The sequence below is a fragment of the Gottfriedia acidiceleris genome (assembly GCF_002128425.1).
Taxonomy (GTDB): domain Bacteria; phylum Bacillota; class Bacilli; order Bacillales; family Bacillaceae_G; genus Gottfriedia; species Gottfriedia acidiceleris.
The window spans coordinates 1-230,686 of record NZ_NESS01000001.1 but is presented as its reverse complement, the minus strand read 5'-3'; the positions used below and the strand labels follow the sequence as shown (position 1 = coordinate 230,686).

At 31.3% G+C, this 230,686-nt stretch carries 233 protein-coding genes, 2 other RNA genes, 1 pseudogene, 2 riboswitches and 1 other annotated feature (1 of these 239 cut by a window edge); of the genes and pseudogenes, 192 read left to right on the top strand and 44 right to left on the bottom strand.

Annotation, left to right across the window (positions count from 1 at the left end; genetic code table 11):
* A protein-coding gene (locus B6K90_RS01165) for a phosphotransferase (RefSeq protein ID WP_088010709.1) crosses the window boundary here: on the top strand, positions 1-86 show its 3' end. It extends 823 nt beyond the left edge of the window; 86 of the gene's 909 nt are visible here — the last part of the coding sequence; its start codon lies beyond the left edge, outside the window; it ends in the stop codon at positions 84-86.
* Between the two features lie 63 nt (positions 87-149).
* Positions 150-285: riboswitch (FMN riboswitch) on the top strand.
* A gap of 215 nt (positions 286-500) precedes the next feature.
* Positions 501-1,070, top strand: coding sequence for an ECF transporter S component (locus tag B6K90_RS01160; protein WP_088010708.1), 570 nt, complete (start codon positions 501-503; stop codon positions 1,068-1,070).
* Between the two features lie 125 nt (positions 1,071-1,195).
* On the opposite strand, the gene B6K90_RS01155 is transcribed toward B6K90_RS01160, so the two are convergent.
* Positions 1,196-1,444: a ferredoxin gene (locus B6K90_RS01155; RefSeq protein WP_025672247.1), complete on the bottom strand. Its 249-nt coding sequence runs from the start codon at positions 1,442-1,444 to the stop codon at positions 1,196-1,198.
* Positions 1,445-1,764: 320 nt separating this feature from the next.
* Between B6K90_RS01155 and B6K90_RS01150 the strand changes: the two genes are divergently transcribed.
* The 13 genes from B6K90_RS01150 (at position 1,765) to rpsA (ending at position 14,580) form a co-directional block, all read left to right on the top strand.
* Complete coding sequence (locus B6K90_RS01150; protein ID WP_088010707.1) at positions 1,765-2,838, top strand: helix-turn-helix domain-containing protein; 1,074 nt, start codon at positions 1,765-1,767, stop codon at positions 2,836-2,838.
* Complete coding sequence (locus B6K90_RS01145; RefSeq protein ID WP_088010706.1) at positions 2,825-4,342, top strand: RecQ family ATP-dependent DNA helicase; 1,518 nt, start codon at positions 2,825-2,827, stop codon at positions 4,340-4,342. Before B6K90_RS01150 ends, B6K90_RS01145 begins: the two co-directional genes overlap by 14 nt.
* 9 nt (positions 4,343-4,351) lie before the next feature.
* Entirely contained in the window at positions 4,352-4,936 is a 585-nt protein-coding gene (locus B6K90_RS01140) for a CPBP family intramembrane glutamic endopeptidase (protein ID WP_088010705.1), read from the top strand.
* Entirely contained in the window at positions 4,933-5,553 is a 621-nt protein-coding gene (locus B6K90_RS01135) for a LysM peptidoglycan-binding domain-containing protein (protein WP_088010704.1), read from the top strand. The genes B6K90_RS01140 and B6K90_RS01135 overlap by 4 nt, the downstream gene beginning before the upstream one ends.
* Before the next feature lie 423 nt (positions 5,554-5,976).
* Complete coding sequence (locus B6K90_RS01130) at positions 5,977-6,627, top strand: hypothetical protein (protein WP_088010703.1); 651 nt, start codon at positions 5,977-5,979, stop codon at positions 6,625-6,627.
* Positions 6,628-6,660: 33 nt separating this feature from the next.
* Positions 6,661-7,569: a MerR family transcriptional regulator gene (locus B6K90_RS01125; RefSeq protein ID WP_088010702.1), complete on the top strand. Its 909-nt coding sequence runs from the start codon at positions 6,661-6,663 to the stop codon at positions 7,567-7,569.
* Between the two features lie 76 nt (positions 7,570-7,645).
* Complete coding sequence (locus B6K90_RS01120) at positions 7,646-8,254, top strand: genetic competence negative regulator (RefSeq protein WP_088010701.1); 609 nt, start codon at positions 7,646-7,648, stop codon at positions 8,252-8,254.
* A 237-nt stretch (positions 8,255-8,491) separates the two neighbouring features.
* Positions 8,492-9,772 carry a Glu/Leu/Phe/Val family dehydrogenase gene (locus B6K90_RS01115; protein ID WP_088010700.1) on the top strand — a complete coding sequence of 427 codons (1,281 nt, stop codon included), beginning with the start codon at positions 8,492-8,494 and terminating at the stop codon, positions 9,770-9,772.
* A gap of 142 nt (positions 9,773-9,914) precedes the next feature.
* On the top strand, positions 9,915-10,886 hold the full coding sequence (locus tag B6K90_RS01110; protein WP_088010699.1) for a YpdA family putative bacillithiol disulfide reductase: 972 nt from the start codon (positions 9,915-9,917) through the stop codon (positions 10,884-10,886).
* A gap of 335 nt (positions 10,887-11,221) precedes the next feature.
* Entirely contained in the window at positions 11,222-12,190 is a 969-nt protein-coding gene (locus tag B6K90_RS01105) for an asparaginase (RefSeq protein WP_088010698.1), read from the top strand.
* Positions 12,191-12,348: 158 nt separating this feature from the next.
* Positions 12,349-12,534 carry a DUF5359 family protein gene (locus B6K90_RS01100; protein WP_088010697.1) on the top strand — a complete coding sequence of 62 codons (186 nt, stop codon included), beginning with the start codon at positions 12,349-12,351 and terminating at the stop codon, positions 12,532-12,534.
* 138 nt (positions 12,535-12,672) lie between these two features.
* Complete coding sequence (cmk, locus tag B6K90_RS01095; protein WP_088010696.1) at positions 12,673-13,353, top strand: (d)CMP kinase; 681 nt, start codon at positions 12,673-12,675, stop codon at positions 13,351-13,353.
* A 108-nt stretch (positions 13,354-13,461) separates the two neighbouring features.
* Positions 13,462-14,580, top strand: a complete 1,119-nt coding sequence (gene rpsA / locus B6K90_RS01090) for a 30S ribosomal protein S1 (protein ID WP_088010695.1) — start codon at positions 13,462-13,464, stop codon at positions 14,578-14,580.
* Positions 14,581-14,628: 48 nt separating this feature from the next.
* Here the strand turns inward: rpsA and B6K90_RS01085 are convergent, their stop codons facing one another.
* Complete coding sequence (locus B6K90_RS01085; protein WP_088010694.1) at positions 14,629-14,766, bottom strand: YpzI family protein; 138 nt, start codon at positions 14,764-14,766, stop codon at positions 14,629-14,631.
* A 128-nt stretch (positions 14,767-14,894) separates the two neighbouring features.
* Between B6K90_RS01085 and B6K90_RS01080 the strand changes: the two genes are divergently transcribed.
* From B6K90_RS01080 to B6K90_RS00960, 25 genes are all read left to right on the top strand, one after another.
* Positions 14,895-15,485 carry a YphA family membrane protein gene (locus tag B6K90_RS01080; protein WP_088010693.1) on the top strand — a complete coding sequence of 197 codons (591 nt, stop codon included), beginning with the start codon at positions 14,895-14,897 and terminating at the stop codon, positions 15,483-15,485.
* 132 nt (positions 15,486-15,617) lie between these two features.
* The gene (gene der / locus B6K90_RS01075; RefSeq protein ID WP_088010692.1) at positions 15,618-16,928 is read left to right on the top strand and encodes a ribosome biogenesis GTPase Der; all 1,311 of its coding nucleotides are present in this window, start codon (positions 15,618-15,620) and stop codon (positions 16,926-16,928) included.
* A gap of 42 nt (positions 16,929-16,970) precedes the next feature.
* Entirely contained in the window at positions 16,971-18,008 is a 1,038-nt protein-coding gene (locus tag B6K90_RS01070) for an NAD(P)H-dependent glycerol-3-phosphate dehydrogenase (RefSeq protein ID WP_088010691.1), read from the top strand.
* 140 nt (positions 18,009-18,148) lie between these two features.
* Positions 18,149-18,418: a stage VI sporulation protein F gene (locus B6K90_RS01065; RefSeq protein WP_056466710.1), complete on the top strand. Its 270-nt coding sequence runs from the start codon at positions 18,149-18,151 to the stop codon at positions 18,416-18,418.
* A 438-nt stretch (positions 18,419-18,856) separates the two neighbouring features.
* Entirely contained in the window at positions 18,857-19,054 is a 198-nt protein-coding gene (locus tag B6K90_RS01060; RefSeq protein WP_056466707.1) for a DUF2768 domain-containing protein, read from the top strand.
* A 20-nt stretch (positions 19,055-19,074) separates the two neighbouring features.
* Positions 19,075-19,791: a hypothetical protein gene (locus B6K90_RS01055; protein WP_088010690.1), complete on the top strand. Its 717-nt coding sequence runs from the start codon at positions 19,075-19,077 to the stop codon at positions 19,789-19,791.
* Between the two features lie 196 nt (positions 19,792-19,987).
* Complete coding sequence (gene spoIVA / locus B6K90_RS01050; RefSeq protein WP_088010689.1) at positions 19,988-21,466, top strand: stage IV sporulation protein A; 1,479 nt, start codon at positions 19,988-19,990, stop codon at positions 21,464-21,466.
* A 472-nt stretch (positions 21,467-21,938) separates the two neighbouring features.
* Positions 21,939-22,211, top strand: coding sequence for an HU family DNA-binding protein (locus B6K90_RS01045; protein WP_056466694.1), 273 nt, complete (start codon positions 21,939-21,941; stop codon positions 22,209-22,211).
* A 289-nt stretch (positions 22,212-22,500) separates the two neighbouring features.
* The gene (gene folE / locus B6K90_RS01040) at positions 22,501-23,073 is read left to right on the top strand and encodes a GTP cyclohydrolase I FolE (protein ID WP_088010688.1); all 573 of its coding nucleotides are present in this window, start codon (positions 22,501-22,503) and stop codon (positions 23,071-23,073) included.
* Between the two features lie 310 nt (positions 23,074-23,383).
* Positions 23,384-24,055: a heptaprenyl diphosphate synthase component 1 gene (locus B6K90_RS01035; RefSeq protein ID WP_167555238.1), complete on the top strand. Its 672-nt coding sequence runs from the start codon at positions 23,384-23,386 to the stop codon at positions 24,053-24,055.
* Between the two features lie 41 nt (positions 24,056-24,096).
* Entirely contained in the window at positions 24,097-24,807 is a 711-nt protein-coding gene (locus B6K90_RS01030; protein WP_088010686.1) for a demethylmenaquinone methyltransferase, read from the top strand.
* 44 nt (positions 24,808-24,851) lie between these two features.
* Entirely contained in the window at positions 24,852-25,814 is a 963-nt protein-coding gene (gene hepT, locus B6K90_RS01025; protein ID WP_088010685.1) for a heptaprenyl diphosphate synthase component II, read from the top strand.
* Between the two features lie 201 nt (positions 25,815-26,015).
* The gene (ndk, locus tag B6K90_RS01020; protein WP_025671395.1) at positions 26,016-26,462 is read left to right on the top strand and encodes a nucleoside-diphosphate kinase; all 447 of its coding nucleotides are present in this window, start codon (positions 26,016-26,018) and stop codon (positions 26,460-26,462) included.
* A gap of 250 nt (positions 26,463-26,712) precedes the next feature.
* Positions 26,713-27,882 carry a chorismate synthase gene (gene aroC, locus B6K90_RS01015; RefSeq protein ID WP_088010684.1) on the top strand — a complete coding sequence of 390 codons (1,170 nt, stop codon included), beginning with the start codon at positions 26,713-26,715 and terminating at the stop codon, positions 27,880-27,882.
* On the top strand, positions 27,882-28,967 hold the full coding sequence (gene aroB / locus B6K90_RS01010) for a 3-dehydroquinate synthase (protein ID WP_088010683.1): 1,086 nt from the start codon (positions 27,882-27,884) through the stop codon (positions 28,965-28,967). The genes aroC and aroB overlap by 1 nt, the downstream gene beginning before the upstream one ends.
* A gap of 195 nt (positions 28,968-29,162) precedes the next feature.
* Positions 29,163-30,446: a 3-phosphoshikimate 1-carboxyvinyltransferase gene (gene aroA, locus B6K90_RS01005; RefSeq protein WP_170927395.1), complete on the top strand. Its 1,284-nt coding sequence runs from the start codon at positions 29,163-29,165 to the stop codon at positions 30,444-30,446.
* Between the two features lie 17 nt (positions 30,447-30,463).
* On the top strand, positions 30,464-31,723 hold the full coding sequence (locus B6K90_RS01000) for a tetratricopeptide repeat protein (protein WP_088010681.1): 1,260 nt from the start codon (positions 30,464-30,466) through the stop codon (positions 31,721-31,723).
* A gap of 54 nt (positions 31,724-31,777) precedes the next feature.
* Positions 31,778-32,317 carry a ReoY family proteolytic degradation factor gene (locus B6K90_RS00995; protein WP_088010680.1) on the top strand — a complete coding sequence of 180 codons (540 nt, stop codon included), beginning with the start codon at positions 31,778-31,780 and terminating at the stop codon, positions 32,315-32,317.
* A gap of 605 nt (positions 32,318-32,922) precedes the next feature.
* Positions 32,923-33,372, top strand: coding sequence for a DUF2487 family protein (locus B6K90_RS00990; RefSeq protein ID WP_088010679.1), 450 nt, complete (start codon positions 32,923-32,925; stop codon positions 33,370-33,372).
* A gap of 143 nt (positions 33,373-33,515) precedes the next feature.
* Positions 33,516-34,019, top strand: a complete 504-nt coding sequence (locus B6K90_RS00985; protein ID WP_088010678.1) for a QcrA and Rieske domain-containing protein — start codon at positions 33,516-33,518, stop codon at positions 34,017-34,019.
* A gap of 2 nt (positions 34,020-34,021) precedes the next feature.
* Complete coding sequence (gene qcrB / locus B6K90_RS00980) at positions 34,022-34,696, top strand: menaquinol-cytochrome c reductase cytochrome b subunit (protein ID WP_056466653.1); 675 nt, start codon at positions 34,022-34,024, stop codon at positions 34,694-34,696.
* A gap of 62 nt (positions 34,697-34,758) precedes the next feature.
* A complete protein-coding gene (locus B6K90_RS00975; protein WP_088010677.1) occupies positions 34,759-35,535 on the top strand; it encodes a menaquinol-cytochrome c reductase cytochrome b/c subunit in 777 nt (258 codons plus the stop codon).
* A 151-nt stretch (positions 35,536-35,686) separates the two neighbouring features.
* Positions 35,687-36,271, top strand: coding sequence for a DUF1405 domain-containing protein (locus B6K90_RS00970; RefSeq protein WP_235821682.1), 585 nt, complete (start codon positions 35,687-35,689; stop codon positions 36,269-36,271).
* A gap of 59 nt (positions 36,272-36,330) precedes the next feature.
* Positions 36,331-37,113, top strand: coding sequence for a sporulation protein YpjB (locus B6K90_RS00965; RefSeq protein ID WP_088010676.1), 783 nt, complete (start codon positions 36,331-36,333; stop codon positions 37,111-37,113).
* A gap of 58 nt (positions 37,114-37,171) precedes the next feature.
* Entirely contained in the window at positions 37,172-37,852 is a 681-nt protein-coding gene (locus tag B6K90_RS00960) for a zinc metallopeptidase (protein WP_088010675.1), read from the top strand.
* 64 nt (positions 37,853-37,916) lie between these two features.
* Here the strand turns inward: B6K90_RS00960 and B6K90_RS00955 are convergent, their stop codons facing one another.
* Complete coding sequence (locus tag B6K90_RS00955; protein WP_088010674.1) at positions 37,917-38,789, bottom strand: YitT family protein; 873 nt, start codon at positions 38,787-38,789, stop codon at positions 37,917-37,919.
* A 137-nt stretch (positions 38,790-38,926) separates the two neighbouring features.
* Here B6K90_RS00955 and B6K90_RS00950 point away from each other — a divergent pair, with 137 nt between their 5' ends.
* From B6K90_RS00950 to B6K90_RS00870, 17 genes and pseudogenes are all read left to right on the top strand, one after another.
* Positions 38,927-39,256 (top strand): nucleotide pyrophosphohydrolase, encoded by a 330-nt coding sequence (locus B6K90_RS00950; RefSeq protein WP_088010673.1) that lies wholly within the window; start codon positions 38,927-38,929, stop codon positions 39,254-39,256.
* 1 nt (position 39,257) lies between these two features.
* The gene (gene dapB / locus B6K90_RS00945) at positions 39,258-40,061 is read left to right on the top strand and encodes a 4-hydroxy-tetrahydrodipicolinate reductase (RefSeq protein WP_088010672.1); all 804 of its coding nucleotides are present in this window, start codon (positions 39,258-39,260) and stop codon (positions 40,059-40,061) included.
* A 14-nt stretch (positions 40,062-40,075) separates the two neighbouring features.
* Positions 40,076-40,367: pseudogene (locus tag B6K90_RS00940) on the top strand (methylglyoxal synthase); the annotation flags it as partial.
* Between the two features lie 93 nt (positions 40,368-40,460).
* Positions 40,461-41,162, top strand: coding sequence for a bacillithiol biosynthesis deacetylase BshB1 (gene bshB1, locus B6K90_RS00935; RefSeq protein WP_088010671.1), 702 nt, complete (start codon positions 40,461-40,463; stop codon positions 41,160-41,162).
* A gap of 30 nt (positions 41,163-41,192) precedes the next feature.
* Positions 41,193-42,323 carry an N-acetyl-alpha-D-glucosaminyl L-malate synthase BshA gene (bshA, locus tag B6K90_RS00930; RefSeq protein WP_088010670.1) on the top strand — a complete coding sequence of 377 codons (1,131 nt, stop codon included), beginning with the start codon at positions 41,193-41,195 and terminating at the stop codon, positions 42,321-42,323.
* 1 nt (position 42,324) lies between these two features.
* Positions 42,325-43,518 carry a CCA tRNA nucleotidyltransferase gene (locus B6K90_RS00925; RefSeq protein ID WP_088010669.1) on the top strand — a complete coding sequence of 398 codons (1,194 nt, stop codon included), beginning with the start codon at positions 42,325-42,327 and terminating at the stop codon, positions 43,516-43,518.
* Positions 43,503-44,486, top strand: coding sequence for a biotin--[acetyl-CoA-carboxylase] ligase (locus B6K90_RS00920; RefSeq protein WP_088010668.1), 984 nt, complete (start codon positions 43,503-43,505; stop codon positions 44,484-44,486). Before B6K90_RS00925 ends, B6K90_RS00920 begins: the two co-directional genes overlap by 16 nt.
* Before the next feature lie 370 nt (positions 44,487-44,856).
* Positions 44,857-45,699 carry a 3-methyl-2-oxobutanoate hydroxymethyltransferase gene (gene panB / locus B6K90_RS00915; protein ID WP_025671413.1) on the top strand — a complete coding sequence of 281 codons (843 nt, stop codon included), beginning with the start codon at positions 44,857-44,859 and terminating at the stop codon, positions 45,697-45,699.
* Complete coding sequence (gene panC / locus B6K90_RS00910) at positions 45,696-46,541, top strand: pantoate--beta-alanine ligase (RefSeq protein WP_088010667.1); 846 nt, start codon at positions 45,696-45,698, stop codon at positions 46,539-46,541. Before panB ends, panC begins: the two co-directional genes overlap by 4 nt.
* 26 nt (positions 46,542-46,567) lie before the next feature.
* Entirely contained in the window at positions 46,568-46,951 is a 384-nt protein-coding gene (gene panD / locus B6K90_RS00905) for an aspartate 1-decarboxylase (protein WP_025671415.1), read from the top strand.
* A 248-nt stretch (positions 46,952-47,199) separates the two neighbouring features.
* A complete protein-coding gene (gene dinG / locus B6K90_RS00900) occupies positions 47,200-49,989 on the top strand; it encodes an ATP-dependent DNA helicase DinG (protein WP_088010666.1) in 2,790 nt (929 codons plus the stop codon).
* Positions 49,990-50,096: 107 nt separating this feature from the next.
* Entirely contained in the window at positions 50,097-50,267 is a 171-nt protein-coding gene (locus B6K90_RS00895; protein ID WP_082459338.1) for a YpmA family protein, read from the top strand.
* A gap of 11 nt (positions 50,268-50,278) precedes the next feature.
* Positions 50,279-50,743: a cell wall elongation regulator TseB-like domain-containing protein gene (locus B6K90_RS00890; protein ID WP_088010665.1), complete on the top strand. Its 465-nt coding sequence runs from the start codon at positions 50,279-50,281 to the stop codon at positions 50,741-50,743.
* A gap of 15 nt (positions 50,744-50,758) precedes the next feature.
* Positions 50,759-51,946 (top strand): pyridoxal phosphate-dependent aminotransferase, encoded by a 1,188-nt coding sequence (locus tag B6K90_RS00885; RefSeq protein WP_088010664.1) that lies wholly within the window; start codon positions 50,759-50,761, stop codon positions 51,944-51,946.
* A 314-nt stretch (positions 51,947-52,260) separates the two neighbouring features.
* Positions 52,261-52,989, top strand: a complete 729-nt coding sequence (locus B6K90_RS00880; protein ID WP_235821681.1) for a DnaD domain-containing protein — start codon at positions 52,261-52,263, stop codon at positions 52,987-52,989.
* 215 nt (positions 52,990-53,204) lie between these two features.
* Positions 53,205-53,876, top strand: coding sequence for an endonuclease III (gene nth, locus B6K90_RS00875; protein ID WP_088010662.1), 672 nt, complete (start codon positions 53,205-53,207; stop codon positions 53,874-53,876).
* Positions 53,857-54,360 carry a YpoC family protein gene (locus B6K90_RS00870; RefSeq protein WP_088010661.1) on the top strand — a complete coding sequence of 168 codons (504 nt, stop codon included), beginning with the start codon at positions 53,857-53,859 and terminating at the stop codon, positions 54,358-54,360. Before nth ends, B6K90_RS00870 begins: the two co-directional genes overlap by 20 nt.
* A 124-nt stretch (positions 54,361-54,484) precedes the next feature.
* Here B6K90_RS00870 and B6K90_RS00865 read toward each other — a convergent pair whose 3' ends face one another.
* Both B6K90_RS00865 and recU read right to left on the bottom strand, forming a co-directional pair.
* Positions 54,485-57,226 (bottom strand): transglycosylase domain-containing protein, encoded by a 2,742-nt coding sequence (locus tag B6K90_RS00865; RefSeq protein ID WP_088010660.1) that lies wholly within the window; start codon positions 57,224-57,226, stop codon positions 54,485-54,487.
* A 51-nt stretch (positions 57,227-57,277) separates the two neighbouring features.
* Positions 57,278-57,889, bottom strand: a complete 612-nt coding sequence (gene recU / locus B6K90_RS00860; protein ID WP_088010659.1) for a Holliday junction resolvase RecU — start codon at positions 57,887-57,889, stop codon at positions 57,278-57,280.
* 94 nt (positions 57,890-57,983) lie between these two features.
* Between recU and B6K90_RS00855 the strand changes: the two genes are divergently transcribed.
* On the top strand, positions 57,984-58,991 hold the full coding sequence (locus tag B6K90_RS00855; RefSeq protein ID WP_088010658.1) for a DUF2515 family protein: 1,008 nt from the start codon (positions 57,984-57,986) through the stop codon (positions 58,989-58,991).
* A gap of 460 nt (positions 58,992-59,451) precedes the next feature.
* Positions 59,452-59,703: a hypothetical protein gene (locus B6K90_RS00850; protein ID WP_088010657.1), complete on the top strand. Its 252-nt coding sequence runs from the start codon at positions 59,452-59,454 to the stop codon at positions 59,701-59,703.
* 133 nt (positions 59,704-59,836) lie between these two features.
* On the opposite strand, the gene yppF is transcribed toward B6K90_RS00850, so the two are convergent.
* On the bottom strand, positions 59,837-60,013 hold the full coding sequence (gene yppF, locus B6K90_RS00845) for a YppF family protein (RefSeq protein ID WP_088010656.1): 177 nt from the start codon (positions 60,011-60,013) through the stop codon (positions 59,837-59,839).
* A gap of 200 nt (positions 60,014-60,213) precedes the next feature.
* On the opposite strand from yppF, the gene B6K90_RS00840 reads away from it, so the two are divergent.
* A complete protein-coding gene (locus tag B6K90_RS00840; protein ID WP_088010655.1) occupies positions 60,214-61,017 on the top strand; it encodes a YppG family protein in 804 nt (267 codons plus the stop codon).
* Between the two features lie 58 nt (positions 61,018-61,075).
* Here B6K90_RS00840 and B6K90_RS00835 read toward each other — a convergent pair whose 3' ends face one another.
* Entirely contained in the window at positions 61,076-61,804 is a 729-nt protein-coding gene (locus B6K90_RS00835; protein ID WP_088010654.1) for a GntR family transcriptional regulator, read from the bottom strand.
* A gap of 834 nt (positions 61,805-62,638) precedes the next feature.
* Between B6K90_RS00835 and B6K90_RS00830 the strand changes: the two genes are divergently transcribed.
* The 4 genes from B6K90_RS00830 to B6K90_RS00815 all read left to right on the top strand — a co-directional run bounded on the left by B6K90_RS00830 (position 62,639) and on the right by B6K90_RS00815 (position 65,353).
* Positions 62,639-63,205, top strand: a complete 567-nt coding sequence (locus B6K90_RS00830; protein ID WP_088010653.1) for a DUF1273 domain-containing protein — start codon at positions 62,639-62,641, stop codon at positions 63,203-63,205.
* 76 nt (positions 63,206-63,281) lie between these two features.
* Entirely contained in the window at positions 63,282-63,587 is a 306-nt protein-coding gene (gpsB, locus tag B6K90_RS00825; protein WP_088010652.1) for a cell division regulator GpsB, read from the top strand.
* Positions 63,588-63,665: 78 nt separating this feature from the next.
* Positions 63,666-64,051, top strand: an RNA gene (gene rnpB / locus B6K90_RS00820) — RNase P RNA component class B.
* Positions 64,052-64,201: 150 nt separating this feature from the next.
* Positions 64,202-65,353, top strand: coding sequence for a THUMP domain-containing class I SAM-dependent RNA methyltransferase (locus B6K90_RS00815; protein ID WP_088011404.1), 1,152 nt, complete (start codon positions 64,202-64,204; stop codon positions 65,351-65,353).
* Between the two features lie 126 nt (positions 65,354-65,479).
* Here B6K90_RS00815 and B6K90_RS00810 read toward each other — a convergent pair whose 3' ends face one another.
* Positions 65,480-65,698: a hypothetical protein gene (locus B6K90_RS00810; RefSeq protein WP_088010651.1), complete on the bottom strand. Its 219-nt coding sequence runs from the start codon at positions 65,696-65,698 to the stop codon at positions 65,480-65,482.
* Between the two features lie 166 nt (positions 65,699-65,864).
* Here B6K90_RS00810 and B6K90_RS00805 point away from each other — a divergent pair, with 166 nt between their 5' ends.
* Positions 65,865-66,791, top strand: coding sequence for a Gfo/Idh/MocA family protein (locus tag B6K90_RS00805; RefSeq protein WP_088010650.1), 927 nt, complete (start codon positions 65,865-65,867; stop codon positions 66,789-66,791).
* Between the two features lie 243 nt (positions 66,792-67,034).
* Positions 67,035-68,966 carry an ATP-dependent DNA helicase gene (locus tag B6K90_RS00800; protein ID WP_088010649.1) on the top strand — a complete coding sequence of 644 codons (1,932 nt, stop codon included), beginning with the start codon at positions 67,035-67,037 and terminating at the stop codon, positions 68,964-68,966.
* A gap of 395 nt (positions 68,967-69,361) precedes the next feature.
* Here the strand turns inward: B6K90_RS00800 and B6K90_RS00795 are convergent, their stop codons facing one another.
* Positions 69,362-69,982, bottom strand: a complete 621-nt coding sequence (locus B6K90_RS00795) for an NAD(P)-dependent oxidoreductase (RefSeq protein WP_088010648.1) — start codon at positions 69,980-69,982, stop codon at positions 69,362-69,364.
* Positions 69,983-70,151: 169 nt separating this feature from the next.
* On the opposite strand from B6K90_RS00795, the gene B6K90_RS00790 reads away from it, so the two are divergent.
* The 3 genes from B6K90_RS00790 (at position 70,152) to B6K90_RS00780 (ending at position 72,884) form a co-directional block, all read left to right on the top strand.
* Positions 70,152-71,666, top strand: coding sequence for a carboxypeptidase M32 (locus B6K90_RS00790; protein WP_088010647.1), 1,515 nt, complete (start codon positions 70,152-70,154; stop codon positions 71,664-71,666).
* A 355-nt stretch (positions 71,667-72,021) separates the two neighbouring features.
* Positions 72,022-72,225 carry an aspartyl-phosphate phosphatase Spo0E family protein gene (locus B6K90_RS00785; RefSeq protein ID WP_056466554.1) on the top strand — a complete coding sequence of 68 codons (204 nt, stop codon included), beginning with the start codon at positions 72,022-72,024 and terminating at the stop codon, positions 72,223-72,225.
* 197 nt (positions 72,226-72,422) lie between these two features.
* Positions 72,423-72,884: an RDD family protein gene (locus B6K90_RS00780; protein WP_088010646.1), complete on the top strand. Its 462-nt coding sequence runs from the start codon at positions 72,423-72,425 to the stop codon at positions 72,882-72,884.
* A gap of 61 nt (positions 72,885-72,945) precedes the next feature.
* On the opposite strand, the gene B6K90_RS00775 is transcribed toward B6K90_RS00780, so the two are convergent.
* Together B6K90_RS00775 and B6K90_RS00770 are read right to left on the bottom strand one after the other, a co-directional pair.
* Positions 72,946-73,464 (bottom strand): SRPBCC family protein, encoded by a 519-nt coding sequence (locus B6K90_RS00775; protein ID WP_088010645.1) that lies wholly within the window; start codon positions 73,462-73,464, stop codon positions 72,946-72,948.
* Positions 73,465-73,649: 185 nt separating this feature from the next.
* Complete coding sequence (locus tag B6K90_RS00770) at positions 73,650-73,979, bottom strand: ArsR/SmtB family transcription factor (protein ID WP_235821680.1); 330 nt, start codon at positions 73,977-73,979, stop codon at positions 73,650-73,652.
* A gap of 216 nt (positions 73,980-74,195) precedes the next feature.
* On the opposite strand from B6K90_RS00770, the gene B6K90_RS00765 reads away from it, so the two are divergent.
* From B6K90_RS00765 to ssrS, 6 genes are all read left to right on the top strand, one after another.
* Positions 74,196-75,725: a carboxypeptidase M32 gene (locus tag B6K90_RS00765; protein WP_088010644.1), complete on the top strand. Its 1,530-nt coding sequence runs from the start codon at positions 74,196-74,198 to the stop codon at positions 75,723-75,725.
* Positions 75,726-76,038: 313 nt separating this feature from the next.
* Positions 76,039-77,130, top strand: coding sequence for a type III polyketide synthase (locus B6K90_RS00760; RefSeq protein WP_088010643.1), 1,092 nt, complete (start codon positions 76,039-76,041; stop codon positions 77,128-77,130).
* Positions 77,130-77,633, top strand: a complete 504-nt coding sequence (locus tag B6K90_RS00755; protein WP_088011402.1) for an isoprenylcysteine carboxyl methyltransferase family protein — start codon at positions 77,130-77,132, stop codon at positions 77,631-77,633. Before B6K90_RS00760 ends, B6K90_RS00755 begins: the two co-directional genes overlap by 1 nt.
* A gap of 287 nt (positions 77,634-77,920) precedes the next feature.
* The gene (locus tag B6K90_RS00750) at positions 77,921-81,517 is read left to right on the top strand and encodes a dynamin family protein (RefSeq protein WP_088010642.1); all 3,597 of its coding nucleotides are present in this window, start codon (positions 77,921-77,923) and stop codon (positions 81,515-81,517) included.
* 30 nt (positions 81,518-81,547) lie between these two features.
* Entirely contained in the window at positions 81,548-82,372 is an 825-nt protein-coding gene (locus B6K90_RS00745) for a sulfurtransferase (protein WP_088011400.1), read from the top strand.
* Positions 82,373-82,421: 49 nt separating this feature from the next.
* A non-coding RNA gene (gene ssrS / locus B6K90_RS00740) (6S RNA) lies at positions 82,422-82,603 on the top strand.
* Positions 82,604-82,610: 7 nt separating this feature from the next.
* On the opposite strand, the gene B6K90_RS00735 is transcribed toward ssrS, so the two are convergent.
* Positions 82,611-83,546: a DMT family transporter gene (locus B6K90_RS00735; RefSeq protein ID WP_167555237.1), complete on the bottom strand. Its 936-nt coding sequence runs from the start codon at positions 83,544-83,546 to the stop codon at positions 82,611-82,613.
* 16 nt (positions 83,547-83,562) lie between these two features.
* A complete protein-coding gene (locus tag B6K90_RS00730; protein ID WP_088010640.1) occupies positions 83,563-83,943 on the bottom strand; it encodes a reverse transcriptase-like protein in 381 nt (126 codons plus the stop codon).
* A gap of 136 nt (positions 83,944-84,079) precedes the next feature.
* On the opposite strand from B6K90_RS00730, the gene B6K90_RS00725 reads away from it, so the two are divergent.
* Complete coding sequence (locus B6K90_RS00725; protein ID WP_088010639.1) at positions 84,080-84,736, top strand: reverse transcriptase-like protein; 657 nt, start codon at positions 84,080-84,082, stop codon at positions 84,734-84,736.
* 16 nt (positions 84,737-84,752) lie between these two features.
* A complete protein-coding gene (locus B6K90_RS00720) occupies positions 84,753-84,938 on the top strand; it encodes a zinc-finger domain-containing protein (protein WP_088010638.1) in 186 nt (61 codons plus the stop codon).
* 716 nt (positions 84,939-85,654) lie between these two features.
* On the opposite strand, the gene B6K90_RS00715 is transcribed toward B6K90_RS00720, so the two are convergent.
* Entirely contained in the window at positions 85,655-85,900 is a 246-nt protein-coding gene (locus tag B6K90_RS00715; RefSeq protein WP_407920483.1) for a DUF2564 family protein, read from the bottom strand.
* Between the two features lie 170 nt (positions 85,901-86,070).
* Complete coding sequence (cspD, locus tag B6K90_RS00710; RefSeq protein ID WP_056466512.1) at positions 86,071-86,268, bottom strand: cold-shock protein CspD; 198 nt, start codon at positions 86,266-86,268, stop codon at positions 86,071-86,073.
* Between the two features lie 302 nt (positions 86,269-86,570).
* Here cspD and B6K90_RS00705 point away from each other — a divergent pair, with 302 nt between their 5' ends.
* The 4 genes from B6K90_RS00705 (at position 86,571) to B6K90_RS00690 (ending at position 90,102) form a co-directional block, all read left to right on the top strand.
* On the top strand, positions 86,571-86,795 hold the full coding sequence (locus B6K90_RS00705) for a hypothetical protein (protein WP_088010637.1): 225 nt from the start codon (positions 86,571-86,573) through the stop codon (positions 86,793-86,795).
* 164 nt (positions 86,796-86,959) lie between these two features.
* Positions 86,960-89,125: a DNA topoisomerase III gene (locus B6K90_RS00700; protein WP_088010636.1), complete on the top strand. Its 2,166-nt coding sequence runs from the start codon at positions 86,960-86,962 to the stop codon at positions 89,123-89,125.
* An 81-nt stretch (positions 89,126-89,206) separates the two neighbouring features.
* A complete protein-coding gene (locus tag B6K90_RS00695; protein ID WP_088010635.1) occupies positions 89,207-89,584 on the top strand; it encodes a hypothetical protein in 378 nt (125 codons plus the stop codon).
* A gap of 149 nt (positions 89,585-89,733) precedes the next feature.
* Positions 89,734-90,102, top strand: a complete 369-nt coding sequence (locus tag B6K90_RS00690) for a DUF3979 family protein (protein ID WP_088010634.1) — start codon at positions 89,734-89,736, stop codon at positions 90,100-90,102.
* On the opposite strand, the gene B6K90_RS00685 is transcribed toward B6K90_RS00690, so the two are convergent.
* Entirely contained in the window at positions 90,099-91,148 is a 1,050-nt protein-coding gene (locus B6K90_RS00685; protein ID WP_088010633.1) for a YkvI family membrane protein, read from the bottom strand. The two genes, B6K90_RS00690 and B6K90_RS00685, sit on opposite strands and share 4 nt — an antisense overlap.
* Positions 91,149-91,353: 205 nt before the next feature.
* Between B6K90_RS00685 and B6K90_RS00680 the strand changes: the two genes are divergently transcribed.
* Positions 91,354-92,637 (top strand): MDR family MFS transporter, encoded by a 1,284-nt coding sequence (locus tag B6K90_RS00680; RefSeq protein ID WP_088010632.1) that lies wholly within the window; start codon positions 91,354-91,356, stop codon positions 92,635-92,637.
* 39 nt (positions 92,638-92,676) lie between these two features.
* On the opposite strand, the gene B6K90_RS00675 is transcribed toward B6K90_RS00680, so the two are convergent.
* Positions 92,677-93,615, bottom strand: coding sequence for a metal ABC transporter substrate-binding protein (locus B6K90_RS00675; RefSeq protein ID WP_088010631.1), 939 nt, complete (start codon positions 93,613-93,615; stop codon positions 92,677-92,679).
* 316 nt (positions 93,616-93,931) lie between these two features.
* Entirely contained in the window at positions 93,932-94,666 is a 735-nt protein-coding gene (pssA, locus tag B6K90_RS00670; protein WP_088010630.1) for a CDP-diacylglycerol--serine O-phosphatidyltransferase, read from the bottom strand.
* A 387-nt stretch (positions 94,667-95,053) separates the two neighbouring features.
* Between pssA and B6K90_RS00665 the strand changes: the two genes are divergently transcribed.
* The 11 genes from B6K90_RS00665 (at position 95,054) to B6K90_RS00615 (ending at position 106,282) form a co-directional block, all read left to right on the top strand.
* A complete protein-coding gene (locus B6K90_RS00665) occupies positions 95,054-96,685 on the top strand; it encodes a peptide ABC transporter substrate-binding protein (protein WP_088010629.1) in 1,632 nt (543 codons plus the stop codon).
* 494 nt (positions 96,686-97,179) lie between these two features.
* Complete coding sequence (locus tag B6K90_RS00660) at positions 97,180-98,814, top strand: peptide ABC transporter substrate-binding protein (protein WP_088010628.1); 1,635 nt, start codon at positions 97,180-97,182, stop codon at positions 98,812-98,814.
* A gap of 159 nt (positions 98,815-98,973) precedes the next feature.
* The gene (locus tag B6K90_RS00655) at positions 98,974-99,576 is read left to right on the top strand and encodes a DedA family protein (protein ID WP_235821695.1); all 603 of its coding nucleotides are present in this window, start codon (positions 98,974-98,976) and stop codon (positions 99,574-99,576) included.
* 68 nt (positions 99,577-99,644) lie between these two features.
* Positions 99,645-99,830 carry a hypothetical protein gene (locus B6K90_RS00650; RefSeq protein ID WP_088010627.1) on the top strand — a complete coding sequence of 62 codons (186 nt, stop codon included), beginning with the start codon at positions 99,645-99,647 and terminating at the stop codon, positions 99,828-99,830.
* A 186-nt stretch (positions 99,831-100,016) separates the two neighbouring features.
* Positions 100,017-100,958, top strand: coding sequence for a magnesium transporter CorA family protein (locus B6K90_RS00645; RefSeq protein ID WP_088010626.1), 942 nt, complete (start codon positions 100,017-100,019; stop codon positions 100,956-100,958).
* A gap of 69 nt (positions 100,959-101,027) precedes the next feature.
* Positions 101,028-101,909 (top strand): permease, encoded by an 882-nt coding sequence (locus B6K90_RS00640; RefSeq protein ID WP_088010625.1) that lies wholly within the window; start codon positions 101,028-101,030, stop codon positions 101,907-101,909.
* Between the two features lie 12 nt (positions 101,910-101,921).
* On the top strand, positions 101,922-102,806 hold the full coding sequence (locus tag B6K90_RS00635; RefSeq protein ID WP_088010624.1) for a TIGR03943 family putative permease subunit: 885 nt from the start codon (positions 101,922-101,924) through the stop codon (positions 102,804-102,806).
* Positions 102,807-103,024: 218 nt separating this feature from the next.
* Positions 103,025-103,465, top strand: a complete 441-nt coding sequence (locus tag B6K90_RS00630; protein ID WP_088010623.1) for a hypothetical protein — start codon at positions 103,025-103,027, stop codon at positions 103,463-103,465.
* Between the two features lie 216 nt (positions 103,466-103,681).
* A complete protein-coding gene (spoIIP, locus tag B6K90_RS00625) occupies positions 103,682-104,809 on the top strand; it encodes a stage II sporulation protein P (protein ID WP_235821678.1) in 1,128 nt (375 codons plus the stop codon).
* A 173-nt stretch (positions 104,810-104,982) separates the two neighbouring features.
* The gene (locus B6K90_RS00620) at positions 104,983-105,366 is read left to right on the top strand and encodes a DUF3888 domain-containing protein (protein ID WP_088010622.1); all 384 of its coding nucleotides are present in this window, start codon (positions 104,983-104,985) and stop codon (positions 105,364-105,366) included.
* A 145-nt stretch (positions 105,367-105,511) separates the two neighbouring features.
* Complete coding sequence (locus B6K90_RS00615; RefSeq protein WP_088010621.1) at positions 105,512-106,282, top strand: oxalate:formate antiporter; 771 nt, start codon at positions 105,512-105,514, stop codon at positions 106,280-106,282.
* A gap of 173 nt (positions 106,283-106,455) precedes the next feature.
* Here B6K90_RS00615 and B6K90_RS00610 read toward each other — a convergent pair whose 3' ends face one another.
* A complete protein-coding gene (locus tag B6K90_RS00610) occupies positions 106,456-106,809 on the bottom strand; it encodes a permease (protein ID WP_088010620.1) in 354 nt (117 codons plus the stop codon).
* Positions 106,810-106,991: 182 nt separating this feature from the next.
* Between B6K90_RS00610 and B6K90_RS00605 the strand changes: the two genes are divergently transcribed.
* The 5 genes from B6K90_RS00605 to B6K90_RS00585 all read left to right on the top strand — a co-directional run bounded on the left by B6K90_RS00605 (position 106,992) and on the right by B6K90_RS00585 (position 114,753).
* Positions 106,992-108,671 (top strand): formate--tetrahydrofolate ligase, encoded by a 1,680-nt coding sequence (locus B6K90_RS00605; protein ID WP_088010619.1) that lies wholly within the window; start codon positions 106,992-106,994, stop codon positions 108,669-108,671.
* Positions 108,672-108,780: 109 nt separating this feature from the next.
* Positions 108,781-111,015, top strand: coding sequence for an ABC transporter ATP-binding protein (locus B6K90_RS00600; RefSeq protein WP_088010618.1), 2,235 nt, complete (start codon positions 108,781-108,783; stop codon positions 111,013-111,015).
* A complete protein-coding gene (locus B6K90_RS00595; RefSeq protein ID WP_212667527.1) occupies positions 111,012-112,883 on the top strand; it encodes an ABC transporter ATP-binding protein in 1,872 nt (623 codons plus the stop codon). Before B6K90_RS00600 ends, B6K90_RS00595 begins: the two co-directional genes overlap by 4 nt.
* Before the next feature lie 124 nt (positions 112,884-113,007).
* Positions 113,008-113,535, top strand: a complete 528-nt coding sequence (locus B6K90_RS00590; protein ID WP_088010617.1) for a hypothetical protein — start codon at positions 113,008-113,010, stop codon at positions 113,533-113,535.
* Positions 113,536-114,753 carry a DEAD/DEAH box helicase gene (locus B6K90_RS00585; RefSeq protein WP_088010616.1) on the top strand — a complete coding sequence of 406 codons (1,218 nt, stop codon included), beginning with the start codon at positions 113,536-113,538 and terminating at the stop codon, positions 114,751-114,753.
* A gap of 38 nt (positions 114,754-114,791) precedes the next feature.
* Here B6K90_RS00585 and B6K90_RS00580 read toward each other — a convergent pair whose 3' ends face one another.
* Positions 114,792-115,736, bottom strand: coding sequence for an MBL fold metallo-hydrolase (locus tag B6K90_RS00580; RefSeq protein WP_088010615.1), 945 nt, complete (start codon positions 115,734-115,736; stop codon positions 114,792-114,794).
* A gap of 168 nt (positions 115,737-115,904) precedes the next feature.
* Between B6K90_RS00580 and B6K90_RS00575 the strand changes: the two genes are divergently transcribed.
* From B6K90_RS00575 to B6K90_RS00510, 13 genes are all read left to right on the top strand, one after another.
* Positions 115,905-116,387 carry a glutathione peroxidase gene (locus B6K90_RS00575; protein WP_088010614.1) on the top strand — a complete coding sequence of 161 codons (483 nt, stop codon included), beginning with the start codon at positions 115,905-115,907 and terminating at the stop codon, positions 116,385-116,387.
* A 182-nt stretch (positions 116,388-116,569) separates the two neighbouring features.
* Entirely contained in the window at positions 116,570-117,217 is a 648-nt protein-coding gene (locus tag B6K90_RS00570; RefSeq protein ID WP_088010613.1) for an HD domain-containing protein, read from the top strand.
* Positions 117,214-119,103 carry an ABC-F family ATP-binding cassette domain-containing protein gene (locus B6K90_RS00565; protein ID WP_088010612.1) on the top strand — a complete coding sequence of 630 codons (1,890 nt, stop codon included), beginning with the start codon at positions 117,214-117,216 and terminating at the stop codon, positions 119,101-119,103. Before B6K90_RS00570 ends, B6K90_RS00565 begins: the two co-directional genes overlap by 4 nt.
* 164 nt (positions 119,104-119,267) lie before the next feature.
* A complete protein-coding gene (locus B6K90_RS00560; RefSeq protein WP_167555236.1) occupies positions 119,268-119,657 on the top strand; it encodes a single-stranded DNA-binding protein in 390 nt (129 codons plus the stop codon).
* 55 nt (positions 119,658-119,712) lie between these two features.
* Complete coding sequence (locus B6K90_RS00555; RefSeq protein ID WP_088010610.1) at positions 119,713-120,867, top strand: conserved virulence factor C family protein; 1,155 nt, start codon at positions 119,713-119,715, stop codon at positions 120,865-120,867.
* Positions 120,867-121,295 (top strand): BrxA/BrxB family bacilliredoxin, encoded by a 429-nt coding sequence (locus B6K90_RS00550; RefSeq protein WP_025672116.1) that lies wholly within the window; start codon positions 120,867-120,869, stop codon positions 121,293-121,295. The genes B6K90_RS00555 and B6K90_RS00550 overlap by 1 nt, the downstream gene beginning before the upstream one ends.
* Positions 121,296-121,336: 41 nt before the next feature.
* Positions 121,337-122,125 (top strand): class I SAM-dependent methyltransferase, encoded by a 789-nt coding sequence (locus B6K90_RS00545; protein WP_088010609.1) that lies wholly within the window; start codon positions 121,337-121,339, stop codon positions 122,123-122,125.
* Positions 122,126-122,155: 30 nt separating this feature from the next.
* Positions 122,156-122,950, top strand: coding sequence for a thymidylate synthase (locus B6K90_RS00540; RefSeq protein ID WP_088010608.1), 795 nt, complete (start codon positions 122,156-122,158; stop codon positions 122,948-122,950).
* Positions 122,947-123,429 (top strand): dihydrofolate reductase, encoded by a 483-nt coding sequence (locus B6K90_RS00535; protein ID WP_088010607.1) that lies wholly within the window; start codon positions 122,947-122,949, stop codon positions 123,427-123,429. The genes B6K90_RS00540 and B6K90_RS00535 overlap by 4 nt, the downstream gene beginning before the upstream one ends.
* A 109-nt stretch (positions 123,430-123,538) precedes the next feature.
* A complete protein-coding gene (locus B6K90_RS00530; protein ID WP_088010606.1) occupies positions 123,539-124,195 on the top strand; it encodes an FMN-dependent NADH-azoreductase in 657 nt (218 codons plus the stop codon).
* Between the two features lie 131 nt (positions 124,196-124,326).
* A complete protein-coding gene (locus tag B6K90_RS00525) occupies positions 124,327-124,572 on the top strand; it encodes a hypothetical protein (protein WP_088010605.1) in 246 nt (81 codons plus the stop codon).
* A gap of 880 nt (positions 124,573-125,452) precedes the next feature.
* A complete protein-coding gene (locus tag B6K90_RS00515; RefSeq protein WP_167555235.1) occupies positions 125,453-126,106 on the top strand; it encodes a hypothetical protein in 654 nt (217 codons plus the stop codon).
* Between the two features lie 546 nt (positions 126,107-126,652).
* Entirely contained in the window at positions 126,653-127,360 is a 708-nt protein-coding gene (locus B6K90_RS00510) for a lysophospholipid acyltransferase family protein (RefSeq protein ID WP_088010602.1), read from the top strand.
* Between the two features lie 182 nt (positions 127,361-127,542).
* Here B6K90_RS00510 and trhA read toward each other — a convergent pair whose 3' ends face one another.
* On the bottom strand, positions 127,543-128,169 hold the full coding sequence (trhA, locus tag B6K90_RS00505; RefSeq protein WP_088010601.1) for a PAQR family membrane homeostasis protein TrhA: 627 nt from the start codon (positions 128,167-128,169) through the stop codon (positions 127,543-127,545).
* 193 nt (positions 128,170-128,362) lie between these two features.
* Between trhA and iadA the strand changes: the two genes are divergently transcribed.
* The 4 genes from iadA to B6K90_RS00485 all read left to right on the top strand — a co-directional run bounded on the left by iadA (position 128,363) and on the right by B6K90_RS00485 (position 132,255).
* Positions 128,363-129,529, top strand: a complete 1,167-nt coding sequence (gene iadA, locus B6K90_RS00500; RefSeq protein WP_088010600.1) for a beta-aspartyl-peptidase — start codon at positions 128,363-128,365, stop codon at positions 129,527-129,529.
* A 250-nt stretch (positions 129,530-129,779) separates the two neighbouring features.
* On the top strand, positions 129,780-130,826 hold the full coding sequence (locus B6K90_RS00495) for a BMP family lipoprotein (protein ID WP_088010599.1): 1,047 nt from the start codon (positions 129,780-129,782) through the stop codon (positions 130,824-130,826).
* A gap of 175 nt (positions 130,827-131,001) precedes the next feature.
* Positions 131,002-131,187: a twin-arginine translocase TatA/TatE family subunit gene (locus B6K90_RS00490; RefSeq protein ID WP_025672166.1), complete on the top strand. Its 186-nt coding sequence runs from the start codon at positions 131,002-131,004 to the stop codon at positions 131,185-131,187.
* Positions 131,188-131,412: 225 nt separating this feature from the next.
* A complete protein-coding gene (locus B6K90_RS00485; protein WP_088010598.1) occupies positions 131,413-132,255 on the top strand; it encodes a DegV family protein in 843 nt (280 codons plus the stop codon).
* A 46-nt stretch (positions 132,256-132,301) separates the two neighbouring features.
* On the opposite strand, the gene B6K90_RS00480 is transcribed toward B6K90_RS00485, so the two are convergent.
* The gene (locus B6K90_RS00480) at positions 132,302-133,258 is read right to left on the bottom strand and encodes an MBL fold metallo-hydrolase (RefSeq protein ID WP_088010597.1); all 957 of its coding nucleotides are present in this window, start codon (positions 133,256-133,258) and stop codon (positions 132,302-132,304) included.
* 164 nt (positions 133,259-133,422) lie between these two features.
* On the opposite strand from B6K90_RS00480, the gene B6K90_RS00475 reads away from it, so the two are divergent.
* Positions 133,423-134,007 (top strand): SCO family protein, encoded by a 585-nt coding sequence (locus tag B6K90_RS00475; RefSeq protein WP_088010596.1) that lies wholly within the window; start codon positions 133,423-133,425, stop codon positions 134,005-134,007.
* A gap of 186 nt (positions 134,008-134,193) precedes the next feature.
* On the opposite strand, the gene B6K90_RS00470 is transcribed toward B6K90_RS00475, so the two are convergent.
* Complete coding sequence (locus B6K90_RS00470) at positions 134,194-134,679, bottom strand: Hsp20/alpha crystallin family protein (protein ID WP_167555234.1); 486 nt, start codon at positions 134,677-134,679, stop codon at positions 134,194-134,196.
* A gap of 165 nt (positions 134,680-134,844) precedes the next feature.
* Between B6K90_RS00470 and B6K90_RS00465 the strand changes: the two genes are divergently transcribed.
* From B6K90_RS00465 to B6K90_RS00450, 4 genes are all read left to right on the top strand, one after another.
* The gene (locus B6K90_RS00465) at positions 134,845-135,330 is read left to right on the top strand and encodes a GNAT family N-acetyltransferase (protein ID WP_167555233.1); all 486 of its coding nucleotides are present in this window, start codon (positions 134,845-134,847) and stop codon (positions 135,328-135,330) included.
* 263 nt (positions 135,331-135,593) lie between these two features.
* Entirely contained in the window at positions 135,594-137,507 is a 1,914-nt protein-coding gene (locus tag B6K90_RS00460; RefSeq protein WP_088010593.1) for a hypothetical protein, read from the top strand.
* Positions 137,497-139,365, top strand: coding sequence for a hypothetical protein (locus B6K90_RS00455; protein WP_088010592.1), 1,869 nt, complete (start codon positions 137,497-137,499; stop codon positions 139,363-139,365). The genes B6K90_RS00460 and B6K90_RS00455 overlap by 11 nt, the downstream gene beginning before the upstream one ends.
* Before the next feature lie 438 nt (positions 139,366-139,803).
* Complete coding sequence (locus B6K90_RS00450) at positions 139,804-140,361, top strand: hypothetical protein (RefSeq protein ID WP_088010591.1); 558 nt, start codon at positions 139,804-139,806, stop codon at positions 140,359-140,361.
* 44 nt (positions 140,362-140,405) lie between these two features.
* Here the strand turns inward: B6K90_RS00450 and B6K90_RS00445 are convergent, their stop codons facing one another.
* Positions 140,406-140,597 carry a hypothetical protein gene (locus B6K90_RS00445; protein WP_088010590.1) on the bottom strand — a complete coding sequence of 64 codons (192 nt, stop codon included), beginning with the start codon at positions 140,595-140,597 and terminating at the stop codon, positions 140,406-140,408.
* Positions 140,598-140,715: 118 nt separating this feature from the next.
* Entirely contained in the window at positions 140,716-141,183 is a 468-nt protein-coding gene (locus tag B6K90_RS00440; RefSeq protein ID WP_088010589.1) for a MerR family transcriptional regulator, read from the bottom strand.
* 490 nt (positions 141,184-141,673) lie between these two features.
* On the opposite strand from B6K90_RS00440, the gene B6K90_RS00435 reads away from it, so the two are divergent.
* On the top strand, positions 141,674-143,023 hold the full coding sequence (locus tag B6K90_RS00435; RefSeq protein WP_088010588.1) for a hemolysin family protein: 1,350 nt from the start codon (positions 141,674-141,676) through the stop codon (positions 143,021-143,023).
* A gap of 62 nt (positions 143,024-143,085) precedes the next feature.
* Here the strand turns inward: B6K90_RS00435 and B6K90_RS00430 are convergent, their stop codons facing one another.
* The gene (locus tag B6K90_RS00430; RefSeq protein ID WP_088010587.1) at positions 143,086-143,475 is read right to left on the bottom strand and encodes a YueI family protein; all 390 of its coding nucleotides are present in this window, start codon (positions 143,473-143,475) and stop codon (positions 143,086-143,088) included.
* 312 nt (positions 143,476-143,787) lie between these two features.
* Between B6K90_RS00430 and B6K90_RS00425 the strand changes: the two genes are divergently transcribed.
* Entirely contained in the window at positions 143,788-144,891 is a 1,104-nt protein-coding gene (locus B6K90_RS00425) for a histidine kinase N-terminal domain-containing protein (protein WP_088010586.1), read from the top strand.
* 64 nt (positions 144,892-144,955) lie between these two features.
* On the opposite strand, the gene B6K90_RS00420 is transcribed toward B6K90_RS00425, so the two are convergent.
* Positions 144,956-145,693 carry a DUF4397 domain-containing protein gene (locus tag B6K90_RS00420; RefSeq protein ID WP_167555232.1) on the bottom strand — a complete coding sequence of 246 codons (738 nt, stop codon included), beginning with the start codon at positions 145,691-145,693 and terminating at the stop codon, positions 144,956-144,958.
* Positions 145,694-145,885: 192 nt separating this feature from the next.
* A riboswitch (purine riboswitch) is annotated at positions 145,886-145,988 on the top strand.
* 32 nt (positions 145,989-146,020) lie between these two features.
* Between B6K90_RS00420 and ade the strand changes: the two genes are divergently transcribed.
* Positions 146,021-147,742: an adenine deaminase gene (ade, locus tag B6K90_RS00415; RefSeq protein WP_088010584.1), complete on the top strand. Its 1,722-nt coding sequence runs from the start codon at positions 146,021-146,023 to the stop codon at positions 147,740-147,742.
* Between the two features lie 366 nt (positions 147,743-148,108).
* Entirely contained in the window at positions 148,109-148,339 is a 231-nt protein-coding gene (locus tag B6K90_RS00410; RefSeq protein ID WP_088010583.1) for a hypothetical protein, read from the top strand.
* A 231-nt stretch (positions 148,340-148,570) separates the two neighbouring features.
* Here B6K90_RS00410 and B6K90_RS00405 read toward each other — a convergent pair whose 3' ends face one another.
* Both B6K90_RS00405 and B6K90_RS00400 read right to left on the bottom strand, forming a co-directional pair.
* On the bottom strand, positions 148,571-148,795 hold the full coding sequence (locus tag B6K90_RS00405) for a hypothetical protein (protein ID WP_088010582.1): 225 nt from the start codon (positions 148,793-148,795) through the stop codon (positions 148,571-148,573).
* Positions 148,796-148,945: 150 nt separating this feature from the next.
* Positions 148,946-149,176 carry a hypothetical protein gene (locus B6K90_RS00400; protein ID WP_088010581.1) on the bottom strand — a complete coding sequence of 77 codons (231 nt, stop codon included), beginning with the start codon at positions 149,174-149,176 and terminating at the stop codon, positions 148,946-148,948.
* A 319-nt stretch (positions 149,177-149,495) separates the two neighbouring features.
* On the opposite strand from B6K90_RS00400, the gene B6K90_RS00395 reads away from it, so the two are divergent.
* From B6K90_RS00395 to B6K90_RS00370, 7 genes are all read left to right on the top strand, one after another.
* Positions 149,496-150,998, top strand: coding sequence for a spore germination protein (locus B6K90_RS00395; RefSeq protein WP_235821694.1), 1,503 nt, complete (start codon positions 149,496-149,498; stop codon positions 150,996-150,998).
* Positions 150,995-152,224, top strand: coding sequence for a Ger(x)C family spore germination protein (locus tag B6K90_RS00390; RefSeq protein WP_088010579.1), 1,230 nt, complete (start codon positions 150,995-150,997; stop codon positions 152,222-152,224). The genes B6K90_RS00395 and B6K90_RS00390 overlap by 4 nt, the downstream gene beginning before the upstream one ends.
* Positions 152,221-152,436, top strand: a complete 216-nt coding sequence (locus tag B6K90_RS00385) for a hypothetical protein (protein ID WP_088010578.1) — start codon at positions 152,221-152,223, stop codon at positions 152,434-152,436. The genes B6K90_RS00390 and B6K90_RS00385 overlap by 4 nt, the downstream gene beginning before the upstream one ends.
* 58 nt (positions 152,437-152,494) lie before the next feature.
* A complete protein-coding gene (locus tag B6K90_RS00380) occupies positions 152,495-153,586 on the top strand; it encodes a GerAB/ArcD/ProY family transporter (protein ID WP_088010577.1) in 1,092 nt (363 codons plus the stop codon).
* A gap of 22 nt (positions 153,587-153,608) precedes the next feature.
* Entirely contained in the window at positions 153,609-153,761 is a 153-nt protein-coding gene (locus B6K90_RS24490; protein WP_407920482.1) for a putative holin-like toxin, read from the top strand.
* A 126-nt stretch (positions 153,762-153,887) separates the two neighbouring features.
* The gene (locus B6K90_RS00375; protein WP_088010576.1) at positions 153,888-155,243 is read left to right on the top strand and encodes an NAD(P)/FAD-dependent oxidoreductase; all 1,356 of its coding nucleotides are present in this window, start codon (positions 153,888-153,890) and stop codon (positions 155,241-155,243) included.
* Between the two features lie 33 nt (positions 155,244-155,276).
* Positions 155,277-155,927: a histidine phosphatase family protein gene (locus B6K90_RS00370; protein WP_088010575.1), complete on the top strand. Its 651-nt coding sequence runs from the start codon at positions 155,277-155,279 to the stop codon at positions 155,925-155,927.
* Positions 155,928-156,065: 138 nt separating this feature from the next.
* On the opposite strand, the gene B6K90_RS00365 is transcribed toward B6K90_RS00370, so the two are convergent.
* Positions 156,066-156,905: an LCP family protein gene (locus tag B6K90_RS00365; RefSeq protein WP_167555231.1), complete on the bottom strand. Its 840-nt coding sequence runs from the start codon at positions 156,903-156,905 to the stop codon at positions 156,066-156,068.
* Positions 156,906-157,393: 488 nt separating this feature from the next.
* On the opposite strand from B6K90_RS00365, the gene B6K90_RS00360 reads away from it, so the two are divergent.
* The 6 genes from B6K90_RS00360 to B6K90_RS00335 all read left to right on the top strand — a co-directional run bounded on the left by B6K90_RS00360 (position 157,394) and on the right by B6K90_RS00335 (position 163,369).
* A complete protein-coding gene (locus B6K90_RS00360; protein WP_088010573.1) occupies positions 157,394-158,965 on the top strand; it encodes an L-lactate permease in 1,572 nt (523 codons plus the stop codon).
* Between the two features lie 206 nt (positions 158,966-159,171).
* A complete protein-coding gene (locus tag B6K90_RS00355) occupies positions 159,172-159,300 on the top strand; it encodes a YjcZ family sporulation protein (protein ID WP_088010572.1) in 129 nt (42 codons plus the stop codon).
* 205 nt (positions 159,301-159,505) lie between these two features.
* Positions 159,506-160,915 carry a lysine 2,3-aminomutase gene (gene kamA / locus B6K90_RS00350; RefSeq protein ID WP_088010571.1) on the top strand — a complete coding sequence of 470 codons (1,410 nt, stop codon included), beginning with the start codon at positions 159,506-159,508 and terminating at the stop codon, positions 160,913-160,915.
* The gene (locus tag B6K90_RS00345) at positions 160,908-161,198 is read left to right on the top strand and encodes a YokU family protein (protein ID WP_088010570.1); all 291 of its coding nucleotides are present in this window, start codon (positions 160,908-160,910) and stop codon (positions 161,196-161,198) included. Before kamA ends, B6K90_RS00345 begins: the two co-directional genes overlap by 8 nt.
* 109 nt (positions 161,199-161,307) lie before the next feature.
* Positions 161,308-161,526: a YozE family protein gene (locus tag B6K90_RS00340; RefSeq protein ID WP_025671848.1), complete on the top strand. Its 219-nt coding sequence runs from the start codon at positions 161,308-161,310 to the stop codon at positions 161,524-161,526.
* A gap of 373 nt (positions 161,527-161,899) precedes the next feature.
* On the top strand, positions 161,900-163,369 hold the full coding sequence (locus B6K90_RS00335) for a recombinase family protein (RefSeq protein WP_088010569.1): 1,470 nt from the start codon (positions 161,900-161,902) through the stop codon (positions 163,367-163,369).
* A 165-nt stretch (positions 163,370-163,534) separates the two neighbouring features.
* Here the strand turns inward: B6K90_RS00335 and B6K90_RS00330 are convergent, their stop codons facing one another.
* Both B6K90_RS00330 and B6K90_RS00325 read right to left on the bottom strand, forming a co-directional pair.
* The gene (locus B6K90_RS00330; protein ID WP_088010568.1) at positions 163,535-164,158 is read right to left on the bottom strand and encodes a hypothetical protein; all 624 of its coding nucleotides are present in this window, start codon (positions 164,156-164,158) and stop codon (positions 163,535-163,537) included.
* 114 nt (positions 164,159-164,272) lie between these two features.
* Positions 164,273-165,064, bottom strand: coding sequence for an alpha/beta fold hydrolase (locus B6K90_RS00325; protein WP_407920481.1), 792 nt, complete (start codon positions 165,062-165,064; stop codon positions 164,273-164,275).
* A 152-nt stretch (positions 165,065-165,216) separates the two neighbouring features.
* On the opposite strand from B6K90_RS00325, the gene phaQ reads away from it, so the two are divergent.
* From phaQ to B6K90_RS00310, 4 genes are all read left to right on the top strand, one after another.
* Positions 165,217-165,639, top strand: a complete 423-nt coding sequence (phaQ, locus tag B6K90_RS00320; protein WP_088010566.1) for a poly-beta-hydroxybutyrate-responsive repressor — start codon at positions 165,217-165,219, stop codon at positions 165,637-165,639.
* Complete coding sequence (locus B6K90_RS00315; protein ID WP_088010565.1) at positions 165,636-166,220, top strand: hypothetical protein; 585 nt, start codon at positions 165,636-165,638, stop codon at positions 166,218-166,220. Before phaQ ends, B6K90_RS00315 begins: the two co-directional genes overlap by 4 nt.
* A 128-nt stretch (positions 166,221-166,348) precedes the next feature.
* On the top strand, positions 166,349-166,480 hold the full coding sequence (locus tag B6K90_RS24295; RefSeq protein ID WP_268875883.1) for a hypothetical protein: 132 nt from the start codon (positions 166,349-166,351) through the stop codon (positions 166,478-166,480).
* 64 nt (positions 166,481-166,544) lie between these two features.
* Positions 166,545-167,120: a hypothetical protein gene (locus tag B6K90_RS00310; protein ID WP_069032034.1), complete on the top strand. Its 576-nt coding sequence runs from the start codon at positions 166,545-166,547 to the stop codon at positions 167,118-167,120.
* Positions 167,121-167,133: 13 nt separating this feature from the next.
* Here the strand turns inward: B6K90_RS00310 and B6K90_RS23525 are convergent, their stop codons facing one another.
* Positions 167,134-167,289, bottom strand: coding sequence for a hypothetical protein (locus B6K90_RS23525; RefSeq protein ID WP_167555230.1), 156 nt, complete (start codon positions 167,287-167,289; stop codon positions 167,134-167,136).
* Between the two features lie 153 nt (positions 167,290-167,442).
* Here B6K90_RS23525 and B6K90_RS00305 point away from each other — a divergent pair, with 153 nt between their 5' ends.
* Both B6K90_RS00305 and B6K90_RS00300 read left to right on the top strand, forming a co-directional pair.
* On the top strand, positions 167,443-167,619 hold the full coding sequence (locus B6K90_RS00305) for a YozD family protein (protein WP_087997714.1): 177 nt from the start codon (positions 167,443-167,445) through the stop codon (positions 167,617-167,619).
* A 99-nt stretch (positions 167,620-167,718) separates the two neighbouring features.
* Complete coding sequence (locus tag B6K90_RS00300; protein ID WP_088010563.1) at positions 167,719-168,342, top strand: phosphatase PAP2 family protein; 624 nt, start codon at positions 167,719-167,721, stop codon at positions 168,340-168,342.
* A gap of 62 nt (positions 168,343-168,404) precedes the next feature.
* Here B6K90_RS00300 and B6K90_RS00295 read toward each other — a convergent pair whose 3' ends face one another.
* Positions 168,405-168,716: a hypothetical protein gene (locus B6K90_RS00295; protein WP_088010562.1), complete on the bottom strand. Its 312-nt coding sequence runs from the start codon at positions 168,714-168,716 to the stop codon at positions 168,405-168,407.
* 214 nt (positions 168,717-168,930) lie between these two features.
* Positions 168,931-169,248 carry a thioredoxin family protein gene (locus B6K90_RS00290; protein ID WP_088010561.1) on the bottom strand — a complete coding sequence of 106 codons (318 nt, stop codon included), beginning with the start codon at positions 169,246-169,248 and terminating at the stop codon, positions 168,931-168,933.
* Positions 169,249-169,444: 196 nt separating this feature from the next.
* On the opposite strand from B6K90_RS00290, the gene B6K90_RS00285 reads away from it, so the two are divergent.
* On the top strand, positions 169,445-170,599 hold the full coding sequence (locus B6K90_RS00285; protein ID WP_088010560.1) for an exonuclease SbcCD subunit D: 1,155 nt from the start codon (positions 169,445-169,447) through the stop codon (positions 170,597-170,599).
* A 2-nt stretch (positions 170,600-170,601) separates the two neighbouring features.
* Complete coding sequence (locus tag B6K90_RS00280) at positions 170,602-173,682, top strand: SbcC/MukB-like Walker B domain-containing protein (RefSeq protein WP_088010559.1); 3,081 nt, start codon at positions 170,602-170,604, stop codon at positions 173,680-173,682.
* Between the two features lie 89 nt (positions 173,683-173,771).
* Here the strand turns inward: B6K90_RS00280 and B6K90_RS00275 are convergent, their stop codons facing one another.
* Entirely contained in the window at positions 173,772-174,692 is a 921-nt protein-coding gene (locus B6K90_RS00275; RefSeq protein WP_088010558.1) for a S66 peptidase family protein, read from the bottom strand.
* A 157-nt stretch (positions 174,693-174,849) separates the two neighbouring features.
* Between B6K90_RS00275 and B6K90_RS00270 the strand changes: the two genes are divergently transcribed.
* From B6K90_RS00270 to B6K90_RS00220, 11 genes are all read left to right on the top strand, one after another.
* Positions 174,850-176,058, top strand: a complete 1,209-nt coding sequence (locus B6K90_RS00270; protein WP_088010557.1) for an amidohydrolase — start codon at positions 174,850-174,852, stop codon at positions 176,056-176,058.
* A gap of 106 nt (positions 176,059-176,164) precedes the next feature.
* Positions 176,165-177,799: a peptide ABC transporter substrate-binding protein gene (locus B6K90_RS00265; RefSeq protein WP_088010556.1), complete on the top strand. Its 1,635-nt coding sequence runs from the start codon at positions 176,165-176,167 to the stop codon at positions 177,797-177,799.
* Positions 177,800-178,297: 498 nt separating this feature from the next.
* Complete coding sequence (locus B6K90_RS00260; protein WP_088010555.1) at positions 178,298-179,107, top strand: basic amino acid ABC transporter substrate-binding protein; 810 nt, start codon at positions 178,298-178,300, stop codon at positions 179,105-179,107.
* Positions 179,108-179,170: 63 nt separating this feature from the next.
* A complete protein-coding gene (locus tag B6K90_RS00255) occupies positions 179,171-179,827 on the top strand; it encodes an amino acid ABC transporter permease (protein WP_088010554.1) in 657 nt (218 codons plus the stop codon).
* On the top strand, positions 179,824-180,546 hold the full coding sequence (locus B6K90_RS00250) for an amino acid ABC transporter ATP-binding protein (RefSeq protein WP_088010553.1): 723 nt from the start codon (positions 179,824-179,826) through the stop codon (positions 180,544-180,546). Before B6K90_RS00255 ends, B6K90_RS00250 begins: the two co-directional genes overlap by 4 nt.
* A gap of 134 nt (positions 180,547-180,680) precedes the next feature.
* Entirely contained in the window at positions 180,681-181,610 is a 930-nt protein-coding gene (locus B6K90_RS00245; protein ID WP_088010552.1) for a D-2-hydroxyacid dehydrogenase, read from the top strand.
* 130 nt (positions 181,611-181,740) lie between these two features.
* Positions 181,741-182,052, top strand: a complete 312-nt coding sequence (locus B6K90_RS00240; protein ID WP_088010551.1) for an MTH1187 family thiamine-binding protein — start codon at positions 181,741-181,743, stop codon at positions 182,050-182,052.
* Between the two features lie 176 nt (positions 182,053-182,228).
* Positions 182,229-182,846, top strand: a complete 618-nt coding sequence (locus tag B6K90_RS00235; RefSeq protein WP_088010550.1) for a TetR/AcrR family transcriptional regulator — start codon at positions 182,229-182,231, stop codon at positions 182,844-182,846.
* Between the two features lie 230 nt (positions 182,847-183,076).
* Positions 183,077-184,306: an MFS transporter gene (locus B6K90_RS00230; protein WP_088010549.1), complete on the top strand. Its 1,230-nt coding sequence runs from the start codon at positions 183,077-183,079 to the stop codon at positions 184,304-184,306.
* Positions 184,307-184,329: 23 nt separating this feature from the next.
* Complete coding sequence (locus B6K90_RS00225) at positions 184,330-185,217, top strand: GNAT family N-acetyltransferase (RefSeq protein ID WP_088010548.1); 888 nt, start codon at positions 184,330-184,332, stop codon at positions 185,215-185,217.
* A gap of 108 nt (positions 185,218-185,325) precedes the next feature.
* On the top strand, positions 185,326-185,562 hold the full coding sequence (locus B6K90_RS00220; RefSeq protein ID WP_088010547.1) for a hypothetical protein: 237 nt from the start codon (positions 185,326-185,328) through the stop codon (positions 185,560-185,562).
* A gap of 133 nt (positions 185,563-185,695) precedes the next feature.
* Here B6K90_RS00220 and B6K90_RS00215 read toward each other — a convergent pair whose 3' ends face one another.
* Positions 185,696-186,385: an LrgB family protein gene (locus tag B6K90_RS00215; RefSeq protein ID WP_235821676.1), complete on the bottom strand. Its 690-nt coding sequence runs from the start codon at positions 186,383-186,385 to the stop codon at positions 185,696-185,698.
* Positions 186,372-186,779 (bottom strand): CidA/LrgA family protein, encoded by a 408-nt coding sequence (locus tag B6K90_RS00210; protein ID WP_167555229.1) that lies wholly within the window; start codon positions 186,777-186,779, stop codon positions 186,372-186,374. Before B6K90_RS00210 ends, B6K90_RS00215 begins: the two co-directional genes overlap by 14 nt.
* Positions 186,780-186,941: 162 nt before the next feature.
* Here B6K90_RS00210 and B6K90_RS00205 point away from each other — a divergent pair, with 162 nt between their 5' ends.
* From B6K90_RS00205 to B6K90_RS00185, 5 genes are all read left to right on the top strand, one after another.
* On the top strand, positions 186,942-187,562 hold the full coding sequence (locus tag B6K90_RS00205; RefSeq protein ID WP_088010545.1) for a 3'-5' exonuclease: 621 nt from the start codon (positions 186,942-186,944) through the stop codon (positions 187,560-187,562).
* Positions 187,559-188,323 (top strand): exodeoxyribonuclease III, encoded by a 765-nt coding sequence (locus B6K90_RS00200; protein ID WP_088010544.1) that lies wholly within the window; start codon positions 187,559-187,561, stop codon positions 188,321-188,323. Before B6K90_RS00205 ends, B6K90_RS00200 begins: the two co-directional genes overlap by 4 nt.
* 154 nt (positions 188,324-188,477) lie before the next feature.
* Positions 188,478-189,095 (top strand): NUDIX hydrolase, encoded by a 618-nt coding sequence (locus B6K90_RS00195; protein WP_088010543.1) that lies wholly within the window; start codon positions 188,478-188,480, stop codon positions 189,093-189,095.
* A 171-nt stretch (positions 189,096-189,266) separates the two neighbouring features.
* Positions 189,267-190,202 (top strand): serine hydrolase domain-containing protein, encoded by a 936-nt coding sequence (locus B6K90_RS00190; protein WP_088010542.1) that lies wholly within the window; start codon positions 189,267-189,269, stop codon positions 190,200-190,202.
* Positions 190,203-190,372: 170 nt separating this feature from the next.
* On the top strand, positions 190,373-190,990 hold the full coding sequence (locus tag B6K90_RS00185) for a rhomboid family intramembrane serine protease (protein WP_088010541.1): 618 nt from the start codon (positions 190,373-190,375) through the stop codon (positions 190,988-190,990).
* Positions 190,991-191,225: 235 nt separating this feature from the next.
* Here the strand turns inward: B6K90_RS00185 and B6K90_RS00180 are convergent, their stop codons facing one another.
* Entirely contained in the window at positions 191,226-191,735 is a 510-nt protein-coding gene (locus tag B6K90_RS00180) for a hypothetical protein (RefSeq protein ID WP_088010540.1), read from the bottom strand.
* A gap of 150 nt (positions 191,736-191,885) precedes the next feature.
* On the opposite strand from B6K90_RS00180, the gene B6K90_RS23520 reads away from it, so the two are divergent.
* Entirely contained in the window at positions 191,886-192,038 is a 153-nt protein-coding gene (locus tag B6K90_RS23520; RefSeq protein WP_167555228.1) for a hypothetical protein, read from the top strand.
* Positions 192,039-192,104: 66 nt separating this feature from the next.
* Here the strand turns inward: B6K90_RS23520 and lysS are convergent, their stop codons facing one another.
* Positions 192,105-193,673: a lysine--tRNA ligase gene (lysS, locus tag B6K90_RS00175; protein WP_088010539.1), complete on the bottom strand. Its 1,569-nt coding sequence runs from the start codon at positions 193,671-193,673 to the stop codon at positions 192,105-192,107.
* A 79-nt stretch (positions 193,674-193,752) separates the two neighbouring features.
* Positions 193,753-194,014 (bottom strand) — a binding site (T-box leader).
* Between the two features lie 104 nt (positions 194,015-194,118).
* Here lysS and B6K90_RS00170 point away from each other — a divergent pair.
* The 9 genes from B6K90_RS00170 (at position 194,119) to B6K90_RS00130 (ending at position 204,616) form a co-directional block, all read left to right on the top strand.
* Positions 194,119-194,754, top strand: coding sequence for a DUF6944 family repetitive protein (locus tag B6K90_RS00170; protein WP_088010538.1), 636 nt, complete (start codon positions 194,119-194,121; stop codon positions 194,752-194,754).
* A 188-nt stretch (positions 194,755-194,942) separates the two neighbouring features.
* Entirely contained in the window at positions 194,943-195,806 is an 864-nt protein-coding gene (locus B6K90_RS00165) for a DegV family protein (RefSeq protein ID WP_088010537.1), read from the top strand.
* Between the two features lie 161 nt (positions 195,807-195,967).
* Positions 195,968-196,216 (top strand): DUF3243 domain-containing protein, encoded by a 249-nt coding sequence (locus tag B6K90_RS00160; protein WP_088010536.1) that lies wholly within the window; start codon positions 195,968-195,970, stop codon positions 196,214-196,216.
* 363 nt (positions 196,217-196,579) lie between these two features.
* Positions 196,580-198,055 carry an MDR family MFS transporter gene (locus B6K90_RS00155; protein WP_088010535.1) on the top strand — a complete coding sequence of 492 codons (1,476 nt, stop codon included), beginning with the start codon at positions 196,580-196,582 and terminating at the stop codon, positions 198,053-198,055.
* Between the two features lie 207 nt (positions 198,056-198,262).
* Complete coding sequence (locus B6K90_RS00150; protein ID WP_088010534.1) at positions 198,263-199,171, top strand: SH3 domain-containing protein; 909 nt, start codon at positions 198,263-198,265, stop codon at positions 199,169-199,171.
* A 144-nt stretch (positions 199,172-199,315) separates the two neighbouring features.
* Entirely contained in the window at positions 199,316-199,870 is a 555-nt protein-coding gene (locus B6K90_RS00145) for a GNAT family N-acetyltransferase (RefSeq protein WP_088010533.1), read from the top strand.
* Positions 199,871-199,884: 14 nt separating this feature from the next.
* Positions 199,885-200,796, top strand: coding sequence for a DMT family transporter (locus tag B6K90_RS00140; protein ID WP_088010532.1), 912 nt, complete (start codon positions 199,885-199,887; stop codon positions 200,794-200,796).
* 203 nt (positions 200,797-200,999) lie between these two features.
* Positions 201,000-201,512, top strand: coding sequence for a MarR family winged helix-turn-helix transcriptional regulator (locus B6K90_RS00135; protein WP_088010531.1), 513 nt, complete (start codon positions 201,000-201,002; stop codon positions 201,510-201,512).
* Between the two features lie 20 nt (positions 201,513-201,532).
* Positions 201,533-204,616, top strand: a complete 3,084-nt coding sequence (locus tag B6K90_RS00130; protein ID WP_088010530.1) for an MMPL family transporter — start codon at positions 201,533-201,535, stop codon at positions 204,614-204,616.
* Positions 204,617-204,762: 146 nt separating this feature from the next.
* Here the strand turns inward: B6K90_RS00130 and B6K90_RS00125 are convergent, their stop codons facing one another.
* A complete protein-coding gene (locus B6K90_RS00125) occupies positions 204,763-206,358 on the bottom strand; it encodes a peptide chain release factor 3 (protein ID WP_088010529.1) in 1,596 nt (531 codons plus the stop codon).
* 461 nt (positions 206,359-206,819) lie between these two features.
* On the opposite strand from B6K90_RS00125, the gene B6K90_RS00120 reads away from it, so the two are divergent.
* The 10 genes from B6K90_RS00120 (at position 206,820) to B6K90_RS00075 (ending at position 215,888) form a co-directional block, all read left to right on the top strand.
* Positions 206,820-207,191 (top strand): GntR family transcriptional regulator, encoded by a 372-nt coding sequence (locus B6K90_RS00120; protein WP_088010528.1) that lies wholly within the window; start codon positions 206,820-206,822, stop codon positions 207,189-207,191.
* A gap of 12 nt (positions 207,192-207,203) precedes the next feature.
* Positions 207,204-208,082 (top strand): ATP-binding cassette domain-containing protein, encoded by an 879-nt coding sequence (locus tag B6K90_RS00115; RefSeq protein WP_088010527.1) that lies wholly within the window; start codon positions 207,204-207,206, stop codon positions 208,080-208,082.
* The gene (locus B6K90_RS00110; RefSeq protein ID WP_088010526.1) at positions 208,079-208,780 is read left to right on the top strand and encodes a hypothetical protein; all 702 of its coding nucleotides are present in this window, start codon (positions 208,079-208,081) and stop codon (positions 208,778-208,780) included. The genes B6K90_RS00115 and B6K90_RS00110 overlap by 4 nt, the downstream gene beginning before the upstream one ends.
* Positions 208,781-208,939: 159 nt before the next feature.
* Positions 208,940-209,398, top strand: a complete 459-nt coding sequence (gene tsaA, locus B6K90_RS00105; RefSeq protein ID WP_088010525.1) for a tRNA (N6-threonylcarbamoyladenosine(37)-N6)-methyltransferase TrmO — start codon at positions 208,940-208,942, stop codon at positions 209,396-209,398.
* 425 nt (positions 209,399-209,823) lie between these two features.
* Positions 209,824-210,927 carry an amidohydrolase/deacetylase family metallohydrolase gene (locus B6K90_RS00100; protein ID WP_088010524.1) on the top strand — a complete coding sequence of 368 codons (1,104 nt, stop codon included), beginning with the start codon at positions 209,824-209,826 and terminating at the stop codon, positions 210,925-210,927.
* Positions 210,905-212,014, top strand: a complete 1,110-nt coding sequence (locus B6K90_RS00095; RefSeq protein ID WP_088010523.1) for a DgaE family pyridoxal phosphate-dependent ammonia lyase — start codon at positions 210,905-210,907, stop codon at positions 212,012-212,014. Before B6K90_RS00100 ends, B6K90_RS00095 begins: the two co-directional genes overlap by 23 nt.
* Positions 212,011-212,763, top strand: a complete 753-nt coding sequence (gene dagF, locus B6K90_RS00090) for a 2-dehydro-3-deoxy-phosphogluconate aldolase (protein ID WP_088010522.1) — start codon at positions 212,011-212,013, stop codon at positions 212,761-212,763. Before B6K90_RS00095 ends, dagF begins: the two co-directional genes overlap by 4 nt.
* Entirely contained in the window at positions 212,756-213,769 is a 1,014-nt protein-coding gene (locus tag B6K90_RS00085) for a sugar kinase (RefSeq protein ID WP_088010521.1), read from the top strand. Before dagF ends, B6K90_RS00085 begins: the two co-directional genes overlap by 8 nt.
* A gap of 18 nt (positions 213,770-213,787) precedes the next feature.
* Entirely contained in the window at positions 213,788-214,510 is a 723-nt protein-coding gene (locus B6K90_RS00080) for a GntR family transcriptional regulator (protein ID WP_088010520.1), read from the top strand.
* A gap of 52 nt (positions 214,511-214,562) precedes the next feature.
* Positions 214,563-215,888, top strand: a complete 1,326-nt coding sequence (locus tag B6K90_RS00075) for a GntT/GntP/DsdX family permease (RefSeq protein WP_088010519.1) — start codon at positions 214,563-214,565, stop codon at positions 215,886-215,888.
* 79 nt (positions 215,889-215,967) lie between these two features.
* Here B6K90_RS00075 and B6K90_RS00070 read toward each other — a convergent pair whose 3' ends face one another.
* Complete coding sequence (locus B6K90_RS00070; RefSeq protein ID WP_088010518.1) at positions 215,968-216,942, bottom strand: ring-cleaving dioxygenase; 975 nt, start codon at positions 216,940-216,942, stop codon at positions 215,968-215,970.
* A gap of 153 nt (positions 216,943-217,095) precedes the next feature.
* Here B6K90_RS00070 and B6K90_RS00065 point away from each other — a divergent pair, with 153 nt between their 5' ends.
* The 3 genes from B6K90_RS00065 to B6K90_RS00055 all read left to right on the top strand — a co-directional run bounded on the left by B6K90_RS00065 (position 217,096) and on the right by B6K90_RS00055 (position 220,263).
* The gene (locus tag B6K90_RS00065; RefSeq protein ID WP_088010517.1) at positions 217,096-217,986 is read left to right on the top strand and encodes a DMT family transporter; all 891 of its coding nucleotides are present in this window, start codon (positions 217,096-217,098) and stop codon (positions 217,984-217,986) included.
* 99 nt (positions 217,987-218,085) lie between these two features.
* Complete coding sequence (locus B6K90_RS00060; protein WP_088010516.1) at positions 218,086-218,622, top strand: GNAT family N-acetyltransferase; 537 nt, start codon at positions 218,086-218,088, stop codon at positions 218,620-218,622.
* Positions 218,623-218,748: 126 nt separating this feature from the next.
* A complete protein-coding gene (locus tag B6K90_RS00055) occupies positions 218,749-220,263 on the top strand; it encodes a sensor domain-containing diguanylate cyclase (RefSeq protein WP_088010515.1) in 1,515 nt (504 codons plus the stop codon).
* A 40-nt stretch (positions 220,264-220,303) separates the two neighbouring features.
* On the opposite strand, the gene B6K90_RS00050 is transcribed toward B6K90_RS00055, so the two are convergent.
* Complete coding sequence (locus B6K90_RS00050) at positions 220,304-220,684, bottom strand: transporter (protein WP_088010514.1); 381 nt, start codon at positions 220,682-220,684, stop codon at positions 220,304-220,306.
* 358 nt (positions 220,685-221,042) lie between these two features.
* Between B6K90_RS00050 and B6K90_RS00045 the strand changes: the two genes are divergently transcribed.
* The 7 genes from B6K90_RS00045 (at position 221,043) to B6K90_RS00015 (ending at position 228,494) form a co-directional block, all read left to right on the top strand.
* Entirely contained in the window at positions 221,043-222,086 is a 1,044-nt protein-coding gene (locus B6K90_RS00045) for an ATP synthase beta subunit C-terminal domain-containing protein (protein WP_088010513.1), read from the top strand.
* 222 nt (positions 222,087-222,308) lie between these two features.
* On the top strand, positions 222,309-223,394 hold the full coding sequence (locus tag B6K90_RS00040; RefSeq protein ID WP_088010512.1) for a sensor histidine kinase: 1,086 nt from the start codon (positions 222,309-222,311) through the stop codon (positions 223,392-223,394).
* A gap of 17 nt (positions 223,395-223,411) precedes the next feature.
* Positions 223,412-224,101 (top strand): response regulator transcription factor, encoded by a 690-nt coding sequence (locus tag B6K90_RS00035; protein WP_088010511.1) that lies wholly within the window; start codon positions 223,412-223,414, stop codon positions 224,099-224,101.
* Positions 224,102-224,342: 241 nt separating this feature from the next.
* Positions 224,343-224,870 (top strand): DUF2269 family protein, encoded by a 528-nt coding sequence (locus tag B6K90_RS00030; protein ID WP_088010510.1) that lies wholly within the window; start codon positions 224,343-224,345, stop codon positions 224,868-224,870.
* Positions 224,871-225,631: 761 nt separating this feature from the next.
* The gene (locus B6K90_RS00025; protein ID WP_088010509.1) at positions 225,632-226,657 is read left to right on the top strand and encodes a fatty acid desaturase; all 1,026 of its coding nucleotides are present in this window, start codon (positions 225,632-225,634) and stop codon (positions 226,655-226,657) included.
* Between the two features lie 104 nt (positions 226,658-226,761).
* A complete protein-coding gene (locus tag B6K90_RS00020) occupies positions 226,762-227,898 on the top strand; it encodes a sensor histidine kinase (protein ID WP_088010508.1) in 1,137 nt (378 codons plus the stop codon).
* Positions 227,895-228,494: a response regulator transcription factor gene (locus tag B6K90_RS00015; protein ID WP_088010507.1), complete on the top strand. Its 600-nt coding sequence runs from the start codon at positions 227,895-227,897 to the stop codon at positions 228,492-228,494. Before B6K90_RS00020 ends, B6K90_RS00015 begins: the two co-directional genes overlap by 4 nt.
* Positions 228,495-228,585: 91 nt before the next feature.
* Here B6K90_RS00015 and B6K90_RS00010 read toward each other — a convergent pair whose 3' ends face one another.
* A complete protein-coding gene (locus tag B6K90_RS00010; RefSeq protein ID WP_088010506.1) occupies positions 228,586-229,446 on the bottom strand; it encodes an alpha/beta fold hydrolase in 861 nt (286 codons plus the stop codon).
* A gap of 316 nt (positions 229,447-229,762) precedes the next feature.
* Here B6K90_RS00010 and B6K90_RS00005 point away from each other — a divergent pair, with 316 nt between their 5' ends.
* Entirely contained in the window at positions 229,763-230,632 is an 870-nt protein-coding gene (locus B6K90_RS00005; protein ID WP_088010505.1) for a proline iminopeptidase-family hydrolase, read from the top strand.
* The last annotated feature ends 54 nt before the right edge of the window (positions 230,633-230,686 follow it).

The following is a 230,686-nucleotide window of genomic DNA, read 5'->3' as shown; positions in this document are numbered from 1 at the left end:
TGCTGTTGTTATACGCAAATGATCAAAAAGACGATTCATTAGTAAGTTTTTGTCAAAAAAACTTAGATAATGCTCTAAATGTTTAGTTGGAGTTTTTTATTTACAAACTGTATTTAATTTAGTAACATTAAACTGTAATTTAATAAACGATCTATCTTCGGGGCGGGGCGAAATTCCCCACCGGCGGTAATTAAGCATTGCTTATAAGCCCGCGAGCCTGATTTTTGGGCAGGATCTAGTGCGATTCTAGAGCCGACAGTATAGTCTGGATGGGAGAAGATGGAGGTTCGCAAGTTCAAAAAATATTTCTTTTTGAACGCTTATTTGGCGTACTGAAAATTCTCCCCTATTTCAAAAAATAGGGGATTTTATTTTTTGCATAATTTTATACTATTTTTCATTTTTTAATTTGGACTTATTATAGTATTTGCAAATAATAACGCTACTTAAGCGAACCTTTCATTTTTCTTGATATGATCGGGAAAAAGGAGAGAGGTATTATGCAACAACGCAACAAAGTAAATAAAATGGTAGTAGTAGCAATGCTTAGCAGTATTTCTTATCTACTGATGATGCTGGATTTTCCACTTCCTGCATTTCCAGTATGGCTTCAAATCGACTTTAGTGAGGTTCCGGCACTAATAGGAGCAATTGTTTTTGGTCCTGTCGCTGGTATTGGTGTAGAGTTAATAAAAAACATCCTTCATTACGTAATTAATGGTAGTATGACTGGTGTGCCTATAGGTGAATTTGCTAATTTTAGTGCCGGAGTATTATACATTTTACCTGCATCGTATTTCTTTAGAAAGTATCGTTCAGTAAAAGGTTTAACTCTTGGATTAATCGTTGGTACTGTAGTGATGACTGGAATTTTAAGCCTTTTAAATTATTTTGTGTTATTACCTGCATATGCACATTTTATGAATTTTAACCTACCAAATGAAGTAATTGTCACATCAATTATGCCATTTAATGCAATCAAAGGTCTGTTAATCATGATTTTATTCTTAGTAATTTACCCTAAATTAAAGGTTTGGTTAACTCAAAGAATGAATGTTCATAACGTATAAATAAATGAAGTGTCTACTAAATTTTAGTAGACACTTTTTATTTTCTCTAAATGACTGTAAAAATGAGAAGGTTGAGCAATCATAAAAATAAAAAAAGCGACGAAATAACATCGTCGCAGTTTTTACTATTCGAATTTTAAAGCGTCGCCATCGAATGCTTCGTCAGCAACTTTGATTGAATCTGTTGGGCATCCTTCAAATGCATCCATCATGTCATCAACTAAAACGTCTGGAATTTCAACGATTCCTTGGTTATCATCTAGAGTAACGTATGCGATCCCTTCATCATCATAGTCATAGATATCAGGTGCAGCTGCGCCACAAGCGCCACATGCGATACAAGTGTCTTTATCAACGATTGTATATTTTGCCATTGTATTGACCTCCCAAATTATTCCCTGTTTTTGTTACAGATACTATTTTTGTAATGTACCTGTAAACATTTTAAAACGGTTTCCAAAACTTTTCAATATAATTGTACAAGGTTTTGAAAAAAACGAGAAATGATGAAATCCCAAATAAAATAAATCATGATTTTTATATGTTTAAAATGGTTTGGTTATTGATACATATGATAAGCTAGAAGAAATAAAAACTATTTAGAAAAAATGCACAAATATTTTTGTACTACTAATTATTATTCGAAAAAATATTCAAATATATTAATGGAATAATTTTATTTGAGAGGTTTAAGATGACTAAACTATCAATATTGGAAGAAATCATCCTTTTTTTACTTCATCGATATAATGGCGAACGAACGATCCAAGGTATGATGCATTTATTAAAGGGTAAACAAAGTGCTCAAATCATTCAAGATTCTCATTTTTATCATGTCACATCATTTTTCGGACTTTTTCATTTCCTTACACATCAGAATATGCAAGAAATCATAAATGGGTTAGAGTTTAAAGGGTACATAAGTCAGTCGGAAAATAAAAATATCTATTTGTTAAATAAAAATGGTCAAGCTTATCTAGCAAATCAAAAATTCCAGTTTATGGACTTTACATATATAAACGGTCTAAGGTTTTCTAGTATTCAAAAGATTTTTTGGAAAAGATTTTCATTGTTTTTTCAAACAGCTTCCAATTTGAATATGAATTTAAAATATTTTAGGGCGGTTATTCAAGACCAAGATATACAAGATTGGGTAAAAAATGAGATTCTTAATTTTAATGGGAATAAAAACGAATTAGTTAATCAATTTTACAAAGAATTACATACAATTTTAGAAAATTTAAGTAACGAAGACGCATTACTATTTGTCAATCGATTGTCTGGAGCAAATGCTTACGGAATGACTTTAGAACAGATTGCATCTGAACGCAAAGAGAGTGTTGAAAAAATTTATCTTAAATCGATTAATACTCTGCATCACATAATCACTATTTTAGTTGAACATAAAAATAAATATCCTTTTTTAAGTAAATTTGTTAATGGAGATAATAGCACTAATATTACAAATACTTCAATTGAAACGAAGCGATTATTTACTGAGGGTAAAACAATTCAAGAAATAGCGGCAATTCGAAATTTGAAGATTAGTACAATAGAGGATCATATTGTTGAGTGTGTATTAGGTGATAAATTATTTCCAATTAATCAATTTATTACGACAAAACAATTTACATTAATAAAAAATAAAATTATTGAACTAAATACAAGGAAATTAAAAATTATTAAAGAAGCTTTATTAAATGAGGTAACATATTTTCAAATTCGTATTACTCTTGCAAGAATGGGTGATTTACATGAACCTAAATAAAGTCCTATACGAAAAATTCGGTTATTCAACCTTTCGTAGTAACCAAAAAGAAATTATTAATGACCTGTTAAACTCAAAAGATGTATTAGCAATGCTTCCTACAGGTGGAGGGAAGTCATTATTATATCAACTAACAGGGCTACTATTGCCTGGCGTTGTAGTAATCGTTTCTCCATTACTGTCCCTTATGGAGGATCAAGTAGAACAAATTAAAGCTTTTGGAGATAAACGAGTCATTGCACTAAATAGCTTTAGAAGTTTTGAGCAAAAAAAATATTTATTAAATAATATAAGCAGCTATAAGTTTATTTTTGTTTCGCCTGAAATGTTACAAAATCACTTTTTAATTCAAAAGCTTTCAGCGTCTAAAGTTTCTTTATTTGTTGTTGATGAAGCACATTGTATATCACAGTGGGGGCATGACTTTAGGCCAGAATATAAAACTTTAGGGGAAATAAAGCAGAAATTAAATAATCCGACAGTTTTAGCTTTAACCGCTACAGCTAGCAAAAATGTGCGGGAAGAAATAATTGAAACTTTACATTTAAAACATGTTCAAAAATATATTAATTCGGTTAATAGAGAGAATATTGCAATTCAAGTTGAAAAAGTAGATTCGGAAATAGAAAAGCTCAAGTCTTTAACTGACCATCTTTCAAAATTAAAGGGTCCGGGAATCGTCTATTGTGGTACAAGAGCTACTTGCGAAAAAATTTCACATACCATAAGAGAAAAATTAAATTGCAAAGTTGCTTATTATCACGGTGGAATGGAACATGAGCAAAGAATTTTGATTCAACAACAATTTATACAAAACCAAATAGATATCATAGTTTGTACAAGTGCTTTTGGTATGGGGATAAACAAACCAAATGTAAGATTTGTAATTCATTATCAGTATCCGTCAAACATTGAGAATTATCTTCAAGAAATTGGGCGTGCTGGCCGTGATGGTGAGCCAAGCATAGCTATACTAATCTTATGTGAGGAAGATCATGAGTTACCAATAAGGCTAATTGATGACGAAATTCTTTCTGTGAATCAAGTTGAGTCTTTTATAGCGTATTTAAAAAGATTAGAAGAAAATTCGATCAAATTGACTGAAACGCTAGTGTCAAATTGGAAATCAGTTTTTCAATTTAGTGAAATACAGTGGACCACTCTTTATTCTGAAATGGTTAAATTTAATCTAATCGTAAATGAACACTTATCTTTAGAAAAAATAAATTACGGCTTATTAGAATCGATTAAAGAATTGATTTCCGAGCGGAAAAAAGTAAAATATTTAAAGCTCAAAGCGATGATTGATTTTCTATCTTCATCGACTTGTTATCGTGAAAAATATTTATTACTATTTGATGAAATTTTAGAACAAAGACCAATAAATTGCTGTAGCATTTGTGGTATATCATTTGATGATTATTGTTCAACTGATTATGTGAAAGATGAAAAAACTAACGTACTTTCATGGGAACAAGAATTAAGAAATAAATTGGGGCTGTGAGGAATCTATATGGAAAGTGAATTAAACCGTCAAGAAATTCCTGTTAACTATTTAAAGAAAAGTGTATATGGTACGCAGTTAATCATTTTAGTGTTCGCTATTTTGTGTATTACTTTTTTTATTGGTCCAGAAAAATTTATAGATGATTTACATTTATTTAAAAGTTATAAAACATATTTATATGGATTTGGTGCTGGATTTTCACTCGTCCTTTTTAATATTTTATTAAATTATACGATTCCAGAGCGTTTGTTGGATGATGGTGGATTTAATAAGAGATTCTTTACGTCACTTTCAGTTCCTGAAATGACAATACTTTGTATTATAATCGCATTATCAGAAGAATTATTTTTTAGAGGATTTATTCAAGCTAAATTTGGACTAATAATTGCATCAATTGTTTTTGCTTTAGTTCATTTTCGTTATGTGAAAAAACCGATCTTACTTACAATCGTATTAATTGAAAGTTTTTTCTTAGGTTACTTATATTTGAAAACAAATAATATTGTTATCGTATTTATCGCACATTTTATCTTAGATTATGTTTTAGGAATGTATATGAAATTAAGTTTGGAAAGTGAAGACAAAGAATGAACAATGAGCTTCAGAATAATAGTATAGCTGACTTAAGTCGAAAGAATAAAAATAAGAAATTAAAAAATAAGAAAATAAATAATCAAAAAAAAGAAGTAGATTTGTTAAATCTACCACCAAGAAGTGAAACAATGAAAATAAAAGAAGATCAACGAAGACCTTGGTGGAAAATAAAATATCCTTTAATCACTGCTTTAGTTATAATCTTTATCATGCTACCATTTGGAGTAGTTAAGTTTGTACATAGTAAATACGATAAAATTTTTACTGAAAAAGGAAGTTTAATCATTCCTTCTAATAAATTTGAAAAAGTTGAACTAGCAGATACTAATAATTTAAAAAAGCATAAAAAACAGAATAGTTCTCAGAAAACAGCTCCAATCAAAAAAGAGTTAAAAAATGAAGCGAAACCTCAAACAGATTCTAGTAAAACTGTAGGGGTGGAAGAAATTAATCACGAAGTAAAAAGAGGAGAAACATTGTTTACTATTTCAATGAAATATTATGGTAATCGTGATGGCGAAGAAATAATTCAAGATGCAAATCATTTAAAAGGAATAGAAGTGAAACCTGGGCAAATATTAAAAATTCCTTTAAATATCGATGTAGATAAATGATGTCAAGGAATATAGTAAAGACAAAGAAATTGAAATTCGAAATATTGGCAAATTCACTATGATCGAATGCTTCAAAACCATCATGTAATTACGGTCCAATTTAATGATACTGTAAAGTGTATTATGGAAAAAATTAAATCAAATTTTGCATTTCACGCAAATTTAAAAACTTATACCCATTTATTGAGAGTGGATATAAGTTTTTTGTTGTTTAAAATTTTTCAATTTCTACTAGTTTTTGTATAATGAATAAAAGCACTTGGAACTGTAACAAAGAGAAATAAATAGTTGATTTTTTAGAGTGAAGTACAATCAGAGAAACAAGATGAGTTTTACTTTGTTGATGGGTTAAGTAACAAGGGGGAAATTAAAATAAAATTATTATCATTAATCGGTTTCATATTAATAGTAGCAATTATTCTATTGTTAAATCGAAAAAGTAAGGTAGAAATTATTAATAAAAAAATTAAAATAAAACATTTAGATGATTCATTACAGTCAATTCAACTTATATGGATCCCAAATATAGGTGATATTCCTTTTAAATTGAGAGAGATTGAAAAAATTTGCAATCAGAATACACTAATTCTCTTAAGCGGTTACTCAAAAAAGAAATCAAAAAAATATAAAGAAGAAAAGATTCACTATTTATCTTCTATGGCTCCTGTATATTTTTTGTGGAATGATCTTGACTATAGTGGTAACTATAGGGATCTAAATGCATTATTACTAGATTGTAAAGTTACAATTTTAGAAAATACAAGTGCTTTATTTGAGACTGAAAATGGTACAAAGTTTTCGATTGTTGGATTAGATGACGTAAAAACAAAAAGAGATCATTTAGACTTTGCACTTGAAGAGCGATATGAAGACTACTTAAGTATTTTAACAAGTTATACTGAAGTCATGGATAGTAATAGTAGTAATTTTGAAAGTATTCAAGTTTATCTGTTTGAAAGAAGTCAATTAAATGTACATCGAAATCAGAAAACGGTATATTTGGAGCTACATAACAATAAAGGAATTCGAAAACAAAACACAATAACAGTTTTAAATTTTGAAGTTATGAAATAAGTGTGTCTTGTTTACATGCAGGAGGAAAGAAAATTGGCCCAAATAGGAAAATACAATATTAAAGCTATTTCTAACATTGTTGGGATATTACCAGGTACATTAAGGGCTTGGGAAAGAAGATATAATATCATTAGTCCTGTACGAAACGATGCAGGCCATCGACTTTATACAGAGGAACATGTATATATATTAAAATGGCTCGTTCAAAAAGTTAATGAAGGTTTTACTATTGGACAAGCCATAAATTTATATGAAGCAAAAGAGCATAAATCGTCTAATGACAGTTCTCTTAATGAAAATCTACAATCAGATGCTCTAGTGAATCGAATTGTTTCTTCATTATTATCTTTTGAAGAAAGTGAAGCACACAATTATATAAATGATGCTTTTAGTCTTTTTTCTGTAGATAAAGTATTATTTAAAATTATTTCGAAGGTATTCATCTTAATAGGGGATAAATGTCGTAATGGTGAAATTACAAGTGCCCATGAACATTTTGCAACATCTTTTTTAAGAACGAGATTAGGGATGATTTATCAAAATTTACCAAACAATAAACATTTACCAAAGTTAATCGCGGTTTGTGGACCAGAAGAAAAGCACGAACTAGGATTATTAATTTTTACGATTTATTTAAGAAGAATTGGTTTTCAAGTTATTTATTTAGGAGCATCAATTGATTCAAATGATGTTGAACAAGTAATTAATGAAGTGAAACCAGCCGGATTTATCATGTCTTGTACTTTAAAAGAAAATTTAAAGAAAACAATTGATCTAGCCATAATAATCAAAAAAATTAGTCCTGATATCATTATTGGAATTGGTGGACATGCAGTTTCAACTTGTGAGAGTCCAATAATGGATACTATACAGGAATTTTATATAGGCTCTCAGCAATCGAACTGGGATGAATGGCTAAAGCAGAATTTTAATTATAAATGAATTTTGACTTTAGAATCACCAAAATTATATAAAAACATAAACTGTACTATGGTAAATGCAGCAAGGAGGCTAGTTCATGAGGTTGGAACGGTTGAACTACAATAAAATAAAAGTTTTTCTTACATCTGATGATTTATCTGAACGTGGTCTGACAAAAGAAGACTTATGGTACAATGCACCAAAAGTTCAACAGCTTTTTCAAGATATGATGCATGAAGCTAGCGTAGAACTAGGTTTCGAAGTAGATGGAAAAGTATCCGTTGAAGTTTTCTCACTTCAAGCTCAAGGAATGGTTGTAATTGTAACAAAATCCGATGAAATTGAAGAAGAGGAAGATGAATTTCAAGACGATTTTATCTCGATGGAAGTAATCCTTGATGAAAGTGAACATATATTGTACGAGTTTTCTACTTTAGATGATCTAATCCTACTTTCTGAAAAATTAGTTTCATGTAATGCTTTAGGTGGGAGACTATTCTCTTTTGAAAATACGTTTTACTTAAAGTTCGAGGAGAATGAAATAGGAAGACTAGATCGTGAAACATTTTATGCGATTTTAGCTGAATATGGTAATCCTTCCACAAGAACAATTTACCGTATTATTGAATATGGTAAAGAACTTATCTCAGAAAATGCTATTGAACAACTGCATTTTTATTTCGTTAAAAATAAAGCCTCTCAGTAATTTATTACGAGAGGTTTTACTTTTGTAAATTTTTTATTAATATATCGTATTTATTCATATTCTTTCCTTTTCAATTTTTGGAAATAGGAGTATAATGACCTTAGAAAACGCTTACATTAAACGAATATTATATTTTGTTTTCTATGTGTTTATAACTTTCAAAATGGGATGGAAAGTTGTATACTAATTTCAGAATGAATGAAACTTTTCATAGTTCAAATTTCTAGGGGGTTTACAATGGTTGCCGAGAAATCTACAGAGAAAAATAGCAACACTGAAGAACAGTTAGATGTACTAGCGCCTACACAAGTAGTTATTAAAGAAGCGTTAGAAAAATTAGGATATTCAAATGAAATGTATGAACTTTTAAAAGAACCAGTTCGTATGATGACTGTAAAAATTCCAGTTCGCATGGATGATGGACAAGTGAAAATTTTCACTGGTTACAGAGCTCAACATAATGATGCAGTAGGACCAACTAAAGGTGGTATCCGTTTCCATCCGAATGTAACAGAAAATGAAGTGAAAGCACTTTCAATCTGGATGAGCTTAAAATGTGGAATTGTAGATTTACCTTATGGTGGAGGAAAAGGTGGAATCGTATGTGATCCACGTGATATGTCATTCCGTGAGTTAGAAAGACTTAGCCGCGGTTATGTTCGTGCAATTAGCCAAATCGTAGGACCAACGAAAGATATTCCAGCTCCAGACGTATTTACGAACTCACAAATTATGGCTTGGATGATGGATGAATATTCTAGAATAGATGAATTTAACTCGCCTGGTTTTATTACTGGTAAACCATTAGTACTAGGTGGATCTCACGGTCGAGAAACAGCTACGGCTAAAGGTGTAACAATTGTAATTCGTGAAGCAGCAAAGCGTAAAGGTATTAACTTAGAAGGTGCACGAGTTGTTATCCAAGGATTTGGTAATGCAGGTAGCTTCTTAGCGAAATTTATGCATGATGCTGGCGCAAAAGTTATCGGTATTTCTGATGCTTATGGTGCACTTCATGATCCAAACGGCTTAGACATTGATTATTTATTAGATCGTAGAGATAGCTTTGGTACAATTACTAAACTATTTAATAATACAATTTCAAATAAAGAATTATTAGAATTAGATTGTGATATATTAGTTCCAGCAGCGATTGAAAATCAAATTACAAAAGATAATGCTCATAATATTAAAGCAAGTATTGTAGTTGAAGCTGCAAATGGACCAACAACACTTGAAGCTACTAAGATTTTAACGGAGCGCGATATTTTATTAGTTCCAGACGTACTAGCTAGTGCTGGTGGCGTAACTGTTTCTTACTTTGAATGGGTACAGAATAACCAAGGTTACTACTGGACTGAAGAAGAAGTAGAAGATCGATTAGAAAAAGTTATGGTACGTTCATTTAATAATATTTATGAAACAAGTGTAAATAGAAAAGTAAATATGCGATTAGCTGCTTATATGGTTGGTGCGCGTAAAATGGCTGAAGCTAGCCGATTTAGAGGTTGGGTATAAGATTATATTCGATGTTAAAAACAAGATGGGAAATTCCCATCTTGTTTTTTTTTGATTAGCTATTATTAGACAAATTGAATATTTTACGTAAAATAGAAATAGTAAATATAACTAAGACTCTAGATTATTGGAGATGTTTCAAATGGAAAAAGTTGAAGTTCTGATCATTGGCGGAGGACCCTGTGGTATTGCAGCTTATCTAGCTTTAAAAAATAAGGGGATATCTGCATTAATAATTGAAAAAGGAAATATAGTTCATACCCTCAGTCGTTTTCCAACACATCAAACATTTTTTAGTACAAGTGAAAAATTAGAAGTGGGTAATATTCCATTTATTATTGAAGGTAGAAAACCAAAAAAACACCAAGCTCTAGCATATTACCGTGACGTTGTTAAACGAAATAGTATAAAAATTAATGCATTTGAAGAAGTAAAAACGGTTAGTAAGAAAAGTGATTTTATAATCGATTCAGTTACAATAAACGGCGAAGAAAAACGTTATGAAGCAAAAGCAGTTATTGTAGCAACTGGATATTATGACCAACCAAACTATTTATCAACACCTGGTGAACAGCTTAATAAAGTTTCACACTACTTTTTTGAGGGGCATAAACATTTTAATCAGAAGGTCACCGTTATTGGTGGTAAAAACTCAAGTGTTGACGCAGCACTAGAACTAGAAAAGTGTGGAGCGGATGTAACTGTACTTTATAGAGGTAGTTCTTATTCACCAAGTATTAAACCATGGGTTTTACCAGAATTCGAGGCACTTGTCCGTTCTGAAACAATTAAAATGGAATTTAACGCAAATCTACTTGAAATAAAAGAATCATCAGTAGTATACGAAAAAGAAGGGCAAAAATTTGAGATTGAGAATGACTTTGTCTACGCTATGACAGGTTACCATCCTGATCATACATTAATTAAAAGTATGGGCGTAAAAGTTGACGATACAACAGGAAGACCACTATTTAATCCAGAAACGATGGAAACAAATATTGAAGGCATTTATATCGCAGGGGTAATTGCTGCAGGAAACAATGCTAACGAAATTTTTATAGAAAATGGTCGTTTTCACGGTGACTTAATCGCTTCCCACTTATCTAGTAATTAATTATCGTTCAATTAACTATTCTATTGTTTTTTAAGATTATTATTTTTTATAAAGAAATTTGATTGGAACGAAAGGGTGCTCGACTCCTATTGGATTATCAAGAAGGCTAAAGACCTTAGCAGGCGCGCCGAGAAAGCTCAGGGTTAGCCCCATGGAAAGCGAGTACACTGTAGTAGAAATCAACATGACATTACTTGTTTACTTGATAACTTCTTTTTTCAAACGTCGTGAAACGTAGCTATGCTACGTTTTTTTATTTAAAAATTTCAAACTTTTTTCTGTTTACTTAAAGAATTTTAAAATGTTATAATTTCTTGTGAAATGAGGTGCAAAAAATGAAAAAAGTAGTATTAATTACAACAGGTGGAACGATTGCTAGTAAACCAAATGCAGAATCAGGTAAGTTAGATTCTGGGGCATTGTCAGGTCAAGAAATTGCAGAAATGCTCAATTTACCAAAAGATATAAACGTTATTGTTGATTCTTTTTTCCAAGTTCCAAGTATGCACATAGGCTTCGAACATTGGATGATGTTAAAGAATAAAATTGAAGAATACTATCAAGATGAAACAATCGATGGGGTTGTCGTTACCCATGGAACTGATACGTTAGAAGAAACGGCTTATTTCTTAGATTTAACAATTGACGATGAACGTCCAGTTGTTATTACTGGCTCGCAAAGATCACCAGGTGAATTAGGTACCGATGCTTTTATCAATTTAAGACATGCAATTTATACTGCATCTGACGAATCTGTTCGAAATGTTGGTACAGTTGTTGTCTTTAATGAACGTATTTTTACTGCAAAATATGTTAAAAAAGAACATGCATCCAATATTCAAGGGTTTAACGTATTTGGTTTCGGATACCTAGGTATTATCGATAACGATAAAGTACATATCTATCAAAAACCGGTTTTAAAGGATAAATACAAAATTACAAGTGAGTTACCTCAAGTTGATATAATTAAATGTTATATTGAAGCAAAAGGATATTTAATTAAAGCAGCTGTTGAAAATGGTGCTAAAGGTATTATTCTTGAAGGCGTTGGAAGAGGACAAGTTTCTCCACATATGACTGAAGAAATTGAAAAAGCTGTTAAAGATGGCATTAAAGTTGTCATCACAACAAGTTCTGAAGAAGGCGAAGTATACCCGACGTATGATTATTATGGAAGTGCCTATGATTTAGTTAATAAAGGTGTTATTTTAGGTAAAGATTATGATAGTAAAAAGGCAAGAATTAAACTAACTGTTATGTTAGCATCCGAAGTAGATCATATTCTTGAAGGATTTTCTAAATAATTTTTACTTATTTATACATTTCTCAAAAACGTGCATAGCACGTTTTTTTTGTTAAGTCTAATTCTGTTAAAAGTTAGATGATTTAAAATTAAATTCAAAATTGTGTATAAAATTAATTGAATGTATTCATACTGGTAATAAAAAAGGTATGATTTTAAATGAAAAGAATCGAAAGAATATTATTTAAATTAATTATTATTCAATTATTTTGTTTAGTCATAAGTCAATACGCTTTATCATTTCCTAGTCTTTCTGTCTATTTAACGAAAATTGAATTGTATGAAGGAGTTACACAAAAAGCTAAGGACGTAACAAGAGAAGTATATAATCATATAGGTAAATAGATGAATTCATCGGAATCATATGGTAATATTAAATAAAGCAGGGTACCCTGCTTTATTTTTATTTGTTTTTATTTTTTTAGGACATGATAAGATTAAAGGTTGCTATTGAAGTAGCACTTTTTTTATGTAGGAGGACTTATGAGTAAAAAAATTAGTATAGCGATAGATGGTCCTGCAGCTGCTGGTAAAAGTACAGTTGCAAAGATTGTTGCAAAAAAATTAGGTTATGTATATATAGACACTGGTGCAATGTACCGTGCTTTAACCTTTAAAGCGATTCAAAACAATATTGATGTAAATAATGAAATGGATTTAAGTAACTTACTTTCTAATATAACGATTAAGTTAATCCCGGAAGAAGGTACTCAAAAAGTTTTCATTGATGATGTGGATGTTTCAGAGCCAATAAGAACTCCAGAAGTAACTAGAAACGTATCATTTGTAGCAAAACATAGTTTAGTTCGTGAAAAAATGGTTGATTTACAACGTGAATATGCCGTAAATGGTGGAGTTGTAATGGATGGAAGAGATATTGGAACGCATGTATTAGTTGGTGCAGAAGTTAAGATTTTCATGATTGCTTCTGTTGATGAACGAGCTCAAAGAAGACATATTGAAAATGTCAATAACGGTTTTGAAAGTGATTTAGAACAATTGAAAATTGAAATAGCAACAAGAGACCGAATTGACTCAGAAAGAGAAGTTTCACCATTGAAAAAAGCTGATGATGCGATCTCATTAGATACAACTTCAAAAAACATTGATGATGTAGTAAATGATATCTTAACGATTGTTGAAGGGAAAATAAAAAATATTTAGAAGAATTAGTCATCAGATTTCTTGACTTTTCTTCCTATTTATTAGAAGGTAAAAGAGGATAATACATAATTGGTCTATCCATTTTTAAAACATAAGGAGGAATATGACATGGTTGAAAAAGTAATGCCAGAAGTTGGGGAAATTATCTCATGTGTAGTAGAACAAATTGAAGATAAGCAAGCAATCGTAGGTTTCGGTGGAAAAACAGATGGTATTCTTCCAATAAAAGAAATTTCAAACGTACATATTGAAAATGTAAGTGACGCTCTAACTGTTGGGCAAGAAATTGAATTAAAAGTTATTAAAGTTGAGGAAGATACAGTTGTTTTTTCTAAACGTGCCGTAGATTCTGTTAAAGCTTGGGAACAATTAGAAGTAAAATTAGCTAGCAAAGAAGTTTTTGAAGTAATCGTTACAGAGCAAGTAAATGGTGGACTAATTGCCGACGTAGGTGTTCGTGGATTTATTCCGGCTTCACTTGTTTCAAAAAAATTCGTTGAGGATTTAGGAAGCTATGTTGGTCAATCACTTGAGGTAGTGATTGAAGAACTAGATCGCGAAAAGAATCGCGTAATTTTATCTCATAAAGCTGTAGAGCAATTAAATGAGGTTGAAAACCGCCGTCAAGCATACTCTTCAATTAAAGTTGGGCAAATCGTTGAAGGGAAAGTGGAAAGACTAACAAATTTCGGTGCTTTTGTTAATATTGGTGGAGTTGATGGACTAGTACATGTATCTCAAATGTCTCATAAACGAGTTATAAAGCCTGAAGAGATTGTAGCTGTAGGAGATACTGTAAAAGTTCAAGTCCTTTCAATTGACACAGATACAAACCGTATTGCTTTATCAATGAAAGCTATTCAGCCAGGACCATGGGATCAATTAAATCCAAGCATTAAAGCCGAAGCAGTTGTTGAGGGGACTGTAAAACGTCTAACAAACTTTGGTGCATTCGTAGAAGTTCAAAATGGAATTGAAGGATTAGTTCATGTTTCTCAAATTGCTGATAAACATATTAAAAATCCTAACGAAGTCTTAACAGTTGGTCAACAAGTAAAAGTTAAAGTTTTAGATATTAATCCTACTGAAAAACGCTTATCATTAAGCATTAAAGAAGCTGGTGAAGCTGAACTTCAAGAGGATATTGCGAAATACGTTCAACCAAGTGAAAGTGGTTTCCAATTAAGCGAACTTCTTGGTGATAAATTAAATAAATTTAAAAAATAATAAAAATTCCTTCAGTTATTACGCTGAAGGATTTTTATTTAGAACACTTTAGTTATGCTGATTTTCTGCTCTTGCTTCTTCAGGTGTGTCTAAACGTGTAGCACCTTTGTTATGAATACTTTGATCTCGATCAGATTCAACTCTTCTAGATTGTCGCAGTTTCTTTTCTTGACGATCTTTTCCCACTCGTTTCACCTCCAAAAAAATCTCTTTTATAGATTCGTTTTAAATGCAACTTCTTATACACTTTCTTTTCTATTTGATTATTTTTGCGTATGAATTGTTACATACTAGAACTATTAGGAGGTTTTCGTGTGCAAGGTAGTCTATTTATCATTGCTTCTTGGATTATTGTTTTAATTCTTTTGATTTATCGAGATCGAATTAAGTATAATTTATTGTATTTATCAGGAGTGCTAATATTAATTAGCTGTTCTGCTTACACAATTGATGTATTTTCAATTGAAATAAATATTTCATATATGATTATCATTATTCTCATAAGCTACATAATTAGTTTATTAAATTTAATTGAACAAATAGGTCATTTCTTTAAAGGCTTAATTATAGGCATGACATATAGTGTTGTTACACTGCTCTCGGTTTATGATCCTGCAAGCTTCTTTATGAATGAGATGATAATTAGTTCATTTTTAGTAATACTACTTACTTTCTTTTTAAGTAAATCCTATTATGACAAAATGCGTTATATCACAATTGGTCTAGTTCAGGGAGAAATTTTTAATTATATTACGTTTAAGTCGATTAATTTTAAATATATAATAGGAGATTTAAATTGGTTTGATACTTTATTAATTTCAATTTTATTAATGTCAGCAATTCAATTCATATCAATTTACGTATCAAAAATAAGTCTAAAAAATAGAAAATTACTAAAAAGTTGAAGTGTATTGGTCTTTTCTTGTATTTTTTGTTAAAATAGATAAGTTATTTAAATAAATCAATTTTTAAAACTAAACTAAAACACATTTAGAAGATTTAAATGGTACATAGTTATGCTAGGAAGGATGAATTAAATGTCTAAACCGACAGTTGCAATAGTTGGACGACCGAATGTAGGGAAATCAACTATTTTTAATAGGATAGTGGGAGAAAGAATTTCAATTGTAGAAGATATTCCAGGTGTTACTCGTGATCGTATTTACAGTTCAGGAGAATGGTTAAATCAAGAATTTAGTTTAATCGATACAGGTGGAATTGACATTGGCGATGAGCCATTTTTAGAGCAAATTCGTCAACAAGCTGAAATTGCAATTGATGAAGCTGATGTTATTATTTTTCTAACAAATGGCCGTGAAGGTGTTACAGCGGCAGATGAAGAAGTTGCTAAAATCCTTTATAAAACAAAAAAACCGGTAGTATTGGCTGTTAATAAAGTCGATAATCCTGAAATGAGAAGTGATATTTACGATTTCTATGCATTAGGATTTGGTGAAGTATTTCCAATCTCAGGTTCACATGGCTTAGGACTAGGTGATTTACTTGATGAAGTTGTAAAACATTTCCCTGAAAAAGAAGAAGATAATTACGATGAAGAGACAATTAAATTTAGTTTAATTGGACGACCAAACGTAGGAAAGTCATCTTTAGTAAATGCATTACTAGGTCAAGAACGTGTAATTGTAAGTAATGTTGCTGGAACTACACGTGATGCTGTCGATACACCATATTCAAAAGATGGCCAAGACTATGTCATTATCGATACAGCTGGTATGAGGAAAAAAGGTAAAGTTTATGAAAGTACGGAAAAATACAGTGTATTACGTGCTTTACGTGCAATCGAGAGATCAGATGTCGTCTTAGTTGTATTAGATGGTGAAGAAGGTATTATCGAACAAGATAAGAAAATCGCTGGTTATGCGCATCAAGCTGGTAGATCAGTTGTTATTGTTGTAAATAAATGGGATGCAGTAGAAAAAGATGAAAAAACGATGAATGAATTCATTGAAAACATTCGAGCACATTTCCAATTCTTAGACTACGCACCAATTGTATTCCTATCAGCTAAAACGAAGAAAAGAACTCAAACTTTATTGCCAATGATTAATAAAGCATGTGAAAGCCATAGCTTACGTGTTCCAACAAATGTACTAAATGATGTTATTATGGATGCAATTGCAGTGAATCCAACACCTACACATAATGGACAAAGATTAAGAGTATATTATGCAACTCAAGTAGCAATTAAGCCACCAACATTTGTTGTTTTTGTAAATGATCCTGAATTACTTCACTTTAGTTACGAGCGTTTCTTAGAAAATCGCATTAGAGATGCTTTTGATTTTGAGGGATCTCCAATTAAGATTATTGGTCGTGCACGAGCGTAATTTGATGTAAAATATGGATTCTTTATGAAGGGGAGTGTTGATTTGGAAAAAATCGCAGTATTAGGTGCAGGTAGTTGGGGAACTGCATTAGCCATGGTTTTAGCAGATAATGGGCATACGGTTACTTTATGGGGAAATAAATCCGAACAAATTAATGAAATAAATGAACAGCATACTAATAAAAGATACTTACCAGAAATTAATTTACCTCAAAATTTAAAAGCAACAGTTAATTTAAAGGAAGCTACAAATGGAGCTAACTATATTTTGCTTGTTGTACCGACTAAAGCAATAAGAGAAGTTTGTCAACAATTAAATAATGAATTAACGAATAAGGTTACAATAATCCATGCAAGTAAAGGGATTGAGCCAGACACTTCAAAGCGTGTTTCAGAAATGATCTCTGAAGAAATTGATTCGAAATTCTTAAAATCGGTAGTAGTATTATCAGGGCCAAGTCATGCTGAAGAAGTTGCTTTAAGACATCCAACAACTGTAACATCGGCATCGAAAAATATGGAAGATGCGGAAATTGTTCAGGAATTATTCTCAAATGGTTATTTCCGTGTATACACAAACGAAGATGTAATTGGTGTAGAAATTGGTGGAGCATTAAAGAATATTATCGCACTTGCTGCTGGTATTACTGATGGACTAGGATATGGCGACAATGCGAAGGCGGCTTTAATGACACGTGGACTTGCAGAAATTATTCGTTTAGGTAAGGCTATGGGAGCTAATACTCAAACTTTTGCTGGTTTAACAGGAATGGGCGACTTAATCGTAACTTGTACGAGCGTCCATAGCCGTAACTGGAGAGCTGGTAATTTATTAGGGAAAGGCAAATCTTTAGACGAAGTACTAGATAATATGGGTATGGTCGTTGAAGGAGTTCGCACGACTAGGGCTGCATATCAATTAGCAAAACAAGTAAATGTAGAAATGCCAATTGTTAATGAATTACACGCAGTATTATTTGAAAATAAAAATCCAAAATTAGCAGTTGATGCACTTATGTCTCGTGTAAAAAAACACGAAGGTGAAAGTACTTCAAATTATATAAGCGATCTTACTGACTAATTAATATTTAAGTGTTTATAAATAGTATAAAAGCATTAAAACTTTGTTTTAGTGCTTTTTCTTTTGTGGACTAAAATAGGCGTTTCACCATTTTTCTTTTTTTGCATAGCATATGTTGTATAGAAAAGAAGGAGGTTTGAATGGTGACTAATAATAATCCAAATGGTTTCTTCGATAAGATTGAAAAGAAAGCTAATGTAAGCAAATCAGATATTTTTAAAGTCGCTGATTCAGTAAAAGATGCAAACTTTAAAGATGAAGCAACAGTTAGAAAATTAGTTCGTCAAATTGCATTGATGACAGGTCGTCAAGTTTCTAAGGAGAAAGAAGATAAAATCGTGCAAGCAATTGTTACAAATAATATGCCATTAGATTTTCAATCATTAACAAATATGTTTAAACAAAAATAATTGGGCTTATTCTTCAGCGATGTATTTAGTGCATAATCATACATTTTCGCATAATATAGAAAGACTTATACCGGATGTATTCTGGTGGGTGTTAGTCGAGGAAGTTTACGAAGCAATTGCCCCAGTTTGCTTCAGAAGAAAGAAGGAGTATATTTTTACTTTTTCTTTCTTTTTATTTTGCACTTTAAAAATGTAAATGGTCCCGAGTCTTCATACTTGGTATTTAAGAAGGAGGTATTTTGATGGGATTTGTTCGATTGAGACTAGTGAATATGTTCTAATGTATTTTTTTAAGCTAGATTTAAATTAATAATAGACGAGTATATTTAAGTACTAAATAAGTCGATAATGACTTAATAGGAATAAAAAGATTTTAATTCAAATCATGTGATTATTTTGATACTATAATAATGGTAGAAAATACATAGGGGGAACATAATGAACGCGGCACATATTAATGAAATTATTTCTTTTGTAGGAATCGGACTAATGCTTTTATCATTATTTTTAATTTTCTTGAGTAGAAACAAAATAAAAATAAAATTTTTAAAAATGATAACAGCATTCATTGCATATATGTCTTTAATTATTTCAGGGATTTTAATTACATATATCGTATTAAGCTGGCCTAGTTAATGAGAATAAAGGGGACTAACATGAAAAAGCTATTTCTTTCCATTCTAATGTGCTTTGTCATAAGTGTATTAAGTGGCTGTTTATATCCACAAGATAAACTTGCACAAAATCAAGTACCATATGATGATCAATTGCAAGCTGTTCAAACTGCAGTTAATAAATTTAAAGAAAACAATTCAGGAATGTTACCTATAAAAAACAAGGATATGAATACACCAATTTATATTAAATATCCGATTGATTTTACAAAACTGACACCTGGCTATTTAAGTGATGCACCAGGTAATTCTTATGAAAATGGTGGTATCTTTCAGTACGTACTAGTAGATGCAGAAAAGAATCCGACTGTTAAATTAGTCGATCTTAGAATTGCAGAAAAACTAAGAGATGTTTCATTAAGAGTACAAGTATATAAAGATAAACATTCTTACCCACCAATCAAGAAAACTTTGGCTAATGGAGTTTTTCTATTAAACTATAAAAAGATGGGTTTCAAGGAAGAACCGTACGTAGTCAGTCCATATAGCAATAAGAACTTACCAATTATTATGGGGAATGATGGTGAGTTCTATGTAGACTATTCAACTGATTTATATGCAAAAATTAATGAAGCGAAAAATTTTAAGTTCGGTGAAGATATTCGTTCTATTTTAGTAAAAGACTCACCAATCGTGCCTGCATACTCACTTCCGTATACGATTAAAGATGGACAACCAGTATTTTTAGAACAAAAATAAATAATATAAATCATAATCCTTTGATAAAAGAATACATTTTATCGAAGGATTTTTTTATTTGATCCCAAGTGAATAAAAAGAAAAAATAAAAAATCTTGTCATAACTCACTAGGACAACATCATAGAATGATATTGTCATAGGTATACTACTTCAAGTCAATTATTCCCATGTATTGATAAATCGGGAGGGGAACACATGGAAAAGATAGATATTTTTAAAGACATTGCCGAGCGCACAGGAGGAGATATCTACTTAGGTGTTGTAGGTGCTGTGCGTACTGGTAAATCAACATTTATTAAACGCTTTATGGAAGCAGTTGTAATTCCTAATATTCAAAATGAAGCTGATCGTGCTAGAGCACATGATGAATTACCTCAAAGCGCTGCAGGTAAAACTATAATGACTACTGAACCAAAATTCGTTCCGAATCAAGGAGTAAAAATTCATGTAGCGGATGGGTTAGATGTAAATATTCGATTAGTAGATTGCGTTGGTTATAGTGTGCCAGGGGCTAAAGGATATGAGGATGAAAATGGTCCTAGAATGATTAGCACACCTTGGTATGAAGAACCGATTCCATTTAATGAAGCGGCAGAAATCGGTACAAGAAAAGTTATTCAAGAGCATTCTACAATTGGTGTTGTTGTAACAACTGATGGCACAATTGGAGAAATTGCTAGATATGATTATATTGAAGCAGAGGAACGAGTAGTTAATGAATTAAAAGAAGTTGGAAAGCCTTTCATTATGGTAATCAACTCTTCTCAGCCTTATCATCCTAATACTGAGGCACTTAGACAGGAACTATCTGAAAAGTACGATATACCTGTAATTGCACTTAGTGTTGAAGCGATGCGCGAAGGGGATGTATTAAACGTACTTCGTGAAGCGCTATACGAATTCCCAGTTCTTGAGGTGAACGTAAACCTACCTAGCTGGGTATTAGTTTTAAAAGAAAATCACTGGTTACGCCAAAGTTACCAAGAAGCAATTCAAGAAACAGTTAAAGATATAAAACGATTAAGAGATGTAGATTATGTAGTTGGCCAATTTAGTGATTATGAATTTATTGAACAGGCACAACTTGCTGGAATAGATATGGGGCAAGGGGTCGCGGAAATCGATTTATCTGCACCAGATGAATTATATGATCAAGTCTTAAAAGAAGTTGTAGGAGTAGAAATTCGCGGTAAAGATCATTTATTAGAATTAATGCAAGATTTCGCTCATGCAAAACAAGAATATGATCAAGTAGCAGATGCTTTAAGAATGGTTAAACAAACCGGCTATGGAATTGCTGCACCTTCGCTTTTAGACATGAGCTTAGATGAGCCAGAAATTATACGCCATGGTTCAAGGTTTGGTGTGAAATTAAAAGCAGTAGCACCTTCTATTCATATGATTAAAGTAGATGTCGAGTCAACTTTTGAACCGATTATCGGAACTGAAAAACAAAGTGAAGAACTTGTTAAATACTTAATGCAAGATTTTGAAGATAATCCATTATCAATTTGGAACTCAGATATATTTGGACGTTCATTAAGTTCAATCGTGCGTGAAGGCATCCAAGCGAAACTTTCACTAATGCCTGAAAATGCGAGATATAAATTGAAGGAAACATTAGAAAGAATTATTAACGAAGGAAGTGGCGGCTTAATTGCAATTATTCTTTAATCATTAATTGATCAGATGGTAAAAAACCATCTGATTTTTTTGTGTTTGTAAAAAATAATAATTAATCTTCTTAAATCTTTTCGTCATATTTTATATAAGGACATGAAATTCCGCTAAAAATCATAGAAAATTAGTAAGTTGAAATAAATATTATTCGACAAAATTCAACAGAAAGAAATTTAGTGAAAATCATCAAGAAAATTAAAAAAATGCCGATAAATTCAGTAATCATCGTAGTTTTACGAGTTCTTATAACAAAATTGAGGATGAAATATGAATTTTTCAGAAAAATCACCACCTGTTTTCGAGTAATTCCAACATTTTCTTATAAAACATATTGAAAAAAGCCGTAGAATCGTATAATATAAGGCATGACAAAGAAATTAATTGGAATTTGTTGTATAAAATTTAAAATTTTGGTCACAAATGAAATTAAGAAACATTTCTAAAATTTTGGGAGGAGGTGAAAGACATGAACAAAACAGATTTAATCAATGCAGTTGCTGAAGCTGGTGAATTAACTAAAAAACAAGCTACTTTAGCAGTAGACGCTGTATTCGAATCAATTCTTGGTGCGTTACAAAACGGGGATAAAGTACAATTAATCGGATTTGGTAACTTTGAAGTTCGTGAGCGTGCAGCTCGTAAAGGACGTAATCCACAAACTGGCGAGGAAATCGAAATCGCAGCTAGTAAAGTTCCAGCTTTCAAACCTGGTAAAGCGCTTAAGGATGCAGTAAAATAATTACATAATTTAAGCGAAAAAGAAGGATGCTAATAAAAGCATCCTTCTTTTTTTTGCTGAAAAGTCCAAAAAGTTGATTTTAAATATTAATTAGCAAATGAGGCCTGAAGTAGAGCTATTACAATGGTTTTTTAGACTGACAATTAGTTTTGGACAAAGAAAGCGTTGTTTTTAGGTAGTCTAAAAGAAAGTATCCTTCTTTTTTTTGCCTATAAAAAAAGAATTATGTTAAAATAAAACGAATCTGATAGTGAATATTAGAATTTTTTTTAGCATGGGGGATCAATTAATGAATGAAGTTAATTTAGAAAAAATTGAACAAGCGGTTCGTCTAATTCTTGAAGCTATCGGTGATGATCCAAATAGAGAAGGAATTTACGAAACGCCAAAGCGAGTTGCGAAAATGTATGCTGAAGTATTCTCTGGTATGCGCCAAGATGAAAAAGCTCATTTACATAAAGTATTTGGTGAAGATCATGAAGAATTAGTTCTTGTAAAAGATATTCCATTCCATTCAATGTGCGAGCATCATCTATTACCTTTTTACGGAGTTGCACATGTAGCGTATATACCTAGAAATGGTAGAGTAACTGGTTTAAGTAAATTAGCACGTACTGTTGAAACAGTAGCTAAAAGACCTCAGTTACAAGAGCGCATAACTGCATCAGTAGTTGATGCAATTATGGACGTACTACAGCCCCACGGAGCAATGGTAGTTGTAGAAGCAGAACATATGTGTATGTCAATGCGTGGAGTAAGAAAACCAGGCTCAAAAACTGTTACAACTGCAGTGCGCGGCTCACTTAAAGAGGATGTGCAAGGAAGAAATGAAATTCTTGCAATGATTCATTCGACTAAATAAAACCAAATAATCAAAAAAGTAGGACATCCTTATTTCAGTGTTAAGACAAAGTCCGTTAAGAGTTCCAGTTTTTTCGGATTGATTGAAAATATTTGGTCTTTCCAGTGCGCAGGGGTTATATAGCACGAGTAGCGTAATCATGGTTTGACGAATGTCAGATCGTTTGTCAAGCAATCTGAAAGCCGGAAGTCCTTCTTTTTTTGAAAATATTCATTATAAATATGCAAGTTGATTGAGCAATCAACTTATACCATCTAAAATACTTATGGTATAATGAAAAAATCAGTAATAAATGGAATGGATGGAAATAATGAATAGTATTCACGAGTTAAAAAATGAAGTAATTACTCAAATCTTACATACGATTAGACACCCATATTTAAATCAACATCTTTCAAAGCCGACAATTGATGATGTAAAAGTTACTTTATTAATAAATTTATTAAAAGATCACAATTTTAAGAGTGATAAAATTGTACATTACTGTAAAGCCTTGATGATTCATCAAATTGCATTAGATACACACGAAAAGGTATCCGCATTTAAAGGTACACCAATGGATCGTGAAAAGAAACAATTAACCGTTTTAGAAGGAGACTTATATAGTGGTCTATACTATGATGCTCTCTCTAAAACTGGGGAAATTGGTTTAATTCGAGAACTTTCATATGCTGTTAAAGAAATGAATGAAGAGAAGATCAATCTAGTTCACGAAAAATTTAGTACTTTAGAAGACCTTTTCAACTGTATAACTGTAATCGAATCTACAATACTTGTTCATTTTGCAAAATTTATATCAGCTGAAGAATCAATTAAACAGATTGAACAAGAGTGTTTAGTGTCAAGACTAAAAAAAGAATTAGAACGAGCTACAGTTGAAAACTACTCTGATTTTATTACGCAATTTCAGAGAATAATGGGTATTGTTAATTTTGCTGAAACAAAAGAAGAATTATCAAAAATAATACAATTACAAAATTAATCAACATAGAAGTAATCGTAATTAGTTTAGTGGGGGTTTATATGACTCAATCAAAAGAAGAACGCGTACATGACGTGTTTGAAAAGATTTACAATAAATATGATACAATGAATGGTATTATTAGTTTTAGACGACATATTGCTTGGCGCAAACAAACTATGAAAATTATGAATGTTCAAAAAGGTATGAAAGCGCTTGATGTTTGCTGTGGTACTGGTGAATGGACAATTGCACTTGCTAATACTGTTGGAAAAGATGGAGAAGTAGTAGGATTAGACTTTAGTAAAAATATGCTTTCAATCGGTGAAGAAAAAGTTAAAAATATGCATCTAGATCAAGTAAAATTAATTCATGGAAATGCGATGGAGCTACCATTTGAGGACAACTATTTTGATGTCGTTACAATTGGATTTGGTTTAAGAAATGTTCCAGATTATTATCAAGTGTTGAAGGAAATGACAAGAGTCGTAAAGCCTGGAGGTATAGTTGTTTGTTTAGAGACATCACAACCTACTGCATTTGGTGTTAGACATGTATATAAAGCGTATTTTAAATACATCATGCCGATTTTTGGGAAAATATTTGCTAAAAGTTTTAAAGAATATTCTTGGTTACAAGAAAGTGCAAGCACGTTTCCAGGAATGAATGAACTTGCAAAGCTTTTCAAAAAAGCAGGTTTAGAAAAAATAAAAATTAAACCTTATACTTTTGGTGTAGCAGCAATGCATTTAGGAGTTAAACCAAAAAGCTAGTTACAAAAAAGCAAGAAAATGGGATGAATAGTAAGGTGAACGGAATGAAGGTTAAATGGAAATATTCTTATTTAAAAAAGGACATTAATGAGATTGAAAGCACACTTCATAAATTAGTCAATTCTTCACAGCCAATTTTGAAAAATGCATCTGTACAGTTGCTTGAATCTGGAGGTAAAAGAATTAGACCAGTATTTGTATTGCTTAGTGCTAAATTTGGACAATATAACCTTCAATCGATTAAAAATGTAGCAGCTACTTTGGAAATCATACATATGGCATCATTAGTTCATGATGATGTAATTGATGAAGCTAGTTTACGAAGAGGTAAACCGACAATCAATTCAACATACAATGATCGTGTTGCTATGTATGCAGGGGATTTTTTATTTGCAAAAGCATTGGAATGTATGTCAGAAATCGAAATCCCATTGGCCCATCAAAAATTATCTGAGACTATTTTAGAGATTTGTTTAGGTGAGATTGAACAAATAAAAGATAAATATAATTTTGACCAAAATTTAAAATGTTATTTAAGAAGAATTAAACGAAAAACTGCGCTTTTAATTTCTGCAAGTTGTGAAATTGGAGCAATTGCATCAGGAGCCTCTCCAGCTTTTCAAAAGTGTTTAAAAGATTACGGATACTATCTAGGTATGTCTTTTCAAATTATGGATGATATTCTTGATTTTACGGCTTCTGAGAAAGAATTAGGAAAACCATCAGGTAGTGACTTAATTCAAGGTAATATTACATTACCTGTTTTGTTTGCGATGAAAGATTTAGCTCTTAAAGAGAAAATAAAATCAGTTTATGAAGGAATGAACCCGGAAACTGTTAAGCCTCTTATAAATCAAATTCGAAAAAGTACATATATTAAAGCAGCAAGAAAAGTTAGTGAAGCTTATTTACAAAAATCTTTAAACAGTATCGATAGCCTTCCTAATAGCGAAGCAAAGGAAATGTTAATATTAATTGCTAAAAATATTGGAAATCGAAAAAACTAGAGGCAGGGAAAATGCTAGTGCATTTACAACTGCCTCTTTTGGCTTTTTTCTTGTTAATCAGGTATATTTATTAAGTAATCTGGAAGCGATTTCAATTTTTATAATATAACAAGATTTTAAACTATTGATAATTTTATAAATTGATGTTACTATTCTACTGTGTTGTTTATACATAATTGAAATCAAGTGAGGTAGAGCATAATGGAAAGAACTTATTTAATGGTAAAACCTGATGGTGTACAACGTAACTTAATTGGTGAAATCGTTTCACGTTTCGAAAAAAAAGGTTTCCAATTAGTTGGAGCTAAATTAATGCAAGTGAGTAAAGAACAAGCTGAAACACACTATGCTGAGCACAAAGAACGTCCTTTCTTTGGTGAATTAGTAGACTTCATCACTTCAAGCCCAGTATTCGCTATGGTTTGGGAAGGCGAAAATGTAATCGCTACCGCTCGTCAAATGATGGGAGCAACTAACCCAAAAGATTCAGCACCAGGAACAATCCGTGGTGAGTATGCTGCAACTGTAGGTAAAAACATTATTCATGGTTCAGATTCTCCTGCTAGTGCAGAGCGTGAAATCGGTATTTTCTTCAATCAAAATGAATTAGTTGAATACTCTAAGCTTATTAAAGAGTGGGTATACTAATTTTAAATAGTTGAGAAAAAAGTCAGCATAATTGCTGACTTTTTTGTTTTATTTGGAGATATGGTCTTGGGTTTGCAATATTAGACAAAAATCAGCGCAGAAAATTTTTTTTGCATTGAATAATTCATTTTTTTACAAAAAATCAAAAAAAGAGCCAAATTATGGTTCTTTTTTTATGTTAAATTCAGATTAGGTTGTGGTATAGTAGTAACTAAATAATTTTAAACTTACATAAAGAGAAGGTGTTGACATGCGTTATTTAACAGCTGGTGAATCACATGGTCCACAATTAACTACAATTATTGAAGGCGTTCCTTCAGGCTTACCAATCTTAGCAGAAGAAATAAATGTTGAACTTCGTAGACGTCAAGGTGGATATGGAAGAGGTCGAAGAATGCAGATAGAAAAGGATACTGCTCAAATTACTAGCGGTGTTCGACATGGTTATACATTAGGCTCTCCTATCGCATTGGTTGTTGAAAATAACGACTTTAAACATTGGACTAATATTATGGGTGCTGAACCTTTAGAAGATCTAGAATATGAAGGAAAAAGAAGCATTACAAAACCAAGACCAGGGCATGCCGATTTAAATGGAGCTATAAAATATGGCTTTAGAGATGTACGAAATGTTTTAGAGCGATCTTCAGCTCGTGAAACAACTGTACGTGTTGCAGCTGGAGCGGTAGCAAAAAAATTGTTAAGTGAGCTAGGAATCACTATTGCAAGCCATGTTATTGAAATTGGTGGAGTTAAGGCAAAAAATTTAGACTATAAAAATGTAGAAGACTTACATAATAGAGCTGAAAACTCAGAAGTAAGATGTATAGACCAAGAAGCTACAGAAAATATGAAATTATTAATTGATGATGCAAAACAAAATGGAGATTCAGTTGGTGGGATTGTAGAAGTTGTCGTTGAAGGTATGCCAGCCGGTGTTGGTAGCTACGTTCATTATGACAGAAAGCTAGATTCAAAAATTGCAGGTGCAATCGTAAGTATTAATGCCTTCAAAGGTGTAGAATTTGGAATCGGGTTTCAAGCTGGATCCTTACCAGGTAGTGAAGTTCATGATGAGATTGCATATTCACAAGAAGAAGGCTACTACCGTTTATCGAACCGTGCTGGAGGTTTTGAGGGCGGTATGACAACTGGTATGCCAATTGTCGTACGGGCTGTAATGAAGCCTATTCCAACGCTATACAAGCCGTTAAAGAGCGTTGATATTGAAACAAAGGAAGTTTATGAAGCAAGTATCGAACGTTCTGATAGCTGTGCTGTTCCAGCAGCAAGTGTAGTTGCAGAGCATATTGTTGCTTGGGAAGTTGCAAAAGCAATTATCGAACAATTTGAGTCAGATCAACTTGAGCGATTAAAACGTAATATTGAAGATTTCCGTGAGTATGCGAGGAATTTTTAATGAATGTGATAACTGTAAAAACAAGCTCTAAACAATACGATGTTTGTATAGGGTATGGAGTATTAAGTCGACTGCAGTCAATGTTGGACAGCTTAGTACCTAAAGTTTCAAAAATATTAATTATCACAGATGATCAAGTTGCCCCATTTTATTTAGAAGAAGTACTACTTAATTCTAGTAAAGCAAATAAAGTAGAACAATTTATCATTCCACATGGTGAAAAAAGTAAGAGTTTTGCAATATACGAAAATTGTTTAACCTACTGTTTTGATGTCCAATTAGATCGTAATAGTTTAATAATTGCTTTAGGTGGCGGAGTAGTTGGTGATTTAGCAGGATTTGTTGCAGCAACTTATATGCGCGGTATTCGTTTTATCCAATTACCAACTACTTTACTAGCCCACGATAGTGCTATAGGTGGTAAAGTAGCAATAAATCTTCCAAAAGCTAAAAATATTGTTGGTGCATTTTATCAGCCGGAACTAGTATTGTATGAATTAAGATTCTTAACTACTTTGCCAATAAAAGAATGGAGATCAGGTTTTGCTGAAATTAGTAAGGAAGCTATGATTTCTTCTAACGACAATTTGAATTGGTTAATGGATAATATTCTTTCACTAAAAGAATTAGATGATGAGTTAGTTGAGAAATGTGTGACAATGGGAATAAGTGTAAAAAATGAAATTGTATCCAAGGACGAAAGAGAAAATGGTGAAAGAGCATTTTTAAACTTAGGCCATACACTTGGGCATGCAATCGAGGCTTATTTAGGTTATGCTAAAACAACTCATGGTGAGGCAATCGCATTTGGAACCTTATTTTCAATCTATTTGAGTGAACAGATCTTTGAGATTGACTTAAAATTTAATAAGATATTAAAGTGGTATAATCGATTAAATTATCCTGTTTATTCAAATTTAGAATTAGAACCTATTGTAAATTTAATGAAACAAGATAAGAAAAATATAGATTTGAAAATAAAATATATCTTATTAAAAAGTTTTGGTAATCCAGTGATTATTGAATTAGAGGAAAACTTTATAAAAGAAAATTTAGATTGTTTTTTAAAACAAATAATTTCATAATTCTTACCTGAAAATGGTGTTTTGATCAAATGTTAAATCAAAATATCATTTTCTTTTTCTAAATTAGGCTACTTGATCATTAAAAATGAAAAACATAGGACAATTCGTCGAATAGAATTTCAGTGAAAAAAAAGGTTTGATTTAATAAAAAATGGAATGTAAATACATATAGAAAGGTTAGATAAGGTGATTATGATGAGAAATACTCAGTTAGAAACAATCCGTTTAGTTGGTGATGTTACAATTCCAGGAGATAAATCAATATCTCATAGAGCAATTATGTTTGGATCATTAGCGAAAGGGACTACAAAAATTACTAACTTTCTATTAGGTGAAGATTGTTTAAGCACGATTGCTTGTTTTAGAAAATTAGGTGTACAAATCGATGTATCAGAAGATGAAGTAGTCGTTTATGGTAAAGGAATTGAAGAACTTAAGGAGCCACATGCAGTACTTGATGTAGGAAATTCGGGAACAACAGCAAGATTAATGATGGGAATATTAAGTGGTTTACCTTTCCATTCAGTTATTATTGGTGATGAATCTATTGGTAAAAGACCAATGAAGCGTGTTACAAAACCTTTAAAAATGATGGGAACTTCTATAGATGGACGTGAAGACGCTACATATACACCTATTTCTATTAGAGGAGGTTCACTCAATAGTATTTCTTATGCTTCTCCTGTTTCAAGTGCACAAGTGAAATCTTCAATTTTACTAGCTGGTTTATTTGCAAAAGGTACAACGACTGTGACTGAACCAGAAAAGTCTCGTGACCATACTGAAAGAATGCTAAAGGCATTTGGTTGTGAGTTAAAAGTAGATGGAAACTCAGTCTCAATTAATGGAAATCAAGAATTAACTGCAACAGATGTTATTGTACCAGGGGACATTTCATCAGCAGCATTTTTCTTAGTAGCAGGGTCGATTGTTCCTAATAGCGAAATATTGTTAAAAAACGTAGGGGTCAATCCTACTAGAACAGGGATATTAACTGTTTTAGAAAGAATGGGTGCCAATATCACATTAGAAGACGAAAAAGTTGTAAACGGAGAACCAATTGCGAATATTCGAGTAAAATCATCCAATTTGAAATCAACTGTAATCGGTGGGGCTGAAATTCCTACATGCATCGATGAGTTACCTATTTTGGCCTTAGCGGCAGCTTTAGCAGATGGACAGACTATTATTAAAGATGCTGAAGAATTAAGAGTAAAGGAAACTGATCGGATCCAGACTGTTGTAACAGAACTTACAAATCTTGGTGTAAGCATTGAAGCAACAAAAGATGGTATGATTATACAAGGAAATAGTTCTTTAATAGGTGCTAATGTAAATTCACATGGAGATCATCGAATGGGAATGATGCTTTCAATCGCTGCATTACTTGCTAAAGGTGATACAATTATTGAGAATACAGAATGTATAGCTGTATCTTTTCCAAACTTTAAAGAGCAATTAAATGATTTAATTAAGTAGTCATATGAGGTGTAAGAATGAGTTTATACGAAGCTGTTCAGTTAATAGAGAACGGTCATACAGAAAAGGGATTAGATTTATTAAGAAAGAATTTAAAAACTGCAAACGATGAAGAAAAATACGAAGCAGCACTTCTTTTTCAATCATTAGGATTTGTGGAAGATGCGAAAAATATCATTGAAGATTTAGTTTACTTATATGATGACGATGATGAACTGAAAATAATGTATGCAGAAATATTATTGGATCTTGATTTAGAAGACGACGCTTTAGAAATTTTACTAGCAATAAGGGAAGATAGTGAGAGTCGAGTTCAAGCACTTTTATTAATGGCTGACTTATATCAAGTTCAAGGTCTTGATGAAGTAGCTGAACAAAAATTATTTGAAGCAAAAAGAATTTTACCTAATGAGCCTGTAGTAGATTTTGCATTAGGGGAGTATTATTTTAGTAAATATGATTATAAAAAAGCAATTCCATTTTACGAAAAACTTACTAATCAAGAAATTGAAGTAAGTGGTGTGAATAAAGATTTAAGGCTTGCTGAATGTTTAAGTGCTGAAGGTGAATGGGAAGATGCAATTTCTTATTATGAGAAAGGGATCCAGAAAACAAAAGACTTCCATACATTATTAGGATATGGCATTACGTTATTTCAAGCTGAACGCTATGCAGCCTCTATTCCAGTATTCGAAGAATCAATTTTCTTTGATCCTGAATACTTAGTAGCACATTTATGGCTAAGTAAAGCACATGACCTTGAAGGACAAATTGAAGAAGGTTATGAAACACTACAAAAAGCTTTACTTGTTGATGAAACGAATGTAGAATGCCTTTTATCAGCAGCAAAATTAGCTCGTAAATTGAAGAATTTAGATGCAAGTAAAAAACATTTACAGGAAGCATTAATTTATGATCCTTCGCTTATCGAGGCGGTTCAGTTATTAGTCGGAATTCTTTTTGAAGAAGAAGATTACGATGACATAATTAGTACAATTGAACTAGCAATCGAGCATGGAGCTTCAGATCCTCATTTTAATTGGGACTTAGGCAAAGCATATTATGGAAATGAAAATTATGAATTGGCATTAAAACAATATCGTCTAGCATATAATGACTTTAACCAGGAAATTTCCTTCTTAAAGGAATACGGAGACCTATTGTTTGAAGAAGGCTTAGTACAAGAAGCAAAAGAGGTTTACAGTAGACTTGTAGACGATGAATATCTACAAGAAGAAGTAAGAGAGCGTCTTGAAAGAATAAATGAAATTCTGTAGTTTTCTTTATTCAGAAAAGGGGACAAATTTAAAGGACAGAGGAGGGATTTAATAATGGCAACCCCTGTATCTGTGAATGAGAAGAAAGATTTTGTTAAGTGGTTTCTAAGTAATTTTCAGTTAAAGCAAAGAGAATGTGTTTGGATTTTAAATTACCTAATGAGCCATGATTATTTAATGAAAAAGGTTCATTTCGTAGAGCAGTCTAAATATTGTCCACGTGGATTAGTGATGTCGACAAACTGTGTTAAAGAAGTCCCATTTCATTTTTATAAACAAAATGTAATGACGACGGACGCAGAGAAATCATTTCACGATATTCGACTAAATAGGGATGAGGATATTTATATCCAGCTCAATTTTAAATCTTCTTTTCAATATCCGATGTTTGTTTCAGTTTTAGAAGAGAACCCACATATACCAAAAAACTTAAATAGTAACGAAAAAGACCGCGTAATTGCTGAAAAGCTATTGTCAGATTCAATTATTAATTTCCAAAAAGACAGATTGATGAAAATGATTGATGAAGCTCTAGATAAACAAGACAAAAAGCTTTTCCAAGAATTAACTAAGCAACTGAATTCATTAATTTAATGTAAACTTGAAAAAAGTCCTCATTTTTGGGGGCTTTTTTACTGTTGTTTTTGGTAATTGAACACAATTAAATTTTATTGATAAATAAGGAGTGTCAGGTTTATTTCCACTACAGGATCTTTGCTTATGCTTGTGGTAAGATACTTGATTCTCAGCCTCACATATGTTTCATTTGGCTCTTCAGCCTTCTCGCATATACACATGGGACGAGATCTCCAATCAACTTCTACGAGATAAAAATTACAGTATGTAAGGTAAAGATTAGCTGATTACTCAAAAAATTTTTTATAAAATTAGATTAGTAAAAAAGTCACTTAAACAGAAAGATTTTAGGAATATTGTTTGATCGTATAGAAATTTTTTCTCCAAATGGAAAGATATTAGATTAACTAAATTCACAACTTTGTAATATTATTCAGTAAATTGTTGTTCATAAGAGTTTAGAATTGAACAAAGATACTTTTTAAACTCAGTGAAAAATCCTTTATTAACGGACTTTTTTTCTTTCTTAAAATAGTATTGTATGGTTAAATGGAAAATAGATGTTTGTTCACAAAAATTTCACAATTATAAATAAATTATTTTAATAGAAAGAGGTAATTTTGATGAAATGGACTACTAATGAATTAAATCAAGTAATTGAGAATTTGGAGTACATCGATACGATCATTATTCCACTTTGTCCTGTTTCTTTGAAAAAAGAAAATATTGGTCTAGCCGAGCAAAGAGAGGACTTAATAATACTTACATCGGAAATTGAACGTACATATAAAGGCAGAGTAGTCATTGCTCCTGAATTTACTTATTTACCTGAAGAATCTAATAAAATAAACCGATTAAAAGGTTGGAATGAAGAGTTTAAATCTAGTGGGATTAAGCATGTTTTCTACTTAACGTGTGATTTTGATTGGAGACAGTTAGAATCTGAAATGGATGAATCATTAATTTGGTTACCTAATTTAAATATCAATAGCTTAGATGAATCATCACAACGAGTAATTGTAGATAAACAATTATCTCACATCAATGCATTATTTTCTAAAATATGGGGATAAAAATAAAAACAACATTATTACTATGATTATTATTAGGATATTATTGACCTTCTAAATTTGTTATTATATTATGAAAGTGTCCTAGTTTTATTATTATAGCTGTTGTCCGTACAGGAGTACTTGTGATAGAGGGGGGAATTTTCATGAGTGAAAAGGTTTCAAGACGCCAGTTTTTAAACTACACTTTAACAGGTGTAGGCGGCTTTATGGCGGCAGGAATGCTTATGCCATTGGCTCGTTTTGCCATTGACCCAGTTTTACAAAAAGAAGAAGCTGGAGCATTGGTGCAAGTTGGACTAGTTAAAGATTTAACGACTGACCCAAAACGCTTTGACTTTAAAGTCAAGCAGGTAGATGGTTGGGTTAAATCTGATGCGTCACACATTGCATGGGTGTACAAGAATTCAAATGGAGACATCGTTGCGTTATCACCTACTTGTAAGCATTTAGGCTGTACAGTTGGTTGGAACGACAATAAAGATTTTCCAAATCAATTCTTCTGTCCATGTCATGGCGGTCGTTACCATAAGGATGGTAAAAACATTAAAGGTACACCACCGCTTGGTCCACTAGACAACTATGCAGTAAAAGTGAAAGGTGATTCTTTCTATCTTGGTAAATTAGAACCAAATACAGGAGGTAAATAATCGTGCTTAACAAAATTTACGACTGGGTAGATGAGCGATTAGAAATTACGCCTCTTTGGAGAGATATCGCTGATCACGAAGTACCAGAACACGTTAATCCAGCACACCATTTTTCAGCATTCGTATATTGCTTCGGTGGATTAACATTTTTCGTTACAGTAATTCAAATTTTGTCTGGAATGTTCTTAACAATGTACTATGTTCCAGATATCAAAAATGCATGGGAATCAGTTTATTACTTACAAAACAACGTTGCATACGGACAAATCGTTCGTGGGATGCATCACTGGGGTGCAAGTTTAGTAATTGTTATGATGTTTTTACATACTTTACGTGTATTCTTCCAAGGCGCATATAAAAAGCCTCGTGAGCTTAACTGGGTTGTAGGGGTTTTAATCTTCTTCGTAATGCTTGGATTAGGCTTTACAGGATATTTATTACCTTGGGATATGAAAGCGTTATTTGCGACTAAAGTAGGTCTGCAAATTGCTGAACAAACACCATTTATTGGTAAGCAAGTGAAAACGTTAATTGCAGGTAATCCGGAAATCATCGGTGCACAAACATTAACTCGTTTCTTCGCAATCCATGTATTCTTCTTACCTGGTGCTTTACTTGCTCTTATGGGTGCCCATTTCTTAATTATTCGTAAGCAAGGTATTTCAGGTCCACTATAAGATTTAGTGCATGGGGCTTTAGTAAAAATGACTAAAGTGTGTCGAAATAAAGGAGGGAGAACATGCATCGCGGTAAAGGAATGAAATTTGTAGGTGACTCACGTGTACCTGCAATGGCAGGACGAAAACCTAATGTTCCAAAGGATTATTCTGAATATCCTGGTAAAACTGAAGCATTCTGGCCAAACTTCTTATTAAAAGAATGGATGGTAGGAGCAGTTTTCTTAATTGGATACTTAACATTAACAATTGCACATCCATCTCCACTTGAGAGGGTTGCAGATCCAACTGATACTGGCTATACGCCATTACCAGACTGGTATTTCTTATTCTTATATCAATTCTTAAAATATAGCTACGCTTCTGGTGACTATAACGTTATTGGTGCTTTCGTAATTCCTGGATTAGCATTTGGTGGCCTATTATTAGCGCCATTCTTAGATCGTAGTCCACATAGAAAACCAATTAAGCGTCCACTAGCTACAGGCTTTATGCTATTAGCTTTATCTGGTGTAATTTATTTAACATGGGAAGCTGCAGCTCACCATGACTGGAAAAAACAAAAAGAACAAGGTAAAATCCGTACTTTTGTTGAATTAAATAAAGAAGATCCAGCATATAAACTATTGCAAAAAAATACTTGTGTATCTTGCCATGGTGATAATCTTGAAGGTGGAGCAGCAGCTCCAAGCCTTCAAAATAATGGTTTAAAACCTGAAGAAATCGCTCATATCGCAAGAAATGGTCGAAAAGCGATGCCTGCTGGTGTATTTAAAGGTACTGACGCAGAACTTAAAGTACTAGCTGAATTCGTATCAAAAGCAGGTAAAACAGAGTAATTAAAAGAGAGTCGAATTTTCGACTCTTTTTTTATGTTTTATTGTATACTGAAATAATAACATGTTAAAAATGTGATGATACATATAAATTGTGAACTTTGTGTTATAAATTTATTAAATCTCAAAAATGAAAGTGAGATGAAGTGAAATAGTGAACGTACTTTTCAGTATGCTACGCCTTAAACCTAACTTAATTGCTCTATTCATAATAAATGTACTAGGAACAATCTATGGATACTATTGGTATCGATCTCAACTTGATCTTACTCCTGGTTGGTTAAAAATATTTGTACCTGATAGTCCAACTGCATCATTATTTTTTTGTATTGTATTGTTACTTTTCATTCTTAATAAACAGAATGGGTTGATAGAAGCATTAGCATATGTAAGTTTGATGAAATATGGAATTTGGGCAGTTTTAATGAATGGAATGGTTCTTTACTTATCAGGTGGACTTGATGCGATTGCATACTTATTAATTTTTTCGCATGGAGCTATGGCAATCCAAGCTGCTTTGTATGCGCCGACATTTAAAGTTAAAAAATGGCAATTGGCAGTAGCGAGTATTTGGGTCTTACAAGATCTTATTTTAGACTATGTTTTTGGAACGATGCCAGAATACTATATGCTTTCTGACTACAGAATTTGGATAGCTTTACTTACATTTTGGTTAACTATATTTGTTATTTTAATTGCTTATTACCAGTTAATTTTAAAAAATAGGGCTCGTGTTTGAACAAGTTCTAATCTTGTCCTTTCTCTCATAATTATTAGTAGTTATGAGGGAGGGATTTGATGAAAAAATTAATTGCGGGAATAAGCGTTTTTTTTATTTTCTTTTCATTTAATACTGTTAAAGGGTACGCTAAAATAGATCAAGAAACTTCACTAATTGAAAAATCACTCTCTTTAGTACAAGATGGTGATTATGTACATGGAGCTAATTTAGTCGAACAGTTTGAATCAAAGTACATGGCGTCAGTTAAAAAGAATAAGGATTTGACACCAAAGGAGTTAGAAACCATTTCAGTTACTTTTCAAAATGCGCTTGTATCATTAAAAAATGATGCAATTGATCCACAAGAAAAAGTTGCCGATGTACTTGGTTTAAGATTATTGATTGATGCTGGAGAAACGACAATGCAGCCAATGTGGAAAGAAATGAAAAAGTCGGTTATGACACCACTACAGAATATGAAGTCCGCATATAAACGAGGTAATTCTGAAGCATATGAAACGCAATTAAATCAATTCTTGCACCAATTTGAGATTATTTATCCAAGTCTAATCTTGGATCTTCCATATGATGAAGTAAAAAAAATAAATTCACTTGTTTCGTTTTTAGATGATTATCGAATTAATCAAGAATCAATACCAGCTTTTCAACAAAAGTTGGATGAGACAAAAAGTGAATTATTATTCATTTTTGATCAAGGTAACTCAATTATTCCACCTGTTTCCATTTGGACAATTTTTACAACGGGAGTAATTATTGTGGGTACATTAAGTTATGTCGGTTGGAGAAAATATATAGGTGATCGAAATAAAAACAAAAAAAGAAGAGAACATAATGATTGACAAATTTCTCTAAAAGTTATTACAATATCGTAAAATCACACTCCTTGGAGGAATTACAATGAGTTATTTAATTTACTTTTTAATTTTGTTGATTGTACCTTTATATGCACAAATGAGGGTAAAATCAACTTTTAGAAAGTATTCCCAAGTTGGTTCTACATCACATTTAACGGGTGCAGAAGTAGCGAGAAAGATTTTAAATGAAAATGGATTATACAATGTGGCGGTTGAGGAAACTAGAGGATATTTATCTGACCATTATGATCCACGTGCAAAAGTTGTAAGATTATCTTCTGAAAATTATCATGGATATTCAGTTGCGGGTACGGCAGTTGCTGCTCATGAAGTAGGACATGCAATTCAAGATGCAAATGACTATAGCTTTTTAAGATTCCGTCATTCATTAGTACCTGTTGCAAATTTTAGTTCCAATTTTTCTTATATATTTATATTAATTGGCATGTTGTCTGGTCTAACAGGTGCATTATTAATAGGGATCGTTTTATTAGCACTAGGTGTACTATTTCAAGTTGTTACACTTCCAGTCGAATTTAATGCCTCAAGTAGAGCTTTGAAACAGGTTACAACTTTGGGCATAATCAACTCGAATGAGCATGTTTATGCAAAACGTGTTTTAAATGCAGCAGCATTGACATATGTTGCAGCGGCTGCAGTAGCCGTAGCAGAATTATTACGATTAATATTGATTTATACTGGTATGTCACGTAGTGATGATTAATATCAATATAAAATTAAAAGAGGTTCTGGCAATCAATGCCAAGAACCTCTTTTTGTTTTTAGATTTATGGGTGAAGAGGAACTTTATTTTCATCTAATGTAAAGCCTTCACCTAGCACATCATGAACTTCTGTAACTGCTACAAAAGCGTGTGGATCAATATCCTGAATGATGTTTTTTAAATGAACTAATTCATTTTTTGGCACGACACAAAATAAAACGTCTTTACTTTCTCCAGTAAATGTTCCAGTTGCTTTTAAATAAGTTGCTCCGCGTTCCATTTCCTTCATAATACGAGCAGCAATTAAATCATTTTTCTCAGAAATAATATTTGCTCCACGTGCTGCATATGCACCTTCTTGCATAAAATCAATTATTCTTGCTCCGACAAAAACTGCGACTAAAGTATACATTGCTTCATATGCTTTTAAGTAAGTTAAAAGTGAAAGCGTAATGACAACAAAGTCAAAAATAAACATCGTTTTTCCCATATTAATACCTTTGTACTTATAGGCTAAACGAGCGATGATATCGACACCACCTGTAGTTCCACCAAATCTAAAAATTATTCCTAAACCTACACCAATAAATACACCCGCAAATAATGAAGCTAACATTAAATCGCCATGAACATCTATATTGAAAGTAAATTTCTCAAATAGTTTCAAGAAAAAAGAGACTGCAACCGTTCCAATGATTGTGTAAAGCATTGTCACTGTACCAAGTAATCTCCAACCAATAAAAAATAAAGGGACGTTTAAGGCCAAGTTTGAGATCCAAACTGGAATATTTAGTTCGGCTAAAAGAATTAAGTTAATTCCAGTAAAGCCACCTTCAGCTAGATTGTTTGGAATATTAATGTTCATAATTCCAAATGAAAAAATTGCAGAACCTAAAATGATAAATAAGATATTGCGTAACTTCAATTTAAAAATCATATACTTCCTCCATACTAAAAAAATTACCCTAAACTCTTATTTTTATCTTATCTTCTATTTTTTTCAAGTAAAATAATATATAATTTGTCAAAAAGTGGTCAATTCGATAAGATTTAATTTGAGGAGTTGATAATAGTATGCACGAAAAAACGATGAAAGAAATGCAAAATGAAGTAGATACATATATAGGTCAATTTAAAGAGGGGTATTTTAGTCCTTTAGCAATGATGGCTAGGTTAACAGAAGAAATGGGTGAATTAGCTAGAGAAATTAATCATACTTATGGTGAAAAACCTAAGAAAAAAACTGAAAAAGAAAAGCTAATAGAAGAAGAACTAGGTGATGTATTATTTGTGATGATTTGTTTAGCAAATAGCCTAAATATAGACTTACAAGAAGCACATGATATTGTGATGAAGAAGTTTAATACTCGAGATAAAGATCGTTGGACGAGGAAGGAAGTTTAAAATGGAAAAAGTAATTAGAGTAGTATTAGCGGGACCAAGAGGTAAAATGGGAATGGAAGCTTTACAATTAATTGATCGAACTGAGCATTTTCACCTTGTAGCCGCAGTAGATTATAAATTGGGTGGAGAACAAATCCAAAAGGTTAACGCCGGATTTAAAGGTGAAGCAAAAATATATGAAACATTAGAACAATGTATCGAAAATGAAAACTTTGATGTACTTGTCGATTTAACAACACCTGAAATTGGAAAAAAGCATGCATTTTTAGCTTTAAGAAATGGTATTCGTCCTGTAATTGGTACAACTGGTTTTACAAAAGAAGAGCTTGATGATTTAAAAGAGATCGCTTCAAATAGTGAGCTAGGTTGTATTATTGCGCCAAATTTTGCAATTGGTGCTATATTAATGATGAAGTTTTCACAAATGGCAGCGAAATATTTTAAAGATATCGAAATCATTGAGCTTCATCATGACCAAAAATTAGATGCCCCTTCAGGTACAGCTCTTAAAACAGTTCAAATGATTGAGGAAGTTCGTGAATCTAAAGTACAAGGACATCCAAATGAAGTTGAAACTGAAGCAGGTGCTAGAGGTGCTGATCTAAATGGTATGAGAGTTCATAGCGTGAGATTGCCTGGATTAGTTGCGCATCAACAAGTTTTATTCGGCGGTGATGGTCAACTATTAACTATTCGACATGATTCAATGAATCGAGCTTCTTTTATGTCTGGTGTTAAAGTAGCAGTTGAGGAAGTAATGAGACTTTCAGAACTTGTCTATGGTTTAGAAAATATTATGGACTAAAAGTGGTGTCGTAAGTGAAAATAGCTCTAATTGATCACGATAAGAGAAAAGACGCATTAGTAACTTTTGTTCAAGAAAATGAATCTTTTTTTTTAAAACATGAATTATTTTCAACAGGTACTACAGGACTACGTGTAATGGAAAATACAAATTTAAAAGTTGATCGCTTTCAATCTGGTCCACTCGGAGGAAATCATGAAATTGGTGCATTAATAGCTAAAGAGAAAATGGACGCAATTTTCTTTTTTAGGGATCCATTAACTGCGGGAGCAGCATGAACCAGATGTAAATGCGTTATTAAGACTTTGAGATATTTTTTCATGTACAAGTGGTAACGAATATTCAAACCGCTAAGGCAGTTGTGAATTTTTTTAGTTAGTTTGAAAGAGAGTGAGATAAATGGAATATTTTGATGTACTTGCATTTGGGGCACATCCAGATGATGTTGAGATTGGTATGGCAGGCACGATTGCTAAATTTACTAAGTTAGGTTATAAGGTTGCTATTTGTGATTTAACTGAAGCGGAACTCTCTTCAAATGGGGATACTTTTATTAGAAGAAAAGAAGCCGAAGAAGCAGATAAGATTTTAGGAGTTTCAAAGCGTTTTAATTTATCATTACCAGATAGGGGGCTATACTTATCTGAGGAAGCGATTAAACAAGTAGCTGCTTTAATTCGAATGACGAAGCCTAGTATTATTTTCACACCATATGAAGTAGATCGTCATCCTGATCATGGTAATTGTACAAAAATAGTAGAAGAAGCCGTATTTTCATCAGGGATTAGAAAATTTAATGTAAATACAAATCATGATGCTCACAAGGTTAAACATGTTTTTCAATATATGATAAATGGGTTTCATCGACCAAATTTTATTGTAGATGTTTCAGAAACAATAGAAGTCAAAAGAGCAGCTTTAGAAGCGTATGAAAGTCAATTTACTCCGGGGCCAGATGGTGTAATTACGCCTTTAACAAACGACTATGTAAATAGCGTAATTGCAAGAGAGAAACTTTTTGGTAAAGAGGCTGGAGTCCCATATGGAGAAGGATTTATGACAAAGAAACCGCTCCTTTTAAATGTAGATTGGTTAGTTTAAGAAGAAATGAAGAAGTTTAGGAGAGATAAAATGAAATTAAAAATTGGGATTACATGTTATCCTTCAGTAGGCGGTTCTGGTGTGATTGCAACTGAGCTAGGTAAGTTATTAGCAGAACTAGGACATGAAATTCATTTTATTTCATCAAGTATGCCGTTTCGTTTAAATAAAGTATATCCTAATATTTATTATCATGCAGTTGAAGTAAATCAATATTCAGTTTTCCAATATCCACCATATGATTTAGCATTGGCGAGTAAGATGGCTGAAGTTGCAAACCGTGAAAAATTAGATATTTTACATGTACATTATGCGATTCCGCATGCGATATGTGCTGTTCTAGCAAAACAAATGATTCATCATGATATTAAAATTGTAACGACATTACATGGTACGGATATAACAGTTCTTGGTTATGACCTATCATTAACAGAGTTAATTAAATTCGGAATTGAAAAATCAGATGTTGTAACTGCGGTCTCTAATGATTTAATACGTCAAACAGAGGAATTAGTTAACCCTGATAAAGAAATACAAACTGTGTATAATTTTATTGATGAAAGAGTGTATTACAAACGAAATTGTCGGAAGTTAAAAGCAGAGTATGGAATACAAGAACATGAAAAAGTCATTATACATATTTCTAATTTCCGTCAAGTTAAACGAACAAAAGATGTAGTAGATGTATTTAACTTAGTAAGAAAAGAAATTCCATCCAAGTTACTATTAGTAGGAGATGGTCCAGAAATCTCAAGCTTATGTAAATTAGTAAGAGAGCTTGGAATTGAGAAAGATGTTTTATTTTTAGGAAAGCAAGAGAATGTTGAAGAATTACTTTCTATGAGTGATATAAAATTACTTCTTTCGTCAAAAGAAAGCTTTGGTTTAGTATTACTTGAGGCGATGGCTTGTGGAGTACCATGTATCGGTACAAGAGTTGGTGGGATTCCAGAAGTAATTGAACACGGGGAAAACGGATATATTTGTGAACTAGGAGATATCGACCAAATAGCTTATTATACGCTCAACTTATTACAAGATGAAGAACTATATAAACGCATATCAAGTCGCGCGGTTGAAATTGTGAAAGAAAGATTTCAATCAAATAAAATCGTTTCACAATATTTATCCATTTATAATGAGTTATTAGGAATGAAATAATATGGAAATATTCGAAAAAGCAAAGCCGATTTTAGATATATTAATAAAAAATGGTTACGAGGCCTATTTTGTCGGTGGTTGTGTAAGAGATAAATTATTAAATAGAACAATTGGAGATATTGATATTGCAACTTCAGCTTTGCCTGAAGAAGTTATGTCAATATTTCCAAGAACCGTTCCTACCGGATTACAGCATGGAACGGTTTTAGTCATACAAAATGGTGAGCCATATGAGATAACAACATTCAGAACAGAGTCAACATATCATGATTATCGTAGACCATCGGAAGTTACATTTGTAAAATCAATTAAAGAAGATTTAAAAAGAAGAGACTTTACAATGAATGCCATCGCTATGACGACAAATAATGAAATAATAGATCCTTATAATGGTGCAATTGACCTTCATGATGGGTTAATTAGATGTGTCGGTGAAGCTAAGGAAAGATTTCAAGAAGATGCCCTTAGAATGCTAAGAGGTATAAGGTTTGTAAGTCAATTAGATTTTCGTTTACAAGATGAAACGTTTAACGCTATCAAATCAAATAAACATCTAATTGAAAATATAGCAATTGAACGTATTTCGGTTGAAATAGAAAAAATGTTAATAGGAAAGTCTCCTAAAAAAGGCATTGAACTATTAACAAAAACACATTTATTAAATCATCTTCCTAGCTTAAAAAAATATACAAATCAGTTTAAGAAACTATTAGACCTTCCAATCCAATCATTAAAAACAATTGAAGAGATTTGGGCGCTAATATTATATAAATGTAATTTTGACAACCCAGAACAGGTTTTAAGAAATTGGAAGATGGCCAATAGTCGCATAAAACAAATATTGAAAGTTTATAATTTGTTAAATGAAACGAAAATTAAATGGAGCAATACAAAGTTATATCAAGTTGGATTAACGGATGCAATAAAATATGAGCGTTTACAATGTGTCATTGTCAATATTGATGCAAATGAATTTGATGAGGACTTATTAAAGGCTTTATATAATAAATTACCGATCTATTCAAAGTCAGATTTATGTATTACTGGTAATGATTTATTAGAATGGTCTCAATTAAAAGGTGGTCCATGGTTAAAAGAAGTATTAAGTGAAATAGAATTTCATGTAGTAGAGAACCAGCTTGAGAATAACCAACTTGCTGTTAAGGAGTGGTTCATAAATTGGCTTCAAAAGTAAAAGAAAGAATTATCCAATTATTTACAGAAAATAGTAATGAATATTTATCAGGTCAATTTTTGAGTGATGAATTAGGAATTTCACGTACTGCAATTTGGAAATATATGAAAGAATTGCAAGATGAGGGAATTGAAGTTGAAGCAGTTAGGAAGGTTGGTTATAAAATAACAGGCAAATCAGATCGATTAACTCCAACTGATATTCAACTTGGTTTAGAAACAAAGAAATTTGGAAGAACTGTCGTATACCAAGAGGAGACTAATTCTACTCAAACGATTGCTAATGAATTAGTGCTAAATGATGCTCCTGAAGGTACAATTGTTTTGGCTGAGCGTCAATTATTAGGTCGAGGTAGATTACAAAGAAACTGGTTAACTTCAGATGGAAAAGCAATAGCTATGAGTGTTATCCTTAGACCGGCTATTTCACCAAGAGTAGCACCTCAGCTAACATTATTAACAGCTGTAGTCATTGCTTCAGCAATCGAAAAAGTGACCGGTTTACAACCTAATATAAAATGGCCAAATGATATTTTAATCAATAATAAAAAAGTTTGTGGAATCTTAACTGAAATGCAAGGAGACGCTGATTGCATTAAGAGTGTTGTGATAGGTATAGGGATAAATGTAAATCAAGTTGAAGAAGATTACCCATTAGAACTGTCAGATATCGCTACATCTTTACGGATTGAAAAAGGACAAACCTTTATGCGAGCGAATATAATTCAAGCTATTTTAGCTGAATTTGAGAAGTTCTACGAGATATTTTTAGAAAAAGGATTTAAACCGATAAAGATTCTATGGGAAAGCTATGCGATTTCATTAGGGAAACAAATAAAAGCAACCACTTTAAACGAAGAAATTGTAGGTAATGCTATTGGAATTACAGATGAAGGTCAATTATTGATTGAAGATCACTTAGGTAATGTTCATACAATTTATTCAGCGGATATTTCGATAAATAAATAATGTAAAACAACTCTCTTTTTTATTTTAGAAAGAGAGTTATTTTATTTACTGAATAATTGTCACTTATATTTGTAAATAATACCAAGTTTTTTCTTTACTTAATTAGTATTCTTACTATAAACTGTAGTGGAAGGGTCGCAGGATATGCAGATGCTTCAAGGGTGGTATCTGAATAGGGTCAATCAAACTTTAGTATCCTAAGAAGAACTACACCAAATTTTAAAAATACAATTCTAAAAATGTGTCTGCCTTGATCCTATAGGGACTGGGACAGAGGAATGAGACGGTTTACAATTTTCCTTTGTTCTTTGTGAGCAAAGGTTTTTTATTGTAGCCCCCATTTCCTCTTCATTTAAAAGGAGGAAAAAAGATGAAAACAACAAAAGATTTTTTAAACATGAAACAAAATAATGACCCAATCGTTATGATCACAGCTTATGATTACCCTTCAGCACTATTAGCAGAAGCAAGTGAAGTAGATATGATTTTGGTCGGTGACTCACTTGGGAATGTTGTCCTAGGATATGATTCTACAATTAAAGTTACTGTAGATGACATGATTCATCATTCAAAAGCTGTTAAACGCGGGGCAAAAAATACGTTTATCGTAACAGATATGCCTTTTATGTCTTACCATTTTTCTAAAGAAGAGGCTTTGCGTAGTGCTTGTCGCATTATGCAAGAAGGAGATGCACACGCTGTTAAGGTTGAAGGTGCTGATGAAAATGTTTTAGAAGTAATTAAAGCATTAACGATCGCTGGAGTACCAGTTGTAGCTCATTTAGGGTTAACTCCTCAATCTGTAGGTGTATTAGGTGGGTATAAAGTTCAAGCACGTGACTCTGAAAGTGCAATGAAATTGTTTAACGATGCAAAAAAATGTGAAGAAGCTGGAGCTTTTGCAATCGTACTTGAATGTGTACCAAAGCAAATTGCAAAGGATATTACTAAGGATCTTTCAATTCCAACAATAGGAATAGGAGCAGGTGTTGATACAGATGGTCAAGTACTTGTTTACCATGATTTAATAACATATGGTGTTGGTCGAGTAGCTAAGTTTGTTAAACAATATGCAAATGTATCTACAACAATTGAAAATGCAATTGCTTCATATGTACAAGAAGTTAAAACTAGACAATTTCCAGATACTAAACATTCGTTTACGATGAAAGAAGAACAGTTAAAGGCATTATACGGGGGAAGTTCGCAATGAAAGTGTTTCACACGATAAAAGATTTACGAAATGAATTAAAAATTCACAGAAAAAGTGAAAAATCAATTGGATTTGTTCCAACGATGGGTTTTTTACATGAAGGTCATGCATCATTATTAGAAGAAGCTAGAAAAAATAATGATATCGTCGTTTTAAGTATTTTTGTTAATCCGACACAATTTGGACCTAATGAAGATTTTGATCGATATCCAAGAGACTTTGACAGAGATGAAAAAATTGCACTAAATGCTGGTGTAGATTGCCTCTTTTATCCAACAGTTGAAGAAATGTATCCAAATGAATTAAAATCAACAATGAAAGTAACAAAGCGAGTAGATGTCCTTTGTGGTGAAAAAAGACCTGGACATTTTGATGGTGTCGCATTAGTTGTAACAAAATTATTTAATATTGTTCAACCAGATCAGGCTTATTTTGGATTAAAGGATGCTCAGCAAGTAGCTGTAATAGAAGGTTTAGTTGAAGACTTTAATATTCCTGTAAAAATTAACCCAGTATCAACTATAAGAGAAGAAGATGGATTAGCTAAAAGTTCTAGAAATGTCTATTTATCAGACAAAGAAAGACAAGAAGCACCTGTTCTTTATAAAAGTTTACAAAAAGCAGTTGAAGAGATAAATAATGGGAATTTAAATCCAAATCAACTGCAACAAAATATTATATCTACAATACAAAGCCAAACGTCTGGAACAGTAGATTACGTAAGTATTTATTCTTATCCAGATTTAGAGCCTTTAAATAAAATAAATGGAAAAGTAATTATTGCGTTAGCAGTAAAATTTTCTAATGCTCGCCTAATCGATAATATTATTATTTCTATTTAAGCATTGAACAACTAGGGGGAAATGACATGATTCGCACAATGATGAGAGCAAAACTTCATAGAGCAACAGTTACAGAAGCTAATTTAAATTACGTTGGAAGTATTACTATAGATCAAGATTTAATGGATGCTGTTGATGTACTTGAAAACGAAAAAGTTCAAATTGTAAATAATAATAACGGTGCACGACTTGAGACATATGTAATTCCAGGAAAACGTGGAAGTGGTGTAATATGTCTTAATGGTGCAGCGGCTAGATTGGTTCAAGAAGGCGATAAAGTAATTATTATTGCATATGGTCAGGTAGAGGAAGAAAAACTAGATCAACATGAGCCTAAGATTGCTATTTTAAATGATGCAAATGAAATTGTTGAAATGATTGGCAAAGAAATTGCAGGTACAGTTAAGTAATACAAATGGGGCTTACAAGGACATAGCCCATATTTTGATTTTTAGACTGTTTGACAACTTTTGAAATTGAAATATGAAGCTGAATGATGAGGATCAAAGTTATATTACTGACAAGAGAAACAAGGAAGAAAACGAGCGTTTGAGGGCAATTTGAAATCCCCTTCTTTAGGGGATTTTTTTGTTGGTTGTATTGTTTAATATGATTATGCAAAATAATATCTATATAGAGAATTTGGAGGTGGCAAAATATGAATAAGTTTGTGGTCGTTGACTTAGAAACAACCGGAAATAATAATAGAGGTCAAGATCGAATTATTCAAATTGCAGCCTTTTTATTGGAAAGTGGAGAAGTTATCGAACAGTTTTCAAGTTTTATTAATCCAAATATGAATATTCCAACATTTATTTCTGAACTAACAGGAATATCAGATGAAATGGTTCAATATGCTCCTCAATTTGAACAAATAGTTGAAGAATTTTACCCGATGTTTAAAGACGCCTATTTCGTTGCACACAATGTGCATTTTGATTTAACTTTTTTACAAAAGGAATTTGAGCGAATTGGATTACCAAAAATTTCACCGTTAGCTATTGATACAGTGGAGTTAACAAGAATTTTATATCCAACTTTAACTAGTTATAAATTATCTGATTTAGCAAAAGTATTTAATATTCAACATGAAAATCCTCATCAAGCTGATAGTGATGCAGAAGTAACTGCCGAATTATTAACTATATTATTAAAAAAACTTGAAAGTTTGCCATATGCATCACTAAAAATATTAGAAAAACTTAGTACTAGTTTTAAAAGTGACATTACATACTATATTTCGGAAATACTTCAAAAGCAATCTGAATCATTTTTAAATGTATCTGTTGATTATGAAGAATTTAGACGAATCGCTCTTAAAAGAAGAAGCTTTAGTTTACCACAAGAGGAAGAAGATTTCGTTGAATTCGACGAGCATATAAAAACTGAACTTGTAGATCAAATGGCTGTGGAAATTCCAAATTTTATAAAAAGAGACGAACAGTTTGCCTATATGCATGACGTGTTCGATGCATATAGGCAGAATAAGATACTTTTAGCTGAGGCTGGAACAGGTGTTGGCAAGACATTTGGTTATTTAATTCCATCTGCATTTTTCTCAAAACAATTTGGCAAACAAGTTGTCATTAGTACAAGTACGATCTCTTTGCAAAAACAACTGCTTAAAAAACATATAAAAACAATTGAAAAAATAGTGCCATTTCAGTTAAAAATAGCTTCCATACAAAGTAAAAGAAATTATCTATGTCTCCAAAAATTTGAATATATTGTTGGCGAACAATTTGATGATAATTACGATAGTATTTTATCTAAAGCTATGATTACAGTTTGGTTAACTGAAACTGAAAATGGCGAATTAGATGAATTATCACTTCCTTCAGGTGGCTTACATTTATGGGATCGTGTTTGTTGTAACGAAGAAAGTGAAAATAAAAGAACTAATCCTTGGTTTTATAAATGTTTTTATCAAAGAGCTAAAAATCAATTAATGTTAGCCGATTTAATTATTACAAACCATGCTTATTTATTATCAACTTTAAAAAATAAAGATCACCTAATTAATTCTGTTAAAACGATTGTAATTGATGAGGCACATGCTCTTGAAGAGACTGCGTCAAAAACTTTTGGGATTACTTTTTCTTGCTTAAAATATTATCAGTATTTAAGTAGATTAAGTACTACTGATAGTAATGAACTTGTTCACCGATTATATAAATTTGATGAAGGTATACCCAATCGTGAAAAATGGTGGAAAAAAGCTGATCATTTAGTAAAAGAAATTAAGTATGAATCAGAAGAGTTATTTAGATTATTACGTGATTTTATTTTAAGTAAACAAAATGAATTTGATAAAGAAAACATTAAACAGTCGATTACACTAAGTGATAAAAACACTTCAAGCCAAAATTGGAAGGTTATTCAAGAATGTGCTAATAGATTATTTCATGTGAATAATACTTTATTCACGGGATGCGAGCAATATTTTAATTTGATTGATGAAAAAAAGGTATCAGCGTTTCATCGTTCAATCGTTTCAGAATTTAAAATGATTATTGAACAATTAAAAAGCATGAAAAATGGTCTTTATGAAATATTATTCGATAAAAATGATCATTATATATGCTGGATGGAAACTGAAGCAAAAGGTTCATTTCATACTACGATACTTTATTGTGAGAAAGTTGAAAATGCAGATTTAATACAAAATTATTTAATTAGTGGAAGAAATTCAATCGTACTAACATCCGCTACGATGTCGATTGATTCATCCTTTTCATTTATAAAGTCATCATTAGGAATTAGTGAAAATAATCATGTCATTGAAAAAATATATCCCGTCCCTAATGATTTTGCCCAAGGGATGAAAGTATATATTCCTTCAGATTTAATGGGAATAAAAGAGATTACACAAGAAGAGTATGCAGTTCAAACTTCGAATACAATTCGCAAAATTGTTTCCGAAATAAAAGGTAGAACATTAGTTTTATTTACAGCTTTTGATTTATTAAAACAGACTTATGATCAATTAATACAAGATATAGATTCTCTGAATTCATCTGTACTAGCTCAAGGTGTTTCTCCTGGTGGAAAACAAAAGTTAATAAAACAATTTTTACAATCTAAACAAACAATTTTATTAGGTACGAACACATTTTGGGAAGGAATTGACCTACCTAATGAAGAATTAGATTGTTTAATCATTGTACGATTACCGTTTACAAACCCTGAAAAGCCTATGTTCATTGCTAAATCAAATATATTAAAAAAAGCTGGAGAAAATTCATTTTCGAGTTTGGCTTTACCATTAGCAGTATTTAAGTTTAGACAAGGTTATGGTCGTCTAATTCGAAATGAAAAAGACGAAGGTTCATTATTTGTTTTAGATAATCGAATAATAAATACTAGTTATGGAGCAGAATTTTTAAAGTTAATACCGAAAAATAAAATAAAAATAAATACAATTGATGAATTATTAAAAGATTTTTAGTAGTTTTTCAAGATTTAGCATGTGAATAGTAGGGGATTTAAGGCTAGACGTGTGGTATAATGACATAAATTGTAATGTATTTATAATACATTTTTAGGAGGAGCAACATGAATTCAAATATTGAAGTATTATCAACAACAAAAATTGAATATACTAGAGATTTATACAAAATTGTTGATAGTTTAAATCGTACTTTAAAAGAAAAAGATTTAATGTTTGGACTTGCACTTGATAAAGAAGATCAAGAATATGCGGTATTTACAATTTATCGAACATAAATGAGGTATATATGAAAAAATGGTTAGTCATCCTTGGATTAAGCATCATTTTTCTTTCATTATTTTTAATTGCCACATATCAATCATCAATTTCAAAGCTAAATGATGATAAAAAACATGCCGAAGAGCTTGTTTTAAAACAAGGGTATTTAAAATCCGTGGAACTATCTGATTATTTTCATGGAAAAGAACAAGCGATTGTTGTAAGTGGCAAAGATGATGCGAATAATGAAATGATCGCGTGGGTACAGGATGGAGAAGTTATTACACGAAAGAAAAGTGAAGGTTTGTCTCAAAAACAAATCATTGACAAAGTAGTCAGTGAGAGAAACCCAAAAAAAATACATAAAGTAAAGTTAGGAATAGAGAACAAAATACCACTTTGGGAAGTAGTATATATAGACCAAAATGGCCGATATAATTTTTATTACGCTGCTTTCGAAAATGGAGAGCTTTTAAAACGTTATAGTATTTAGGGGGAAATTTACAAGATGAAACTAGCAAAAAGAGTAAGTGCACTAACACCATCAACAACACTAGCTATTACAGCAAAAGCAAAAGAGATGAAAGATCAAGGGATTGATGTAATAGGATTAGGAGCTGGTGAACCTGATTTTAATACACCAGTTGAAATTATCGAAGAAGCTTATTCAGCAATGCTTAAAGGCCAAACAAAATATACTCCTTCAAACGGTTTACCAGCTTTAAGAAAAGCTATTTGTGATAAGTTATTGAAAGATCAAGGATTAACTTATTCGCCAGGAGAGGTAGTTGTAACAAATGGTGCAAAGCACGCACTTTACACACTTTTCCAAGCAATTTTAGATCCTGGTCATGAAGTAATTATTCCGACACCTTACTGGGTAAGTTATCCTGAGCAAGTCATCCTAGCAGAAGGTGTGCCAGTATTTATTAAAGGATACGAGCATCAACAATTTAAAGTAACTCCTGAACAAATTGAAGCAGCAATTACAGAGAATACAAAAGCGATCATTATAAATTCACCAAGTAATCCAACTGGCATGATTTATGATGAGCAAGAATTAAAAGCAATCGGAGAAATTTGTTTAAAACATGATATATTAATCGTTTCTGACGAAATATATGAGAAATTAGTATATGATGGTGCAAAGCATGTTTCAATTGCTTCATTAAGCCCTGAGCTTAAAGAGCAAACGATTATTATTAATGGTGTATCAAAATCTCATTCAATGACAGGATGGAGAATTGGATATGCTGTTGGTAATAAGGAAATTATCAATGCCATGACTAATCTTGCTAGTCACTCTACATCAAATCCTACTACAATGGCCCAAATCGCTACGATTAAAGCATATGAGTTAGGTGATAGTCCAGTTGAAGAAATGAGAGTAGCGTTTGAAGATCGTTTAAATAAAACTTATGAGCGATTAATTTCAATTCCTGGATTTAGCTGTATTAAACCGAATGGTGCATTTTATTTATTCCCAAATGTGACTGAGGCAGCTAAAATGGCTGGATATCAAAATGTAGATGAATTCTCTACTGAATTACTTGAAAAAGCTAATGTTGCGGTAATACCTGGTTCAGGATTTGGTTCACCTGACAATATTCGTTTATCTTATGCAACGTCTCAAGAACAGTTAGATAAAGCTCTAGATCGCATTGAGCAATTTATGAAAGCAAGTATCTTAAGTTAATTTCAAACAATTTGAAACTTATACTTTTGTTGTAATTATTTTTAAACAATGAAGCTAAGCAAATGCTTAGCTTTTTTTCATTAAACTTTTTTTGGATGAAATTTTAGCACAAAGAGCATGAAGTAAAACCATTCCTACGTTTATTAAACAGACAATATCCTTAATTAAATAATTTATTAGTTGGTTTTTTAAAAACCAAATAGATATACTAAAATAGAGGTGTGATTTACATGCCTCTATTTATTTTTATTTCACGGGTTTCTTTTACTGTTTATTTTATGTAATCATGCTATACTATGCTAGAGGTGTTCGAAGTGAATAATAATAGCATTCTTAACTGGATTCAATTTGGGAATCTTAGTATTCCAAATATACTTCTCAGTCATTATTCTTCTTTAAACATAAATGAAGAAGAACTAGTCATGATTCTACAGCTTTACTCTTTTCAACAACAAGGTCATACGTTTCCAACACCTACTCAATTAGCAATGATGATGTCAATAAATGAACAAAGATGCATGGAAGTAATTCGAGAACTTCTTAAAAAAGGTTTATTAGAAATAACGGAAGAAATTGACCATCACAATTTAAGATGTGAGGCATATTCACTAGCTCCATTATGGTTAAAATTAGTTGATTTTACCCAGAACGGTCAACAAGGTCAACAATCACAACAATCAAATGAACCTCATACAATTCCTTCAATAATTGAACAAGATGAGGAATCAATTTACTCAGTTTTTGAAAAAGAATTTGGTAGATTATTGTCTCCTTTTGAGATTGAAACTTTAACAATGTGGATGGACCAAGATGATCATAATGAAAAAATTATAAAAACTGCATTAAAAGAAGCAGTAATTAGTGGGAAATTAAATTTTCGTTATATAGATCGTATTCTTTTTGAGTGGAAGAAAAACGGAATTAGACAAGTAGAACAAGCAATAAATTATAGTAAACATTTTCGAAAAAAAGAAACAAGAGAACCACAAAACGAAACAAAGTATACAGGATCAATTCCTTTTTATAATTGGCTGGAAAAATAAAGCGAGGACTTGCTCCTCGCTTTATTGTGTAATAAATGAACCGAAATTTGATATTCAGACTAATTGCAACCACTTGAGTTTTAAGGCGTGAAGTTACCTTAAACGGTTAAATAGTACTTTGTAGGCAGTCGAAATGACGATGGAAGCGAGCGTTTGGTGGGAAATCTGAAGCGAGGACATGCTCCTCGCTTTTGTAAAGTAAGGAGTGTTATAAAATGTTAAACAAACAACAAATAAATGATGTGCTTAAAATAATAGGTGATATGTTCCCAGATGCACACTGTGAGTTAAACCATAAGAATCCGTTTGAATTAGTAGTAGCGGTTGCTTTATCTGCTCAATGTACTGATGTTTTAGTAAATAAAGTGACAAAAAATCTTTTTGAAAAATATAAGAAACCCGAAGATTACTTAAACGTTTCATTAGAGGAATTACAAAATGATATTCGCTCAATTGGACTTTTCAGGAACAAAGCAAAAAATATCCAGAAACTAAGTGAAATGATTATTAATGAATTTAATGGAGAAGTTCCACGTACTAGAGAAGAGCTTGTGAAATTACCTGGAGTTGGTAGAAAGACAGCAAATGTAGTAATGTCTGTCGCATTTAATATTCCAGCAATAGCTGTAGATACTCATGTTGAGAGGGTTTCTAAAAGGTTAGCTATATGCCGTTGGAAAGATTCCGTCTTAGATGTAGAAGAGACATTAATGAAAAAAGTTCCGATCGAAGACTGGGGAGTAACTCATCATCGTTTAATATTTTTTGGTAGATACCATTGTAAAGCCCAAAGGCCAAGTTGTGAGGTATGTCCTTTACTTGAAATGTGTAGAGAAGGAAAAAAACGAATGAAAGTGAAGAAAGTAAATGACAAACAGTATTTATAAGGATTTTATCGTTACACCATTTTATAAAGAAAATTTTAATGAACAAATAATGAATGAAGAAATTAAAATTAAAAATAAACCATTTTTCTATGAAAGCAATCAGATTCTAGTTAATAAGAGCTCTAATTTACCGAATGAAAGTGATGAGATTATAAAACAAATGATTATTGAGTGGAAAGAGGAATCTGAACATATTTCTAATTACTTTAAACAAAGGAATCGAAAACTAGCGTGTGAGCCGATGATAAGAGGCTTAGCTAATTTTATTTCAATTCTTACATGGATAAATGGCCAAATGCTGCTTAATTTAAATAATTTATTACATGAGTTAGATAAATTAAAGGTTAAACCAATCAATTTAGACGAACGTATTAGTTTTGTATTAAATCAACCTGATCACTATCACTCATTTATTCAACTTTCTGGCTTATATACTGAGATAGAAAAGCTTTATTATAAGCAAAAAATAACCTCCTCAAGATGAGGAGGCTTTTTTAGATTTAGGGTTAAATTGCCTATTTTTAGGCTTTACTTACAAAAGGCAAGGAAAGTCACTTCCGATTAAATTAAATAGTAAAACCTCCTCAGGAAATGAGGAGGTTTTTATTTTATGCAATAATATTACGTTCCAACTTATTAAATCGACTATTAGAATATGAGTCTGAGTTATACGAAGTTGGATTCGTATTATTAGGTTTAGATGGTTTAGTTGGCTTAGTCGGATCTGGTGTAGTAGGAGGTGTAGTTGGATTCGTATTACCATCTCCAGTACCGTCGCCAGTACCAGTGCCGTCACCAGTGCCAGTACCATCACCAGTGCCAGTACCAGTACCATCACCAGTGCCAGTACCAGTACCATCACCAGTGCCAGTACCATCACCATTACCAGTGCCAGTACCGTCACCATTACCATTACCGTTACCGTTACCATTACCGTTACCGTTACCGTTACCGTTACCATTGCCGTTACCGTTGTCGTTACCATTACCGTTGCTGTTACCATTACCGTTGTCGTTACCATTGCCGTTATTATCAGCTGGTGGGGTAGTAGGCTCTTCGGTCGTAGTTAAGTCTACTGTAACTGTAACCGCAGAACTCTTTGTATCGCCATTAGTTGCCACGATCGTAATCTTTACTTTGTTTCCAGCTACGATACCATTAATTTTTGCTGATGTTCCATTTACTTTTTGAGTTTTGCCTTTAACTCCATTTACATCATAATTTACTTCAAAAGTAGTAGAAGCAAGTAGCTCAGAAGGATACTGCCACTTTAACGAAATACTGCTCGTTTTTTCATCATAATTCGCTGTAACACTTTTAGCTGGATCTAATGTATCTGGTGTAGGCAGATCATCCATTTTTTCACCTTTAATATATAATTCGTCTTGAACTCTTACAACTGAACTTGGCTTATGAAACTCAGATGAACGATCACCTGTTGCCGCTAACATATCTCTTGCAATATATTTAGCTATATTTGTCGAAGTTTTACTTAAGTAATGACCTTCTTTATTTTTCTCATATCCAGTCCAAACTGAAACAGTAACATCTGGAGTATAACCAACAAACCAACTATCTCGAGTAGCGTTTGAAGGGAAGCCATACTTGTCTTTTACTTCTTGTGGGTAGTTTGTAGTACCAGTTTTACCTGCCATATCAAGACCAGGTACATTTGCTCTACCACCCGTACCGCCTGGAGCCTTAACAACATCACGTAGCATATCAGTAATCATATATGCAGTGTAATCGCTCATTGCTTGTTTTGGTTCAGGAGATAATACTTTTTCAGTTTTATCTTGATAGATTATTTTCGTAACTGCATGTGGTTTTATATAAACACCGCCATTACCGAAGGCTGCATATGCACCTGCCATTTCCATTGCAGATACACCTGTAAATCCACCAATTGCATGAGACTCATAAAAACTGTCCTTTTGGAAGTTAAACCCAAGTCCGTTACCAAATTCACGTGATTTGTCTAAACCAACTTGTTGCATTGTTTTTAAAGCAGGTATATTTCTTGAACCAATTAACGCTTTACGAATCGATAATTTACCTTTATAAGATTTATCAGCGTTTCGAATAGGTGTCCCATCAGAATATTGATATGGCTCATCAACAAGTTGATGGTTAGTAGACCATTTTAAATATTGAATCGCAGGTCCATAGTCTAGGATTGGTTTAATAGTTGAACCAGGTTGTCTTTTAATATCTGTTGCAAAGTTTAGACCGCCACTAGTTGTATTTCTTCCAGCACCTACTGCTTTAATTTCACCTGTTTTAGTGTCAGTTAATACAAAACCAGTTTGGAAATCATCACTTGGATAGAATTCAGATCCTCGATTAATAATTTCATCTGCTTTAGCTTGTGCTTTTGGATCTAAAGTTGTTTCAATTGTTAATCCATCTGTATTTATGTCAGCATCACCATATTTTTTAACCTCATCCATTACTACATCAATGAATGCTTGATACTTTGTTTGACCACTTTCATGAACTTTAACTAATGATTTCTCTGGAATCGCTTTTGCATTAGCATATTGTTCATTTGTAATAAAACCATATTTTTTCATTTGACTTAATACAACATTTCTTCTTGCTTCTGATTCAGCTGGATGTTTTGCTGGGTTGAAGTTATTTGGACTTTGTACCATACCAGCAAGTGTAGCTGCTTCAGGTAACGTAATTTTCGATAAATCTTTACTAAAATATGTTTCACTTGCTTTTGCTACGCCATAAACTCCTCGGCCTTTTAAACCATTTGAAAAATATACTTTATTTAAATACATTTCTAAAATTTGTTGTTTAGAATATTTTTGTTCAAGCTGGAATGACAAATACCATTCTTGTACTTTACGTTTAATTGTTTTTTGTGGAGACAAGAATGAGTTTTTGACAACTTGTTGTGTAATCGTACTACCACCTTGTGATCCAAACCCACCAGTAATATTAGCTAAAACTGCGCCAAGCACACGGCGGATATCTACACCCTTATGCTTATAAAATCGTACGTCCTCAGTAGCAATGAAAGCATCTTCTACTACTTTAGGAATCTCGTTATATGAAACTTTCGTTCTTTGTTCAGTTCCTAATTCAGCAATAACATTCCCATTTTTATCTAAGATCGTAGACGATAAAGGTACTTTTAACTTTGATTCATCAAGTTTAGGGGCATCACTTATTAAATAATAGAAAGTTCCAACTCCCCCTAGAATACAAAGTACTGCTAATGTCAATATTGTTAATGTAATCTTTTTCCATAAACCTTCACGTTTTTTGGGTTTGTCATTTGAAGGCTTTTCCATTTCCATTTGTTTTCGTTCTTGTCGAGAACTATACTCTTTTGCCATTTTTTTGTTTCTCCTGCCTTTCAAAATGAACTTAATGAAATTACTAAAATATTAAATTACAAAAAGTTCATCGATACATTTTAAGTAAGGAACAATGATTGGATAACTTGGTTTAAGTATTGTTCCATACTCTTTGCATTCTTCTCTAGAAATTGATTTTCTTCCACCATCTGTTTGCCTTTTCCAAAAGGTAAGAATATCAGTTGCTTTCATAAAATAAATTTCATTATATAATGAAAATTTTAATATGACAAACGAAATTCCACCGTGATTTAGTACATTTTCCATATGTTCAATTTGATGTAAATGGAAATTTTGTAAAGGAAAACTAGTCTTATTATTTGTTTCCTTAGCTTCAAAATCAATATACTTCCCTTTGTAGATGCCATTATAATCGGTTGTTGAAGGCTGCTTAAAGTAGGCTTCTCTAATAACTGCTGCGCTTCTTTTTGGATAGTCTACTTTTACGATTTGTACAGGTGTTGGTTTTTTATGTATGTTTGCAATGTTATTTGATAAATAATACGTATTAGTAGCATTTAAATCATCTTCAAGGGACTTTCCGCGATTACTATAAGTATTATTTGATTTTACTTGTGTTTCGTTATTTTTTTGGCTTTTTTGAACTACATTATTTTTTCTATTTGGGTACATTATTGTCATAAAACCAACTCCACCTTAATTTACATACAATTTGTATTATAGCACTAAAACAGATGTTCGTGTAAAAAAATACCAGATTGCTTGGGGTGAGTCAATGAATGCAAACCATGAAAGCTGGAAAGGTTTCATAAAAAAAAGAAGAGAAGACCATAATTTATCTCAGGAAGAAGCAAAACTTATTGATTTAATAAAGAAAGAAACCGTTAAATATAATGCAGATAATATTTCCAGGACAATTGCATATCAAGAATATTTTTTAAGACATAGTGAAATACAGTGGTCGTTTCTTGCAAGTATGGTGTCGCGGAATGCAGGATATAACATGACTGATTTGGAAAACCAAATTTTCGTTAATGGACTAAGTTCAAAACAAAGAAAACAGCTTTTTATGACGTATGAACGAGCAAATTGGATTATTTTTTTAGATGCATTTCCACAGTTACTTCTCTTTGAATATTCAAAAGTAAAAAATAAGCCTTTATTTTATTTATTGAAATATTTTTCAGTATCTAGTTTTATGGAAATTGAATGGGAGAAATATTGGACAGATCGAGATAAGAAAAGACTAGTCTATTCGTTAATCATTAACGAACAAAATATGATTGAGAAACCGGTTATTCAAAATAAATTTTTTAAAAGTGAAGTATTTAATTCTTTAGCATATAAACTTCAGGAGCAATTAAAACTTAGTTATGTAATATTTCCTTCAAGTAATGGGGAACTATACGGACTTGTTGTATATCGATTTGAAGATTTAACGAAAAGGATTCAAATTGGAAAACAATTATTTTCAATTTTATTTCATGAAGATTTACACAATGGATTTTTCGATTTTGCGAAGAAAACAATTCACACAGGCAGTAGGAGTGATTACGAAGAGTCAGTTGGAATCCCAAACTCAAATAATCCGAAATTAAGAGATGTCTATCCAATAATTCCTCACACACGTACTGCTCTAGATGATTGGTATACAAATAGTAAAATTTCAAATGAATGGTATGAAAATGAAGAGGTTATAAGCGGAGATAGTTTTAAGCAATCTTTTTTAATAAAGCAAGAGTTGCTTGGTTCGCTGTTAAAATTGAAATCAATATTTCAATAGAAATGCTAGTCCGTTTTGAAAATGTTCATATTTTTCAAATTGACTACGATATATTTCAACACTCTGAAAAAAGCTAGCACAAAAATGCTAGCTTTTTCTTCTAAATTGATTTTTCAATAGAACGATTGTCGATTAAATCAAGTGTTTCCTAATTTTTATGTAGCCGGGAAATTAGGACCGTCTAATTTTGGATTTCCGGTTTGTTGACTTTTACTTTTTTCTTGTTTTTTCTTTTTTTCATTTTTGTTTTTTGCCATTTGAAACACCTCCATGTTAATACCTTTCCCAATTCTGTTTACCGTTACAAGTTTTTTTGTCGAAAATATAGATGAAAATACCTTTATTCACTTTGTTTAGCGAAATAGTTCTAGTTTTGTCAGTGGGGAAGGAGGTAGGTGAATTGTTGTTGAATTTATTCTGTAAAGAAAATTTAGAAAATTAGGAAGAGGAGTTGAACTGTATGGAGTTAATTCAAAGAGATGATTTTTTTCGAGCAATTGATGAATTTTTAAATGAGGTTGAATTTATTGAGCACTCCTTAGCTTTAAGAATTAATCAAAAATGTGATGAAGAAAAGAGTTTACTTTTAAATAAGGTACAGTCAACAACAGTGCATCTTCATCATTTTGAAAAGAAAGTAAGTCAAGCAAAAGAGGGTGGTAGTTGGATCTCAACACCATTTTTAGGAAGACAATTAGCATTTAATATTTAATAAATAGATATAGTAGATGTTTGATTTGAATGAAGGGATAAAAGAATAAATGGAATTAAATAAAGCGATACACTTTTACAATTTAGTAAATGTGTATCGCTTTATTTCTTATTAATAGTAATATTTCCGATTTCTAAATTGGCTTACAAGCGCCAAAAAGTTCAAGTTCTTTAATTAATTCTCTGTAATGTTGAATAGTAACCTCACCATTTAGGTAATTTTGTTGTAAAAAGTCCATTAATTGATTAAAGTCAGTTGGTTCGAAACTTTTTGATGAAATAAACTTGCTCTTTAATTCTTGTAAAGTCATTATTACCCCTCCAACATTAAAATTTAATTAACAACTTGTATAGCTAAATAAAATGTACCATAAATATTTAAGATTTAAATTTTTTTAAAAATTTAAACTTCCGACATATTATGACAAATAGTGCATAAGATAATAGAAGTAACAGAATAGGCATTTGTAACATATTTATAAATGAGAAAACTTATAATGGATGTGAGAATATGAGATCTCAAATGTTTCCTCCAAATCATTCAGATAATAGCTTTGAGTGGTTTAGAAACCAAAATCAAATGATTGATGAGAATTTTAATTATCCAGAAATGAATCAATTATCTAATGAAGATCAGCGCTACTATGGAAATACAATTCAACCTTTTTCCCAAAATCCTACTATTAATACACAACAACAACCGCCAGTTCAATCGCACCAAACACAACCAACACAACCAACTCAACCAACACAACCACAAACACCTCAACCAATCCAACAATCACAGATGATTGAGCCATCTCCTTATGGGGGACCATCAATCCAAACTGGTGACTATGGTCAATGGAGTCAGGGCCAATATGCAGCACCACAACACTTTTCAATGCAACATCCTACTGTTTCGTATAACCAAGGGTATCAATATGATCCTAATTATTATGGAATGGTGCAAAACCAATATACACATATGCCAATGAACCATTCACTATTCGGTAATCAAACGAACTATTTAACTAGCCCTCAAAATCACCAGTATTCAATGCAGCCCCATCATGCTCAAATGTTACAACAAGGACCATTTACAACTCCACCAATGTTTGCTCCTAGTACACCATATCCAACTCAACCAAAAAAATTAAACCAGCAAAATAGTAATGGTCAATCATCTTTTCAATTTTCATCAATATTAAATCAATTCAAAAATGGTTCGGGTTCATACGATGTTCCAAAAATGATGTCTACTGCGGGTCAAATGATGAATACAATGAATCAAGTAGGTGGATTATTTAAACAAATTGGGGTTTTATTCAAATAAAAAAAGCCAGGGATCCCTGGCTTTTTTATGTTCTAATACCATTTTAATTACTATACTTTTAATCATTTCTAGATAAAGAATGTACAAGCTTGTAGCGATCTGCTCTGTAAACTGTCAATTCATATTCTAATACTTTGCCACTTCTTAAATACGTTGTACGATAAATTGCTAATACGGGGCAATTCAACGGAATTTCTAATAATTTCGCTTCTTCTTCAGAAGGCATTCTAGCTTGAATCGATTGATCGGCATATTGAATAGGATCAGGAATATTGGCATTTACGTAATCAAAAAATGATTTTTCTAGAACACTTTTATTTAAGTTTGGAGCTATTTCACATGACACGTGGATACTTTCAATAGACATAGGAATTGAGTCTGCTAAACGGACACGTTTAATAAAATAAATTGGATCGTTTTCTTTTATTTTTAGTATATTGGATAATACTTTATCAGAATTTAAGATATCAAATTGAACTAATCTACTACTTGGTTTTAAACCTCTTTCAATCATTTCTTCTGTATAACTATTTAATCTACTAATTTTTTTTTCAACTTTTTGACGACTAACAAATGTACCTTTACCTTTTTGTCTATAAACAATTCCTTCTTGAACTAAATTATTTAATGCTTGTCGTACGGTCATACGAGATATTTGGAATTTCTCTGAAAACTCTCTTTCTGATGGAATCAATTCATCAGCTGGGTATTCACCTGATGCAATTTTACATTTTATGTATTCTAATAATTGATGATAAATTGGTATTGGGGAATTTTTGTTAATCATTTTTTACTCCTTGAATTGCAATAATCTATATTTTATCTATATTTAAAACGATTTCATAACTCATTTTAAAGGAATAAAATGCTTTCGGCAAACATTGTATATACTCTCAAAAATCTGAATATTTAAACTTTTAAACTTTGTTAATTTTATAGTTGTGAAATATGTTCAAACCTAATAAAATAAAAAAGTTGACATAAAAGTATATTTAAGATATTGGAGAGGATAATTTTGAACAAAATACTTTTTTTATTTTTTTTCACAATTACATTAACATTAATCATTTTTACGAGTTTTAAACAAGCTTTATATGTAATTTTATCATAATTAAAATTTCGACGAAAAATTATAACAATAATATTCCTAACATATTAACTAGACTAAAAGGGAATAATTAATATATCCTCTATGAGCAGCAATCAAATATTGAAATATTGATCTTAAATTGTCTTAATAGATGATTTCCACTAAAACGATGACTACTATGGCAAAGTTAAATATTAGATTCCCTCAATATAAATTTCTACATTTGAATATTATTTTAAGTAAATGATTTTTGCGAGATAAATTTATTATTTAGTCGAAAACATTCATGATTTTAAACATGGGATGATTCGACTTCGGATACAGTATAGTTGAAAAAAATGTCAGATTATTCTACTATATTAATTAAGATAAAATCATTTCATATAATTAAACAAGAACGAATCTCGTGACTTTAGTCATGTGCAGTTCAATTGTTACTAAATAGTTGAAATAAAGCAAAGTATTAAATAAAATAAAATTTAATTTGTGGGAGAACTTATAGTTCTTCCTAATTTATTATTATGAGGTATTATGAAAATACTACTTATATCTGGTTATAAATCATTTGAATTAGGAATTTTTTCGAATAAACATGATGCAGTTAAATACATAAAAAAAGCAATAAAAAATAAAATACTATTATTTATTGATGAATTAGAATGGATTATTATTTCAGGGCAAATGGGTACTGAATTATGGGCTGCAGAAGTAGTATTCGAGCTTCAGCTTGATTATCCAGAATTGAAGTTGGGTATTTTTACACCTTACGAAGATCAAGAGAAAAATTGGAATGATGCAAATAAAGAATATTATAATGAAATCTTAATTGGGGCAGATCACGTCGACTCAATTTCAAGAAAACCATACGAATCTCCAGTACAGTTAAAAGCAAAAAATGAATTTTTAGTAAGCAAAAGTGACGGATGTATTTTATTTTACGATAATGAAAAAGAAGGTAGTCCTAGATATTTAAATGATTTAGCACAAAAGAAAAATGAATTATTTAATTATCCTCTAGAAATTATCACATTTGACGATTTACAAGTGATTGCAGAAGAGTCATATGAGAATGATGATAATAAATATAGGGAAATATAGAATAGATAATTGACAATTTATAAAGACTTTGAAAAAATAGAAGGTAAATATTTCTAAATGTTTTGGGGTGACACACATGGAATCAACAAAAATAAAACTAAGTATAAAAGATATCCTAAATAAAGAGTTTAAAGTTTCAATGCGAGGATATAATCAAGAAGAAGTGGATCAATACTTAGACACTATCATTAAAGATTATGAATCGTTTCAAAATCAAATCGTAGCCCTACAACAAGAAAATGCAAAATATAAAAAATTGTTGGAGGATCAAAAGAACACAGCTACACCTCCACCATCACCATTTAATAATACGAATACTGATGTTCTAAAAAGATTATCAAATTTAGAGAAGCATGTTTTTGGAAGTAAACTATTCGAATAATTTCAACTAAATTTATATTTTAAGAAAGCATTGCAAACTTAAGTATAATTTACTATACTAATAAATGTTCGTTTCAATATGTTCGGGTAATCGCTGCAACGCTTGACGTTGTTGAGGAAAGTCCATGCTCGCACAGTCCTGCGATGGCTGTAGTGTTCGTGCCTATCGAAGTCATAAGATAGGGTAGCTGTGTAGACAGCTAACGGCAGGGAACGGACCTAAGTCCTTTACGGATATGGTTCTACTACCTTTAAAGTGCCACAGTGACGTAGTCCTCGAAGAAATGAGAGGAGTGGAACGCGGTAAACCCCACGAGCGAGAAACCCAAATTATGGTAGGGGAATCCTTTCGAAGGAATTGAACTGAGAAAGGGACAGATTATTCTGTAGATAGATGATTACCACCTTGTAGTACGAGGCGAGAGCCGCTTGAAGTACGAATGGTACAGAACATGGCTTACAGAACATTTGAAATGATGAAACTGTTTAAAAACTCTTCATTATATGGAGAGTTTTTTGTAATTTAAACGTAAATTGTTCATAATGAAAATAGGAATTAAAATGAAAATAAGAAAAGAAAAGTTCATTCTTAATCTGAATGAGATAGGTGGTAAAATGGCGAAATATACATTAATTGCTACTGCAGCTATGGGTATCGAAGCACTAGTCGCTAGAGAAATTAAAAGCCTAGGTTTTGAAGATGTTGTAGTTGAAAATGGTCGAGTATTATTTAAAGCAGACGAAGATGGAATTGTAAAAGCAAATTTATGGCTTAGAACCGCTGACCGTGTGAAACTTCGTGTTGGTGAATTCAAGGCAACTTCATTTGACGAGTTATTTGAAAAAACAAAAGCCTTACCTTGGCATATGTTTATTCCAAGAAACGGTCAATTTCCTGTGACAGGAAAATCTCATAAATCAAAATTATTTTCAGTATCTGACTGCCAAGCAATTGTCAAAAAAGCAATTGTTGATAAATTAAAAACGATTCAAAATGTTCAAGGTATGTTAATTGAAGATGGACCATTATTTCGAGTGGAAGTCTCTATTTTAAAAGATATCGTAACGTTAACGATTGATACAACAGGTCGTGAAGGCTTACATAAAAGAGGATATCGTGTAGATCAAGGTGAAGCACCACTAAAAGAAACACTTGCGGCTTCATTAGTATTACTAACGAATTGGAATGCTGATTTACCATTTGTTGATCCATTTTGTGGATCTGGTACTATTCCAATTGAAGCTGCATTAATCGGACAAAATATCGCTCCAGGATCGTTTCGAAGCTTTGCGTCTGAAGATTGGCATTGGATTGGCAAAAAAAGATGGAATGAAGCTAGACAAGAAGCAGAAGACTTAGCAAATTATGATCAAAAACTTGAAATAATCGGATCAGATATAGATCATCGAATGATTAATGTTTCAAAAGCGAATGCTGATGAAGTAGGATTATCTGATTCAATTGCATTTAAACAAATGCAAGTAAAAGACTTTACTACTAAATCTGAGTATGGGTATGTTGTGACCAACCCACCATATGGTGAGCGATTAAACGATCGACCTTACGTTGAAAAGTTATATTCAGATATGGGGAATGTCTTTACAAAATTAGATACATGGTCAGTGTATGTCCTAACTAGTCATGAGGGATTTGAACAATTTTACGGTAAACCAGCAACAAAAAAACGTAAATTATTTAATGGTTTTATTAAAACAGATTATTATCAATACTTTGGAAAACGACCTCCAAGAAGAATTGAAGAGTAAAAATGTTAAAACGGTGTTCCCAATCGTCCACATTCAGACGATTGGGGCACTTTTTTTTATAATAACTTATTTCGTTAAAGATCTTACGAACAAAATTTGAACAAAATTGTGATAGCTTTGTTAACATCATAAATTTATTGAAGGTACAATTCTAAATCCATGATTTTTTTCAAGTAAGTGTGCAACATGCCAATTCGTTTCTGCAGTACTTTTATATTGAGTAACTAGATCATGGAATTCATCATTGGAAAAACTTTTTTCATGCTGAAGTAAGTAAAGGTCTCTTACAACACTTATATCATCATTCGTATCAAAATTGGTCTGAATTAAAGAGTATAAGTACAAATAAACACCCCCAAACTACCATTTTTATCATCATTTTATAGATTTCCCGATAATTTGAATGTTATTGGTATTAGATAAAATAGAAATTTAATTATTTCTTTTAAAAGAAGAATGATAATTTGTTACAATAAATCTAGAAAAATAACCCAATTAAGGACTGATCAAAATGAAAAAACCACGTATCGGGATGGTAGGATTAGGCAATATTGCACAAAAAGCGTATCTACCAATTCTTACAAAAGAAGAAAACTGGGAATTTATCGGAGCATTTTCACCAAATAAAGATAAACGTAAGAAAATATGCTCACAATATCGAATTCATGATTTTGAAAGTTTGAATTTACTTGCTGACCAAAGTGATGCAGTATTTGTACATAGTTCAACTAGCTCACATTTTGAGGTAGTATCGTATTTATTAAATAAAGGTAAAGCTGTGTATGTTGATAAGCCACTAGCAGCTACAGTGCCTGAATCAGAAAAATTAGTTGAATTAAGTATTAAACTAAATCGAAAACTTATGGTTGGATTCAACCGCCGATTCTGTCCAATGTATGTGCAGGCAAAAGAACAGGCAAAGAATATAGCTTTAATTAGATTTGAAAAGCATCGCGAGAATAAAATCGGATCAAATTCTTTCGAGTTTACGATGCTAGATGATTATTTACATTTAGTTGATACAATTAGATGGTTTGCAGATGGGGAAGTTAACTTCATTAATGGTAGAGTTCAACTAAATTCTGATAATCAATTAGAGTATGCAACTCACCAGTATGAATCGATAGAAGGAACTACTATTAATACAGTAATGCATCGAAAGTCAGGAACAAACCTTGAGCGATTAGAATTAATTACTGAAGGTTCGATTATAAGGGTAAAAAATATGAACAACTTTGAAGTAGAAAAAAATAACTCAATAAATAATTCTTTTTCATCTTCTTGGGACACAACTTTAAAACAAAGAGGTTTTGAGGATTGTATTAACCATTTTATCAATTGCATATACTCTGATGAAAATCCATCGATTAATGGAGAAGAAGCATTAAAGTCTCAAATGATCGTTGAAGAAATGATAAAGCAAGCAAAGGGTTGGTAAAGAAAACTATAGGGAGATAATGGCGAGCTTTAAGAATTTAAAGCAAGGTTTATTTAATTCGTTTCTAATTCAACTTGTATGACTCAAGTAAACCTGCCTTATTTCCCTTGCCATTCCCTTACATTTTTTGTATGATAGCGGATAGAGACAATTTTTTAATAATATAATGGATCGAATAAATTTTCAAAATTAAAGTTCTCACAAGAGGACTTTTTCTTTTTAATTTACATTTTGGGGGTAGCAATGAGTCATTCAACTAAATTACCTTTTGAGGTAGGAAAGCAAGACCAATTTATTGAAAAGCTAGGGGAGTGGATTGGAGACGTTTTTTATGATTTATTACCAGATGCAGGCTTTGAATTAAGAGATGAGCAAGTCTTTATGGCTTATCAGGTTGAAAGAGCGTTTAAAGAGAAGAAAGTTATTTTTGCTGAAGCAGGTGTAGGTACAGGTAAAACGTTTGTCTATTTGCTATATTGTTTATGCTATGCAAGATATACTGGGAAGCCAGCTATTATCGCATGTGCTGATGAATCTTTAATCGAACAGCTAGTAAAGAAAAATGGAGACATTGAAAAATTATCGAATGCCCTAAATTTATCAATTGATGTTAGACTAGCTAAATCAACTACGAATTATTTATGTTTAAAAAAATTAGATTTACAACGCTCAGAAATTGAAGTATCGGATGCGGTATTATCGGTTTATGAAAATTTACCAAGTTTTGTAAATGACTATGGAACACTACAGAAATTCACTCCATATGGAGACCGTACAGAATATAAGGATTTAACAGATGAAGAGTGGGATACGATTTCTTATGATTATTTCCAAGATTGTTCTACTTGTGAACAAAGACATAGATGTGGACAAACTCTATCTAGAGAACATTATCGTAAAGCAACTGACTTAATTGTATGCTCACAAGAATTTTATATGGAGCATATTTGGACGGTAGAATCTAGAAAACGTGAAGGTCAATTACCATTACTACCTAACCCAAGTTGTGTAGTATTTGATGAGGGACATTTACTTGAATTTGCAAGTCAAAAATCATTAACCTATCGACTGCAACAAGAGACATTAAATACATTTTTATCATTTTTAATGCAATCAGGTACGCGTGAAAGCTTCCAGCAGTTACTAGAAGATACATTAGAAACTTACGATCAATTCTTTTATGAATTAGATAACAATACGGAAGAAGTTGAAGGATCTAGACGTTTTAAACTTAATATGAATGAAAGATTAATTAAATTAGCAAGGAGATTAAAGGCTCAAATTAGTAGCATTGGTGATGAATTAGTCTTTGAAAGTGAAATGTATACGATTGATGAATATCAATTAAATATTGTTGATGAACATTTAGATGATGTTGAACGTTGCTTAAATTTATTTATTAATGAAATTACTGCGATTCAATGGATTGAGTATAATCAAAATGAATTAACATTAGTCATCATGCCAAAAGCTGTAAATGAGCTTTTACAAGAAAAAGTCTTTAATCAAAAAATGCCGATTGTATTTTCATCTGCAACTCTTTCTCAAAATAGTTCATTTGATTATATTGCTGGCAGTTTAGGTATAAAAGATTACTTATCTTTTTCAGTCAATTCGCCGTTTGATTATGAAGAACAAATGAAAATCGAGTTAAATCAATTTGACTCAACCAAAATTGAGGAAAAAAATGAAAAGATTATTGAGAAGTTAAAGGATAATCAAGGAAGTACATTAATTCTCTTCAATTCAACTCAAGAAATGAAAAAATTTAAACTGCAAGTTGAAAAAGAAAACTTAGATTTCAATTTATATTTTGAAGGTGAAGAAGAAATTAGTTCAATTGTACAAAAATTCCAAGAAGACATTAACGCTTCTTTATGTGCTGTTCATTTATGGGAAGGATTAGATATTCAAGGGATGTCACTGAGTCAAGTGATTATTCACTCGCTACCATTCCCGCCAAATGATCCAGTATTCCAATCAAAACGTCAAAATTCACAAAACCCATACATCGAAATCGATGAACCGTATATGTTACTAAGATTACGCCAAGGAATTGGACGACTAATCCGTAGTCACGAAGATAAAGGAAAAATCATTTTATTTATCGAAAATGATTTAAACAGTGAAACGAAAGAAAAAATCTTAAACAGCTTACCTGTTGAACCATCATAAAAAAAGCTAGCTTATCGCTAGCTTTTTTTAGTGTGTTGAAATATATTGTCGTCAATATAAAAAATACGAACATTTAATGATATTCGATGCAATTTGCAATATTTTAAAATATGATCTTTTAACCGTCTCTTATTGATAGATTAAATAACTTTCAAAAATTTAACATAATTAACGTCATTATAATGGCATATATCATTTTTAGGCTCAATATGATTGGAACGAAAGGGTGCTCGACTCCTATGGGATTAGCGGGAAGGCTAAAGACCCCACAGGCAAGGCCGAGAAGGCTAAAGAATCTCGCCCCATGGAAAGCGAGCACACTGTAGTGGAAATCAAGATCACACAACTTATTTATCAGTGATATAATTCTAACTTAATTGACAGAGTTCTTTTTTTTAATTACATATCCCAACTCTAGATTTACTAAAATTACATTCAAAAAATTCCTTAAATGCGAAAAAAGCTGTATCTCCAGTCGAAATACTTTTACCATCAATCGGTAGATAATCCTTTTCTGCACGAACATTTTTAGTTATTGGACCATCTGGTAAGTAAGTAGGGCAAACAATCGTCCAATTTAACTGACTATCATTTAATAAGTTAAACGCTTTTTCATGATCGTTTGCCGCAGTTGTTGATTTTCTTTTTGATTCAGAGCTCAAATAACGAAGAATTGTTGGATCAACTCTTGATTGTAAAATACCCGCAGTTCCAATTGTAACGATCCGATTAATTTTTTTCATTTCAAGAAGTGGAATTAATAGTCCCATTGTTTTAGATAAAATATTTTCACCTTCAGTATTTAAAGTAGAAATTACTCCATCTACGTCTTTTAAAGCTAAATTTAAATCTTTTTCATTTAGCGTATTTCCTTTTAAAACCGTAAGAGCTTCATGATTAATCGTTATTTTTTGTTCATCTCTTACTAACGCAATTACTTCACATTTTGCTTCTAATAATAACTCCACTAAAAAAGAACCAACCCTTCCAGTTGCTCCTAATAATAATATTTTCATAACATCACCTTGCTGTATTGTACACTAATTTTAGTAAAGATGTCTTTTATATAAACTTAGTAAATTGGATATTCGTTAATGTAAGTACTTTTTTTCTTAATATTAATTCAATATAAAAGTTATGATAGAATGAAATTAACATACTAAAATTTAGAAATGAGGGGTAAAAATGGCAATTAATAAAATACAAGAAGAATTTATTGACTATTTAAAGAAAATAGAAAATTATAATGAAGCAATTAATGTTATGTACTGGGACTTAAGAACTGGTGCGCCTAAAAATGGAGCCGAACAAAGATCAAATGTCATCAGTCAACTTTCTGCAGATGTATTTGAAATGACAACATCCAGTACAATGGAAAACTATTTAAATTTATTAGAAAAAGAAATAGGCACAGGGAACTTGAATGAAATCATTGAAAAGTCTGTTAAGGAATGTAGAAAAAATTATGATTTAAATTGTAAAATCCCTAAAAATGAATATGCAGAATATGTAAAGCTATGTTCACTAAGTGAAAATGCTTGGGAAGATGCTAAAAGTGAAGGGGACTTTAGTAAGTTCCAACCATATTTAGAAAAAATTGTAGCAATGAAAAAACAGTTCATTGAATATTGGGGTTACAAAGAAAAGAAATATGATACGTTATTAAGCTTTTATGAGCCTGGTATGACAACTAGGAAATTAGATGAAGTTTTTGGAAAAGTAAGAGAAAGTCTTGTACCATTAGTAGCGAAAATTTCAAAATCTCAAACTAAACTAATTCGTAAAGAATTGTCACAACCAATTTCAATTGATATTCAAAAAGAAGTAAGTGAAGATATACTTTCAAAACTAGGTTATAATTTCGATTCAGGACGATTAGATGAAACAGTACATCCATTTCAAATCACATTGAATCCTGGTGATGTTCGTGTAACGACGAAATATATAGAAGATAACTTTATGAGTGCACTATTTGGAACGATTCACGAATGTGGCCATGCCCTTTATGAGCAAAATTTATCATTGAATTTAATAGGGACACCATTATGTGAAGGTGCATCAATGGGAATTCACGAGTCTCAGTCACTATTCTTTGAAAATATGATTGGAAGAAGTAAAGAGTTTTGGGAAACTCAGTATAAAAATTTAGTTGCGAAAACTGGTGATTATTTTAAAAATTTAAAGGTAGAAGAATTTTATAAAGCAATAAACCATAGTGAGCCTTCATTAATTCGAATCGAAGCGGATGAATGTACATACCCATTACACATAATGGTCCGATATGAAATTGAAAAAGAACTGTTTGATGGTGATTTACAAGTAAAAGATTTGCCAAAAGTTTGGAATGATAAAATGGAAGAATACTTAGGGATTGTACCATCAAACGATCGAGAAGGCGTTCTTCAAGATGTTCACTGGGCAGGTGGAGATTTTGGTTATTTTCCTTCGTATGCTTTAGGTGCGATGTACGCAGCTCAGTTTAAGCATAAAATGAAACAGGATTTAAGCGACTATGAAACGATATTAAAAAGCGGCGAGATTCATCAAATTGTTAATTGGCTAACTCTTAATATTCACCAATATGGAAAACTAAAAGAACCAAAAGAACTTTTAGTAGATGTTACAGGTGAAGATTTAAATGTGAAATACTTTATTGAGTACTTAGAAGATAAATACTTAAAGTTATATAATTTAGCATAATATAATTCGAGTGGAAGGAGGTTATTAAAACCTCCTAATACTCATTATTAAGGCAAACATTTATAAATGAGTAATTCCAAGTTATTTTTTATGTTTTTTTAATAAGTTCAAAAAATAGACATATTTAGATATTTAATAAATTAGTTTTTTATAGTATAGTAGATAAAAATGAAAGCGTGTTCATAAGTACTTGTTAAGTAGAGTTGAATCTGATGAGGGTAAATAGAAGATCTAAAGTAATCGGAATTAAGTTCAAAAAATATTCACTTATAGAAGGTCTTAAAGATATTTTTTTATAGTATTATAGATAAAAATGAAAGCGTGTTCATACTTTTTTGAAAAGGAGGTAATTTGAATGTTTTTTAGGACAGCTAGATCATTAGAACGAAATATTGAAGAAAAACGAATCAAGTTGCAAGAAGCTCAAAATCAAAATAATGACAATCATCATGAAGTAGTAAAGATTCGTCATCAGTTGGACACTGATTTAAGAGAACTACAGAAATTATTGAAAACGGTTGCAGGTAAACAATCGAAAATTAATATTAAACCAATATGATCAACAAGACCACAAATTATTTTTGTGGTCTTTTGTGTGTTAACTGTACTCAGAGTGAAAAAAACACTGTGCAGCTTGTATAAAATAATTTAAATAAATAGTTAAAAATCACTAATCAAAAATAAAATCTCCAAAATATAATAGAGTATATCGATTAATATCCATTTTTTTTATAAAAATGTGGAATGAGGTTCTAGATGGATTTTGAACTTGCAAGTCGGATTAGAAGATTATTTGCAGCGTGGATCGATGGCTCATTAAATCTTTTATTTTCTAAACTGGGGTTATTAATACTTGGGTTAGAAAGTAAAGACATTTTAGATTTATTTATGTTTAGTAGTAAGCAACTGTTTCTATATTCAATTTGGTCACTAGTAATTATTTTCTTATTTTATGTTATAGTACCTACTTATATCTGGAACGGACAAACAATAGGAAAAAGATTATTAAGTATTATGGTTATTAAGGATACTGAAGACTTAGTAGATTTCAAAACAATGACATTGCGCTCAATATTTGCTTTTTTTTGTCAGCTAAATTTGCCAATATTTATAGAAGCAATTGGGATTTTGTATCTTGTTGATTTATTTTTTATCTTCCGAAAAGATCGGAAAACATTACATGATTTAATCGCTAAAACGAAAGTTGTTTTTTATTAATAAAGCAGTAAAAAATACCCTTTAATGCTATTACAAGCTCTAAAGGGTATTTATTTTAATCTTATAATGAAGTTTTAGCTAAATATTCATCTAGTTGGTCAAAAGTACCAGTAAAGCCTTGTTGCATTGAATCTTTATTTGCAATAAATGCTGCAACTTCTTCATCAGTTGCATTTATTGGAAAACCTTTTAAAGTAATAGTTGTTTTACCGTCGTTTTCTTCTAAAATTAAAGTATTTTGAATTTCCAATGGCCAAACTTCAAAGAATGGAGCGCGAACCATATTACCTTCTTGATCAGAGAATGAATTAACAAATACAATTTTCTCAGGTTCGATAATTTCACCAAAAACAAATAATCCCCACATTATGAATCCTTCTGGTGATTCCATTTTATAGTGAAATTTACCTCCAGGTCTAAATTCTAACATTGCTACATCCATTGTAAAACCTTTTGGACCCCACCAGTTTTTAAGATGTTCTGCTTCTGACCAAACCTTGAATACTAATTCACGAGGCGCATCAAAAACCCTTGTTAAAACTAATCCTTTTTCATCTACATTAAAGGTATTTTTACTCATTATTAATTCCTCCATTTATTTTATATTTACTAATAATCTGCTAGGCGGCTTAATGTCTGTTTTCCGCCTTTAATAGTGCCGTATACTTCTCAACTTTATTACGAATTTTGGATTTCTCCAGACAGGTACTTCTCCTTTCAATAATAGTTAATACTAATCGAATTGTGTGCAGTGATTATGCAAGATTATTTGCCTTGTAATTTTTTTAAGTAATCGTCTAATTGATCGAATCTCTGTTCCCAGACGTGTCGGAATGACTTAATCCACGAATCCATTTCTTTTAGCGGCTGGGGTCTTAGTTTATAAATTCTTTTATTGGCGATTGGTTGAACTTCGACAAGCCCAGCTTCACTTAGAACGCGAAGATGCTTTGAAACCTGTGGTTGTTTAAGTCCTAAGCTTTCAGCAATTTCACCGACTGATAGAGGACCGTCACGTAAGAGTTCGACAATCTGTAACCGGTTCGGCTCTGCAAGAGCAATTAAAGTCGAATTCATAAATCGAATATACCTCATTAGGAATATTCCTGTCAAGGAATATTGGAGATGTAAATTTGTGATGATCGTAAAAAAATTGTACATAGACTTGAGTAGTATGTACGAAATGATTTGACAATATCCTTTTGTCGAGAAATATTATTTGAAAAATAAGATAATTATTCTTAATCCGTATATTTTTTATGTTACTATTTAGCTGACTGAAAAATTTAATTTTAAAAGGTGGGTGTTTTGATGAGCTTAAAAGAATATGAGGCTTCGTTTTTAGAGTATGTAAGGAAAATGTTAAACATTCAAGAAGCAATTAGTGTATTATATTGGGATCTTCGAACAGGTGCACCTAAAAATGCTGTTAGTCAGCGTTCAAATGTAATTAGTCAATTGTCATCTGATGTTTTTAAAATGAGTACTTCAAACGATATGGCTCACTATTTAATTACTATGGAAGAAGCAATTAGTGCAGGTAAATGTTCTTTAGAAGTTGAAAAAACTGTAAAATACTTAAGAAAGCAATATGATCAAAATAGGAAAATACCTGTTGATGAGTTTGAAGCCTTTGTTAAATGCCAAGCAATTTCTGAGAGTGTTTGGGCAGAAGCAAAGGAAGAAAACAATTTTGCTAAATTTGAACCTTATTTAACTGAAATAATTGAGTTTAAACGTAAATTTGTTGAATATTTAGGATACAAAGACTGCAAATATGATACATATTTAGATCAATATGAACCTGGAATGACTGTAAATAAACTGGATGAAGTATTTTCAGAAGTAAGAAATAAATTAGTACCGATTGTTAAAGCCGTAGCGACTAGTGGGAAAAACTTTGAAAAAGAAGAGATGAAAGCATTCGTTCCGATGCAAAAACAAAAAGAAATATGTGAACAACTATTAGCTTCTCTTGGTTATAATTTTGATGCTGGTAGATTAGATCCTACTCCACATCCTTTTGCTACCTCTCTTAATTTAGGTGATGTTCGAGTAACAACGAAATATCATGAAAATAATTTTGAAAAAGCCATTTTTAGTACAATTCATGAATGTGGTCATGCGCTATATGAGCAAAATATTTCCAAAGATTTGGAAGGTTTACCGATTGCTCAAGGTGCGTCTTTAGGCATTCATGAATCCCAGTCACTTTTATATGAAAAGATTATTGGACAATGCTATGAATTCTGGAAAAGAAATTATCCAAAGCTAAAAGAGCAACTTAATGGAGTGTTAGATCATGTTACTTTAGATGAATTTTATAAAGTGATAAATAATAGTAAGCCTTCATTTATTCGTATTGAAGCTGATGAATTAACTTATCCTTTACATGTAATGATTCGCTATGAAATTGAAAAAGATTTATTAGATGGCAAAATTCAAGTTGCTGAACTTCCTTCAATTTGGAATCAAAAAATGGAAGAGTATTTAGGCATAATTCCTGCAACTGATCGAGAAGGTGTTTTACAGGATGTACATTGGTCGATGGGGCATTTTGGATACTTTCCAACTTATGCATTAGGTGCGATGTATGCTGCTCAAATTAAAGCAACAATTGAAAAAGAATTACCGAATTTTAATGAATTAATTGAAACGAATGATTTTCAAACGATCCTTAATTGGTTAAAAGTGAATATTCACCAATATGGCGCAATGAAGGAACCGCAACAAATTTTGAAGGATGTCACTGGTGAAGAATTAAATGTTAAATATTATGTTGATTATTTAGAATCAAAATATACAAATTTGTATGAGTTGGAAGAAGTAAATAAGTCATAATAATGAATTAAAAGTGAATGGGGTTTAATTTAAGAATCGTTTAATGGAAATAATTGCGAATGTAGACTTGAGTAAAATGGGATATACTAAAACTGCACAACAGAAAGAAAACTCCTTTGAAACGCTTAGACAATTCTATTTATTTGTTCATGGTTCATGAATGAATAGTGAATTGTCTTTTTTTTATTTTCTAACTAATAATGCTTTACCTAAAAAAAATTAAGGTCAAAATGAATCTTCTGTAATTTTCCTGCTAGAAAGAATAATTTTCCTATTTATTACAAAAGGTAATCACTATAAGGAGTGGAAAATTATGCCTTTAATTTTATCTGTTGGGAAAGCTGTACCTAAATATAAAATCGATCAGGAAAATGTAGTACCTTTTATTCGAGAGCTTTTTTTGAAAAGATACCCTTCAATTGATCGCTTATTATCTGTATTTCAAAATGGTGAGATTCAAAGTCGATTTATTTCTAAGGAGCTTTCTTGGTATAGCGAAGAGCATAGCTTTGAACAAAAAAATCAGGCTTACACTGAAATCTCGATTGAATTAACAATTGAAGCTATTAAAAATTGTGTGACGAGTAATGAATTTTTATCTTCAGAAGTTAAATATGAAGAAATTGATGGAATTATTTTTGTATCTTCAACTGGAATTTCTACTCCAACAATTGATGCTCATATAGCAAATATCCTGCCATTTAGTTCTTCTATTAAAAGAATACCAATATGGGGATTAGGATGTGCAGGTGGTGCTAGTGGTATTTCGAGAGCATTTGATTATTGTAAAGCCCATCCAAAGTCAAATATTTTACTAGTTGCCGTTGAATTATGTAGTTTAACTTTTCAAAAAGAAGATCTTTCCAAGAGTAATATAATAGGAACATCATTATTTGCCGATGGAGCAGCAGCTGTACTAGTTATTGGCGATGAAAGTGATTTGAAAAATCGAACGATACATAAATCTTTACCGTCAATTGAACAAACTAATTCAACTCTAATGCCAAATTCATTAGACGTTATGGGATGGGATGTTCGGAATGATGGTTTATTTGTCATTTTTTCAAGGGATATACCATCGATCGTTAAAAATTGGTTACAACCTGTTGTTTCAAATTTTTTAACGGAAAATGAACTAACAATAACTAATATAACGCATTTCATTGCTCATCCTGGTGGAAAGAAAGTATTAGATGCGTATATCGAATCATTGAATCTTTCTGAAGCGAAAATTGAAATTTCCTTAAATATTTTAAAATCATATGGAAATATGTCATCTTGTACTGTTTTATTTGTGTTATGTGAGTTTATGAAATTAGGAAAAACGAATGAATACGGTCTTCTTTGCGCTTTAGGACCAGGATTCAGTTCAGAGTTATCATTGTTAAAGTGGGTAGAATGCTAATGTTAAAGATTATTTTTTTATTCATCATCATACAAAGAGTGATTGAGTTAGGTATAGCAAAGAATAATGAGAAAAAATTAAAAATGCGCGGTGCACTTGAATTTGGCCAAGAGCATTATAAATTTTTTATCCTATTACATAGCATGTTTTTTATATCAATTTTAATTGAGAATTATTTTATTCAATATGTAGAAATTGGATTTCTTACAATTTTTATCGTCGTTTTTATCATTTTACAGTTAGCAAGGGTATGGGTTATTTCATCGTTAGGGGAAAGATGGAATACTAAAATCATTATTTTACCGAATGAAAAATTAGTAAAACGGGGTCTTTATAAATATATCAAGCATCCAAATTACATAATCGTTACAATTGAATTATTAGTAATACCAATTATGTTTCATGCGTATATTACAACAGTTATCTTTTCTGTTTGTAATTTAATTTTATTAAAAGTAAGAATCCGAGAAGAAAATAAAGCGCTTTTACAATCAATCGAATAGTTATTGACAAATGGAAAATAACTGATTATGATTAATGTAGAATGAAAATCATTATCAACTTCGAAAGGTTGTGCGTCAAATGGTTCTTGGATTTGTGTCAGCTACAATTCTTTTATACTTTTTATTAACTAAATATGTACTTAAACAAGTTCAAAACTAGGTGATGTTGCCTAGTTTTTTTATTTTATATGCATATGCCTATACATTCTTCTTCCAAATTAATATATATGGGGATAAAATAATGCTAGGGAAATGATTTTAGTATGAAATGAAATGGGGAAATCACGTTGCAAAACACTAAGATTAACAGAGGGGAATTACTGAATAAGGTTTCTTCAGGTATCAATTTGCTTTCTGAACAAGGAAATTCGAAGGAATTATTTCAATTAAAAAAATTAGCATACAAAATACAAAATAAAGAAAGCTATTACGTATTTTGTGGGCATTTCTCTGCTGGAAAGTCATCATTACTAAATGATCTTTTACAAGTAGAAAAACTACCTACAAGCCCAATTCCTACAAGTGCAAATGTCGTAAAATTAAAAAATGGCGAAAGCAAAATGTTAATTACTCTTAAAGATGGTGAAATGTATCAGATTCAAGAGGATATTCAAGTAGATGAACTAAAAAAGTTAGCTTCTGATAGTGGTTCAATTATTGAGCTTGAGTGGGCACAAGAAATTTTTAAAATTCCTGCTGGATCTGTTTTAATTGATACTCCTGGAATTGATTCTACAGATATGGATCATTTAGAGGCGACAAACTCAGTCATTCATCTAGCGGATAGTATTTTTTATTTGATGGATTATCAACATGTTCATTCGAAAACAAATATCGATTTTATTCATAATTTAGTTGAAAAAAATAATAAAGTTTGTTTGGTTATTACATGTATTGATAAACATGATGAAACAGAATTGACGTTTGAACAGTTTAAACATGGTGTAATTGGAAACTTGAAAAAACAAGGATTAGGTAACTTACAAGTATTTTATATTTCTTCAAGAGATAAATCTGTTAATAATAATGAATATAATCAATTTGTAAATTATTTAAATGATTTATACAGTCATCAAGATGTAGTTCAATTAGAAAATGATTATGCAAGCTTTTTAACAATTATGAATGAACAAATACAACAACTTGAGAACGATTACATTGATCTCGATCAAAATGCTGATGAGATTAGATCAGTTTATAATGATTTAAATAATGAAATAGAAGTTATTGAAAAATCTGTTTCTTCATTTGAGGAAAATTGTTTGCAGTCTACACAGCAAGTTCTTACTAATTCAAACATTACACCATTTGAGATGAGAGAATTGGCATCAAAATATTTAGAATCCGAAAAAGCATTGCAAAATAAAGGATTATTTCAATCAAGAAAAAAACTTGAAAATGCTTTACATGAATCTAAAAGTCAATTTATTCACAAAGTTCAAGAATTAACGAATAAACAAATTGAGTATTTCGTAAAAGAAGCGGCAATTCGAACTGTGAAACAAATTGAAAATAATAAAATTGATAGTAGTGACTATGATAAAATCTTAGAGCCTAAATTGAGTGAAGAGGTAATATGTCCAAAGCCATCTCATTTGATTGATACAGGCGGAAATTATTTATTACAGTATACGAAGGAAGTAAGTGAAGGGATTAAGGCGGTATATCGTAAAAGTATTTCCGAATTTATTTACACACTTTCAAAAGAACTTAAGGTGCAAAATGAAGCAACTATTGTAAAATTAAAAAATCAAAAGAATGATTTGCAATCAAAAATAGATGGATTTGATGAATTAGAGTTTAATAATCAAAAAATTTCACATATGGTTTTAGAAATTAAGACGATTTTAAATAATCATCAAGAATTTAAACAAGACCTGCCGGAAATTATGCCTACTTTAATATCAGTAAGTGAATTAATTAATCATAAAATTTTAACTGTTCAAGCGCCGGAAATAAAAGAAGAACTTATTACTGACATTGTACAAACTAATTCAAAAAAATATTCAAACGAAGAAATACAAGCTAAATATGAAGTCGCTGATTTTATATTAGACGAATTAACATCAAACAAATTTATCCAGAATAAGATCGGTATTCTAAAAGAAAAAAGAGAACAAATAAAATCAAACGAATATACAATTGCTTTATTCGGAGCGTTTAGTTCTGGAAAAACATCCTATATAAATACTTTACTAGGTGATCGTGTATTACCAGTTTCTCCACACCCAACAACAGCGGCAATTTGTAAGATTAAACGATCAACTGTTGAATCAGGTAATAAAAAAGCTGATGTGAGTTATAAGTCAGAAGAATCTTTAAAAGAAGAGTTTCTTGATTTCTTCAAAAAATGGGGTGTGGAAGCAAATGAAAAAGAGTGGTTTAGTACTCTTCAAAATTTAATTAAGAAGCAAAAGGATAAAATTCCTACTGATGCTTTTGTTTATGCAGAAAGCGTATGTCAAAATTATGAAGAAATGAGAAGTCTACTCGGTACAACTAAGCGATATGACTTAAGTGAGTATGTAAGTGTTATAAGTGAAGAAAATAGAGCATGTTTTGTAAAAGAAAGTACAGTATATTTTGACTGTGATATAACGTTAAGTGGAATTGTATTAGTGGATACGCCAGGGGGAAATAGTATCCATTCAAGACATACTGAACTAGCATTCGACTATTTGAAAAAAGCGGATTTAATTTTATATGTTGCACATTATCAACATGCTTTCACACGTCAAGATGAGTCTTTCTTAATGCAAATCGGACGAATGAGAGAAAGTTTTGATAGTGATAAAGTTTACTTTGTGTTAAATGCTTCAGACTTAGCGAAGGATCAAAACGAAATTGAAATCGTGCAAAATTTCTTTATAAACCAATTAACGAAACTAGGAGTACGTTTCCCATCTGTTTTTGCTATTTCAAGTATGCTTCAGATGAAGGGATATAGTAATTCAGAGTTAAATTTAGAAATCCAGCATAATTATGAGAAACTAAACACGAAAATCCAAAATTTCTTCCAATTTGAAATAGCGAATGAAGTCTTTAAAACATTTATTAATGACTTATTAACAATTGAAAAAATCTTACGTGATACGATTAATCGATTCGAAAGAATAAAACGTGAAAAAGATCAATTTTTCAGCGAACTTGTACAAATTCAGAAAAAAGTTAAAGAAGCGATTAAAAATGCAGAACCTACTAATTTACCAAGAGCATTTATGAAAGAAAACGAGCAATTAATTTTCTTTATCGAAAAACGTATTGAATTAAGGATGCGTGATTTATTCCCTTATTTCTTTAATCCAAGTATTTTCAATAATAATACGAAAAATATTAAACAATTATTTGTAACTAAAATTCGCGAATTTATTTATGAAGTATTGGAAGAGATTTTAAAGGAATTAAGAGTTACAGGATTTAGATTGGAAAAGTTTTTAACGAATGAAATTTCAATGTCACAAGATCGTGTACTTGATGAAATACATTCTATACAATCAGAATTTATCGTTCAAAAAAGCGATATAAATGAGATTATACCTGTTTCGATAAAAAATCCTGATCAATTTATTAATGTAGATCAATTTGAAAGTTTAAAGAATTACTTTAAAAATCCAAAAAGCTTTTTTGTGGAAAACATGAAAGAAACGATGATTGATGAATGCATTAATGAATTGAGAACACCATTAAAAGAGTATTTATCAAAAATGAATAGCTTATTTGCAGAGCATTATCACATTCAATATGTTGACGCGTTAAATTCTGTATTGCAAAACTGTAGCAATCAAATTGAAAATGATGTTCAACAAACGATTAAAGCAACTGAAAACTTAAATGAAGTAGTAGTAGACGAAAAAGTATTAAACTTATTCAAAAAATTAATTTAATATGAAGGTGGACAATTAAAATTGAAAAATATTATTGATGTAAACATTGCAAATAAATTGCGGTTAAATAAAAATGTTGTATTTTTAGATTGTCGATTTCAATTGTCAAATCCTGAATATGGTTTTAGTGAGTATCAGAAAAATCATATTCCGCTTTCTCGTTATGTTGATTTAAACAAAGACTTATCTAGTCCTGTACAAAAGCATGGAGGTAGACATCCGTTACCTAATTTAAATGATTTTGGCATTCTTTTAGGCCAACTGGGGATCGATCATGATACGATTGTTATTTGTTATGACGATGGTACGAATGATAATGCTGCAAGATGTTGGTTTTTATGTAATTTAGTTGGACATCAGTTTACTTTTGTTTTAAATGGTGGCTATAAAAAATGGTTGGAGAACGGTTTTGAAGTAACTGCAAAAATTGAAGAAGTATTACCTAAGCAATTTGAGATTAAAGTACAAGAGTATATGATTAGTTCTATGAATGATGTTAAGAAGAATAGTAAAAATGAGGACTTCAATTTAATTGATTCTAGAGAATCTATACGATATATTGGCGAATTTGAACCAATTGATCGAATTGCTGGTCATATTCCAGGAGCAAAAAATTCTTTTTGGAAAGATGTTTTAAATGAAACGGGTGAATTTAAAACAAAAGAAGAATTACAAGAACTATTTAAACCATTTAAAAATGGCGATGAAACAGTAGTTTATTGTGGCTCAGGTGTAACTGGCTGTGTAAATTATTTAGGATTAGTTGAAGCTGGATATACTAATGTAAAACTTTATCCAGGAAGTTTTAGTGATTGGATTTCTTATGAAGAAAATGTTGTGAATAAGGAAAAATAATTAGTTGCAAAATAGTTTTAGTTGGTATAGAATGAGAATACAAATTAAACAAAACCTGCTGTGTGCGTTGTCAGTTTATGTCTTAAACCAATGATTTGTATACCGGAAGACCGATATTTAAGTAACAACATCGTGCCTACATATAGGAGGATGAGCGTTACTTGTGAGGACATCCACCTTGGAGTTCGGTTTACTTAGACATAAATGAATAACGGCATTTGCGGGAAAAAAAAACCATTCACATTTTGTGAATGGTTTTTTCTTCTTTATATAATTGCTTTTTACTTTTGTTAGTTCTAATTTGAGTCACGATTGTTGAAATTAATATTAAGCTGCAACCGATTAAACCGATTTCTTGTAGTCTTTCTCCACCATAATAATATCCAGTAATCGCTGCAAAAACTGGCTCGGTTGCGAGAATAATTCCTACTTCTGTCGCACTTATTGTACGTTGGGCAAACATTTGGATAAAGAAAGCCGCAGCGGTACAAAAAATTGCAGTAGATAGAATCGAAAATACAAAAAATTTATTTGTCCATAATTCTTGATTGAAAATAACCTGCCAATCCTCAAAGATTAAAGCAAATGTCCAAGAGGCTAAACCTACAAAAGTTATTTGTACAGTTGCTAGTTGTAGTGAGTTATAACTAGGTGAGTAGATTGTTGAATAAATAATATGAAGAGCAAATGCAATCGCACTGAAAAAGGAAATAATATCACCGGAATTAAACTTAGAATTTGTTGATAGAGTTAATAAAAATAATCCGATGAATGCAATAATTGCACATAAATTTTCCCGTAAGGTAGGCTTTTTCTTATATTTAAAGAATAAAAGAAAAGGAACAATCGCTACACTAATACCTATTATAAAACCTGATTTAGATATAGAAGTATTATGTAATCCAAATGTTTGAAATACAAAACCTAGAAATAAAAATAACCCTATAACGATACCTGGGAAAATAAAACCAGCTTTCCCACGATATCTTTTATTATTTTTTCGATTTAATAAAGTCTGAACTGTAAATAATACAATTGCAGCTACAATAAATCGTAATGCATTAAAAGTAAATGGTTGGACAAACTTAAGTGTTTCTTTAACAATGAAAAGCGAAGAACCCCAAATGAAGGACACAAAGAGTAGAGAAGAAAAAGCGATTAATTTATTTTTCATATCGTCCATTCCTTTTTTATTTTATGGCTTTTCGAGCAAGTTCATCAGCAACCTTATTTGCGCTTGATGGAATCCATTTAATAAAGAAAAGATCAAGTTGATTAATTAAATTAAGTGATTTCTCTAATAAAGGAATAAACAAATCGTTTTTCGAATAATTCTTATCAATACTTTCTTCAACGATTTTTGAATCTGTACGGAATGAAACAATTGTTAAATTATTTTTGACACAATAATCTAGTGCAAGTAGTAATGCATGAAACTCAGCTTCATGATTAGACATTGAATCTAATGGAATACTTAAAAAAACAGGTTCTTTAATTCCTTTTATGAAAATACCAGCACCTGATGGACCGGGATTTCCTTTGGAAGCTCCGTCAATATAAACTTCGATCATAGTAAACCTCCAACACTTATATATGTACCATTTTAGTATATATTCAAAAAAATGAAAACTTAAAATATGAAATGAATTAATTTTATATTCAACCATAATCTGTAGTCTAAAATAAACGATAGAAAAGGTGTGTCGGATGAAGTTAAAGATCATTTGGAAGTATCAAACAAAAAAGAAATATCAAATTACGCTTGAAACTGAATGGTTACAAATAAAAGAGGCACTACTTTTAGCTGAAGATTTTGAAAGTACAGGTAGAACAAGAGAAATCATCTTTTTAGATCAATTCGACACAGAGTGGACAAAAAAACAAGTAATAAAATACTTAAAAGAACTCGAAGAAGAACCACATAATATTTCAATATTTTTTGATGGTGGATTTGATCTATCAACATCTATGTCTGGAATTGGTGTATGCTTATACTTTAGTCAAAATGGTAAAAACTATCGAAAAAGGTTTAATGAAAAATTAGATGGTTTATTGACAAATAATGAAGCGGAATTTGCTGCTATTGAAAATGCAATCCTACTATTAGAGGAAATGAATATTACAGGTCAAACAATCGACATTAAAGGGGATTCACAAGTTGTCATTAATCAGTTAAATGGAGATTGGCCTTGTTTTGAAGAACAACATGAACGATTCATAAATCGAATTGAACGAAAATGTAAAAACTTAAAATTAACTTTACAATTAGAACTTATTAAACGTAATGATAATAAAGAAGCTCATAATCTAGCAACGCAAGCACTTAAAGGGAATAAGATAATAAGTACAATTGAAGTTACATGAAGAGGTGAAATGAATCTTGGAACGCAAAGAAATCTTGGAAGAAATAGATACTTTAATGAAGACGTATTGCGATGGCTGTTTTGTCTATAAACATTTTAGAAAAGACCATAGCCAAAAATTCGCTCAATCATTTTGTATTAATAAATGTACTATTGGAGAGAAAATAAAAACGATCGGTAAGCAATTAACTTCTGACTGTTAACTTAAATATTAAATAGAACTTGGTAAATAAATGAGTAATATCATGTTGATTTCCATTACAGGATGCTCGCTTTCCGTGGGGCGAGACCTGAGCCTCCTCGGCGCGCCTGCGGGGTCTCAGCCTTCCCGCTAATCCCACAGGAGTCGAGCGTCCTTTCATTCCAATCAATTTCTCAAATAAAAAAATTAATCTTAAAATTATTAGCAAGACCTAAAAATTAAATATAGAACCCCAATATCAAAATAAATACTTCTTGATAAAGAATGTTTACCAAATATTACTGCATTATTGACTTTCATTTGAAAATGAATAATAGGTAATATTTAAGTATATCTTCAGAGTGTAGAGACCTCCCTAATATTCTCTACACTCTTTTTTATTATCCTCTTAATTCAGGTTAAAAAAATGATCTTTCACATAAAAAAATATTTTATTTTGAACTACTGATGAAAGTAAAGCTGGTTCTGTAGCTCCTATATAACCGAGCCTCAACAGTAAAGTCCATTCAGTTCTTTTGAAATTGCGCTCTAACTTTTACCTTTCTATATTAGAGTAAAGGAAAAGAATACATCGACATGCTAAAAGTGATAAATACATCCTTTATGATATTGAATAACTTGACGAAATAATTATTCAGTATTTGAATGATTTCCAAAATAAAAGGCTGTCGACCTTTTCGACAGCCTGGGGTACTAATGAAAGTACCTTCTTGTTCATTATATTCGAGCTTCTCTTAATTGCTGCTCTACTTGCGTTAAGTCTTCTTCTTGTTTCATTAAAAATTCATCATCTAAATCAGTAGCAAGACCTTTCATCTTTTCAAGTTGTTCTCTTGCTTGATTAATTGCTGTTGTTGCATCTGTTAATTGTTGCTCGTCCATGCTCATTGTTGCATAACCAACAAGTCTTTGAGCAGCTTTAACTTTCATTTCTACATCCTCAAAATTATTAAAGTTTGACATAATCACCCTCCTTATTTCACTTCGTAGTATTCCCAAATAAAATAGGAATCATGAAAAGCGAGAGGATTTTTTTGTTTCAGTAAACTAAATAATTCTTTTTGTGATCTCTTAGTTTTATAAAAAATAAAAAAAGGACTGATTAATCAGTCCTCTATGTAGTCAAGTTTATATTATAGCTTTACTACGTTAGCAGCTTGAGGTCCACGGTTACCTTCAACAATGTCAAAAGAAACTTCAGCACCTTCTTCTAAAGATTTGAATCCGTCAGTTTGGATTGCTGAGAAATGTACGAATACATCGTCTCCACCTTCAACTTCGATGAATCCGAAACCTTTTTCATTGTTGAACCATTTTACTTTTCCTTGCATTTTTCTTATCCTCCTAAAACATTGCACATGAAGCGCGAAAGAATTTCCATTTATTAATATTATTATAATAAATGTTGAAATTAATATACAACTATTAAGAATATAAGTCAAGTAAGCGCTTAATATCAAAATATACATTCAATTATCATATATATTTCATAATAAAATAAAAAGTTAAATATCTATTTGTGAAATAATTCACAAATAGAAAAGGACATGCTATACTACAAACATAGAAAGTGTTTCAAATTACTTTTAAGAATCAATCTTGATTTCACTTTATAAAGAGCGGAGAGATGAAAATGATTCATTGTGAATGGATTGAATTTCAAATTGATAATGATTTAATTACAGAAGTAAAATTTGAGGAAATGATGAATGATACATTTCAAGCAATGATGGTCGATGAAAATAACTTTCCTAAATATATATGGACAGCTAACTATGTTGTAATTGTAACGAAACGAATTAAAATTTTAGAAGAAATAGAATTTATACAAATACCACGTAATCCAGTATGTAGTTAAAAGAGTAAATCAAGTAGAGAAGAAAAGGTAGTGCAAGAGAATGAATTCTTTTGGCACTGCCTTTTGCGTTTCTTCCTTCTTTCCCTACGATTACATAAGTTATATAATAACTATATCTAACATATAGAGTGATATAAAAATTAGTTTAAATTGTGAGGAAGAAAATGAAATTAATTATTGCCGAAAAGCCTGATCAAGGTTTAAAGCTTGCAGCGCCTTTTAAGTTTCAAAAGAAAAAAGGTTTCTTAGTCATTCAACCAAACGAGTTTTTTCCTAAAGGTGCTTATTTAACTTGGGCAATTGGGCATTTATGTGAGTTATTATCACCTGAAGAATATGATGAAAAATGGAAAAAATGGTCATTAAATACTTTACCAATTATACCTAACCGCTTTGGACATAAAGTATCAAAAGGAAAATGGGATCAGTTTTCAATCATAAAAAATTTAGTTCACGTAGATGAGGTTAATGAAATAATACTTGCAGGAGACTGTGAAAGGGAAGGAGAACATATAGTTCGCCTTATTTTAAATTTAGCTGGAAATAAAAAACCAATGAGAAGGCTTTGGATTTCGTCATTAACAGAAAATGCTGTTAAAAAAGGATTTAGTCAACTATTAGATGAAAGTGAAACAAAAAGCTTATTTTTTGAGGCTTATAGCCGAGCATGTGCTGATTGGTTAGTTGGGATGAATGCATCAAGAGTTTATTCATTACATTTACAAAAAAAAGGAATTCAAGATGTATTTTCGTTAGGAAGGGTTCAAACACCAACCTTAGCTCTCATTGTCAAAAGAGAACTTGAGATTGAAAAGTTTAATTCCGAACCTTATTGGGAGGTTTTTGCTACATTTCAGTTCGAAAAGCAAAAGTTTTTTGGAAAATGGCATAAAGAAACAGAGTCTAAAATTATGTCAAAAGAATTAGCAGTAAAAATAGCTGGCTTTTGTGAAAATAAAATCGTAAAAATTACTGATATAGAACAAGAAAGAAAAGAGTTTCAACCACCTTTTCTTTATAATTTATCGGCACTCCAAGCTGATGCAAACAGTAAATATAAATTTTCACCACAAAAAACACTCGAGATCGCACAAAAACTTTATGTCAAAGGGAATATTTCATATCCACGTTCAGACTCAAGTTTTATTACGAAAGAAGAAGCAATGATGCTCCCAGATATATTGAAGAAACTTGAAAATATTGAGCAATTTTCAAAATTCTTCCCTCTGCCTAATCAATCTATAATAAATAATAGTCGCTTCGTTAATGAGAAAAAGGTCACTGACCACTATGCAATTATCCCTACTGAACAAGTACCAAATATCGATAAAATGAATGATGAGGAAATGAAAATATATGAACTAATTGTAAATCGTTTAATTAGTGCACATTATCCTAATTCTATTTTTGACTATACAACAATTCATACGTTAGTAGACGGACGAGCGACTTTTATTTCAAAAGGGAAAATAATGGTTCAAGAAGGTTGGCGTAAAGTCATATTCGAAAAATCAAAAGAAAAAAATACAGAAGAACAAAATTTACCCGTTGTTGAAAATGGGCAAGAAGGAATTGTTAAAAAAGTAGAGGTAAAAGAAAAGAAAACTCAAGCACCTAAAAGATATACAGAGGGACAATTAATAACATTAATGAAGTCGGCCGGAAAACATATAGATAATCCAGAATTAACGAAAATTCTAAATAAAACTGAAGGACTTGGTACTGAGGCAACTCGAGCTGGTATAATAGGTACTTTAAAAAATAGAAAATATATTGAAGTTAAGAAAAATCAAGTTTTCGCGACGGATAAAGGAAAGCTTATTATTTATGCTCTAGGGGAAAATATTTTAACTTCACCTGAAATGACTGCAAAATGGGAGCAGAGATTAAGTGAAATTGGAGACGGAAAAGCAAGTAGTCTTGAGTTTATGGAACAAACTAAAAAATTAACCGAAAAAATAATTCTTGATGCTTACGAAAACGAGAAGATATGGAATTTTTCAGAGTTTAAAATTGAAGAGATGCAAAATTCGAAGTTTGGTCCAAAGAAAAAATCAACTAGTGTTGGAAAATGTATTAAATGCGGTGGAAAAATGATCGATAAAGGATCATTTTATGGCTGTGATCAATTCCAAAAAACAAAATGTGAAGTTACAATTTCTAAAAAAATATTAGGAAAAACAATTACAAAGGCATTAATGAAACAATTATTAAACGGTGAGACTACAGAAGTTATTAAAGGATTTTCAAAGGATGGTAAAGAATTCGAAGCTTCTTTAAAATTTAGTGAAGCAGGGAAGATTATGTTTATTCAAAATTCCATTAAATAAAGTGAGGCATAATGTAATTTAACTAGTCAATTCTATTTCTTATTGCATATACTTATATACAATGATAATAGGAGGATTATAGTGAAGGAATTCTATAGCAATGAACAAGTTTTTCTAACTGGTGGAATTGTTCCTTCCGTTTATTCATTATGTATAGATTGTAATCGGAAAATTGTACATGTTCTTGACCTGGATCGAGTAGGGACTAGGCCGGTATATGTATCGTTTTCTAACAGTTTTGCAGAAAATATTTTTGAACAAATAAGCTTATCAACGTTAGGAAGTTATCTAGAATACCAATACTTAATTTATACTACAGAAGGTATTGTAACAAAATGGAAAAATAACGAACTTATAGCGTTAACCAGTTTAGACGAATGTAAACCGGAATTCATTAGTTTAATGAAAGAAAGAAGAAATATATGGTCTATATATAAAGCTTTATACAATCGAAAATAAAAAGAAGGATTACTCATTTAATTAGGAGTAATCCTTTTCAATGTGAAAACAAACTTCCAGCTTAACATGCCCTTAAACCTGCATATTCCTGTCTTTTCCTGTCTTTATTTGTTAAACTATCAACATATCATAAATTAGAAGGTGACATAATGATTTGTTTTTTAGAAAATACCTTTCATATAAAATTAGAGAAAAATGATAAAGGTGAATATCCGATTATTGTGACTGACGACGGGATCTATAGTGAGATTAGTCTGAAAGATAAACCGAGCACGTATGTTAAGTTTATTATAAATGAATACGATGAATTAACGATTGATTGGTATATCGAAAATGATAATCGCTTCTCAGTAAAAAGCATACAAGTTCATCAAATGATTTTAATAAACGATCATGATGAAAATTCAATTCAATTTGTATTAGAACGCTGGCAAAGTAGGATGTTTAAGATTCAATGGAAGCCAAAGTTACACATTGAATTTGGTTTATATTATGAAGTTTGCGATGATTGCGATTAAGATGATTTTTTAGGTTTTAGTAAGGTAAGGATTACAAGAAAACTAATCCAACCGATAAGTGGGTAAAGGAATGTTAATAGTGGTCCATAACCAATAATGCTAATAAACAAGCAGCTTATTAATAATAAAATAACGACTATATTTGTATTTAATCGGATGTATGAATTGATTTGTCTAGACATCCCATATATATTTCCAACTAATGTTGTGAAAATTTCAGCTAAAATAACCATTAGGAAAAAGTAATAAAAAATTGGATGGATTTTTTTGATTACTTCAACCATTGGAATTTCATATTGTTGAAAATTAGTTACACCTGAAACGTTTAGGTGAATTAGTAATAAAATAGTACCTAATATTAAACCACCTAATACTCCGCCTTGAATAATTGAAGATTTTTCTTTGCATTCAGAACCAATAGGAACTAAAACAGCCTGAGCCAATGCCATATTTAAACAAACATATGTTATTGGTTTCGTAAACACTGTGAAGTTAAGCGTATTAATAGAAGGTAAAATGTGATCTAGTGTTATTTCATGCATTGTAAATGGTAAATGTGAATTGATGAAAACTGCGACGATAAAAGCACACATAATTGGGACTACTGTATTATTTAGACTGAATAAACCACTTGTCCCTCTTCTTAAAACAATAAAAGTCAAAATGATAAAAAATATTGAACCGATAAAAGAATCAAAATGTAAGTAATTTTTAAATACAGCTCCAGCACCCGACAGCATGACACTTGTAACGCCAATTAAAACAAAGAATAATAGCCCATTAATAATATTTCCTCCGACTTCTCCAAATAATAGTACATTAAATTGCTGAGCAGAATTTAATTTATATGTATGAGCAATTGTCATAATTTTAGTTCCAAACCAACAAAATAATATAGTGGCAAAAACAATCCCCATTGCACCATATACCCCGTTAATTGAAAAGAACTCTACAATTTCTTTACCCGTAGCAAAACCTGCTCCAATCACTGTTCCGACATATGTAAAGGCTATATTTCGAGCTTCTTTACTAAAGTTGAATTTCATAGGAAGTCCTCCTAATCGTAGTACTAAATTGTATGATACATATTAGGAAAATAGACATGCTCTGTAAGTAAAAGTTTATTAACAGATCAATTAAAGGAAGCTATTGATAAAGATTTCTTAGTAGTACGAAGGAAGTCCCAATTAAAATTCAATTTACGCAATTTTTTAATTATGTTAAAGTGAGTAAGTTAGGGGGACGGACAGCATGAATATACTTAAATGGAATTTTAATATGAAGGTAAGACTCGTTGCTGAGTTTTTCTTTGGATTATTCTTTTGGATGTATTTACCTTTTTTAGCAATTTATTTTGCTGAAGAATTGGGAAAAGTGACAGCAGGGTTCTTACTAATGTGCTCTCAAGCTGTTGGAGTATTTGCAAATTTAATTGGTGGATATTTGGCTGATACGTATGGCCGAAAACGAATGATGGTAATTTCAGCTTTTATTCAAGCTGGAGGAATGATTTTATTAACAATTGCAAATTCACCAATTTTAAATTCTCCATGGCTAACTTTTTTGGGGTTTGCAATTATTAGTGTCACTGGAATGCTATATAATCCAGCAAGTTCGGCTATGGTAGCAGATACAGTTGAAGATAAAGATGAAAGAAACTTAGTCTTCGCGGTTTTTTATACAATGATTAATATTAATGTTGTGATCGGTCCAATTATAGGTGGGATTTTATTTTTCAAATCGAGATTTTTATTATTTGCCACATCTTCATTTATTTTTTTAATTGTTGCATTTATGATTCTACTATTAATTAAGGAGTCATTACCAGACTCTGTAAGACAAGAAAAGGAAGCTTCTATTTCAAAAGTTTTAATTAAACAAGTAAAGAATTATCGTATTATTTTTACTGATAAGGTTTTTTTCTTATTTGTTGCAGCTGGTATATTAATCTCTCAAACTTTTACTCAATTAGATTTATTACTAGCGGTTTATATAAAAGAAAGTATTCCGGTTCAAACATTATTTAATTTTGGAGATTTTACTTTAAAGACAAATAGTGAAACGTTATTTAGCTGGATCATAGCCGAAAACGGTTTAATCGTAGCATTATTTACAGTTTTAATAACGAAATTTGCAAACAAGTTTAATGAAAGATTTTTATTTTTTGCATCTTCTGTTTGCTATGCTTTATCTATGTTATTGTTTGGATTCACACTATCAGCCTATGTAATTTTTATTGCAATGGCAATGTTTACTTTAGGTGAGATATTAGTTGTAGGAAATCAAAACTCATTTATTGCAAAAATTGCTCCTGAAAATCAACGTGGACAGTATTTTGCAGCAGCAGGTTTAAGATGGTCACTTGGACGAACTATAGCACCATTAACGATTCCACTAGCTGGGTGGATTGGGTATAAATGGACATTTAGCATAATTTCGATACTAGCTTTGATTGGAGCATATTTGTTTGAAGTAATGTTTAAAGAGATGAAGAGAAAATCTAAAACCATTTCGGATGAGATGAAGGTAGGATAAATAGTAGCAAAAAAGGACCCAATTTGTTGGGTCCTCTTTTTAACGGTTATTTAAAGTTTTATCTAGTGTGTCTATATTTTCTTGCATTAAATCGAAATAATCTTTATGTTTCTTTAAATCATCTTCTGAAATAGTTGCTAGGTGGTTAAGTCTTAAGATTTCTGCATGAGTTTCATTTTTAACAACTGTTGCTACTTTCGGTGTAGCAAACGTTTCAAATAAAATATATTTGACATGATGTTCTTTAACAAAATCAACAACTTTCTTTAAATCCTTCTGTGATGGTTCTTGAGAAGGGGAAAGTCCTGTGATTGGGATTTGTTCAATTCCGTAATGTTGTTCCAAATAACCATAAGCTGCATGTGAAACGACAATATCCTTACGTGCTGAATGTAAAACTAAATTTCTTAATTCATTATCAAGTTCATCAAATTGAGTTTCAATTTTATCATAATTTGCTTCAAAGTACTGTTTGTTTTTTGGCATTAATTTAACTAATTCATCTTTAATATTTTGTGCCTCAATTTCTGCTCGAGAAGGATCTAACCAAACGTGTGGATCAACGTCGTGATGGTCTTCATCTTCCTCAATTTCTTCTTCGTTTGACTTTATTAATTCAATATTCTTTGTTGCTTCTAAGATCGCAACATTATTATTTTTAAGTGTATCTTTGATTTTATCTGCAAATGGTTCCATACCTGCACCATTGTATACAAATAAATCGGAGTTTGCGATTTTTACAATTTGTTTTGAAGTTGGCTCAAAATCATGAGTATCAACACCAGTAGGGTAAATGGAATGTACATCAACATATTTACCACCAATTTTTTCAGCGAAATCTTGTAAAGGATAAATGGTTGTATAAATCGTCAGTTTATTTTTATTTTTAGTACTTTGCTGATGCGCGTCTTTATTGCAAGCTGAAAGAACTGCGCCAGTTAATAGCAAAGTCGTGATTGCTAATTTTTTAAATTTCATTTTTTTCTCTCCCTAAAAAATTTAATCATTTTAGTATTTTGCAATGAGGTTATTAATAAACGAAAAAGATTAAAATAGTTTAATTAATTCGTAATCATTCCTTTTTATGTATTAAAAAAATATAAATAAATTCTTATTAGACAATTAAATACATAGATAAATTTTAATTAAATATTCAAAATCGTAATTAATACGATTTAATCCTTTGTCATTATAGAACAGTAATTATTAATGTGCAAGGAAAATGAAATTTAAACCAATTAATATCAAAAAAAGTATGCTTTGATGAAAAAAATGCATCAAAACATACTTTTTATTAAGACTTTCTTTTTAAACGGAATTTACGTGGTTTCTTATTTTCATTACTAGATTGCTTCTTTTTACTTTTGAAAAATTGAAAGAAAATAAAGAAGATGTATAGCGGAATTGCTATATAAATAAAGAATGGCCACTGCTCTTTTTTAGCATGCCATACAAGATATAATGCGTATCCTAAAAAAATCGTAATAATTGTAGCATATTTAGGGATCGGAATATCTTTAAAACTCGGAATTTTAATTCTACTCACCATTAAAAATGCTAATGCTACGAAAACTGTAATGATGACAATTTGTGGTATTCGACTTCCAAATAAGGTTAAAAAGGCAACAAGACCACCGGCTGCTGTAATTGGTACCCCAGTAAAATATTTTAATGATGTCGAAATCGGTGTCACATTAAATCGTGCTAATCTATATGCGCCAAACAGTGGGAATAAACCAGCAATTGCTAGACCAAAGATACCTTCAGTTGAGAATTGTGTACAAAATACCAAATAGGAAGGTGCAACTCCAAAAGTAACTATATCAGCTAAAGAATCTAGTTCTTTTCCTAATTGTGATTGGACTCCTAAAACTCTAGCAACTCGACCGTCCATACTATCGAGCATCATTCCTATTAAAATAAGAATTGCGGCATTTCTAAATTCTCCTTTAGCTGCAAAGCCGATCGATAAAAATCCACAATATAAATTCCCTAAAGTAAATAGGTTTGGGATACTTTTTCTTATCATACATTCACTTCCTAAAATTGATATAAAAAATAGATATGTTCAAATTGATAAGTTATATTATAACCCAAAATTTAGCAAGAATGGAAACTAATAATGAAGTTCATAAAATGTTTGTAGAATCGACATAGAATTTTAAAAAAAATGCATTTTTTTGCAGCAAAAAAATATGTGAATAGTAATACAATCATATTGAACTACACTAAAATTAATAAAAAGTATGAAATTTGAACTAATCTTTTAAGAGATTTTAACAAAAAACAAATTAAATATTAAAAAAATACTTTTTTTTCTGAAAAGTTTGTAGTATATTGGAAAAGTAATAAGTGATTTTTCAGAAAAATAAGTAAATTATATAATGAATAATCACTAATATTTGGAGGTGCTCTAATGAAGCGTAGATTAGCAACAACTGTTTCAAGTTTATTGGTACTAAGTACAGTACTAGCGGCTTGTGGCAAAGACACAGAAAAAACAGCAACTAATTCACAGAAAGATAAGAAGCAAACATTAAGGTTAACTACAACTACTGAGATTCCTTCTATGGATTCAGCAAAAACTACCGATTCAATGTCATTTGAAGTCTTAAACAATGTAAATGAAGGTTTACTTCGTTTAGGAGAAGGTGACGAAGTAGTAGATGGAGTTGCTAATAAAGATTCGATTGAAGTTAGTAAAGATGGTCTAACATATACATTCCATTTACGTGATACAGTATGGTCAAATGGTGAGCCAGTAACTGCTAATGATTTCGTTTACGGTTGGCAACGTGCTGTAGATCCAAAAACTGCATCTGAATATTCATTCATTTTATACTATGTGAAAAATGCTGAAGCAATTTTCAATGGCAAAATGGCAAAAGACCAATTAGGTGTGAAAGCACTAGATGATAAAACTTTACAAGTAACGCTAGAACAACCAACTCCTTATTTCTTACAATTAACAACTTTTGGAACATACTTACCTGAAAACCAAAAGTGGGTTGAGTCTAAAGGAGATCAATATGGTTTAGAAGCAAATACACAATTATACAATGGTCCGTTTACTTTAAGTGACTGGAAGCATGAGCAAAGCTTTACATTAAAGAAGAACCCAAAATATTGGGACAAGGATACAGTTAAGTTAGATGAAATTAAATATAATGTAGTTAAGGATACTTCTGCTGCAGTTAACTTATATGAAAACGGCGATATTGATAAAGTAATGCTTGATTCTGAGTACGTTGATAAATATAAAAATGACCCAGAATACAAAACTCAATTAGATGCTCGTTTAGTATTTTTCCGTTTCAATGAAAAACTACCAATCTTTAAAAATGCTAAAGCTCGTAAAGCATTTGACTTAGCATACGATAAATCAGCTATTACATCTTCAATCTTAAATGATGGTTCTAAACCTGCATACTGGTTAGTACCTTCTGAGTGGGTAAAAGGACCAGATTCAAAAGATTTCCGTGATCATAATGGTGACTTTAACAAATATAATGTCGAAGAAGCTAAAAAATTATGGGCAGAAGCTAAAAAAGAACTTGGTAAAGATACATTTGAGTTAAAAATGCTTTCTTATGATGATACAACTCGCAAAAAAGCTGCTGAGTATATCGCTGGTGAGCTTGAGAAGAACTTACCTGGTTTAAAAATTACTGTAGCTCCACAACCGTTTGAAATCAAACTTGATAACGAGAAAAAATTAGACTACGACTTCTCATTCTCAGGTTGGGGTCCGGACTATCCAGATCCAATGACATTCATTGATATGTTCTTGTCTAACAGCCCATTCAATGAAATGGCATACAACAATCCAAAATACGATGAGCTTGTAACTGCTGCTAAGAAAGAAGCAGATCCTCAAAAACGTTGGGATGATATGGTAGAAGCTGAAAAAGTAATTATGGATGAAGCTGGTATTTCACCAATTTACCAACGTGGTCGTGCATATTTACAAAAAGATTCAGTTAAAGGTATTATTGCGCACAAATTTGGCGGAGATTTCTCTTACAAATGGGCATCTAACGGTAAATAATAGTATCCACAAAAAGAGAAGGGCGATCCCTTCTCTTTTTTAGGAATTTTTCTGTTATAAACTCAGGGGTTTATTTTCTTTTTTGATTATAAGAGATAGTTAAAAGTAAATGTTAATAGGTGTCTAAGACGGATCAATTTGTTTTGCTGGTTACTGTTTAAAATTGAGCTTGAAAAAATTTTAACTCTATTAAAACAAAAAAATATACATATATGTCCTACTTTAATCATTTAATGAAATTGGGGCAATTATTAATAGTTTTGGTTTAATATGCAAAAAATGTTTCGAAAATGAGGTTTTAATTACAAAAAAGTAAAGATTTATTTAAATTTATTAATTTTTTTGAAAAAAATGTCGATTTTTTGTTGATATTTTCTAAAAAGTATGTAAAATAAAAAGTAGGTTAAAAGTTATTAACTATTCGGACAATAAAAATTGTTTGAATATTTTAATAGTTTTTAAGTTTAATTGTTTAATTTTGGGGAGGCAATCTAATGAAAAAGAAGGTATCGTATTTTCTATCTTTATCTGTTGCTGTGAGCATGCTTTTATCTGCATGTAATTCAGACAACTCAAATGATGGTAAAAAAGAAACAGCAAAAGCAAAACCACAAGTATTAAACTTACTAGGTGCAGCTGAACTGCCAGGTTTAGATTCTAGTACTACTACAGATGCTGAATCTTTCAACGTTTTAGGTAACATCATGGAAGGCTTAAACATATTAGGTAAAGATGATGCAGTACAACCTGGTATCGCTGAATCATTTGATAAATCAGCTGATGGTTTAACTTATACATTCCACTTACGTGATGCTAAATGGTCTAATGGTGACCCTGTAACTGCAGGTGACTTCGTTTACGCTTGGAAACGAGCTGCAGATCCTAAAAATGCTTCTGAATATGCATTCATGATGAATGTATTAAAAAATGGTGAAGATGTTACTACAGGTAAAAAACCAGTTGATCAATTAGGTGTTAAAGCTGTTGATGATAAAACTTTAGAAGTTACATTAGCGAAAGCTATTCCATATTTTGATTCTTTAGTAACATTCCCAACATTTTTACCTTTAAATCAAAAGTATGTTGAATCTCAAGGTAAAGATTACGCTTTAGAAGCTGACAAGTTAATCTTCAATGGTCCATTTGAATTATCAGAGTGGAAACATGATGAAAGCTATAAGTTAGTTAAAAACCCTGATTATTATGATGCTAAAGACGTAAAATTAAAAGAAATTAACTTTAAAATCGTAAAAGATCCACAAACTGCTGTAAACTTATATGAGTCTGGTGAAGTTGACCGTGCTGGTTTAACTGCAGAGTTTGTTGATAAATATAAATCTAGCCCTGACTACGGAACAACTAAAGAGCCAACTGTATTCTTCTTACGTGTAAACGAATCGAAAAATCCAGCTCTTAAAAACGTTAACATCCGTAAAGCTTTAAATGAAGCATTTGACCGTGAAGCTATCACAGGCGTAATCTTAAATAACGGTTCAGTACCTTTATACGGTTTAGCTCCAAGTAACTTCTTAGATGCTAATGGTAAAGACTTCCGTGATGCTTCTGGAAAACTTGTAAAATACGATCCAGCTGATGCTAAAAAATTATGGGAACAAGGATTAAGTGAAATCGGTAAGAAAGATGTTTCAATCGAATTATTAGGTTCTGATACTGAAACTAACAAAAAAATCAGTGAGTACCTACAAGGTGAATTCACTAAAAACTTACCAGGTTTAAAAATTAACATTAAATCAGTTCCATTTGCACAACAATTAGACTTAAACACTAAGAAAGATTATGACATCTCATTCGGTGGATGGGGTCCAGACTACAAAGACCCAATGACATACTTCGATATGTGGACTAGTCAAAGCCCATTCAACCAAATGGGATTCTCTAACTCAGAGTATGATAAGTTAATCGCACAAGCTGGTTCAGATTTCTTATTAGATCCAACTAAGCGTTCTGATGCATTCTTAAAAGCAGAGAAAATCTTAGTACAAGACAATGCAGCAATTCTTCCAATTTACCAACGTGCGATTGCATACGTTATGAAGCCTAAAGTAACTGGAATAATTGAGCATGCATTCGGACCAGATTACTCTTACAAAAACGTTGTAATTAAATAATTAAGAAATGATAAAAGGCTGTTCTAATGTCAGATCACTGACTTGGACAGCCTTTTTTATATGTAATATGTTACTTTCATCAAGGTATTGCTTTATTTTGACATATTTTATCTTCCTATGTATTATCATTGTAGTACAAGTTGTTTTTAAGGGAGGGGGATCCTATTGACAAATATTATACATCAAATATTAGAATTTTTTGCATCATTAGGATATTTAGGGGTAGCATTAGGATTAATGATAGAAGTTATTCCGAGTGAGATCGTTTTAGCATATGCTGGTTATCTTGTAGCCGGGGGGCATATAAATTTTGCAGGTGCTTTAGTAGCTGGAGTTATAGGAGGGACTATTGCACAATTATTTTTATATTGGTTAGGTTATTTTGGTGGTCGACCAATCATTGAAAAATATGGTAAATATATTCTAATAAATAAGCATCACCTTGATTTAGCAGAAAAATGGTTTTCAAAATATGGCGTAGGAGTAGTGTTTACGGCTCGCTTTATTCCAGTTGTTAGACATGCCATTTCGATTCCAGCGGGATTAGCAAAGATGCCAATAAGTAAATTTACACTTTATACAATTCTTGCAATCATTCCTTGGTCTATACTATTTATCAAAATAGGTGAGAAATTAGGTAAAAACTGGGAAACTGCTAAAGAAGTTTTAGCTCCATATACCCCAATGCTAATCATTATAGCGATCGCCCTATTTGTTGTATATTTTTTAATAAAAAAATTAGTGGCAAAAGGTAGAAAATAAAAAAATATGATTTGTTTTACATAATATTACATATAATATGATAAATTTCAATCGGAAGGATGAATTTTATGTATTCTATGTCGTATGATGCATTAAAATCTGATCTATCTAATACTCTTTCAAACGTTCAAAATCAATTGAATACGGAAGATTATTCAATACATACAAAAGAGCAATTACAAAGTCAGTTAGAAGTTTATCAATACATTGATGAATTAAGTGATATGCATTATTTTTATAAAAGCGGATACTAAAAAATAGGTCACTATAAGTGACCTTTTTCTTTATTTGTGAATAATATAAATGCTCACTAAAATAACGGATGAAAGCGCTTGATTATTAGAAAATAGACTTTCTTTTTAATAAAGGTTGAAACATATATAAATGTTTCGTATGCTATTATTGTGTAGTTTTTGTTTTAGAATTAGAGGTGAATTAAGATGCTAAATTTTTATCTTTCAGATGCACAAGGGAAACTAAATCAAGTCGATGTTATTGAGAAAGGTTGTTGGATCAATGCGATCAATCCAACAGAACAAGAAATTCAATATCTAGTTCAAAAATTAGACTTAGATTTAGATTTTATTAAAGACCCACTTGATGATGAAGAACGTTCAAGGATAGAGGTTGAAGGGGAACACACTCTAATTATTGTTGATATTCCAATTGTAGCTCATGATGATAATGGGCACACAATTTTTGATACAATACCAATCGGGATGATTATTTCATCTAGCACGTTTGTGACAATTTGTTTAAGTGAAAATCCGATCTTTGAACGATTTATTTACCAAAAAGTAAAAGGATTTTTTACTTTTAAAAAGACTAGATTTGCACTTCAACTATTGCATACGACTTCTTCTTATTATTTACGTTATCTTAAACAAATTAATCGTAAAACAAATGAAATTGAAGCTGAATTACATCAATCTACTAGAAATCAAGAGTTATTTACAATGCTGAACCTTGAAAAAAGTCTTGTTTATTTTACTACTTCACTTAAATCGAATAAAATTGTCATGCAAAAAATCCTTAAAGGGAATATATTAAAAATGTATGAAGATGATGAAGATTTATTAGAAGATGTTATTATCGAAAATAAACAGGCAATTGAGATGGCAGAAGTTTATAGTAATATCTTAAGTGGAATGATGAATACATTTGCTTCAGTTATCTCAAATAATTTAAATATTGTAATGAAATTTTTAACTTCTATTACAATCATTTTATCAATCCCAACAATGGTTTCAAGTTTTTATGGGATGAACGTTGATAATATTCCATTAGCAAAAATACCACATGCGTTTCCAATTGTAATTGGTATATCTGCAATTTTATCAACAACAATTGCACTAATATTTTGGAAAAAAAGGTACTTTTAACTCACAAAGCCGCCGGTCATTCGGAGGTTATGTGAGTTTTCATTTTTAAAAGTACATGGGAGAGAGATTATGAGTACGAATTTTTATCATTCATTTTTACAAATGAATACGATCTTCATTTCGATTGTAGTCGAAGCATTACCATTTATTTTAATTGGTGTTTTTATATCTGGGATCATTCAAATATTTATTACTGAGGAAATGTTATATAAATTAATACCAAAGAATAGATATAAAGCAGTATTAGTAGCTATTTTATTGGGATTTATTTTCCCAGGATGTGAGTGTGGAATTGTACCAATTGTAAGTAGGTTAATAAAAAAAGGTGTTCCACACTATGTAGCGGTTGCGTTCATGTTAACAGGGCCGATTATTAACCCAATTGTATTGTTTGCAACTTTTATTGCTTTTGGTAATAATATTGAAATGGTTATTTATCGCGCTGGAGCTGCTATGATAATTGCTTATATAATTGGTATCGTATTATCATATTTAAAAATCGAAAATCCTTTAAAACACGATCTAGTAACAATTCCAGTTGATCATTCAATACCTGTTAAGAAAAAATTATGGAGTGTTTGTGTACATGCTATAGAAGAATTTTTCTCTATGGGTAAGTTTTTAATTTTAGGCGCATTTATTGCAGCATTCGTACAAACATTCATTCCAACTTCAACTTTAATGAAAATAGGTAATGGACAAGTTGCTAGTATTCTAGTAATGATGGCATTGGCCTTTATTTTATCACTTTGTTCTGAGGCTGATGCATTCGTAGCATCTTCATTCCAAAGTACGTTTTCTTTAAATTCAATCGTTGCGTTTATGGTTATTGGTCCAATGATCGATATAAAAAATACATTAATGTTATTCCAACATTTCAAAAGTCGCTATGTATTCACTATTATCGGATTAGTAATTGTATTAACCTTTTTCACTACATTATTCATTTAAGGGAGAATCGATATGGCAAGAGCATATGTACTATTAGGATTTACCTTCTTCTTAATGCAATTGCATATTAAAGGTACGATCTCAAAATATATTAATATGAAATACTCATATTTATCTCTAACAGCTGGGATATTATTTGCATTTCTAACTTTAATTCAAGTAATTCATACTTTAAGAACGAGTCATGATGAGGATGAACAACATGACCACGACCATAGACACCATCATGATCATACGTGTGATCATACTTGTGTACATGGACATGTTCATAAAGAAGCAAAAGGTTTTAAAAAGTTTTTAAATGGCATAGTTTTCATCTTTCCATTGTTTACAGGTATATTTTTACCAGTTGCAACATTGGATTCTACGATTGTTCAAGCAAAAGGGTTTCATTTCCCTGTTTCAGAACCGGGTAATAATGATCCTTTTATGCAAAGGCAATATTTAAAGCCAGATTTAAGTGTCTACTATGGGCAAGAAGGATATCAAAAATTAATAAAAGAAGAATCAAAAGAATATATAAATAAAAAAAGCATTGTCCTAAATGATTATGACTTTCTTAAAGGAATGGAAGTATTATACGATGAGCCGGGAAAATATTTAGGAAAGCAGTTAACTTATAAAGGCTTTATTTATCATGAAAAAGGATTAAATAAAAATCAAGTTTTCTTATTTAGATTTGGAATTATTCACTGTGTTGCCGATTCAGGTGTGTATGGATTGCTAATTGATTTACCTGAAGGGCAAACGTTAAAAAATGATCAATGGATTGAAGTTACTGGTAATATACAACAAATGTACTATCAACCATTTAAAGTAAACATTCCTTATTTAGACGTCACTAAGATTAAGGAGATTCAACCACCAAAAGATGAGTATGTATACCGTAACAAATAAAATGAGCCTATTTGGCTCATTTTTTTTAAAATTTTAAGATAAACAACTAACTATTTCTTATAAAAATGACAATTTTAGAAATTTCATTTACCGAAATGAGATGAATAATAGAAAAATAATATAAAAAACTTGTTCATATATAGACATGTACACATTCAATATCTAAATTTCTACGTATGTTATAAATGTACAATAAATAATTATAGAGGTGTTCTTAAATGTGGGGATTTTGTGGTTGCAATCGTAGAAGAGAAAGAGAAAGAGAAGAAGTTTCACCAGCAAGAGATATGAGAGAGTTTGTTGAAGTTCGTAGACCTTGTAATGAATGTGATTGCCATAGAAATAATGACAATGACAGAGTAATGAGTGAAAGTATGCATCATGACAATGACAGAGTAATGAGTGAAAGTATGCATAATGGTCATTCAAACAGAAATGAAAATAGAAATGAAAACAGAAATGAAAACAGAAATGAAAACAGAAATATGAGTAATAATAGACGTGGTGGATGTAGAAGAAATAGAAATAGAAATATGAATAACAGTATGGTATCACCAGCAACAAGCTCATTTTGTGAAACTCAATTAGAAGCTGCAAGAAATAGTTGCGTTGTAAACCCGTTCACAGCATTTAATCGCTGCAACAATAATAATATGTAATCTATTTAAAAAAGCTTTTCTCTTATTTAATTACGAACTTTTTTTGAGGTGTCTTTTAAGGCATCTCTTTTTTACTAATCTAAATTCTAAAAAAAGTATAAATGAGTTAGTTCCACTCAACCTCCTTTAAATAGGTAGACTTTAATTAATAGGATTTAATAATTTTTTAATTCTATTTTATAGGGCTTGTACATACGTTTTATTAGAGGTGATTTAATGAGACAATCAATATATATAAAATCTATTAATCTTAAACGTGTAACGGCAAGTGTCTTTGTAGGCATTGTCTTATTATTTTTGTTAGCAAGTTTATTCGTAACATCAATGAAAAATACTAAATCATATTATGTTCATCAATGGTTCGAAAAAATGAGCTATGAAGGATTTATCAAAGCGTTTGAATATGAAAATGGTCATTTTAAGTCAGGTGACGATTCAAATAAAAATGGACAACCTATCACAAATATTCTTTTTTCATTTATTACCAATATTAGACTGTACGATCCAAAAAGTTTATTAGTACATGAAATATCAAGTATGACAAAATTCGAAAATAATATCTTAGTTGCTGGCGAAGGAATTGATTTTACGAATCTTCCAATAGAATCAAGCCTAACACTCGACGAAATTAACCAAAATCCAACTGTTAAAGATCCAGTGAATGAACCAATTAAAAATCCAACAAATCCACCATCAAAAACTACAAATGGAAAAGATGTCTTTTTTATTTACCACACACATAGCTGGGAATCATTTTTACCTTTAATACCAGGTGCAAAGTCGCCAAATCAAGCTTCGTCTCCTAAAGTAAATGTTAGCTTATTAGGTGAACGATTGAAAAACAATTTAGAAGCAAATGGAATCGGTGCGATTGATGATAAAACAAATATTGGAGCTGAATTAACGAAAAGAAATTGGAATTGGGGAAGTTCATATAAAATGTCTAGGTTGGTTGTACAAGATGCGATTAATCAAGATAAGGATTTAAATTATCTTATTGACATACATCGTGATGATCAAAGAAAAAATGTGACTACTACTGAGATTAATGGTCAAAAATACGCAAAGCTTTACTTTATTGTTGGAGTAGAAAACAAAAATTATAGAAAGAACTTAGCGTTAGCTAAAAATTTAAATAGTGAAATTATGAAATTTAACAAAGGTTTAACAAGAGGAATATTTAGTAAAAACTATAAACAAGGAAATGGCGTTTATAACCAAGATTTATCTCCAAACTCAATATTAATTGAAGTAGGAGGAGTCGATAATACATTGCCTGAACTTTATAGAACAATCGACTTGCTCTCAGATATATTAAGCAAATACTATTGGGATCATCAGTAGTGTAATTAACTGAAAAGAAGACCGAGAAAAGATAGAATTTTCATGGTCTTCTTTTTCGTTGCTCCGGCTTTTACGTATCCATATGCTTTTAAACTCGCTTTCATATCCTTTTAGATAATTGTAAAGAATAGATACTAAGAAAATTGTTAAAAACCTAAGATGGAGGATTAGATATGAAAAGAGGATTTATAATCATTTTATTAATGTGCTTAATTGCAACATCAAAACCAGCAAATGCAGTTGCAGTACAAAATGAAGTATTAGAAGACGCGGTATTATCAATCTTATTTCCTAGTATAAATAACCGTTTATATAAAATGTTCGGTCCAGGAGAACAATATAATTGTGCGTCAATAACGAATATAAAAAAGAAATATAATGGTACATACGTATTTGGAGCAACAATTCAATTAGTTGCATATAAACAAGATCAACAACCACCATACACTCTTGTAAAATTTAATTTTTCAAATGATGACGGTGAATGGAGTATTCGCTCTGTTACTAAAGAACCAATTCAAACAAAAACTACTTCTTTATGTAGACCTCCAGTATAGTAGTATTTTTGAGATAGGACATGCGAAATTTTGGTAAAAAATGTAAAAATATATTAGGTAAAAAGAATTAAATTTATCATTTTTGATGATAAATTTAGTATAAAGTATGATATGATAAAGAAAAAATTTAAAGGTGGCAATATCGTTGGCGGGAATTGATTCAATAAAGGAGATTATCTATATTTATGGTGATAACCATAATCATTGCTTTATAACATCTGGCATAAATTATAAAGAGTTTGTTCAAGGACTTCCTTTTCCTCTTCAAAACATTCTTTTGCTAAAACACGATATTCAATGGTCCGAATTTAATTTAAATTCCTCTTTTTATTATGTTGAAAGAGAATATATTAATCAATTTATTTTAGAACATAGTGAACATGATGACCTTTGTTGGATCGATTTTGAAGAATTAGCGGATTTAGACGAGCTTGAGCCTAAAGAAATTGCAGAATTACTTTATCTTGCTCACAAAAAAGAACCATTACAAAAACCATTTATACCAAGATTAAACAATTCTTTTGCTTACATGAACATTAGTGATGGAATGTATCAAAAGGTTTATTATAAACGAACTAATGACTTTATTTTTATGCTCTGTAATGTAATATCATATAAAATTACACAACTTCAGAGAAGAAGTTTAAATATATTTAATCGTTCAAAACAAATTAATCCAATCAATATTAAATTAATGTTGACTTTATATCCTTTAATGGAGGACGGGTTAATAATTGATTTAAGTGAGCGTGTTGAAAATAGAAAAGTAATCGAAATACCAATTTTCCGAGTTGATTTTTATTCTGGAGTAGATGAAATTTTAGAAAACGTTGAAGAGTATCGTGACCTTACAAATCATTTTGCAAATTTAACTTATTCAAAGAAAGATGACGAATGGTCTGTCGTTCAAGTTTAAAGAAATTGATTGTCATTGATTTGTGAATTAAGTAAGTTGATACACTACTTAAGTAAGTGAATTGTCAGCGGGAATTTAAGTGGGCATTTAAGGTCCTTTCAGTATGTAGATGAAGTCTACAATAATTCTGAAAGGACCTTAAAGGTCTTTTTTTGCTTTTTTTCAATTTATCCTTAAAGAATTGCACTTAATACGATTAATAAATTATAGAAAATAGTTACAATAACCGAAAATAATCCAAACCCAATTGCTGTATAACCTAAAGTCGAATGGCCTTTAGTTACAGCGTATATTCCTAGTGCAATTCCAACGATCCCAAATAATACAGGCATTAAAAATAACGAAAATAGTGAAAAAAATAGAGCTACGTATCCAATTACAATACCAGTGGTATGAGATTTATCTGAAGTTGTTTCTGAATAAAATACATTCCTTGTGGGATAAAACTCTGCACTATACTCTTCATTTTGATCCTTTGGTAAATTGTGATTACGTTTTTGTTCTTTATGCTTTTTATGACGATACATAAAATTACACTCCTTTCTTTTAATGCCTTACCTTTAGTATGTAACTTTTGGTACCATCAATAAGTAGAAAGTATTAGTAATTTTGGATGAAGTGATTAAAAATTTCGAATTTTTGAAAATGAATTTTTTGTAAAATTGTGCTATAATTTAGATTATAATGAAGTGCAATTGGAGATGAGTGGATGAGTCAAGTTAAGTCAGATTTAGAAATTGCTTTTGAATCAGAAATGAAAAAAATAAGTGAAATTGCAGATAATTTAAATCTTTTTGATGAAGATGTTGAAAACTATGGACATTATAAAGCTAAATTGTCTTTATCAATTTTAGATCGTTTAAAAGATAATGAAGATGGTAAATTAATCTTAGTTACTTCAATAAATCCAACGCCAGCTGGAGAAGGTAAATCAACGGTGACTGTTGGGCTTGCACAAGCTTTCCACAAAATTGGCAAAAATGCAATGGTTGCGTTACGTGAACCTTCTTTAGGACCAACAATGGGAGTTAAAGGTGGTGCAACTGGAGGAGGCTATTCTCAAGTTTTACCAATGGACGATATTAATTTGCATTTTAACGGTGATATCCATGCCATTACTACGACAAATAATGCTTTAGCAGCATTTATTGACAATCATATCCATCAAGGAAATGAACTTGAAATAGATGTGCGTAGAATTAATTGGAAGAGAGTAGTTGATTTAAATGATCGTGCTTTAAGAAATGTCGTTGTCGGTTTAGGTGGTCCAACTGGAGGGGTTCCAAGAGAAGATGGGTTTGATATAACTGTTGCTTCTGAAATCATGGCAGTTCTTTGTTTAGCGACATCAGTTCAAGACTTAAAAGAAAGACTTAAACGAATTGTTGTTGCCTATACTATACATAAAACTCCAGTAACAGTTGGAGATTTAAAAGTAGAAGGAGCTCTAGCATTATTACTTAAAGATGCAATTAAACCAAATCTTGTTCAAACTATTGAACACACTCCTGCAATTATTCATGGTGGTCCATTTGCTAATATTGCTCATGGTTGTAACAGTGTTATTGCAACTAAAATGGCTATGAAATTAGGGGAATATGTTGTAACAGAAGCTGGTTTTGGTGCAGATTTAGGAGCAGAAAAATTCTTAAATATCAAAACTAGAGCTTTAGGTGTTACACCTGATGCAGTCGTAATTGTAGCAACAATTAGAGCATTAAAAATGCATGGTGGAGTAAATAAAAACGAATTGACTAATGAAAACGCTTTAGCGGTTAAAGATGGAATTCAAAACCTTGAAAAGCACGTGGAAACAGTTCGCAAATTCAATGTACCTGTTGTTGTAGCAATTAATAAATTTATTTCTGACTCAGAGGAAGAAATAAGTGTATTAAAACAATGGGGACAAGAAAACGGTATTAAGATCGTCTTAACTGAAGTTTGGGAACATGGTGGTAAAGGTGGCGTAGAGTTAGCTGAATCTCTTGTTAATATGTTAAAAAATCATAAAGAAAAATTTAATTATTTATATGAATTATCTGATTCAATTGAAAATAAAATAGAAAAAATTGCTAAAGAAGTTTATGGTGCAGACGGAGTGAATATTTCTCCTAAAGCAAAAAAACAAATTTTGGAATTTAATGAGAATGGTTGGGGCAACCTACCAATTTGTATGGCAAAAACTCAATATTCTTTATCAGATCAACCAAATTTAGTTGGAAGACCATCTGGTTTTAAAGTAGAAATAAGAGAGCTTAAAGCATCAATTGGTGCAGGTTTCATTGTTGCACTAACAGGTAACGTAATGACTATGCCAGGTTTACCGAAAAAACCGGCAGCATTAAATATGGACGTAGATGAACTAGGTCGTCCAAAAGGATTGTTTTAATTAACTTAATAACTTTATACTGAAAAATATACTCGCATTTGATGCGAGTTTTTTCAGTATGAGTTAGTGTTAAGAACAAAAAATACATCATAATAGGGGAGATGCTCATTTGATCAAGTTAGCTAAGTATTTAAAAGCATTTAGTACAAGCGTAATTTTAGCTATATTATTCCTATTTGGTCAGGCTATGTGTGATCTGAACTTACCTAACTATATGTCCGAAATCGTAAACAATGGCATTCAGCAAAATGGCATATTGCATGTTGCTCCAGATGCAATTAGTCAAAAAGGTATGAAACTAATGACTACCTTTATGACAGAAAAAGAAAAAGAAATTGTAATGAATCATTATGATTTAAAATCTACATCGGATAAAAACCAAAAAGGTAAAACTTACAAAAGTATTTACAAAAAGGCAGATAAAAACTTATATGTCAAAAAAGAAACAAATAAGAAAATAGAAAACCAACTTGATTATTCATTTGGTGTTGCTACTTGGACTCTTTTTACTTTAATACAAGAAGAATCTACTGGAAAAGTCAATCATACTAATAATAGTTCTTCACAGCGTTCAAATAAGATCGATTTGAATAAACTATATGAGTTGCAACCAATGTTTGATAAGCTTTCTGGAAATACGATAATAAACGCACATAATAAAGCGATTTCGTCCGATAAAACCTTACTTACTCAAAGTGGTATTTTGATGACGAAAGCATTTTATACTGAACTAGGGGTTAATTTACATAAAATAGGAAATTTATATATCGTTAAAATTGGTTTAATTATGATTGCAATTGCTTTGCTTGGTGGAATAGCAACAGTCATAGTCAGCTTTTTGTCCTCAAGGATTGCCTCAGGTGTTGCTAGGAATTTACGCAAAGATGTTTTCAAAAAAATTGAAAGCTTTTCAAACAATGAATTTGATAAATTCTCAACAGCTTCTCTTATTACAAGATGTACGAATGATGTAATGCAAATTCAAACTCTATTAATGATGGGAATTCGAATGATCTGTTATGCACCAATTATGGGGATCGGCGGAATCATCATGGCGATCAATAAATCCGCTTCGATGAGCTGGATAATTGCACTTGCTGTCATAGTGCTACTTAGTTTAATTATGGCGATCATGACGGTTGCAATTCCAAAGTTTAAATTGATTCAAAAGTTAATTGATAAGTTAAATCTAGTTTCAAGAGAAAATTTAACTGGTTTAATGGTAATAAGAGCTTTTGGAAATGCTTCCTATGAAAAAAAGCGATTTCAAGACGTAAACAGCGATTTAACAAAAACGAATTTATTTGTGAACAGAACGATGACGATGATGATGCCTGCTATGATGTTGATTATGAATGGTTCATCATTATTAATCATTTGGGTAGGAGCACATCAAATAGCAAAATCTGATATGCAAGTGGGTGATATGATAGCATTTATGCAATATGCAATGCAAATTATCACAGCATTTTTAATGATATCAATCATGTTTATCCTTGTACCTAGAGCTGCTGTTTCTGCTACACGAATTTCTGAAGTACTGTCTACCGATGTATCAATTATCGATCCAGAAAATAATAAAAGTTTTGATGCGGATAAAAAAGGATTAATTGAATTTAAAAATGTTTGTTTCCGATATGAAGGTGCTGAAAATGATGTTTTAAATCATATTTCATTTGTTACAAAACCCGGACAAACAACTGCTATTATCGGTCCAACTGGCTCGGGAAAATCTACAATCGCAAATTTAATTCTCCGTTTTTATGATGTTTCCAAAGGGGAAGTTTTAGTAAATGGTGTTGATCTACGAGAAGTTAACCAAAAAGATTTAAGAGCTAAAATAGGTTATGTACCTCAAAAGGGACTGCTATTAACGGGAACAATTGCTTCAAATATAAAATACGGTAATAAAAATATTTCTGATGAAGAAATGGAAAAAGTTTCTCAGATTGCTCAAGCAAGTGAATTTATCTCCCAAAAAGAAGGTCACTTTAATTCTGACATTTCTCAAGGTGGGGATAATGTTTCTGGCGGTCAAAAACAAAGAATTTCAATCGCCCGAGCACTAGCAAAGAAACCCGAAATTCTTATTTTTGACGATAGTTTCTCAGCACTTGATTTTAAGACGGATTTGGCATTAAGAAAGGCTTTAAGTGAAAATATAGAAACTAGTACGATGATCATTATTGCTCAACGTGTAAATACGATTATGAATGCCGAACAAATCATTGTTTTAGATAATGGCAGGATTGTAGGTCAAGGTACTCATAAAGAACTACTTAAAAATTGCCCAGAATACTTAGAAATTGCTTCATCGCAGTTATCCAAGGAGGAATTAGCATGAGCAATTCTAATAAAAATATATTTCAAAATCAGAGCGGTGGTCGTGGGCACGGACATATGTTTGGAAGAAATATTCCAATGGCTGGTCAAAAAGCTAAAGATTTTAAAGGTTCAATGGCTAAATTGATGAGTTATTTAGGAGTCCATAAAAGAACAATCTTTTTCGTTTTTCTATTAGCAATTGTTTCAACGGTTTTTACAATATTAGGTCCAAAAATTCTTGGTAAAGCGACTGATGAAATTTTTTCTGGAGTTATGAAACAAATTAGTGGTAGTGGAAAAATTAACTTCGGAAAAATTAGTGTAATTGGATTATGGTTAATAGGTTTATATTTATTAAGCTCTCTTTTTGCATATTTACAAGGCTATGTAATGAGTGGTGTTACGATGAAAGTAACATATAAGCTTAGAAGTGATATAAATGATAAGATTCATAAGTTACCTTTAAGGTATTTAGATCAGACGAGTCATGGTGAAGTTCTTTCTAGAATTACAAATGATGTCGATACAATTAATCAAACATTAAACCAAAGTTTAACGCAGATAATCACATCTATTACTTCGATTATTGGTATATCAATTATGATGATATCGATTAGTTGGAAACTTACAATTGTAGCGTTATGTATTTTGCCTCTTTCAATGGTATTTGTAATGATGATAGTTAAAAAATCTCAAAAACATTTTATTAATCAACAGAAGTATTTAGGTAAAGTAAATGGACATGTAGAAGAGATGTTAGGTAATCATGTAATAGTAAAAGCATTTAATGGTGAAGAGGATTCAACAAGAGCTTTTAGAGAGTATAATGATGCGTTGTATAAATCGGCATGGAGAGCAAATTTCCTATCAGGGCTTATGATTCCAATTACATCCTTTATTGGAAACATTGGTTACGTTGCGATTTGTATACTAGGTGGATATTTTACTGCAAACGGATCTATGACAGTTGGTGGAATTCAAGCTTTCATTCAATATGTTCGATCATTTACTCAGCCGATTTCTCAGATTGCTAATATATCAAATGTACTTCAACAAACAGCAGCTGCGGCAGAAAGAGTATTTGAATTTTTAGATGAAGTAGAAGAAGTACATGAAGAAACGAATGCTTTTTCAATTAAGCAGAATGAAATAACTAGTCAAGTTCGTTTTAATCACGTTGCATTTGGTTATACACCTGAAAAAATGATTATTCATGATTTTAATTTATTAGTTAAACCTGGCCAAAAAATTGCAATTGTTGGACCAACTGGTGCAGGGAAATCAACAATCGTTAATTTATTAATGCGGTTTTACGATGTTAATAGTGGAGAAATCACAATCGGTGGACATAATATAAAGAAGTTTAAAAGAGATGATCTTAGATCTCTATTTGGAATGGTACTTCAAGATACGTGGCTTTTTAATGGAACAATTGCAGATAATATCAGGTATGGAAGACTTACTGCAACGGATGAAGAAGTTTCAAATGCCTCTATTTCTGCACAGGCTGATCATTTTATTCGTGCCTTGCCTGATGGATACAATATGGTACTTAACGAAGAAGTGACTAATATATCCCAAGGTCAAAAGCAGCTTATAACAATTGCTCGAGCGATTTTGGCAGATCCTGAAATATTAATTTTAGATGAAGCAACAAGTAGTGTTGATACGAGAACTGAAGCACTCATTCAAAAAGCAATGGACAATTTAATGGTAGGAAGAACAAGTTTTGTGATTGCGCATCGCCTTTCGACTATTCGAAATGCAGATTTGATTCTTTGTATGAAGGATGGCGATATTATTGAACAAGGTACGCATGATGAATTAATTGATAAAGAAGGTTACTATGCAAACCTTTATAATAGCCAATTTGAAGTAATTAAATAAATCTAGATCCGATAAAATTGATTAAGGTGATTTTATCGGATTATTTTTTGTGTGGTTCGTTTATGATGAAACATAATAGAAAATAAGCGAATTTGGGAATCTTTAAATTAAAGGAGTTTGTATAATGTTTGATCCGACCGCTTTTGATAATATGAAGGTTATAGTAGAAGGGCTTATATATGACAAAGATTTAGATGGAGAATATGAAATCATCGACAGAAATGACTTGGTTAATCTATCCAAAATGGATCGAGTATTCTCAATTCAATTTAAAAAGTTAAACATGTCGACTAAAAAAACAAGTTGCACATTTTCAATGAGAACAACAGCTAGTGATTTATATAATGAATTAATTAATGGAAATACTGAAGTAGGATGTTATATTGAAATTGAATTTTCTTTTCCTATACCATTAGAAATCGAAATTATTCAAAGAAGTCTACTTTTATTTCAAAATAAGACAAAAGAGCAATATACTCCCGTTTATAACATTAAACACTCTATTTTAGATAAAAATATTATTGAATCGTCAGTAAACATAAAATTTCAAAATAAAATGACCGAAGATGACTTCGATCTTATAGAAGAATTGGTACATATAACAGAAATAATGTTACAATGGTACGATGAGCAAATATTAAAGGAGATTTAAATGGAACATTTTCAATTAGCAGAACAAACAATCTTAAAAATAAAAGCAAATAATATTACGAAATGGACAGCAGTTCAAGAGGAAGCAATTCCCGCGATTTTAGAAGGGAACGATGTTATAGCGCAATCTCCCACTGGTACTGGTAAGACGCTTGCATATGTTTTACCCTTGATTAATAAGGTTGATGAAAAGGAAGAAAATCCTCAAATTATTATTATGGCTCCAACTCGTGAACTTGTAATGCAAATTTTTCAGGTTGTTCAAGACTATACACAAAATACAAATATTAAGGTTGCCTCAATTGTTGGAGGAGCTGATATAAAACGTCAGATCGAAAAATTAAAACAGAAGCCTAAAATTATCGTTGGATCACCAGGCCGAATCTCACAACTAATTAAACAAAAAAAATTAAAAATGCATTGTGTTAAGACAATTGTTTTTGATGAAGTAGATGAATTATTAAAAACGGATGATCAAAATGATTTACCGCAAATTGTCAAAGCAACAATGAAAGATCGCCAACTATTATTTTTATCTGCAACGATTACACCAGCGGCAATGCAGTTTGCAAAAGAAACTAGTTCAAATCTAAAAGAAATTTCGATTGAGCAAAGCTTGGAAGGAAATATTGTTCATGGGTTTATTCCATGTGAAGAACGAGAGAAGCTAGAATTACTTAGAAGAATTGGTTCTGTTCAAAATATGAAAGCAATCGTATTTAGTAATGATCCATTTAAACTTGAAGGATTCGCTTCTAAATTAAATTTTAGAGGAATTAAAACAGCGGTACTCCATTCAAAATTAGGGAAAATGGAAAGAAGCCGAGTTTTAAAAGATCTTCAAGTTGGTAAAACTACTTTACTATTTTCTACTGACGTAGCAGCACGAGGGATTGATTTACAAGAGTTGCCATATGTCATAACACTTGATGTACCTGAAAAAGTTGAACAATATACTCATCGAAGTGGCCGTGTAGGAAGAATGGGTAAACAAGGTACTGTCATAAACTTAGTAACACCTCGAGAGAAAAAGAATTTATTTAGCTTAAGAGGAACTCAAAAATTGTTTTTTGAACATTTAATAGTTTCACATGGTGAAATACAAAAATTCGAAATGAAAGAAAACCAATTGAATGAAACACAAACGAAACCAGTTTCGAATCAAAATAAAAAGTTAGTTTCAAGCAAAAATAAACCAATGAAAAAAAATAAAAAATAACAAAAACTTCAGCCAAATGGCTGAAGTTTTTTAGTTTGTTAATTTTGATCCATAGCTAGTACTAATCCCATAGCTGAAACTTCTAAATCTAACTTAATAATCTCGAAAACTGGATGATTCTCATCAATATTCTTATTTTGAAGATCGTGCTTTACTTCATTGTATAGTGCCGATGATAGAATCCTACTTTTCTCATAAAAAGGTTGCTCTTTATTTTCTTCAAGCGTGGAAGCAGTCAGTTTTATAAAACGATCTAAATATTGTTTTAAAGACTCATATACGAAACTTGTATCTCTAGTTAATCCAAAATGACCGAAGCAAATAGCATTTGGATTATACTTTTGAATTTTTTCTGATGAACTTAGCGTTGCTTCGGATGAAAATTGGTTAGGTGATGTCGATGGTAAAATAAACGTCCCTATTTCCTTTTGAAGCTGTGGATAATAAATACCTAATGTATCTCCTGTATACATAAATTTACTAGAAGAATCGAAAATTGAAATATGGTGATTGGCATGTCCTGGAGTATGTAAAAATGTTAGTTTACGATTTTTACTAATAACAAGTTCTTCGCCATCGGCTACTTGATAAATTTTAGAAGAGTCAATAGGAAGAATTGGATTAAATAATCGATCAAAATCATCACCATAAACTTGTTTCGCACTCGCAATTAATTTTGTCGGATCTTCTAAATGTCTAGCTCCTTTAGGATGTACAAAAAGAGTTGCATTAGGACATTTTTCCATTAGTAAGCCAGCGCCACCTGAGTGATCTAAATGAATATGTGTTACGATAACACGTTTAATTCTGTCAAATGAAATTTGTAGCTCTTTTAATCCTTGTAATAAATACTCATGGGAAGGGCTTGCACTTGTTTCTATGATTGTAATATCATCATCAAAAATAATGTAGCTACCCGTTCGTTCCTTAAACGACAAATCAAATAAATCAATTAAATATGTATTAAAGCCTAAATCTTGCATAATCTTACCTCCATTCTTAAATTTAAAGGTGAAGAAAATAGTTTAATTAAACTATAAGTTAAATACTAATATGTTTGAAGATTTTTTTCAAAATATAGTATTTAGAATTAGACTTTTTGATGGAAAATAATTACTATTAACATTATAAGGAAGTAGGAGGAATGTGAAATGAGTATTTATGATTTTGAAGTAAAAGATAGCAAAGGCGAAGATGTATCTCTTTCAAATTATAAAGATAAAGTGATTATTGTTGTAAATACTGCAAGTGCATGTGGATATACTCCTCAATATAAAGATTTACAGGCATTATATGAAGAATATAAAGAAGAGGGATTAGTGATTCTTGGTTTTCCATGTAATCAATTTATGAATCAAGAACCAGGTTCAAATGAAGAAATTCAAAGTTTTTGTGAATTAAATTTTGGTGTAACCTTCCCTGTTTTTGGAAAAATTGATGTAAATGGTGACAAAGCAGATCCACTTTTTAAATATTTAAGCTCAAAAGCTCCAGGTATTATGGGGTTAAAATCAATAAAATGGAACTTTACTAAATTTATTATTGATAAAAATGGTGAAGTCATTGAACGATTTGCTCCTCAAACAAATCCTCAAGAGATGAGATCGACAATTGAGAAATTATTGAAAGCGTAAAATAGAATTAGATAGCTATTAATGAAATATAAAATCATAATTGTAGACTTTATCTACACTCTAAAAACCTCCACAAAAAGTGAAGGTTTTTTTTATAAATTTGATTGCCTCTTAACCTATTAATGTTTTACGGTGATAGAAAAATGATATAATATCACTAGTCGATTTATGGAGGTACGAGTATGAATCAGCAGGAAATCATATTACAATTAGAAAATTATGTTCGAAATCTTCATCAAGGTGATAGTTCTGGACATGACTGGTATCATATTGACCGGGTTAGAAACTTAGCAGTACATATTGCTCAAAAAGAAAATGCAAATCAATTCATCGTAGAGTGTGCTGCATTAGTGCACGATGTAATAGATGATAAATTACATGATAATCTTGAAGCTCAGAAAACTCAATTAGAAACAGTTCTAAATGAATTATTAAATAGTAAAGAAAACGTAAATACAATCATGTACATAATCGAAAATATCTCCTATAAAGGAGGGAATGGTGTTATTCCATCAACATTAGAAGGTAAAATTGTACAAGATGCTGATCGTTTGGATGCAATTGGAGCAATTGGAGTTGCAAGAACGTTTGCGTACGGAGGTAAAAAAGGTCGTAGTATGTTTAACCCAGAATTTAAAATAAGAGAAAACATGACGATCGAAGAATATAGAAGTGACAAAAGTTCTTCATTACATCACTTCTATGAAAAAATATTAAAACTAAAAGACTTAATGAATACAAATACAGCATTAGAATTAGCCGAGGAAAGGCATCTATTTGTAGAAAAATTCATCGATGAATTTATGAAAGAGTGGAATTTTAAAATATGAAGATTTTAAGTGTAGAAAATTTAATTAAAACGTATGGAGAAAAAACTTTATTCGATAAAATTTCATTTACCGTAAGTGAAGGTCAAAAAATTGGATTATTAGGTATAAATGGAACAGGTAAATCGAGTTTATTAAAAATTATAGCTGGGGTCGAGTCAGCAGATGAAGGAAAAATAACGACTCCAAAAGATTATGTAATAAGTTATTTGCCTCAACATGAAGACTTTGATAAAAACCAAACGATTCTCGAAGCAGTATTTGAGAGTGATGATAAAGTAATGGTTTTAGTAAAATCATATGAAAAAACATTACAAGCACTCGGAGAAGATCCATTAAATCAAAGCCTTCAAAATGAATTATTAAAATTACAAGCTGAAATGGATACATTAAATGGTTGGGATCTGGAAGCAAATGCAAAGACAATTTTATCGAAATTAGGTTTATCAAATTTAAATTTAGATGTCTCATTACTTTCAGGTGGTCAGAAGAAACGAGTAGCCTTAGCAAAAGCATTAATACATCCATGTGATTTATTAATTTTAGATGAGCCTACGAACCATTTGGATTATGAATGTATCGTGTTTTTACAAGAATACATAAAAAGACTGCAAAATGCGGTATTATTTGTCACACATGATCGTTATTTTTTAGATGAAGTTACAACAGCATTATTAGAGTTATCAAATAGTAATATCTATCGCTATGAAGGAAACTATCAGTATTATATTGAACAAAGAGCTGCCAGGGAAGAGCAAGAGGCAGCTACAAATGAAAAAAGAAACAACCTATTTAGAAGAGAATTAGCTTGGATGCGTAGAGGGGCTAAAGCTAGAACGACTAAGCAAAAAGCTCGTATTCAACGATTTGATGAACTATCGGGTAAACTTAATAATCAAGAAAAAGTAGAATTAGAGATGAACTTTCAACAAACTCGTTTAGGTAAAAAAGTTGTTGAGTTTAAACATGTTAATAAGTCATTCAATGAGAAAACGATTTTAGATAATTTTAATTTACTTTTACTTCAAACTGATCGAATTGGAATAATTGGTGAAAACGGTGCGGGTAAGACAACTTTATTGAAAATGCTTGTTGGAGAAGAACAAGTTGATTCAGGTGAAATTGAAATTGGACAAACAGTTAAAGTAGCATACTATACTCAAATACAAGAAAATGTGAAACCAACTATGAGAATGATCGATTATATTAAGGAAGAAGCAGAAGTCATTCATACCCCAGATGGAAAAACAATTTCAGCTTCACAAATGCTTGAAACATTCTTATTTCCTACTCAATCTCATGGTGTACAATTGGGTAAACTTTCTGGTGGCGAGAAAAGAAGACTCTATTTACTAAGACTGTTAATGACTGCTCCAAATTTATTATTACTTGATGAACCAACAAACGATTTAGATATCGATACGTTAACAGTTTTAGAAGACTATATCGAGAATTTTAGTGGCGTAGTAGTTACTGTATCACATGATCGTTATTTCTTAGATAAAGTTACAAATAAATTATTAATTTTCGAAGGTGAAGGAAAAATTTCATCTACATTAGAAAGCTATACGGATTATTTAGAACGACAATCTAACGAAAAACGTGAAGTCGATGTTATAAAAGAGACAATTGAAAAACCAGTTTATCAAAAAGAACAGAAGAAAAAGCGATTAACTTATCAAGAACAAAAAGAATGGGATAGCATTGAATCAGATATTGAAAAACTTGAAAATGAGATTGAGACACTAAATGAAAAATTACAAGGTGTAGGTTCTAATTTTGATGAGGCTTATAAACTTTCTAAAGAAATTGAAGAGAAAGAAGCAGGGTTAGAACAGAAAATGGAGCGTTGGTCAGTTTTAAGTGATCTAGTTGAAAGTTTAAAGTAGATTATTAAATTTGAGTTTTGGATTATTATGTCATTTTACTAATCAAGATTTTTTATTCCATAATGTATTTTTAAAAATAAAAGTTTATTTAAAATACTATTTTCCTTTTTTTACGAACTTACAATAATTTTGTATTGTAGAAAAAAATAAAGGAGATGGTAATAATGATAAACAATGTTGTAATAGTAGGAAGATTAACAAAAGAACCCATTTTACAAACTACACCGAATGGAAGGAAAACAACTTTTATTAATATTGCTACGAATGTTTATTCAGATTATCTGAAAAAAACGAGAACGAATTATGTTTCAGTAAAATTATGGGGTCAAATTGCTGAGTATGCTACTAAAAAAGCAAAAAGAGGTATGGAAGTATCGATTGAAGGTGTTATTAAAACCTCTAGTTATGTAAAGGATTCTGAAAAACCTATTTATGTGACGGAAATAATAGTTGAGAAATTTCACCTTTTTACTCGTCGATCTGAAGAATTAGCTCACAACGCAGTCGAATCAAGTACGAATGACTTTGAAGAATTCGTTAAGGCGTTACAATAGTGAGATTTTCCTCTTTTTGATAGAATGGACTAAATAACAAGAAGAGGAGATTAAGATGAAAATTAAGTCTATCGAACCAACACCAAGTCCTAATACAATGAAAGTGTTATTAGATGAGGAATTGCCATCAGGAAGTAGAAATCATTATTCTATTGATAATATTGACAAGGCACCATTAATAATACAAGAAATATTGGGGATTGAAGGAATCAAAAGTGTCTATCATGTTGCTGATTTCATTGCCATTGATCGTAAGTCAAATGCAAATTGGCAAACTATTTTACTTCAAGTCAGAAATGTATTTGGTGAAGAAGTAAATGATGAAGCTACAAATGAAACGATAATTGATAATCATTTTGGTGAGGTCCAAGTATTTGTTCAAATGTATCATAATATTCCAATGCAATTGAAATTAATTGTAAATGGTGAAGAACAAAGAGCAGCTTTACCACCATACTATAAAGAAGCAATTATGAAATTAACAACATCTTCATCAAATGTTGTATTTGAAAGACAGTGGATTGATTATGGAATTCGTTATGGTGAATTATCAACAATTGAAAAAGAAATTATTGATGAATTAACTGCTACTCACACTGAAAACGATATAAAGAATATCGTGAACGAAGTGATGACGGATCATGTTTCTAATGTAGAGAAAAAAGAAGTTCCTAAATTTGAACCATTTACTGCAGATATTTTTGAAGAAAAAGATTGGAAAAAAAGGTATGCTAGATTTATAAAAATCGATCCTACACTTGAAGATTTACCTTTACTAAAAATCGCATTAAAAGATGAGCATGTTTCAATAAGAAGATTAGCTACAGCTTATTTAGGTATGTTAAAATCAGAATTAGTGTTACCTTATTTATATGAGGCTTTAAAGGATAAGGCAGTCGGTGTAAGACGAATTGCTGGAGATTGTCTATCAGACTTAGGATATGAAGAAGCAATGCCATCTATGATTGAAGCATTAAAAGATCCAAGCAAATTAGTTAGATGGCGTGCAGCAATGTTTCTTTTTGAACTAGGTGATGAAAGTGCAATTCCAGCATTAAAAGCTGCATTAGAAGACCCAGAATTCGAAGTGAAATTACAAGTTCAGCTTGCTTTACATCGAATTGAGAATGGTGAGGAAGCACTAGGTTCAGTATGGAAACAAATGACTGAACGAAATAAATTAGAAAATGAAAAAGGAGAAACAAACTAATGAATGCATATGATGAGTACATGAAAGGGATCGTAAAACCAATGAGAGAAGAACTAACTTCAAATGGTTTTACAGAATTAACTACTGGGGAAGAAGTAGAGTCATTTATGAATGAATTAAATGATACTGCATTTTTTGTAATCAATTCAGTTTGTGGTTGTGCTGCTGGACTTGCTAGACCTTCTGCAGTCCAAGCTGTTATTGAATCAGAAAAGAAACCTGCAAATGTTATGACGGTATTTGCTGGACAAGATAAAGAAGCAACTGCAACGTTAAGAGAATATTTAGCTGACTTCCCACCTTCTTCACCGTCAATGGCAGTATTTAAAGGTAAAGAAGTAGTTGGATTTATTCCTCGCGAACAAATTGAAGGCTCAACTCCTGAAGATATTAAAGCTAGAATTCAATCTATATTTGCACAAATGTAAAAGAGGATTTTTTTCCTCTTTTTTCTTAATTAAGGAGACGTATGATTATTACAACTTGCTTAAGGCCAAATGTTTATTTAGAAAAGGAAGCTGAAAAAATTGCTTCAGACTTAAATGGACAGTTAATTCTCCGAAAAGAATTTAGCATTGAAGAAATCTACGATAAATTTAAAAAACCTATACTAGTATTAGGTAAAAATAGATTAGAATGGTATGAGGATGATCAAGCAATTCCATATTTTTTTCACCCGAACTCATCAGTTTTTAGAATTAGACGATTGAAAAAGGGTGAACATGATCCATTTTGTGACGCTTGTTTATTAACAAAAGGTGATTCACTATTAGACTGTACGCTTGGAATGGCTTCAGATAGTATTGTTGCAAGTTATGTTGTAGGTGACGAAGGAAAAGTTATAGGCTTAGAGAAAAACGAAATTATCGCTTACTTGACTAAGGTAGGTTTAAAAACAAATAAACAGAACATTTTAGATTGGTCGAATATCATTAACAAAATTGAAGTGAAAAATATAGATTACAAAGCATATTTGAAGACACTTCCAGATCAATCTTTTGATATCGTTTATTTTGATCCGATGTTTGAAAAAAATATCGAAGCCTCTTCGGGGATTGCAGCATTGAAAAATTTAGCTGCATATGATGATCTGACATATGAAGTGATTAACGAAGCTAAGCGCGTTGCCAAAAAAAGAGTAGTTTTGAAAGACCATTTTAGAAGTGAAAGATTTAAAAAATATGGATTTAATCAATTAATTCGAAAATCATCAGAATTTCACTTTGGTTATATTGAAATTAGTGAAGATCATCATTAAGAATGAATAATACATAATTAGGAGGCCGATATGAAGCAATACTTAGATTTATGTAAACACGTATTAGACAATGGCATGACAAAAACAGACCGTACTGGAACAGGAACGATTAGTACATTCGGTTATCAAATGCGATTTAATCTTCAAGAGGGCTTTCCTTTAGTAACAACTAAGAAAGTTCATTTAAAATCAATCATTCATGAATTATTATGGTTTTTAAAAGGTGACACAAACATTCAATATTTAAAAGAAAATGGTGTACGTATTTGGAATGAGTGGGCAGATGAAAATGGTAATTTAGGTCCCGTTTATGGTGAACAATGGAGATCATGGAAAGCTGCTGACGGCTCAACAATTGATCAAATTACTGAAGTGATTAATCAGATTAAAACAAATCCAGATTCTCGAAGACTGATTGTTTCTGCTTGGAATGTTGGAGAACTTGATAAAATGGCTTTAGCACCATGTCATTGTTTTTTCCAATTTTATGTGAATGATGGAAAACTTTCTTGTCAGCTTTATCAAAGAAGTGCTGACATTTTCCTAGGAGTTCCATTTAATATCGCTTCTTATGCACTATTAACAATGATGATTGCTCAAGTATGTGATTTAGAATTAGGTGATTTTGTACATACATTTGGTGACGCACATATTTATACAAATCATCTTGATCAAATAAATTTACAACTAACAAGAAAGCCTCATAATTTACCTAAAATGAAGTTAAATCCTGAAATTAAAAACATTTTTGAATTTAAATTTGAGGATTTTACATTAGAAGATTATGAATTTCATCCTGCAATCAAAGGGGTAGTTAGTGTATGATTGCTGCATTAGTTGCAATGTCAGAAAACAATGTAATCGGCTTAAATAATAAGATGCCTTGGCATCTTCCACAAGAGCTTGCTTATTTTAAAAAAGTCACTACTGGGTATACAATTATTATGGGAAGAAAAACTTTTGATTCGATTGGTAGACCACTTCCAAACCGAGAAAATATCGTTGTGACAAGACAAAAGGACTTTCAAGCAGAAGGTGTTACAGTCATTAATGATGTTATAAGTTATGTTGAAGAAAATAAAAATAAGGATTTATTTATTATCGGTGGGGCGGAAATTTTTAATTTAACATTCCCATTTTTAGATACACTTTATATTACTGAAATTGAACATAATTTTGAAGGGGATACGTTCTTCCCTAATTTTTCAAAGGAAGACTGGAATGTTAAATCTGTATCTGAAGTACAAGTCGATGAAAAATCAAAAATTAAATATAGATATTTTGTTTATGAAAAAAAGTATTGACATCTTGAATTAAAGATATTATTATGAGGTTAAGGGATTTGGTTATCCCTTAATTTTTAATAATAAATCTCGAATTAAAGATAAACGAAACTGAGAGGAAGATGTTAAGATGAAAAAATTACTTTATATTACTGCAAATCCAAATGCAATTGAAAATTCATTTGGTCTAACTGTAGGGGAAGCATTTATTAACGAGTACAAAAAAGCAAATCCTGAAAATGAAGTTGTTCATTTTGATTTATTTAAAGAAAATGTTCCTATGTTAGATGGAAATGTATTTGATGCATGGGGCAAATTAGGTAACGGTACTGCTTTTGAAGAATTAAGTGCTGATCAACAAGCTACTTTAGCTGCTATGAATCGTAACTTAGAAATTTTCACTCAAGCTGATGAGTATGTTTTTGTAACTCCATTCTGGAACTTTAGTTTCCCATCAGTTGTAAAAAACTTTATTGATAATATCTCAATTGCTGGTAAAACATTTAAATATACTGAAAATGGTCCAGTTGGTTTACTTGAGAATAAAAAAGCATTACACATTCAAGCAAGTGGTGGCGTATATTCAGAAGGTCCTGCTGCTGGAATTAATTTCTCTAGCCCATACTTAACAAGTATCTTAAACTTTGTTGGGGTTACTGATGTAACTACATTATTCGTAGAAGGTATGGCTGCTATGCCAGATAAAGCACAAGAAATTAAAGCAAATGCAATTGAAAAAGCTAAAGTTCTTGCTGCAGAATTCAGTGGCGCAAAAATTTCGAACTAAAGATTCACAATATTAAAAGAATCGGCAAATAAAAGCCGATTCTTTTTTTTTTGATTTAACTCATAAATTTTTAGGAAGTATGGATATAGGCGAAATAAGGAGATCTCAAACAGGAATATTAGTAAACATAAATGACATTTTATAATCACTTGGCTTGGCAACTTTGCCATCAATTATTGATGAACAATGGTTATTCGAATTCATCCCAAACAAAAATTGTTGAACCAGTTGGACAAATGATTGTTGAGGATATAACAACAGAATCATCGGTCACTACATTAGTGAATAATGATGAGAAAATTTCATTATTCTCACCTGAAGGCGGGTTCGTAACAAATATGATGAGTAATATTCATCATATATCACTTTCCATTTAAAGCCCTTCCAACGTAGATATTAGAACCCATTCTTTTTACTGTCTACTTTGAGGGGATAATAACACCTATGTTCTTTTTTTTTTATAGAACTGGAGTTAATTTCGAATTAAGATCTGATAATAATGGAAATATTAGGGTCTTATTAGAAAAATTGAATGTTTTGTTAGAAAATTGCAAATATAATAGAGGGTAATTCTTAATTAAGAATAATTTTGCATTTTTCTTGAAAAAAATTATGTTTTTTTAGTTTAATATTTTACAATTATCTAAAAAAGGAGGTAGTAAAATATGCTGTACCTTATTTTAATAGTTTGGCTCTTAGCGATTTTATTTTTTAAATTATTAATAAAGATGTTAAAAAACATAATTGATAAAAAAGAAAATAAAATTATTGAAAATATTAATACTCTACTATTCTCAATTATTATCATTCTTATATTATGGGCTTGCATTGGTAATATCGAGTTTTAATTTATAGAGTAAGCACGCTTACAATATATTAAGGAGGTACTGAAATGTTAGGAAAAAAATCGGGTTTATTCTTGTCAACGGCTATTGCATTATCTATATCAGTTTCAACTGTTAATGCAGACACTAAAATGTTTCTGATTTAACATATAAGGAACAACAAAAATTAATATCAAAAGGATTCGATGTTGAAACCATTGAAAGACTTGATACTAAGGAAATAAAAAATATCTTAAAAAATGATAGTGTTAGATACGGTAGTTCATCTACTAAGTCTTATGAATTACTTTTAAGAAAAGTTGTTGATGGAGAAATTGATTTTTCTTATGCAAATAAACCATTAATGTTACCATTAAGCAAAATAGAATTTGAAAATTTTAAAATAAATAAAGAAGAAGTTATTATTAAAAAATTGAACGAACTAAGTATTAACCCCACTATAAGTTCAGAAGAAAAAGAGCTTGCTACATACTATAAAAAAATTGAAAATGAATTTGTTAATAGTGAAAAAAGTGGAGCAATATCAACAATGGGTGTTAGTAGTAAAAAAAAATCAGAGAATATGGATGGAGCTACTTTGACTGCGTGGGTAGATGACTACAGATCTGATGATACCAAAACATTTGGTCATGTACTTGGTATTAACTGGGAGTGGAGTATTTCACCGAATCAAACATGGACAGATACTGTTGGTTTTACTTGGAGCGGAGAATATTGGGCAGAAGATGATAGTTTTTATGACGGATATTATACTAATGGCATAACTAGGAAGGATATTCCAATTAATGTGAAAGCGCATGCGGCTGAGTCTAAATATGACATACGTGGTGCGTCTGGTGTTTACAAAGGCTCTGGTAGAATGTACCTTAGAATAATGCAAACTAAAAGTAAAGTTCCTGAGGATGAATATTTTAATTTATACGGTGCATACGCTCATAAGTATATAAGTATTGGCAGCATCACTCTTTCAGCTGATTCGGGTTACAGACCAACGTTCAGTACTTCAGGGGCAGTAAGCTGGAATAGATTAGACGAAAATCCTTTCGTTTCAATCTTAACTCATTAAATATGGTTTATCGTACTAATAAGTAATAAACGAAAAAAGGGCCTGGTTCGCCCTTTTTTCGTTTAATAACTTCTCTATCTTCTTTAATTTTAATTTCAACTAATGCCATAACTCGTACAACATAATCAGGAAGTTTTTGTTAAACTTTTCAAGAAGTTATTAGTTTTAGTAAACATTGAAGGTATTTGAGAGGATAGATAGGACTAAACCTTAGAGGTATGGATCACTTATTGAAATAATCCTGTATGATTATGTCATAAATCCTGGAACCGCTATTAATCAGCCCACTGCTTTTAACAATTGTCCGGTAGTTTTTTACCTTTTCTGTTGATCGAATTGATTTTACGTTTTTTACTGTTTCTACATTTAGCTTTGTCTACTCGATTCAAGTATCTTGTCTACGATTTCAATCCCTTAATTGCTACTTATATATTTTTAGTACGAAATGCTTACATACTCTTAAAAGCCAAACACGATGAATAATACTTTTCAAGTGGTTGGGCATTTTGTATAATAATTAACATACTCAATTATCGGAGGATTAATATGTTTCGCACAATATTTGCTGCAACACGCATTGTCATTGGTGTAATTGAAGCAAAGCTAAAATTATCATCAGTAAAAAAATTACCAAAAGAATTACCTGTACATGAAAGAGATCGTAGAATGCACGAATTTCCTGATTATTTCGGGAAAATGATGATTGGTTGTACTGGTAGTAACGTAAAGGTTGAAGGGTTAGAAAATATACCTAGAGACCAGGGTGTCCTATTTGTGAGTAATCATCAAAGTAATTTTGACATTCCACTATTATTAGGCTATTTAAATAAGCCAATCGGATTTATTGCAAAAATCGAATTAAAGAAACTACCGATCGTACCACATTGGATGGAACAAATGCATAGTGTATTTATGGATAGAAGTGATCGAAGACAATCACTTAAAGCTATAAAAGAAGGCATAGATAAACTAAAAAACGGTCATTCACTAGTTATCTTTCCAGAAGGTACTAGAAGTAAAAGTAGTAAAATTGGAGAATTTAAATCAGGTAGTTTCCATTTAGCAACTAAATCAGGAGTACCTGTTATTCCTGTAAGAATTGAAGGGACATATAACATTTTAGAAGCTAATGGTAATCGAATCAAACCAGCAAATGTTACACTTAAAGTATATCCACCAGTTTATCCCGAACAAATTGGAATAACTGATCCAAAAGAATTAACTAACTATATTAAAGAGATTATTGAAAAATAAACGAAAACGCTTAAAAACTTGATTATCAGACTGATTGCAAGCGCTTGTCTTTCGAGGCGAGAAGCTTGGTGAGGAGCGGGGTTACCTTTGATGGTAATGAGCACCGTAGACAGGCGAAGCAACGAAGAAAGCGAACGTTTGTCAACAGTCTGAAGCGCTCATTTAAAAATGGAGCGCTTTTTTTAAACAACAAATTTAACTATACAAAAATACATAGAGGCACTACCTAATAATACAAATAAATGCCATATTGCATGACTATATGGCCATCTTTTGACTAGAAAAAAAATTGTGCCGATCGAATAAAATAGCCCTCCTAATAATAAGTAGAAAAATCCTATCCCAGATAGTCCCACATAAATAGGCTTAATTGCAAAAATCATTAGCCAGCCCATCATTAAATAAACGATGGTTGAAAATAATTCAAACCTATTAACATATATAAATTTAAAAATTACACCTGAAACTGCCAAACCCCAAATAATTGTAAATAAGGACCAGCCTATCTTTCCTCTTAATGTTATGAGTAAAAATGGAGTATATGTTCCAGCAATTAATAAATAAATTGCAGAGTGATCTAAAATTGTAAATAACCTAATTAGTTTTGGGTCTCTGACGCTATGGAGTAATGTTGAGCAAATATATAGTAGCAACATAGACAAACCAAAGATTGTAAAGGAAATTAAATGCCAAGGTGTCCCTTTATTCATAGCCTTATTAATTAAATAATATAGTGCTGGGATACTCAGTAATGCACCAATCCCATGAGTAATAGCATTTGCTAATTCTTCTTTCATTGATCTACTCATAAAAATGCCTCCTATTTTAATTGAATCATTTTTATCCTTGAGAGTATTATGAACAAATCTAGAGATTTAATGTTTTCAATATTTTTTAGCTGTATGTATAATTTTGACAGGTCATTTTCAACGTTTCTTCGAAAAACAGACATATATGGTAATCTGAAATTAAACAAAATTATTTAATCGGAGGTAGGTATATATGTTACTCATAAAAAATGGTGAAATATTTACACCAAAATCAATAGGTAAAAACGATATTTTAATATCGAATGAAAAATTTGAGTTTGTTCATGAAAAAATAGACATTTCCTCATCTTCTGTACCTATACAAATATTGGATGCATCTGCCTACTATATTGTGCCTGGCTTCATTGATGCACATGTTCATCTGATAGGCGGTGGAGGTGAAGGTGGCTTTAAAACAAGAACACCAGAATTATTGTTGTCTAATTGTATTAAAGGAGGTATCACCACCGTTGTAGGAGTAATAGGTACAGATGGAACGACAAGAACAATGGCTAGCTTACTAGCTAAATGCAGAGCACTAGAGGAAGAAGGAATAACTTCATTTGTCTACACAGGCTCGTACCAAACACCTGTCAAAACGTTATTTAATAAAATTGAAGAAGACATTATCCTAATTGATAAGATTATTGGTGTAGGAGAAATAGCAATCTCTGACCATCGATCATCTCAACCGACAAAAGAAGAATTTGCAAGAATAGCTGCACAAGCTCGAAATGGTGGCTTGCTTTCAGGAAAGTCCGGCGTTGTGAATGTACATATAGGAGATAGTAGAAAAATGTTATCAATGATCGAGGAGATTGTAGAAGAAACCGAACTACCAATCACTCAATTTTACCCAACACATATCAACCGAAATAGCTATTTATTTGAAGCAGGAATTAACTTTGCTAAAAAAGGAGGGTATATTGATTTTACAACTAGCTCGATCCCGCACTTTTTGAATAATGGTGAAGTGAAATGTAGCGTAGGATTGAAAAGAATGCTCAATTCAGGTGTTAACATTGAACAAATCACGTTTACATCAGATGGACAAGGAAGTCTACCCGATTTTGATGAAAATGGGATATTAAGAGGCATGAAGGTTGGAAGAGTAAGCAGTTTATATAACGAAGTAAAAGACGCAATTTTAAATGAAGGCATCAAGATTGAAGATGCAATTAGCGTAATAACTAAAAATCCAGCCAAAATATTAAAATTACAAAAAGGACAAATTAAAAATGGATATGATGCAGATTTAGTCTTCCTAAATAAAGCCACACTAGAAATAGAAGCAGTTATTTCAAAAGGAAAAATCATGATGCAAGATAAGGAAGTATTAGTAAAAGGTACGTTTGAATGAATTTATTTTAAGTATATAGTAAAGAGAGAAGTACAAAGCAACACTTGCTTTCAGCGATTAAATATAAATGAGTTTATACTTTAATGGCTTTTTAAAATTAAAATTGTGAATTTAGCTGATATACTACCTGTTTTTTATATTATTTTCCTATCTCCAACCTCAAATTTCCTCTTCGATGCACTTTTCAACGAATAAAAGAATAATCGAAAATTAATACTAGAAATAATTGTATTCGAATGAGGTGAATGATTTGTATATAAAAAAGACTGCATTAATCTTAATTTCGATAATTGCAGTCGTCATTTCGGCTTGCAGTAATAATCAAGAAACAAGTAATACTTTCAAAATCGGGATCGTTTCAAATTCAAATGGAAAAAACAACAGTTATTTAAACTCAATTGCAATGAAAGGTATTGTTAAATTTGCAAAAGAGGAAAATTTAAAAAAAGATAAAAATTATAAATACATTACAACAACAAGTAATAAAAGTTTTGAAAAGAAAATTACTAAAATGGCTGATTCAAATTATGATTTAATTATTGGAATAGGTAATAATTTATCTACAGTAATGAATAAGGTTGCAGAAAATTATAAGAGTACTAAATTTGGGTTAATTGATTCAAGGGTAGACCAACCAAATGTAATTAGTATTAATTTTACTGAACAAGACGGAAGTTTTTTAGCAGGTGTAATAGCAGCGATGAAAACAAAAACAAAAAAAATTGGATTTATCGGTGGAGATGACAACGAAATTATTAACAGATATAAATATGGCTTTATTTCTGGAGTAAAATCAGTAAATAAAGAAATTGAAGTTCTAACAGCGAATTCAAATACCTTTAACGATCCTAAAATAGGATCAAGAATAGCAGGCGACTTTTTTAGTAAAGACGTTGATATTATTTTTCCTGTAACGGGTTTAACAAATAAAGGCGTATTTACTACTGCAAAAAAGATTAGGAGATCAAATCAAGGAGAAGTATGGGTAATAGGAGCTGACCGTAATGAGTATAAACACGGTTTACCTGAAAACGTAACTCTTTTCTCACTTGTAAAAAAAATTGATCAAGCAGTTTACGATTTAGCCAAACAAACAAAATCAAATGAATTTCATGGTGGTAAAACGTTAATTTATGGTTTAAATGAAGATGGTATAAAATTAATACTGGCGGATAATAATGTTGAGGACCCAATTTTAGTAAAGGTTAATGAATATAAGGAAAAAATTCAAACAGGTGCTTTAGTAGTACCTAGTAATAAAAAAGAGTATTTACAGTTTAAAGAAAAATTGATATAAATTTTTTAAAAAAATCAATTTGATAATAATATTATGTAAACTAATGTTTGATAAGTTATTAAAATTTATTAAAATTCCTTGAAATTATTTGACGAATGAACAAATTTTTGACAATATTACTATATAAGGAAAGTTTGGTACTTACTTATTAATAGTGGATGGAAGTTGGGGGAAAATAATGGCTAACATAGGCTTTCCAGGTTTAATATTAATTCTAATTTTAGCTTTAATTATATTTGGACCAAAGAAATTACCTGAAATCGGAAGAGCATTTGGAGATACACTTAGAGAATTTAAGCGTTCTACACAAGGATTAACAAATGATCTTTTAGAAGACAAAGACGAAAAGAACGGCAAATAAATCAGTAAAAGACTCGGTAAAAGTACCGAGTTTTTTTTTTGGAAAAATTTATCCTTTTATTACCCTACCTTTAACTTAAATTCCTCCTCTTGTCAATATGATTTTCAAAGAATTATTGAACTTTTAATGGAACTTTAATATTTACTGTTAACTGAAAATAAAAATGATATAATTAATTAGCTTTGCAAAATTTGTAGAATTTTAGAGAAGAAAGATGTGAATTGATTGGCAAACATTAAGATTGTAACTGACTCAACAGCCGACTTATTAAAAGAAGAAATTGAAAATTTAAATATAACAGTCATTCCTTTAACAATTCAAATAAATGGTGGAACATATTTAGATGGAGTTAATATATCTCCAAAGCAATTTATTGATGAAATGCAACAATCAGTCGAATTGCCAAAGACATCCCAACCAGCTGTAGGAACATTTGTTGAAACATTTGAAAAATTGACAGCTGATGGTAGTAAAGTTATTTCAATTCACTTATCTAGTGGGTTAAGTGGTACTTATTCAACTGCATGTGCAGCTGCAGGGATGGTTGATGGTGATGTAACAGTAATTGATTCAGCTTTTATTACAAGAGCAATGGCTTTTCAAGTCATCGAGGCAGCACAGATGGCAGAAGACGGATCCACTGTTGAAGACATTGTTAACCGCGTTACGGAAATAAAAAATAGTACGTATTTATATATTATGGTAGATACACTTGAAAATTTAGTTAAAGGTGGAAGAATTGGTAAGGGTAAAGCATTCATTGGGTCATTGCTAAATATTAAACCAATTGCATCACTTGAGGGAGGAGTTTATTCTCCAGTTGGTAAAGTGCGTAGCCATCAGCAAGTAGTAAAAACTTTAACTAAATATTTTGAACAAGATACACTTGGAAAAGCGATTAAAGGTGTAGGAATTGCACATGCAGATGCTCCAGAGCTTGCAGAGAATCTTAGAAATTCGATTCAACAGCTAACGAATATTGAATTAAATGAAACTGATTATACAACTCCAGTAATTAGTACACATACAGGAAAAGGTGCTATAGGTTTCGTTTTTTATGCTGAATAGATTTCATATTCAACAGTTTATTTTTAAACATAGGAAAAGAAGAAGCTTAATAAATGGCTTCTTCTTTTTTATTTCCAACTTTTGAATGGTGAATTGTTTCGCCTAGTAAAGAAATTTTAAGCTTTTCAGGTTTTATTTTTTTCCTTTTCCATTCAGAACATAATCGCTCTAAAGCTTCTAAAGGAGTATCGTCTGCAAGTTTAAATGTTCCGTAATGCATTGGAATAAATAGCTTTGCGTTTAAATCTAAAAACGCTTGAACAGCTTCTTCAGGTGACATATGGTTGTGTTTCATAAACCATTCAGGTTCATATGCTCCGATTGGAATGATTGCTGTATCAATTTGAAATCTTTTACCGATTTCTTTGAAGCCTGAAAAATAAGCACTATCACCAACATGATATATGCATTCATTTGACGTTTTGAATACAAATCCACCCCAATGTGACTTATTCCTGTCAAATAAAGTTCTCTTCGTCCAATGTTGAGAAGGTACAAATGAAATATCGATCCCCAAATAGCCCCTTGTCTCCCACCATTTCATTTCATGGACATTTTTAAAGCCTTTACTAACAAATTTTTGTTTTAAGCCGATTGGTAAAATAAATAGTGTTTTTTTAGGGAAATGCCTCAATGTATTAAAATCTAGATGATCATAGTGACCATGAGAAATACAAATTATGTCTATTGGAGGTAATTCTGATATAAGTATTCCTGGTTTTGACAATCGTTTTTTTAAAGCCATTTGATTAGCATAAACAGGATCTGTTAATATATTGATTCCTTTTAATTGAATTAAAAATGTAGAGTGTCCTATCCAAGTAATTGTTGTTTCATCACGATTTTGCTTTAAATAGGAGATTTTTTTCTGACTACATTGTTGAATTACACTACTATAATCCTTTTTTGTCTTACTTCTTTCTATTCCGCATTTGATAAAATCTTTAAAAGTTTTACGATAACTCGTGTCTAAATTTTCATATTTTTTATTGGCCATTATCATTCATCCTTTCAAGATTCTTTATCAATATGTTTAGTTTAACTTTACTTTGTAAAAGTATCATTTGAAAAATTTTAAATATATATGTTAATTAATTTAAAATATTAGAAAGAAACTACCTGTTTTTGATACAATGGACAAGTACAATGCAACATAGGGGGATAAGAATGAAGAGAAATACGGTATTTATGACATTAATAATGATTTTATGTCTTGCATTATTAAGTGGCTGTGGAAATAAAATTGATAATCCTTTAAATTGGGATTTAGAAAAATTTACATACACTAACCAAGACGGTAAGACTTTTGGGACAAAAGATTTAAAAGGAAAAGTCTGGCTAACAGATTTTATCTTTACAAGTTGTGAAACAGTTTGTCCTCCAATGACAGCAAATATGGCAAAACTTCAACAAAAGGCTGCAGAGAAGAAGTTGAATGTAGACTTCATCTCATTTAGTATTGATCCTGAAGTTGATACGCCACAATTATTAACTACATTCGCAAATAAATTTAATGCTGATTTTAGTAATTGGAATTTCTTAACGGGATATTCTCAAAAACAGATTGAAAAATTTGCATCTGAAAATTTTAAAACGATTGTTAAGAAGCCTGAAAACAATTCACAAGTTATCCATGGTACTAAATTTTATTTAATTGATCAAGATGGAAAAATCGTTAAAGATTATAGTGGTGTAAGTAATGTGCCATTTGATGAAATCTTATCTGATATCGAAACATTGACAGGGAAATAATGCTGCATTTTTAGTAAAAAAAAATATATTTATTTAATAAAAAACTGAGTTTCTAAATGATACTCAGTTTTTTTGTTTAATTTGAATTAAGTTAATTATCTGATCACCACTACCTAAAAAAGTCGGTTAAAACCCGACCACATCGGATACTCTTACGGTTGTCGGTGTTTCAATCAGTTTTATTTTTTAATCTAAAAAGATTTGTTTTTGGTATTCAGGTAATTTTGTACCTTTTATAACAAGCATACCGTTTTCGTACGATGCTGATGCAGTTGTTGCATTAATTGGAAAAGGTAATTTAACGACCCTTTGGGATTGGCTATAAGAATATTTTTTATAGGAGTAGTTTGATTGATCATTTTGTACTTCAGTTGTTGTATCAGTTTTTAAGCCAATTGTTAAGATTGTACCTTCAAGGTCCATATAAATTTGTTCTTTACTTACACCTGGCATACTTGCCTGAATGATTAATTCCTCACCGTTTTCAATGATCTCTACACCGATTGAAGAAAAAACTCCGTGTTTATGAAAGAATTTATCAATTTCATCAAAAAGACCTCTAATAGGCGACTGATCTATTAGATCATCCACCTTTTTTAAATAATGTTGAAGATCAATAGATGAATGACTTTGTTTTTCATCTTGAGCGTTGTTTTTTTCTTTTTCACTCATATTCATACCTCCTATCATTCTGACTAACGCAGTATATGTAAGGAGCCTAAACACTGTGCATGTTTAGATGTAGGGAAAATGTGAAAAAGATGAATACTAATGTTGAAAATCACTTTTAGTAAAGTACAATGAATGGAAAGAAAAAACGTGAGAAGAGGAAGTAGAATGGAAATACTTTTAGCAACAAAAGATGATGTATTAGAAATTGTAACAATTTATAATGATGCAATTTTAAATACTAAAGCCACATTTGATACGAAAGTAAAAACGGAAGAAGAAATGCTAAAATGGTTTTCTAACCATACAGAACTTTACCCAGTAATTGTTTCTAAAGAAAATGGTCTAGTAACTGGTTATTGCTCACTTACACAGTTTAAGGAAAAAGATGCATATAAACACACGGTTGAACTATCTGTATATATTCATTCTGACCATCGTCGTAAAGGGCTAGCAAAAGCATTAATGACTGAAATGATTGAAACTGCTAAAAAATTAGGTCATTTTACAATTATTTCTTGTATTACTAGCGGAAATGAAGTTAGTGAAAAATTACATGAGAAATTAGGTTTTAAAAAGGTAGGTCATTTTTACAAAGTAGGCCAGAAATTTAATCAATGGCTAGATATTGTATATTATCAATTAATGTTATAGTACAAATTCTACAATCTAGAAGGGATAAATTGAAAAAAACAGAGTCTTTCGAGACGCGAAACCCGGTGAGGAGCGGAATTACCTTTGACGGATATGAGCATCGCTCAACAGGCGAAGCAACGAAGAAAGCGAGCGGTTTGGCGGGCAGTCTAGCACTCAGGTTTACCTGGGTGTTTTTAAATGTAAAAAGGCCGTATTATTCATAATTTCTATACTACGAACGTAAAATGTAGGAGAAATGTCGGAAAGTGGGGGAAATGACTTTGAAATTAAAACGCGCATTGACCCAGAAATTAGCGAAAAAAATTCATAACTTTTTATTCCTTGGAAAAATTGTTACAGAAAGAGTAGTGGATCAAGAGAAGCAGAGCTTACTTTATTATGAAGATGAAGATCATATTCGTTTTTATGTAGAGTGCTTATCGCCAATTCCATCAAAATTAAAAGCTAGTTTTTCAACTCAAGATGTTTTGTTTGTAGGAACAACTGCAAATAAAAATAATGAAAGTAAAATAAAACCACTAATTAAAAGTAAGAAAAAAGATGACATAATTGCAGGATTAAAAAAGATTTTTGATTCTAAATTAGTTATGTTTCGTCTTGAATATGCCAATGAAATAGTTACAGTAGATCTAGTTGAGTTTTTTGATGGGAAAAGAGACTCTTCCTACCATCTACTGCCTGTCATTGAACTTCGGGGGGAAGGAAAGCGCGAAGAGGTCGAAAACCGATTAATAAAAGGTTCTTTGCCAATTCATCTACCAAAATATTTTAATGACTTTGATCAACCGGAATTTGTCTTTTATGAAAATAGACTATATGGCAATTTGTTTTTAAAATCGATGATGAATGATATTAGTTACTTAGAAAAACAAAATGAAGTTACATTTCAAGATTATGATGAAGATGAACTTAAAAACTCCTTCATTCATTTAAATCATTTAATCTATTTTATTCCCGAAAAACAGTGGGAAGAGTTGTGTAAAAACTTTAAAAAAGAATGCAAAGAACTAATTTATACGCAAGAATTTACCGAGAAACAGGCTTTTCCAATTGAATGGAGTAATGATACTGAAAATGCATTTATTGAACGATTTTACCAAAATTGTTTGCAGCAAGGCTTGTTATACGAAAAAAAAGATATTATTAATTTTCATATATGTTGTAAATTCCAGGCTCTAACAATTTTAGGTGGTGTAAGTGGTACTGGGAAATCTCAATTAGCACGTATATATGGCGAAACGTTAGGACTTGAATTTGGAAAAGAGCTTTTATTTGTTCCAATCTCACCGTCTTATCGAGAGCATTATGATTTATTAGGTTATTTAAATCCGACTACTGGTATTTATATAGACTCTGAGACGGGATTAACGAAATTACTTATAGAGGCTGAACAATTTCCACACAGGATGTATATGGTCATATTTGATGAAATGAATCTTTCTCAAATTGAACATTGGTTTAGTAAATTTCTATCAATTTTAGAAATGCCTCAGGATAAGAGAGTCATTACCTTATTCCATGATCATAATGTAGTCATTAATCAATATTATAAGCCCAAAGTAAGAATAGGAAATAACATTATATTTGTTGGAACAGTTAACTTTGATGAAACATCAAGTGAGTTTTCTTTAAGATTGTTAGATCGTGTAAATATTATCTCACTTAGATCAACGTCTTTCGTAAATTATGCAGAAAAGATGAATAACGAAAATATTTATGAAACTGTACCACAAATTTATATTAATGCTGAAAACTATAGTAATTGGACAAAGAAAACGATAAGTGCATCTGAGCTTACAAGTGATGAATTAAAGTTTTTTGATGAGTTTAATAATATAGTTGAACAATCACTCAGTGAACGAATAATCTCTCCGCGTATGATTAAAGATTTATCAAATTATTTAGCTAACATACCTATTCTTCCTTCTCATATTCAATTCGAACGCAAAGAAGCAATCGATCTCTTTGTTAAGCAACGCGTATTAACTAAAGTTAGAGGATTATTTGCTAATCTAGAAGAATTAATTGGCACAGGTGAAGGGAACGAACAAGAAGGGCTACTAAATATGGTCATGAAATCTAATTTAGGAAGGTCAATTTCTGATTTTGAGTATTCTATTAAAGAATTGAAAAAGAAAAGAAAGCAGCTGGAGATTGATGGATATGTCAACTAATAATAGTCCAGAAGTTTTTGAGCCGCTTTATCTACCATTTACGATTGCAATACTTGTCGGTACTAGAGGAAAAGAGGAAAAAATATCCCTTGATGCACTTACAATGAACCCAAAAGAGGCTTACTTATTTGCCTATGAAATACAGGAACTAAAACGATTTTTATTTCAAGTCGATGGTGAGTTTGATGGTAAAATTACTTTCATTTGGAATAATCTTTATCATTTTCAACAAGAAAACCTAGATGATCAGCAGTTTATTTTTACATCTGAAAATCGAAAAATATTAATATACGAACATGGTAAAACTGAGAATGCGTATCCATGGAGATGCGGATATTATGAATTTTGTATTATTTATCAAGAACAGCACTTTTACGGGATGATTAAAATAGTACCGAAAAATTTAGATTATGATCAATTAGAGTGGATGCATTCAACTTTGCATCAACAAATAAACGGAATAATGAATGACTCCCAATACTTTAAAAAATCTTCTGCTTCATTTACTCAAAATGGAACAATGTATTTTTGGCCAATTATTCGATTTATCGAGGCAAATGAAGAGAGACTACTAGTTGCAATTCAACAATTTATTAGTAAATTAAAGCGGAAACAAAAAAAGGAATATGAACTAAAAAGGCAAGTGAAAAAATTAGATTTTAATACGATTAGATGGACCTTATTGCATCCTGCCATATCCAATGCAACAAATTTAACGATGCAACCGGTTGTTCAAGAAGAGAATTATATAGATGAGATAAAATATGCTAAAAATAAAGTTCGTAAATTTCTACTTACAATTGAAACTTTATTAACCTTTGTAAAATATGAATTAGTAAAAGACAAAGATAAAATGGAGCAAATTGATTTTCAAGTGAAGGATATTGAAAAAATGATGCAGAATGTTGTAGGGAATGGCTCAATTACTGATCGAGAAAAAGCTAAATATAGACAATCAAAAATGTTAAAAGAGATGGAATTAGAAAAATTAACTAAAAGTGTTTCAGAAAAAGAACGCATTACGAATTCCTTGGAAAAACTTTATGAAGTTTATTTTAGAGAATATACGATTGGGATTTTTCGTATAGCGACGGATGATACTTCAAAATATCCAACTAGTCCATCGAAAGTATTTTTAAATTTTATCCATTCCTTAAGCTTATTTGATAAAAAAGTAAAGGAATATGGAAAAAAACAAATGCTTTTACCTGTATATAAGCCAACTTTTTTACTATATGAATACTTTGTCTTTTTCTCATTATGTGATATTTTCTTAAAGTTAAAATTCAAAAATGATTCCGAACCATTAGCCGAACAGATTTTAATGCATATAAAAGACGATGAGTTAATGGATGGAGCATTTGTGTCCCTTGAAAATAAAGGCTGGATAATTAATTTAGTTTATAACGAAATTATCGAAGGAAGTCCGCAAGTATCACTGTTAAAAGGAACCAATTTTTTTAGTGGTGAAGAATCTAAAAAACCAGATATAAGATTAGACTTTTATCGTAAAAAAAATAAAGAATATGTTGCGTCGATCATTTTTGAAATTAAATATAGTCCAATGTTTAATATCTATCAACCAGTAGGCAATACAAAGGCAATGGAACAAATGTATAAATACTGGGGACTAAAGTATGTTGAACGTGTTAACGGTAAAATGACATATGTCCGAAAACCGATCAATGAAGTGATTTGCTTATATCCGGGTAGTAATGTTCATCGTAAAGTTTTGGAAGCGGGTTGTGGTACTTATATTCAGTTTTATCCTAAGAAAAAAGGCGAGGATTTTTATGAATTAGTTGGTGAAAGAGAGTTAGTAGATATCATAAACAGAACATTTGAAGAACTTAAATAATCCAAACTTGAACATTTCTATTGTATTTGAAACTAAATATAGAAAATCAATTAATCAAAATGTATATGCCCTTTACCAATCGAAGGCATTGGGCATAATTTTTAAAATAGGATGTTCTTTGACAGTTTGATACATTGTTTTTATTATAAATTACGAAATAATATTTCGATTAAAACCATACATTATCGTATTAATCTATACTACAAAACTAATTATGAGATAATTTTGATTTCATAAATTATACATAATTAGATATGTAAGCGTTGCCAAAAGCTAAAATTTACCATACAATAGAGCCATATATAAACAGCCAATTAAATATTTTTTTAACAAAATAACTAAATAGATTTAAAGAGACAATATTAAAATTTGGTATAAACGTTGTTTTATAGACGTAAGATAAGAATATTTATATAGGAATTTTAGGGGTGAGTGAGAGTGTTTCGTGTTATTCATACAAAAGAAGAGAATAATTTATTTAACGAGCTTTGGGGAGATTTTTGTGAAGAAAACGAAATACCTTTCTTAGTAAGAAGTAATGAAGTTACTCGTTATGGAATTTGTAATTCGGATAAAAAGTTAATTGGTACCCTCGAGTTTAGTAAATACAATATTGAAAATGAGGATAAAAACAAATATTATTATAATTTTTCCGAAAACAAATATATAAAATATATTCAAAATGAAAAAATCTATGAAATTGGTAAATTATTAATTACAAGGGAAAATAGAGGTAAAGGATTTTTTAAACAAATTTTACTAGCGTGCTATGATCATGCCAATAATACTAACGCAGATTGGTATATTGGTACAATAAATAAAAGACTATATATGTTTGCTAGAAGTGCAGGGTTTAAAATTTTACCGATTGATGAATATTTTGAAATAAGTGATGATATCATTGCTGTACCATTTTTATTGGATATTAAGCATGCTATAAAACTATTAAAATATTCAAATGAATTTAAAGAAATATTAATGTATTATGATAAATAATTGCGAAAAACTCAGGGATAATCCTGAGTTTTTCATTTTGCATACTATTCTTGTTCAAGAATACCTGCTGCTTGATTCGTTTGATTATAAGCTGTTTGACAAGCTTGAAGCGCTTGTTCGATTTTTTCATGATTTTGTGGTTTTTCAACGGTTTCTAATGCAGATTGAAGACATTCAATTGCTTGTTTAAGTTCAGTAGTTGCATCCTGAGTATATTGACGCGCATTTTTTTGCATAGAAATTCCTCCCTTCATACAAATTTATTTTTAACCAACAATCATTTAAGTATGTAAAAAACGTAGAAGAAAATTCTTCTACGTTTCAAAGAATGAGCAAAGTCCAAAAACTTGATTTTCAGACCCCGCCGAATATAGATAAAATTGCAAAACGTTTTTTTGGTTTAAATGTAATGATCTTTTTCTGATCTTCTAAATCCGCTTTTAATAAAGTCACTTGTTCATTTAATTGTTCTACTTGATTTTCAAGTTTAACAACTACTTTTTTTAAATCTTCAATTTCACATCGATGTTCCAAAATTTGAACTGAAACGACTTCATTTGCTTTTGTTTCAACTTTTTCTTCAAGTTTTATTAATTTTTGAGTTAATTCTCTTATTATGTCAATGTTCTCTGTCTCATTTTGTTTTGGTTCAACCGTTTGCAGAGAAGCTTCATAAATTTCTTTAATTTGCTCGACTTGTTCTTCTGTAAATAAATATCCATTATGAGTTTTCTCAACTTTTAAATTTCCTTTTTTTGAAAATAATAATACTTTTTTATTTGTTAATTGAAGTTGTTCTGCCACTTGAGAAGTTGTATACATATAGCTATTCCTCCTCCAAATAATTTATATATTAAAAATTCTTTATTAAACTTCACATTCCTTTGAGGTTGACAAAACTAGTGTTGACTCGGCAAAAGTTCTTATAATACCTCGAATAAATATGTTCTAACCATTCAAAATGGCTGAAAATGTAAACTTTATTACTTTTGTATTGCTTTTTATCGAAATGCGGTTTTTTAGAATATTATTAGCAAAATATTCTACAAATTTTAGAATATAAAGTTGATTTATAGAATATAATGCAAGACACTTATCGGAGAAGGAAATTAGGAATAATGTAAAGAATGGTAATAAGAGAAGAAGGCATAATGTGGTTAGAAAGGTCTTCGTTAAAACAATGATCCTTTCTATTTTTATTAAAATGCCTAAATAAAAAAATTTTGATAACAAATTCTTTAACTGAATATACTAAGATAAGCCAATATAAAAATAATAATTATGAAGATGGCCTTCACTTCCAATTGGAGGGATGACTCAATTGTTCGGAATTGGTACGAAGTTATTATTAGTTGTTGTTTTAATTGCATTTACTGCCTTTTTTGTTGCTTCAGAATTTGCAATCGTAAAAATTAGAAGTACTAGAATTGATCAATTAATTGGTGAGGGAAATAAAAAAGCAAGAGCTGTAAAAAGGGTAATAACACATCTTGATGAATATCTTTCAGCTTGTCAACTTGGTATTACAGTAACGAGTTTAGGTTTAGGGTGGTTAGGTGAGCCAACTGTAGATGCCCTACTGCATCCATTACTTGACGATTTGCAATTGCCAACTGCAGTAAGTGGCACAATCTCTTTTTTACTTGCTTTTGGTATTATTACATTTATCCATGTTGTAGTTGGTGAATTAGCACCTAAAACGATTGCTATTCAAAAGGCTGAGCAAATTACATTATCGTTTGCACCACCTTTAATACTTTTTTACAAAATTACATATCCGTTCATTTGGTTGTTTAATAATTCAGCAAGGATGGTCCTAAAAATATTTGGACTTCCTCCTGCTTCAGAACATGAAGTTGCGCATTCAGAGGAGGAATTAAGAATTCTACTTTCTGAAAGCTATAAGAGTGGTGAAATAAATCAATCTGAATTTAAGTATGTAAACAATATATTTGATTTCAATATGCGAGTAGCAAAAGAAATAATGGTACCTAGAACAGAAATGGTTGCAATTGACTTGAGTGAACCTTTTCATGAGAATATTCATTTTATGAGTACAGAAAAATATACTCGTTTTCCTGTTGTAGATGGAGATAAAGACCATGTCGTTGGATTAATAAATTTTAAAGATGTTTTTACTGATTTTGTTCTTCACAAAGGGGAGGCAGAGGTAAAAACACTTGAACAATATATTAGACCAATCATTCAAGTTATTGAATCAATATCTGTTCATGATTTACTTGTTAAAATGCAAAGAGAACATATACATATGTCGATTTTAGTTGATGAATACGGAGGTACATCTGGCTTAGTAACAGTTGAAGATATTTTAGAAGAAATTGTTGGAGAAATACGAGATGAGTTTGATGTTGATGAAAAAGAGGACATAAGTAAAGTAAACGAAAATAAATTCGTCATTGCAGGTAAAGTTTTAATTAGTGAAATTAATGATGTTTTTAGCTTAGACATTGATGATACAGATGTTGATACGATTGGTGGATGGATTTTAACTGAAAATTTTGATGTGCAAGAGGGAGATTCGATTAAATATCAAAATTGTTCATTTAAAGTACTTAAGTTAGACGGACATTATATTAAATCGATTGAATTAACACGTGAAACTGTAAAAAAACCTGAAAGCCAAGAAGAAAGCGCAACTTAAATTGTAAAACAATTAAGCTGCGCTTTTATCAATATATTTAGGAATTTCACATACCGTATAAATTAAAAATTTGTTGATTTATAAAGTTCATCTTTAATAAATATTTCATTTTTATCAACTGCGTTATTATGCGTAACGACAAGTCCGATCGGCGTAGGGACTGGTAAATTATTGACAAGTGAAAATGGAATATTTTTTTTCTTTGCCATTAAAATATATTTCGAAATTGCATTATAGGGAAGTGTACCATTTAATAATAAAGTAACATTTTTCTTATTTATTGATTGTTCAACGATCGGATAAATCGTATTCGCCATTACTTGACTTGTAGTTAATGCAATTTCAACTCTTTCACGAATTGTTCCTAAAAAAATGTTTCGTTCTTCAATTTTTATTTGTTTTTCACCATAGATACCTTTAATTAAATAATCTTCCACCTTATTTCCAGCCATAGAAATACCTACTTTCAGTTTATTAATTTAATTGTATCTAACTTTATTCTATTCTACACACCATATTATTGACATTTTTGCATACTTTTAGTTTATTAATAATTAGATAAGTGGTAATCGTAAAAGTTCAGTTGCTCCACTGAAATGAAAGAAATATTCATAAACTTAATTTACAACTTAATCAGAATATTGTAAAAAATATTACTTTGTCGTAATAAATTCGACAAATTTTTATTTTTTTACTTAACGAATATTTAAAAATTTGTTACTATTTAATTAATAGATTTTTTATTGGAGGTGTTCCTTATTGATATGTCAATAGAGAGTAGGTATAGCACTTTCATACAGGAAAGTATGCCTACATTAGTAAAGAATTGGGTCGCTCAAGCGGTAATTAGCGATAATGATCCATTTAAATCCGAGATTATCATTAATGGAACTAAATTGATTGACTTTACGTTATTATTTATTGAAGGTAAAATTAATGAGGATCAAGTCAAAGAATTGGCACATAAAATTGCCCTTGAGCGTGCTAAAGCAAGTGCTAACATCGGAGATTTTGTATATAACTCAAATATAGCTAGAAGTGAACTCTTTAAACATTTGTCTGAATTTGAAGAAAGTATTAGCTTACTTCAGCCACTTATCAATAAAATTAACTACGTATTTGACCAGTTTATTTATTTTACAGCAAAACATTATTCTTATATCATTACACAAGATATCGAAGCAAAGAAACAATTCATTGACGAGACTCACAAAGAGAGACTTACTATTCTAGGACAAATGTCTGCTAGTTTTGTTCATGAATTTAGAAATCCACTTACTTCAATTATTGGTTTTGTAAAATTACTTAAAGGTGATCATCCACAATTGAAGTATTTAGACATCATAGATCATGAATTGCATCAATTAAACTTTAGAATAGATCAATTTCTTCATGTCTCGAAAAAGGATCATGACCAAATGGTGGAATCCTTTTTAATTAATGATTTATTTAAAGAAATTACCGAATTCTTATATCCAAGTATTGTAAATTCGAATGTAATTTTACAAGAAGGAATTTCACAAGATATATACATACCGGGTTTCAGAAATGAACTTCGTCAAGTTTTACTTAATATATTAATGAATTCAATCGATGCCTTGGCAGAAAACGATGGTCAAAAAACAATTCATTATCAAGTTTCAGATCTAGAGGAGATGATTGAAATTCAAATAAGAAATAATGGACCTAAAATTAGTGAAGAAAGCATACGGACAATTTTTGAACCATTTGTTACGACAAAAAATCATGGTACTGGAATTGGCTTATTTGTATGTAAACAAATAATTGAAAAACACGATGGTAAAATTGAATGTTTTTCTGATGATGAATGGACAGCATTTTACATAAAATTGCCAAAAGAGGCATAAAAAAACTCGGATCATCTGTCCGAGTTTTTTATTTTATATAAAAGATAAGAAGTTAGTGAACAGTCTAAAATAATGTAATAACTTCAAATTTGGGGTTCTCTTCAACACACCCTACTGAAATTAAATCATATACTATATTTTCTTCAAATTTTGATCTATAGAGGGGAAATAAAATCATTTTCGTACCTGTTAATCGTATTTCTAAATTAACTGTCATAGGCGAAATAGGCAGATATTCTGAGGCTTTCCGGTACGGGACGTTTGGAAAAACAACATCACCTTCACCAGACTTCACAGCGAAATCAAGATTTGGTGAATTAGGGGATAAATTAATAAAGCGAATTTTAGATTCTCCTCTAGGTAAAGAATTATTATCCATATATGAAAACAGCGAGATTTGGTCTAAATAATTACCAATAGCAAACGTATAATTTTGCTCAGCAAGTAAAGTTATTTGTTCAGAATAAATTGGTTTTGATAGATCATTTGTTTTAAAAATCTCAACAAGATGTACCCCTGAAGGTAAAGTTAAATATTGAGTTGATTCTTTATAAGTTAAACTGGAAATAAATTTAGTTCGATTAAGGTAAATAGTTAAGCTTATTTTTTTAGGTAAAACATTTATGAGTCTTATAAAAGCTAAATTTTGCTTTTTTATTTTATCCTGTTTATAACTTAATGGTGAATCATTATTTTTTATAAGCCTTTGGAACGAATCAAATTGCTTATAATAAAGATGAAAATCGTCCTTTTTATTTGAATGGGATGAAAATTGATTAAGATTTTGTACCTCGTTGTTCAAACTACATACCTCCCATGAATACCATCCTACAATTCCATTTAAAATAGTATTCATTAAAGAGAAAATTATGAATTATTTTATATTTAAAACTCTTAAAATAGTTATTGCTTTTTAGTCTTAAAATTTAATAGAATACGTTTAATATAGTTTTTTACAATTAAATATTAGCTAATTAAGTTCATTCACTTTAAGTAAAGTGGTTCTTAATACGCTCGTATAATTTTGGAAATTAACGGTCCAAAAGTATCTACCAAGCTGCCGATATAGTTTGACTACGAGAGAAATGCCTTTGCATAATCTCTCCTAAATTTTTAGGAGGAAACAAACATGAACTTACACGAAATGAAAACATCAACTAAAGCTGAAAAGGCTGACTATTTAATTATAAATGGAAAAATAATAAATGTTTTTACGAAAGAAATAATAGAAGACTCGATTGCAATTACAAATGGAGTAATAGTCGGAATAGGTGATTATGAAGCTAATGTAATAATAGAGGCTGAAGGAAAATATATATCACCAAGCTTTATTGATTCCCACGTTCATATCGAATCATCGATGGTTTTACCTAGTGAATACGCAAGAACTGTGCTACCACATGGAGTAACAACGGTTATTTGCGATCCACATGAAATCGCAAATGTTTCTGGGGTGGATGGAATAAAAATGATGTTAGACGCATCAGATAATATTCCGTTAGACGTTAGAGTAATGTTGCCGTCCTGTGTACCTGCAACTTCATTAGAACGTGGAGGAGCCATACTATATGCAGAACATCTAGAGCCATTTATGACTCATCCAAGAGTACTAGGATTAGCAGAAGTGATGGATTATCCTGCTGTTATGTCAATGGAAAAACAAATGATTGATAAATTAAAATTAGCTCATGCTTATCAAAAGCCAATCGATGGTCATTTAGCTGGACTAACTAAAAATGAAATAAACACATATTCCTATGCAGGAATTTCAACTGATCATGAATGTACAAATGTCAGGGAAGTAATGGAAAGACTTAGAGCCGGGTTATATGTTGCATTTAGAGAAGGGTCTGCTGCAAGAAATCTAAAGGATTTATTACCAGCAGTAAATGAACAAAATGCAGGGCGTATTATGTATTGCACAGACGACAAACATTTAGACGATATCATAAAAGAGGGTACGATTGATTTTTGTATTCGAACAGCAATCGAAAATGGAATTCACCCAGTGACTGCCTATTCAATGGCAACATTAAATCCAGCAACATGCTATGGATTAAAGCGAAAAGGTGCAATTGCTCCTGGCTATGAAGCAAACTTAGTCTTTTTAAATAACTTAGAATCAGTAGATGTTACAGACGTATGGTGTAAAAACGAGTTTATCGTTAAAAACAAAAAAATTAGTAAAATAATCAAAAATGAAGAGCCGACTTTGATTGATTCAAAAGTAAGCTTAGGAGATCTAAAGATTGAAGATCTTGAATTAAAAACATTCTCTAAAACGCTAGGCAATATTATAGAAATTAATCCAAATAGTATTGTTACAAATCATTTAATTGAAAAAATATCAAATGAAAATAATTATTTTGTTCCAAATGTAGCCGAAAACTTATGTAAAATAGCAGTAATAGATCGCTACCATTCTGAAAAAGAGATTGGTCTAGGAATTGTTAAAGGTTTAAATTTAATTGATGGAGCAATCGCTACAACCATTGCTCATGATTCACATCAATTAATCGTTGCCGGTATGAATGATGCTGATATGTATCTTGCAATTAAAACAATTGAAGAAATGAATGGTGGAATAGTAGTCGTATCTTCTGGAAAAGTAATGGCCAAATTATCATTACCAATTGGTGGATTGATGAGTAATAAATCTTCAGAAGAAGTAGAGGCTGGTTTGCATCAAATTGAAAAAACATTACTACAAATTAGGCCAGACAATACATTTAACGCATTTTTAACTTTATCGTTTCTAGCACTACCAGTTATACCAAGTATAAAAATTACTACCAAAGGGTTATTTAATGTAAATGAATTTAAATTTATTCCAGTTTTTCTTAGTGAATAAATGAAATAAGTAAAGACTCCTAGTTTACTTAGGAGTCTTTTTTTGTTAATTATATAGTCGGTATAGGTAAATAACTCATAAACCGCTTATGAGTTAGTAAAATACATAATTCAGCCATTTTATTAACTCATGAACCTCTTATGAGTAAGTAAATTACATAATGTAGCTATTTTAGTAACTCATGACCTCCATTATAAGTATGTAACTAAGTAAGTCGTATTAAAAACTAAAAAAATGACTCAAGTTAATTATTGAGTGGTTTTAATTTTGTTAAATGAATCTGATCAATACAGAATCAATGAAAAATACTGCAAAATAAATTCGAAATAAGGGCAGAATATAAAAATATATTCTAAAGGAGTGATTATGTTGGAAGATAAAATTGATTTTTCAGAAAAAATACATATAGGTGAATTAATTGCAGTTTCTAATGTTTACGGTTTAACTCCATATACACTTCTTTTAGAACTTGAAAAAGGTAATATTGAAATATTCCTTTCGATAGACGAATTTAACGCAAAATACAGTGACACAACAGATCTTGATTGGTGTCAATTAAATAATGGTAAAGTTTTTTCTAAAAAGATTGAAGAGTAATTTAGCTGAATTAAATACAGAAATAGATTTACAATGAAATAAAAAGTATATTGTTTTTAGCATTACTTTAAAAGGTACATACTACTTCAATGGATTCATGTTCAACAATCCAACGACTAAACAAAGTGGTAAATATATATAAGAGGAAAGAGAAGTAATTGGTGAAACAAGATTAAAATACAAACAGCATATCTCATATAATACAGCATTATGGAATACTTAATATTGACTTTAACTTCTTTTATTCAAAACGATCTCTCCGAACATGGCCAATTGATCATTATTTAAACTATCTCTATCTATATTTGGTAGTACAACTGATATTAGAAAATTAACTTCGCTGTTTAGCCTATTAATCTCTTCTAGCAAATGAATTTGTATTCCTTTCATTTCGTTGATTACCTCAAGATATAAATCATCTTTATTACAATTCAATTCAATATTTTTACTACTCATATTAAACACCTCCAAAGAAAATTATTCGTTGCAAATGCTTCAATATCCTTTATGTATACTGCTTTTTTAAAATCAATTCAAGTAAAAAAAAACTCAGCCAATAATTAGTGATTTTGGCATGAGTATAATTACTTATTTCATACAACTAATTCATTCCCCGATATTATCCTCAAACCACTCCTGGAGCTCTTTTAATGACGTAAAAGAGAAGATTTCTTCTCCGTTTTGACCATTATCAATACCGGTGTTTCCTCTTAATGTAATTTGTCCTTCTTCTCCAGAAATTAAGATCGCATAAGGGTGGTTTATGTTTATATATCTGGCATCTAAATCATTATCAATCCAATTCTTACTATTCAAAAATGCTTCGAAATGATCCATTACTATTCCTCCTGTCGGTGATATTGTTCCAATTATTAACAAAAAATAGACCTAAAAAGGATTGTGGAAGAAATTGGATTAACGGTAACAATGAAATAATCTTCATGGAAATGAAGAGAAGAGAATGAAAATGGCTCACTAAGTTCGAGAACTTTTATAAGTTTGCTTAATCAGGGGAAATTCCAATAATTTCCGTATATTTAGTAAAAATTTGAAAATTATAGTAAAGGTAAATGTTTACATAATGGGGGAGACTTAATTGATTCGTAATAAACATAAATTGCTTCAAAGGTTCAAGTCAAAAATCAATGACGAAAAGATCGACAAGCATGATCCCCTTTCTGATAGTTACGGTCAAAATATTGAAGCCTTCCATTTAATCTATGATAATTGCTCTGACGTAATTTTTCGTTCATTCTTACTTTTTGGAAAAACAAAAGCTACGATTATTTATATCGAAGGTTTATCAGATGTAGAAGGAATTGAGAATTTTGTTTTAATACCACTTATGGAAAAAACATCAAGCGTAAATCGAACGGTAAATGATTTATTTGAGGAAAAAATACCAGTTTCTAAAGTGAAAAAAGTTCATTCATTTCAGGAGTGTATTGAGTCGATTTCAGCAGGAAACCCTGTTCTTTTATTTGAAGGAGTAAGTGTAGGGTTTTCTTTAGGGCTTGCTAAGTGGGAAAAACGATCGATTGAAGAACCGACAGCAGAGGTAGGAATTAAAGGTCCCAGAGAGGGATTTAATGAATCTTTAGAGATTAGTAAATCTCAACTACGCCGTATTATTAAAAGTCCTTCTCTTAAAATGCAATCGTTGAAAATTGGGAGATATACGAATACGACAGTAGTAATTGCCTATATTGAAGGAATTGCAGATCAATCGTTAATAAATGAGATTACTAATCGATTAAGTGGCATTGAAGTTGATGGAATTTTGGAAAGTGAATATATTGAAGAAATGATTGAAGATAACCCTTTTTCTCCTTTTCCTCAGATTCTGTCCACAGAGCGTCCGGACGTAGTTTGCTCTAATTTACTCGAGGGTAGGGCAGCAATTTTAGTTGAAGGAACGCCATTTTGTTTAATAGCTCCTATATCTTTTTTTTCGCTGATTCAGTCTCACGAAGATTATTATCAACGTTTTATTGTTAGTTCGGCTATTCGTTGGCTACGCTATTTATTTCTTGGAATTTCACTTTTGCTTCCTTCATTTTATGTAGCGATTATGACTTTCCATCAAGAAATGGTTCCAACTAATTTGTTACTTAGTATGGCTGCCTCACGAGAGCCAATACCTTTTCCATCCATCGTAGAGGTTCTGATAATGGAAGTTTCATTTGAAGCACTTCGAGAAGCGGGGGTTCGATTGCCTAAACAGATAGGTGCAGCTGTAAGTATCGTGGGAGCGCTAGTTATTGGTCAAGCTGCTGTCCAGGCAGGATTGGTTTCATCACCAATGGTTATTGTAGTAGCGATTACTGGAATCGCTTCATTTATGTTACCTCGTTATATTGCAGGAATTGCAATTCGTTTACTCCGCTTTCCCATGATTTTGCTTGCTGGTTCATTAGGGCTAGTTGGAATTATGTTGGGAATCATCTTGATCGTAATTCATTTATGTAGTTTACGTTCATTTGGAGTACCATATTTATCTCCACTTGCACCGCTAAAAGCCAAAGAAATTAAGGATGTTTTATGGAGATCACCATTATGGATGATGGATACTCGTCCTCACCTAACTGGTAAGACCAATTTATATCGCCAATCTGAAGGACAATCACCAAATTTAGACAAAGGAAACGAAAAAGAGTGAAAAATTTTAAAGTAAGAAAAAAGAAAAATCGTACAATGAAACGTTTACTCTGTTTGATTTCCTTATGTGGAATGATTCTATTGTTAAGTGGTTGTTGGGATCGATTGGAAATTAATGATTTAGCAATCGTCACTGCCGCTGCGATTGATCAAATAGACGAGAATACAATTGAACTTTCAATCCAAGTAATTATACCGAAAGATTTAAGCTCTGGTAATGGACAAGCAGGAGCAAATCAGCAAGCATCGCTTACATTGGTTAGATCTCAAAAAGGAAAAAATATTGCCGACGCAATCTCAAAGCTCCAAGCTAAATTACCTAGAAAAATATTTTGGGGACAATGCGAAGTATATATTTTTAGTGAACAATTAGCAAAAAAAGGGGTAGAGGAGCAAATGGATTTTTTACTCCGACATCCTCAACCAAGAGAACGAGCCTATTTATTCGTAAGCAAAGGAGATCCAAAGAAAATACTCGAAGTGTCTACACCTTTAGAGCGCTATTCAGCAGAAACGATAATGGGACTTTCTGAATTCCGTTTTTCAATGCTTGTTACTTTGCAGTCTTTTGAAGAGATGTTAACAGGAAAAGCTAAGACAGCTGCAATTCCGTTGCTTGATTTGATAACAATTCCTCAGGATGATGAGAAAATACAATCGAATAAACTACCAGTCATTATTGGTACCGTAGTTTTAAATAAGGATAAAATGATCGGTCAGCTTACTGAAAGAGAAACAAGAGGAGTATTGTTGCTAAGAAATGAACAGAAAGAATTTACTGTTACCTTAGAATCTTCTGATATGAAAGGGAATGTATCATTATATCCAGTTGTGCTTCATACAAAGCTTGTTCCAGAAATTAAACATAATAAATGGAAAATGATCGTAAAAGTAGAGGCAAATGGAGCGATCGCGCAAAATGGAACGAATTTAGATTATTCTAATGCATTATTTAAAAAGAAACTAGAAAAAGTTTTTCAAGATAAAATCAAAGAAAGTATCGAACAATCTCTTCAGAAAACACAACAAAATCTAAAGTCAGATATTATTGGTTTCGCAGAGGAGTATCATCGAGAATATCCGAACGAGTGGAAAAAAGTCGAAAATCACTGGGAAGAAAAGTTTCCAAAAGTAACAGTAAAAATTGATGTCGATGCCAACATTCGCAGACAAGGTTATATAAATAAACCAGGAGCAATACCTGAGAAAGAGGTTAGTAAAGAATGAAGTGGGGTGCTTTTATTGGTACAACAGTAGTTGTATCGCTAATTTTCTTTTTCGAATGGACAAGAATGAAACAATCTCCTAAAAAAGATAAGATTGGGTTTATTTTGTTACTTTTTATAGGATGGATTTTTTCTTTGTTTAATCTACAACAATTAGATGGACCCATTACATGGGTTGAATCCATTTTTAAACCTTTTGAAAAATATTTGTAACTGTCAATATACTATACAGCCGTAAGAAAATACATACCATTATTGGAAGGAGACGGCCATGGAAAATGGAAAAATTTCATCCCTTCAATTAGCATTCATGATCTATCCAACAATTATAGCTACAGCTATTCTCATGGTACCAAGCTTTACAGCTCATTACGCCAAACAGGATTTATGGTTGTCACCTATTTGGTCTAGTTCAATCGGTTTTTTTACAGTTTTTATCACATATCAATTGTCAAAACGATATCCAAATCAAACCGTCATTCAATTTAGCCAACAAATCTTAGGTCAGTACATTGGGAAAATAATAGGATTACTATTTTTGTTTTTTTATATTCCTACCACAGGTTTGATTACAAGAAGCTACGGAGAGTTTGTGGTAGACTCTTTTCTTCCACATACACCAGTTATTGTCATCACAGGATCTATGATACTTGTCTGTGCATTTGCCATCCGAGGAGGTATTGAATTAGTAGGAAGAGTGGCCGAGTTATTTGTGCCTATATTTCTCATAACGCTAATTTTATTATTGCTGTTATTAATTCCAGATTTCAACTACAAAAATATTTTCCCTATCATGGAAGATGGACTTATGCCTTCGATAAAAGGATCAATTATACTCCAAGGCTGGTTTACAGAATTTTTTTTAATTATTTTTCTCCTTCCTTTTTTAAGAGATTCTAAAAAAGGACTAAAGTCGGGGATGTTAACTGTATTTGCAGTAATGATTACTTTAGTAATCGTAAATATGTCGACATATGCAGTACTTGGAACATCGACAGACTATAAAGTATACCCATTGATGAATGTAGCAAGGTACATTAGTATTGCGAATTTTTTTGAACATTTAGAGGCTATATTTATGGCTGTTTGGATATTAGGAACATTTGTGAAAATTTCCATATTCTATTATGCTTCGGTACTAGCAAGTGCTCAGTTATTTAATATATCCGATTACCGTCCTGTAGTATGGCCAGTAGGGATTTTAATTGTTGAATTTTGTTTTTGGTCATTACCTAGCACGGTCGAGATTAGCCACTATGAAATCGTTGCATTTCCTTTTTATGCACTTCTTGTTCAATGCATTATTCCGCTTTTTCTTTTACTAATTAGCCTTTTTAAAGGGTATTTTCAAAAATTACAATAAGAAAAAAATAAGTGATAGTTGAATGTATAGGACAAACTTGGTTCCGGGAAGGCTTAAAAGTAAGGAGGCGGTTTGTATAGTTACTTTCGAAGTTTTATCACTAATGATTAGCTTTGGTATGTTTGTAATCGCCATTTTAGAGTTTAAAGATAAGGATAAGAATAAAAATTCTTAAACACGCTTAAGAGGCGTGTTTTTTTTCTTATAATAATGTCTGTTAGTTATAATTTGAGGATTTCACTTAAGTATAGTAACTATTGTACAATTAGAATAAGTGAAAAAATCAAGAAGGTGAAAAAAGATGTATGATATTACAATTATCGGTTCAGGTGTAAGTAGCATTTTTTTAGCATATACATTATTACAATCAAATCAAAAAGTATTAATACTTGAAAAAGGAAAATCTTTAGAGGAAAGGGAATGTGCTACAGACAAAGGCGGAATATGCAATTGCGATGTTTGTGGTAAATATTATGGGTTTGCAGGACTTGGTAAATCAGAAGGGAAATTTAACTTCTCTTGTGATTTTGGAGGAGATTTAGCTCAAAAGGTAGGCAGAGAAAATCTTAAACAATTAATGAAAGAGGTAGATGAAATATTATGCCTTTTTGGTGGAAGTTCTGTACAAAAATATTCGACTGTAAATGAAAAGTTGGCTAAAAAAGCGGAGGATTGCAATTTGCATATGTTAACTACTGAAGTTAGACATCTTGGTACGCGTCTTTCAACAGAAATATTCCAACGACTATATAACGAGTTATCTAGTAGGATTGATATTCGCTTTGAAGTTGATATTGAAAATATTAAAAAGGAGAATAATCTATTCTCTTTAAATACTAACAAAGGAAAATTTGAATCTGAAAACGTAGTATTTGCAACAGGTAGATCCGGAACAGAATGGTTAAATGATCAGTGTACATCACTTGGCGTTAAACAAGGTAGAACTCGTTTAGATTTAGGGATTAGAGTCGAAATGAAGGAACAACAGCTTCGTTCAATTTTACAAGATACATTTGAAACGAAACTTGCTTTTGAATTTGATGAATTGATTTCAACTACATATTGTATGAATCCAAAAGGTAGAATCGTTCGAAAGTTTCAAGAAGGGCTAGTTATGCCTGATGGACAAAATTTTAGGGAAAAAGAATCAGGGACAACTAATTTAAATTTTACTTTATTCACTCCTAAATATTTTTCTTCACTAAAAGAAGCAAATGTTTACGCTACTAAAATCATTGGAAAAATAAATAAAGGTTCAGATCGAATCGTCGTTCAACGATTAGGTGATTTAATTAGTGGCGAGCCTACGACTAAATTGAAAATGGAAAAAAACAGTATAAAGCCGACATTAGATGCCGATTATGGTGACCTTAATAATGAAATACCTAAATTATATTTGAATATATTACAAGGATTTTTGAGTCAGTTGGAAGAATTTATTGGAGAGACAAATGATAAGGATACACTTCTTTACGGAATGGATGGTAAGTTTTATTCACCTATTATTGAAACAAATACAAACTTTGAAACGAGTTTAGAAGGTTTATTTGTAATTGGAGATTGCTCTGGAGTTACCCATTCGTTGTCTCAAGCAGCGGCTAGTGGTATTCATTTAGGTAAGTTTTTGGCAAATAAGAATCAATATTTAACTTGTTAACTAGATTTTAAAATTCACATTGTGGGTGATTAGATGAAAAATAGAATTCATTTATATTTAATTAGACATGGTGAAACTTATTTAAATCGTTATAAAAGAATGCAAGGCTGGGCCGACAGTCCATTAACAGAAGAAGGGAAACTAGTTGCGATTGAATGTGGAAATAGATTATCACATATCCAGTTTGATCGTGTCTATACTAGTGATTCAGGTAGAACAGTTGAAACGGCAGAACTAATTTTACAGCAGAACAGTTATGAAATCCCTGTAATTAGAAAAACAAAAGCCTTCCGAGAATCCTTTTTTGGTAGTTTTGAGGGCGAATACTCAGCGGTAGCCTTAGGGAAAGTCGCAATTGATCACGGTTATTCTTCCTTTAGAGAACTATTAAGAAATCGGTCCCTAGAAGATGTTACAAATTTTATCAAAGAATCTGATCCATACCATCATGCCGAGAGCTACACCGAGCTATGGGAGCGAATTGAAAAAGGGCTGAATGAACTAATCATCGAAAATAATAAAAACGATGAGAATGTATTAATTGTCACTCATGGAAATACGATTCGCAATATTGTAAAAAAGTTTTCAGAGGAATTTAATATTGAATTGGAAATAAAAAATGCTAGTATAACAATCTTGGAATACTCGTCTGAAACATATAAAGTTATTTCTTTTAATCAATAATTCACTTGAATATAGTCAACGTTTTATATTCTCTTAAAGGTAACGTAATAATCAAAACAAATTCATTAATTCCATCAAAAAAGAGAAGGCTCCAGTCCTTCTCTTTTTTCATCTTTATAGTTGCTTAAATTAATTTTATTATTTATTTTTTAACTTTTTACTATCACTATTCTTACTCTTTATGACTGGTGCAGGAGCTTTAAAAAATTGCTTGATTGTTTGTCTGTTCTTTGAAAAGTTTAATTTTAGTACTGCTCCTGAATGTTTAACAGTTTCGTTTGTAAAACCAGCATCTACAGGAATACTTAAGCGATCAATTTTTTCGATTGGTTGAGAAAATGCAATAGAAGTAAGTGAAAGTATTTCATCTAACTTTAAGTCAGTAGAAACATATTTTGTTGTTTCGTCTAATAAAAGAGGGACTCTAGCGATGCCTCCAAAAGTATTTAACTTTTCTTTAACGGCAATTACAACTTTTAACAATACTTCTTGTTGGCGTTGAACTCTTCCAAAATCATTATCTTGATCATGTCTAAAACGTACGTATTTTAAGAGCTGTTCACCGTGTAATTTATTTCTTCCAGGTTTCATTTTCAAGTTCATATCATTAATGATTGATTCACTAACATTTACAGTTATACCTTCTGGTACAAGAGTATCTACAATTCCAACAAAACCTTTAAAATCAATTATAACGGTATGGTCAATGGGAATACCGAGATTATTATAGATAGTTTCTTTTAGTAGTTTTTCTCCACCTAAATAATAGGCCTGATTAATTTTTCCGTAACCATACTTATAACCATTAATTTTAACATATGAATCCCTTAAGATTGATGCAACTTTTAAAGTTCGATCTTCAACGTTATATTGAACAACCGCAATACTATCTGATCGTGAGTTTTTTTCACCTCGAGAATCAACACCTATTACAAGGAAAAATAATGAGTTTTTTAAAAGTTTATTTTTAAAGCTCATATTTTGCTCACTTAGTGAGTTTAATTGGCTTTGGCTAGGGTCTGATGGTATAATTTGACAACTGGTTAGAAAGAAAACTAGAAAAGAAAGAAGGCATATGCGTAAGAACTTCAACATGACTATAACTCCCTTCTATGTGTAGATTTATGTTGGTCCATTTATGTAATTTACCCTCTAATATTTTGAAAATACATAACAAAAAAGGAAATCCCCATAAATGGTAAAAATTGTTGATTGAAACGAAATAGTAGTTAGTATAAAATCAACATTGTTAAATGCTTCACAAATTAGAACGGAGTAAATTAGTAGATAATTTATTTTTTTAATCCAATTTGTGAATTATTTCACATAATAACCGCATTTGAAATAATATTAATCATTTTATAAGGCAATAATAAAAAATATATGTTTGTGAAGTTTTTTAACAAAATAATTAGGTGCTAGATTTGATGGATAAATCTTAGAACCTAAACAAGGGAGTAAACCAAATGTTAGTAGATAGTTTTAATCCATTCGATAACCTTGCAATTTCAGCACTAGTTGCGGCTGTACCGATTCTTTTATTTCTTTTATGCTTAACAGTATTAAAAATGAAAGGTATTTATGCAGCGCTACTAAACCTTGGAATTACATTTATAATCGTACTGACTATCTTTAAATTACCAATCGGTGAATCAATCGGTAGTGTTACTCAAGGGACCATTCAAGGGTTATGGCCAATTGGTTATATCATTATAATGGCTGTGTGGTTATACAAAATAACAGTAGAATCTGGGAAATTTGATATTTTACGAAGCAGTATAGTTGGAATTTCAAGTGATCAACGTATCCAGTTTTTATTGATTGGATTTTGTTTTAACGCATTTCTTGAAGGGGCTGCAGGTTTTGGCGTACCGATTGCTATTTGTGCAGTATTATTAGTTTCAGTCGGTTTTAAACCATTACAAGCTGCTATGCTTTGTTTAATTGCAAATGGTGCATCTGGTGCGTTTGGCGCAATTGGAATACCAGTAGGAATTATTGATACATTTGGATTACATGGTGTAACTTCAATGAAAGTTTCAATCATGACAGCACTAACATTACCTATTATTAATTTTACCATTCCATTTCTTTTAATTTGGTTAATAGATGGATTTAAAGGAATAAAAGAAATTTTCCCAGCAATTTTAGTAACGTCTATTACTTATACAGTTTCTCAAGCAATCATGACAATCGTTTTAGGTCCAGAGTTAGCAGATATTATTCCTTCATTATTAACAATGGGTGTTTTAGCATTATTTCTTAAAAAATGGCAACCTAAAAATATTTTCTTACTAAATGGGAAAAAATTCAAAATTGAATCTTATTCTTTGGCTAATGTGATTAAAGCATGGTCACCATTCTATTTACTAACAATTTTCGTATTAATTTGGAGCTTAAAATCATTTAAGGGTTTATTTGTTGAAGGAGGAGCACTAGCTTCTACTGTTATAAAATTCGTTGTACCAGGTTCTACAATAAATGTCAGCATTGATCTAATCGGAGCGACAGGTACTGCAATATTATTAGCAGGATTAGTTACAATTTTCTCTTCTAAATCAATTAATTTTAGTAAAGGTTTATCTCTACTTAAAAAAATAATTTCAGAATTTTGGATACCAATCATTATGATTTGTGCAATTATTAGTATCGCAAAATTGATGACGTATGGAGGATTAACAAGTGCTTTAAGTCAAGCAGTTGCACATACAGGAGATGCATTTCCATTCTTATCTCCAATTTTAGGTTGGATTGGTGTATTTATGACTGGTTCTGTAGTAAATAACAACACTTTATTTGCTCCAATTCAAGTTTCAGCCGGTAATATTATAGGTACAAATCCTTCTTTATTAGTATCAGCAAATACTGCAGGTGGGGTAATAGCAAAACTAGTTTCACCTCAATCAATTGCAATCGCAACAGCTGCAGTAGGTGAAACAGGTAATGAATCGACATTAACAAAAATGACATTAAAATATAGTTTTGGTTTACTAGCGTTTGTTTGTATATGGACATTTATATTATCACTATTCTTCTAATTAGTAAGTTAAAAAGTCTTGAGAGAGGATTTCTCAAGACTTTTTTATTTTTTAAATTTGATATTAAGAAAAATTTGTTTAATGTTCATAATCTAAGATCTATTCAATTTACCTAAAATATAGTCGAATGCCTATGTAACAAGGATTGTGAACCTTACATATACTTTATTGTGATTTCTAAAAGTTAAGTGAAGGAGGCAATCTTTATGAAGGGATATTCACCTTACTACGGCGGAGGCTACGGTTGTGGCTGGGGATGCGGCGGAGGATTTGCGTTAATCGTTGTATTGTTTATTTTATTAATTATCATCGGTGCGTCTTTTGTAACTTGCTAAAAAATATTGAGCGTCAGCCACAAATACCGACTAACAATTAGTTAGTCGGTTTATTTGATTTTTGCAAGGTATTCATATCGTTTTTAAGTTTTACACTTTTCACCAACTTTTTATTCAGTGCATATAAAGAAGTAGGTATATAACTAGAAACTTCTACTTAATTTTATTTAATTTAAATTGTCCTATTAAACAAGGAGGACCATAAATGAAAAATCAGCTTTATAAACCTCAAAGACATTGGAAAGATATTCCTCTATGGAAAGATGTTACGGATGAACAATGGAACGATTGGCTATGGCAATTAACAAATACAGTCAGAACATTGGATGACTTGAAACAAGTGATCGATTTAACGAAGGACGAAGAAGAAGGGGTAAGAATATCAACTAAAACAATTCCATTAAATATTACGCCATACTATGCTTCTTTAATGAATCCAACCGATCCACGCTGCCCCATTAGAATGCAATCTGTACCAATTAGTAAAGAATTAAATAAAACAAAATATGATTCGGAAGATCCACTTGGAGAGGATGATGATAGTCCAGTTCCTGGATTAACGCATCGATATCCAGATCGAGTGCTTTTTTTAGTTACAAATCAATGCTCAATGTATTGTCGCTACTGTACAAGACGTCGATTTTCAGGGCAAATTGGTATGGGAGTACCGAAAAAACAATTAGATGAAGCAATTGCATATATTCGTGAAAATGAAGAAGTCAGAGACGTTCTTATTTCAGGTGGAGACGGATTATTAATTAATGACAATATTTTGGAATACATTTTAAAAAATTTAAGAGCAATTGATCATGTAGAAATTATTAGAATTGGCACTAGAGCACCTGTAGTATTCCCCCAAAGAATTACTGAAAACTTATGTGAAATATTAAAAAAATATCATCCAGTATGGTTAAACACACATTTTAATACGAGTATTGAAGTAACAGAAGAAGCAAAAAAAGCATGTGAAATGCTTGCGAATGCTGGTGTTCCAGTTGGGAACCAATCAGTTATTCTAACAGGAATTAATGACAGCGTACCGATTATGAAAAAGTTAATGCATGACTTAGTAAAAATTAGAGTCAGACCATATTATATTTATCAGTGTGATTTATCAGAAGGAATTGGTCATTTTAGAGCACCAGTTGCAAAAGGGTTGGAGATTATTGAAGGGTTACGGGGGCATACTTCTGGTTATGCAGTACCTACATTTGTAGTAGATGCACCAGGCGGAGGAGGTAAAATCTCACTTCAGCCAAACTATATCGTCTCACAAAGTAGCAAAAAAACAGTACTACGAAATTTTGAGGGTGTCATCACATCTTATCCAGAGCCTGAAAACTATAAAGAGGATACAGCTGAAGAGTATTTTTCACTTGTTTACCCTGATTATTTAAATAAAGCAGCTAAAGTTGGTATTGCTAGTATTATGAATGATCAGGTGCAAAGTCTTATTCCTTCAGATTTAGAAAGAATGAAAAAAAGAGAACAATATCAAACAGATCCAGCACATAGTTCATTGAAAAATAAACGAGAAAAAAGGGATGAACTAAAGGAGAAAAAATATCAATCACAAATTCAAAAAATGGATGGAAGTGTAAAAAAAGATGAATAATACACTAAAGTGTGATTGGTGTGGGGAAGACAATGTACAAGAAACAAAAGCCGTTGTACATTGGGAATTACCTGATGGTTCCCGAGCAATCACAATTACAGATGTACCATCATATCATTGCGAACAGTGTAAATTTACCTATCAAAAGGAAGAAATGGTCAAATCGATAGAAGATCAGTTGTTTCTCATTTCAACTAAATTACTTCCGGTTTCAGTCACATTTGATGAATTAATGAAGCAGCCGAGATTATTAAAAAGAAATTATTTTGACTTCTCGTCTTAGAACGAGTATTTTTAAAATATAAAATAACTCTGTTATTGTATAAGGTACATTCATAAAGAAACAATTTTTAGAAATAGAGACAAAAAAATTATAAAACTGAGGGAGAATCATGAGAAAGTCATTTTACCATTATATGATGAAGCATAGAAACTATAAAATTCCTAACGAAATTGGAATATTGGCAGATCATCTTTTTAATGATCACTCATTTCCAAAACATTCTTCAAGCTATGACGAAATTAGCTCGTATTTAGAGTTTGATGGAACTTTCCATCAATCGATGAGCGTTTTTGACGAAGCATGGAACTTATATTTAGAAGATCAATAAGATGTAACTTAGGTAAACTAAGTTGCATCTTTTTTTATATAAACAAGAAAATTCAAACGTCTTTTCTTTTCAATTAGTTCTCTTATTACCCGTTTTTATTTCTTACCTACAAAATAGGCTAATCCCTTTTTTTATTTACGATGAAAATGACAGACAATTATCTATTGGTTGCATAGTATACAGTAAAAACGAATTAGTCACGACGAATGGAGAAGGAGGTAAGAAGTATGACGAAGAAAAAACAACCCAAATATAACGTGGATGATATTGTCGTGATAACGTTATATGGTACTGTCGGAAAGATAACAAATATTAACTTTCTATTTTTATTGGGAATTCAACACTTTACCAAAATGCATAATAAGGTGATTTTATGTTAGCAGCTATTTATCTTAGACTCTCAAGAAATGAAGAACAAAAAGATGTAGATGAAGTGTTACTTAATCATAAAAATGCTTTGATTAAGCTTGCAAACCAACATAATTTAAAATATATCATTTATCAGGAAATTTCGAGTGGTGTAAATACAGAGCGTGAACAATTAAATATATTACTAAAGAAAATTCATGAATTTGATTATTTAATTATTATGGATATAGATCGTCTTTCACGTGATAATGCACATGCCGAACAAATCAAGCAAGTATTACTATTAAATGATATTAAAATATTAACGCCACAAGGTAAAATAGATCTATCGCAGGAAACGAATGAAATGTTATTTTCATTTCAGGCAGTATTGGCTAATTTTGAATATAAACAAATAAAGAAGCGGTTATCGAGAGGTAGATTAGCGGCAGCGGAGCAAGGAAAATGGGTAATGAGCAATAAGACTCCACTTGGATATCGTAAAAATTCAGAAAAAAAATTAGAAATAAATGAAGACGAAGCAAAGATCATTCGACTAATATTCGATAAAACGTTAGAACGAGTTTCCGTCAATGAAATAGCAAGGCATTTAAATAGATTAAATTGGAGGAGTCGACAAGGTAAAATCCTTACAACATCACATATTAGCCAATTACGCACAAATCCCGTATATTATGGAGTCATACAAGCTAGTAGACGTATTCATAATAAAATTATTGATGAAGTTTTTATTGAAAATGCACATGAGGCAATCATTACAAAGGAGCAATTTTTTGCCGTCCAAAACATATTAGAAAATAATAAAAATGTTTATTTTCAAAACCGAAAAACAGTTCGCAGGTTACAAAATTTAATATACTGTAATTGCTGTGGGAGGAAGCGATATATTCAAAAAGATAGTTCAAATATTGATTTTATTAAATCGTGTTCATATAAAATATCAAACAATCAGTGTAAAGATCGAGGCTATAAATATGAATTAGTTGAAGAGTTTGTTTTAAAGAGCATTAAAGAAAAAAAATCAGAACTAAAGAACGCGCTAAAAATGCTAGATTCTCAAAAAACAATTGAGCTAGAACAGAGATTAATGAATGAACTCGACTCATTAATAAAACAAAAGGATAAAATTAAAAAACGTCAAAATAACGTTATAGAAATGAGGATGGATGGAGAAATTACTAAAAATGAATACGAAGAATTAAAAAATGAACTAATCGTTCAAATGAATCAAATGAACGAGCAATTAGTACTCTATCAGACTCAAATAGAGAATTTAAGAAACAAAAAAGATGATGATCAAAAAGTAGAGAAGATAATTGAAACTCTGGACGATATAGAACGAATAGATCCTGAAATATGTAACCAATTTTTAAAAACATTTATTAATAAAATATGGTTTAGTAGTAATATGAATTCAAGTCATGATACTACTCAAAGTAAGGAAATTGCCACTATTAAAATAGAATGGATCTAATTCAACATTCTAACATTCTATTAAACGATTCCCTCTAGAAATCTCCCATTAAACAGCCACGTAAGGTCATTTTTTTTTGAGAATCTTAAATTTAAAAAATAAAAAGTTCAGCAAACCATCTCCGAAAAGATAGGACTGAACTTTTTTATCATGCAATATTAAAATTTATCTGTTATTGATCAATTTAACTAATTCATTAAAGTATTTTTCAGCTTCCTTAGTGCTTCTTGCATTTTTTAATTTTTTCTTTAAAATATTGTAATGAAAATCTACTACTTCATTGGTCGCATCATTAGTACTGTCATCAACATTATTTTGGACAATTTCATCGACAACAACAGTATCGGTTTGATGCATATTTCCCTCCTGAATCGAGAGGGCACTTGTCTTTTTGTTTTCACTTTTCTCTTTCTCCATTTCTTCAAGCGTCGAACTAAAATCAATTATTTTATCATTAACGTTTTTATCAACTAATTTTTCTAAATACGCACCACCGCTAACTCCACAAATAAAAGCATAAATGATAACGGATTCAGGAGTTTGTTCAGTTGTCGTTAGAACAGCAATAAGGTATGATACACAACCTGCCATAGCTCCAAGAATGATTTCTCTCTTAGAACCTAATGAATATCGTTCTCTACCATCAGAATCTTTAAATCGATAACTTCTAATATAGCCCTCATTTGCTAATAATATATTAGCATAGCCACCTATCGCACCAATTAATATTGATAGAATGGTCAGAAATAAATCGTTAGAAGATAATGTATCGAGCCAATTTTCGTACATATTGCTCCCCTCCCTTTTTTGTAAACTATATGGAGGCTTTTTTTAGAATAGTACAATTAGATGTAATACGATTAGATAGCGAAATAAGTTGATCTAAGTCTTCTAGTTAACAAATTAACTCTTTACGTGTACTTGTTTATTTATAAAAGAGCGAATGGTTTGATTAAATTTTTCTGCGGCTTCCATTTTGGTTACATGGCCAGTATTTTTGAAAATAATTAATTTTGAATTTGGAATACTTTTATGCATTATTAATTGGACCCATACAGGAGTAATGGTATCATACTCACCACCAATAATAAGCGTTGGTACTTTTATATTTGGTAATAATTCTCTATTATCAACGTTAAAACAGGCTCTCATTGACTTGTCATATCCTTCTGGATTTGGGCGATAATATTGTTTAAATTGTTGTAATAACTCTTCTTCCCATGTAAATAGGCACGCTCTTATTGTCATCTCTCTTATTTGTTGTGGTGTAAAAATTTTTGATCGAAGCTCCTTATAATGAATAAACCATAAACCTAGTAATCTAGGAGCAAAATGAAATGTACTAACTAGAATTAAAGAGCGACATCTTGCAGGTGCTTGACGGTAAATCTCTTGTGCGACAGTCCCACCCATAGATAAGCCTAGTATATGTGCACTTTCAATTTCTAACTGATCCATTAAATCAAGGACATCTTTTGCGAAATTCTTAATTGATATTCCTTCAGTTAAATGATTTTCTCCATGGCCACGCAAATCAGGAATAATTAAATCGAATTCATTTGCTAGCTCATATTGTTTAATCCAACTTTCTTTTACTTCACCAAGACCATGAATTAATACGAGAGGTTCTCCAGTACCTAACCGGTCGTAATACAGTTTGATCTTTTCAGTCTTAGTAACGTACAATTTTATCACTCCTTTGGTATTGGTTTTACGAAATTATTTAACGTTAAAAACGGTATGTTTGGAGTTTTTAGAAAATTTATAATAAATTATATTTGGTGTATTGACGGTATATTCATCTATGTGTAAAATACACCTATAGATTTTATGTAGAGGTGTTACCAATGAACATTGATAAAGATAAAAATATTGCTCCTTCAAAAAATTTTATTATGCCTTTTATTCTTCTACTTCTTAGTCGGATGACACTTCATGGATATGAATTAATTCAAAAGCTTCACGCATTCGGGTTTCAAACACTAGACCAAGGAAATTTATATCGATTATTAAGACAACTAGAGAAAGAAAACCTTGTACAATCAAAATGGGATACAAAAGGAAGCGGACCTGCTAAGCGCTGCTATTCAATTACAGAAGCTGGGAAGGCTTACTTAAGAGGTAACGCGAGACAACTCGAACTTTACCAATCAATGCTTGATCAATTTTTCAAAATGTACACTAGTTTTCTTGAGCTCTACATTCCTCCATTACAAAAAGAGGATAAAATAGAGAAAAATTCGAAATCAAAAGAGGAGGAAGAGATTTGACGACTCAGAAAGTTTCAAAACAAAAAGCGGAAGTTGTTCCAAAAATTGAAGCTGAGAAAGTAGAAAATTATTTTATGGATCCTTTTTTTAATACACTTTGGGACCAATATGAAGATAGTTTTAATCACTTAAGAGCGAGTAGAGAACAAAGGTTTAATTCGTTTATGAAAGTGTTAAAAGAAACAAGGAAATTTAATGAGGAATATCGTAATGCAGTAAATGGTTTATTTGGGGAAGTAAAGAACTTTAATCATCATTTAAAAGTAAGAACATCTAAAATTAGAATCGCAAATTCAGATGAATCTTCAGCTGTTCAATTAAGTGTAAACCTATTTGAAGAAACGGTAAATAAATTTGGTGAGTTATTATCTACTCCTTTCAAAGCCTCAGTTGAGTTAATTGAAAGAGTGGAGGAGCAATGTGAACAAACTGGTGAATACTACATAGAGAGTTTAAAGGAAAGAGATCGAGTTTGGTCATCATTAAATGAACATTACTTAGAACAGTTAAGGGCAGCTCATACAAGCTTTAACCATCGTATTGAAGATAGCTTTAAAATGTTTACATTTGAAAGTAAATAAGACTAACTATTAAACAACTCATATAAATCAGATGAGTTGTTTTTTATGCTTTTACACATATATTTTACCAACTGCTTCAATGAACTATAGACTAGAACTCTGAATAGTCTATAGAGGGGTGTTTCTTCATGAATAAGTTTAAATATGAAGAAATTGGTAAGATTAATGCAAAACTTGCTGCTGAAGCATTACTAAAATTAACTATAAAAATAAAAAATGAAGAGATAAAAATAAATACATCTAATAAGCCACTCACTTAAAAATTTAAGTGGTATCTTTGTTTGGTTAGCCAATAAAAATAGAAAGTTAACAAATATTAAACTGATGGATGGCGTTTTTGTTTATGAAGTCAATAATCATGACGGACTTTATGTTGAGAATACTCTTCAGCTTCTCAACGAATATGATGGGAAAAAACTTGAGAAAGAATGGATAGAAGTAAATTATTCATTTTCTTTTGGGGATCTCGTTCAAGTAAATGGATATGAAAAAGAAATCTTTCGAATTGTTGGATATCGTACAGAAGTTTGGCGATATAAAAATGACGCGTGGGAAGATACAATCTATGAATTAGCGCGTATTACTGATGGAGAATGGTTAGAAGCCGATGAAACAGATTTAACCTTAATTGCATCAGCACAAACTGCAAATGCAATTTTAAAGAAACTAAGAAATGATAAAAATGGCATTACAAAATTAGACTTAGAAAAACTTCGCTCAATGAATGATTTTAATAAAAACAGAAATAAAACAACAAAACAAGAAATTATTGATGGATTATTAGATATATATAATGATTACGCTGTTTTATATTCAATCTTCCAAGACGAAGAATACAAAATTGTAATGGATTTAGTGCTTAAAAATTTAAATAAATTCTCAGAGAAGAAAACAAATTGAGAGAGAGGATATTCTACAATAATTGTAGAATTATATGAATCATAAAAGGTATGCCTATCCCTATTAAAATAAAAAATGCAATTGTCGTCAGTTTTTCAACAGCTTCTTCAAACATTTCTTCATTAACCATAATTTCTTTTAAATTAGCTAGCTTGTCCATTTTCATCATATTAAAATCGCTCCTTCAACATGTTTTAATTGAATATATGCTTGTCATTGTTGTATTATGCTAAAGGTTACATATTAATATTTTTTTGTGCTTGGTAAGGTTTTTTTCATATTTTCTCATTTTTCACATATTAACTAGTAAGGGGTGATGCTAGTGAAAGAAATTGAGGTAGTTATTGATACGGAAGAAATAGCAGAATTTTTCTATCAACAGCTCATTCAGCGAGGGTATGTTCCTGAGGAAGAGGAAATTGAAGAACTAGCGGATATTACGTTTGAGTACTTATTGGAAAAATGTATGATTGATGAAATTGATGAGGAAGATGAATAGTCATGAAAGTGGCGACGGGAGCTCTCGTCGTTTTTCTTTTGTTTATCCAAAGTACAAGCAATTAAATCTCATTAATTGGAAATTATATTGGAGGTTTGTATGAAAAAAAATAATTGGATACTAATTTTTACTTCTATTTTTCTATTTGTTATTTTAGGACTTATTTATGATTCGAAAATGATTCGGAGTTTGGATAATTCAGCGTTTAAATTCTTTGAATTCATTCGAACAGATGCACTAGATTCATTTTGTTATTTTTTAAGAGATTTTGGTTCTTCAAAAATGTATTTAACATTTGCTGCCATCATTTTAGTTTATTCAATTATACGTAAGCGTATTTGGACTGGTTTATCGCTTCTTATTACATTATTGACAGCTAGAGTGGTTGTTTCCTTTTTAAAAGATCTATATGAAAGACCACGACCAAGTTCGATGTATTATGTGGAAAGTGGATTTAGTTTCCCAAGTGGTCATGCAGTTATGGCAACGACCTTCTTTCTAACATTAGGGTTTATTCTAATTGTCATTCAACCTGCGTTGATGAAACACAAAAAAATGATTCAATTGATCGTTCTTTTAATGATATTTTTAATATCAATGAGTAGAATTTACTTACATGTACATCATTTTTCAGATATTATTGCTGGATGGTTAGTAGGATATGCATGGTACAGTATTTGTAAAAATGTATTTATTAATTTACATGAAAGAAAACAGCTGTAATTAAATATTCAAAAAGTACACCTATAATCGAGATGTTATAGGTGTTTCTTTTTGAATAAAATTTAAAGCCAATAAACTTGGTTTAAAAATAAAGTATATTTAATTGTAGCATCAGTACGTTTATCGAATTCTCGAGAGCGAAAGCCATATGTTATATTGACAACTACTTCATAAGGGGAAATGATTTTAGCACTTGTATCAATCGTTGTTCTAAAAAACATTCCTTCTTGATCAGAAAAACCATAATCGATTCCGTTTAAAACACTACTTGCATGTAAAACTCTAAACGGATATGTTCTAAATAATCGAGAAATCGTTCTTCCTCCGGTTAGTGCTTCTGGAAAGCGAACAACATCTTCAATGAAATTAAGCACAATAAATCACCTCATTAGATGTATATGATCTAAATCAAGTCCAAATTGACTATAAATGGTAAACTAGGAAAAAAGGATATGCACAAAAGAATCATAAAAAAACTTGATAAAGAGCATACGAAAAACCACAAGGATCCATTACCTTGTGGTTAAATTTTTTATATAGATTTTAAGTTAATCCCAGTCTCATAATAAAGATTTAACTAAGTTTATATTATTCAAATGTTGATAAAAATTCTTCAACTGACTCTGGTGTTTTTGCATTTGCACTATGTAAGTGTCCGATTTTTTCGCCATCTTTATAGACAAGTAAACTTGGAATTCCCATTACTTGTTGTTCACTAGCGATTTCTGGAAATTCATCGCGATCCATTGTGTACCAAGTAAAAGATGGATGCTCTTCAATAACGTCACCGATAAAAGCATCTAAACGTGTACAGTCAGGGCACCAAGTTGCGTAAAATTTCACTACGATAGGCTTTTCACTTTTAATTACTTCTTCATATTTTTTAACATCTTCTATTTTTTCCATAATTGCCTCCTAAGCTTTGATAGGTTTATTTTGAATCATATTTATTAGTATTTCAATTATTTTAACTTAATAATGCATTTTTTGAATTAATGTGATTAAAATGCATACAAGCGTTCGTATGTTGATGTAAAATATTAGATAGAAAAGCTGTACTAATAATTACTAACAATGAAAGTAAATAAATGAGGTGTATTTAATGAAGTTTATTCATACAGCAGATTGGCATCTTGGTAAAATTGTACATGGTGTACATATGACAGAAGACCAACGATTTATTTTAGATGAATTCATTTCAATCATTAAAGAAGAAAAGCCAGATGCAGTTGTAATAGCCGGCGATTTATATGATAAAAGTATATCTCCAACTGAGGCGATTGAACTATTAAATGACGTTTTCCATAAGATTGTAATTGAATGTAATACGCCCATTCTTGCAATTGCTGGAAATCATGATAGCGCTGAACGAATTGAATTTGGTAGCCGTTTTATGGAAAAAGAAGGTTTATATTTAGTAGGAAAATTTCAAACACCATTTAAGAAAGTTATATTGAATGATGATGATGGTGAAGTTCATTTTTATTTAATCCCATATGCCGAACCAAGTATTGTACGATATAACTTACAAAACGACGATATTCATTCACATGATGATGCGATGAAAGCAATCATAAATAAAATTCGAGATGAAGAATTAGACCCTTCAGTACGAAATGTATTTGTTGGACATGCATTCGTCACAAAAAATGGTGAGCCTTCAGATGAAGAGACAGAGGGAGAACGAACGCTCTCTATAGGTGGCGCTGAGTATGTATCACACCATAATTTCAAACATTTTAACTATACAGCTCTAGGACATTTACATCGTGCACATTTTGTAGGAAATCAATCAATTCGATATTCTGGATCACCATTAAAGTACTCACTTTCAGAAGAAAACCATAAAAAAGGTTGCTTAATTGTTGAATTAAAAGCTGACGGTGAGTTATCAGTAGTTAAGAAAGATTTTCATCCAAAAAGAGATTTAAGATCAATCGAAGGAACGATCGAGGAAATCAGACAGCATACTGTGAATCATGATTATGTATTTGTTAAATTAACTGATGATCATATGGTAGTGCATCCGATGGAGCAAATCAGAACCGTTTATCCAAATGCAATGCATGTAAGTCGAAAGCGGACAACACTACAATCAGATAAAACAAATCAACTGAGTGTAGTCGAAAAACAATCAAAAAATCAACTTGAGTTATTCCAATCTTTTTATAAAGAAATGAAAAATGATGATTTGAAAATTGAAGATGAAGAATATATGAAAGAGATTATTCACGAAATCTTTGTAAGGGAGGAATAGATTTGAAGCCATTAAAAGTAGTACTTCATGCATTTGGACCTTACAAGGATAAGGTACATGTTGACTTTAGTCGACTAAATGAAAAAGGATTATTTGCAATTACTGGTCCAACAGGTGCAGGGAAAACAACAATATTTGATGGAATTTGTTTTGCACTATTTGGAGAAGCAAGTGGTGAAAATAGGAATGACCAAACATTACTTCGAAGTCATTTTGCAGATGATGATCTATATACTAGTGTTGAATTGACATTTGAATTAAAAGGAAATCATTATCATATTTTTAGACAAAAAGGTCATCAAAAGAAACAAAATAAAGGTATTACAGGCGACAAAATCGAGTTTTATAAAATTGAGAATGATGAAAAAGTACCTTATTGTCAGGAATTTAACAAAACTTCAATCGTTAATAAAAAAGTAGAAGAATTATTAGGGATCAATGCAGATCAATTTAAACAAATCGTATTACTTCCTCAAGGGGAATTTAGAAAATTATTAGTTTCAGATACAAAAGAAAAGGAAGAAATTTTACGTAAGATTTTCAGAACCGAACTTTTCGAAAAAGTAACTGAAAGATTGAATTTAGCTAGAAAAAGCATAGAAAGTCAATTTACTAATTTAAAGCAGAAAATCGTTATTAAATTAGAAGTAATTGAAAATTTATTAAGCGAAAAAGGGATTCAAATTTCCGACGAATCTCAAATTAATCTTCATATTGTGAATGAAATTTTAACTGAACATATTTTAAGTTTAATTGATGATTTAAAAAGACTTGAAGAAAATGAGAAAATACAAAAATCACAATTAGAAGTTAGTCAGCAAAAACTATTTTCAGCAGAAACACATAATAAAAATATTGATCGTTTACACGAGGTCATTGAATTATTAACAATGTTAAAAGGCCAAGAGGTAGAAATAGAAAATAAAAAAGTAAAAATTAAATTAGCCACAAATGCTGAAAAAGTATTGCCTATAAAAACTGAACTTGAGAAACTAAATAATTCTCTCCAAGTTACGAACGATACATTATTATTCGAAATAGAGAGTTTAAAAGAAACTCTCATTAAAATTGAAAAAATCTCTGCGGAAGTAGCTACATTACCTGAAGAGCAAAAAAAATTAGGTAGCTTAGAAAACCAATTGAGTAATTTATTAGATTTAAAAGAAGATGTTGATCAGTTTCAAAATCATAAATTAGCGTTTCATAATAAGTCCAAACAGCTTCTATTATTAGAAAATGAAGAAAAGACATTACAAGATGGTTTAAAGAAAGAGAATGAAGAATTAATTCAATTAAAAGAGCAACTAATTGACTTAGAAGGTATTCATGATCAATGGGCTAAGCTCACCTTATTAAATAAGGAAATTTCATTAAAAGGTGGGTTTGCTAAACGAATCTTTTTTGCAAAAAAAGAATTAGAGCAAAAACTAAATGAATGTCGTATAAAAAATTTAGAGCATATTAAATTGAAAAATGAATTGGACAAAATTGAAAGTGAAATGCATCAGCAAAAAGCCGCTTTTTTAGCGAAAGATTTAAAGGATCAAGAGCAATGTCCAGTTTGTGGGAGTACCCATCACCCATCTCTTGCTAAATTTAATGGAACTGTAAATGAAGATGAAGTAGAAAAGTTGAAAATGCAAGTAAATCAATTTCAGACTGAATTAGCTACAATTCAAGGGGAAATTAAAAGTAAAGAAAATTCATTAAAAATCGATGAACAATCATTTTTTGAGGAGCATGGGCAATTTGATTTTACAAATGAAGGTCTTAAAGCTCTTGCTAATGAGTTTAACGATAATCAAGTAAAATTAACTAATCTGACTGAGAAAAAGGCTGCTTTCGAAAAGATTAATAATTTAATAAAAACAAAAGAACAATTCATTAGGGACCTAACTTTAAAAGTTTCAGAGAAGACTGAGTCAATGAATAAGTTTACGAATGAACTAAATGAATTAAAGATTCACATCGTACAAATTGAATCAAAATTACCTGAATCTTTAAGAACTGTTGAGAAATGGCAATTGGAAAAAAATGAAATTGAAAAAAATATCGCATTATTAAAAGCTAAAATTTCTAAAATTGAAGAAGAACATAAAATCCTAACTAAGCAAAAGACGGTTAAAGAGACGACTCGTACTCATCTTGAGAATGAAATTTTAAAATTAAATGACGAAATTCGAACGACAACGGTTCTTTATCATGAAAAATTATCTGAGTACGAGTTTAATGGAGAATCTGAGTTTACGAGTGCTATTGAATATATACAATTGATCGATCAATATCGAAATGATTTATTAATGTTCGAAGAGAATCTTCAAAGATTGAGTACAGAAAAAGAATTGCTTGAAAAACAAGTTCAATCGATGGAAAAAGTAGATGTAAGTGAACTTAAAATGAAGGTAAAAGAAATTACTCAGCATTTAGACTCGATTGTTAATGAGATGATACGTATTCAAGAATTAAATAAGCGATTGAGTCAATTGAAAATTGACTTAAAAATTTATCAAGAGGATTTTGTAAAAACTGAAAAAAAATTAGCAGGTTTAACTGATTTATATAAAGTTACAAAAGGCGATAATGATAAAATGATTTCGTTTGAGCGGTATGTCTTATTAGATTATTTTGAACAAATTATTGATTCGGCAAATATTCGACTTGATCATTTATCAAACGGTCAATTTCAATTGCAAAGAAAAGATGCAGTTGAAAAAGGTAGAAAACAAAGTGGGTTAGGATTAGAAGTTTATGATTCCTATACCGGACTTGCTAGGGATGTAAAAACATTATCTGGTGGGGAGCAGTTTAATGCTTCACTTTGTTTAGCACTAGGTATGGCAGATATTATTCAAGCTCATAAAGGTGGCGTATCAATTGATACGTTGTTTATAGATGAAGGATTTGGATCTCTAGATGAAGAATTACTATCAAAAGCAATTGATACACTTATTCAGCTTCAAAAATCAGGCCGTTTAATTGGCGTAATTTCTCATGTGCAAGATGTAAAGGATGCAATGCCTGCAGTAATTGAAGTTCATAAAACGAACAAAGGATATTCTGAGATTTCTATTTTAATAAAATAAAGTCAAAATTATTGCCGGACCGGAAACAAATTAGTGTTTCCGGTTTTTTATATTTATACTTACATTCATATTTGAGATTATCACTACCACTATATGTGTATTCCAGGTTCAAATGAAATCGTTTGGTCTTTTCCATTCATTGTGACATGTACTCCAAAGGGGACTCCGTAATTCGGTGAACAATGGCCAATTGGAAATCCACTTAGAACGGGCAATCCTAGTGGGATGATATGATCATGCACTATTTGAGGAATAGAAAGGGAGGCTTTTCGTTTTTGAGGTCCGCATTCGTTAAAATCTCCTAAGATAATCCCTTTACAACCCTCAAGCTTATTTGCCAATCGCAATTGATTAATCATGCGATCGATACGGTACGGTTCTTCTTGAATGTCTTCAATAAATAAAATCTTACCTTTTGTATCCACCTCATAAGGTGTACCAATCGTACTTGTTAAAACTGTTAGATTCCCACCGGTGATTGGGGCAGTAACAGAATATGAAAATGCTGGGTATGTATTTGCTTCCGAAGCGGTAAAAGTGAAACTTAGTGGTTCTAATAATTGGTTGAAAGAACCTATTGTCTCTGCTGGAACATCATCTGCTCCGCATTCTTGCATCATAGGTCCATGGAACGTCACCAGGTCTGCTTTTTGTTGGAAAGCAATATGCAAAGCTGTAATGTCACTATATCCCCAAAAGATTTTCGGATTGTTTTTGATTTGCTCAAAGTCAATATCTTGAAGCAATCTTCCGCTTCCATATCCTCCGGTTGCGCACAATACAGCCTTTACTTCAGGGTCAGAGAAGGCTTTATGTAAGTCTGACACTCTGTTTTCATCACTTCCTGCAAGATATCCCCGCTTTTCTGTTACGCCATTACCGATAAGAACATTCAGTCCTGCTTGTTCTAATGTTAACTTCATCTTCATCACATTTTCAATATTCGGTGGACTCGATGGCGCAATCATCATTACTGTATCCCCTATTTTCAATGCATTTGGTCTTCGCATATTTTTCCTCCTATTTATGTGCCACCTAATATATATTCTATATCTAGCATTAATTTCCCCATCTCATGCAGTTTTTTTATGTGATTTCTACATTAGAAGGGGATTATCTATATAAAAGAGAATTTAACAGTAAAATAATTGCAAAGGAGATGTTTAAGTGAAATCCTTAGAAAATGTAGAATTTAAAGCAGAAATTTCAAAAGAAAAGCTAGTACAGTGGAGAAGACATCTGCACAAATATCCAGAGCTTTCTTTTCAAGAGGAAAAAACCTCTCAATTTGTATTTGATACATTGCGGTCATTCGGAAATCTGGAGCTATCACGCCCGACCGCATATAGCGTGATGGCTAGATTAGTCGGTGGAAAACCCGGTAAAACGCTGGCAATCCGTGCCGATATGGATGCCCTTCCAATTGTTGAAGAAAACAGCTTTGAGTTTGCCTCAACAGTCCCTGGAGTCATGCATGCCTGCGGCCACGACGGGCATACAGCCATTTTACTCGGAGCGGCTGAAATATTGGCAAAGCATAAAAGTGAAATCAGTGGAGAAATCCGTTTCTTGTTCCAGCATGCCGAGGAACAATTTCCTGGTGGAGGAGAGGAAATGGTGCAGGCGGGCGTAATGGAAGGGGTTGATTACGTAATCGGTTTGCACCTCATGTCCGGTTTAGAAGTTGGCAAAATCGGTATCGTTTACGGAGCAATGATGGCAGCACCTGATACGTTTCATATCACAATCCGAGGCAAAGGCGGACATGCCGCGCATCCGGAAGAAACTGTAGACAGCATCGCAATCGGAGCACAAATAATATCAAATTTGCAGCATATTGTTTCGAGGGCAACTGATGCATTTGCGCAAAGAGTTTTATCTGTTACCCAATTTCACTCAGGAACCGCTGATAATATCATTCCTGATACTGCTGAAATTGTCGGTACGGTGCGTTGCTTTGATGAAAAATTGCGAAACGATGCTGAGGTGCGAATTGAACAAATCGTAAAAGGTATTTGCGAGGCAAATGGAGCAAGCTATTCTTATCACTACCGATATGGGTACAGACCAGTTATCAATCATGATGCAGTCACAAAAGTACTAGAACAAACGGCTATCGAGTTATATGGAAATGCATCTGTTGCGTATATCAAACCATCTATGGGTGGGGAAGACTTTTCTGCATTTTTACAAAAAGCGGATGGCTGCTTCTTTAAAATTGGTTCAGGAGCAGAAGAAAGTGAAAGTACGTATCCACATCATCATCCAAGGTTTACAATCGATGAAGATTCTCTTGTTATTGGCGTTAACATGTTCCTGCATGCAGCATGTAATCTTTTGGGTAAGGAAGAGAGGGGTAACGACCTTCAAATATAAAAAAAACCATCATTTTTTGTTCGATAGATTGAATTTAAAAGAGGTGATGTGTTAAATATACAGAATATTTAAACTGTTACACAGGAATGTGAGGAGGAAGATTTTATTGAATCAACAAACCAAACGTTTAACAGCTTTACTGCTTACTTTAGGTATTGCACTTCCTGGATGTGCAACCCAAAAAGACAAAGCAACAACAGTCGAGGGCTCGATTAAGCCACATGCAAAACAAGTGCTGCATTTAGTGGAAACATCTGAACTTTCATCAATGGATTCCTCTCTAGTGGAAGATTCTACAACTCTCAGTGTGTTAAACAATGTTATGGAGGGGCTATATAGACAAGGAAAAGATAGCCAGCCAATATCAGGAATTGCAAAATCTTATACAGTGAGTAAAGATAAAAAGACTTATCTATTTAAACTGCGTGATGCAAAATGGTCTAATGGCGATCCGGTGACGGCTCATGATTTTGAGTTTGCTTGGAAACGCACATTGGATCCGGCCACAGCTTCTGGATATGCCTACATTATGTATGATGTTAAAAACGCAAAGAAGATAAATGAAAAGCAACTCTCTGTAGATCAATTGGGAGTAAAGGCTATTGATAATCATACGTTAGAAGTACAACTCGATAATCCAGTGCCATATTTTCTAAGTTTGACCACACTTGCCCCGTTCATGCCGCAAAATGAAAAGGTTATACAAGAAGAGGGCAAGAAATACGGACTGGAAGCGAATTCCGTTGTTTATGACGGCCCGTTTAAAATGAGTGAATGGAAACATGAACAAAGCTTTAAACTTAAGAAAAACCCTGAATATTGGGATAAAGATACAGTAAAGTTGGATGAAATTGATTTTAATATTGCGAAGGATAATTCAACAGCTGTCAATCTATATGAGACGGGAGCAATAGACAGGGTAAGTTTAACAGCCGAATTTGTGGACAAGTATAAAGACGATAAAGATTTTAAAACAGCACAAGAAGGAAGGCTTATTTATTTAAAGCTAAATAACCAAAATCCTATTTTAAAAAACGTGAATGCGCGTAAAGCAATTGATATGGGCTACAACAAAAAAGGGATTACAGACGTACTATTAAATAACGGGTCAACACCAGCTTACGACTTTGTCGCTAGAAATTTGGCATATGGTCCAGATGGGAAAGATTTCCATGATACAACAGGGGATTTTAATAAAACGAATATTACGAAAGCAAAGGAATATTGGGAAAGAGCTAAGCAGGAGCTTGGAAAACAAAGCGCTACTTTAGATCTTCTGATTGCAGAAGATGATAATAATAAGAAAATTTCTCAATATTTGAAGTATGAACTTGAAAAAAATCTACCTGGCTTAACTGTGAACATTAAGATGCAACCTGCACAGAATAAATTTGCGCTGGAAGATAAGCTTGAGTACGATATCTCTCTAGCAGGATGGGGAGCGGATTATCCAGATCCGATGACATTCTTAGATAAATGGGTATCGAACAATAATATAGGATACTCGAATCCGAAGTATGATGAATTGATCACAGAAGCTAAAACAACTCTCCTACAAGACCCGCCAACACGCTGGAAGACTTTAGCAGAGGCTGAAAAGCTATTGCTAGAAAAGGACGCAGCCATTTCACCTATCTATCAAAATGGTGTGGCATATTTGGAAAAATCATTTGTGAAAAATGTTTACAATCACCCATATGGAGTGAAAAATTCCTATAAATGGGCGTACATAAAAAAATAAGAGGTACAAAGGTACTTCTTTTTGGAGAATATTGGATTAAGTTAGATGAAAAAGATAGTGTGTAGAAAAGTCCAAAAATTTGTTTTTCAGACTGATTGCAAGCGCTTGTCTTTCGAGGCGCGAAGTTACCTTAGACGGAAATGAGCACCGCTCAATAGGTGAAGCAATGAAGAAAGAGAGCGCTTGGCAGGAAGTCTGAAGGGGTGTCTAAATAGACAGCCCTTTTTTTATATATAAAATTCAGAGCAATTAATGAAAAATTTTCGACTAGAATTTTTTAGAATGAAATATATTTAGATACTAGTAAACTCGTTATATAAATATGTGAATCTTAATTTACTTTCTTTAAAAATGGAGGGATTTAGCAATATTTGACATAGTATTGCATATTTAAACAAGAATAGATATAATAATTAAAAATCTAAATATATTAAATTTTCAATATATTTTATCTAATCAGAAATTTAACTACATAAAAAAATAATTGGGGGTATTTAAATGAAAAAGGTTAAAAAACTATCGTTTGCATTTGCAGTGACGACAGCTTTAATTTTATCCGGTTGTGGTAAGGATGCAAAAACAAGCGGAACAGAGGATAAACCATTAAGAGTTGTTACTGATGCTGCCTATGCACCATTTGAATATCTTGATAACGGTAAAATAGTAGGATTCGATGTTGATTTTACGAATGCAGTTGCAAAAGAAGCTGGGCTGAAAATCAAAATTGTAAATACGGGATGGGACCCATTATTTGCTGAAATTGGCGGCAAGACTGCTGATATCGGTATGTCTTCAATTTCAATTAATGCGGAGCGTGAGAAAACATATGATTTTACGACACCTTATTTTCTTTCAATTAACAAAATTCTAGTTCCTGAAGGGAGTAGTATTAAATCAGCCGCAGATTTGAAGGGCAAAGTAGTAGCAGTTCAAAATGGTACAACAGGACAAGAAGCAGTTGAAAAAATGTATGGTAAAAACAATGAAAATCTAAAAAAATTCGAAAATAACAATTTAGCAATTTTAGAGCTTCTAAATGGTGGGGCTGATGCAGTAGTTGCGGACAATGGTGTTCTTGAAGCGTACGCAAAAAATAATCCAGATAAAAAGCTAGTTGTTATTGATGATAAAAATAGCTTTGAACCAGAATATTACGGTTTATTACTTCAAGATGGAAGTAAATTAAAAGGTAAACTTGATAAAGCAATTAAAGAAGTAGTAAACAATGGTACTTATGAAAAAATTTACAAAGATCATTTTGGATCAGAGCCAGATCTTGAAACATTAAAAGCAGAAGAAAATAAATAGGAATTTAAAAATTGCGTAACAGGCACTTGTGTTACGCAATTTTATCTAAATGGGGGAAAAGAAATGGGATTTGATTTTGCAATTGTAAAAGAATACATACCGTTTTTCCTTAAAGGAACTGGATTAACAATTGGCTTATCTTTAGCAGGAATATTCTTAGGTACAATAATCGGCTTATTTATTGGATTAGGTAAAATGCAATCAAATAAATGGTTAGCACTACCTTTTGTTTGGTATATCAATTTCTTTAGAGGTACACCGTTATTTGTACAAATATTATTAATACACTTTGGGGTCGTTCCGCAATTTATAGGAGAGACAAACGCAATAGCGGCCGCAATCATTGCACTATCATTAAATGCCGCAGCATATATAGCTGAAATCTTTCGTGCTGGAATTCAATCAATCGATAAGGGGCAAATGGAGGCTTCTCGCTCCCTTGGTATGACGCATGTACAAGCTATGAAACATGTTATTTTACCTCAAGCTGTAAAAAGAATGATTCCTCCACTTGGAAATGAATTTATTGTCTTAATTAAGGAATCTTCCATTGCAGCTATTATTGCAGCACCAGAACTTATGTATTGGGGTAGAGCAATGCAAGGGCAATATTATAAAGTGTGGGAGCCATATATATCTGCTGCAGTAATTTATTTAGTCCTCACATTAACTTTAAGCTTTGTACTAAATCGCATTGAAAGAAGGTTGACTACGGGATGATTAAAGTAGAAAAACTAAAAAAATCATTTGGTTCACTAGAAGTATTAAAAGATATCAACATTACAATTCAACCACGAGAAGTATGCGTTGTGATCGGTCCTTCTGGTTCTGGTAAATCAACCTTTCTTCGATGTTTAAATATGTTAGAATCTATAACAGCAGGTAAAGTTTATATTGAAGACGTCGATCTTACCGATAAAAAAACAAATATAAATAAAATTCGTACCGAAGTAGGTATGGTATTCCAACATTTTAATCTATTTCCACATTTAACAGTTTTAGAAAATATTACTCTAGCACCAAAAAAAGTAAGAAATCGACCGAATGATTTTGCTAAAACGAAAGCACTTGAACTATTAAATAAAGTCGGACTTTCTGATAAAGCGAATGTATATCCTGATTCACTATCTGGTGGACAAAAGCAACGTGTTGCGATCGCAAGAGCACTTGCAATGGAACCAAAAATTATGTTGTTCGACGAACCTACTTCCGCCCTAGATCCTGAAATGGTCGGAGAAGTTTTAGAAGTTATGAAACAACTAGCTAAAGAAGGAATGACAATGGTTATTGTTACACACGAAATGGGCTTTGCTCGTGAAGTGGGTGATCGCGTAATTTTCATGGACCAAGGCTACATAGTAGAAGAAAACAGTCCAGTGCAAATATTTGATTTTCCGAAACAAGAGCGTACGAAAAGTTTCTTAAGTAAAGTATTATAAGAAGTTTATAGAAAGATAGTAGGAAGAAAGAGTCCTACTATCTTTTTATTTGTCATGTTAGAAGTGTTTTCTTTTCATTCTTTTCAAAATATTATGCTAAAATTTATTTAGGACAAAAAAAGGAGTGTAGGACAATGGAAATTCAAAGAGTTTTAGTAACTAGCCGAATTCATCATAGGCTTAAAGATATTATTGAATCACATAATCTATCAAAAGAATTTCGTTTTTTACCTGAAGATGAAGTAACAAAAGAGGATTATGAATGGGCTGATACATATGTTGGTTTTCGTCCAACACCAAATTTTGAATTTGGAAACATAAAATGGGTCCATTCATTGGCAGCTGGTGTAGATAGTTTCATGAAAATTAAATGGAAGAGTGACGTACTTTTAACGCGAACGATTGATGTGTTTGGACCAAAAATGAGTCAATATTGTTTAAGTTACATTCTCCAAGATTCACAATTACATGAACAATTTTCAAATTTACAGTCTGAAAATAAGTGGGAGTTTCATATCCCTAAATCTCTAGAAGATCAAAAAGTAGTCATTTATGGTACAGGTGAAATTGGAGGTTATATCGGAAAAGTTTTATCAAGCTTAGGGATGAAAGTATATGGCGTTTCTATGAGTGGTAGTCAAAAACCATATTTTGAAAAAATAGTTCCGTTCCAAGAAGAATCTAAAATTTTAGATCATGCAGATTGGATTATTAGTGTTCTTCCGTCAACGAATGAAACTAAAAATATATTAAATATGAATACATTTAAACAGTTAAATAATGTAGGTTTCATAAATGTTGGTAGAGGAGCAACTGTGTGTGAGGACTCTTTAAAGGAAGCTTTGAATAATGGTAATATACGAAAAGCTATTTTAGATGTTTTTGCTGTTGAACCACTTCCATCCGATTCTGAATTATGGCAAATGCCTAATGTAAAAATAACACCACATATTTCGGCTGTTACTTTACCAAATGATGGAGTAAGATGTTTTGTCGATACACTCTCAACATTAGAAAAAAACGAGAAACTAAGGAATATAGTGAAGATTGAAAAGGGATATTAATTTTATGATTTATTATGGCATTGCCGTGAAAGTTTTGCCAGGAGACGAATGATCATTAAATTTTTCATTTTTATCACAAACATGTTAGGATATACAAGTAACAATTTGATAAAAAAGGAGCATACAAAAAATGGCAATTATTGACGTTTCAATCGTACCAATCGGCACCGAAACACCTAGTGTAAGTGCATATGTAGCAAATATACATAAAGTTTTAGAAAAGTATAATGGTGAAGTAAAATACCAACTAACACCTATGAATACAATTATTGAAGGCGAATTACCTTTATTATTAAAAGTTGTACAGGAAATGCATGAGGTACCATTTGAAAATGGAATTTCAAGAGTTGCAACGACTATTCGAATTGATGATCGTCGAGACAAGAAAAGTACAATGGAAGGTAAGTTAGCTTCTGTTCAAGCAAAACTGGAACAAAACTAATTTTTTCTTTATAAAGTGACTAGATAAGTTTAAGTACTTTTAGTCACTTTTTTTATGAATAAGAAAATAATCGCGTGATTATTTTGAATATTTTAATTGAAATTCCATTATTTAGTTGATAAACTAAACTAAACAGTCAGTTTAAATATATTTAATGAGTAAAGGAATGTGTTCACGTGCCAAAAGTCTCAGATGATTACAAAGAACGCAAAAGAGAGAGCCTTCTTGAAAGTGCTTTAAAATGTTTTGGAGAAAAAGGATATCATTCGACAACAATGGATGATATTGTTGCCTATTCTAAAACGAGTAAAGGGCTAATTTATAATTATTTTAAAAGTAAAGAAGAGTTATATTTAACTTTAATGCAAGAAAGAACAGTTCAAACTTTTGAAAAAATTAATCAACGATTTCAAAATATTAGTTCATCAAAAGATAAGTTAAAAGAGTTATTTCAAATGTATAGTGAAATTTCTTTAACAGAAAAATGGCGAAATATGATTAGAGTGCATATGGAGTTTTGGATTAATTCAGCTAGGCATGAAAATCTACAAGCCATTATGATTGAAAGGTACAAAGATCAATACCGTTTATTTTTAAGTGAAATTATTAAACAAGGTATAAAATCTGGTGAATTTAAGAATACAATTGACCCTGATATTATTTCTAGTTTGTTTTGGGCAAATATCGATGGCATTTGTTTACATTATTCAGTTGTAGAGGAAGACGAAATTTACAAGGCACAATTTAAAGCCGCAGAAGAAATGATTATGTCTTATATAGTCATAAAAAAATAAATTCTAGGTAGTGAAGGTGAATACTTTCCTACCTAAAGTTTAAATTCAGAAAATTTTTTATGTTAAAAATAAAGCAAACAACATACACTATTCATACAATAAAATAAACTTAATAGTCAGTTTTGTACTGAAAGGAGGAATAACAATGAATTCTGTCCAAATTAGAATTATTTGTTTATCAATGTATTAATAGGCGTGTTGATTTTAGTTTTGTTGAATGAAGGGATAAAATGGGAAAGAAAGTCTATTTTTTATATACAAAGGCGTTCTCGGATATAGGTAGTATGATGGAATTGGTAGTAATGAATGCAGTTATCTACTCGATGACTAAAAGTACATCATGGCTAGCTGCAGTTTTGGCACTTCGTGTTTGTGGAGGGATTTTAACAAGTTTATTTTCTGGTGTAATTGCGGATCGATATAATCGAAGAAAGCTAATGATATTCAGCGATATTACTAGAGGAATGAGTATTTTACTATTATGCATTTTCCCTTCACCTTTCATGTTTGCGATTGTAGCATTTATCATTGGAGCATTAGGAAGCTTTTTTTCAGTAAGCTTTAGTGCGGATTTGCCACAAATATTTGGTGAAGAAAATATTTTAAAAATAAATGCTTTTATTTCGCGCCTTGCTGCAATTAGTATGGTTATTGGATTTTTAGGATCAGCATTCTTATCAACTGTTGTAGATTATCGTGTAATCATTGGAATAGATGCCCTTTCTTATTTTTTATCCGCATTTGTTCTAATCTTTTATAAATGGGAAAATACGATTAAAAAAAATGTTAACAATCAATGGAAACAATTTTTTTATGATTTGAAAGAAGTAAAAACTTATGTGCTAATAAAACCTCTACTAGTATTTGTATTCATTGTATTTCTATTTCAAACATTCTCAGCTAGCTCTCATAATGTTGGAGTACCAATATTAGCCGAAAAAATTAGTTCTGAACATGCAACATTTTATCAAGGACTAATTTGGGGAGCTTGGGGTATTGGGGGAATCCTTTCGACTTGGTTAATTCCAAAAGTCTCTTGGTTAAAGCAACAGTATCTATTTATGTATTATGGAACATCAGTATTAACTTCAATAGGCTTCATTTTATTTTTATCGAATAAAATATTATGGGTAGTATTCTTATTTGCATTTTTTACAGGCTTTTTTGATAATGCAGCAGGTACTTATTTTTCAACAATGATTCAAAAAACCGAAAATTCCATAAGAGGTCGAATCTTCGGGGTCGCAAATTTGTTAAATAGGGTTGGTTTTACGATTGGCTTTGTAGCTGTTTCACCATTATTATCAGTCTTATCAATGCCACATCTTGTTTGGTTGTTCCATGGTAGCCTAATTATAATGATCTTATGTGTAACTAGTTACTTACTATTTAAGAAAAAAATTGCCTTTAACGATGATCAAATTCAGCAAACTGAAAATGAACTAATAGTTTCTAAATAATATTGCTAAAAGGACGTGTATTTATGGAAACGAATTTGAAAAAAAGTATAGAGCTGGAAAAAATAAATTATTTTAGATGTAGCGAAGTAGATATTGATTTAGCTTATCAAGCATTTTCAATTGGTTTTTCAGATTATATCGTTAAATTCAATTATACTAAGGAGCAATTTGTAAATTTGTTTTTTGGTCCAGAAGGTAATAAACCTGAGCACTCATTCGTAGCAATTCATGAAAATGAAGCGGTTGGTGTAATTCTAGGCGGTATTAAAGTCTATGAAAATATTAAAACAATGCGATGTGGAACGTTGGCTATTAGTCCAGATTATAGAGGTGTAGGTGTTAGCCAAAAATTATTTGAACTACACAAAGAAGAAGCCAAGAAAAACGGATGTAAACAACTATTCCTTGAAGTAATTGTTGGAAATGATCGAGCAATTAATTTTTATAAGAAACTTGGATATGAAAAGATTTATGATCTTTCCTATTTTTCGAAAACAGATTTAATTAGTTTACAACAAATGCAATTCGAATCTAGTACAGAAATAAATAAAGTTGAATTAAATATTTTCAAAGAAACAATTACGAAATGGGACTATCATATAAACTGGCAAAATGACATTGATTATTTAGAAAAACTAACTAATTTTAGTTACTATATAGCTAGAGATAACAATGAAAAAGTTGGCGCATTAGCAGTTAATGAAAATGGTAGAATAAGCCTCCTAATAATTGATAAAGTTTACCGTCATAAAAAAATAGCAACTAACTTATTACAAACTGCGGCCATTGATCTAAATTTAAAATCCTTCTCAACATCAATACCAAATAACAATAGCCTAGAAAGTTTCTTTCAGAAACTAGAATTTAAGAAAGAAAAAATAGCTCAATTTGAAATGTACAAAATGATCTAGTGATATGAGAAAGGAAAGAGTGGCAATTTTGTACTTTTGCCTAGATACATGGCCTTGCTCCTAAATGACCAAATCTCCGTACATTAGATAGTATGGAGGTGATTTATAATGTATGATTATCGTCAACAAATTGAGCAACCATATTATCCATATTCCGGAGTACCGCAACAAGAGGACGAAAGATTTTTCCCGTTCTTCTTTCCGTTTTTATTTGGTGCAGCGGCATTTGGCCCATGGGGCTGGGGAAGACCGTGGGGGTGGGGCCGTCCATGGGGCTGGGGAAGACCGTGGGGTTATTATCGACCATGGGGCTGGCATGGCGGATGTTGTGGAAGACCTTGGTAAATTAAAAAAATATTGAATTAGGTGTCTCATAAGTTATCATACTTTTGAGACACTTTTTTTTATGTTTTGAAAAATTCTGATCGATGAAAATAAAAAATATCCCACAAGGAAAATAAGTACCTTGTGGGAAGTTTTATTTTAGAATTAATTTTATTAAAAATGGAATAAGAATAGAGGCCAATATTGCACTAAGCGTCATTGCAATTGAACTAATTGCTTGTTCAATTTTACCATATTCTGCTGCTTTCGCTGTACCTACTCCATGTGATGAGATTCCATACGAAGCTCCAATCGCAACAGGGTGGTCTATGTTAAGCTTTGATAGAATAGCAGGACCAAACATTGATCCTGAAATACCGGCAATCATTACATATACAACAGTTAAAGACGGAATACCACCTATCATTGAAGTAATCCCCATTGCTAAAGGGGTTGTAACTGATTTTGCTGCCAAAGAAAGCAGAATGATTTTTTTTAATCCTAGCCATAATGATAAGTACACGCCTGAAAGTAGACCGACAACTGTTCCAGCAATTACACTAACTAATATCGAAATACAATGTTTCTTTAATGTTGCCCGATGTTCGTATAATGGATAGGCAAAGGAAACTACAGCGGGACCTAAAAGTAAATTAATCCATTTTCCTCCAAGCATATACGATTCGTATGAAATATGAAGATTTACAAGAATTAAGATAATAACTGTAGTAGAGGTTACAATCGGAATCATTAACGGGTAAGTGAATTTAGCGTACATTTTTTTTGCTAGAATATAACACAAAATGGTTAAGAGGATAAATAGCAAACACTTAATGTCCTTCATTCGTATCCCTCCCAATTAATAAATCGTTTGTTTGTTTTTTGGGGGCTCTTGAAGTAAGATACGAACTAATACTTGCTGTAATAGTAAATACAACAGCTGTACTAATTAAAACAATTATAATAGAAATTAAACCGTGAAAATTTAATATTGAAGAATAATTCATTATTCCTACAGTTGCTGGAATGAATAACAGCGTTAAGTGCTTACTTAAAAAATTACTCCCATTTCGAATCCATTTTTCCTTAAAAAAAGGTATAAATAGTAAACAAAATAATAACAACATACCGATAATACTTCCCGGAATAATAAGATGTAATTGTTGCTGAATTAAATTTCCAATAAAAAATAATAAGTAAAGAAAGCTTATTTGAACAATCAATTGTACAAATTTCATTTTCAACATCCTTTGATTCTTACTAACTAGTAAACTATTAATCTAAATATTGTACAATAAATTATGACGAAAATGTGAACTTTTTTCGTTATTTTAAAAATGCATCTTTTTATAAAAAAGTTTATAATAGATTAATAATATAAATAGAGGAAGTAATATAATATGAAATCATTTGTAGCGTTCGATTTTGAAACGGCAAATTATAATCGACATAGCATTTGTGCTGCCGGTTTTGTATTTGTTGAAGAAGGAGTAATTGTTGACCAAGTTTACTCCTTAATTAATCCTGAAGAAGAATTTTATTCGATGAATATTTCTGTGCACGGAATTAAACCAAGAGATGTACAAGATGCACCTCTTTTCCCAGAATTTTATAAAACAATTAAAGATAAAATTGAGGGGAAAACATTAGTAGCACATAATCTACCTTTTGATGGTTATGCATTAAAAGATAATTTATCAAGATATGGTGTACCTTCAGCTTTAAATAATTTACTATGTTCGCTGCAGCTTGCTAAGAAGGTATTGCCAAAACAATCCCGATATACATTAGATACTTTATCAAATCAATTCGGTATTGTATTAGATCATCACCACCATGCATTAGCCGATGCTGAGGCTTGCGCGAAAATATTTCTTCATTTAACGAAGGAATATGAAATCTCATCATTTGAAGAGTTATATGAGAAAACTTCAATTTACCATGGGCAAATTCATCAGTTTGATTATCGTTCATCTTTAGTAAAACCGAAACCTAAACGTAAATTGGAGAAAAAAGTATGAAACTAATATCTTGGAATGTAAATGGAATAAGAGCATGTGTACAAAAAGGATTTTTAGATTATTTTAATGAACAAAAAGCGGATCTATTTTGTATACAAGAAACGAAATGCCAAGAGGATCAAATAACGTTGGAATTAGACGGTTATTATCAATTTTGGCATTCTGCAGTCAGAAAGGGTTATTCAGGTACTGCAATTTTTACTAAACATAAACCATTAAATGTAAGTTATGGATTTAACGGTAAAGAAGAAGATCTAGAAGGAAGGGTATTAACCTTAGAATTCGAGAAATTTTATATGGTAAATGTTTATACGCCTAATTCTCAGCGGGATTTAGCTAGATTACCAATAAGATTAAAATGGGAAAATGATTTTAAACGTTACTTAAATAAGCTCGATGAACAAAAACCTGTCATCCTATGCGGTGATTTAAATGTTGCACATAATGAAATCGATTTGGCAAACCCAAAATCAAATCGTACTAATTCGGGCTTTACTGAAGAAGAACGAGGTAAAATGACAGCATTATTAGAAAGTGGCTTTATTGATAGCTTTCGATTTTTAAATCCAACTAAAGAAGGGTCATATAGTTGGTGGTCTTATATGGCAAAAGTCCGTGAACGGAATATTGGATGGCGTATTGATTATTTTATTATTTCAAATAGACTACAAAATGAGCTAATAAATTCAGAAATTCACTCCCATATTATGGGAAGTGACCATTGTCCTGTTGTCTTAACGATGAAAGATTCGATCATTTAATTTAAGAAGAAAGCCCTAAGGTGTTAGAGCTTTCTTTTTTTATATAGGCATTTAGTAAGTCAACACAGAGAATTTTGCGTAAACTAACGGTAGGACAAAGTAGATAAAATTATTAGTTAGACTACCCAATAGTAGAAAAGGGATGTGGATTCCTATGAGTAAAAAATGGCTAGAGTGGGCGCAGAGAATCCAAGCAATTTCTCAAGCAGGATTGACCTTTACGAAAGATGTTTTTGATAAAGAAAGGTATGAAGAACTAAGACATATAAGTGCTGACATTTTAAATCATTATTCAGAATTACAAATTGAAGAAATCGAGGGATTGTTTCGCAATGAACAGGGGTATCCTACACCAAAGCTAGATGTTAGAGGTGTCGTTTTTAAAAATGGAAAAATATTATTAGTAAAAGAAAAGCTAGAAAATAAATGGGCTTTACCTGGTGGCTTTTGTGACGTTGGACTATCAGCATCAGAAAATGTAGTAAAAGAAATTTTTGAAGAATCTGGCTATAAAGTTAAAGTAAAGAAACTACTTGCAGTTTTAGACATGACAAAGCACGAACATCCACCTCATTCATATCACTACTACAAATTATTTATACAATGCGAAATTGTTGGAGGTAATCCCTCAACTGGAACAGAAACAAGTGATATTGGTTTCTTTGATAAAGACCATTTACCAGACCTTTCCCTCAATCGAAATACTGATTCTCAAATTGAATTAATGTTTGAGTATTATCAAAATCCTATAAAAGAAACTTGTTTTGATTAAATAGTAAATATAAAGATGTTAAATAAATTATAGTAGAGTTGCTGTCGCAGCTCGTTTTTGTTTTAAGGCGTACAAAACTTTAAAATGGCTTTAAAGAATGAAAATATACCTATTTAGAATTATGATTAAAATAGAAGGATCATAGTAAATCAACTTTAAAGGAGAAATGATTTGAAAACAAATTCGATGAACGATATTAATTTCGAAAATGAGTTAAAAAAAGAACGCATTTCAACTTGCCTGATTTATCAAAATGGAGAAATTAAATATAGCTTTTATAAAAATTCAAAAAGCGAAACGAAATTATTTAAAATTAATTCCGTAACTAAAAGTGTTTTATCAATGTTAATAGGAATTGCAATTGATAAAGGTTTTATAGATAGTGTTGAGGTACCAATTTCTAAATATTTTCCAAATATCGAAACGAAAAAAAGAGAAATTACGATCGAACATTTGCTCACAATGACACCTGGATATGATTGGCAAGAGTGGGGAGAATGGGGTGGGCGTCCATTCCCAATGATTAATAGTAAAGACTGGATTCGATATGTACTAGAGAAAGATATGGTTAATAATCCAGGTGAAAAAATGATTTATGACTCTGGAGCATCCCAAGTACTAAGTGCGATTATACAAAAGGTAACGAATGAAAAACTATCTACTTTCGCAAATCGAATGTTATTTGATCCGTTAGGAATAAAAGAGTATATTTGGCACGAAGATTCTAAAGGAATTAATATTGGTGGTTTTGGCTTAAGTTTAACGACAGATGATCTTCTAAAACTTGGGATTTTAATGTTGCAAAAAGGAAAATGGAATAATAGACAGATTATTTCAAGTGAGTGGATTGAAAAATCAACAAAAGCCAAGTACCATACATATCCTCATGTTGGTTCATATGCATATCACTGGTGGGTGCTTGAAAATAATGAGTTAAAGGATCTTGATTCAACGATTTATTTTGCAATGGGTTATGGAGGCCAATTTATTATTATTTCACCAAAAAATCAATTAGTAGCTGTTTTTACAAGTGCAAAATATATTAATACTTTTATCCCATTAAAAATCATTGAAAAATACTTTCCTATAATTTTAACAAATGAATAGAGCGTAAAAGATTACGGGTAGGATACATAGTCACTCTTTCAATCCATTTCTTCTTCTAAATTTTGTATGATTTTTTTATTTGAGTATAGGAATTTATAGAAAAATGTCGAAATAACTAATAAGAAATAAAAAAACAACTTGATATTAGCTCTCAGAAGGGATGAAGATTGATGTTTTTGGTAACAGAAGACTTCAAAACGTTTATTAGGAAATATCCAATCACAACTTTTATGGTTGGTTTATGTTCTATATTAGCAATCATTACGACATTTTCAGGTGGATATACGATTGAAAATATCATCAATTTAGGTGGATATGAGCACGAATTAGTAAAACAAGGTGAAATATGGAGACTTTTTACGTATGCATTTATGCACGGAAGCTACGCTCATTTTTTTATGAATATGACCTTCATGATTATATTAGGTAGACCATTAGAAAGAGCGTTAGGTTCAGTAAAATTTTTAGTCTTTTATTTATTATCGGTAATTCTTACAGGACTTATTATAAACTTAAACTATTCGCCTAATACAGTCGAGACAGGGGCATCCGGTGTTGGCTATGCTTTTTTAGGAATGTATTTATTTATTACTTTATTTAGAAAAAAGATGCTATTTTCAGATGATCGTAAGTTTGTCATAACATTTTTAGGAATTGGATTACTTTCCTCATTAATAATCCCTTCGACAAGTTTAACTGGTCACTTGGCAGGTATGATTATCGGTTTTATAATGACTCCTCTTTTATTAAAAAAGGGTTCAAGGTTTCAAAACTCTGTTAATGTTTAAGATTTAAATTCATAAGTTAGTAAAAGCAATTTAGATTTTTTAATAAAAAATAAAAAACAAACCTAGTTCAGATTGGCTTAGGTTTGTTTTGTTTTTGGTTAAAAGTAAAAATCGAATTTAAAAATATTGCTCAGTTTAAAGTAAATATTGATGATTAAACATAGATTTAAAGTTGTTTTAGAAGATCATAAATGAAATTGGTAAAGTTCTTTCCAAATTTTTTCGAATCTCTACCTTAAACATCAAACACATCTATAATCCGGTCGGCTGTTTGACGATTTCTGCATAATTTGTAGACATCATTAAAAAATCGTTCAACATCATTAGTTGTACTTGGAAGTGGTATTTCTACCTGAAGTGAACCAAATACTTGCTTGAAGTAAGCTTTTCGTTCAGCATTTTTACCGTCCCGTTTCAATGGATTATATTTCCAAACTAATGAAAATTGTCCATCCTGCTCGCGAATTTCTCTTATTTCTGCAGCGGTTGTAGATTTATTTTCAACATAAATGACTAAATAGAAATTTTCATTTCGATGCCAGTCGATTAATAGTAAATAATAGCTTTCTTCCTCGACTTTACTTAAATGAAAGGCTGAAACAATTGGTTTACCATTTGTCCATTGTTGAAAATTATGTAACGTATTTAAAGTTGTTGGAATTTCTTCAACATCATATAAAGAGTTATTAGATGTCATCCAACTTTTTATTTGGTTTGAAATACTTATTGCAAATTCTTTTTTCATCATTTACCTCAACTATAAATTAAGTCTTTTTCATTATCATATCATCAATATCAGTTTAATAAAATTCTTCATTTGTAATAATCTACCATCAATAAGTTAAAGTTCAAATACTCATATTATTAATGATGATTTATCTAAGGAGGATTTATAATGGCAAGAGGTAAAGCTTTTAATCACAAGAAAAAAGGTCATGAACCAACTCATCCAAAAGGAACACTAGTCGCTCCTGAAGACCGTAAACATGAAGATCGAGAAGAAGATTACATCGTAACTGAAGAAGCATTTAAAAATCGCATTCAATAAAAAATTAAAAAATAGGACTCAGGTTGTATATAACTGAGTCCTATTTTAGTTTAACTACCTTATTTATCAACTCTTGTTGAAGTTTAATAAATTTATTAGGTGATTTTTACTCACTGCTTGAAACAGTAATGGAATAGGTGGTCCACTTGGTCTATTTAAAACTAGCTGATAGATCATCGTGAAAAAAAATTTTTGGTTTGCTTTCATTACTTTTTTATCGTCATGATAACAAATTGAATATAATTCTTTTATTAATTCAGTTTGATCTTGATGTTCGTTATTTATTAAATAGTCACATAAATTTTTCAACCAATACTGCTGTTCTTTAGTTAAAGAATGATAAAACTCAATAGCTTGCTCTTCGTTAATAATTATATTTTTTTGTGGATAGTATTTTTTTATCCAATATTCAGCCATATTACTAATTTTCTCTATTTCTTTGGCTGGGTAGGTTTCTCCATTATTAACGAAAATGTCTTGTAATAGTTCTACATTATAATTAACGAGAGGTAGAATGCTAGCAACATGATTAAACTTTGGATATTTTTTATTAATGTTGGCAAGATGTGCAAATTCGATTGATTGACAAATATCTAAATCGTGTAAAGTTTGATTAATATAATTTGATTGATACCTTTCAAATTCCGAATAGTTTTTAATCACATCTTCATCAAGTCCAATATTAAATGCAGCTAATGGTTTATATTTAGCAAACATAAAAAGAATGATTTCTGGTAAGTAGATTTTCAATAACTCAGCAGGGGTTATTAAATTACCAGAGGAGCTAGACATTTTTTGATTTTGACCTTTTATTCCAATAAATTCGTATGGAGAATAGTGAGGTGCATCATAGTTAAATATGGCTTTAGCAATTTCTTTTGAAACAGTGTAACTACCTGTTTCAGATGAATGATCTCTTCCACCAGGTTCAAATACTACGTCTTCTTTCATCCATCTCATAGCCCAATCAATTTTCCAGTTTAATTTAATATTGTTTGCAACTTCTACAGATAATTGATTTGAAAATCCGCACTGACATGTATAATCTAAAATTTTTCTTTCTTTATTATATTGAGTAATTGAAGTTTCATCTTTCTCGCAATTTTCACAGTAAAGAGTTATAGGGTAAAAATCATTCCGTTCGTGTTCATTTGGAATACTTGTTTTGAACTTCATTAAAATATCATAAATTTCTTTTCTTTTTTCAATAGCATGTATAATATCAACGTTGTATCTTCCTGATTTGTATTCTTTACTTTGATAAATAAACTCAACCTCAATTCCTAGTTCAGATAAAGAACTTTCAAATTCCTTTTCAAAGTGTTCAGCAAATGTTGAGTGACAGCCAAATGGGTCGGGGATATTCGAATAAGCTTTACCTATAAAATGATTATAAGTTGGATCAATATTGTTCGGGACCTTTCTAAAACGATCAAAATCATCCCAAGAAAAGATAAATCTTGTTTTTTTTCCTAATTTATTTAACGCTTTCACAACGAAATAAGTTGTAATGATCTCACGAAAATTTCCAATATGAACCGACCCGGATGGGCTTATGCCAGATGCACATACATAAGTTTTTTTATTTGGATATTTTTCAATTAATTCATTTGCGATTTTATATGCCCAATGCATGTTTTCACCTCGAAATTATTTGTTTTTAACAACCTTCTATTTGCAAATAAAAAAACTCCCACCCCCAAGATTTGATCATCTTGAGGACGAGAGTTTGTTAACTTCGTGGTACCACCCCAGTTTATTGATATGTTACCATACCAACCTTATCAGGTACGGCACGAATGCTTATACCCTATCTCTATAACGGGAGAACCCGGCGTACCATCCCTAAAGTTAACTTTAGTTCCATACGAAGCTCCAAGTCTTTTTTCATAAAGTTGATTATTACTCCTTTTTCAGCAAACGGAGCTCTCTGTAAATAACTTTAGCTTTACTACTTTTCTCTTCATAGCTTTTAAATTTCGAAATATTAATTGTTATTATATTAATCAAAACAATATTAATTGTCAATTAAATTAAATCTGAATAATATGATTTAAATGCTTTTATAGGTGGTGTCAAAATGAACGATTCAGGTGAGGATTTTCTTTTGATAGGAGCATATTTTTTATTATTTGGTACATTAACCTCAGCAGTTGGTGTTTCAAGTAAAAAAATTATTAGTGAAGAATTTAGCAGGGATTTATTTGCTAAAGGTAATGCAATTGAAGCATTTGGAAACTCCATTCAAGCAATCGGTAGAGAAAAACTGTATAACAAGGAAAAAATAGATCATGAATTAACAATTATGGTAGGTGCTTGGATTCAAGCATCGGGTAACGTTACAAATACAATCGGTACAACTTTAGAACTTCAAGGGTTTGAGGAAGAGGGACATAAATTAAATGCAGTTGGAAGTGTTATTCAATCAATTGGTGCTCATATCGAGGCAATTGGAATATTAGAAGTAGGGACAAATCTAACCAAAATTGAAGCATATGGAAGTGAATTAATCGCTTTAGGGGCCTTAATTGATGGAATTGGAAATGCATCGTTATTAAATGATAATATTATTTTAGGAGAACAGCTACTACTTGTTGGTACATGGGTTCAAGTTTTCGGAGCGATATTAATTGTGTATGCATTAATCAATATAAGAAGAGAAGAAGAAGTAAAAAATCATTCGGAATTTAGATATGGCTATTGTCCAGATAAATAATTTTAATAATAAATTGATATTTTTTTGTGAACAAGATAAAAAAAGAAGGTATATTGTTTTAAATAGCTAATATTATTATTAAAATTATATTAAAACATTTTATTTTTTTGTAAAAACATTTTGTGAGAAAATAGAATTTACCAATTTAAATAGGATAAAACAATTTTTTGAAACAGAGGTATGATTAGATGAATTTAAAAATAATAACGGATAGTGCGGCTGATTTACCAAAAGAGATCATAGAACAATATAATATTGATGTCATTCCGCTTCGAGTTTATTCAGAAGATGAAAAAGAATATTTTGATGGAGTTACATTGAATTCAAAGACTTTATTTAATGAAATGCGTACTGGAAAAGTATTTAAAACGTCTCTTCCATCGTATGAGTACATTTATAATACTTTCGTTAAATATGCAAAAGAAAATACACCATGTATTTATATTGCGTTTTCTTCTGAACTTTCAGGTACATATCAATCAGCAGTAATGGTAAAAAATGAGTTGGACGAGGAATTTCCTAATTTTGAATTAGAGATATTTGACACCAAAAGTGCATCAATCGGACAAGGATTAATTGCTGTTAATTCTGCAAAGCTTGCATTAAACGGAGCTACAAAAGAAGAGGTTGTTAATGATATAAAGCTAAGCATCGGGCATATAGAACATATCTTCACAGTTGATGACCTTCAATATTTGGTTCGTGGAGGTCGCTTGAGTAAAGTGGCTGGTTTTGTAGGCAATTTATTAAACATTAAACCAATTTTACACGTTGAAGATGGAAAATTAATACCACTTGAAAAAATTAGAGGTTCTAAAAAGTTAATAAAAAGAATTCTTGAAATTATGGAATCTCGAGGGACAAATTTATCAACTCAATTAATTGGTATTTCTCACGGTGACGATCTAGATAAAGCAATTGAAATAAAAAATGCCATGGCAGAAACTTTTGGATGTAAGGAATTTGTCATTAATTCAATAGGGTCTGCTATAGGTGCCCATGCAGGTCCTGGAACTTTAGCGATATTTTTTATGAACGAAAATAAAAAATAAATGATAAAAGAGAGCTAATTTTATTTACTAAATGAAATTAGCTCTTTTTTATTTTAATTTTCTGACAATATTGCCCGGATAATAATTCATACATAATTTCTTCATAAAAAGTAAATAGTATTTATGTAATCTTCAACAACTAATTTTATGAGGTGAAAACGATGTCAATTTTAGATAACTGGGATCAATGGAAAGATTTTTTAGGTGATCGTTTAGATGCAACAGGTGACAAAGGTGTTGGTGAAGGTGCTATTTCTGAAATGGCATATCGCTTAGGTAATTATTTAGCAAATGAAGTTGAACCAAAAAATGCAGAAGAACAAATTTTAAAAGACCTTTGGAATGTTGCAGATGAGCAAGAGCAACATACAATCGCTCATCTAATGATGAAGTATGTTAAAAATAAATAATTAAAATAATGTGATTAAAAAATAGCCTTAGTGAATAGAATCATAAGGGCTATTTTTTATTTGCTTTATTTTTGTATTTAAGTTTGATGCCACAATGTAAGATTACAAAAAATCAAAAAAATAATAAAAAAATAAACTTGAAATGGACACATTATTCACATATACTGTACCTATTGCAAGTACTGTTTTTGTATTAAGGACAATTACTATTTACATTTTATTTATTTTTTTGTATGATAGACTTTCTGTTCAATTTCACTTTTATCATAAAATGGATTTTTGCACTAATAAATAGAATACAATAGAAAATTTGAACGAATTTCAATACAGCTTTTCAATATATAGTAGAAATGGGGATAATTTATGAATAATCAGCAAAACTCGGCTGACACGCCGTTTAACGTAAAAACGATTATTGGTCCAATGATGGCAGTAATCGTAGGTATGATTATGGTTATTTTAGATAGTACGGTAGTAAACGTAGCTTTACCTGGAATTACCGAATATTTTAAGTCGGATTTAACAAAAATGCAGTGGACGATTACTGGATATACATTAGCATTATCAGCTGTAATTCCACTTGCAGGCTGGATGTCTGATCGATTTGGAGCTAAGAAAATTTTCTTATTAACGATTTTATTTTTTACGATCGGCTCAGTGCTTTGTTCGGTGGCACAAACACCTGAACAGTTAATTTTATATCGTGTAATCCAAGGAATAGGTGGAGGAATGGTTGCTCCAATCGGTATGGCTATTATCTTTAGATTAGCTCCTCCAGAAAAAATCGGATCAATTATGGGGATGCTTGGAATTCCAATGTTACTTGCACCTGCATTAGGTCCGGTAATCTCAGGATGGTTTGTAGAGTATTCTACTTGGCATTGGATTTTCTTAATTAATTTACCAATCGGTATTATTGCTTTAATAATTGGAGCTAAATTTTTACCTAATTTTGAATCAAAATCAGTACCTGCATTAGACGGATTAGGAATTATTATTGCACCAATCGCTTTTTCAATGTTAGCTTACGGAGTTAGTCAAAGTTCAACAAGTTGGACTTCAAAAGAAACATTAACAGGTTTAATTGTTGGTGGGGTAGCATTATTACTTTTCATCTTTGTTGAGCTCCGCCTAAAACAACCTTTACTTGAGTTGCGTGTATTTAAATCGTCTGATTTTGTTAGAAGTATTTTAATTACATGGATTATGCAAATCGCATTATTTGGTTCATTCCTAATTGTTCCATTATTTTTACAAACAGTTAAACAATATGGTGCATTTGAAACGGGCATAATTATGTTACCTCAAGCAGTAGCATCGGCTTTAATGATGCCAATTGGTGGAAAGATGTATGATAAAGTCGGTGCTAGACCGATGGCGTTAGTTGGTTTAACAATTATCACATCTGCACTTTACATTTTCTCTAAAATCTCAGTAGACTCATCAGATACATTTATTATGTTAACACTTGCTATGATGGGTGCTGGTATGGGACTATCAATGATGCCGATTAATACACACGTATTACAATCTGCACCAAGACATTTAGTAAGTCGTGTAACTCCTTTAACTGCAGCTGCCCAGCAAGTAATGGTATCATTTGCTGTAGCAGGTATGGCTGGATTTTTAACTTCAAGTACAAAAGATTATATGGCAAAAACAACAAATCCATTAAATGCTATGATTTCAGCATTTGGTGATACTTTCTTACTAGCATCAGGTATTGCATTAGTAGGAGCGTTGTTAGCAATTATTTTACGTAAACCAAAAGTGCAAGATGCAGATGCATCAAAAGCAGATCTAGATGAGTCTAAGTCTTCAATGATGGTAGGACATTAATAAATAAAAAAAGAAGCCGAAATTTGGCTTCTTTTTTTGCTATATTAACTATAATTTAATATCGAAAAAATTTTAATATTTTCTACAATTTTAAAAGAAATGTTATAAAACTAGTTGAATTGTAATAAAAATATCCTTATTATGTAAAGATTAGTTATGTATAATTAAGGCTCGAATATAGATTTACTTTACAATGGAGCTGATTTAATGATTAAAAGTATTTGTAAAACAACTTTGGCATTATCAATATTAACTAGTGGATTATTCTATGGAAATACTACTCCGAATTCAATTAAAACTGTGGAAGCTGCGACGATAAGTGGCACAGTAACAGCATCAGTTTTGAATGTAAGAAGTGGACCAAGTACTAGTTATAAAGTAATTGGGACACTTAAAAAAGGTGCTAAAGTTACGATATCAAGCACAAGTGGATCTTGGTATAAAATAACAAGTGGGACAAAAACTGGATGGGTTTCAAGTAAATATATTAAAAAAGCCCCAACTACAGTTTCTACCACGACTGTCAATAAAATGAAAACTTTAGGCACTTCAAAGCAATTAATCATTGTGTCAGCACAAAATGAAAGTACAAGAAATGCTCTAATTGAAACATTTGAAAAAAGCGGTACAAGTTGGAAAAAATTACATACATATTCAGGTGTGATCGGTAAAAACGGCATGATTAGTAGTAAGCATGAGGGTGATTATGAAACACCTGAGGGGAAGTATACTATTACAACTGCATTCGGTAGATATACAAATCCAGGTACGAAAATGACATACCGTAAAATTACTTCAAATGATGTTTGGGTAGATGATTCAAATAGTAAATTATATAATAGTTGGCAATTAGCATCAGAAAATAACGGTAGATGGAAAACTGCAGAAAAGATGAATATTTCTCAATATGATTATGGATTTGTTATTAACTATAATACAGCGAGAACCCCAGGCAAAGGTAGTGCAATATTTTTCCATATAGCTGGAACTTCAGGATATACTGCAGGATGCACAGCTACATCTAAAACAAATGTAGTTTCCATTTTAAAATGGTTAGATCCTGCAAAAAAACCATTAATTATTCAAACACCATTGAATAAATTAACTCAATATTAATAGTATTTGAAAACTGGTCAATTTGATCAGTTTTTTTGTTTCAACTTTATCAAAAAGTAAAGTGCAAAAAGTTATGTTTATTTTGAATTTTCTAAGTATAATAGAATTTACAATTATGTAAAAGTGAAAAATTAGAGGTGAAATATGAGCAAACTAAAATTTTTTGAAATAGAGACTAGTCGATTAAAGCTTAGAAGGTTTAAAGATGAAGATGTTAGCAATTTTTATAAATATCGTTCAAATCCGGATGTGGCGATTTATCAAGGTTGGGAAAATTATACATATGAACAAGCAACTAATTTTATAAAAAAACAGAAATCAGCTGAAATGAATATACCTGATTCATGGGTTCAAGTAGCAATTGAAAATAAAATGGATGGTCAACTTATAGGGGATATTGGGGTACACACTTTATCAAATCCTGTAAATCAAGTCGAAGTCGGTTTTACATTGGAGCCATTGTATCAGAATAAGGGATTTGCATTTGAAGCATTACAAGGGATTCTTGACTATTTATTTAATGAATTAAATAAAGAAAAAATAAACGCAATAGCTGTAGAACAAAATTCATCCTCAATTAAATTACTAAAAAAATTAGGATTTAATGTAATAAAAATAATAGAAAATTCTTATTTTAAAGGCCAATATGTAACGGAATTTATGTTTGAACTTTCGAAAAATGATTGGAATAAAAAGTAGGAGATGGGATTTAAATGAACTTCTTTAAAGGAGCATTGTATTTATCATTGGCTACAAGTATTTGGGGTATGACTTATGTTGTTAGTAAAGTAGTATTAGATCGTATTTCTCCATGGTTATTGTTGGAAATGAGATTTCTTTTAGCTTTACTAACATTAGGGGTAATCAGTCTTTTCCAAAAAAGCTGGAAAATTAGTAAGGAAGATTTGTTTCCTCTCGCAATTATAGCTTTAGTAGGCTATACGGGCTCAATTGGATTCCAATTTGTTGGTACGAAGCTTTCAGGCGCAGCAATGGGTTCTTTAATAACTTCAGCTTCACCTGCATTAATTTCATTATTTGCATTTTTTATTTTAAAAGAAAAGATTAATAGCCGTAAGATTGTATCGTTAATTTTAGCTACAATAGGAGTGGTCGTCGTAATTGGACTACCAAAAGGTGGATCAAATTTAGGAGCATATTTTGGAAATCTCATATTAGTAGGTGCAGCAATTACATGGGCATTATATACAGTTCTAAGTAAAGTTCAGACTAGTAAATATTCATCATTAACTGTAACAACTTGGGCGACGGTATTTGGCGTCATTTTTACATTACCATTTACGATTGTTGAACAAAGTAAGCATATAACTCACTTACCATCAAATACTTGGATTTGGATGGGTGTCATTTTTTTAGGAACAATTTCAACAGCAGGTGCCTTTTATCTTTGGAACAAAGGATTTGAATATATTGATACTTCAACAGGATCATTATTTTTCTTTTTACAACCATTGATTGGTACGATATTTGGTTATTTTTTATTAAATGAAGAAATTAGTCCTTCTTTTTTCATAGGAAGTATTCTAATTGTTGTAGCTGTGTATTTATCGATTAAAGAACCTAAGCAGCAAACGACTTATCAATATAACTCTAAAAAAGCATGAATCATATAAAAGTAGTTGAACTATTCAACTGCTTTTTTTTATTGGCTATTTTACAAAAATATACAAATCTTAAGATTAGATGTAATCAATTCTTTTATATGTATTTAAATTGACAAATGCAGTTAAGACAAATAATATAAATCTTGTGCGATACATCGTATAAGATGTATTGTGCTTTAGAAGTATTATGTTGGAGGGATTAAATGGTAGAACGAGCAGAATTTATCCGCGAATCAATCGATTTTTTACAACGATTTTTAATGAAAAGCCTTCAAAAGCATTCGGAGGAACATGGCGTTACAATTCCACAAGCAAGAGTTATTGGTGAAGTGTATGCTCATAAAACAATGAGCATTAAACAACTTTCTAAAAATCTTAAAATGACACAAAGTACTGTATCAGATATCGTTGAGCGTCTGACTACAAAAGGCCTTTTATTGAAAACACCTAATCCAAAAGATAAACGTTTCGTCGAGATTTCTTTACCTGAAAATATAGCGGATGAAATAAATGGTAGCATTACTGAAATTGCAAATAAGTCAATAAATAGTGCATTAGGTCTTCTAGATTCTAATGAGCAAGAGATTGTACAGCAAGGAATGAAATTATTAGTGACAGCTGTTAAGAAAAAGATGGAGACAGATGGAATGGATAATTATGAATTCTTTGATGTACTGTACTTTCTTGATGAAGAAAAAGGAAAAAAAGAGAAATAAATTAACGTAGGAGGGATCGTGTGAACAAAATCATAAAAGGTAGTTGGATCATTTTTTCAATTTGGCTAATTGCAACAGTATTGTTAACAGTTCTTCAGCCAGATATAAATGCAATTCTGCGGAATAAAGGGCAGGAAGGAGCGAATAGTGATTCACCTTCAGTAATGGCAGATGATATCCTCAAAAAAATGGATACTGCAAAAGGAACGAATAATCTGATTGTTTTTTATGATAAAAATAAAATTTCGAATAATGAAATGGATAAAATTAGTGATGCTGTTAAAGGGATACGTGATAGCAGTAAAGAACTTAGAATTTCGGAAATTATTGATCCTTTTAGTATACCAAATGTAAAAAGTTCATTAGTATCAAAAGATGGTACAACACTAATGGTGAGTTATAAGCTAGATAAGAACGGAAGAGAAATAGATGATATTAAAAAACAAATAGATAATAAGTTAAGTAAAGTACCAGTAGAATATTATCTAAGTGGTGAAGATTTTATCAATAATGATTATTTAAAAGCTTCACAGGCAGGAGTCGAAAAAAGTGCTGCGTTGACAGTTATTTTTATTTTAGTCGTACTTATTCTTGCATTTAGATCGATTGTAACACCATTTGTATCATTAATTGCGGTTGCATTTTCTTATCTCTGTTCAATGGGAATAGCTGCTCAATTAATCGATAAAGCTGGTTTTCCAATTACTAGTCTTACTCAAATGCTCCTAGTACTTATTCTTTTTGGTATTGGGACTGATTATAACATACTCCTTTTTAATCGTTTCAAAGAGGAACTTTCACTTGGACATTCAGTTGACGAATCAATTGTAAACACATATAAAACGGCTGGTAAAACAATTGCCTATAGTATTCTAACTGTGTTTATTGCCTTCCTTGCCCTTGTATTTGCAGAATCTCCAATTTATAAATCAGGGGTTGTAGTTGTAATTGGTGTATGCATATTATTACTAGAAATTTTGACGTTAACACCATTTATTATGAAGGTACTAGGAAAAAAACTTTTCTGGCCATCAAAAAATGCTGGTGGACATAAAGAAAACAAGTTTTTTGGTAATTCGTCGGCATTTGCAATAAAGAAACCGATTATAACAATTGTCGTAATACTATTGATTTTATCTCCAATGGTGTATTTTCATCAAGAAAAGCTAAATTTTGATACAATTGGAGAACTGGGAAATAAATATCCTTCATCAAAAGGATTTAATATCGTTTCAGATCATTTTGGTAAAGGTCAGGCAATGCCTGCAACAGTCATTATTGAAAATAACAAAGCGCTTGATAATAATCAATCACTTGCGGTAATTGATAATGTTACCCAAAGATTGAAGAAAATAAAAGGTGTTAAGCAAGTATCTTCAGTAACACAACCTGAAAGCAAACAAATTGACATTTTTTACGTTGATAGCCAAATGGGTACAGTGACTGATGGTATTTCAAAAACTCAAGATGGTGTTAACGAAATTCACGACGGATTAAGTTTAGCGCAAGATAAGCTTGGATCAGCGGATTTTTCAAAGGTTAACCAAATGGTAGACGGAACAACAGAACTACAAAATGGTGTGACAGCCTTAAGTGGTGGTTTAAAACAAATTCAAGCAGGGATCGGTGATAGTTCTAGTAAATCTCAAACGATCTCAAGTGGTATAGCAACAATCGAAATGAATCTAAGAAAAATGAGTAGTGGCGTAACATTATTAGCAAAAAATTATGAGAAAATGCAATCGGGTTATAAAGAATTAGGAACTCATTACCAAGAATCGGCACAAGCACTGCTTAGTCTAAAAGGCGCAATTTCTCAAATGCAATCAATGGTGACAGCGCTAGGAAGTAGCTATTCGAATTCAAAAGATGATGTTAATTACCAATCATTAAAGCAAACAATCGATCAAACAGTTGCCTCTTTAAATCAAATTACACCTGAAGGAATAAAGTCTTTAAATAATAATTATAATGCTGTAACTGCAGGTTTTGCTACTGCAAACAGTAATCTTTCTAGTATGAGTAATGGCTTAACTCAAATGGCTGATGGTTTGAATAAACTTGAAAGTGGCTTAAGCGATGCTTCATCTGGGATCGGAAAAATTGTTACAAATATGAATAAAGTATCAGATGGACTTGGCCAAATGAAAACAGGTCAACAACAGCTTGTATCCGGTATCAATGGATTTAGTACATTTGGGCAAAAGCTTTCTGATGTAAACGGTGGATTAAAGAAAATTTCTGACGGATTAGGAAAGACAAATGATTTCTTAACTCAATATAATTCAAATAAAACTTTCTTTATTCCAAAAGAAGCATTAGCTGATGAAAACTTTAAAAAATCAATAGACATGTTTATGTCAAAAGATAAAAAGATTACAAAACTAACAATTGTTTTGACGAATGATCCATATTCAAAAGAATCTTTAAGTACGATCAATAAAATCAATTCAGCTGTTAAAAATGCACTTAAAGGCACAGTGCTTTCAAATGCAAAGTCGGGTGTTTCAGGTCCAAGTGCTACAACAAATGATATGAACAATATTTTGAGTAGTGACCTTAATAAAACAACAACAATCGTAATAATTGGGGTATTACTAGTATTATTCCTAGTGATAAAATCATTCTGGACACCTGTATTTATCACTGCATCACTTTTAGGAGCTTACTACAGTGCAATGTTTATGATCAACTATATTTTCATAGATTTGCTAGGATATGAAGGAATATCTTCATTTGTTCCGTTCTTCTCTTTCATCATTATAGTAGCTTTAGGAGTAGATTATAGTATTTTCCTAATGATGAGATTTAAGAAATATACTCTTTTGTCACCGAAAGAAGCAATCGTATTAGCTTCTAAGCATACAGGTGGGGTAATTATTTCAGCGGTAATCATACTTGGGGGGACATTTGCTACACTAATGCCGTCTGGAATCCTTTTATTGTTTGAATTAGCAATAGCAGTAATAACTGGCCTAGTAGTACTTTGCTTTATATTATTACCGATCTTTTTACCAGCAATGATCGCACTGCCAGAAGCTTTGGCTAATTTATTTTCAAGAAACAAGCAAGCTAATCTTGATACAGAAAAACATGTAATTTAATAGATTAATAGATTTAATTGAAAATGCCTACTAACTATTGAAATAATAGTAGAGTCGGCTTTTTTATTAAGATTTTATAGTGCTAGATAAGAACGGGAATGATTTATTGCGTAAAAAAAGTGGATGTAAAAACATCCACTTTTTTATTAATCAACTTGTATTTCATTATTAACATCAAGAGCTTCAACTAATTCTAATTCCTCATGACGCTCCTTAAAGCGATTGAAAGTAAATTCGTTTGCAAATAAGAATAGTGGACGTTCAAAACGGTCAAATACTAGCATGTTTCGCATATCTTGATATTTCTTAAGTCCTTTTACGTCATCTGTTTTAACCCATCGAGCAATATTGAAATCAACATGGTCTTTACGAATATCAGATCCATATTCATTTTTTAAGCGGTATTCAAATACTTCAAATTGAAGTTGACCTACAGCACCTAAAATGACCTCATTAAATTCATTTTTATAAACTTGAATTGCACCTTCTTGAGCTAATTGTTCTACACCTTTATGAAAGTGCTTTGATTTTAATGAGTTAACTGGGCTAACTCGTAAAAATAACTCAGGTGGGAAAGTTGGTAATGGTTCAAAGAATAATTTTTGTTTGCTAGATGTAATTGTATCTCCGATTTGATAAGTACCTGAATCGTAAATACCAATAACGTCACCAGCATATGCTCGGTCAATCGTTTCACGGTCATTAGCCATCAATTGAGTCGATTGACTTAATTTAATTTGTTTTCCTGTTCGAGAAAGCATTACGTTCATTCCTCGTTCAAATACCCCAGAACAAATTCGCAAGAATGCAATACGGTCACGGTGAGCAGGATTCATATTAGCTTGAATCTTAAAAATAAAACCACTAAATACTTCATCAGTTGGATTAACTTCACCATTAATTGTTTTACGAGGTCCTGGTGCAGGTGACATATCTAAGAAATGATTTAAAAATGGTGTTACACCAAAATCGACTAATGCTGTTCCAAAGAAAACAGGAGTAAGTTCACCAGCCTGAACTAAGTCTATATTGAATTCATTTCCTGCACCTTCTAAAAGATCAACTTCATCACGTAAATTTTCTAAATTTGAAGGCTCTAAATGCGCTTCTAATTCAGGACCGTGTACTCCATCTTGACCAAGTTTAATGACTTCATCTTTACGGAAAAGATGAACTTCATTTTCTAATCGATCATAAACACCTTCAAATTGCATTCCACTACCGATTGGCCAAGTAACTGCAACAGAAGGCATACCTAGAACTTCTTCTAATTCCTCCATTAATTCTAATGGATCTTTAGCTTGGCGGTCTAATTTATTCATAAAGGTAAAAATTGGGATACCACGTAAACGACATACTTGGAAAAGTTTCTTAGTTTGTGCTTCAATACCCTTTGCTGCATCAATTACCATGACTGCAGAGTCAACTGATGTTAGTACACGGTATGTATCTTCACCAAAATCATTATGACCAGGAGTATCCATAATTGATACCATTTTTTCATCGTATTCAAACTGCATAACAGAAGAAGTAACAGAAATTCCACGTTGCTTCTCTATTTCCATCCAGTCAGATTTTGCATATTTTGAATTTTTTTGAGCTTTTACAGTTCCAGCTTCACGAATTGCTCCACCATGAAGTAATAATTTTTCAGTTAAAGTTGTTTTACCAGCATCTGGGTGAGAGATGATCCCGAAAATACGGCGTTTAGCAACTTGATTAATTAATTCTTTATTTGCCATCTATTATAAAGTCCTTTCTAAATCAAAGATCATAAACAAATTTTTACATCTTATCTATTATACTAGAATTCATCGTTTGATGAAACATTTAGTAAAAAGTTATATACAAAGTATTTCCAAGTTGTGTAATATGAATTTTCTTTTTTATCATTTATTTTGTAATTTTACATAAATCATTCACTCCACCAACTCCAACTCCCACAAAGTGTGACCATATTACAATCAGATCAAACTCTAACCTATTTGGAAGGTAAATATTGTATAACAGGTAAAATTATTGATAAATAATAAACACATATTCTTTAAACATGAGCTTATTGCATAATCGCATTAAGCTTTTTTATTTTGTTAAAAAATAGGCGTACTTAAATAAAACACTTTACATATGATTTAAAGAGTAGTATGGTTAGTTACATGAGTAACTAACTAACTAAATAACTAACTTAGAAAGGAAGGTGCTAATGAAACCGACATTAGATGAATCACAGCCAATATTTTCACAAATTGCGGTTATGATTATGGATGAAATTATAGATGGAAGAATTAAAGAAGGTGAACAAGTACCTTCAACAAATGAATTATCTCGCTTTTTTAATATTAATCCTGCAACTGCAAGGAAAGGTCTTCAAGCATTAGTTGATAAGGAAATCATTTTTAAACAAAGAGGTGTAGGTATGTTTGTTTCAGCGGGTGCGAAAGAAAAGTTAATTTTAGAGAGAAAACAGCAGTTTTATGTTGATTATGTTGCACCTTTACTTAAAGAAGCAAAGAGAATTCATTTAAATGAAGAAATGGTGATTGAGTTAATAAAAAGAAAAAATGATACTAACTAGGGGGAGTAAAAAGTGATTGAAATTACAAATTTGACTTATGGCTATAAGCATACTCCAGTTCTAACAGATTTTAGTTTAATCGAAACAGAACCGAGGATTATTGCTTTATGGGGAAGAAACGGTGCAGGGAAAACAACTTTGATGAGTTTGTTAGCTGGACACAATAAACCAAACGAAGGATCAATAAAAGTATTAGGTGAAGAGCCATATAATAATTTAATTGCGCTAGAGAATATTTGTTATATTCAAGAAAACCACCCGTTTGGCCACAATTGGAAAATAGATGATTTATTAAAATATGGAAGGTATTTTCATCCTAATTGGGATCAGCAATTTGCGGAGCATTTAGTTCAGCTTTTTGAATTACCGAAGAAGAAAAAAATCGCGAAATTTTCAAAAGGTATGAAAACTGCGGCTCAAATCATTTTAGGATTAGCTAGCAATGCAAAAATTACGGTTCTCGATGAACCGACGAATGGGTTGGATGCAGTAAAAAGAAAGCAGTTTTATGATGCATTATTAGAAAGTTATGAAGAAAATCCGAGAATCATTTTACTTTCGACACATCATATCGAAGAAATTCAACCATTATGTGAAACGATCGTAGTAGTAAATGATGGAAAGGTACTTTTTCATGAACAAATGGAAGTAATGCGTGAAAAAGGATTTATACTTTCAGGTGATATAGAATCTATCAACCTTGTAACTAAAAATGTATCGATATTAGAATCAACTAAAATTAGTTCAACTCAAAAAGTAATGGTTGATAAATTATTAACAGCTGATTGGAAAAAAATCGCTGATGAGCATCATCTTACAATTGAAAAAGCATCTTTACAAGACTATTTAATAAATAAAACAATCAATAAAAATAAAGGGGTGAAAAAATGAACTCTATACGCGGTACTTATCAACTAGTTTTAGATGAATTTAAATGGTATTTCAAAATCTTTTCTTTAATTACATTGTTGTTATCAGTTGTTTATTTATTCGTTAGTATAATTTTTAAAATCCCTTTACAAAGTGGTGCAGCTCTGTTTGGACCGATTTATGGGGGGATTAGTACATTCGCGGTTGCAGGATTGGTCATTCCATTTCAAGTTGCAATTGGATTAGGAAGTACAAGAAGCCAGTTCTTAAAATCATATAATGTGATGGCAGTAGTGATGGTTATTACAAGTATAACTTACTTAAATATACTCTATTTCATCATGAAAGTACTATTAGACAAAGGAATAAATAGTTTTCATTTTTATCATCCTGCTGAATTAGTTTCATCAGAATATCACTTCTTTACGTATTATTGGATCGACCTTATGGTAGGCTTTCTTATATTAGGACTTTCTTCTTTTATTGCTGTATTAGTTAGGAGATTAGGAATACTCTATTTTTTAATTGCACTAGTTTTACTTAGTATATTATTAACTTTCCTATCTATAAATGGAATAAGTTCAGACTTTTTTACTTGGATTATAAAAATTAAACCGATCAATTTATTTACATTCATTGGATTGTTAGGCATGGCACTTCAATCCTTAACATTCCCATTGATGAAGAATGCTCCATTAAAAATGAAAGGTAGAAATTAAAAACGGCTCATGAAAAAGTATGTGTATTTATTGCATACTTTTTCTTTTTTAAATGCTTACCGAACGAATAATATTTCCTTGTGTTTAGATTTCTATAGCTGGATTTTTAAATAATTCAGTATAATATAAACAAAATACAATAAGTTAGGAGATTAAATGATGCCATTTACAATTAATCCAATTGCTATTGTTAAAAATTCTAGAAAAGAAATTGAAGACGACCACTGGGGTTCAATTATCTCTGAAATCGAGTTAGTTGAAGAGTTTAATGAAGAAGCATTAAGTGGTATAAGTGATTTTTCACATCTAGAAATTATTTTTTATTTCGATAAAGTGAGCGATGATATGATTCAATACAATGCTAGACATCCTAGAAATAATATTCATTATCCAAAGGTTGGAATCTTTGCTCAAAGAGGTAAAAACAGACCAAATAAATTAGGGCTAACATCTGTAGAACTTTTAGAACATAATGGCCGGATTTTAACAGTTAAAGGTTTAGATGCAATCGATGGTACGCCAATCATTGATATCAAACCAATAATGAAAGAATTTCTTCCTAAAGGAGAGATCAAACAATCAGAATGGTCAAAGGCTTTGATGGAAAAATATTGGTGATAAAGATGTAATATTGATAAAAGAGTTGTATCAAATATAAATATATTTTGGAAACTCTTTTTTAACAAATCGAATCTTGTTTATTTCATTACTAAAGTAAATATGTAGAGAAAATCTTTAGCTTGTAGATAATTTGGAGTGTCTTCCATGTCTACAAGCTTTTTTATATAATAAAAAAATTTTAAAAGGTAAATATAAAGTAGGAATTAAGTCATGACTAGAACCCTTTGATGCTTTTTATTCGAATTTAGATAGTAGAATTGGAGCAATGTTTAAAGAAATCTTATAAAAAATAATTTAAACATTATAACGTTATATTGACTAATGCAAAATTAGGTGTTATTCTACATTTGAATAATAAACAAGATAGATGAAAACGAATACATTAATCAATTTAGTTGGTTTCTTAAAAAGGATGAGGGGAAATGAAGGATCATTTCGTACTACAGAATGTAAAAATGTTAGATGGAAATTCTGTAGATATCATAGTAGAAAATAAAAAGATTATAGACATTGTAGCTGCTGGATGCGGTAGTGGTGAGAAAATAGTAGATTACAAGCACAATGTATTTGTTTCCAGCGGTTGGATTGATCTGCATGTCCATGCATATGCAGAATTTGAGCCATATGGAGATGATGTCGACGAGATTGGCTATAAAACAGGTGTTACTACAATTGTTGATGCTGGTAGCACTGGTGCTGATAATTTGTCTAAATTGGTAAATAGCTGTAAAAAGTCAAAAACAAATGTATTTGCATTTTTAAATATTTCGCGAATTGGCTTAAAACGAATTGATGAGTTATCTGATTTGTCTTGGTTAGATGTAGATCAACTGAAAAATGCAATTGCAGAACATAAAGATTTTATCATCGGACTGAAGGCAAGGATTAGCAAGAGTGTAGTTGGTTCGAATGGTGTAGAACCATTAAAAATAGCCCGTAAGTTTTCTAATGAGACTGACTTACCACTTATGGTTCATATTGGTTCAGGACCGCCAGATATTAATGATGTTCTAGACTTACTTGAAAATAAAGATATTATTACGCACTACTTAAATGGTAAAGCAAATAATTTGTTTGATGAGATCGGAAGACCCCTTCCCAAATTTCTAGAGGCAATCAACCGAGGTGTTCATTTAGATGTTGGGCATGGAAATGCAAGTTTTTCATTCAAAACAGCTTTGCAAGCTAAAGAACATGGAATTAAATTCGATACGATTAGTACTGATATTTATCGAAAAAATCGATTGAATGGACCAGTTTTTAGTATGTCTCATGTTTTATCAAAATTTTTATATTTAGGTTATTCACTAGAAGAGATTATTGATGCTGTTACAGTTAATGCGGCTGAGTGGCTTAATAAACCAGAACTTGGAAGAATTTCAGTAGGAGATATTGCAAACCTCACTTTATTTACTGTTGAAGATGAAGTGACATCTTTACTAGATTCTGAAGGAGACGAGCGTAAAGCTGAACAAAAAATCGTAGTAAAAGGAGTAGTTATAAATGGAGAACACGTTGAATGCTAAATATGGTTTGAAAAGGGTAATTAATGCAAGTGGTAGGATGAGTATATTAGGTGTTTCCGCTCCAACGGACACTGTCATGGAAGCGATGAAAATTGGTGGTCAAAATTATGTTGAAATTTCGGATTTAGTTGATAAGGCTGGAATTCATATTGCGAATCATCTTAAATCAGAGGCGGCTGTTGTTGTTAACTCAGCTTCAAGTGGAATTGCCCTTTCAGTAGCGGCAATTGTGACTGAAGGAAACAGACGTAAAAGCGAAAGATTACACCAAGAACCAATTCCAAAAAATGAAATCATTATGCTAAAGGGACATAACGTTCAGTACGGTGCCCCAGTAGAAACGATGATTTTCCTTGGCGGAGGTAAATTAGTAGAAGTTGGCTATGCAAATGAAGGGAAAGCTGAGCATATTGCAGACGCTATTAATGAAAAGACAGCTGCAATTTTATATGTGAAATCTCATCATGCTGTACAAAAAAATATGATATCAGTTGAAGAAGCATGGGAAGTAGCACAAGCCAATAATGTACCTTTAATTATAGATGCTGCCGCTGAAGAAGATTTGCAAAAATATGTCAAATTCTCTGATTTAGCAATATATAGCGGCTCGAAAGCGATTGAAGGACCTACTTCAGGTATTGTTGCAGGTAAGCAAAAATATATCGATTGGTTAAAAATTCAATTACATTGTATCGGTAGAAGTATGAAAGTTGGTAAAGAAACTACTTTCGGTCTTCTGCAAGCTTTGGATGAGTATTTTGTCAAAAAAGATAATAGTGAAAATGAAAAAGCTAGTTTACAAGTTTTGAAATCATTAGAATCGATTAATGGTATTAAAGTAACGATTGTACAAGATGAAGCGGGACGAGCTATTTTTAGAGCTCGAATCAACATTGATCCGATTGTAACGAAAACTACAGCGAAAGACGTAAATGATAAATTAAAGAATGGTAATATAGCGATTTATACTCGTGATTACGGAGTTCGTCAAGGCTTTTTCGATATAGATCCTAGACCACTACAATCAGATGATATTTATGTAATTGAAGCTGTGTTAAGAGCAATATTAGGGGGAACTGAACAATGACAAATATAGAAAAACGTTTTTATAACAATCGTGTAGCATTAAATGTATTAGCTAATAGTATTGAAAATGCAGTTGAAGTTTTTGAAGCTGCAGAAGGTCATGTCTTAGTAGGTGTTCTTTCAAAAGATTACCCTACTGTAGATGCTGCTGTTACAGCAATGAAAGAATACGGCGTAGCAATTGATGAAGCTGTATCGATTGGTCTTGGTGCTGGTGATAACAAACAAGCAGCAGTTGTAGCAGAAATCGCAAAACATTATCCAGGAAGTCATATCAATCAAGTATTTCCTGCAGTAGGTGCAACACGTGCTAATTTAGGTGAAAAAGATAGCTGGATAAATTCACTAGTATCTCCTACAGGAAAAGTAGGCTATGTAAATATCTCAACTGGACCTGTAAGTGCTGCTAGTGAAACAGCGATTGTACCAATTAAATCTGCGATTGCGTTAGTTCGTGACATGGGTGGAAATGCATTAAAATACTTCCCAATGAAAGGATTAAAACACATAGAAGAGTTCAGAGCAGTAGCAAAGGCATGTGGTGAAGAAGGTTTTGCTTTAGAGCCGACTGGTGGTATAGATTTAGACAATTTTGAAGAGATTTTAGAAATTGCATTAGAAGAAAAAGTACCTAAAATTATCCCACACGTATATTCTTCAATTATTAATGAAGAAACTGGAAAAACTAATCCTGAAGATGTAAGAAAATTATTAGCAATCACTAAAAGTTTGGTTGAAAAATATGCGTAAACAAATTGTTGCTTTCGGAGAAGTAATGATGCGATTGCAAGTGCCAGGGTATGAACTACTGGCACAGGCAAACGCATTACAATATTCTTTCTCAGGAACTGGTGTAAACGTTGCATCCGCGATGACTAAGCTTGGGCATGATGGCTATCTAGTAACAAAATTGCCGAACAATCCATTAGGAGATGCTGCGATTGCTTTCTTGCAACGATTAGGAATTAATCGGAATTATATTACTAGAGGCGGTAAATATCTTGGACTGTACTTTTTAGAAAATGGTTTTGGACAACGCTCTAGTCGTGTAACCTATACAAATCGTTTAGAAAGTAGCTTTAATACGGCATCTTTTATTGATTATGATCTTGATCTAATTGCAAAACAAGCGGATGTTATCCATTTTTGCGGTATCACACTAGCGATGACAGATGATACAAAAGAAACAATGAAAATTCTTGCGAAAAAAGTAAAAGAAAATGGCGGATTAGTTTGTTTTGATTGTAATTACCGACCTTCTTTATGGGAGGGAGGATATAGTAAAGCAAAACCTCATTATGAAGAAATGCTAGCATTAGCTGATATCGTCATGATGAATGAAAAAGATGCGATGTATGTTTTAGGAATGGAGACAGAGGAATCTTCTAGGGAAACACAACTGAAAGATCTTATTCCTAAAGTTGCAAAACGATATGACATACAAACAGTTGCTGGAACGCACAGGGCAATTAACAGTGACAATACACATTCATTACGTGGATTTATATTCACTAATGGAGAGTTTCACTTCTCGGAAAATATTTCTTTTTCCGTATACGATCGAATTGGTGCTGGAGATGCTTATACTAGCGGAATACTCCATGGTGTGTTAACTGAGTTTTCACCAGAAAAAACCGTTGACTTTGCTGCTACAGCAGGAATGTTAGCTTGTACGATTGTTGGGGATACCCCAATGTCAACAGAAGCAGAGATTTTATCAGCTATGGCTGGAACAATTGATGATATTAAGCGCTAAAAAAGGAGAGGTAAGGGAATGAGTGTGAATCGTAAAAAAGGACCGTTGTATTTACAAATTAAAGAAATGATAAAGGATCGAATTTTACATGGAGTTTATCCAATTCACACAAATATTCCCTCAGAACCTCAATTAGAAGAAGAGTTTAGTGTTAGTAAAATTACGATTAGAAATGCCATAAAAGAACTTGTTCAAGAAGGATACTTAGAAAAGAAAAGTGGGAAAGGAACAAAGGTTATTGCGAATGTTACGAGCGCGAAACTTTCTAAAGGGAAACGTTTTACAGAGATTTTAGTTGAGGAAGGACATCATATTACTAAAAAAGTGCTGAGTATTAAAAAGCCAGAAATAAAAGAGGATTCTATACCTTATTCTTTATTTGGTAATAAATATGTGCAAATTGAGCGAATTTATTTACTGGATAATGAACCATATATTCACTTTACGCACTATATTTCAATTGAAATAACTGATGAAGAATTAGAAGATATACAGATTAGTTCCTTATATCGTTTCTTAGAAGAAAGCAATATTCGATTAGAAACTTTCCGAGATGAATTTGCAGTAGCAGTTGCTCCGGATCATGTTTGTGAAATATTAAATTTAGAAAAAGGCACAACCACATTAAAAAGAATTCGTCGTTCCAGTGATGAAGATGGAAATGTTTTAGAAATTAGCGAAGGTTACTATAATACGGCAAAACAAAATTACGTTGTAACCTACAATGATTCAACGCAGTAATTCATCTTCATTTTATAAAATGTAAGCGATTACTAAGGGAGAGTGTGCAAAAATGGATTTATATTTGATCGGAATTACATTAGTAGCCATCGTTATCGTTATTTTAGGAGTATCGTGGTGGAAATGGCATGCATTTATTAGTTTATCAGTAGCTGGCCTTTTCTTAGCCGTTTTTTCTGGTGTATCAATGGATAAAATTGTAACTGCTTATGAAACAGGAGTAGGCGCTGTTCTTGGTCATCTTGTTGGGATTTTAGCTTTAGGTACGATTTTAGGGAAAATGATGTCTGATTCTGGAGCAGGTATGCAAGTAGCAGATTTCTTTATTAAAAAATTCGGCGTGAAAAACCTACCGTGGGCAATGTTGTTATCAGGATTTATTATTGGAATTCCAGTATTTTTTGAGGTTGGTCTAGTAATCTTGCTACCTCTTGTTATATCAATTCGTAAATCTACCAATTCAAATATTCTATTAATTGGGATCCCAGTACTTGCCGGTTTATCGATTGTACATGGTTTAGTGCCACCACATCCTGGTGCAATGACAGCGATTGGTATTTATAATGCTGATTTAGGACGTGTCCTACTTTATTCATTAATTATTGCTTTTCCAACTGCAATCATTGCAGGTCCAATCTTTTCAAAATGGATTCACAAACGTGTAACTCCTATTGGCGAACCAGAGTTAATCCGAGTTGAAACGAAGTCAAATGCTTTACCAAGTACAGGTGTATCATTTTTCATCATACTTCTTCCAGTTTTACTAATGGTGTTAACAGTAATTACACCATACTTATCACTGCCTAGTGCAATTGCTAAATTCTTAATTTTAATAGGTAGCCCCGTGATTGCTCTATTAATCTCTTGTTTTGCAGCTTATTATTTACTAGGTTATCGACAAGGAATGGACAAAACTTTAATAAAAAAATTAACTGATGAATGTTTAACTCCTTTAGCTTCAATTATATTAATCATCGGTGCAGGTGGAGCATTTAAGCAAATTCTAATTGAAAGCGGTGTAGGTACTGCCATTGCAACAATGTCTGAGCAAATGTCATTATCACCAATCGTCCTTGCATTTTTAGTAGCAGGGTTAATAAGAATAGCTACTGGTTCTGCTACGGTTGCTTTAACAACAGCTGCTGGAATTGTTTCTCCAGTAGTGGCACATATGACTGGTGTAAATTTAGAATTACTTGTAATTGCAACAGGCGCAGGTTCACTAATGTTTTCACACGTAAATGATGCAGGTTTTTGGTTAGTAAAAGAATATTTAGGATTAACAGTCAAAGAAACATTCAAAACATGGACAGTAATGGAAACGCTTCTTTCGTTTGTAGCGTTTGGACTGACATTAATATTAGATCTATTTATTTAAGTAAAAAGGAAGTCTTATAAGTAAATATACTTATAAGATTTCCTTTTTTTATTTATTTTTATCGAATGTCTTTTCTAAATTAATTTTGATGAAAGTCTAATGGACGTAAACTTGCTTCGATTTCAGCCCGTTTAGGCTCTAAAAATGGAGGCAATGCTAAACGTTCACCTAATGTATCAATATTTTCATCTACTTCAAATCCAGGGGTATCAGTTGATAATTCGAATAAAATATGATTTGGTTCTCTAAAATAGAGCGCCTTAAAATAATAGCGTTCTACTTTTCCTGAATTTGTAATCCCAAGTGAATTTATTTTGTCAGCCCATTTATTATACTCTTCTACGTTTGGTACCCTAAAAGCTACATGATGTACACTTCCTCGTCCAGGTCTAGCTCTCGGTAAGTCTGGTCTTACCTCTAAGTGAACTTCTGCACCAGCACCACCTAATCCGGTTTCATAAACTTCTATATTTGCAAAATTTCCTTCTGTTGAAGGGTAAGTGCCAACAAATCTAAATCCTAAAACATCTGTTAAAGTTTTACTAGTAGCAATCGAATCTTTTACAGTTAGTGTCACTGGACCTAAGCCTAGAATTCCATGTTCGGTTGGAATATCTGATTTATTCCAAGGAGTACCTGGAGAAACACCTTTTTCACCATTATCAGCTACTAAAATTAAATTTGTACCTTCATAATCTTGAAATGCGAGTGTATCTCGATTTGCTCTTTTAATGATTTCATCATGTGAAATATTAAGTTCTTTAAAGCGATTCTTCCAATAATGTAGTGAGTCAGTTGAGGCCACTCTTAAAGAAGTTGAAGATATGATCGAGTGACCCGGATATGTATTTCCTAGATTAGGGATATCAAAAAATGTTATTTCTGTCCCTGGGTTTGCTTTTGCATCACCATAAAATAAGTGATAACTGGAAGTGTTATCTTGATTTACAGTTTTCTTAACAAGTCTCATCCCTAATACCTTTGTGTAAAATTCGAAATTTTTTTCAGCCTTTGTAGTAAGTAGTGAAACATGATGAATCCCAAATAATTCCACTTTCATCACTCCTTTATATTTTTTATAACAATATAACTTTCATAATTTTTATGTTTATTTGTTATTGCATAGAGATAGAGGTAGAGTTTTATGTTAAACTGTTATCTATTAATTATAATATTCTGACAAATAATCTAGAAAGGGGAAAATGTTTTGTACTTTGGTTATCTATTAATTTTAATATCTGCAATAGCCTTTGGATTAATGCCTATTTTTGCACTCTATGCCTATGATCAACATGTAAGTGTAAATACATTATTATTTTTACGGTTTACATTTGCAACAATTATGTTCTTTAGTTACTTAGTGGTTAGTAAAAAGTTAGTTAAAATTACAAAAAAACAATTATTATTGTTTGTTTTACTAGGTGGAGTATTGTATATGCTTCAATCAAGTTTTTATTTCAGTTCAGTAAAATATATTCCTGCTTCATTAGCAGCATTAATTCTTTATTTATATCCCATTTTTGTAGCAATTCTGTCATTTTTAGTAAACAAAGAGCAATTAACAAAAAGTATAACGATTTCAATTTTACTCTCGTTAGTCGGAATTGTACTAGTATTGGGAGCTCCTGCAGAAAATATAAATCCATTTGGAATCATATTAGCATTAGCAGCAGCAATCGTTTACTCAATCTACATAATTGTTGGTGGGAGGGTTTCGATGCATGTACCACCTTTAGTAACAAGTGCCTATATATCATTATTTGCAGCAATATCATTTTTACTAACTGGCGTGTCGACAAGCACCATTCACATTCATTTTAACTTTATTGGTTGGATCTCAATTTTAGGTATTTCAATTATATCGAGTGTCTTATCAATGGGGACATTTTTTGCTGGGGTAAAACGAATTGGACCAACAAAAGGGGCGGTTTTAAGTATGGTTGAGCCAGTCGTTACAATCACATTTTCAACTATGCTATTTCATGAAAATATGAGTTTACTTCAAATGCTAGGAGGAACGATAGTATTAGGTGGCGCTCTTTTAGTTGTTCTTACTAGTGAGAAAAGAAAGATTGTTGAGAATAAAATGGATTTTTAAATGTAATATGATAAAATGTATTTAGAATAATAGTTTAATAATTTAAAGTTAATATGGCTGCTTTTGCAGCTATTTTTTAATTTGTAAAGGAGTACAATAATGTTTGAATTTAAATTAAAAAATGGACAAATAGTAAATGTTCGCCAAGCAACAGGAACTGATGCTAAATCAATTATAGATTTTTATAACATTGTAGGTGGAGAAACGAATTTTTTATCATTTGGAGGAAATGAGTTTCAAAGAAATGAACTAGAGTATCAAACATTTTTAGAAGATACTTTCAATGAAAAAAATTCAATTATATTATTAGGCACGATCAATGATCAAATAATAAGTATCGGTTCAATCAATTCTAGTCAAAAGGAACGTACAAAGCATGTTGGTACCCTAGGCATTGTAATTAAAAAAAAATATTGGGGATTAAGTTTAGGGAAGTTATTAATGCAATCATTAGTTGATTGGGCTAAACAAAATAATCTAACTAGAAAAATTCAATTAGTTACGAACGAAGATAATCATAAAGCTATTCAATTATATAAAAATTTAGGATTTGAAATTGAAGGTGTAATGAAAGAAGATACTTATATAAATGGAAAATACTGTAATACTTTAATGATGGGTTTATTTATTAAATAGTACTGAAAATAAAGTTCTATTATAGACACAAAAATTAATAAAATTTAAATCTAAAAAAAGACGAACTACAATCCAATTAGAGCTTTATATATTATAGAAAGATAATGATTTTATAAAGGTGTAAATATGATTAAAGATTTATTTCTTAATTTTTCATTGTTAATATTTTTCTTAATTGGGTTTAATCGAATTCAAAATATTTTAAAGCAAAAGTTTAAAAAAGAGTATCCAATTATTATAGGTGTACTACATGGAATATTTGGCATTATTTTAATTATTTTTGGAGTGAGCGTCTATCATAATAACATTCTAGATTTTAGACATCTTGCTATTTTATCTGCTGCATATTTTGGAGGGATTAGATCTGCCTTTATTACTAGCATTATGCTTATTGCATTTCGCTTTTCTTATTTTGGTGTAAACGATGGTTCAATATATGCATGTGTAACAATCACAATTAATGCAGGTGTCAGCGGGCTTCTAAATAGATGGATTAAACAATATTGGACTAAATGGTTTACTATGATTTCTTTTTTAGTCTTACTAAGCAGTTTTTTCTTTGTCTATCAACATATTAAATTTTCAAGCTCTATTGTTCCTGTGATGCCAGTTTATGAAATAGCAATCTTATTATGTGGTACGTTCATGGCTTTTTTTATTCACTTTTTAAATAAAAATGACAAATTAAAGATTGCACTTAAAGAAAGTGAAGAAAGATATCGAACATTAATAGAAACTTCCCCAGATGGAATATTTGTCCAAATAGACGGAGTAATAAAGTTGGCAAATCAAAAAGCTGCTAATCTACTTGGCGCTAACTCACCTTCTGAATTAATAGGAATCTATGTATTTGATTTGATAGAACCTACAGGGTTAAATGATTCATTTAGTCGCTATCAACAATTTCTTAATAGTGATCTTATACAAGATCATAAAGAAAGTAGCTATATCCGTTTAGATGGTTTGAAAATTGATTTATCATTTTCTGGTTCAAAAGTAATATACGAGGGCCAACTAGCAACGATGGTTGTTTTTAGGGATATTACTGAACAAAAAGAATCAGAACGAAAATTACAACAAGCAAATCATTTATTACATAAACTATCAATTACAGACGGTTTAACAGGATTAGCAAATAGACGATATTTTGATGAAGTTTTTCAAATTAAATGGGATGAGGCTCGAACGAATCAAACTCCGATTGCAATAATGTTAATTGATATTGATTCATTTAAACTATTCAATGATACTTATGGTCATTTAGAAGGGGATAAATGTCTACAAACTGTAGCAAATGCCATTTCTATCAATTTATTAAGAGATAATGATTTCTCTGCAAGATATGGCGGCGAAGAGTTTGTTGGTATTTTATCAGAAACAAGTGAAGGGGAAGCATTTTATATTGCAGAAAAAATTCGAAATGTAATAGTAGATTTGAAGATTCCAAATGAAAAGTCATTAGTTTCCCCATTTGTAAGTGCTAGTATTGGGTTGGTAAATTTAGTGCCAAATGATTCAATTGACTTAGTAGATGCCATAAATTTTGCCGACAAAGCTCTGTACTTGGCTAAATTGAATGGTAGAAATCAAGTACATGTATATTCTAATTTGGAAATGTCTTTCGTTAAAAAAGCCTTGTGATATTTAATCACAAGGCTTTTTGTTAAAGTAGCTATAGTTTTTAGAAGCACGTAAACGATCTAATTCGATGTGTATCGATTCCAAAGAATACCCATCTCCAGCCAATCCATCTCCAACCTGCAACTGAAGTTCTGCCGACGAAGGTTGGAAAGAACCAAAATTGTTCACCATTATTCAACCATACATAAGTATTTCTAAAACGACAACCAGAAATTGCACCTGGATCTACCGCAAATGTTGTAGCTTGAGACATTGTTGGCGTGAATGAAGGAGGTGGTGCAGTCGGTTGACCTTGAGACCCGCCATGCCCCCCCCCACCCGGTTGTCCCGGAAATCCTGGGAATCCACCTGGTTGCCCTGGGAATCCGCCCGGTTGTCCCGGAAAGCCTGGAAATGTTCTATATTGAGGGAAAAAGTTCATATTATCAACTCCTTTTTAGTTTTATCCTTATTAAAGTATGAAAATTAATGTTTTTTGTTTGGGCTGATAGTTAAATATCCATTTTAACTAGGGAAGTTTGCTTATATAAAAGATTTGAGCCTGACAATATTGTTGAATCTTAGAGAAGGATGATCAACTTCTCTTTTTTTAATGTTCAAAGTTAGTAAATTTTACTTATCCTAATCATCAAAAGTACCAAATATTTTCAAAAAAAGAATGAGACTTTACTAAAAAATACCTATTTTTACTTTTAAGGGTAAAAAAATTACTTCTTAAAGTAAAAAACACTTGCGTTTTTCTTTAAATTCGAATAAATTAAACTTAAAGGAGGAGAAAAATGGAAAATTTACGCTTGAATGTCGCATTATTACGTCGCAGAGTACCGAATTTGACTACTTCTGCAAAATCTGTTGGACTTCGACCAGCTACAGTTTCAAACTTATGTACTGGAAAAATTCCAATTGGTCGCTCAGAAGTAAAAACACTAGTCGCATTAGCTGCTTTAGCAGAATGTACATTGGATGAACTTATTATTAGAGGGGAGAAGATTGAGATGATTGAAACGGGAATAAAAACGCTTGATTTATTTGCTCCATTAGTAAAAGGTGGTACAGTCGGTTTGGTTGCAAGACCTGGCATGGGTCAATTAGTCGTATTAGCAGAAATGTTTTATAAATTAAAGAATGATTCATATTTTACAATTCTATTAAAACCAGAAGGTGAGCATCCAGATATAGACGCTATTCTAGCTGATGTAAATTTAGTATGTCATTCAACTGATGAAGTGTATGAAGCAATAGCAAAAGCGGGAAAAAACGTAGAGTTTGCTTTCGCGGCGGATCGTTCAAACGTCATTACAGGTGATATTAACCGTCTCCAACAAAAATTATCAGATATAGGTATTGAAGGTGTAACTACATTTTTAGTTGATATAAAAGGAGAAGCGGTGGACGAAGATTTCCCATATGGACCATTAGAAACATTATGGCAGTTTGATGCAGATTTAGCTTTCAGACATAAATACCCTGCAATTAATCCTATTCATTCAACATCTACAGTTTTAGAAGATAATCAATCAGATCAAACCCACAACCAAGTACAAAAGGCAGCTCAGAAATTACTACGTAGATATCGTGAGCTAAGGTCATTAGTAGCAGTACATGGAATTGATTCATTACCTGAAAATGAAAAATTGACCTATAAACGTGGTGAATTATTAGAAGCATATTTAACACAACCATTTTTCGTAGCAGAAGAATTCACAGGTACAAAAGGGGCATCTGTTAATTTGCAAAATACTTTACAGGATGTTCGAAAACTAATTGATGGTGCTTACGATTCGATGGAAGTAGATAAAATGAATTTTATTGGTAGCTTGTAGAAAATTAAAACAACATTATTTGAATTACCAGTGTGACGTTTGTTTATGTGTCACACTTTTTTATATTTTACCTAAATATAGTTTTCTGGAAGATTGTAGTATAAAATTTAAGAATTATTTAAGAATTTAATAATAGGCAATTAATTTTTCTGAATTATAATATGTCACAAACAAAGATCTTAAAGTAAGTGTTCATCATTCGCCTGAAAGTTGGAGTATATTTTGTCGATTCGAAAACGGTTAATTTTATCTAATATTGCAATGATTGTTATTCCGATCATTTCTTTTATCCTTATCGAGATTATGCTCGGTGTATTTTACTATAAAGTTTTTGAACCTAAATTTAATGGTCATCCACCACATTCTTTTTATTTTTTCCGTTTCGGAATTATTGTCCCTATTTTTGCAATTACAAATGGGGTGCTTTCGTTTTTTGTTTCAAGAAGCATACTAAGACCTGTAAAAAATCTTACAAATGCTGCTAAACAAATTAGTGAAGGAAATTTAAACTTTGAAGTTAAACCAATAAACAAAGATGAACTAGGTCAATTAGCAGTTAGCTTTGAATTAATGAGACGAAATCTAAAAGAGTCAGCAGAAATTCAGAAAAAATATGAAGAAAATCGTAAAGAATTAATTGCAAATATTTCACATGATCTTAAGACACCAATTACGTCAATAAAAGGCTATATTGAAGGGATTAAAGATGGCGTGGCGAATACACCAGAAAAAATGGAGCGGTATATTGAAACAATCTATATGAAAACCTTGGATATGGATCATTTGATTAATGAACTTTTTCTTTATTCGAAGCTAGATTTAAAACGTGTACCATTTCATTTTGAAGAAGTAAATATTCATGATTATTTAGTCGATAGTATCGAGGAGTTAAAATTTGATTTAGAACCGATAAATGTAAGGATTACTTATAGTGATAATGTGGATCGAAAGAATAGTATTGTTCTGATGGACCGGGAACAATTCAAACGTGTAATGACAAATATCATTCAAAATAGTTTGAAATACATGGATAAAGATGAAAAAAGAATTTCCATAACATTAATAGACGACAAAGAAAAAATAACGATAAAATTTCATGATAACGGTAAAGGAATTTCAAAAGAGGCACTTCCGTATATATTTGATCGTTTTTACCGGGCCGATCCATCAAGAAATGTGTCAACAGGTGGGACTGGATTAGGACTGGCTATTGCAAAAAGAATCGTTGAAGAGCACGGTGGAGAAGTACGGGCAGAAAGTGAAATTGGTAGATGTACAACTATTTTTCTTACATTAAATAAGAAATAAAAATCAAAGGTGACAAAATGAAAAAGATTTTAATTATTGAAGATGATCAAAGTATCGCATTATTACAAAGAGATTATTTAGAAATAAATGATTTTGCAGTTGAAATAGAATCTAATGGAAAAAGCGGACTTCAAAAAGCTTTATCTAAGGAATATGATTTAATCATACTTGACTTAATGTTGCCAGAATTAAATGGATTTGAAATATGTAAAAAAATCCGGGAAAGTAAAGACATCCCAATCTTAATTGTTTCAGCAAAAACGGAAGATATAGATAAAATTAGAGGTTTTGGACTAGGGGCAGATGATTTTATCGTGAAACCATTTAGCCCAAGTGAATTAATAGCCAGAGTAAAAGCGCATCTTTCAAGGTATCAACGTTTAGCAAGTAAAGGTCAAATTAATGAAGAAGAAATTCAAGTTAGAGGACTTACGATTCAAAAGGATTCTAGAAAAGTTCTTGTTAATGGCGACGAAAAAATATTCACAACGAAGGAGTTTAACTTACTTACTTTTCTTGCTTCCAATCCAAATAAAGTATTTAGTAAAGAATTATTATTTGATCGTATTTGGGGATTTGAAACTGTTGGTGATATTTCTACTGTAACTGTTCATATCCGGAAAATCCGTGAAAAAATAGAAGTTGACCCGTCCAACCCAAATTATATTGAGACGGTTTGGGGAGCGGGATATCGGTTCAAAGATTAAAATTAATAATTAGTATATTAATGGGGGATCTCATCAGTTTGTAAACGGGCTTATGGGATGGCTCTTTTTTTATACCCGCTCATGAATGAAGGAAAGAAACTTTATTTGGTCGTCATAAAAAGAAGCAATATTTCAATTCAAAAATGATTTAAGAATTATTTAAGAAATTGATAATGGTAGTTTTATATCTTGCCACTATGATTAAAAGTATAAAATTAATGAAAACGGAGGTAACAAAATAGTGGCTAAAAAGAAAATAAATTTAACGAAAAAAAATATATTAGTTAGTGTACATGTGTTAGCAGTATGTGCTTGGTTTGGAGGTACATTAAGTTTAATCATATTAGGATTATATTTGAAAAATGCGCAAAACTCAGAGCAACTTATTTATACATTATCGAGCATGCATATAATTGATGAAAATTTACTAAAGTACCCTGCACTTGCAACTTTAATTACTGGAATTTTACTTTCAATTTGGACTCAATGGGGATTAGTAAAATATTATTGGGTTGTTATTAAACTCGCTCTAACTGTCTTAACTATCCTGATTGGAATCTTTTTAATTAATGATTGGTTCTCCTATTTAGTAAATACCGCAGAAGCATTAGGGGCCAGTGCGCTTAATGAACATAAATTTGAATCAACTTGGATTTCAATTATGATAACTGGAGCATTTAACTTAAGTTGTTTAGCACTCATGACATTCATTACGTATTTTAAACCTTTTGGTAAAATCAAAAAGAATAAAAAAGTATCAACAACATAAAAATCACTTGTTATGGAGTTCCAACTGATTAAGAAGTAATACTAATTGAGTATTACTTCACGCTGTTGAAAAAGAACTTTGTCAATTAAGATGGAATTATATCACTGATAAATAAGTTGTATGATCATGATTTCCACTACAGTGTGCTCGCTTTCCATGGGGCGAGATTCTTTAGCCTCCTCGACATTAGCCTGTGTGGTCTTTAGCCTTCCCGCTAATCCCATAGGAGCCTGGCACCCTTTCGTTCCAATCAACTTCTAGATAAAAAAGAATAATCTAATTGTAAGTGATAGATAATCAACACCTTACAAATCATTATAAATATTGAGCCTCAAAGATATTTGTCATAATAATAACGTTAATTTGTGTTGAATTTATGCAAGTTAGTTAAAAAAATATATTAAATCAATTGTCTTTCAATAAGAGACGATTAAAAGATCATATTTAAAAATATTGCAAATTGCATCGAATATCATTAAATGTTCGTATTTTTTATATTGACTACAATATATTTCAACACTCTGAAGTAATACTATTTGAGTATTACTTTTTTTTATGAAAAAACTATAATATTTTACCAAAAAATTAAACATTCTAATTAATGTGTCTTTATAAAATCAACATTGAAAGTAAACGTTTTATTTAATATGACATTTGTCATCTTTTTCATATGACGCCTGCTACTACCACTAGGCAAATTAACTTATATAATTAGGATAATATAATATTGATAAGTTACAACATTAGGAAGGAAATTCTAAATGTCAAAAGAAAATCAAAAGAGTTTACGAAAACAAATAATTCCTTATGAAAAATCAAATTTAAAAGCTAGTATTTGGCAAATGATTAATACTTTTATTCCATTTATATTTTTATGGTATCTTGCTTATAAAAGTATTTCGATTTCAGTAGTATTAACAATCTTTATTGATATTGTTGCTGCACTATTCTTAATAAGGGTATTTATCATCTTCCATGATTGTTGTCATCAATCATTTTTTAAGAATAAAACAGCTAATAAAGTTCTTGGCACAATTACGGGTGTTGTTACTTTATTTCCATTCAGTCAGTGGAAGCATAGTCATTCAATCCACCACGCTACAAGTGGGAACTTAGATAAACGCGGGATTGGAGATATGTGGGTTTTAACAGTTGAAGAATATGTTGAAGCATCGTTCTGGACAAAAATACAATATCGTCTATACCGTAATCCATTAATCATGTTTGGTTTAGGACCAATTTATATCGTGTTAATTACAAATCGATTCAATACGAAAAATGCAAAATTAAAAGAAAGACTAAACACATATTTAACGAATATTTTAATTGTTGGGGTTTCAGCTTTATTTTGCCTTATAATTGGTTGGAAAAGTTATTTATTAGTAGAAGGTCCGATCTTTTTCATTTCGGCAGTATTAGGAATTTGGCTTTTCTATGTACAACACCAATTTGAAGACACTTATTTTGAAGAAGATACGAATTGGGAATATGTAAAAGCAGCGGTTGAAGGAAGCTCGTTTTATAAACTTCCAAAATTATTGCAATGGATTACTGGTAATATTGGATACCACCATGTTCATCATTTGAGTCCAAGAGTACCGAATTATAATTTAGAATCTGTTCATAATAATACGCTTCCATTACAAAATGTACCGACGATTACACTTAAAACTAGTTTAACCTCTTTAAAATTTAGATTATGGGATGAAGAAACAAAACAATTTGTAGGATTTAAAGATATAAAATCAATCTATAAAGTAAATCGCGAAAGTTCAGACACTGTCTGAACTTTCGATGTATTTTATTTACATTTTTATAAAGATTACCTTTGCTTAAATATGATAAAATTGTTAAAGAAAGGACACAAAACGTTTGAAAATGAGGTAAATTTATGTTTAAAAGATATTTAGTTTTCCTAAAAAGTACTGGGATCTCACCATATATTTGGACAGTTTTAGGAATTTCTCCATTTTATTTTATTTTTCTTTCTGCACATTCGACTTTAAGAATCATAATAGGAATTTTACTTACAATATCATTTTTTATAATCTATCGATTGGCGTACATATCAAAAGGCTGGTCAATTTATCTTTGGTCATCAATTTTAATCATCATATCCACTTCAATGAATATACTTTTTAGTTATGTATATTTTGCTTTTTTTATAGCATATATGATTGGAAAGAGAAAAAATCGAGTTACATTTTTAACTTTATATATCCTTCACTTAGTAATCACTACAATATCAATCAACATCACGATTATACTTCAAGAAGAATTAATAATTAGGCAACTTCCATTTATTATCATTACTTGGATTAGTGTCATTTTGTTACCATTTAGTCTTTACAGTCGAAATGAAAGAGGGCAATTGGAAGAAAAGCTAGTAGATGCAAATAAACGTATATCAGATCTTGTAAAACTAGAAGAACGTCAAAGAATTGCTCGTGATTTACATGATACGCTTGGTCAAAAACTTTCACTGATTGGCTTAAAAAGTGACTTAGCTAGAAAATTAATTATAAAGGATCCAGAATTAGCTCAAAATGAATTAAGAGATGTTCAGCAAACGGCCAGAACAGCTTTAAATGAGGTTCGAAAAATAGTTTCTCAAATGAGAGGGATCCGAATTAAGGATGAACTAATTAGGATTAAGCAAATTCTACAAGCGGCGGAAATTACAGTTGAATGTAACGATAATCTTCAACTGACAAATGTCTCCTTACTGACAGAAAATATTGTTAGTATGTGCTTAAAGGAAGCCGTAACAAATGTTGTAAAACATAGTAATGCTACTTTATGTAGAATTTCAATTAAACAAATGAAGAATGAAATAATTTTTTCCGTTATAGATAATGGAGTTGGTTGTAAATTGGATAAGTTTACAACCGGATATGGGTTAATTGGAATGAAAGAACGTCTCGAATTTGTGAATGGAACGTTAGAGGTAAACTGTGAAAACGGAATGACTTTAATTATGAAAGTTCCAATAGATGTAAAACAAATTGAAGTGGAGGAACTAGAATGATTAGGATCGTAATTGCTGAAGACCAACGAATGCTATTAGGTGCTCTTGGTTCTTTACTTAATTTAGAAGATGATATGGAAGTTGTTGGTCAAGCTTCAAACGGAGAAGAAGCAGTTAAACTAGTCAAGCAATTACAACCTGATATTTGTATAATGGATATTGAAATGCCTGGTAAAACTGGACTTGAAGCTGCAGAAGACTTAAAAATTTTCGATTGTAAAGTTATTATATTAACAACTTTCGCAAGATCTGGTTATTTTCAACGAGCATTAAAAGCAGGTGTAAAAGCCTATTTATTAAAAGATAGTCCAAGCGAAGAGTTAGCAAGCTCCATCAGAAGTATTATTGCAGGGAAGAGAATTTATGCCCCGGAACTTATGGACGATGTATATGCCGAGGAGAATCCATTAACTGACCGAGAAAAAGAAGTATTAGAGCTAGTAGCTGATGGTAAGAATACTCAAGAAATTGCGGATGAATTGAGTCTAAAAACCGGAACAGTAAGAAATTATATTTCTATGATTTTGGACAAATTAGAAGTTAAAAATAGAATCGAAGCTATAAAACAATCAAAAGAAAAAGGTTGGTTTAAGTGAAGATAATGGCAGGGATTATGAAAACAAGAAAAGCAGGTTGGGCAAGTATTTCAATACTTTAGCTCCTAAAACCTGCATTCCTTTTCTCTATTTAGTTTCCTGCTTTTCTTTTTTCTTTTTTTCTAGATTTTGTTTTTGTTTTTCCAGGTTTTTGAACTTCTTTAAAAAATTCGTCTAGCTCCTGGTTGAACTTATCTGTTTCTTCCAAGAATAAAAGATGACTACTTTTATAAAATGGAACAAATTTTGAACCTTTTATATTTTTTTGAATAAACTCACCAGCTGCTAAAGGAAAAAATCCATGACTACCAAAACAAATTAAAGTTGGAATATCGACATTACAAAGAGTATCCCGATAATCCACTGCGGTTTGATTAAATACAATAGTACTTGCAATTGCTGCAGGTAATTTATTCATTTCTTTTAAAATCCATTTATGTTCTTTTGGATCAGGTTGATCCATATACATACCATATATAAAATCGCTATTAAATTTGTTCTGGTCTTCCTGTATGGATTGCATGACATTTTTTAATATCGTAAAATCAAATGCGCCAAACTCCCAATCTGGCCATATATAATCGGATGCAGATTGATCAACAACTGTAAGCCCTTTAATATTTTTAGTCCCAAATTGATTAACATAATCCCACAATACAAAAGCTCCCATTGACCAGCCTACTAAAATTACATCCTTCAAATCTAGTTTTTCGATAAAGCATTTTAAATCTCGAGCGTACTGTGCCACTGTATGCCCATATTGAACTTTTGAGGACTTCCCATGTGCCCGTAAGTCTAAAGTAATGACTCGATAATTTTTACTAAAATACGGAACTTGTTTATGAAAAAACTTACTACTCATCATAACGCCATGTACAAAAATAACTGTTTGACCTTCTCCATGATCTTCATAATAGAGCTTTGTATGAGAATCTAGTTCAACATATGCCAATCTAATCGCCTCCATTGGCTTTTAAGTGTATTACTTTCTTATATTATTTCATCCAAGAATAATTCATGACTATTCGCTATTTCTTTGAAAAAGGCTGTTTAAGTAAAAGTTCCTGACTTATTAAAAGTGTAGTAGATTATTTAACTTCTATCAGGAATGAAGCTGTATAAGAAAGAATTAACTGATAAATTTTAATGTTTTTCTATTTAAAATAAAAATGTGGTAAAATTCAGATAAATATACAAATTATCCAAGCATTTAAAAGAGAATAACTTTTTTATAAATATACTATTTTGAATGAAAAGGAGAGAAATAAATGAATGTGATTGAGGGTTTTATTGAAGTAACAGGCGGGAAAGTGTGGTATCAAGTTCATAATAAGAATTCATCTAAAACTCCTGTTGTTGTTTTACATGGGGGACCTGGTTCATCTCATTATTCCATGCAAGGTCTACAAGTATTAGCAGAGGACCGTCCAGTTATTTTTTATGATCAGTTAGGATGTGGAAAGTCTGACCGTCCAACAGATACTTCTTTATGGAATATTGATAGATTTGTGGAAGAATTAGCCCAAATCCGTGAAGTACTTTCGCTTGATGAGTTTCATATACTCGGTCATTCGTGGGGGACAACCCTTGCTGCAGCTTATTATTTAACGAGACCAGATGGAGTGAAGAGTATTATCTTTTCAAGCCCTTGTTTAAGCGCTCCACTTTGGGCAGAGGATCAGGATCGAAATCGAAAACTACTCCCACTTGATGTACAAGAAACATTAATAAAGTGCGAGGAAAATGGAACAACAAATTCAGAGGAGTACAAAAAAGCAACTGCAGTATTTAACAAAAATTTCGTTTGCAGACTAGACCCGAAACCTGAATTTCTGAAAGATGGAGCACACTTTAGAAATCCGGAAGTTTACAATATTATGTGGGGCCCATCAGAGTTTCATGTTACTGGAAACTTAAAGGATTTTGACTGTACTTCAAAATTAAAAGACATTCAAGTGCCAACAATTTATACTTGTGGGCGTTACGATGAAGCAACTCCTAAATCAACAGAATACTTCAGTGAGCTAACACCTAATGGAAAATTCCACGTATTTGAGCAAAGTGCACATATGCCATACATAGAAGAGCCGGAAGAGTATATACGAGTAGTTGAAAGCTTTTTGAAGGAAGTTGAGTAACAAAAATAAATTGAACAACTGAAACGCAAGGTTAATACCTTGTGTTTTTTTTTT

Coding starts and splice junctions, on each gene's coding strand:
- B6K90_RS00665 (WP_088010629.1), top strand. CDS start 95,054: ATGAAGCGTAGATTAGCAACAACTGTTTCAAGTTTATTGGTACTAAGT.
- B6K90_RS01000 (WP_088010681.1), top strand. CDS start 30,464: ATGAGTTTATACGAAGCTGTTCAGTTAATAGAGAACGGTCATACAGAA.
- B6K90_RS01110 (WP_088010699.1), top strand. CDS start 9,915: ATGGAAAAAGTTGAAGTTCTGATCATTGGCGGAGGACCCTGTGGTATT.
- B6K90_RS00100 (WP_088010524.1), top strand. CDS start 209,824: ATGAAGGATCATTTCGTACTACAGAATGTAAAAATGTTAGATGGAAAT.
- B6K90_RS00075 (WP_088010519.1), top strand. CDS start 214,563: ATGGATTTATATTTGATCGGAATTACATTAGTAGCCATCGTTATCGTT.
- B6K90_RS00445 (WP_088010590.1), bottom strand. CDS start 140,597: ATGCAAAAAAATGCGCGTCAATATACTCAGGATGCAACTACTGAACTT.
- B6K90_RS00975 (WP_088010677.1), top strand. CDS start 34,759: ATGCATCGCGGTAAAGGAATGAAATTTGTAGGTGACTCACGTGTACCT.
- rpsA (WP_088010695.1), top strand. CDS start 13,462: ATGGTTGAAAAAGTAATGCCAGAAGTTGGGGAAATTATCTCATGTGTA.
- B6K90_RS01135 (WP_088010704.1), top strand. CDS start 4,933: ATGAACAATGAGCTTCAGAATAATAGTATAGCTGACTTAAGTCGAAAG.
- B6K90_RS00290 (WP_088010561.1), bottom strand. CDS start 169,248: ATGGAAAAAATAGAAGATGTTAAAAAATATGAAGAAGTAATTAAAAGT.
- panB (WP_025671413.1), top strand. CDS start 44,857: ATGAAAACAACAAAAGATTTTTTAAACATGAAACAAAATAATGACCCA.
- B6K90_RS23520 (WP_167555228.1), top strand. CDS start 191,886: ATGGCAAGAGGTAAAGCTTTTAATCACAAGAAAAAAGGTCATGAACCA.
- B6K90_RS01145 (WP_088010706.1), top strand. CDS start 2,825: ATGAACCTAAATAAAGTCCTATACGAAAAATTCGGTTATTCAACCTTT.
- B6K90_RS00230 (WP_088010549.1), top strand. CDS start 183,077: ATGGGAAAGAAAGTCTATTTTTTATATACAAAGGCGTTCTCGGATATA.
- cmk (WP_088010696.1), top strand. CDS start 12,673: ATGAGTAAAAAAATTAGTATAGCGATAGATGGTCCTGCAGCTGCTGGT.
- B6K90_RS00585 (WP_088010616.1), top strand. CDS start 113,536: ATGGAACATTTTCAATTAGCAGAACAAACAATCTTAAAAATAAAAGCA.
- B6K90_RS00240 (WP_088010551.1), top strand. CDS start 181,741: ATGGCAATTATTGACGTTTCAATCGTACCAATCGGCACCGAAACACCT.
- B6K90_RS00095 (WP_088010523.1), top strand. CDS start 210,905: ATGGAGAACACGTTGAATGCTAAATATGGTTTGAAAAGGGTAATTAAT.
- ade (WP_088010584.1), top strand. CDS start 146,021: ATGAACTTACACGAAATGAAAACATCAACTAAAGCTGAAAAGGCTGAC.
- B6K90_RS00275 (WP_088010558.1), bottom strand. CDS start 174,692: ATGCGAAGACCAAATGCATTGAAAATAGGGGATACAGTAATGATGATT.
- gpsB (WP_088010652.1), top strand. CDS start 63,282: ATGGAATCAACAAAAATAAAACTAAGTATAAAAGATATCCTAAATAAA.
- cspD (WP_056466512.1), bottom strand. CDS start 86,268: ATGCAAGGAAAAGTAAAATGGTTCAACAATGAAAAAGGTTTCGGATTC.
- B6K90_RS00385 (WP_088010578.1), top strand. CDS start 152,221: ATGAAGTGGGGTGCTTTTATTGGTACAACAGTAGTTGTATCGCTAATT.
- B6K90_RS00330 (WP_088010568.1), bottom strand. CDS start 164,158: ATGTACGAAAATTGGCTCGATACATTATCTTCTAACGATTTATTTCTG.
- B6K90_RS00535 (WP_088010607.1), top strand. CDS start 122,947: ATGATTGCTGCATTAGTTGCAATGTCAGAAAACAATGTAATCGGCTTA.
- der (WP_088010692.1), top strand. CDS start 15,618: ATGTCTAAACCGACAGTTGCAATAGTTGGACGACCGAATGTAGGGAAA.
- kamA (WP_088010571.1), top strand. CDS start 159,506: ATGAAAAATCAGCTTTATAAACCTCAAAGACATTGGAAAGATATTCCT.
- B6K90_RS00055 (WP_088010515.1), top strand. CDS start 218,749: ATGATTAAAGATTTATTTCTTAATTTTTCATTGTTAATATTTTTCTTA.
- B6K90_RS00455 (WP_088010592.1), top strand. CDS start 137,497: ATGTCAACTAATAATAGTCCAGAAGTTTTTGAGCCGCTTTATCTACCA.
- B6K90_RS00525 (WP_088010605.1), top strand. CDS start 124,327: ATGACATTTTATAATCACTTGGCTTGGCAACTTTGCCATCAATTATTG.
- B6K90_RS00840 (WP_088010655.1), top strand. CDS start 60,214: ATGAGATCTCAAATGTTTCCTCCAAATCATTCAGATAATAGCTTTGAG.
- B6K90_RS00025 (WP_088010509.1), top strand. CDS start 225,632: ATGTCAAAAGAAAATCAAAAGAGTTTACGAAAACAAATAATTCCTTAT.
- B6K90_RS00160 (WP_088010536.1), top strand. CDS start 195,968: ATGTCAATTTTAGATAACTGGGATCAATGGAAAGATTTTTTAGGTGAT.
- B6K90_RS00770 (WP_235821680.1), bottom strand. CDS start 73,979: ATGAGGTATATTCGATTTATGAATTCGACTTTAATTGCTCTTGCAGAG.
- B6K90_RS00080 (WP_088010520.1), top strand. CDS start 213,788: ATGAGTGTGAATCGTAAAAAAGGACCGTTGTATTTACAAATTAAAGAA.
- B6K90_RS00195 (WP_088010543.1), top strand. CDS start 188,478: ATGAGTAAAAAATGGCTAGAGTGGGCGCAGAGAATCCAAGCAATTTCT.
- B6K90_RS00410 (WP_088010583.1), top strand. CDS start 148,109: ATGTTGGAAGATAAAATTGATTTTTCAGAAAAAATACATATAGGTGAA.
- B6K90_RS00675 (WP_088010631.1), bottom strand. CDS start 93,615: ATGAAATTTAAAAAATTAGCAATCACGACTTTGCTATTAACTGGCGCA.
- B6K90_RS00835 (WP_088010654.1), bottom strand. CDS start 61,804: ATGATTAACAAAAATTCCCCAATACCAATTTATCATCAATTATTAGAA.
- B6K90_RS00225 (WP_088010548.1), top strand. CDS start 184,330: ATGGAAACGAATTTGAAAAAAAGTATAGAGCTGGAAAAAATAAATTAT.
- B6K90_RS00530 (WP_088010606.1), top strand. CDS start 123,539: ATGAAAAAATTACTTTATATTACTGCAAATCCAAATGCAATTGAAAAT.
- B6K90_RS00715 (WP_407920483.1), bottom strand. CDS start 85,900: ATGTCAAACTTTAATAATTTTGAGGATGTAGAAATGAAAGTTAAAGCT.
- B6K90_RS00995 (WP_088010680.1), top strand. CDS start 31,778: ATGGCAACCCCTGTATCTGTGAATGAGAAGAAAGATTTTGTTAAGTGG.
- B6K90_RS00850 (WP_088010657.1), top strand. CDS start 59,452: ATGGAGTTAATTCAAAGAGATGATTTTTTTCGAGCAATTGATGAATTT.
- bshB1 (WP_088010671.1), top strand. CDS start 40,461: ATGGAATATTTTGATGTACTTGCATTTGGGGCACATCCAGATGATGTT.
- B6K90_RS00925 (WP_088010669.1), top strand. CDS start 42,325: ATGGAAATATTCGAAAAAGCAAAGCCGATTTTAGATATATTAATAAAA.
- B6K90_RS00375 (WP_088010576.1), top strand. CDS start 153,888: ATGTATGATATTACAATTATCGGTTCAGGTGTAAGTAGCATTTTTTTA.
- B6K90_RS01060 (WP_056466707.1), top strand. CDS start 18,857: ATGAACGCGGCACATATTAATGAAATTATTTCTTTTGTAGGAATCGGA.
- B6K90_RS01045 (WP_056466694.1), top strand. CDS start 21,939: ATGAACAAAACAGATTTAATCAATGCAGTTGCTGAAGCTGGTGAATTA.
- spoIVA (WP_088010689.1), top strand. CDS start 19,988: ATGGAAAAGATAGATATTTTTAAAGACATTGCCGAGCGCACAGGAGGA.
- B6K90_RS00135 (WP_088010531.1), top strand. CDS start 201,000: ATGGTAGAACGAGCAGAATTTATCCGCGAATCAATCGATTTTTTACAA.
- B6K90_RS00005 (WP_088010505.1), top strand. CDS start 229,763: ATGAATGTGATTGAGGGTTTTATTGAAGTAACAGGCGGGAAAGTGTGG.
- B6K90_RS01100 (WP_088010697.1), top strand. CDS start 12,349: ATGAAAAGAATCGAAAGAATATTATTTAAATTAATTATTATTCAATTA.
- B6K90_RS00565 (WP_088010612.1), top strand. CDS start 117,214: ATGAAGATTTTAAGTGTAGAAAATTTAATTAAAACGTATGGAGAAAAA.
- B6K90_RS00440 (WP_088010589.1), bottom strand. CDS start 141,183: ATGTATACAACTTCTCAAGTGGCAGAACAACTTCAATTAACAAATAAA.
- B6K90_RS00335 (WP_088010569.1), top strand. CDS start 161,900: ATGTTAGCAGCTATTTATCTTAGACTCTCAAGAAATGAAGAACAAAAA.
- trhA (WP_088010601.1), bottom strand. CDS start 128,169: ATGAGTAGATCAATGAAAGAAGAATTAGCAAATGCTATTACTCATGGG.
- B6K90_RS00650 (WP_088010627.1), top strand. CDS start 99,645: ATGTATTCTATGTCGTATGATGCATTAAAATCTGATCTATCTAATACT.
- B6K90_RS01035 (WP_167555238.1), top strand. CDS start 23,384: ATGAATAGTATTCACGAGTTAAAAAATGAAGTAATTACTCAAATCTTA.
- B6K90_RS00185 (WP_088010541.1), top strand. CDS start 190,373: ATGTTTTTGGTAACAGAAGACTTCAAAACGTTTATTAGGAAATATCCA.
- B6K90_RS00400 (WP_088010581.1), bottom strand. CDS start 149,176: ATGGATCATTTCGAAGCATTTTTGAATAGTAAGAATTGGATTGATAAT.
- B6K90_RS00645 (WP_088010626.1), top strand. CDS start 100,017: ATGCTAAATTTTTATCTTTCAGATGCACAAGGGAAACTAAATCAAGTC.
- B6K90_RS00245 (WP_088010552.1), top strand. CDS start 180,681: ATGGAAATTCAAAGAGTTTTAGTAACTAGCCGAATTCATCATAGGCTT.
- B6K90_RS00480 (WP_088010597.1), bottom strand. CDS start 133,258: ATGATAATGGCCAATAAAAAATATGAAAATTTAGACACGAGTTATCGT.
- B6K90_RS00285 (WP_088010560.1), top strand. CDS start 169,445: ATGAAGTTTATTCATACAGCAGATTGGCATCTTGGTAAAATTGTACAT.
- B6K90_RS00580 (WP_088010615.1), bottom strand. CDS start 115,736: ATGCAAGATTTAGGCTTTAATACATATTTAATTGATTTATTTGATTTG.
- B6K90_RS00340 (WP_025671848.1), top strand. CDS start 161,308: ATGAGAAAGTCATTTTACCATTATATGATGAAGCATAGAAACTATAAA.
- B6K90_RS24295 (WP_268875883.1), top strand. CDS start 166,349: ATGAATAAGTTTAAATATGAAGAAATTGGTAAGATTAATGCAAAACTT.
- B6K90_RS00050 (WP_088010514.1), bottom strand. CDS start 220,684: ATGAACTTTTTCCCTCAATATAGAACATTTCCAGGCTTTCCGGGACAA.
- B6K90_RS00370 (WP_088010575.1), top strand. CDS start 155,277: ATGAAAAATAGAATTCATTTATATTTAATTAGACATGGTGAAACTTAT.
- B6K90_RS00060 (WP_088010516.1), top strand. CDS start 218,086: ATGTTTGAATTTAAATTAAAAAATGGACAAATAGTAAATGTTCGCCAA.
- dinG (WP_088010666.1), top strand. CDS start 47,200: ATGAATAAGTTTGTGGTCGTTGACTTAGAAACAACCGGAAATAATAAT.
- B6K90_RS00345 (WP_088010570.1), top strand. CDS start 160,908: ATGAATAATACACTAAAGTGTGATTGGTGTGGGGAAGACAATGTACAA.
- B6K90_RS00985 (WP_088010678.1), top strand. CDS start 33,516: ATGAGTGAAAAGGTTTCAAGACGCCAGTTTTTAAACTACACTTTAACA.
- B6K90_RS00630 (WP_088010623.1), top strand. CDS start 103,025: ATGTGGGGATTTTGTGGTTGCAATCGTAGAAGAGAAAGAGAAAGAGAA.
- B6K90_RS00405 (WP_088010582.1), bottom strand. CDS start 148,795: ATGAGTAGTAAAAATATTGAATTGAATTGTAATAAAGATGATTTATAT.
- B6K90_RS00465 (WP_167555233.1), top strand. CDS start 134,845: ATGGAAATACTTTTAGCAACAAAAGATGATGTATTAGAAATTGTAACA.
- B6K90_RS00555 (WP_088010610.1), top strand. CDS start 119,713: ATGAAAATTAAGTCTATCGAACCAACACCAAGTCCTAATACAATGAAA.
- B6K90_RS00120 (WP_088010528.1), top strand. CDS start 206,820: ATGAAACCGACATTAGATGAATCACAGCCAATATTTTCACAAATTGCG.
- B6K90_RS00015 (WP_088010507.1), top strand. CDS start 227,895: ATGATTAGGATCGTAATTGCTGAAGACCAACGAATGCTATTAGGTGCT.
- B6K90_RS00605 (WP_088010619.1), top strand. CDS start 106,992: ATGAGTCAAGTTAAGTCAGATTTAGAAATTGCTTTTGAATCAGAAATG.
- bshA (WP_088010670.1), top strand. CDS start 41,193: ATGAAATTAAAAATTGGGATTACATGTTATCCTTCAGTAGGCGGTTCT.
- aroA (WP_170927395.1), top strand. CDS start 29,163: ATGAGAAATACTCAGTTAGAAACAATCCGTTTAGTTGGTGATGTTACA.
- B6K90_RS00125 (WP_088010529.1), bottom strand. CDS start 206,358: ATGGCAAATAAAGAATTAATTAATCAAGTTGCTAAACGCCGTATTTTC.
- B6K90_RS00870 (WP_088010661.1), top strand. CDS start 53,857: ATGACAAACAGTATTTATAAGGATTTTATCGTTACACCATTTTATAAA.
- B6K90_RS00140 (WP_088010532.1), top strand. CDS start 199,885: ATGAACTTCTTTAAAGGAGCATTGTATTTATCATTGGCTACAAGTATT.
- B6K90_RS01055 (WP_088010690.1), top strand. CDS start 19,075: ATGAAAAAGCTATTTCTTTCCATTCTAATGTGCTTTGTCATAAGTGTA.
- dagF (WP_088010522.1), top strand. CDS start 212,011: ATGACAAATATAGAAAAACGTTTTTATAACAATCGTGTAGCATTAAAT.
- B6K90_RS24490 (WP_407920482.1), top strand. CDS start 153,609: ATGTATAGGACAAACTTGGTTCCGGGAAGGCTTAAAAGTAAGGAGGCG.
- dapB (WP_088010672.1), top strand. CDS start 39,258: ATGGAAAAAGTAATTAGAGTAGTATTAGCGGGACCAAGAGGTAAAATG.
- panD (WP_025671415.1), top strand. CDS start 46,568: ATGATTCGCACAATGATGAGAGCAAAACTTCATAGAGCAACAGTTACA.
- B6K90_RS00830 (WP_088010653.1), top strand. CDS start 62,639: ATGAAAATACTACTTATATCTGGTTATAAATCATTTGAATTAGGAATT.
- B6K90_RS00785 (WP_056466554.1), top strand. CDS start 72,022: ATGTTTTTTAGGACAGCTAGATCATTAGAACGAAATATTGAAGAAAAA.
- B6K90_RS00730 (WP_088010640.1), bottom strand. CDS start 83,943: ATGATCGAAGTTTATATTGACGGAGCTTCCAAAGGAAATCCCGGTCCA.
- B6K90_RS00815 (WP_088011404.1), top strand. CDS start 64,202: ATGGCGAAATATACATTAATTGCTACTGCAGCTATGGGTATCGAAGCA.
- B6K90_RS00205 (WP_088010545.1), top strand. CDS start 186,942: ATGAAATCATTTGTAGCGTTCGATTTTGAAACGGCAAATTATAATCGA.
- B6K90_RS00355 (WP_088010572.1), top strand. CDS start 159,172: ATGAAGGGATATTCACCTTACTACGGCGGAGGCTACGGTTGTGGCTGG.
- B6K90_RS00960 (WP_088010675.1), top strand. CDS start 37,172: ATGAGTTATTTAATTTACTTTTTAATTTTGTTGATTGTACCTTTATAT.
- hepT (WP_088010685.1), top strand. CDS start 24,852: ATGAAGGTTAAATGGAAATATTCTTATTTAAAAAAGGACATTAATGAG.
- B6K90_RS00155 (WP_088010535.1), top strand. CDS start 196,580: ATGAATAATCAGCAAAACTCGGCTGACACGCCGTTTAACGTAAAAACG.
- B6K90_RS00890 (WP_088010665.1), top strand. CDS start 50,279: ATGAAAAAATGGTTAGTCATCCTTGGATTAAGCATCATTTTTCTTTCA.
- B6K90_RS00425 (WP_088010586.1), top strand. CDS start 143,788: ATGTCAATAGAGAGTAGGTATAGCACTTTCATACAGGAAAGTATGCCT.
- B6K90_RS00475 (WP_088010596.1), top strand. CDS start 133,423: ATGAAGAGAAATACGGTATTTATGACATTAATAATGATTTTATGTCTT.
- B6K90_RS00170 (WP_088010538.1), top strand. CDS start 194,119: ATGAACGATTCAGGTGAGGATTTTCTTTTGATAGGAGCATATTTTTTA.
- B6K90_RS00540 (WP_088010608.1), top strand. CDS start 122,156: ATGAAGCAATACTTAGATTTATGTAAACACGTATTAGACAATGGCATG.
- B6K90_RS00250 (WP_088010553.1), top strand. CDS start 179,824: ATGATTAAAGTAGAAAAACTAAAAAAATCATTTGGTTCACTAGAAGTA.
- B6K90_RS00255 (WP_088010554.1), top strand. CDS start 179,171: ATGGGATTTGATTTTGCAATTGTAAAAGAATACATACCGTTTTTCCTT.
- B6K90_RS00430 (WP_088010587.1), bottom strand. CDS start 143,475: ATGGCTGGAAATAAGGTGGAAGATTATTTAATTAAAGGTATCTATGGT.
- B6K90_RS00220 (WP_088010547.1), top strand. CDS start 185,326: ATGTATGATTATCGTCAACAAATTGAGCAACCATATTATCCATATTCC.
- B6K90_RS00110 (WP_088010526.1), top strand. CDS start 208,079: ATGAACTCTATACGCGGTACTTATCAACTAGTTTTAGATGAATTTAAA.
- B6K90_RS00640 (WP_088010625.1), top strand. CDS start 101,028: ATGAGTACGAATTTTTATCATTCATTTTTACAAATGAATACGATCTTC.
- B6K90_RS01115 (WP_088010700.1), top strand. CDS start 8,492: ATGGTTGCCGAGAAATCTACAGAGAAAAATAGCAACACTGAAGAACAG.
- B6K90_RS00215 (WP_235821676.1), bottom strand. CDS start 186,385: ATGAAGGACATTAAGTGTTTGCTATTTATCCTCTTAACCATTTTGTGT.
- B6K90_RS00570 (WP_088010613.1), top strand. CDS start 116,570: ATGAATCAGCAGGAAATCATATTACAATTAGAAAATTATGTTCGAAAT.
- lysS (WP_088010539.1), bottom strand. CDS start 193,673: ATGCATTGGGCATATAAAATCGCAAATGAATTAATTGAAAAATATCCA.
- B6K90_RS23525 (WP_167555230.1), bottom strand. CDS start 167,289: ATGATGAAAATGGACAAGCTAGCTAATTTAAAAGAAATTATGGTTAAT.
- B6K90_RS00575 (WP_088010614.1), top strand. CDS start 115,905: ATGAGTATTTATGATTTTGAAGTAAAAGATAGCAAAGGCGAAGATGTA.
- B6K90_RS01105 (WP_088010698.1), top strand. CDS start 11,222: ATGAAAAAAGTAGTATTAATTACAACAGGTGGAACGATTGCTAGTAAA.
- B6K90_RS00955 (WP_088010674.1), bottom strand. CDS start 38,789: ATGATTTTTAAATTGAAGTTACGCAATATCTTATTTATCATTTTAGGT.
- B6K90_RS00020 (WP_088010508.1), top strand. CDS start 226,762: ATGTTTAAAAGATATTTAGTTTTCCTAAAAAGTACTGGGATCTCACCA.
- B6K90_RS00035 (WP_088010511.1), top strand. CDS start 223,412: ATGAAAAAGATTTTAATTATTGAAGATGATCAAAGTATCGCATTATTA.
- recU (WP_088010659.1), bottom strand. CDS start 57,889: ATGACAATAATGTACCCAAATAGAAAAAATAATGTAGTTCAAAAAAGC.
- B6K90_RS00705 (WP_088010637.1), top strand. CDS start 86,571: ATGATTCATTGTGAATGGATTGAATTTCAAATTGATAATGATTTAATT.
- B6K90_RS00775 (WP_088010645.1), bottom strand. CDS start 73,464: ATGAGTAAAAATACCTTTAATGTAGATGAAAAAGGATTAGTTTTAACA.
- B6K90_RS00165 (WP_088010537.1), top strand. CDS start 194,943: ATGAATTTAAAAATAATAACGGATAGTGCGGCTGATTTACCAAAAGAG.
- B6K90_RS00795 (WP_088010648.1), bottom strand. CDS start 69,982: ATGAAAATATTATTATTAGGAGCAACTGGAAGGGTTGGTTCTTTTTTA.
- B6K90_RS00690 (WP_088010634.1), top strand. CDS start 89,734: ATGATTTGTTTTTTAGAAAATACCTTTCATATAAAATTAGAGAAAAAT.
- spoIIP (WP_235821678.1), top strand. CDS start 103,682: ATGAGACAATCAATATATATAAAATCTATTAATCTTAAACGTGTAACG.
- yppF (WP_088010656.1), bottom strand. CDS start 60,013: ATGACTTTACAAGAATTAAAGAGCAAGTTTATTTCATCAAAAAGTTTC.
- aroB (WP_088010683.1), top strand. CDS start 27,882: ATGAATGTGATAACTGTAAAAACAAGCTCTAAACAATACGATGTTTGT.
- B6K90_RS00200 (WP_088010544.1), top strand. CDS start 187,559: ATGAAACTAATATCTTGGAATGTAAATGGAATAAGAGCATGTGTACAA.
- tsaA (WP_088010525.1), top strand. CDS start 208,940: ATGCCATTTACAATTAATCCAATTGCTATTGTTAAAAATTCTAGAAAA.
- B6K90_RS01140 (WP_088010705.1), top strand. CDS start 4,352: ATGGAAAGTGAATTAAACCGTCAAGAAATTCCTGTTAACTATTTAAAG.
- B6K90_RS00865 (WP_088010660.1), bottom strand. CDS start 57,226: ATGGCAAAAGAGTATAGTTCTCGACAAGAACGAAAACAAATGGAAATG.
- aroC (WP_088010684.1), top strand. CDS start 26,713: ATGCGTTATTTAACAGCTGGTGAATCACATGGTCCACAATTAACTACA.
- B6K90_RS00685 (WP_088010633.1), bottom strand. CDS start 91,148: ATGAAATTCAACTTTAGTAAAGAAGCTCGAAATATAGCCTTTACATAT.
- B6K90_RS00560 (WP_167555236.1), top strand. CDS start 119,268: ATGATAAACAATGTTGTAATAGTAGGAAGATTAACAAAAGAACCCATT.
- B6K90_RS00800 (WP_088010649.1), top strand. CDS start 67,035: ATGAGTCATTCAACTAAATTACCTTTTGAGGTAGGAAAGCAAGACCAA.
- B6K90_RS00045 (WP_088010513.1), top strand. CDS start 221,043: ATGGAAAATTTACGCTTGAATGTCGCATTATTACGTCGCAGAGTACCG.
- B6K90_RS00380 (WP_088010577.1), top strand. CDS start 152,495: ATGGAAAATGGAAAAATTTCATCCCTTCAATTAGCATTCATGATCTAT.
- B6K90_RS00725 (WP_088010639.1), top strand. CDS start 84,080: ATGAAGTTAAAGATCATTTGGAAGTATCAAACAAAAAAGAAATATCAA.
- B6K90_RS00510 (WP_088010602.1), top strand. CDS start 126,653: ATGTTTCGCACAATATTTGCTGCAACACGCATTGTCATTGGTGTAATT.
- B6K90_RS00660 (WP_088010628.1), top strand. CDS start 97,180: ATGAAAAAGAAGGTATCGTATTTTCTATCTTTATCTGTTGCTGTGAGC.
- B6K90_RS00620 (WP_088010622.1), top strand. CDS start 104,983: ATGAAAAGAGGATTTATAATCATTTTATTAATGTGCTTAATTGCAACA.
- B6K90_RS00965 (WP_088010676.1), top strand. CDS start 36,331: ATGAAAAAATTAATTGCGGGAATAAGCGTTTTTTTTATTTTCTTTTCA.
- B6K90_RS01065 (WP_056466710.1), top strand. CDS start 18,149: ATGGTGACTAATAATAATCCAAATGGTTTCTTCGATAAGATTGAAAAG.
- B6K90_RS00590 (WP_088010617.1), top strand. CDS start 113,008: ATGTTTGATCCGACCGCTTTTGATAATATGAAGGTTATAGTAGAAGGG.
- B6K90_RS00885 (WP_088010664.1), top strand. CDS start 50,759: ATGAAACTAGCAAAAAGAGTAAGTGCACTAACACCATCAACAACACTA.
- panC (WP_088010667.1), top strand. CDS start 45,696: ATGAAAGTGTTTCACACGATAAAAGATTTACGAAATGAATTAAAAATT.
- B6K90_RS01160 (WP_088010708.1), top strand. CDS start 501: ATGCAACAACGCAACAAAGTAAATAAAATGGTAGTAGTAGCAATGCTT.
- B6K90_RS00545 (WP_088010609.1), top strand. CDS start 121,337: ATGATTATTACAACTTGCTTAAGGCCAAATGTTTATTTAGAAAAGGAA.
- B6K90_RS00360 (WP_088010573.1), top strand. CDS start 157,394: ATGTTAGTAGATAGTTTTAATCCATTCGATAACCTTGCAATTTCAGCA.
- B6K90_RS00895 (WP_082459338.1), top strand. CDS start 50,097: ATGAATTCAAATATTGAAGTATTATCAACAACAAAAATTGAATATACT.
- B6K90_RS00435 (WP_088010588.1), top strand. CDS start 141,674: ATGACTCAATTGTTCGGAATTGGTACGAAGTTATTATTAGTTGTTGTT.
- B6K90_RS00260 (WP_088010555.1), top strand. CDS start 178,298: ATGAAAAAGGTTAAAAAACTATCGTTTGCATTTGCAGTGACGACAGCT.
- B6K90_RS00210 (WP_167555229.1), bottom strand. CDS start 186,779: ATGAAATTTGTACAATTGATTGTTCAAATAAGCTTTCTTTACTTATTA.
- B6K90_RS00310 (WP_069032034.1), top strand. CDS start 166,545: ATGGATGGCGTTTTTGTTTATGAAGTCAATAATCATGACGGACTTTAT.
- B6K90_RS00680 (WP_088010632.1), top strand. CDS start 91,354: ATGAATATACTTAAATGGAATTTTAATATGAAGGTAAGACTCGTTGCT.
- B6K90_RS00805 (WP_088010650.1), top strand. CDS start 65,865: ATGAAAAAACCACGTATCGGGATGGTAGGATTAGGCAATATTGCACAA.
- B6K90_RS00735 (WP_167555237.1), bottom strand. CDS start 83,546: ATGAAAAATAAATTAATCGCTTTTTCTTCTCTACTCTTTGTGTCCTTC.
- B6K90_RS00550 (WP_025672116.1), top strand. CDS start 120,867: ATGAATGCATATGATGAGTACATGAAAGGGATCGTAAAACCAATGAGA.
- B6K90_RS00365 (WP_167555231.1), bottom strand. CDS start 156,905: ATGAGCTTTAAAAATAAACTTTTAAAAAACTCATTATTTTTCCTTGTA.
- B6K90_RS00790 (WP_088010647.1), top strand. CDS start 70,152: ATGGCAATTAATAAAATACAAGAAGAATTTATTGACTATTTAAAGAAA.
- B6K90_RS00950 (WP_088010673.1), top strand. CDS start 38,927: ATGCACGAAAAAACGATGAAAGAAATGCAAAATGAAGTAGATACATAT.
- ndk (WP_025671395.1), top strand. CDS start 26,016: ATGGAAAGAACTTATTTAATGGTAAAACCTGATGGTGTACAACGTAAC.
- folE (WP_088010688.1), top strand. CDS start 22,501: ATGAATGAAGTTAATTTAGAAAAAATTGAACAAGCGGTTCGTCTAATT.
- B6K90_RS00145 (WP_088010533.1), top strand. CDS start 199,316: ATGAGCAAACTAAAATTTTTTGAAATAGAGACTAGTCGATTAAAGCTT.
- B6K90_RS00610 (WP_088010620.1), bottom strand. CDS start 106,809: ATGTATCGTCATAAAAAGCATAAAGAACAAAAACGTAATCACAATTTA.
- B6K90_RS00150 (WP_088010534.1), top strand. CDS start 198,263: ATGATTAAAAGTATTTGTAAAACAACTTTGGCATTATCAATATTAACT.
- B6K90_RS01150 (WP_088010707.1), top strand. CDS start 1,765: ATGACTAAACTATCAATATTGGAAGAAATCATCCTTTTTTTACTTCAT.
- B6K90_RS00470 (WP_167555234.1), bottom strand. CDS start 134,679: ATGAGTGAAAAAGAAAAAAACAACGCTCAAGATGAAAAACAAAGTCAT.
- B6K90_RS00635 (WP_088010624.1), top strand. CDS start 101,922: ATGGCAAGAGCATATGTACTATTAGGATTTACCTTCTTCTTAATGCAA.
- B6K90_RS01120 (WP_088010701.1), top strand. CDS start 7,646: ATGAGGTTGGAACGGTTGAACTACAATAAAATAAAAGTTTTTCTTACA.
- B6K90_RS00990 (WP_088010679.1), top strand. CDS start 32,923: ATGAAATGGACTACTAATGAATTAAATCAAGTAATTGAGAATTTGGAG.
- B6K90_RS00855 (WP_088010658.1), top strand. CDS start 57,984: ATGAATGCAAACCATGAAAGCTGGAAAGGTTTCATAAAAAAAAGAAGA.
- phaQ (WP_088010566.1), top strand. CDS start 165,217: ATGAACATTGATAAAGATAAAAATATTGCTCCTTCAAAAAATTTTATT.
- B6K90_RS00760 (WP_088010643.1), top strand. CDS start 76,039: ATGCCTTTAATTTTATCTGTTGGGAAAGCTGTACCTAAATATAAAATC.
- pssA (WP_088010630.1), bottom strand. CDS start 94,666: ATGATAAGAAAAAGTATCCCAAACCTATTTACTTTAGGGAATTTATAT.
- B6K90_RS01155 (WP_025672247.1), bottom strand. CDS start 1,444: ATGGCAAAATATACAATCGTTGATAAAGACACTTGTATCGCATGTGGC.
- B6K90_RS00085 (WP_088010521.1), top strand. CDS start 212,756: ATGCGTAAACAAATTGTTGCTTTCGGAGAAGTAATGATGCGATTGCAA.
- B6K90_RS00780 (WP_088010646.1), top strand. CDS start 72,423: ATGGATTTTGAACTTGCAAGTCGGATTAGAAGATTATTTGCAGCGTGG.
- B6K90_RS00180 (WP_088010540.1), bottom strand. CDS start 191,735: ATGAAAAAAGAATTTGCAATAAGTATTTCAAACCAAATAAAAAGTTGG.
- B6K90_RS00765 (WP_088010644.1), top strand. CDS start 74,196: ATGAGCTTAAAAGAATATGAGGCTTCGTTTTTAGAGTATGTAAGGAAA.
- B6K90_RS00595 (WP_212667527.1), top strand. CDS start 111,012: ATGAGCAATTCTAATAAAAATATATTTCAAAATCAGAGCGGTGGTCGT.
- nth (WP_088010662.1), top strand. CDS start 53,205: ATGTTAAACAAACAACAAATAAATGATGTGCTTAAAATAATAGGTGAT.
- iadA (WP_088010600.1), top strand. CDS start 128,363: ATGTTACTCATAAAAAATGGTGAAATATTTACACCAAAATCAATAGGT.
- B6K90_RS01030 (WP_088010686.1), top strand. CDS start 24,097: ATGACTCAATCAAAAGAAGAACGCGTACATGACGTGTTTGAAAAGATT.
- B6K90_RS00300 (WP_088010563.1), top strand. CDS start 167,719: ATGAAAAAAAATAATTGGATACTAATTTTTACTTCTATTTTTCTATTT.
- B6K90_RS00755 (WP_088011402.1), top strand. CDS start 77,130: ATGTTAAAGATTATTTTTTTATTCATCATCATACAAAGAGTGATTGAG.
- B6K90_RS00700 (WP_088010636.1), top strand. CDS start 86,960: ATGAAATTAATTATTGCCGAAAAGCCTGATCAAGGTTTAAAGCTTGCA.